Origin of the sequence: Dinoroseobacter sp. PD6 (assembly GCF_028807315.1) — a bacterium.
Taxonomy (GTDB): domain Bacteria; phylum Pseudomonadota; class Alphaproteobacteria; order Rhodobacterales; family Rhodobacteraceae; genus Dinoroseobacter; species Dinoroseobacter shibae.
Map to the genome: position 1 here is coordinate 222,246 of NZ_JARAMN010000002.1, position 227,281 is coordinate 449,526.

205 protein-coding genes and 1 tRNA gene (2 of these 206 only partly in view) are annotated in these 227,281 nt (G+C 67.4%); 120 read left to right on the forward strand and 86 right to left on the reverse strand.

Annotation, left to right across the window (positions count from 1 at the left end):
* From infC to cysG, 7 genes are all read right to left on the reverse strand, one after another.
* Positions 1 to 46: the 5' portion of a translation initiation factor IF-3 gene (gene infC / locus PVW48_RS04505; protein WP_274580462.1), read on the reverse strand. The gene continues 449 nt to the left of window position 1, outside the view; the window shows 46 of its 495 coding nt (coding positions 1-46); it begins with the start codon at positions 44 to 46; its stop codon lies beyond the left edge, outside the window.
* 266 nt (positions 47 to 312) lie between these two features.
* Positions 313 to 1,173, reverse strand: coding sequence for a ferredoxin--NADP reductase (locus tag PVW48_RS04510; protein WP_274580463.1), 861 nt, complete (start codon positions 1,171 to 1,173; stop codon positions 313 to 315).
* A 67-nt stretch (positions 1,174 to 1,240) separates the two neighbouring features.
* Positions 1,241 to 1,657: a DUF934 domain-containing protein gene (locus tag PVW48_RS04515; RefSeq protein WP_274580464.1), complete on the reverse strand. Its 417-nt coding sequence runs from the start codon at positions 1,655 to 1,657 to the stop codon at positions 1,241 to 1,243.
* Positions 1,654 to 2,409: a phosphoadenylyl-sulfate reductase gene (locus PVW48_RS04520; protein WP_274580465.1), complete on the reverse strand. Its 756-nt coding sequence runs from the start codon at positions 2,407 to 2,409 to the stop codon at positions 1,654 to 1,656. Before PVW48_RS04520 ends, PVW48_RS04515 begins: the two co-directional genes overlap by 4 nt.
* Entirely contained in the window at positions 2,399 to 4,066 is a 1,668-nt protein-coding gene (locus PVW48_RS04525; RefSeq protein ID WP_274580466.1) for a nitrite/sulfite reductase, read from the reverse strand. Before PVW48_RS04525 ends, PVW48_RS04520 begins: the two co-directional genes overlap by 11 nt.
* Positions 4,067 to 4,090: 24 nt before the next feature.
* A complete protein-coding gene (locus PVW48_RS04530) occupies positions 4,091 to 4,396 on the reverse strand; it encodes a DUF2849 domain-containing protein (protein WP_012177826.1) in 306 nt (101 codons plus the stop codon).
* Positions 4,396 to 5,781, reverse strand: coding sequence for a siroheme synthase CysG (gene cysG, locus PVW48_RS04535; RefSeq protein ID WP_274580467.1), 1,386 nt, complete (start codon positions 5,779 to 5,781; stop codon positions 4,396 to 4,398). Before cysG ends, PVW48_RS04530 begins: the two co-directional genes overlap by 1 nt.
* Before the next feature lie 137 nt (positions 5,782 to 5,918).
* On the opposite strand from cysG, the gene PVW48_RS04540 reads away from it, so the two are divergent.
* Positions 5,919 to 6,386: an Lrp/AsnC family transcriptional regulator gene (locus PVW48_RS04540; RefSeq protein ID WP_012177828.1), complete on the forward strand. Its 468-nt coding sequence runs from the start codon at positions 5,919 to 5,921 to the stop codon at positions 6,384 to 6,386.
* Between the two features lie 84 nt (positions 6,387 to 6,470).
* Here PVW48_RS04540 and PVW48_RS04545 read toward each other — a convergent pair whose 3' ends face one another.
* The gene (locus tag PVW48_RS04545; RefSeq protein ID WP_274580468.1) at positions 6,471 to 7,916 is read right to left on the reverse strand and encodes a protein adenylyltransferase SelO; all 1,446 of its coding nucleotides are present in this window, start codon (positions 7,914 to 7,916) and stop codon (positions 6,471 to 6,473) included.
* Between the two features lie 49 nt (positions 7,917 to 7,965).
* A complete protein-coding gene (locus PVW48_RS04550; RefSeq protein WP_274580469.1) occupies positions 7,966 to 8,922 on the reverse strand; it encodes a nucleoside hydrolase in 957 nt (318 codons plus the stop codon).
* Between the two features lie 519 nt (positions 8,923 to 9,441).
* On the opposite strand from PVW48_RS04550, the gene PVW48_RS04555 reads away from it, so the two are divergent.
* Complete coding sequence (locus PVW48_RS04555; RefSeq protein WP_274580470.1) at positions 9,442 to 9,885, forward strand: Hint domain-containing protein; 444 nt, start codon at positions 9,442 to 9,444, stop codon at positions 9,883 to 9,885.
* 4 nt (positions 9,886 to 9,889) lie between these two features.
* Here the strand turns inward: PVW48_RS04555 and mazG are convergent, their stop codons facing one another.
* Positions 9,890 to 10,729, reverse strand: a complete 840-nt coding sequence (gene mazG / locus PVW48_RS04560; RefSeq protein ID WP_274580471.1) for a nucleoside triphosphate pyrophosphohydrolase — start codon at positions 10,727 to 10,729, stop codon at positions 9,890 to 9,892.
* Between the two features lie 64 nt (positions 10,730 to 10,793).
* Here mazG and PVW48_RS04565 point away from each other — a divergent pair, with 64 nt between their 5' ends.
* Entirely contained in the window at positions 10,794 to 11,954 is a 1,161-nt protein-coding gene (locus PVW48_RS04565; protein ID WP_274580472.1) for a M20 aminoacylase family protein, read from the forward strand.
* A gap of 6 nt (positions 11,955 to 11,960) precedes the next feature.
* Here the strand turns inward: PVW48_RS04565 and PVW48_RS04570 are convergent, their stop codons facing one another.
* Positions 11,961 to 15,530 carry an efflux RND transporter permease subunit gene (locus tag PVW48_RS04570; RefSeq protein ID WP_274580473.1) on the reverse strand — a complete coding sequence of 1,190 codons (3,570 nt, stop codon included), beginning with the start codon at positions 15,528 to 15,530 and terminating at the stop codon, positions 11,961 to 11,963.
* Entirely contained in the window at positions 15,527 to 16,678 is a 1,152-nt protein-coding gene (locus tag PVW48_RS04575; RefSeq protein WP_274580474.1) for an efflux RND transporter periplasmic adaptor subunit, read from the reverse strand. Before PVW48_RS04575 ends, PVW48_RS04570 begins: the two co-directional genes overlap by 4 nt.
* A 230-nt stretch (positions 16,679 to 16,908) precedes the next feature.
* Here PVW48_RS04575 and PVW48_RS04580 point away from each other — a divergent pair, with 230 nt between their 5' ends.
* The 3 genes from PVW48_RS04580 to der all read left to right on the forward strand — a co-directional run bounded on the left by PVW48_RS04580 (position 16,909) and on the right by der (position 20,471).
* Positions 16,909 to 17,562 (forward strand): tetratricopeptide repeat protein, encoded by a 654-nt coding sequence (locus PVW48_RS04580; protein ID WP_012177836.1) that lies wholly within the window; start codon positions 16,909 to 16,911, stop codon positions 17,560 to 17,562.
* Positions 17,549 to 18,901, forward strand: coding sequence for a PQQ-binding-like beta-propeller repeat protein (locus tag PVW48_RS04585; protein WP_274580475.1), 1,353 nt, complete (start codon positions 17,549 to 17,551; stop codon positions 18,899 to 18,901). The genes PVW48_RS04580 and PVW48_RS04585 overlap by 14 nt, the downstream gene beginning before the upstream one ends.
* Before the next feature lie 97 nt (positions 18,902 to 18,998).
* Positions 18,999 to 20,471: a ribosome biogenesis GTPase Der gene (gene der / locus PVW48_RS04590; RefSeq protein ID WP_012177838.1), complete on the forward strand. Its 1,473-nt coding sequence runs from the start codon at positions 18,999 to 19,001 to the stop codon at positions 20,469 to 20,471.
* Here the strand turns inward: der and PVW48_RS04595 are convergent.
* On the reverse strand, positions 20,468 to 21,814 hold the full coding sequence (locus PVW48_RS04595) for a M48 family metalloprotease (RefSeq protein ID WP_012177839.1): 1,347 nt from the start codon (positions 21,812 to 21,814) through the stop codon (positions 20,468 to 20,470). The two genes, der and PVW48_RS04595, sit on opposite strands and share 4 nt — an antisense overlap.
* A 52-nt stretch (positions 21,815 to 21,866) precedes the next feature.
* Between PVW48_RS04595 and PVW48_RS04600 the strand changes: the two genes are divergently transcribed.
* Together PVW48_RS04600 and PVW48_RS04605 are read left to right on the forward strand one after the other, a co-directional pair.
* Positions 21,867 to 23,042 (forward strand): pyridoxal phosphate-dependent aminotransferase, encoded by a 1,176-nt coding sequence (locus PVW48_RS04600; RefSeq protein ID WP_274580476.1) that lies wholly within the window; start codon positions 21,867 to 21,869, stop codon positions 23,040 to 23,042.
* A 47-nt stretch (positions 23,043 to 23,089) separates the two neighbouring features.
* Positions 23,090 to 24,358 carry an N-acetylmuramoyl-L-alanine amidase gene (locus PVW48_RS04605; RefSeq protein WP_012177841.1) on the forward strand — a complete coding sequence of 423 codons (1,269 nt, stop codon included), beginning with the start codon at positions 23,090 to 23,092 and terminating at the stop codon, positions 24,356 to 24,358.
* On the opposite strand, the gene PVW48_RS04610 is transcribed toward PVW48_RS04605, so the two are convergent.
* Complete coding sequence (locus PVW48_RS04610) at positions 24,352 to 24,975, reverse strand: class I SAM-dependent DNA methyltransferase (RefSeq protein ID WP_274580477.1); 624 nt, start codon at positions 24,973 to 24,975, stop codon at positions 24,352 to 24,354. The two genes, PVW48_RS04605 and PVW48_RS04610, sit on opposite strands and share 7 nt — an antisense overlap.
* A gap of 171 nt (positions 24,976 to 25,146) precedes the next feature.
* On the opposite strand from PVW48_RS04610, the gene PVW48_RS04615 reads away from it, so the two are divergent.
* The 4 genes from PVW48_RS04615 to PVW48_RS04630 all read left to right on the forward strand — a co-directional run bounded on the left by PVW48_RS04615 (position 25,147) and on the right by PVW48_RS04630 (position 31,043).
* Positions 25,147 to 27,669, forward strand: coding sequence for a penicillin-binding protein 1A (locus PVW48_RS04615; RefSeq protein ID WP_274580478.1), 2,523 nt, complete (start codon positions 25,147 to 25,149; stop codon positions 27,667 to 27,669).
* A 273-nt stretch (positions 27,670 to 27,942) separates the two neighbouring features.
* Positions 27,943 to 29,070, forward strand: coding sequence for a peptide chain release factor 2 (prfB, locus tag PVW48_RS04620; protein ID WP_274580479.1), 1,128 nt, complete (start codon positions 27,943 to 27,945; stop codon positions 29,068 to 29,070).
* A gap of 84 nt (positions 29,071 to 29,154) precedes the next feature.
* Positions 29,155 to 30,162 carry an ABC transporter substrate-binding protein gene (locus PVW48_RS04625; RefSeq protein WP_274580480.1) on the forward strand — a complete coding sequence of 336 codons (1,008 nt, stop codon included), beginning with the start codon at positions 29,155 to 29,157 and terminating at the stop codon, positions 30,160 to 30,162.
* Between the two features lie 83 nt (positions 30,163 to 30,245).
* On the forward strand, positions 30,246 to 31,043 hold the full coding sequence (locus PVW48_RS04630) for a DUF2189 domain-containing protein (RefSeq protein WP_274580481.1): 798 nt from the start codon (positions 30,246 to 30,248) through the stop codon (positions 31,041 to 31,043).
* An 84-nt stretch (positions 31,044 to 31,127) separates the two neighbouring features.
* Here the strand turns inward: PVW48_RS04630 and PVW48_RS04635 are convergent, their stop codons facing one another.
* The 4 genes from PVW48_RS04635 to bcp form a co-directional block, all read right to left on the reverse strand.
* Positions 31,128 to 31,685, reverse strand: a complete 558-nt coding sequence (locus PVW48_RS04635) for a bactofilin family protein (RefSeq protein ID WP_012177847.1) — start codon at positions 31,683 to 31,685, stop codon at positions 31,128 to 31,130.
* On the reverse strand, positions 31,675 to 33,003 hold the full coding sequence (locus tag PVW48_RS04640; RefSeq protein WP_274580482.1) for a DUF5930 domain-containing protein: 1,329 nt from the start codon (positions 33,001 to 33,003) through the stop codon (positions 31,675 to 31,677). The genes PVW48_RS04635 and PVW48_RS04640 overlap by 11 nt, the downstream gene beginning before the upstream one ends.
* Before the next feature lie 174 nt (positions 33,004 to 33,177).
* Positions 33,178 to 34,035, reverse strand: coding sequence for a ferritin-like domain-containing protein (locus tag PVW48_RS04645; protein WP_274580483.1), 858 nt, complete (start codon positions 34,033 to 34,035; stop codon positions 33,178 to 33,180).
* A 29-nt stretch (positions 34,036 to 34,064) separates the two neighbouring features.
* Positions 34,065 to 34,526, reverse strand: a complete 462-nt coding sequence (bcp, locus tag PVW48_RS04650; RefSeq protein WP_012177850.1) for a thioredoxin-dependent thiol peroxidase — start codon at positions 34,524 to 34,526, stop codon at positions 34,065 to 34,067.
* A gap of 91 nt (positions 34,527 to 34,617) precedes the next feature.
* On the opposite strand from bcp, the gene PVW48_RS04655 reads away from it, so the two are divergent.
* The gene (locus PVW48_RS04655; RefSeq protein ID WP_274580484.1) at positions 34,618 to 37,935 is read left to right on the forward strand and encodes a YhdP family protein; all 3,318 of its coding nucleotides are present in this window, start codon (positions 34,618 to 34,620) and stop codon (positions 37,933 to 37,935) included.
* 28 nt (positions 37,936 to 37,963) lie between these two features.
* Entirely contained in the window at positions 37,964 to 39,025 is a 1,062-nt protein-coding gene (gene queA, locus PVW48_RS04660; protein ID WP_274580486.1) for a tRNA preQ1(34) S-adenosylmethionine ribosyltransferase-isomerase QueA, read from the forward strand.
* 46 nt (positions 39,026 to 39,071) lie between these two features.
* Here queA and PVW48_RS04665 read toward each other — a convergent pair whose 3' ends face one another.
* Positions 39,072 to 40,466 carry a M20/M25/M40 family metallo-hydrolase gene (locus tag PVW48_RS04665; protein WP_274580487.1) on the reverse strand — a complete coding sequence of 465 codons (1,395 nt, stop codon included), beginning with the start codon at positions 40,464 to 40,466 and terminating at the stop codon, positions 39,072 to 39,074.
* A 197-nt stretch (positions 40,467 to 40,663) separates the two neighbouring features.
* On the opposite strand from PVW48_RS04665, the gene hemA reads away from it, so the two are divergent.
* The 3 genes from hemA to ispG all read left to right on the forward strand — a co-directional run bounded on the left by hemA (position 40,664) and on the right by ispG (position 44,544).
* Positions 40,664 to 41,887, forward strand: a complete 1,224-nt coding sequence (hemA, locus tag PVW48_RS04670; RefSeq protein WP_274580488.1) for a 5-aminolevulinate synthase — start codon at positions 40,664 to 40,666, stop codon at positions 41,885 to 41,887.
* A gap of 203 nt (positions 41,888 to 42,090) precedes the next feature.
* The gene (locus PVW48_RS04675) at positions 42,091 to 43,320 is read left to right on the forward strand and encodes a helix-turn-helix domain-containing protein (protein ID WP_274580489.1); all 1,230 of its coding nucleotides are present in this window, start codon (positions 42,091 to 42,093) and stop codon (positions 43,318 to 43,320) included.
* A gap of 72 nt (positions 43,321 to 43,392) precedes the next feature.
* Positions 43,393 to 44,544: a flavodoxin-dependent (E)-4-hydroxy-3-methylbut-2-enyl-diphosphate synthase gene (ispG, locus tag PVW48_RS04680; RefSeq protein WP_012177856.1), complete on the forward strand. Its 1,152-nt coding sequence runs from the start codon at positions 43,393 to 43,395 to the stop codon at positions 44,542 to 44,544.
* A gap of 166 nt (positions 44,545 to 44,710) precedes the next feature.
* On the opposite strand, the gene rsmA is transcribed toward ispG, so the two are convergent.
* The 6 genes from rsmA to PVW48_RS04710 are packed head-to-tail and all read right to left on the reverse strand — an operon-like array spanning position 44,711 to position 52,209.
* A complete protein-coding gene (gene rsmA, locus PVW48_RS04685) occupies positions 44,711 to 45,553 on the reverse strand; it encodes a 16S rRNA (adenine(1518)-N(6)/adenine(1519)-N(6))-dimethyltransferase RsmA (protein WP_012177857.1) in 843 nt (280 codons plus the stop codon).
* Between the two features lies 1 nt (position 45,554).
* A complete protein-coding gene (pdxA, locus tag PVW48_RS04690) occupies positions 45,555 to 46,538 on the reverse strand; it encodes a 4-hydroxythreonine-4-phosphate dehydrogenase PdxA (protein WP_274580490.1) in 984 nt (327 codons plus the stop codon).
* On the reverse strand, positions 46,535 to 47,731 hold the full coding sequence (locus tag PVW48_RS04695; RefSeq protein WP_274580491.1) for a peptidylprolyl isomerase: 1,197 nt from the start codon (positions 47,729 to 47,731) through the stop codon (positions 46,535 to 46,537). The genes pdxA and PVW48_RS04695 overlap by 4 nt, the downstream gene beginning before the upstream one ends.
* 16 nt (positions 47,732 to 47,747) lie before the next feature.
* Positions 47,748 to 49,898: an LPS-assembly protein LptD gene (locus PVW48_RS04700; protein WP_274580492.1), complete on the reverse strand. Its 2,151-nt coding sequence runs from the start codon at positions 49,896 to 49,898 to the stop codon at positions 47,748 to 47,750.
* Positions 49,895 to 50,992 carry an LPS export ABC transporter permease LptG gene (gene lptG, locus PVW48_RS04705; protein ID WP_274580493.1) on the reverse strand — a complete coding sequence of 366 codons (1,098 nt, stop codon included), beginning with the start codon at positions 50,990 to 50,992 and terminating at the stop codon, positions 49,895 to 49,897. The genes PVW48_RS04700 and lptG overlap by 4 nt, the downstream gene beginning before the upstream one ends.
* The gene (locus PVW48_RS04710; protein WP_274580494.1) at positions 50,989 to 52,209 is read right to left on the reverse strand and encodes an LptF/LptG family permease; all 1,221 of its coding nucleotides are present in this window, start codon (positions 52,207 to 52,209) and stop codon (positions 50,989 to 50,991) included. Before PVW48_RS04710 ends, lptG begins: the two co-directional genes overlap by 4 nt.
* Before the next feature lie 80 nt (positions 52,210 to 52,289).
* Between PVW48_RS04710 and PVW48_RS04715 the strand changes: the two genes are divergently transcribed.
* Both PVW48_RS04715 and PVW48_RS04720 read left to right on the forward strand, forming a co-directional pair.
* Positions 52,290 to 53,756, forward strand: coding sequence for a leucyl aminopeptidase (locus PVW48_RS04715; RefSeq protein WP_274580495.1), 1,467 nt, complete (start codon positions 52,290 to 52,292; stop codon positions 53,754 to 53,756).
* 5 nt (positions 53,757 to 53,761) lie between these two features.
* A complete protein-coding gene (locus PVW48_RS04720; protein ID WP_274580496.1) occupies positions 53,762 to 54,217 on the forward strand; it encodes a DNA polymerase III subunit chi in 456 nt (151 codons plus the stop codon).
* Positions 54,218 to 54,463: 246 nt separating this feature from the next.
* On the opposite strand, the gene PVW48_RS04725 is transcribed toward PVW48_RS04720, so the two are convergent.
* The 6 genes from PVW48_RS04725 to PVW48_RS04750 all read right to left on the reverse strand — a co-directional run bounded on the left by PVW48_RS04725 (position 54,464) and on the right by PVW48_RS04750 (position 63,692).
* A complete protein-coding gene (locus PVW48_RS04725) occupies positions 54,464 to 55,636 on the reverse strand; it encodes a cytochrome P450 (protein WP_274580497.1) in 1,173 nt (390 codons plus the stop codon).
* Position 55,637: 1 nt separating this feature from the next.
* Entirely contained in the window at positions 55,638 to 57,869 is a 2,232-nt protein-coding gene (locus tag PVW48_RS04730) for a TRAP transporter permease (protein WP_012177866.1), read from the reverse strand.
* A gap of 96 nt (positions 57,870 to 57,965) precedes the next feature.
* Complete coding sequence (locus PVW48_RS04735) at positions 57,966 to 58,958, reverse strand: TAXI family TRAP transporter solute-binding subunit (RefSeq protein ID WP_012177867.1); 993 nt, start codon at positions 58,956 to 58,958, stop codon at positions 57,966 to 57,968.
* 472 nt (positions 58,959 to 59,430) lie between these two features.
* Positions 59,431 to 60,777 (reverse strand): sigma-54-dependent transcriptional regulator, encoded by a 1,347-nt coding sequence (locus PVW48_RS04740; protein WP_274580498.1) that lies wholly within the window; start codon positions 60,775 to 60,777, stop codon positions 59,431 to 59,433.
* Entirely contained in the window at positions 60,774 to 62,642 is a 1,869-nt protein-coding gene (locus PVW48_RS04745; protein WP_274580499.1) for an ATP-binding protein, read from the reverse strand. The genes PVW48_RS04740 and PVW48_RS04745 overlap by 4 nt, the downstream gene beginning before the upstream one ends.
* 48 nt (positions 62,643 to 62,690) lie before the next feature.
* Positions 62,691 to 63,692: a serine hydrolase domain-containing protein gene (locus tag PVW48_RS04750; protein ID WP_274580500.1), complete on the reverse strand. Its 1,002-nt coding sequence runs from the start codon at positions 63,690 to 63,692 to the stop codon at positions 62,691 to 62,693.
* Between the two features lie 152 nt (positions 63,693 to 63,844).
* Here PVW48_RS04750 and PVW48_RS04755 point away from each other — a divergent pair, with 152 nt between their 5' ends.
* A complete protein-coding gene (locus tag PVW48_RS04755) occupies positions 63,845 to 64,639 on the forward strand; it encodes an inositol monophosphatase family protein (RefSeq protein ID WP_274580501.1) in 795 nt (264 codons plus the stop codon).
* Positions 64,640 to 64,641: 2 nt separating this feature from the next.
* On the opposite strand, the gene PVW48_RS04760 is transcribed toward PVW48_RS04755, so the two are convergent.
* Positions 64,642 to 65,418, reverse strand: a complete 777-nt coding sequence (locus PVW48_RS04760; protein WP_012177872.1) for a rhomboid family intramembrane serine protease — start codon at positions 65,416 to 65,418, stop codon at positions 64,642 to 64,644.
* An 88-nt stretch (positions 65,419 to 65,506) separates the two neighbouring features.
* On the opposite strand from PVW48_RS04760, the gene PVW48_RS04765 reads away from it, so the two are divergent.
* Positions 65,507 to 66,058, forward strand: a complete 552-nt coding sequence (locus PVW48_RS04765) for a tetratricopeptide repeat protein (protein WP_274580502.1) — start codon at positions 65,507 to 65,509, stop codon at positions 66,056 to 66,058.
* A 51-nt stretch (positions 66,059 to 66,109) separates the two neighbouring features.
* Positions 66,110 to 66,195: transfer RNA gene (locus tag PVW48_RS04770), tRNA-Leu, on the forward strand.
* 18 nt (positions 66,196 to 66,213) lie between these two features.
* On the opposite strand, the gene PVW48_RS04775 is transcribed toward PVW48_RS04770, so the two are convergent.
* Positions 66,214 to 66,843 carry a DnaJ domain-containing protein gene (locus PVW48_RS04775; RefSeq protein WP_012177874.1) on the reverse strand — a complete coding sequence of 210 codons (630 nt, stop codon included), beginning with the start codon at positions 66,841 to 66,843 and terminating at the stop codon, positions 66,214 to 66,216.
* 72 nt (positions 66,844 to 66,915) lie between these two features.
* Here PVW48_RS04775 and PVW48_RS04780 point away from each other — a divergent pair, with 72 nt between their 5' ends.
* Positions 66,916 to 67,173 (forward strand): BolA family protein, encoded by a 258-nt coding sequence (locus tag PVW48_RS04780; RefSeq protein WP_012177875.1) that lies wholly within the window; start codon positions 66,916 to 66,918, stop codon positions 67,171 to 67,173.
* 9 nt (positions 67,174 to 67,182) lie between these two features.
* On the opposite strand, the gene PVW48_RS04785 is transcribed toward PVW48_RS04780, so the two are convergent.
* Positions 67,183 to 67,605, reverse strand: coding sequence for a DUF4177 domain-containing protein (locus PVW48_RS04785; RefSeq protein ID WP_443112668.1), 423 nt, complete (start codon positions 67,603 to 67,605; stop codon positions 67,183 to 67,185).
* A 336-nt stretch (positions 67,606 to 67,941) separates the two neighbouring features.
* On the opposite strand from PVW48_RS04785, the gene PVW48_RS04790 reads away from it, so the two are divergent.
* A complete protein-coding gene (locus tag PVW48_RS04790) occupies positions 67,942 to 68,490 on the forward strand; it encodes a VPLPA-CTERM sorting domain-containing protein (RefSeq protein WP_012177877.1) in 549 nt (182 codons plus the stop codon).
* A 168-nt stretch (positions 68,491 to 68,658) separates the two neighbouring features.
* Here the strand turns inward: PVW48_RS04790 and PVW48_RS04795 are convergent, their stop codons facing one another.
* The 3 genes from PVW48_RS04795 to gatB are packed head-to-tail and all read right to left on the reverse strand — an operon-like array spanning position 68,659 to position 70,554.
* A complete protein-coding gene (locus tag PVW48_RS04795; RefSeq protein WP_274580503.1) occupies positions 68,659 to 68,784 on the reverse strand; it encodes a hypothetical protein in 126 nt (41 codons plus the stop codon).
* A complete protein-coding gene (locus PVW48_RS04800; RefSeq protein WP_012177878.1) occupies positions 68,781 to 69,029 on the reverse strand; it encodes a hypothetical protein in 249 nt (82 codons plus the stop codon). Before PVW48_RS04800 ends, PVW48_RS04795 begins: the two co-directional genes overlap by 4 nt.
* A gap of 7 nt (positions 69,030 to 69,036) precedes the next feature.
* The gene (gene gatB / locus PVW48_RS04805; RefSeq protein WP_274580504.1) at positions 69,037 to 70,554 is read right to left on the reverse strand and encodes an Asp-tRNA(Asn)/Glu-tRNA(Gln) amidotransferase subunit GatB; all 1,518 of its coding nucleotides are present in this window, start codon (positions 70,552 to 70,554) and stop codon (positions 69,037 to 69,039) included.
* Positions 70,555 to 70,735: 181 nt separating this feature from the next.
* Here gatB and PVW48_RS04810 point away from each other — a divergent pair, with 181 nt between their 5' ends.
* From PVW48_RS04810 to PVW48_RS04845, 8 genes are all read left to right on the forward strand, one after another.
* A complete protein-coding gene (locus PVW48_RS04810; protein WP_274580505.1) occupies positions 70,736 to 71,332 on the forward strand; it encodes a transglycosylase SLT domain-containing protein in 597 nt (198 codons plus the stop codon).
* Positions 71,333 to 71,423: 91 nt separating this feature from the next.
* Positions 71,424 to 72,530, forward strand: a complete 1,107-nt coding sequence (locus tag PVW48_RS04815) for an MHYT domain-containing protein (RefSeq protein WP_274580506.1) — start codon at positions 71,424 to 71,426, stop codon at positions 72,528 to 72,530.
* A 208-nt stretch (positions 72,531 to 72,738) separates the two neighbouring features.
* A complete protein-coding gene (locus tag PVW48_RS04820; protein WP_274580507.1) occupies positions 72,739 to 73,593 on the forward strand; it encodes an FAD binding domain-containing protein in 855 nt (284 codons plus the stop codon).
* 12 nt (positions 73,594 to 73,605) lie between these two features.
* Complete coding sequence (locus PVW48_RS04825) at positions 73,606 to 74,097, forward strand: (2Fe-2S)-binding protein (RefSeq protein ID WP_274580508.1); 492 nt, start codon at positions 73,606 to 73,608, stop codon at positions 74,095 to 74,097.
* The gene (locus tag PVW48_RS04830) at positions 74,094 to 76,514 is read left to right on the forward strand and encodes an aerobic carbon-monoxide dehydrogenase large subunit (protein ID WP_274580509.1); all 2,421 of its coding nucleotides are present in this window, start codon (positions 74,094 to 74,096) and stop codon (positions 76,512 to 76,514) included. Before PVW48_RS04825 ends, PVW48_RS04830 begins: the two co-directional genes overlap by 4 nt.
* A gap of 71 nt (positions 76,515 to 76,585) precedes the next feature.
* Positions 76,586 to 77,464: an AAA family ATPase gene (locus tag PVW48_RS04835; protein WP_274580511.1), complete on the forward strand. Its 879-nt coding sequence runs from the start codon at positions 76,586 to 76,588 to the stop codon at positions 77,462 to 77,464.
* Positions 77,461 to 78,639, forward strand: coding sequence for a vWA domain-containing protein (locus PVW48_RS04840; protein WP_274580512.1), 1,179 nt, complete (start codon positions 77,461 to 77,463; stop codon positions 78,637 to 78,639). The genes PVW48_RS04835 and PVW48_RS04840 overlap by 4 nt, the downstream gene beginning before the upstream one ends.
* The gene (locus tag PVW48_RS04845) at positions 78,639 to 79,451 is read left to right on the forward strand and encodes an XdhC family protein (RefSeq protein WP_274580513.1); all 813 of its coding nucleotides are present in this window, start codon (positions 78,639 to 78,641) and stop codon (positions 79,449 to 79,451) included. The genes PVW48_RS04840 and PVW48_RS04845 overlap by 1 nt, the downstream gene beginning before the upstream one ends.
* A gap of 98 nt (positions 79,452 to 79,549) precedes the next feature.
* Here the strand turns inward: PVW48_RS04845 and PVW48_RS04850 are convergent, their stop codons facing one another.
* The 5 genes from PVW48_RS04850 to PVW48_RS04870 all read right to left on the reverse strand — a co-directional run bounded on the left by PVW48_RS04850 (position 79,550) and on the right by PVW48_RS04870 (position 85,350).
* Positions 79,550 to 80,527, reverse strand: a complete 978-nt coding sequence (locus PVW48_RS04850; RefSeq protein WP_274580514.1) for a 2-dehydropantoate 2-reductase — start codon at positions 80,525 to 80,527, stop codon at positions 79,550 to 79,552.
* Between the two features lie 102 nt (positions 80,528 to 80,629).
* Complete coding sequence (locus PVW48_RS04855; RefSeq protein WP_274580515.1) at positions 80,630 to 82,171, reverse strand: acyl--CoA ligase; 1,542 nt, start codon at positions 82,169 to 82,171, stop codon at positions 80,630 to 80,632.
* 96 nt (positions 82,172 to 82,267) lie between these two features.
* The gene (locus PVW48_RS04860) at positions 82,268 to 83,782 is read right to left on the reverse strand and encodes a tripartite tricarboxylate transporter permease (protein WP_274580516.1); all 1,515 of its coding nucleotides are present in this window, start codon (positions 83,780 to 83,782) and stop codon (positions 82,268 to 82,270) included.
* A 12-nt stretch (positions 83,783 to 83,794) separates the two neighbouring features.
* The gene (locus PVW48_RS04865) at positions 83,795 to 84,280 is read right to left on the reverse strand and encodes a tripartite tricarboxylate transporter TctB family protein (protein ID WP_012177891.1); all 486 of its coding nucleotides are present in this window, start codon (positions 84,278 to 84,280) and stop codon (positions 83,795 to 83,797) included.
* A gap of 83 nt (positions 84,281 to 84,363) precedes the next feature.
* Positions 84,364 to 85,350: a tripartite tricarboxylate transporter substrate binding protein gene (locus PVW48_RS04870; protein WP_012177892.1), complete on the reverse strand. Its 987-nt coding sequence runs from the start codon at positions 85,348 to 85,350 to the stop codon at positions 84,364 to 84,366.
* 167 nt (positions 85,351 to 85,517) lie between these two features.
* Here PVW48_RS04870 and PVW48_RS04875 point away from each other — a divergent pair, with 167 nt between their 5' ends.
* Positions 85,518 to 86,924, forward strand: coding sequence for a helix-turn-helix domain-containing protein (locus PVW48_RS04875; protein WP_274580517.1), 1,407 nt, complete (start codon positions 85,518 to 85,520; stop codon positions 86,922 to 86,924).
* A 330-nt stretch (positions 86,925 to 87,254) separates the two neighbouring features.
* On the opposite strand, the gene PVW48_RS04880 is transcribed toward PVW48_RS04875, so the two are convergent.
* Both PVW48_RS04880 and pepN read right to left on the reverse strand, forming a co-directional pair.
* Complete coding sequence (locus PVW48_RS04880; protein WP_274580518.1) at positions 87,255 to 87,998, reverse strand: SDR family oxidoreductase; 744 nt, start codon at positions 87,996 to 87,998, stop codon at positions 87,255 to 87,257.
* Positions 87,999 to 88,023: 25 nt separating this feature from the next.
* The gene (pepN, locus tag PVW48_RS04885) at positions 88,024 to 90,579 is read right to left on the reverse strand and encodes an aminopeptidase N (protein ID WP_274580519.1); all 2,556 of its coding nucleotides are present in this window, start codon (positions 90,577 to 90,579) and stop codon (positions 88,024 to 88,026) included.
* A 207-nt stretch (positions 90,580 to 90,786) separates the two neighbouring features.
* Between pepN and PVW48_RS04890 the strand changes: the two genes are divergently transcribed.
* The 6 genes from PVW48_RS04890 (at position 90,787) to PVW48_RS04915 (ending at position 96,766) form a co-directional block, all read left to right on the forward strand.
* Positions 90,787 to 91,302, forward strand: coding sequence for a hypothetical protein (locus PVW48_RS04890; RefSeq protein ID WP_274580520.1), 516 nt, complete (start codon positions 90,787 to 90,789; stop codon positions 91,300 to 91,302).
* Between the two features lie 10 nt (positions 91,303 to 91,312).
* Positions 91,313 to 92,857, forward strand: coding sequence for an FAD-binding domain-containing protein (locus tag PVW48_RS04895; RefSeq protein ID WP_274580521.1), 1,545 nt, complete (start codon positions 91,313 to 91,315; stop codon positions 92,855 to 92,857).
* A gap of 8 nt (positions 92,858 to 92,865) precedes the next feature.
* Positions 92,866 to 93,033, forward strand: a complete 168-nt coding sequence (locus tag PVW48_RS04900) for a DUF2256 domain-containing protein (protein WP_338020462.1) — start codon at positions 92,866 to 92,868, stop codon at positions 93,031 to 93,033.
* A 167-nt stretch (positions 93,034 to 93,200) separates the two neighbouring features.
* The gene (locus tag PVW48_RS04905) at positions 93,201 to 95,375 is read left to right on the forward strand and encodes a malate synthase G (protein WP_274580523.1); all 2,175 of its coding nucleotides are present in this window, start codon (positions 93,201 to 93,203) and stop codon (positions 95,373 to 95,375) included.
* Positions 95,376 to 95,458: 83 nt separating this feature from the next.
* Positions 95,459 to 95,881, forward strand: a complete 423-nt coding sequence (locus PVW48_RS04910) for a GlcG/HbpS family heme-binding protein (protein ID WP_012177900.1) — start codon at positions 95,459 to 95,461, stop codon at positions 95,879 to 95,881.
* A 105-nt stretch (positions 95,882 to 95,986) separates the two neighbouring features.
* Complete coding sequence (locus tag PVW48_RS04915; RefSeq protein WP_012177901.1) at positions 95,987 to 96,766, forward strand: gamma-glutamyl-gamma-aminobutyrate hydrolase family protein; 780 nt, start codon at positions 95,987 to 95,989, stop codon at positions 96,764 to 96,766.
* Here PVW48_RS04915 and kynU read toward each other — a convergent pair.
* Complete coding sequence (kynU, locus tag PVW48_RS04920) at positions 96,763 to 97,944, reverse strand: kynureninase (RefSeq protein ID WP_274580524.1); 1,182 nt, start codon at positions 97,942 to 97,944, stop codon at positions 96,763 to 96,765. The two genes, PVW48_RS04915 and kynU, sit on opposite strands and share 4 nt — an antisense overlap.
* A 126-nt stretch (positions 97,945 to 98,070) precedes the next feature.
* On the opposite strand from kynU, the gene PVW48_RS04925 reads away from it, so the two are divergent.
* The 5 genes from PVW48_RS04925 (at position 98,071) to xylB (ending at position 104,515) form a co-directional block, all read left to right on the forward strand.
* Positions 98,071 to 99,027 carry an MBL fold metallo-hydrolase gene (locus tag PVW48_RS04925; RefSeq protein ID WP_274580525.1) on the forward strand — a complete coding sequence of 319 codons (957 nt, stop codon included), beginning with the start codon at positions 98,071 to 98,073 and terminating at the stop codon, positions 99,025 to 99,027.
* Between the two features lie 195 nt (positions 99,028 to 99,222).
* Positions 99,223 to 99,699 (forward strand): methyltransferase family protein, encoded by a 477-nt coding sequence (locus PVW48_RS04930; protein ID WP_274580526.1) that lies wholly within the window; start codon positions 99,223 to 99,225, stop codon positions 99,697 to 99,699.
* 178 nt (positions 99,700 to 99,877) lie between these two features.
* Positions 99,878 to 101,449, forward strand: a complete 1,572-nt coding sequence (locus tag PVW48_RS04935; RefSeq protein ID WP_044027656.1) for a Re/Si-specific NAD(P)(+) transhydrogenase subunit alpha — start codon at positions 99,878 to 99,880, stop codon at positions 101,447 to 101,449.
* 12 nt (positions 101,450 to 101,461) lie between these two features.
* Positions 101,462 to 102,958 (forward strand): NAD(P)(+) transhydrogenase (Re/Si-specific) subunit beta, encoded by a 1,497-nt coding sequence (locus PVW48_RS04940; protein ID WP_274580527.1) that lies wholly within the window; start codon positions 101,462 to 101,464, stop codon positions 102,956 to 102,958.
* A 114-nt stretch (positions 102,959 to 103,072) separates the two neighbouring features.
* Positions 103,073 to 104,515, forward strand: coding sequence for a xylulokinase (gene xylB / locus PVW48_RS04945; protein ID WP_274580528.1), 1,443 nt, complete (start codon positions 103,073 to 103,075; stop codon positions 104,513 to 104,515).
* On the opposite strand, the gene PVW48_RS04950 is transcribed toward xylB, so the two are convergent.
* The 13 genes from PVW48_RS04950 to PVW48_RS05010 all read right to left on the reverse strand — a co-directional run bounded on the left by PVW48_RS04950 (position 104,479) and on the right by PVW48_RS05010 (position 120,187).
* Complete coding sequence (locus PVW48_RS04950) at positions 104,479 to 105,366, reverse strand: dimethyl sulfoxide reductase anchor subunit family protein (RefSeq protein ID WP_274580529.1); 888 nt, start codon at positions 105,364 to 105,366, stop codon at positions 104,479 to 104,481. The two genes, xylB and PVW48_RS04950, sit on opposite strands and share 37 nt — an antisense overlap.
* A 3-nt stretch (positions 105,367 to 105,369) precedes the next feature.
* Complete coding sequence (locus PVW48_RS04955; protein WP_012177909.1) at positions 105,370 to 106,116, reverse strand: 4Fe-4S dicluster domain-containing protein; 747 nt, start codon at positions 106,114 to 106,116, stop codon at positions 105,370 to 105,372.
* Positions 106,117 to 106,198: 82 nt separating this feature from the next.
* Positions 106,199 to 108,970: a molybdopterin oxidoreductase family protein gene (locus tag PVW48_RS04960; RefSeq protein WP_274580530.1), complete on the reverse strand. Its 2,772-nt coding sequence runs from the start codon at positions 108,968 to 108,970 to the stop codon at positions 106,199 to 106,201.
* Positions 108,967 to 110,874, reverse strand: a complete 1,908-nt coding sequence (locus tag PVW48_RS04965) for a beta-galactosidase (RefSeq protein WP_274580531.1) — start codon at positions 110,872 to 110,874, stop codon at positions 108,967 to 108,969. Before PVW48_RS04965 ends, PVW48_RS04960 begins: the two co-directional genes overlap by 4 nt.
* Positions 110,871 to 111,731, reverse strand: a complete 861-nt coding sequence (locus tag PVW48_RS04970; protein WP_274580532.1) for an SMP-30/gluconolactonase/LRE family protein — start codon at positions 111,729 to 111,731, stop codon at positions 110,871 to 110,873. Before PVW48_RS04970 ends, PVW48_RS04965 begins: the two co-directional genes overlap by 4 nt.
* Positions 111,728 to 112,333, reverse strand: a complete 606-nt coding sequence (locus PVW48_RS04975; RefSeq protein ID WP_274580533.1) for a 2-dehydro-3-deoxy-6-phosphogalactonate aldolase — start codon at positions 112,331 to 112,333, stop codon at positions 111,728 to 111,730. Before PVW48_RS04975 ends, PVW48_RS04970 begins: the two co-directional genes overlap by 4 nt.
* Complete coding sequence (locus PVW48_RS04980; RefSeq protein ID WP_274580534.1) at positions 112,330 to 113,226, reverse strand: 2-dehydro-3-deoxygalactonokinase; 897 nt, start codon at positions 113,224 to 113,226, stop codon at positions 112,330 to 112,332. Before PVW48_RS04980 ends, PVW48_RS04975 begins: the two co-directional genes overlap by 4 nt.
* Entirely contained in the window at positions 113,223 to 113,999 is a 777-nt protein-coding gene (locus PVW48_RS04985; protein ID WP_274580535.1) for an SDR family NAD(P)-dependent oxidoreductase, read from the reverse strand. The genes PVW48_RS04980 and PVW48_RS04985 overlap by 4 nt, the downstream gene beginning before the upstream one ends.
* On the reverse strand, positions 113,999 to 115,708 hold the full coding sequence (locus PVW48_RS04990; protein ID WP_274580536.1) for an IlvD/Edd family dehydratase: 1,710 nt from the start codon (positions 115,706 to 115,708) through the stop codon (positions 113,999 to 114,001). The genes PVW48_RS04985 and PVW48_RS04990 overlap by 1 nt, the downstream gene beginning before the upstream one ends.
* Before the next feature lie 43 nt (positions 115,709 to 115,751).
* On the reverse strand, positions 115,752 to 117,092 hold the full coding sequence (locus PVW48_RS04995) for an alpha-glucosidase/alpha-galactosidase (protein WP_274580537.1): 1,341 nt from the start codon (positions 117,090 to 117,092) through the stop codon (positions 115,752 to 115,754).
* Positions 117,089 to 117,937: a carbohydrate ABC transporter permease gene (locus tag PVW48_RS05000; RefSeq protein ID WP_012177918.1), complete on the reverse strand. Its 849-nt coding sequence runs from the start codon at positions 117,935 to 117,937 to the stop codon at positions 117,089 to 117,091. Before PVW48_RS05000 ends, PVW48_RS04995 begins: the two co-directional genes overlap by 4 nt.
* A 1-nt stretch (position 117,938) precedes the next feature.
* Positions 117,939 to 118,865 (reverse strand): carbohydrate ABC transporter permease, encoded by a 927-nt coding sequence (locus PVW48_RS05005; RefSeq protein WP_012177919.1) that lies wholly within the window; start codon positions 118,863 to 118,865, stop codon positions 117,939 to 117,941.
* Positions 118,866 to 118,942: 77 nt separating this feature from the next.
* Positions 118,943 to 120,187, reverse strand: coding sequence for an ABC transporter substrate-binding protein (locus PVW48_RS05010; protein ID WP_274580538.1), 1,245 nt, complete (start codon positions 120,185 to 120,187; stop codon positions 118,943 to 118,945).
* Positions 120,188 to 120,328: 141 nt separating this feature from the next.
* On the opposite strand from PVW48_RS05010, the gene PVW48_RS05015 reads away from it, so the two are divergent.
* Complete coding sequence (locus PVW48_RS05015; protein ID WP_274580539.1) at positions 120,329 to 121,144, forward strand: IclR family transcriptional regulator; 816 nt, start codon at positions 120,329 to 120,331, stop codon at positions 121,142 to 121,144.
* A 15-nt stretch (positions 121,145 to 121,159) separates the two neighbouring features.
* Positions 121,160 to 122,215 carry an ABC transporter ATP-binding protein gene (locus tag PVW48_RS05020; protein WP_274580540.1) on the forward strand — a complete coding sequence of 352 codons (1,056 nt, stop codon included), beginning with the start codon at positions 121,160 to 121,162 and terminating at the stop codon, positions 122,213 to 122,215.
* Between the two features lie 6 nt (positions 122,216 to 122,221).
* On the opposite strand, the gene PVW48_RS05025 is transcribed toward PVW48_RS05020, so the two are convergent.
* Both PVW48_RS05025 and PVW48_RS05030 read right to left on the reverse strand, forming a co-directional pair.
* Positions 122,222 to 122,509, reverse strand: coding sequence for a hypothetical protein (locus PVW48_RS05025; protein WP_012177923.1), 288 nt, complete (start codon positions 122,507 to 122,509; stop codon positions 122,222 to 122,224).
* A gap of 452 nt (positions 122,510 to 122,961) precedes the next feature.
* Complete coding sequence (locus tag PVW48_RS05030) at positions 122,962 to 123,684, reverse strand: DUF1045 domain-containing protein (protein WP_274580541.1); 723 nt, start codon at positions 123,682 to 123,684, stop codon at positions 122,962 to 122,964.
* 111 nt (positions 123,685 to 123,795) lie between these two features.
* Here PVW48_RS05030 and PVW48_RS05035 point away from each other — a divergent pair, with 111 nt between their 5' ends.
* From PVW48_RS05035 to PVW48_RS05050, 4 genes are all read left to right on the forward strand, one after another.
* Positions 123,796 to 124,659 carry an arsenate reductase/protein-tyrosine-phosphatase family protein gene (locus PVW48_RS05035; RefSeq protein ID WP_274580542.1) on the forward strand — a complete coding sequence of 288 codons (864 nt, stop codon included), beginning with the start codon at positions 123,796 to 123,798 and terminating at the stop codon, positions 124,657 to 124,659.
* Positions 124,656 to 125,678, forward strand: coding sequence for an ArsJ-associated glyceraldehyde-3-phosphate dehydrogenase (locus tag PVW48_RS05040; RefSeq protein ID WP_274580543.1), 1,023 nt, complete (start codon positions 124,656 to 124,658; stop codon positions 125,676 to 125,678). The genes PVW48_RS05035 and PVW48_RS05040 overlap by 4 nt, the downstream gene beginning before the upstream one ends.
* A complete protein-coding gene (gene arsJ / locus PVW48_RS05045; protein WP_012177927.1) occupies positions 125,675 to 126,943 on the forward strand; it encodes an organoarsenical effux MFS transporter ArsJ in 1,269 nt (422 codons plus the stop codon). Before PVW48_RS05040 ends, arsJ begins: the two co-directional genes overlap by 4 nt.
* Before the next feature lie 67 nt (positions 126,944 to 127,010).
* The gene (locus PVW48_RS05050) at positions 127,011 to 127,631 is read left to right on the forward strand and encodes an exopolysaccharide biosynthesis protein (RefSeq protein WP_274580544.1); all 621 of its coding nucleotides are present in this window, start codon (positions 127,011 to 127,013) and stop codon (positions 127,629 to 127,631) included.
* Between the two features lie 10 nt (positions 127,632 to 127,641).
* Here PVW48_RS05050 and PVW48_RS05055 read toward each other — a convergent pair whose 3' ends face one another.
* Positions 127,642 to 127,923 (reverse strand): hypothetical protein, encoded by a 282-nt coding sequence (locus PVW48_RS05055; protein WP_274580545.1) that lies wholly within the window; start codon positions 127,921 to 127,923, stop codon positions 127,642 to 127,644.
* 45 nt (positions 127,924 to 127,968) lie between these two features.
* On the opposite strand from PVW48_RS05055, the gene PVW48_RS05060 reads away from it, so the two are divergent.
* The 4 genes from PVW48_RS05060 to gltS all read left to right on the forward strand — a co-directional run bounded on the left by PVW48_RS05060 (position 127,969) and on the right by gltS (position 133,007).
* Entirely contained in the window at positions 127,969 to 128,712 is a 744-nt protein-coding gene (locus PVW48_RS05060; RefSeq protein WP_274580546.1) for an SDR family NAD(P)-dependent oxidoreductase, read from the forward strand.
* Positions 128,713 to 128,798: 86 nt separating this feature from the next.
* A complete protein-coding gene (locus PVW48_RS05065) occupies positions 128,799 to 131,303 on the forward strand; it encodes a heavy metal translocating P-type ATPase (protein WP_274580547.1) in 2,505 nt (834 codons plus the stop codon).
* Between the two features lie 10 nt (positions 131,304 to 131,313).
* A complete protein-coding gene (gene cueR / locus PVW48_RS05070; RefSeq protein WP_012177932.1) occupies positions 131,314 to 131,709 on the forward strand; it encodes a Cu(I)-responsive transcriptional regulator in 396 nt (131 codons plus the stop codon).
* Positions 131,710 to 131,798: 89 nt separating this feature from the next.
* Positions 131,799 to 133,007 (forward strand): sodium/glutamate symporter, encoded by a 1,209-nt coding sequence (gltS, locus tag PVW48_RS05075; RefSeq protein WP_274580548.1) that lies wholly within the window; start codon positions 131,799 to 131,801, stop codon positions 133,005 to 133,007.
* Between the two features lie 6 nt (positions 133,008 to 133,013).
* On the opposite strand, the gene PVW48_RS05080 is transcribed toward gltS, so the two are convergent.
* Both PVW48_RS05080 and PVW48_RS05085 read right to left on the reverse strand, forming a co-directional pair.
* Positions 133,014 to 136,067: an efflux RND transporter permease subunit gene (locus PVW48_RS05080; protein ID WP_274580549.1), complete on the reverse strand. Its 3,054-nt coding sequence runs from the start codon at positions 136,065 to 136,067 to the stop codon at positions 133,014 to 133,016.
* 4 nt (positions 136,068 to 136,071) lie between these two features.
* On the reverse strand, positions 136,072 to 137,319 hold the full coding sequence (locus tag PVW48_RS05085; RefSeq protein ID WP_274580550.1) for an efflux RND transporter periplasmic adaptor subunit: 1,248 nt from the start codon (positions 137,317 to 137,319) through the stop codon (positions 136,072 to 136,074).
* Positions 137,320 to 137,434: 115 nt separating this feature from the next.
* Here PVW48_RS05085 and PVW48_RS05090 point away from each other — a divergent pair, with 115 nt between their 5' ends.
* A complete protein-coding gene (locus tag PVW48_RS05090; protein ID WP_157865275.1) occupies positions 137,435 to 137,842 on the forward strand; it encodes an ion channel in 408 nt (135 codons plus the stop codon).
* A gap of 19 nt (positions 137,843 to 137,861) precedes the next feature.
* Here PVW48_RS05090 and iolG read toward each other — a convergent pair whose 3' ends face one another.
* The 5 genes from iolG to iolD are packed head-to-tail and all read right to left on the reverse strand — an operon-like array spanning position 137,862 to position 143,408.
* Positions 137,862 to 138,845, reverse strand: coding sequence for an inositol 2-dehydrogenase (gene iolG, locus PVW48_RS05095; RefSeq protein WP_274580551.1), 984 nt, complete (start codon positions 138,843 to 138,845; stop codon positions 137,862 to 137,864).
* Positions 138,842 to 139,684: a class II fructose-bisphosphate aldolase gene (locus PVW48_RS05100; protein WP_274580552.1), complete on the reverse strand. Its 843-nt coding sequence runs from the start codon at positions 139,682 to 139,684 to the stop codon at positions 138,842 to 138,844. The genes iolG and PVW48_RS05100 overlap by 4 nt, the downstream gene beginning before the upstream one ends.
* Positions 139,681 to 140,541 (reverse strand): 5-deoxy-glucuronate isomerase, encoded by an 861-nt coding sequence (locus PVW48_RS05105; protein WP_274580553.1) that lies wholly within the window; start codon positions 140,539 to 140,541, stop codon positions 139,681 to 139,683. Before PVW48_RS05105 ends, PVW48_RS05100 begins: the two co-directional genes overlap by 4 nt.
* Positions 140,542 to 140,544: 3 nt before the next feature.
* Positions 140,545 to 141,543: a 5-dehydro-2-deoxygluconokinase gene (gene iolC / locus PVW48_RS05110; RefSeq protein ID WP_274580656.1), complete on the reverse strand. Its 999-nt coding sequence runs from the start codon at positions 141,541 to 141,543 to the stop codon at positions 140,545 to 140,547.
* A complete protein-coding gene (gene iolD / locus PVW48_RS05115; RefSeq protein ID WP_274580554.1) occupies positions 141,543 to 143,408 on the reverse strand; it encodes a 3D-(3,5/4)-trihydroxycyclohexane-1,2-dione acylhydrolase (decyclizing) in 1,866 nt (621 codons plus the stop codon). Before iolD ends, iolC begins: the two co-directional genes overlap by 1 nt.
* A gap of 98 nt (positions 143,409 to 143,506) precedes the next feature.
* On the opposite strand from iolD, the gene PVW48_RS05120 reads away from it, so the two are divergent.
* Genes PVW48_RS05120 through PVW48_RS05130 form a run of 3 tightly spaced genes read left to right on the forward strand, consistent with a single transcriptional unit; the run spans position 143,507 to position 146,659 of the window.
* A complete protein-coding gene (locus tag PVW48_RS05120; protein WP_274580555.1) occupies positions 143,507 to 144,625 on the forward strand; it encodes a Gfo/Idh/MocA family protein in 1,119 nt (372 codons plus the stop codon).
* Positions 144,622 to 145,518: a sugar phosphate isomerase/epimerase family protein gene (locus tag PVW48_RS05125; RefSeq protein WP_274580556.1), complete on the forward strand. Its 897-nt coding sequence runs from the start codon at positions 144,622 to 144,624 to the stop codon at positions 145,516 to 145,518. Before PVW48_RS05120 ends, PVW48_RS05125 begins: the two co-directional genes overlap by 4 nt.
* Before the next feature lie 7 nt (positions 145,519 to 145,525).
* Positions 145,526 to 146,659: a Gfo/Idh/MocA family protein gene (locus PVW48_RS05130; protein WP_274580557.1), complete on the forward strand. Its 1,134-nt coding sequence runs from the start codon at positions 145,526 to 145,528 to the stop codon at positions 146,657 to 146,659.
* Between the two features lie 30 nt (positions 146,660 to 146,689).
* Here PVW48_RS05130 and PVW48_RS05135 read toward each other — a convergent pair whose 3' ends face one another.
* Positions 146,690 to 147,688 (reverse strand): LacI family DNA-binding transcriptional regulator, encoded by a 999-nt coding sequence (locus tag PVW48_RS05135; RefSeq protein ID WP_274580558.1) that lies wholly within the window; start codon positions 147,686 to 147,688, stop codon positions 146,690 to 146,692.
* A 172-nt stretch (positions 147,689 to 147,860) separates the two neighbouring features.
* On the opposite strand from PVW48_RS05135, the gene PVW48_RS05140 reads away from it, so the two are divergent.
* From PVW48_RS05140 to iolB, 6 genes are all read left to right on the forward strand, one after another.
* Positions 147,861 to 148,808: a sugar ABC transporter substrate-binding protein gene (locus PVW48_RS05140; protein WP_044028474.1), complete on the forward strand. Its 948-nt coding sequence runs from the start codon at positions 147,861 to 147,863 to the stop codon at positions 148,806 to 148,808.
* A 65-nt stretch (positions 148,809 to 148,873) separates the two neighbouring features.
* On the forward strand, positions 148,874 to 149,998 hold the full coding sequence (locus PVW48_RS05145) for an ABC transporter permease (RefSeq protein WP_274580559.1): 1,125 nt from the start codon (positions 148,874 to 148,876) through the stop codon (positions 149,996 to 149,998).
* Between the two features lies 1 nt (position 149,999).
* On the forward strand, positions 150,000 to 150,794 hold the full coding sequence (locus tag PVW48_RS05150) for an ATP-binding cassette domain-containing protein (protein WP_274580560.1): 795 nt from the start codon (positions 150,000 to 150,002) through the stop codon (positions 150,792 to 150,794).
* Positions 150,781 to 151,023, forward strand: a complete 243-nt coding sequence (locus PVW48_RS05155; RefSeq protein ID WP_274580561.1) for a hypothetical protein — start codon at positions 150,781 to 150,783, stop codon at positions 151,021 to 151,023. The genes PVW48_RS05150 and PVW48_RS05155 overlap by 14 nt, the downstream gene beginning before the upstream one ends.
* Entirely contained in the window at positions 151,020 to 152,189 is a 1,170-nt protein-coding gene (locus PVW48_RS05160; RefSeq protein ID WP_274580562.1) for a phytanoyl-CoA dioxygenase family protein, read from the forward strand. The genes PVW48_RS05155 and PVW48_RS05160 overlap by 4 nt, the downstream gene beginning before the upstream one ends.
* 11 nt (positions 152,190 to 152,200) lie before the next feature.
* Positions 152,201 to 153,013: a 5-deoxy-glucuronate isomerase gene (iolB, locus tag PVW48_RS05165; protein ID WP_274580563.1), complete on the forward strand. Its 813-nt coding sequence runs from the start codon at positions 152,201 to 152,203 to the stop codon at positions 153,011 to 153,013.
* Between the two features lie 16 nt (positions 153,014 to 153,029).
* Here iolB and PVW48_RS05170 read toward each other — a convergent pair whose 3' ends face one another.
* Positions 153,030 to 154,295 (reverse strand): aminotransferase class V-fold PLP-dependent enzyme, encoded by a 1,266-nt coding sequence (locus tag PVW48_RS05170; protein WP_274580564.1) that lies wholly within the window; start codon positions 154,293 to 154,295, stop codon positions 153,030 to 153,032.
* Positions 154,296 to 154,587: 292 nt separating this feature from the next.
* Between PVW48_RS05170 and PVW48_RS05175 the strand changes: the two genes are divergently transcribed.
* The 6 genes from PVW48_RS05175 to PVW48_RS05200 all read left to right on the forward strand — a co-directional run bounded on the left by PVW48_RS05175 (position 154,588) and on the right by PVW48_RS05200 (position 163,649).
* A complete protein-coding gene (locus PVW48_RS05175) occupies positions 154,588 to 156,285 on the forward strand; it encodes an NAD(P)H-dependent oxidoreductase subunit E (RefSeq protein WP_274580565.1) in 1,698 nt (565 codons plus the stop codon).
* Between the two features lie 2 nt (positions 156,286 to 156,287).
* On the forward strand, positions 156,288 to 159,089 hold the full coding sequence (gene fdhF, locus PVW48_RS05180; RefSeq protein ID WP_274580566.1) for a formate dehydrogenase subunit alpha: 2,802 nt from the start codon (positions 156,288 to 156,290) through the stop codon (positions 159,087 to 159,089).
* Between the two features lie 129 nt (positions 159,090 to 159,218).
* The gene (locus tag PVW48_RS05185) at positions 159,219 to 160,886 is read left to right on the forward strand and encodes a formate--tetrahydrofolate ligase (RefSeq protein ID WP_274580567.1); all 1,668 of its coding nucleotides are present in this window, start codon (positions 159,219 to 159,221) and stop codon (positions 160,884 to 160,886) included.
* Between the two features lie 58 nt (positions 160,887 to 160,944).
* On the forward strand, positions 160,945 to 161,265 hold the full coding sequence (locus PVW48_RS05190) for a chorismate mutase (RefSeq protein WP_274580568.1): 321 nt from the start codon (positions 160,945 to 160,947) through the stop codon (positions 161,263 to 161,265).
* Positions 161,262 to 162,161, forward strand: a complete 900-nt coding sequence (gene folD / locus PVW48_RS05195; RefSeq protein ID WP_274580569.1) for a bifunctional methylenetetrahydrofolate dehydrogenase/methenyltetrahydrofolate cyclohydrolase FolD — start codon at positions 161,262 to 161,264, stop codon at positions 162,159 to 162,161. The genes PVW48_RS05190 and folD overlap by 4 nt, the downstream gene beginning before the upstream one ends.
* A 204-nt stretch (positions 162,162 to 162,365) precedes the next feature.
* Positions 162,366 to 163,649, forward strand: a complete 1,284-nt coding sequence (locus tag PVW48_RS05200; protein WP_274580570.1) for a DUF3422 family protein — start codon at positions 162,366 to 162,368, stop codon at positions 163,647 to 163,649.
* Here the strand turns inward: PVW48_RS05200 and PVW48_RS05205 are convergent.
* Positions 163,582 to 164,676, reverse strand: a complete 1,095-nt coding sequence (locus PVW48_RS05205; protein WP_274580571.1) for a YeeE/YedE family protein — start codon at positions 164,674 to 164,676, stop codon at positions 163,582 to 163,584. The genes PVW48_RS05200 and PVW48_RS05205 overlap by 68 nt on opposite strands.
* A 345-nt stretch (positions 164,677 to 165,021) precedes the next feature.
* Between PVW48_RS05205 and PVW48_RS05210 the strand changes: the two genes are divergently transcribed.
* Both PVW48_RS05210 and PVW48_RS05215 read left to right on the forward strand, forming a co-directional pair.
* Positions 165,022 to 166,188 carry a M20 aminoacylase family protein gene (locus PVW48_RS05210; RefSeq protein ID WP_274580572.1) on the forward strand — a complete coding sequence of 389 codons (1,167 nt, stop codon included), beginning with the start codon at positions 165,022 to 165,024 and terminating at the stop codon, positions 166,186 to 166,188.
* Between the two features lie 47 nt (positions 166,189 to 166,235).
* Positions 166,236 to 166,976 (forward strand): glutamine amidotransferase, encoded by a 741-nt coding sequence (locus PVW48_RS05215; RefSeq protein WP_012177961.1) that lies wholly within the window; start codon positions 166,236 to 166,238, stop codon positions 166,974 to 166,976.
* A 91-nt stretch (positions 166,977 to 167,067) separates the two neighbouring features.
* On the opposite strand, the gene moaA is transcribed toward PVW48_RS05215, so the two are convergent.
* The 5 genes from moaA to glmU all read right to left on the reverse strand — a co-directional run bounded on the left by moaA (position 167,068) and on the right by glmU (position 172,733).
* Positions 167,068 to 168,078, reverse strand: a complete 1,011-nt coding sequence (gene moaA, locus PVW48_RS05220) for a GTP 3',8-cyclase MoaA (protein ID WP_012177962.1) — start codon at positions 168,076 to 168,078, stop codon at positions 167,068 to 167,070.
* A gap of 232 nt (positions 168,079 to 168,310) precedes the next feature.
* Positions 168,311 to 169,012, reverse strand: coding sequence for a DNA alkylation repair protein (locus PVW48_RS05225; protein WP_274580573.1), 702 nt, complete (start codon positions 169,010 to 169,012; stop codon positions 168,311 to 168,313).
* A complete protein-coding gene (locus PVW48_RS05230) occupies positions 169,009 to 169,557 on the reverse strand; it encodes a pyridoxamine 5'-phosphate oxidase family protein (RefSeq protein WP_274580574.1) in 549 nt (182 codons plus the stop codon). The genes PVW48_RS05225 and PVW48_RS05230 overlap by 4 nt, the downstream gene beginning before the upstream one ends.
* 3 nt (positions 169,558 to 169,560) lie before the next feature.
* Entirely contained in the window at positions 169,561 to 171,381 is a 1,821-nt protein-coding gene (glmS, locus tag PVW48_RS05235; RefSeq protein ID WP_274580575.1) for a glutamine--fructose-6-phosphate transaminase (isomerizing), read from the reverse strand.
* Positions 171,381 to 172,733 (reverse strand): bifunctional UDP-N-acetylglucosamine diphosphorylase/glucosamine-1-phosphate N-acetyltransferase GlmU, encoded by a 1,353-nt coding sequence (gene glmU / locus PVW48_RS05240; RefSeq protein ID WP_274580576.1) that lies wholly within the window; start codon positions 172,731 to 172,733, stop codon positions 171,381 to 171,383. The genes glmS and glmU overlap by 1 nt, the downstream gene beginning before the upstream one ends.
* A 127-nt stretch (positions 172,734 to 172,860) precedes the next feature.
* Here glmU and PVW48_RS05245 point away from each other — a divergent pair, with 127 nt between their 5' ends.
* The 4 genes from PVW48_RS05245 (at position 172,861) to PVW48_RS05260 (ending at position 176,489) form a co-directional block, all read left to right on the forward strand.
* Positions 172,861 to 173,535, forward strand: coding sequence for an HAD-IA family hydrolase (locus PVW48_RS05245; RefSeq protein ID WP_274580577.1), 675 nt, complete (start codon positions 172,861 to 172,863; stop codon positions 173,533 to 173,535).
* 50 nt (positions 173,536 to 173,585) lie between these two features.
* A complete protein-coding gene (locus PVW48_RS05250; RefSeq protein WP_274580578.1) occupies positions 173,586 to 174,797 on the forward strand; it encodes a DegT/DnrJ/EryC1/StrS family aminotransferase in 1,212 nt (403 codons plus the stop codon).
* A gap of 165 nt (positions 174,798 to 174,962) precedes the next feature.
* Positions 174,963 to 176,126, forward strand: a complete 1,164-nt coding sequence (locus tag PVW48_RS05255) for an isovaleryl-CoA dehydrogenase (RefSeq protein WP_012177969.1) — start codon at positions 174,963 to 174,965, stop codon at positions 176,124 to 176,126.
* Positions 176,127 to 176,150: 24 nt separating this feature from the next.
* Positions 176,151 to 176,489 (forward strand): hypothetical protein, encoded by a 339-nt coding sequence (locus PVW48_RS05260; RefSeq protein WP_012177970.1) that lies wholly within the window; start codon positions 176,151 to 176,153, stop codon positions 176,487 to 176,489.
* Positions 176,490 to 176,563: 74 nt separating this feature from the next.
* On the opposite strand, the gene PVW48_RS05265 is transcribed toward PVW48_RS05260, so the two are convergent.
* Positions 176,564 to 177,172 carry an OmpW/AlkL family protein gene (locus PVW48_RS05265; RefSeq protein ID WP_012177971.1) on the reverse strand — a complete coding sequence of 203 codons (609 nt, stop codon included), beginning with the start codon at positions 177,170 to 177,172 and terminating at the stop codon, positions 176,564 to 176,566.
* 143 nt (positions 177,173 to 177,315) lie between these two features.
* On the opposite strand from PVW48_RS05265, the gene PVW48_RS05270 reads away from it, so the two are divergent.
* The 6 genes from PVW48_RS05270 (at position 177,316) to PVW48_RS05295 (ending at position 183,685) form a co-directional block, all read left to right on the forward strand.
* The gene (locus tag PVW48_RS05270) at positions 177,316 to 178,920 is read left to right on the forward strand and encodes a carboxyl transferase domain-containing protein (protein WP_274580579.1); all 1,605 of its coding nucleotides are present in this window, start codon (positions 177,316 to 177,318) and stop codon (positions 178,918 to 178,920) included.
* Between the two features lie 111 nt (positions 178,921 to 179,031).
* Positions 179,032 to 181,017 carry an ATP-binding protein gene (locus tag PVW48_RS05275; protein WP_274580580.1) on the forward strand — a complete coding sequence of 662 codons (1,986 nt, stop codon included), beginning with the start codon at positions 179,032 to 179,034 and terminating at the stop codon, positions 181,015 to 181,017.
* Positions 181,014 to 181,682, forward strand: coding sequence for a glutathione S-transferase family protein (locus PVW48_RS05280; protein ID WP_274580581.1), 669 nt, complete (start codon positions 181,014 to 181,016; stop codon positions 181,680 to 181,682). Before PVW48_RS05275 ends, PVW48_RS05280 begins: the two co-directional genes overlap by 4 nt.
* The gene (locus tag PVW48_RS05285) at positions 181,679 to 182,542 is read left to right on the forward strand and encodes a hydroxymethylglutaryl-CoA lyase (RefSeq protein WP_274580582.1); all 864 of its coding nucleotides are present in this window, start codon (positions 181,679 to 181,681) and stop codon (positions 182,540 to 182,542) included. The genes PVW48_RS05280 and PVW48_RS05285 overlap by 4 nt, the downstream gene beginning before the upstream one ends.
* Positions 182,539 to 183,327 carry a crotonase/enoyl-CoA hydratase family protein gene (locus PVW48_RS05290; protein ID WP_274580583.1) on the forward strand — a complete coding sequence of 263 codons (789 nt, stop codon included), beginning with the start codon at positions 182,539 to 182,541 and terminating at the stop codon, positions 183,325 to 183,327. Before PVW48_RS05285 ends, PVW48_RS05290 begins: the two co-directional genes overlap by 4 nt.
* Positions 183,328 to 183,466: 139 nt before the next feature.
* The gene (locus PVW48_RS05295; protein WP_012177977.1) at positions 183,467 to 183,685 is read left to right on the forward strand and encodes a glycine zipper 2TM domain-containing protein; all 219 of its coding nucleotides are present in this window, start codon (positions 183,467 to 183,469) and stop codon (positions 183,683 to 183,685) included.
* A gap of 1 nt (position 183,686) precedes the next feature.
* Here PVW48_RS05295 and PVW48_RS05300 read toward each other — a convergent pair whose 3' ends face one another.
* Positions 183,687 to 184,295, reverse strand: a complete 609-nt coding sequence (locus PVW48_RS05300; protein WP_274580584.1) for a VPLPA-CTERM sorting domain-containing protein — start codon at positions 184,293 to 184,295, stop codon at positions 183,687 to 183,689.
* Positions 184,296 to 184,636: 341 nt separating this feature from the next.
* Between PVW48_RS05300 and PVW48_RS05305 the strand changes: the two genes are divergently transcribed.
* The 27 genes from PVW48_RS05305 to PVW48_RS05435 all read left to right on the forward strand — a co-directional run bounded on the left by PVW48_RS05305 (position 184,637) and on the right by PVW48_RS05435 (position 207,993).
* Positions 184,637 to 185,002, forward strand: coding sequence for an NADH-quinone oxidoreductase subunit A (locus PVW48_RS05305; protein ID WP_012177979.1), 366 nt, complete (start codon positions 184,637 to 184,639; stop codon positions 185,000 to 185,002).
* Complete coding sequence (locus PVW48_RS05310; RefSeq protein ID WP_012177980.1) at positions 184,993 to 185,526, forward strand: NuoB/complex I 20 kDa subunit family protein; 534 nt, start codon at positions 184,993 to 184,995, stop codon at positions 185,524 to 185,526. The genes PVW48_RS05305 and PVW48_RS05310 overlap by 10 nt, the downstream gene beginning before the upstream one ends.
* A 90-nt stretch (positions 185,527 to 185,616) precedes the next feature.
* Complete coding sequence (locus tag PVW48_RS05315) at positions 185,617 to 186,237, forward strand: NADH-quinone oxidoreductase subunit C (RefSeq protein ID WP_044027659.1); 621 nt, start codon at positions 185,617 to 185,619, stop codon at positions 186,235 to 186,237.
* A gap of 4 nt (positions 186,238 to 186,241) precedes the next feature.
* On the forward strand, positions 186,242 to 187,120 hold the full coding sequence (locus PVW48_RS05320; RefSeq protein ID WP_274580585.1) for a sulfotransferase family protein: 879 nt from the start codon (positions 186,242 to 186,244) through the stop codon (positions 187,118 to 187,120).
* A gap of 6 nt (positions 187,121 to 187,126) precedes the next feature.
* A complete protein-coding gene (locus PVW48_RS05325; RefSeq protein WP_203426326.1) occupies positions 187,127 to 188,338 on the forward strand; it encodes an NADH-quinone oxidoreductase subunit D in 1,212 nt (403 codons plus the stop codon).
* Complete coding sequence (locus tag PVW48_RS05330) at positions 188,335 to 188,523, forward strand: hypothetical protein (protein ID WP_012177984.1); 189 nt, start codon at positions 188,335 to 188,337, stop codon at positions 188,521 to 188,523. Before PVW48_RS05325 ends, PVW48_RS05330 begins: the two co-directional genes overlap by 4 nt.
* Before the next feature lie 139 nt (positions 188,524 to 188,662).
* A complete protein-coding gene (locus PVW48_RS05335; RefSeq protein ID WP_274580586.1) occupies positions 188,663 to 188,929 on the forward strand; it encodes a hypothetical protein in 267 nt (88 codons plus the stop codon).
* Positions 188,929 to 190,137, forward strand: coding sequence for an NADH-quinone oxidoreductase subunit E (locus tag PVW48_RS05340; RefSeq protein WP_274580587.1), 1,209 nt, complete (start codon positions 188,929 to 188,931; stop codon positions 190,135 to 190,137). Before PVW48_RS05335 ends, PVW48_RS05340 begins: the two co-directional genes overlap by 1 nt.
* A 29-nt stretch (positions 190,138 to 190,166) precedes the next feature.
* Complete coding sequence (locus PVW48_RS05345; RefSeq protein WP_274580588.1) at positions 190,167 to 190,886, forward strand: endonuclease; 720 nt, start codon at positions 190,167 to 190,169, stop codon at positions 190,884 to 190,886.
* A gap of 2 nt (positions 190,887 to 190,888) precedes the next feature.
* Entirely contained in the window at positions 190,889 to 191,119 is a 231-nt protein-coding gene (locus PVW48_RS05350; protein ID WP_274580589.1) for a DUF5337 family protein, read from the forward strand.
* A 3-nt stretch (positions 191,120 to 191,122) separates the two neighbouring features.
* Complete coding sequence (gene nuoF / locus PVW48_RS05355; protein WP_274580590.1) at positions 191,123 to 192,424, forward strand: NADH-quinone oxidoreductase subunit NuoF; 1,302 nt, start codon at positions 191,123 to 191,125, stop codon at positions 192,422 to 192,424.
* Between the two features lie 53 nt (positions 192,425 to 192,477).
* Positions 192,478 to 192,813, forward strand: a complete 336-nt coding sequence (locus tag PVW48_RS05360; RefSeq protein WP_274580591.1) for a DUF5333 family protein — start codon at positions 192,478 to 192,480, stop codon at positions 192,811 to 192,813.
* Positions 192,810 to 193,271, forward strand: coding sequence for a DUF5333 family protein (locus tag PVW48_RS05365; RefSeq protein ID WP_274580592.1), 462 nt, complete (start codon positions 192,810 to 192,812; stop codon positions 193,269 to 193,271). The genes PVW48_RS05360 and PVW48_RS05365 overlap by 4 nt, the downstream gene beginning before the upstream one ends.
* The gene (locus PVW48_RS05370) at positions 193,268 to 193,786 is read left to right on the forward strand and encodes a DUF3291 domain-containing protein (RefSeq protein ID WP_274580593.1); all 519 of its coding nucleotides are present in this window, start codon (positions 193,268 to 193,270) and stop codon (positions 193,784 to 193,786) included. The genes PVW48_RS05365 and PVW48_RS05370 overlap by 4 nt, the downstream gene beginning before the upstream one ends.
* A 3-nt stretch (positions 193,787 to 193,789) precedes the next feature.
* Positions 193,790 to 195,808 (forward strand): NADH-quinone oxidoreductase subunit NuoG, encoded by a 2,019-nt coding sequence (gene nuoG / locus PVW48_RS05375; RefSeq protein ID WP_274580594.1) that lies wholly within the window; start codon positions 193,790 to 193,792, stop codon positions 195,806 to 195,808.
* Positions 195,809 to 196,081: 273 nt separating this feature from the next.
* The gene (gene nuoH, locus PVW48_RS05380) at positions 196,082 to 197,119 is read left to right on the forward strand and encodes an NADH-quinone oxidoreductase subunit NuoH (RefSeq protein WP_012177993.1); all 1,038 of its coding nucleotides are present in this window, start codon (positions 196,082 to 196,084) and stop codon (positions 197,117 to 197,119) included.
* A 3-nt stretch (positions 197,120 to 197,122) separates the two neighbouring features.
* Positions 197,123 to 197,617 carry an NADH-quinone oxidoreductase subunit NuoI gene (nuoI, locus tag PVW48_RS05385; protein WP_012177994.1) on the forward strand — a complete coding sequence of 165 codons (495 nt, stop codon included), beginning with the start codon at positions 197,123 to 197,125 and terminating at the stop codon, positions 197,615 to 197,617.
* Positions 197,614 to 198,027 (forward strand): carboxymuconolactone decarboxylase family protein, encoded by a 414-nt coding sequence (locus PVW48_RS05390; RefSeq protein WP_274580595.1) that lies wholly within the window; start codon positions 197,614 to 197,616, stop codon positions 198,025 to 198,027. The genes nuoI and PVW48_RS05390 overlap by 4 nt, the downstream gene beginning before the upstream one ends.
* A gap of 22 nt (positions 198,028 to 198,049) precedes the next feature.
* Complete coding sequence (locus PVW48_RS05395) at positions 198,050 to 198,664, forward strand: NADH-quinone oxidoreductase subunit J (RefSeq protein WP_012177996.1); 615 nt, start codon at positions 198,050 to 198,052, stop codon at positions 198,662 to 198,664.
* 181 nt (positions 198,665 to 198,845) lie between these two features.
* The gene (locus PVW48_RS05400; RefSeq protein WP_274580596.1) at positions 198,846 to 199,340 is read left to right on the forward strand and encodes a hypothetical protein; all 495 of its coding nucleotides are present in this window, start codon (positions 198,846 to 198,848) and stop codon (positions 199,338 to 199,340) included.
* 82 nt (positions 199,341 to 199,422) lie between these two features.
* Positions 199,423 to 199,728, forward strand: coding sequence for an NADH-quinone oxidoreductase subunit NuoK (gene nuoK / locus PVW48_RS05405; protein WP_012177998.1), 306 nt, complete (start codon positions 199,423 to 199,425; stop codon positions 199,726 to 199,728).
* Positions 199,729 to 199,732: 4 nt separating this feature from the next.
* Positions 199,733 to 201,790, forward strand: a complete 2,058-nt coding sequence (gene nuoL, locus PVW48_RS05410) for an NADH-quinone oxidoreductase subunit L (RefSeq protein ID WP_274580597.1) — start codon at positions 199,733 to 199,735, stop codon at positions 201,788 to 201,790.
* Positions 201,790 to 203,337, forward strand: a complete 1,548-nt coding sequence (locus tag PVW48_RS05415; RefSeq protein WP_012178000.1) for an NADH-quinone oxidoreductase subunit M — start codon at positions 201,790 to 201,792, stop codon at positions 203,335 to 203,337. Before nuoL ends, PVW48_RS05415 begins: the two co-directional genes overlap by 1 nt.
* A gap of 10 nt (positions 203,338 to 203,347) precedes the next feature.
* Positions 203,348 to 204,787, forward strand: coding sequence for an NADH-quinone oxidoreductase subunit NuoN (nuoN, locus tag PVW48_RS05420; RefSeq protein WP_274580598.1), 1,440 nt, complete (start codon positions 203,348 to 203,350; stop codon positions 204,785 to 204,787).
* On the forward strand, positions 204,777 to 205,532 hold the full coding sequence (locus PVW48_RS05425) for a biotin--[acetyl-CoA-carboxylase] ligase (protein WP_274580599.1): 756 nt from the start codon (positions 204,777 to 204,779) through the stop codon (positions 205,530 to 205,532). Before nuoN ends, PVW48_RS05425 begins: the two co-directional genes overlap by 11 nt.
* Before the next feature lie 20 nt (positions 205,533 to 205,552).
* Positions 205,553 to 206,323 (forward strand): type III pantothenate kinase, encoded by a 771-nt coding sequence (locus tag PVW48_RS05430; protein ID WP_274580600.1) that lies wholly within the window; start codon positions 205,553 to 205,555, stop codon positions 206,321 to 206,323.
* Positions 206,320 to 207,993, forward strand: coding sequence for a ribonuclease J (locus tag PVW48_RS05435; protein WP_274580601.1), 1,674 nt, complete (start codon positions 206,320 to 206,322; stop codon positions 207,991 to 207,993). The genes PVW48_RS05430 and PVW48_RS05435 overlap by 4 nt, the downstream gene beginning before the upstream one ends.
* Positions 207,994 to 208,081: 88 nt before the next feature.
* Here the strand turns inward: PVW48_RS05435 and PVW48_RS05440 are convergent, their stop codons facing one another.
* On the reverse strand, positions 208,082 to 209,563 hold the full coding sequence (locus PVW48_RS05440; protein ID WP_274580602.1) for a DEAD/DEAH box helicase: 1,482 nt from the start codon (positions 209,561 to 209,563) through the stop codon (positions 208,082 to 208,084).
* A 330-nt stretch (positions 209,564 to 209,893) separates the two neighbouring features.
* The gene (locus PVW48_RS05445; RefSeq protein WP_274580604.1) at positions 209,894 to 211,432 is read right to left on the reverse strand and encodes a tetratricopeptide repeat protein; all 1,539 of its coding nucleotides are present in this window, start codon (positions 211,430 to 211,432) and stop codon (positions 209,894 to 209,896) included.
* Between the two features lie 402 nt (positions 211,433 to 211,834).
* Between PVW48_RS05445 and PVW48_RS05450 the strand changes: the two genes are divergently transcribed.
* A complete protein-coding gene (locus tag PVW48_RS05450; protein ID WP_274580606.1) occupies positions 211,835 to 212,914 on the forward strand; it encodes a VPLPA-CTERM sorting domain-containing protein in 1,080 nt (359 codons plus the stop codon).
* 93 nt (positions 212,915 to 213,007) lie between these two features.
* Here PVW48_RS05450 and PVW48_RS05455 read toward each other — a convergent pair whose 3' ends face one another.
* Positions 213,008 to 214,615: a peptide chain release factor 3 gene (locus tag PVW48_RS05455; protein WP_274580607.1), complete on the reverse strand. Its 1,608-nt coding sequence runs from the start codon at positions 214,613 to 214,615 to the stop codon at positions 213,008 to 213,010.
* A 113-nt stretch (positions 214,616 to 214,728) separates the two neighbouring features.
* On the opposite strand from PVW48_RS05455, the gene PVW48_RS05460 reads away from it, so the two are divergent.
* On the forward strand, positions 214,729 to 215,100 hold the full coding sequence (locus PVW48_RS05460; protein WP_274580608.1) for a nuclear transport factor 2 family protein: 372 nt from the start codon (positions 214,729 to 214,731) through the stop codon (positions 215,098 to 215,100).
* 67 nt (positions 215,101 to 215,167) lie between these two features.
* Here PVW48_RS05460 and PVW48_RS05465 read toward each other — a convergent pair whose 3' ends face one another.
* On the reverse strand, positions 215,168 to 216,010 hold the full coding sequence (locus PVW48_RS05465; protein WP_274580609.1) for a universal stress protein: 843 nt from the start codon (positions 216,008 to 216,010) through the stop codon (positions 215,168 to 215,170).
* 134 nt (positions 216,011 to 216,144) lie between these two features.
* Between PVW48_RS05465 and PVW48_RS05470 the strand changes: the two genes are divergently transcribed.
* From PVW48_RS05470 to PVW48_RS05480, 3 genes are all read left to right on the forward strand, one after another.
* Complete coding sequence (locus PVW48_RS05470) at positions 216,145 to 216,924, forward strand: SDR family oxidoreductase (RefSeq protein ID WP_274580610.1); 780 nt, start codon at positions 216,145 to 216,147, stop codon at positions 216,922 to 216,924.
* Between the two features lie 114 nt (positions 216,925 to 217,038).
* Positions 217,039 to 218,427 carry a sodium:proline symporter gene (locus tag PVW48_RS05475; RefSeq protein WP_274580611.1) on the forward strand — a complete coding sequence of 463 codons (1,389 nt, stop codon included), beginning with the start codon at positions 217,039 to 217,041 and terminating at the stop codon, positions 218,425 to 218,427.
* A gap of 45 nt (positions 218,428 to 218,472) precedes the next feature.
* Complete coding sequence (locus PVW48_RS05480; protein WP_274580612.1) at positions 218,473 to 219,561, forward strand: ABC transporter ATP-binding protein; 1,089 nt, start codon at positions 218,473 to 218,475, stop codon at positions 219,559 to 219,561.
* A 3-nt stretch (positions 219,562 to 219,564) separates the two neighbouring features.
* On the opposite strand, the gene PVW48_RS05485 is transcribed toward PVW48_RS05480, so the two are convergent.
* Positions 219,565 to 220,224, reverse strand: a complete 660-nt coding sequence (locus PVW48_RS05485) for a helix-turn-helix transcriptional regulator (RefSeq protein WP_274580613.1) — start codon at positions 220,222 to 220,224, stop codon at positions 219,565 to 219,567.
* 193 nt (positions 220,225 to 220,417) lie between these two features.
* Here PVW48_RS05485 and PVW48_RS05490 point away from each other — a divergent pair, with 193 nt between their 5' ends.
* The 4 genes from PVW48_RS05490 to PVW48_RS05505 are packed head-to-tail and all read left to right on the forward strand — an operon-like array spanning position 220,418 to position 223,025.
* On the forward strand, positions 220,418 to 220,642 hold the full coding sequence (locus PVW48_RS05490; RefSeq protein WP_012178015.1) for a twin-arginine translocase TatA/TatE family subunit: 225 nt from the start codon (positions 220,418 to 220,420) through the stop codon (positions 220,640 to 220,642).
* An 18-nt stretch (positions 220,643 to 220,660) separates the two neighbouring features.
* Positions 220,661 to 221,128, forward strand: coding sequence for a Sec-independent protein translocase protein TatB (tatB, locus tag PVW48_RS05495; RefSeq protein WP_274580614.1), 468 nt, complete (start codon positions 220,661 to 220,663; stop codon positions 221,126 to 221,128).
* Between the two features lie 8 nt (positions 221,129 to 221,136).
* Positions 221,137 to 222,177 carry a twin-arginine translocase subunit TatC gene (tatC, locus tag PVW48_RS05500; RefSeq protein WP_274580615.1) on the forward strand — a complete coding sequence of 347 codons (1,041 nt, stop codon included), beginning with the start codon at positions 221,137 to 221,139 and terminating at the stop codon, positions 222,175 to 222,177.
* Positions 222,174 to 223,025 carry an ATP-binding protein gene (locus PVW48_RS05505; protein ID WP_274580616.1) on the forward strand — a complete coding sequence of 284 codons (852 nt, stop codon included), beginning with the start codon at positions 222,174 to 222,176 and terminating at the stop codon, positions 223,023 to 223,025. Before tatC ends, PVW48_RS05505 begins: the two co-directional genes overlap by 4 nt.
* Positions 223,026 to 223,122: 97 nt before the next feature.
* Here the strand turns inward: PVW48_RS05505 and PVW48_RS05510 are convergent, their stop codons facing one another.
* Genes PVW48_RS05510 through PVW48_RS05520 form a run of 3 tightly spaced genes read right to left on the reverse strand, consistent with a single transcriptional unit; the run spans position 223,123 to position 226,281 of the window.
* On the reverse strand, positions 223,123 to 223,707 hold the full coding sequence (locus PVW48_RS05510) for a retropepsin-like aspartic protease family protein (protein ID WP_274580617.1): 585 nt from the start codon (positions 223,705 to 223,707) through the stop codon (positions 223,123 to 223,125).
* Between the two features lie 44 nt (positions 223,708 to 223,751).
* Positions 223,752 to 224,378, reverse strand: a complete 627-nt coding sequence (locus tag PVW48_RS05515; RefSeq protein WP_012178020.1) for a MarC family protein — start codon at positions 224,376 to 224,378, stop codon at positions 223,752 to 223,754.
* Between the two features lie 46 nt (positions 224,379 to 224,424).
* Complete coding sequence (locus PVW48_RS05520; protein WP_274580618.1) at positions 224,425 to 226,281, reverse strand: ABC-F family ATP-binding cassette domain-containing protein; 1,857 nt, start codon at positions 226,279 to 226,281, stop codon at positions 224,425 to 224,427.
* 138 nt (positions 226,282 to 226,419) lie between these two features.
* On the opposite strand from PVW48_RS05520, the gene ndk reads away from it, so the two are divergent.
* Positions 226,420 to 226,842, forward strand: coding sequence for a nucleoside-diphosphate kinase (gene ndk / locus PVW48_RS05525; RefSeq protein WP_012178022.1), 423 nt, complete (start codon positions 226,420 to 226,422; stop codon positions 226,840 to 226,842).
* 148 nt (positions 226,843 to 226,990) lie between these two features.
* Positions 226,991 to 227,281: the 5' portion of a hypothetical protein gene (locus tag PVW48_RS05530; protein WP_012178023.1), read on the forward strand. Its footprint extends 102 nt past the window's final position; the window shows 291 of its 393 coding nt (coding positions 1-291); it begins with the start codon at positions 226,991 to 226,993; its stop codon lies off the right edge, out of view.

A 227,281-nucleotide genomic window follows, 5' to 3' on the forward strand; every position in this document is an offset into this window, starting at 1 on the left:
CGGCATCGATCAATCTAATCTCGGGGGCGCGGATGCGCCCGTTCACGCGCGGGCCGGTATCACGTTGCGGCGGGGCGTTATGGGGTCTGCGGGCTATGGGTTTGGTCCTTGTATCGTTTACCTTTTGAGATGCAGACGGTAAGCGCTCTGGCGGGTGCAATCAAGCTGGATATTGCAGCCTTGGGCCAGAATGCAGCCCCCTAAAGCGCCCTGATATCGGGCCAAAATGGCGGTCGGATACCTGTCGGGCAAGTGTCGGGCATATGTATGGCACCTGTCGGGCAAAAGGGCCGACAGGCGCGAAAGACAGGATCAATCCAGAAACGCTTTTTCCACCACGTAATGGGCGGGTTTGGAATTGGCGCCCTCTTCGAGCCCGTAGCTTTCCAGCATGTCCTTCAATTCGAGATTGAAGGCGAGGTTGCCGCAGATCATCGCCCGGTCGGTTTCGGGACGCAGCACCGGCACGTCGAGATCCGAAAAGCACTCCCCCGATTTCATCAGGTCCGTGATCCGGCCCATCTTGGGGCTCTGTTCGCGGGTGGTGGTGGGGTAGTACTTGATCTTCTTCCAGAAGCCGTCGCCGATCACCTCGTTGAGCAGCTCGTCGGTCTTGAGGCTCTCGATCACCTCGCGGCCATAGTCCAGCTCGCCCGCCTCGCGGCAGGTATGGGTGATGATGACCTCGTCGTAATCCTCGTAGGTCTGCGGCTCGCGCAGCAGGCTTGCGAAAGGGGCAAAGCCCGTGCCGGTGGCGAAGAACCAGATCCGCTTGCCCGGCAGCAGCGCGTCATGCACGAGCGTGCCCACGGGCTTGGGCCGCAGGATGATCTGCTCGCCCGGCTGGATGTGTTGCAGCCGCGAGGTCAGCGGGCCGTCAGGCACCTTGATCGAATAGAACTCCAGCTCCTCGTCCCAGGAGGGCGAGGCGATGGAATAGGCCCGCAGGAGCGGCTTCTGCTTGCCGGTCTTGGGGTCCGGGTCGCCCATCAGGCCGATCATCACGAACTCCCCCGAGCGGAAGCGCAGGGTCTGCGGACGCGTCACCCGGAAGGAAAAGAGGCGGTCTGTCCAGTGCTTGACCGACAGCACGGTCTGGGCATCCGGAAGGGTGGGGACTTTGATCGGTGTTGCGTCTGTCACGGTGCTCATCACGTCGGTCGGTTTGTTCATCTGTCAAGCGAGGTTGACACCTCGCCTCCCCTGTTAAACGGTCTTTGGCAGTCTGGAAAGAGGACAATCAGGCGCGCAGGGCAGCCCGGTAGTCATGGTCGCGCCAGTTCGCGCGGGCGAGCCATTGATCTTCGGGCTGACGGGCGGCGAGGGCGGCGTCGATTTCGACCTCGTCAAAGCCCGACCGCCGGGCCATGGCGTATTGATCCGCGAGCACATGGCCGCGCGCCCGCAGCCGACCGCCATAGCCCATGTCGCGCAGGCGCCGCGCAATGGTGAAGCCGCGCCCATCGGCGAAACTCGGGAAATCCACGCGGATCATCTCGATCCCCTCCAGCCGGAGCAGGAGACGGTCCACATCGGCGTCGCTGGGCAGATCGAGGCTGCGCACGTCATTTGCGGGGGCTTCGGCCAGCGGGGTGAAACCGCCGGTCCAGTCGTCGGCGGCGAACCCGGTGTCGGTGACGATGGTGGTCGCATTCATGCTGCGTCTCCTGTGGGCAGGGGGCCGCGCACGGCCTTTCCGTTGATGAAATGGATGCCGCATTCCTCCTTTGCGGCATCGCGCCAGCGGCCCGCGCGGGGGTCTTCGCCCGGGGCGACGGGCGAGGTGCAGGGCGCGCAACCGATGGAGGGGTAGCCGCGCGCCACCAGCGGGTGGCGGGGCAGGCGGTTGTTGATCATGTAGTCCTGCACGTCCTCGGGGGTCCAATGGGCGAGCGGGTTGACCTTGATCCGGCTCGGACCGTCCGCCTCGAAGAACTCCAACGCCGCACGGCTGCCCGCCTGGAACCGCTTGCGCCCGGTGATCCAGGCGTCAAAGCGCGACAGCGCCGCGTCCAGAGGCGCGGTCTTGCGCAGGGCGCAGCAGGCATCCGGGTCGCGCTGGTGCAGGGTGCCCTCGGGATCCGTCGCGCGCACTGCCTCCGCACCCGCGCGGATCACCCGCAGGTTGCGCAGACCGAGCCGCTCCGACACGTCCCGCTGATAGGCGAGGGTTTCGGGAAACAGCATCTCGGTGTCGATGAACAGCACCGGAGTATCCGGATCGCGCCGCGCGATCATGTGCAGCAGCACCACCGACTCGGCCCCGAAGGAGCTGACAAGCGCCGTGTGCCCGACCGTCGGGTCGTTCAGCGCGCGCTCCACCACCGCCGTCGCCGAGTGGTGGCGATAGCGATGGTTGAGATGCGCGACCCGCTCCGCGACCGGCGGCAGGGGGGCTTCAAGCGGCATCTTTCTGCGCGGCCTCCGGGTAGAGGGCGGCCTTGAAGGGCGCAGCACCGAGGCGGCGATAGGCGTCGAGGAAGGTCTCGTCGCGGCTCTCGCGGTGGTCGAGATAGGCGTAGATCAGCCGCTCGATGGCCGGCACGATCTCGTCATAGGCAAAGCCCGGGCCCGCGCGCTCGCCGATGGCGGCCGTCTCGGTGCCGTCGCCACCCAGGGTGATCTGGTAGTTCTCGACGCCGGCGCGGTCCAGCCCGAGGATGCCGATATGGCCCACATGGTGATGGCCGCAGGCGTTGATGCAGCCGGAGATCTTGATCTTCAGCGCGCCGATCTCGTGTTCGAGTTTCAGCGCGTCGAACCGGGTCGCGATCTTTTGCGCGACGGGGATCGAGCGGGCGGTGGCCAGCGCGCAGTAATCCATGCCCGGGCAGGCGATGATGTCCGAGATCAGGCCGAGATTGGCCGTGGCCAGGCCCGCGCCTTTCAGCCGGGCATGGATCGCGGGCAGGTCGCCGCGATGGACATGGGGCAGGATCACGTTCTGCTCGTGGCTGATGCGCAGCTCGTCATGGCCGTAGGTCTCGGCCATGTCCGCCATGACCCGCATCTGCTCGGCGGTCGCATCGCCGGGGGTGGCGCCATGGGCCTTGAGCGAGATCGTCACGATGCCGTAGCCCTCGGCCCGGTGGGCGGCCACGTTGGTGTCCACCCAGGCGCGGAACACCGGGTCGGTGCCATAGGCGGCCTCATAGGCCTCGGTCGACCGGGTGGCGAAGCGGGGCGGGGCGAACTGCGCCTCGATCCCGCGCAGGAGCGCCTGGTCCGCGCCGCCGAAATTGGCCCGGGTGACGGCGAACTCGGCCTCCACCATGTCGCGGATCGTCTCGATCCCGTTCTCGTGGACGGTGATCTTGATGCGCGCCTTGTACTTGTTGTCCCGGCGGCCGAGCTGGTTGTAGACCCGCACGATGGCCTCGGCATAGGGCAGCAGGTCCGCCTTGGGCAGGAAGTCCCGTACCACCTTGCCGATCATCGGGGTGCGGCCGAGGCCCCCGCCGATGATGACCCTGTAGCCGATCTGCCCGTCCTTGCGGACGATCTGCAGGCCGATGTCATGGGCCTTGATCACGGCGCGGTCGGCCTCGGCCCCGGTCACGGCGATCTTGAACTTGCGCGGCAGGAACTGGAATTCCGGGTGGTCGGTGGACCATTGGCGCAGCAATTCCGCCACCGGGCGGGGATCGGCGATCTCGTCGGCGGCGGCCCCGGCGAAATGGTCGGCGGTGACGTTGCGGATGGTGTTGCCGGAGGTCTGGATGGCGTGCATGCCCACATCGGCCAGCGCGTCGATCATGTCGGGCACGTCGCGCAAGCGGGGCCAGTTGAACTGGATGTTCTGGCGCGTGGTGAAATGGCCATAGCCGCGGTCCCAGCGCTCGGCGATCATGGCAAGCTGGCGCATCTGGCGGCTGTTCAGCGTGCCGTAGGGGATGGCGACGCGCAGCATGTAGGCGTGCAGTTGCAGGTAGAGCCCGTTCATCAGGCGCAGGGGCTTGAACTCGTCCTCGGTGAGCGAGCCGTCGATGCGGCGGTCCACCTGGGCGCGGAACTGGGCGGCGCGTTCGCGCACGAACGCTTCGTCGAAGTCGGTGTAGCTGTACATGGGTCTCTCCGGTGGCGCGGGGGATCAGCGGGCGCGCAGTTCCTGCTTGCCGTGGTTGTAGTTGGAGGGGCCGGTGGCCCGGAATGCCTCGCGGAAATGGGTCGGGGCGGGGCCCGCGGGGCCCGGGGCGACATCGGCGAGATAGGCGCCGACGACCCGGTCGGGCTGCTGCTGGGCGTCGATCAGGCGGATCTGGGCATGGGCCTCGTCCTCCAGCACCTCGGCCTCGGCCAGGTGCCGGGTCCAGGTGTCATCGGCGGCAAGGTAGATCACGTCGCCGTCGAGCAGGTCGTTCGCGGTCACGATCTTGGGGGTAAAGGGGCGGGACATCAGGCAAATTCCTTCAGGTCGGTCAGGGCGGAGCGGGCGTCGCGGGGGGCGAGGCCGTACATCAGGATGGCGGGGCCGGTGAGGGTCCGGGCGGCGTCGGCGAGGCCTGCCAGATCGGTGGCGACGACGCGCTGGTCGGGGCGGCTGACATTCTCGATCAGGGTTACGGGGGTGGCGGGCGCGGCCCCGTGCATCAGCAGACGCCCCTGCAGGAACCGGGCCGCGCGCTTGCCCATGTAGATCGCGGCAACCTGGCCCGGCCGGGCGAGCCCGCGCCAGTCATGGTCGGCGAACCCCTTGGTGTCGTGACCGGTCAGGAAGCGCAGGGCGGCGTTGCGGCCGCGCCGGGTCAGGCTCTGGCCGAGGGTCGCGGCGGCGACGGAGGCGGTGGTCAACCCCGGCACGATCCGCCAGGGGATGCCCGCGTCCTCCAGCGCGTCGATCTCTTCGTCGAGCCGCCCGTAGACCGCGGGATCGCCGGATTTCAGGCGCACCACCTGCGCGCCCGCGCGGGCATGGGTGACGATCAGATCGTTGATGGCCCCCTGCGAGGTGGAGGTGCCGAAGCCCTCCTTGCCCGCGTAGATCAGCGTGGCCTCGCGGCGCGCAAGCTCGAGGATCGCGGGGGGGACCAGCCGGTCGTGGATCACCACGTCGGCCTCGTCGAGCGCCTTGCGCGCCTTGAGGGTCAGAAGCTCCGGGTCGCCAGGGCCGGCCCCCACCAGCGCCACGGACCCGGTCCGGGCCTTGCGGGCAAGATGGCTGGCGAGCAGGGTGTCGAGGGCGGCCTCGGCCCCCTCCTGCCCGCCCTGGTCGGCGGCGGACGGGCCGGTGCGGAAATAGTAGTCGCGCCAGAAATCCCGGCGCGCGCGGCCCATGGGCAGGGCCTCGGCACGGGCGCGGAAGCCCTTGCCGACCCTGGCAAGAAGGCCCAGAAGCGGCGAGAGCTTCGCCTCCAGATCGGCCTTGATCGCGCGGGCCAGCACCGGGGCGGCGCCCTCGGTGCCGATGGCGATGGTTACCGGGTCGCGGTCGACGATGGCGGGGGTGATGAACTGGCTGTCGGCGAGGTTGTCGACGATGTTCACCAGCGCGCCGTCGGCCTGGGCGAGGCGGCGGATGCGCGCATCCTCGGCCGCGCCCTCGGTCGCGGCATAGACCAGGCTGGCGCACATCCCGTCGCCGGGCTCGAAGGCGCGGGGGATCAGGCGCAGGCGCCCCTCGGCGGCCCAATCGCGGATTTCCGGGGCCGGGTCGGGTGCGATCACCGTCAGCCGCGCCTCGGTCTTCAGCAAAAGCCGCAGCTTGGCCAGCGCGGCGTCGCCGCCGCCGCCCAGGACGATGCGTCGGCCCGAGACCGCGAGGAAGATGGGAAAATGCTGCATGGGGTCGTCCCTGTGATGTCACGGCTCAACATAGGATAATTTCCCATTGAAACGCCATATGCCCCGAAATATAAGGAAATATGTCCTGCATCCGAGGCCATGGGATCGGGGCGTTCCAAAATGCACGGAGGTTTGGAATGGCGGTTTCGCTCGACGCGACGGATCGGAAAATTCTCAGGGCGCTGCAGGCGGATGCCAGCCAGTCGCTGGAGGAAATCGCGCGACAGGTGGGGGCGTCGAAGACCCCGGTCTGGAATCGCATTCGCAAGCTGCGCGAGGCCGGGGTGATCCGGCGGCAGACGGCGGTGCTGGACCCCGAGGCGCTGGGCCTGGAGGCGTGTTTCTTCGTGCTGATCCGCACGTCCGAGCACGAGGCGGAGTGGCAAAAGGCCTTCCTCAAGGCGCTGCTGGACCGGGACGAGGTGCTGGAGGCGCACCGGCTGGCGGGCGATATCGACTACATCCTCAAGGTGCGGGTGGAGAATGCCCGCGCCTATGACGTGTTCTACCAGGCGCTGATCAGCGAGGTCCGCATCTACAACGTGACCGCGCTGCTTTCGATGGAAGAGATCAAGTCGACCTTCGCCCTGCCGATTCCCGACTGAGCGCGCCGGGCCGCCGGGGCCAAGGGTTTTACGTAAAACCCTTGGCAAAATCCTTGCTCAAGGATTTTGCGTCGCGCGGGCCGTTCAGGTGCCGCAGAAGGTTTCGCGGACCGCTTCTTCGGGCCGGGCCGGGGCCATGTAGGCCGCATGCTCCGGCTGGTCGTCGAAGGGACGCTCCAGCACGGCGACCAGGGTGTGGAACGGTGCGAAGTCACCCGCCATGCCGGCCTGGATCGCCTGTTCGACCCGGTGGTTGCGGGGGATGAAGGCCGGGTTGGCGGATGTGAGCCGGGCGGTCAGCGTCTCCGCATCGACCCCTTCCTCGGCCAGACGCGCGCGCCAGTCCCGCGCCCAGGCATCGAAGATCTCGGGCTGGGCATAGAGCTTGCGCGCGACCTCTTGCCCCTCGGCCAGGCCGCGGAAGGCGAGGGTGAAATCGACCCCTGCCTCGGCCATCAGGCGCAGCAGGCCGTGGGCCAGTTTCGCATCCTCCTCCCGCGCGGTGGCGAGGCCCAGCTTGGCCCGGAACACGTCGAGCCAGGCCGACTGGTAAAGATCGGCAAACCCGTGCACCGCCTCGGTCGCCACCTCGATCGCGCGGTCCTGGTCCGCGTCGATCAGCGGCAGCAGGGCGGTGGCGAGTTGCGCCAGGTTCCAGACCGCGATCTCCGGCTGGTTTCGGTAGGCATAGCGCCCGTGCCGGTCGATGGAGGAATAGACCGTGTCGGGATGGTAGGCTTCCATGAAGGCGCAGGGGCCGTAATCGATGGTCTCGCCCGAGATCGTCATGTTGTCGGTGTTCATCACCCCGTGGATGAAGCCCAGGCCCATCCAGCGCGCGATCAGATCGGCTTGCCGCGCGATGACGCCGCGCAGCAGGTCGAGGGCGGTGTCCGCCTCCGGGTCATGTCGCGTGCGGGCGAAATCGCACAGGGTTTCGAGCGCGTCCAGGTCGTCGCGGGCGGCGAAGAACTGGAAGGTGCCGACCCGCAGGTGGCTGGACGCCACGCGCGTGAAGACCGCACCGGGCAGCACTTGTTCGCGCAGCACCCGCTCGCCCGTGGTCACGGCGGCCAGGGCGCGGGTGGTGGGCACCCCCAGCGCATGCATGGCCTCCGACAGGATGTATTCGCGCAGCACCGGGCCGAGCCCCGCGCGCCCGTCGCCCATGCGCGAGAACGGCGTCGGGCCGGAGCCTTTGAGTTGCACGTCGCGCAAGGCCCCGTCCGCATGGCGCAACTCGCCCAGCAGGATCGCGCGCCCGTCGCCCAGCTGCGGGTTCCAGCCGCCGAACTGGTGCCCGGCATAGGCCTGGGCAATGGGCACGGCGCCCTCGGGCACGGCGTTGCCCGCCAGCATCGCGACCCCTTCGGGGCTTTCGAGGGCCGCGGGGTCGAGCCCCAGCTCGCGCGCGAGGCGGTGATTGACCTTGATCAGGCCGGGCGCGGAGACCGGCGTGGGGGCGAGTTGCGCGTGGAACCGGTCGGGAAGGGCGGCATAGCGCGCCTCGAAGGGGATGTGCAGGCTCATCCTTGGCACCTAGGCGTCCGCGGCGCGAAATGCCAGACCCCGGCCCCCGTCACAGCCGCGCGATCCGGTCGGTGAGCAGGGCGAAGAACCCCTCGGCGTCCACGTCGCCGATGAAGAGCGCGTTGGCCGCGCGCTCGGTCACGCCCCACCAGTCGGCCACGGTCATGCCGCGGGTCAGGGGGCTGTCTACCTCGATCTCGACGTTGATGTGGCGGCCTGTGAAGAGCTCGGGCGCCAGCAGCCAAGCGATCACGCAGGGGTCGTGCAGGGGCGCGCCTTCGGAGCCGTATTTTTCCTTGTCGAAGCGTTCGAAGAAGTCGGTCCAGGCCGCGACCATCTCGCCCACGCGGGTGCCCATGGCCCGGAAGCCCGCGATATGGGGCGCGGTGGTCAGCGCCTTGTGGGTCACGTCGAGGGGCATCACCACCAGGGGTGCGCCCGCGCCGAACACCGCCTTGGCGGCCTCGGGGTCGACATAGATGTTGAACTCGGCGGCGGGGGTGATGTTGCCCACCTCGAAATAGGCGCCGCCCATCAGGACGATCTCGGCCACCCGCGGGATGATGTCGGGGGCCTTGGCGAAGGCGGTGGCGATGTTGGTGAGCGGGCCGAGGGGGCACAGGGTCACGGTGCCCGTCGGCTCCCGGCGCAGGGTCTCGATCAGGAAATCCACCGCGTGCTGGTCCTGCAGGGGCATGGTCGGCTCGGGCAGGACGGGGCCGTCGAGCCCGGTCTTGCCGTGCACATGCTCGGCGGTGACCAGGGCGCGCGCCAGGGGGCGGTCGCAGCCGGCGAACACCGGCACCTCCGGTTTGCCTGCAAGCTCGCATACGATCCTTGCGTTGCGCGCGGTCAGCGCCAGCGGAACGTTGCCCGCCACGGCGGTGATGCCGAGCACCTCCAGCGCCTCGGGGCAGGCCAGCGCCAGCAGGATCGCCACCGCGTCATCCTGGCCGGGATCGGTGTCGATGATGATCTTGCGGGGCGGTGTGGGGGTGGCTGTCATGGGGGTCTCCTGCGAACGGGTGCAGCGTTGCAAGAGGCGTGCCGGGTTGTCCAGCCGCATTCGGGGACCGGGCGCGGTGTGCGGCCTGTCCTGCGGTCGGAGCAGGCCGAGGGAGCCGGCGGCTTGGGCCTGCGGGGCACCTGGATTGTGAGGCTGCGCGCGACAAAGGCGGGTTTGCGCAGCTTTCGTCGCCCTTGTGCATAAAATACATCGGGATCATCTTGTAACACGCTATAAAAGAACGAAAATTCCGTAGTCTGTCATGGCGCGTTGCGCCGCGAAAACGTCATAGTCTGATGCCGCTGCGCCCGCCTGATGCCTTAGTTTCCCTGTCTAATGATCGGGTACTGTCGGGGTCATGGCCCCGGCATTCGTAACGAGTGAGAGCGTAATGGGGTGATGCCTCGCACCGGGGCATCACCCGCATGATCGGAAGGGCGCGCGATGCGTAGTCACACGGACATTATCGATTTCAGGTATCATGCGGCGCGCAGAGCGGCGCCGAGATTGGCGGGTTCCATGGAATGGCAAGTACCGGGCTTCGGACCGGAGACGCGGATCATGACAACGCTGGGCGCGATCCCCGCCGGTCTGCTGCGGCGCGGGGACGAGGTGATCACGCCCTCGGGGCTGTCATGTGGGATCGAGTGGCTCGACCGGGTCGGGCTGGATGCGGATTTCCTGGCCAGTAACCCGAACGCCCATCCGCGCGTGATCCCGGCCGGGAGCCTGGGGGCCGGGTTGCCCGAGCGGGACCTGGTTGTCTCGGCCGGTCAGCAGATGATGCCCGGCAAGACCACGCGCGCGACCCCGGGGCTGCCCCTGCCGCCGGAGGCGGTATGCAAGGTGCACGGGTTTCAATATACCCTGTTCCATTGCGGCCGCCCGGTGCAGGTGCTGGCCGAAGGGGTCTGGTGCCCGGTGGACGAGCTGTCGAGCTTGCGCGGACGCCGCAGCGCCTGACCGCTCAGAGGCCTTTGGCCTTGGCGGCCTGCCAGAGCGCCTCCATCTCGTCGAGGCTCGCGGCCTCCGGATTGCGCCCCGCGCGGGCGAGCTCGGCCTCGATATGGGCGAAGCGGCGGGTGAACTTGGCATTGGCATCCCGGAGCGCGTGTTCGGGATCGAGCCCCAGGTGGCGGCCGAGGTTCACTACCACGAAGAGCAGATCGCCGAACTCCTCGTGCAGCTTGGCGGCGTCGCCCGCATCGCGTGCGTCGGCCAACTCGGCGCTTTCCTCGGCGAGCTTGGCGAGCACCTGGTCCGCGTCGTCCCAGTCGAACCCGACCCGAGCCGCGCGTTTCTGCAGCTTCAGCGCGCGCATCAGCGCCGGCAGGCCGAGCGCCACACCGTCGAGCACGCCTTTTTCCGCCCTGGCCGCGCGCTCGCGGGCTTTCTGCGCCTCCCAGTCGCGGGTCTGCTGTTCGGCGGATTTGGCGTTGCTCTCGTCACCGAACACGTGGGGGTGGCGGTCGAGCATCTTCTGGGCGATGCCGTTGGCGACGTCGTGGAAGTCGAACAGCCCGCGCTCCGCCCCGATCTGGGTCTGGTAAACGGTCTGGAGCAGCAGATCGCCCAATTCGGATTTCAGGTCCGCCCAGTCGCCGCGGTCGATGGCGTCGGACACCTCGTAGGCCTCTTCGATGGTATAGGGCGCGATGGTCTCGAAGGTCTGCTCCACATCCCAGGGGCATCCGGTCTCGGGATCGCGCAGGCGGCGCATGATCTCCAGCAGCCGCGGCAGCCCGCCCTCGGGGTCGTGGCACAGCGTGTCGCTGGCGGCGCGGTCGCGGGTTTTCGCCCTCGTCATGGCAGAACACCTTTTACTGGGATGGGGATGGGTTACATAAGCGGGACACACAGGAGAGCAGGCCATGGCGGTTGTCAATCGCATCGCGGAATACGGAGCCGACATGACCGCCTGGCGGCAGGCGCTGCATCGCGCGCCGGAGTTGGGTTTCGAGTGCCACAAGACCGCGCGCTACCTGATCGCGCGGCTGCGGGCCTTCGGGGTGGACGAGGTGCATGACCGGATCGCGACCAGCGGGGTCGTGGCCCTGATCCGGGGTGGCGGACCGGGGCCGGTGATCGGGCTGCGCGCGGATATGGATGCGCTGCCGATCGTCGAGGAAACCGGGGTCGCCTATGCCTCGGAAACCGAGGGGGTGATGCATGCCTGCGGCCATGACGGGCATATGGTCATGCTGCTTGGCGCCGCGCGCTACCTGGCCGAGACGCGGAATTTCGCGGGCACGGTGGCGATCATCTTCCAGCCCGCCGAAGAACATGGCGGTGGCGCGCAGGTGATGTGCGACGAGGGGCTGATGGAGCGGTTCGGGATCGAGCATGTCTATGCCCTGCACAACGCGCCGGGGATCGCCGAGGGGCATTTCCTGACCACGCGCGGGCCGATCATGGCAGCGGTGGACACGTTTCACATCCATATCAAGGGGCGGGGCGGGCACGCGGCCATGCCGCACGAGACCGCCGATCCGATCATGGCGGCGGTGGGCATCGCCCAGGCGCTGCAGACCATCGTCAGCCGCAACCATATCGCCACGGACGAGCTGGTGCTGTCGGTCACCCAGATCCACACCGGCACCGCCGATAACGTGGTGCCCGACACCGCCTATATCTGCGGCACGGTGCGCAGTTTCGACCCCGCCGTGCAGGCCATGGTCATGCGCCGGATGGAGCAGATCGTGGCCGGGCAGGCCGCCAGTTTCGACGTCATGGCCGAGCTGGATTACGAGAAGGGCTATCCGCCCACGGTCAACACCGCCGACGAGGTCGCGCTGGCTGCCCGCGCGGCCAGCGACGTGGTGGGGGACCGGGCGGTGGATACCGCCTCGGGGCGGCAGATGGGGGCGGAGGATTTCGCCTACATGCTCCAGGCGCGGCCGGGGGCCTACCTGTTTCTGGGGCAGGGGGAGGGGGCCGGGCTGCACCATCCGGCCTATGATTTCAACGACCGGATCGCGCCGATCGGCGCCAGTTTCTTCGCCCGCCTGGTGGAGCAGGCCCAGCCGCTCTGAACGCGCCTATTCCGCGGCGCGCAGGGGGGGCATGTCGCCTTCGGTCGGTTTCTTGTCGTCGCTCTCGGCGGGCTTGTCGTCCTCGATCCAGATCAATTCCGGCGCACTCAGCTTGCGCGCGGCGCGCTTGAGCGCGAGGTCGCGGGCCGCGCGGCTGGATTTGCCCAGCGACAGCGCCCGCAACTGGCGGACCGAGGAATAGGCTCCGACCCCGAGCCAGACCCGGAGCGCCAGCATCGAGGGCGTGAAGATCAGGGTCAGCACCGTGGCCACGCCCAGACCGAACACCACCGCCGTGGCAAGTTGTTTCCACCACAGGGCGGTGGGGCTGTCGATGGTGTAGCCGCCGCCGAAGAAATCGAGGCTGAGCCCGAACATCATCGGTGTCAGCCCGGCCATGGTGGTGATCGTGGTCAGCAGCACGGGGCGGATACGGACTTGCGCGGTGCGGGCGATCGCCTCCAGCCGGGGCATGTATTTCGAGTATTCCTGGTAGGTGTCGATCAGCACGATGTTGTTGTTCACCACGATGCCCGCGAGCGCCACGATGCCCGTGCCGGTCATGATGACCGAGAAGGGTTGTTGCATGACCATCATCCCGATCAGCACCCCGGTCGTGGACAGAACCACCGCCAGCAGCACCAGCGTGGCGTTGTAGAAGCTGTTGAATTGCGCCAGCAGGATGATGAACATCAGCGCCAGCGCGCCGATGAAGGCCTGGCTGAGGAAGGCCTGGCTCTCGGCCTCGTCCTCCTGCTCGCCTGTCCATTCCCAGGTGACGCCCGAGGGCAGGTCGGCCTCGGTCTCCAGCCATGTGGTGAGCTGCGCGATGCGTTCGGCGGGGTTGATGACGCTGCCATCGGCTTTGGTCAGACCGTCCCGGACCCCGGCCTTCACGTCGTAATAGCGCGTGCCGTCGACCCGGTCGATCTGGCCGAGTTTCGGCACCGGCTGGCGGGTGATGAAGTTCGACAGGGGCACGAGCCCCTGGGCGGTGCGGACCCGCAGCGAATCGAGCGTGGAGAGCACCCGGTCCCCCTCGGGCAGGCGGACGCGGATCTCGATCTCCTCGTCGGAGCTGTCCACGCGCATGGTGTCGAGCAGGATGCCGCGGGTCACCAGTTGCACCATGGCGCCCACGGTGGCCACATCGGCGCCGTAGCGTCCAGCGGCGGCCACATCCACGTCGATCTGCCAGTCGATGCCGGGCAGGGGGCGGGTGTCTTCGATGTCGCGCAGCCCCTCGGTCGTCTCGAACCGGTCGCGGACGATCTGGGCGGCCTGCGCCAGCTGGCTGAAATCATCCCCCGTCAGGCGCAAATGCACGGGCTTGGCGCCCGCGGGGCCCTGGTTCATCTCCAGGATCTCGGTCTGCACGCCGGGGATGGTGCGCAGCTCGGCTTCCAGCCGGTCGAGGATGGCGTGGCCCTGGGCCAGGTCACCGCCCTGCCGGTCCTCCCACGGTACAAGCTCCAGCTGGATCGTGCCCACAGTGTCGAGTGGGGCCGAGGCGCCGCCGGTATTCTGGTTCAGCCCGCCTTCGCCGGCAAAGGCGAAGACCGACTCGATCCCGCCGGTATTGCGCGCGATCTCTTCGGCCTGGCGCAGCAGCGCGTCCTTTTCCATCAGCGAATGGTTGCCGCGGGCGCGCACGTAGACGATGGCCTGCTCGGGCTCGGAGGCGACGAAGAACTCCACACCGCGGTTGTTTTCCTGGAAGAGCGCGAAGGTCGTGGCGACCACGAAGCCCACGACGCCGATCGCCACCAGGGGCATGATCGGGTTACCGGTCAGGAACCGGATGAACCAGCCGAAGGGCGACCGGCGGTAGCCTGCGCGCACTTGCCGCTTGCGGCGTCCGAGCTTGGCCGAGGTCAGCGTCACCGACAGCGCCATGGCCGCAAGCAGCACCATGACCGCCCCGGGCAGGTAGGCCGCGATCCCGCCGCCCCGGGCGGGCAGATCGAGCAGGTAGGACGGGTTCAGCAGTTGCAGCACCGCCGTATACATTGCCACGCCGGAGAGCACCGTCAGACCCACCCGCGATATCCACGGCAGCGGCATCAGCCCCGCGGCCAACCGCTCCAGCACCCGGCTCAAGCGACCCGCCACCCCGCCGACCACCGGCAGGTAGATCAGCGCGACCACCAGGCTCGCGGTCAGCACGAAGATCAGCGTGACCGGCAGCATCCCCATGAACTGCCCCGCCACGCCCGGCCAGAACAGCATCGGCAGGAAGGCACAGAGCGTTGTCGCGGTGGAGCTGACGATGGGCCAGAACATCCGCTTGGCGGCCTCCGTATAGGCGGCCATCGGCCCTGAGCCTTCGGAGATCCGCCGGTCGGCGTATTCCACCACCACGATGGCCCCGTCCACCAGCATCCCCACCGCCAGGATCAGCCCGAACATCACGATGTTCGACACGGTGATGTCCATCACGGCCAGCAACGCAAAGCACAGAAGGAACGAGGTCGGGATCGCGAAGCCCACCAGAAGCGCAGAGCGTGTGCCGAGGGCGGCCAGCACCACGATCATCACCAGCGCGATCGCCGTCAGAACCGAGCCTTCGAGCTGCCGCACCATCGAAGCGACGATGCGCGACTGATCCATGGAAATGTTGATCTCCACCGCGTCGCGCAACTCCGGCGGCCAGCTGGCCTGGGCGTCGGCCACGGTCTCCCGTACCAGGGTCGCGGTGTCGATCAGGTTGAAGCCCTTGCGCTTGACCACCTGCAACGCGACCGTGTCGTCGCCATTGTAGCGCGCGGTCCCGGTCCGGTCCTCGAAGGTCAGCCGGATATCGGCCAGGTCGCCCAGGGTTACCACCCGGTCGCCATTTACCTTCACCGGCAGGTTGAGGACGTCCGTCTGTTCGTCGAAGGCCGACGGGATCTTGACCGCGAAGGCGCCCTGGTCGGTTTCCACCTCGCCCGCGGCGATCAACTGGTTGTTGTTCTGCACCACCGAGAGCAATTCACCGGCGGTGACATTATAGCTTTCCAGTCGCAGGGGGTCGATCACGACCTCCAGCATCTCTTCGCGGTGCCCGGCCAGCCCGGCTTCCAGCACCGGCTCCAACCCCTCCAGCGTGTCCTGCAAATCCTTCGCCACCCGCAGCAGGGTGCGTTCGGGCAGCGATCCGGACAGGTTCACCACGATGATCGGGAACTGGCTGAAATTGATCTCGTTGATAGAGTATTTCTCGTATCCGGACGGGAACTTTGCCTCGGCCGTGTTCATCCGGTCGCGCACATCGGCAATGATCTTGGTCTTGTCCCAGCCGAACTCGAACTCCAGCACCACACCGGCATAATTGTCCGCCGCGGTGGAGGTCATGCGATCCAGACCGTCCAGGTCGCTGAGCTCGGTCTCCATCACCTGGATGACGAGTTTTTCGGAATCCTCCGCCGAGATGCCGGGGAAGGGGACCGACACGAAGAGCGCCGGGATCTCGATGTCCGGCTCGCCCTCCTTGGGCAGGCTGATATAGGCGAAGGTCCCCGCGAGCAGGGAGAGCATCACGAAGGCAATGACCATCCGCGCCCGGGACGCGGCCCAATCGACCAGTCCCGTCAAACGTCAGGCTCCCGCATGGTGACGGTCAGGGGCGTGCCCGCCGTCACGAAATCCTGGCCGACGACGATGACGCGCACGGTCTGGGGCAGGCCGCTGAGCCAGACGCCGTCGATGGTGTCGCGCACGATCTCCACCTCGGCGAAGGCTGCTTCGGGTCCGGCATCGGTCTCGACCACATGCCGCACGCCGAGCCGTCCGGCATCGTCCAGGGTCAGTGCCGAGGCCGGCAGCAGATGCGCGACCGCCCCGTCCGATGTCACGCCGACCTGCGCGGTCTGGCCCGCGCGGATATTCAGATCGGGATTGGGCACCTGCACCTCGACCCGGAAGGTGCGCGTGGTCTCGTCCGCCGAGCGTGACAGGAACGTCACCTGGCCCGACACGTCGCGCCCATCGGCCAGCCGCGCGCCCGCCATGGCACCCACGGCGATACGGTCGACCAGCATTTCGGGGGCGAAGCCCACGATCTTGATCGGGTCGAGCTGCAGGATCGTGGCGCAATGGGCCCCCGACGGGCTGCCCGGCGAGAGATAGGCGCCCAGCTCCGCCGTGTCCTGTTCCAGCACCCCGTCGAACGGGGCGGTGATTACCAGGTTGGCGATCGCATCCTCGGCACGCTCCACGCTGGCGCGCGCGGCTTCGAGGGCCGCCTCGGCGGACACCCGGCGCGTGACCGAGCCGAATCCGCCATCGGCCAGTTCCGAGGCCGCGGTCGCCAGCACCTCGGCCTCCAGGAGCCGGGCCTGCGCCTCGGCCAGGGAAACTTTCATGGTGCCCGGGTCCAGCTCGCACAGGGTCTGGCCCGCGACCACCCGCGCGCCGCGACGCAGGGGCGGGGAGATCACCTTGCCCGACACCTCGGCGCTCACATCGACCTGCCGCAGGGGTTCGGTCCGGCCGCGCAGGATCACCGCACTGTCGATGGTCTGGGCTTCGGAGGCCATTGCAACGACGGACACCCGCCGGATCTCGGGCTCGGTCTCCGCGACGGCCTGGGTCACTTCGGGCGACTCCGCCACGGCGACGGGGGTATCGGTGGGGGTCGATGTCACCCCGGCAAACTCCAGAAGGCGCTCGCGCTCGAAGACCAGCCCGTAAAGCGCCGCAACAACCACCAGCGCGGTGACGAGAGAGGTGAGTAATCGCATCTTCTTCTCCGGATGGTTCGCACAATTGCTCTTGCCTGATCCGCGAATGCTGCGCTGGGTGCCGGGGTCAACTGTTCGAACTAAACCAATGAGTTCAGATGTAGTGCGTTGCGCGTTTCCGCTCAAGGGCGAAACCGCCGCATTTTGCGCACCGGCGAAAGCCCGCGGGGCTTGGCTTTCGCCCTGCGCACGGTGTATGAGGGCGCGACCTGGGGCAAAGGGGCGGACGCGTGAGCAATCCCGACAGTTTTATCGAAGAAGTCGCCGAAGAGGTCCGTCGCGACCGGATGAGCCGGCTGATGCGCAAGTATGGCTGGATCGGCGTGCTGGCTGTCGTGCTGATCGTCGGCGGGGCCGCGTTCAACGAGTACCGCAAGGCGCAGGAGATCGCCGCGGCGCAGGCCTTCGGGGACGCGGTCTATGACGCGCTCGAAGGCAGCAGCGAACAAACCCGGCTACTTGCCCTGCAGGAGGTCAACGCGCCCGAAGTGGGTGCGCCCCTGCTGGGTCTGATCACCGCCGCCGAGAGTACCGGCGATCCGGCGGAGGCCGCCGAAATCCTGCAATCGGTGATCACCGATCCCGAAACGCCGCCGATATACCAGGATCTTGCGCGCCTGCGTCTGGTGCTGCTGGGGGATGCGGCGCTGCCCGCGACGGAGCGGCGCGCGCTATTGGATATGCTGATCCTCGGCTCCGGGCCTTTCCGGCTTCTGGCGCTGGAACAGCGCGCCCTGCTGGAGGTCGAGGCGGGGGAGACCGAGGCCGCCATCGCAACCCTGCAAGAGGTGATCCGGGCCGCAGGCGCAAGCCTCGCGCAGCAACAGCGCGCCGCCCAGTTGGTCGTCGCCTTGGGCGGAGACGTGGCCCTTGACGCAAGCTGAGTTGCCCCGAATGCGCCCGGCGCTGGCCGGTCTGGCCCTGTTGGGTCTGGCCGCCTGCGCGCCCGAGGAAGTGATCCTGCCGGGTGAGCGGCTGGACATCCGCACCCCGACCCTGGTCGCAGAGGGCGAGACCGCCGAGCCGGTCGCCCTTGTCGAGACCACGCCGCGCACGGTGCCCCTGTCCTTGCCCGCCGCCGTGGCCAATGCCGACTGGACCCATCGCAACGGGTCCGTGCGGCACACGATCCCGCATCCGGCCCTCGGCACCCAGCTGCAACTGGCCTGGCGCGCGGAGATCGGCGTAGGCAGCACCCGCCGCAACCGGATCACCGCCGCGCCGGTCGTGTCCGATGGGCGCGTCTTCACCCTCGACAGCCTGGCGACCGTGTCGGCCTTCGGCACCAACGGCGCGCTCTTGTGGCAGCAGGACCTGACACCGCCCACGGACGCGCCCGACGAGGGCACCGGCGGCGGGCTCGCCGTTTCGGGCGACACGCTCTATGTCTCGTCGGGTTTCGGGTCTCTGACCGCGTTGAACGTGGCGGACGGGACCGAGCGGTGGACCCAGCGCATGGACGCCCCGATCAGTGGCAGCGCCACGGTGGAGGGCAACGTGGCCTACGCCGTGAGCCGCGACAGCGTCGCCTGGGCGCTCGACACCCGCAATGGCCGTGTGCTCTGGACCCTGCCGGGGGTGCCATCGACCACCGGCATTCTCGGCGGTGGCGCGCCCGCGCTGACCGACCGGCTGGTGATCCTGCCATTCCCGTCCTCGGAGATCAGCGGCGCGTTGCGCCAGTCCGGGGTGCGGATCTGGGGCAGCGCGGTCTCGGGCGCGCGTCTGGGCCGCGGCTACACCGCGTTTTCCGACATCAACAGCGACCCGGTCGTGGTCGGCCGCCGCATCTTCGCGGGCAACGCCGCCGGACGGGTCGCGGCCCTCGACGCGGTGTCCGGCGAGCGGCTCTGGACCGCCCGCGAAGGCGCGTTCGGCCCGGTCTGGCCCGCGGGGGGGGAGCTGTTCTTCGTCTCCGACCAGAACGGGCTCGTGCGGATGGACGCCGATACCGGCGCGGTCACCTGGATCGTGCAATTGCCCTATTACACCGACGACCGGGAACGCCGGCGCAAGGCGATCTTTGCCCATTACGGGCCGGTGCTGGCGGGCGGGCGCTTGATCATCGCCTCCGGCGACGGGCGCTTGCGCCTGTTCGATCCGGTCAGCGGCCTGCCGCAAGGCGAGATCGCGCTGCCCGATGGCGCGGCAGCGCCCCCGGTGGTGGCGAACCGCACGCTCTATGTGGTCACAACCGGTGGGGAACTTCTCGCCTTTCGCTGAGCGCCCGGCAGGGTTGCGCGCGAATTCCGTTGCCGAGACGCGGATTGCGGGCTAAACGCCGGGGCTGTTTCACCGCTCATGCACCCGGAGTGCGTCCATGCCCTTTACCCTGGCCATCGTCGGCCGCCCGAATGTGGGCAAATCCACGCTGTTCAACCGGCTCGTGGGCAAGCGTCTGGCCCTGGTCGACGACCAGCCCGGCGTGACCCGCGACCTGCGCGAGGGGGCGGCGCGGCTGGGCGATCTGCGCTTTACGGTGATCGACACCGCCGGGCTGGAAGAGGCCACGGATGACAGCCTGCAGGGGCGGATGCGGCGGCTGACCGAACGCGCGGTCAGCATGGCCGATGCCTGCCTGTTCCTGATCGACGCGCGTGTCGGCGTGACCCCCACGGACGAGGTCTTCGCCGACATCCTGCGCCGCTCCAACGCCCATGTCCTGCTGGGCGCGAACAAGGCCGAGGGCCGCGCGGCCGAAGCCGGGCTGATCGAGGCCTATGCCCTGGGCCTGGGCGAGCCGCTGGCGCTGAGCGCTGAGCATGGCGAGGGCATGGCGGAGTTGACCGGCGCGCTGATGCCGCTGATCGACGCGTTCGAGGAAACCGAGAACGCCGAGACCGAGGACGCGCCCGAAACCGATGTCGCCCTCGACCCGGATGCCGAGGAAGAGACCGTGGTCCGCGTGCCGACCAAGGCCAAGCCCCTGCAGGTGGCCGTGGTGGGCCGCCCGAACGCGGGCAAATCCACCCTGATCAACCAGCTTCTGGGCGAGGATCGGCTGCTCACCGGGCCCGAGGCGGGGATCACCCGCGACGCGATCTCGCTGGCCATGGACTGGGACGGGCTGCCGGTGCGGATTTTCGATACCGCGGGCATGCGCAAGAAGGCCAAGGTGCAGGAAAAGCTGGAGAAACTCAGCGTCTCCGACGGGTTGCGCGCGGTGAAATTCGCCGAGGTGGTGGTCGTCCTGCTGGATGCGGGCATCCCCTTCGAGCAGCAGGATCTGCGCATCGCCGACCTAGCGGAGCGGGAAGGCCGGGCAGTCGTGATCGCCGTGAACAAGTGGGACATGGAAGACGACAAGCAGGGCAAGCTCAAGGAGCTGAAGGAGGCCTTCGAGCGGCTCCTGCCGCAGCTGCGCGGGGCGCCGCTGGTGACGGTGTCGGCCAAGACGGGCCGCGGCATGGACCGGCTGCGCGACGCGGTGCTGCGCGCCCATGAGGTCTGGAACCGTCGCGTGCCCACCGCCGCGCTCAACCGTTGGCTCGGCGCCATGGTCGAGGCGCATCCGCCCCCCGCCCCGGGCGGGCGGCGCATCAAGCTGCGCTACATGACCCAGGCGAAAACCCGGCCCCCGGGCTTCGTGGTCATGTGTTCCTACCCCGAGAAGATCCCCGAAAGCTACACCCGCTACCTGGTCAACGGCCTGCGGGAGGATTTCGACATGCCTGGCACCCCGATCCGGCTGACCATGCGCAGCCAGTCGGACGCGAACCCCTACAAGAACCGCAAGAAATCAACGCCTTCGAGGCTGCGCAAGCATCTCGGAAAACCGTCTCTCAAGGGCTAGCGCCGCGCCTCTGCCTGCTCGGCGGTGCGCAGGATGTCGCGGGCGCGGGCATAGCCCGGGCTGCCCTGGGGCAGCAGCGCCATGGCGCGCCGGGCCTGCAGCCCTGCGTCCGAGACCCGGCCCGACATCGCGTGCCGCTCTGCCGTGGTGACCGACGCCATGCCGTTCTGGCCTGCCCGGGCATAGGCCTGTGCCAGATCGCGCAGCAGCGAGGGGTTGCCCGCGTCCCGTCCGTAAGCCGCCGCCAGCACCTCCAGCGCCTTGCGGTTGGACGCGGCCGTGTTCTGGGCGAGATAGGCCCGGCCGAGCTGCGCCAGCAGCAGCGGCTCGCGCGGGGCCAGCGACACCGCCCGTTCATAGGCCGCGACCGCCGCATCGTAGCGTCGCGATTCGAAGGCGAACTGGCCCTTCAAGGCGGTGTAGTAGGGGTCGTCCGGGCGCAGGGCGAGCAGCGCCTCGACCTCCCGCGCGGCGCGGTCCGGGTCGGGTTTCTTGTGATAGGCGATGGCGCGTCGCATCACCGCCACCTCGGAGCGGTCCGAGGGCGGCACCCGTCGCAGGGTCCAGTCCGGGTTGCGCAGAAACGCCGACAGCTTGCCCTGCAGCCGGGCGTACCAATAGGCGGCCTCGCTCTGGTCCGAGGGGGCGGGGGGGCTGGCCGCGGCGAACCCTTCGGCGGCACGCAGCCGGTCGCGGGTCAGCGGGTGGGTGCGCAGGTAGGGGTCCTGCCGCCCCGGCGACAAAGCCTCCTGCCCGCGGAAGATGTTGAGCACCTCGACCATCGCCACGGGCGAGACCCCGGCATTCGTCATGTAGCGGATCGAGCTGCGGTCGGCGGCGGCCTCTTCGGCGCGGGTATGGCCGAAAAACGCCCGCCTTGCCGCCCCGGCGGCGCCAGCGCCCAGCCCGATCGCCGCCTCGGGCGAGCCCGTCGCCGCCCCCGCCGCCGCGGCCAGGATCAGGCCCATCCGCGCAAACCGGTTCATCGCGCGCATGTTGTCGATCCGGCGCGAGATATGGCCGTTGGCGATATGGGCCAACTCGTGGGCCAGCACCGCCTGGACCTGTTGCGGGGTCTCCAGCCGCAGCAGAAGCCCGGAATGGATCACGATGGTCTGCGGGTCCGCCACAAAGGCGTTCAGCTTGCTGTCTTCGATCACCCAGATATCCACCCGGGCCGGGTTCACCCCCGCCGCGGCCATCAGAGGGGTGGCCAGCTCGCGCAGGGACCGCTCGATCTCCGCATCGCGGATCAGCGTCACCGCCTGCGCCGGCAGGGCCTGGAGCCACAGGCCCGCCAGAATCACGAGAACGGCCGCGGGATGGAACCACCGGCTGCGCATTGACCTCACCTCTTTGAAACGCGACATACCCCTGCACCCTAGGGAGACAGCGATGCAAAACTCAAGCCGATCCGAGGTCGATCCTTTTATCGTGATGGACGTGATGGAGGCCGCGCGCCGGGCCGAGGCGGCAGGGCGGCACATCATCCACATGGAGGTCGGCCAACCCGGCACCGCCGCCCCACTGCCCGCGCGGCGGGCGGTGGCGGCGCAGCTGGATGAGGACGCCATGGGCTACACCGTTGCCCTGGGCCTGCCGGAGCTGCGCCGCGCCATCGCGGGCCTTTACGCACGCTGGTACGGGGTGGACCTGGACCCGGCGCGGGTGGTGGTGACCTCGGGCTCCTCGGCGGCCTTCCTTTTGGCCTTCACCACCTATTTCGATGCCGGCGACCGGGTCGGGGTGGCCGAGCCCGGCTACCCGTCCTATCGGCAGATCCTCAAGGCGCTGTCGCTGACCCCCGTGGGTCTGCCCACCCAACCCGAGACCGGGCACCGCATGACCGCCGAAGCGTTGGCGCAGGCCGATATCGCGGGTGCGATCATCGCCTCGCCGAACAACCCCACGGGCACCATGCTGGACCGCGACGGGTTGGGCGCGCTCATTGCCGCCTGCCGCGACCGGGACCGGGTGTTCATCTCCGACGAGATCTACCACGGGCTGCATTACGGCGACCAGGCGGTCTCGGCGCTGGAGATTTCAGACGATGTCTGCGTGATCAACTCGTTTTCCAAGTATTTCTCCATGACCGGCTGGCGCATCGGCTGGATGGTCGTGCCCGAGGCGCAGGTCCGCGTGGTCGAACGGCTGGCCCAGAACATGTTCATCTGCGCCCCTCATGTGGCCCAGATCGCCGCCCTGGGTGCGCTCGGCGACGCCGCCTGGCCGGAGCTGGAGGCCAACCGCGCCGTCTATGCCGCCAACCGGCAGCTGGTCATCGACGGGCTGCGGGCCGCGGGGCTCGATGCCTTCGCGCCGCCGGACGGGGCGTTCTACGTCTATGTGGACACCGGCGCGCTCGCGTCCGACAGCCGGGCCCTGGCGGCCGATATTCTCGAAAAGGCCGGGGTGGCGGTCACACCGGGGCTAGATTTCGATCCGGTGCGCGGCCATGGGACCCTGCGGCTGTCCTATGCGCGGGCGACCGAGGATATCGCCGAGGGCATGACCCGGCTCACGAATTATTTTGCCGCGGCAGGCCCCAACCCGCTTTTGAATGGTTCCTGAAACCGCCCGGCTTGCCTATACTGCCGCCAAAAAAAGGATAATCGGCAGTGACACTGGACAGGCAATCGCGCTCTGGGCCGCGTTCGGCGCGGGTGTGGGCGGTATTTCTGGGGGCGATCCTTTCGGTGCTGGCCTTGCCCCTCTTGGCGCAGGAGCTGCGCGCCGTCGCGCGCATCGACCCGATCACGTCCTCGGTGTCGGGCACCACGGACGATTTACGCCTCACCCTCGGCCTGAGCCAGCCGGTGCCGTACCGGATCGAGGCCCGCCGCGACCCGGACCGGATCGTGATCGAGTTTCGCGAGGTTGATTTCAGCGGCGCCGAGCCTGGCAAATACCTCTCCTCCGCTGCCCTGCGCGGGGTGATCGCGGGGCCGGCGCGCCCCGGTTGGTCCCGGCTGGAGCTGCTCTTGAGCGCGCCCATGGGGCTTGAGACCGCCGAGATGCAGACCGATGCGACGCTCGGTTCCGCGCTGCTCGAAGTGACGCTAGGGGCCCGCAGCCGTGAAGAGTTCGACGCGGCCGCGATCACCGGCGATCTCGGCGTGGCCGCCCCCGAACCGCCCGATGTGCCCGAATTGGCCACGGGCCCCGAACGCCAGCGCGGCGACCGCCCGCTGGTCATCATGCTCGACCCCGGGCATGGCGGCTTCGACCCGGGCGCCGAGCGCGACGGCCATTCCGAGGCCGACCTGATGCTGACCTTCGCCCGCGAATTGCAGGAACTGATCATCCGCGAGAGCGGCCATACGGTGCTGCTGACCCGGAACGCGGACGAATTCGTCCCGCTGCCCGAACGGGTGCGCATGGCCCGCGAGGCAGCCGCCGACCTGTTCATCTCGCTCCATGCGGATTCGCTCTTGTCCGGGCGGGCCTCGGGCGCGACGGTCTACACCTTGTCGGACGTGGCCTCCAGCGAAGCTTCCGCCAAGCTGGCCGAGCGCATGGACCGCGCGAGCCTTCTGGCCGGGCTGGACCTGACGGCCCAGGACGACACGCTGGCCACCGCGTTGATGGACGTGGCAAGGCTGGAGGTCGCGCCGCGGGCGGCCCGGCTGGCCGACACCCTGGTGACCGGGCTGGGCGAAACCGTGGGCGATCTGCACAAGCGGCCCCGGCAATTCGCGGATTTCTCGGTCCTGCGCGCGCCGGACATCCCATCGGTGTTGGTGGAGCTGGGCTTCCTGAGCAGCGACAACGACCTTGCGCGGCTCCTCTCGCCGGAGTGGCGGGCGAACGCGGCGGAGGGGATTCGCCGCGGCATCGACGCCTGGGCGGTGGCCGACGCGGCCGAGGCCGATCTGGTCCGTCAGTGAGCGCGCGAGAGACGCCGACAGAGCCACCAGCTATGCCGGTCCAGCGCCGGATCCTCGGGTGAGAAACGCAGAACCGTGAACCCGGCCTGCCGTAGCATCCGCCGATAGGCCAGCGGCGCGTGGCTGGCATGGAAGATCGGCGCCCCCGCCGCTCGCCCGAAAGCCACTCCGCGCGCGGGGCCCGACGAAAACACCAGCACCGCGCCGCGCCGCGCATGGCGGGCAAAGACCGGAAACATCCGCGCCTGGTCCCGCAGCGACAGGTGAAAGAAACTGTCCCAGGCCAGGAGCGCATCGAACCGCCGCCCCAGGGCCAGGTGGCGCATATCCGCCCGAAGGGTCCGCGCGCCCCGGGTGCTGCGGCGGAAATGCGGCAGCATCCCCGCTGCGCCATCCACGCCCGTCACCCGAAACCCGCGCCACGACAGCCACCGCGCCAGCGGCGCGCCCGGCCCGCAGCCCAGATCGAGCAGGTCGCGCCCCGGCGCATGGGCCTGCACCGCCTGCAGCATTGGCAGCTCAAACAGCGATGTGTTGCGCATCCGCGCGAAATCATCGGCCACGCGGCCATAGGTCGAAAGCACCTGTTCGGGGGTCGGAGGCGGCGGCGGGGTCATGGACTCAGGCTACCGGCTCCATCGTTCCCGACAAGCCCGCCGAAGCCCGTCCGCGCACGAAGACGTGACGTCTCTCGGCGAAACCGCGCCCGTGCGTCCATTCTTCGCTTTTGACCCGCTGCCCCGGGGCGCGTATATCTGGGGGCTGATACCGGTATTGGGAGTACACGCGTGCTGCGTTTCGTTTTCGGGTTTTTCGGAGCCATCTTCTCGGCGGTGACGCTGGGCCTCTTCGCCGTGGCGCTGAGCATCGGCGCAGTGCTGTGGATGTATGGCCGCGACCTGCCGGACACCGAGGCGCTGGCGCAATACGCGCCGCCCACGATCTCCCGCGTCTATTCCGGCGAGGGTGCGTTGATGGACGAGTTCGCCCGCGAACGGCGCGTCTTCGCGCCCGCCGACGAGATCCCGGATCTGGTGAAACAGGCGTTCATCTCCGCGGAAGACAAGAATTTCTACGTCCACAAGGGGTACGACCCGCGCGGCATGGCCGCGGCGGCGTTGGACGCGGCAACGGGTGGGCCCTTGCGCGGGGCGTCCACCATCACCCAGCAGGTGATGAAGAACTTCCTTCTGGGCGGCGAGCGGTCGGCCGAGCGCAAGATCAAGGAGTTGATCCTGTCGGCGCGGATTGAGGAGACGCTCAGCAAGGACGACAGCCTCGAACTTTACATGAACGAGATCTTCCTCGGGCAGAACAGCTTCGGGGTCGCCGCCGCTGCCCAGACCTATTTCAACAAGACCCTGGCGGAACTGGAGCCGCACGAGGCCGCTTATCTCGCGGCCTTGCCCAAGGCGCCCTCGACCTATCACCCGGTGCGCGCCATGGACCGCGCGGTGGAGCGGCGGAATTTCGTGCTGCGCGAGATGTACGAGAACGGCTACCTGACCGAGGCGGCTTACCAATCCGCCCGCGCCGAGCCCCTGCGCACGGTTCAGAGCGGGGATTTCCCGTCTTTCCGCCGCGCCCTGCCGCCGCGGGACTACTTCACGGACGAGATCCGCCGCCAGCTTTCGGGTCGGTTCGGGGAAGAAGAGTTTTTCACCGGCGGGCTGTCGATCCGGGCCACGGTCGATCCGACCCTGCAGAAAGAGGCTGCCCGTGCCTTGCAGGCCGGGCTGGAGCGTTACGACCGCTCCCGCGGGGTCTATCGCGGCCCGGCGGAGCGGCTCGACCCGGCGCTGGTGGCGGCCGACTGGGCCGCGGCGCTGGACGATCTGCGCGTGCCGCGGGACATCGACGGATGGCGCCCGGCGGTGGTGCTGGACTTCGGCCAGGGCGGCGCATTGCTGGGCGTGGAAGGCGTGGCCGAAGGTGTGCCGCAGATCTTGCCGGATTCGGATGTGACATGGGCGCGGCCGCGCCGCGCGAATGGCAGTCTCGGCGCCCAGGCGCGCCAGGCCAGCGACCTTCTGGCCGTGGGCGACGTGATCCATGTGCGCGCCGAGGGCGAGAACACCTGGTCCCTGCGCCAGATCCCCGAGGTGCAGGGCGGCTTCATGGCGATGGACGTCAATACCGGCCGCGTGCTGGCGATGCAGGGCGGGTTTTCCTACCAGTCCTCGGTCTTCAACCGCGCGACCCAGGCCACGCGGCAGCCCGGCTCCAGCTTCAAGCCGCTCGTCTACGCCGCGGCCCTGGACACTGGTTACTCCCCGGCCACCATCGTGATCGACGCCCCGATCGCGGTCGACACCGGCGCGGGCGTCTGGCGGCCCAAGAACGCCTCGAACCGGTTTTACGGACCGACGCCCCTGCGGACCGGGATCGAACGTTCGCGCAACCTGATGACCGTGCGGCTGGCGCAAGAGGTCGGCATGGAAACCGTGGCCGACTATGCCGAAAGCTTCGGCGTCTATGAGGATCTCGAACCCTATCTCGCCAACGCGCTGGGCTCCCAGGAGACGACCTTGTTCAACATGGTTGCGGCCTACGCGATGTTCGCCAATGGCGGGCAAAGGGTGGAGCCGACGCTGGTCGACCGGGTGCAAGACCGCTGGGGCAAGACCGTCTATCGCCACGACCAGCGCACCTGCCTGGATTGCGATGCCGAGGCGCTGGCCGAAGGCACCGCGCCCCGGATCATGGCCAACCGCCGCCAGGTGATCGACCCGATCACCGCCTATCAGCTGACCTCGATGATGCGCGGCGTGGTCGAGCGGGGCACGGCGGCGCGGACCGTGAACCTGCCCGTGCCCATCGCGGGCAAGACCGGGACGACGAACGACGCCAAGGATGTGTGGTTCGTGGGCTTTTCGTCCAACATCGTGGCGGGCTGCTATATCGGCTATGACCGGCCCCGGACCCTGGGGCGCGGCGCCTCTGGCGGCGGAATGTGCGGCCCGGTGTTCAACCAGTTCATGGAAACCGCGATCAAGACCTACGGCGGCGGCAGGTTCACCGTGCCCGAGGGCGGCAGCTTCGTGAAGATCGACCGCTTCTCCGGCGCACGGCTCGAAGACGATGCCACCGGGCCGACCGTTGTGGCGGAGTATTTCCGTAAGGGCGAAGAGCCGTTTTATGGTGCTGGTGCGATCCTCGACGGTGGCTTCGCCATGGGCGCGAACCTGCCCATGTACACGCCCGACGGGCAACAGGGCGGCTCGGAGGAGGTGGTGACCTCCACCGGGCGCACGGCGGTGGTGCCGAAAAAGGCCAATGTCGGGACGGTGACGGCCGGCGGGCTTTACTGACCAAACCGCCGGGATGGGCGCCGACAAGCAGTTTCGAAACCGCTTGGCCCGTGGCGCGGACTGCGCCCCGCTCAAGGGCAGGATGTTTTTCCCGGTTGCGCGCCGCTCCGCGAGACGCCCGACCCTGGCGCACCCGGATCCGCGGTGGCCCAAGCGGTTTCGAAACCGCTTGGCCGCTGGCCCATCCCGCGGGGCTCTTGCCCGTCTGGCGGGTCTTGGCTACACCCGGACCCCGGGGGCCACGCCCCTTGCAACAAAAAGAGACACTCCCCCATGCGCGCAGAGATCCAGAACACCGTCGAAGCGATCCGCAAATCGCTGGACCTTCTCGCTCAGCGGCTCGATTACGAGACCGCGCCGCACCGGCTCGAAGAATTCGACGCGATGATCGAGGACCCGAACCTCTGGAACGATCAGGCCCGCGCCCAGAAGCTCATGCGCGACCGCCAGATGCTTGTCGATGCCATGAAGACCTACGAGGGCATCAAGCAGGAGCTCGAAGACAATATCGAGCTGATCGAGCTGGGCGAGATGGAGGAGGACGCGGAGGTCGTCACCGAGGCCGAGGAGGCGCTCAAGTCCCTCGCCGAGACCGCCGCCAAGAAGGAGATCGAGGCGCTGCTGGACGGGGAGGCCGACGGCAACGACACCTTCCTGGAGATCAACTCGGGGGCAGGGGGCACCGAGAGCTGCGACTGGGCCTCGATGCTGGCGCGGATGTATGTCCGCTGGGCCGAGGCCAAGGGCTACACCGTGGAGTTGCAATCCCAGAGCCCCGGCGAAGAGGCCGGGATCAAGTCCGCAGCCTACAAGATCAGCGGGCCCAACGCCTATGGCTGGCTGAAATCGGAATCCGGTGTCCACCGGCTCGTCCGCATCAGCCCCTATGACAGCGCCGCGCGCCGCCACACCTCGTTCAGCTCGGTCTGGGTCTACCCCGTGGTGGACGACAATATCGAGATCGAGGTCAACCCGGCGGATATCCGCATCGATACCTACCGCTCCTCCGGTGCGGGCGGACAGCACGTGAACACAACCGACTCGGCGGTACGCATCACCCATGTGCCCACGGGCATCGTCACCACCAGTTCCGAGAAGTCCCAGCACCAGAACCGTGATATCGCCATGAAGGCGCTGAAATCGCGCCTCTACCAGATGGAGCTCGACCGCCGCAACGCCGCCATCAACGAGGCGCACGAGGCCAAGGGCGACGCGGGCTGGGGCAACCAGATCCGCTCCTATGTGTTGCAGCCCTATCAGATGGTGAAGGATCTGCGCACGGGCTACGAGACCTCGGATACCGCGGGCGTGCTCGACGGCGATCTCGATGGGCTCATGTCTGCGACATTGGCCCAGCAAGTTGCCGGAAAAAGTCGCAGCGAGGCGCAGGGCGCCGACTGACTCCGGACAAAAAGCGGACCTGTCTGCGGGCGAGGCTACCTTGTGCCGCGGTGCCGTTGGGGCACCCTGACCAGGGAGACGTTCATGCCACGATCCACATCTTCGCCCCGCCTCAGCCGCCGGGCCGCCCTGCAACTGGGGGGCGCCGCGTTGGCCGCCCCGTTCCTGGCCCGCCACGCCCGGGCCGCGACCACCAGGCTCACTTTTCAGCTCGACTGGAAGATCAACGCCCAATTCGCCGGGCTCTTCATGGCCGAGGCCGAGGGACTCTATGCCGATGCGGGCCTGGAGGTCGAGATCCGCCCCTGGGCCGACGGGGTCAATGTCGCCTCCGAAGTGGCCGAGGGCCGCGCCCACATGGCCTGCGCCGAGCAGAACCTGATCCTCGGCGCCCAGGCCGCGGGTGCACCGATCAAGGCCGCCGCGACCATGTTCCAGGCCTCGCCCTACGGGCTGATGGCCCCGGCGGGAGCGGGCCTGAGCGGGCTGGAGGCGCTGCGGGGCAAGACCGTGGGTGTCCATGTGGACGGGCTGAAGGTCATGGCGTTGGTCAAGGGGGTGAACGGGATCGAGGAAATCGAAGTGGTCGAGATCCCCTATGCCGACAAGTTTGCGCGTGCGGTCTCGGGCGAGATGTTCGCGGTCCAGTGCTATGTCATCGACGAGCCGATCGGCGTGACCGCGCGATACGGTGCCGCGCCCGAGGTGCTGAAGCTGTCCGATCACGGGCTGTTGTCGACGGCCCAGACGATCATGGCCTCCGACACGCTGCTGACCGAGCAGCCGGAGGTGGTCGAGGCCTTCCTCGCCGCCACCTTCGAGGGCTGGGCACGGGTGCTGGCCGACAAGCCCGCCGCGGCCGAAATGGTCGTGGGCCAGTTCGTGCCCGACGGCTCGGTCTACAAGGACGTGGCGTATCAGACTCGCTGCCTGGAGCTGCTGGAGCCATATGTCACCGGCGGGACCGACGATATCGGCGTGATCTCCCGGCAGATGTGGGAAGAGGCCGCCACCCGCATGGCCGAATACGGCATCGTCGAGGCGCTGCCGGACCTGTCCACCACGCTCGCCGACACCGCCTTCGTGGCGTGAGCCGCACTTGTTCTCCGGCCCCGGTCATGGGGCTTTGTCCTGCCAGCGCGCGCTGCTAGTCTGCCGCCGAGGAGGACCGCCCCATGACCGATGCCAGCCCCGAGTCCGGTGCCCAGACCAGCCCGGCCTTCCGCCCCAAGGTCGCGCGCATCACCACCGATGATCTGCGCGCGGCCCTCGCCCTCGGCTGGTCGGACTTCAAGCGTGCGCCCGCCTTCGGGCTGTTTTTCAGCGCGGTCTATGTCCTCGGCGGGTTGGCGATGGTCTATATCCTCATGGCCACGGGCAAGAGCTGGGCGACCCTGCCGATCATCGTGGGCTTCCCGCTGATCGGGCCCTTCGCCGCCGTCGGGCTCTATGAGGTCAGTCGCCGCCTGCAAACCGGCGAGCCGCTGGACTGGGGCGCGGTGCTGGGCGTGGTGCTGGCCGAGAAGAACCGGCAGATGCCGTCCATGGCGGCGGTGATCCTGATCTTCTTCCTGTTCTGGAATTTCCTGGCCCACATGATCTTCGCGCTGTTCCTGGGGCTGGCGGTGATGACCAACATCACCTCGTCCTTCGCGGTGTTCCTGACCCCCAACGGGATGATGATGCTGCTGGTCGGCACGGGCGTGGGCGCGGTGCTGTCCTTCGTTCTCTACGGGATCACGGTGGTCAGCCTGCCGCTCCTGCTGGACAAGGAGGTCGATTTCGTCACCGCCATGATCACCAGCTTTTCGGCGGTGACCGAGAACCTGCGGGTCATGCTGAGCTGGGGCGTGCTGGTGGCGGTGCTGCTGCTGGTCGGCATGGTGCCCGCGTTTCTCGGGCTACTGCTTGTTCTGCCGCTCCTGGGTCATGCCACCTGGCATCTCTACCAGCGGGTGATCACCGCGGCCTGAGCCGCCGCGCCTTCGAGGTCCGCACGAAAAACGCGCCCCGGTTGCCTGGGGCGCGGTCCTGTCCATGCGAAAGGGATGGGGGGCTCAGCCCTGCGCGGGCTTGGCGGCCGGTTGCGGCGCTTTCTGCGGCGCGGGCTGCTGGTTCCCCAGCGGCGCCTCGCCCTGCGAAGCTTGCCTGGGTTTGCCGCCACCGCCCAGAGGGTCGTCCTGGCGTTGCACGGAGCCTTCGAAATGCGCGCCGCTCTCGATCGCGATGGTCTTGTGGATGATGTCGCCCTCGACCCGCGCGGTGGAGGTCAGACGCACCTTCAGCCCACGCACACGCCCGATGACCCGACCATTCACGATCACGTCGTCAGCAACCACTTCACCGTTCACGGTTGCTCCTTCGCCCACTGTCAGCAGATGCGCATGGATGTCGCCCTCCACCTGCCCTTCGATCTGGATGTCGCCGGAGGTGCGCAGGTTGCCCACGATCTTCAGGTCGGACGAAAGAAGCGACGGCGCCGGTTTCGGCTTGGCCGAGGCTACGGGCTTGCTGTCGGCGGCGGCACCGCGCGGGGCTGCGGGGGCGGCATTCGCCTCTGTCGCGTCGTCTCCGGCCTTGGGTCCGGGCTCGTTGATTCGGGATTTAGAGAACATTCTTGCCTGCCTTGATAAAGGTCATCGGATTCACGGGTTTGCCAGACTGGTGCACCTCGTAGTGCAGATGTACCCCAGTCGACCGGCCAGTGCTTCCCATATCACCGATCCGATACCCACGCGAGACCCGTTGACCTTCTTTCACACGCAGTTTCGACATATGCGCGTAGACAGTTTGATAGCCGAATGCATGGCGGATCTTGACCATGCGTCCAAAGCCGCTGTGCCAGCCGGCATCGACCACGACCCCGTCGGCGGTGGCGTAGATCGGCGTGCCATGGGCGGCTGCGAAATCCGTACCCTTGTGCATCCGCGTCCCGCCGCCTTTGGGGTCCCGGCGATATCCGAACGGGCTGGTGAAGCGGAAAGAGGCTTTTACCGGGGTCGCGAAGGGCAGCTGGTCCACCGCCATCCGATGTAGGTTTAACCGGTCGAGCCCGGCGAGGATCTCCCGCGTGCGATAGCTCATCTCGTCCTGGGGCAGGCTGCGGGTGGACTGGGTGATCGGCACCAGCGGCCCCCCCTGGCCCGAGGTGCTGCGGCGCAGCTCCTCCAGGATGCGGTCCGCCGGCACGCCGGCCTCTTCAAACATCCGCTCCAGGGGCGCGACCGAGACGGCCACTGCGTCCTCCAGGATCTCGAACACCCGATTGTTGCGCTCTTCGGTCAGCTGCTGGGTCAGCAGCAGCTCCTCGATCTCGGCGATGGCCGCGCTGTGCTGTCCTTCCAGCCCGTCCCGCTGCACCGCGGTGTCTTCGAGCGCACTGGTGAGGAAGGCGAGGGTCTGTTCCAGGTCACGCAACTGGGCGGCTTCGGTCTTCTCCGTGCCGGTCAGGGCGGCCAGTTCGTTCGCGGCTTCCTCCGCAGCGGCCCGGGCCGCATCGCGTTCGGCCATGGCCGCGCGCAGGGTGGATTGCACCACGTCCACGCCGGTCTCCAGCTCGGAGCGGCGCTTCTCGCTTTCCAGCAGCCGGGTCTGCATATCGCTGACTTTCTGGAGGGCTGCGGCGAACCGTTCCTGCGCGGCGCGGGCCTCCGCGGCGCGGGCGTCACGTTCTTCGGACAGGGCGTTGAGCCGTTCGGCATACATCTGCTGGTCGCGCAGCGCCTGGTCGCGGGAATCCCCCGCGCCGAGGGCGGCGATCAGCACCATGGCCGAGGCGAAGGTGGTCCAGCCCAGCAACCCGACACCGCCCACGGCCAGAACAGCCTGCGTGCCGCTGGTCAGCCGCACGAACCGCGTTGCATCATCCGATTTCAAGAAAAGACGTTTTTCCGGAAACAAGGCTTCCAGACGCCTTGCGAAGCGTGTTCTCACTGCCTGCACCCTCAGTTCCCCAACCGGTTGCGTCTCGTTAAGCCCTAAAGGGCGCGGACGCTTACCTTTTTCTAGGGCAACCTGTGTCGCAGTTGCAAGAACAATGGCCGAGGCGCGGATCTTCGCCCAACACCGTGGCGATTTTGGCAATTTCTTGCCGATTATGCCGCGATCTCAGGGGTCTGACGGGGCGATCTGCGCCTCGGGCTCGGTCAGTGGCCAGTAGAAATCCGGCGGAATCCCGGCCTCGGCGCGCTTTTCTGCGTTGAACGGCGGCTTGAGCGGGGCGTGGAAATACCGCCGCACGAGGGTGTGGAAGGCGTCCTTCGGGTCCATCTCGTGGCGCCCGCAGAGAAAGTGGAACCATTTCGACCCGTAGGCCACATGGGCGACCTCCTCGCCATAGATCACCTCAAGGGCGGCGACCGCCCCGTCGTCCTTGGCCTTGCGGAAGACCTCGATCATCCCCGGCGTCACATCGAGGCCCCGCGCCTCCAGCACCATGGGCACCACCGCCAGCCGTCCCATCAAATCCTCGGCGGTGTCCTCGGCCGCCCGCCACATGCCCGCATGGGCCGGCAGGTCACCATAGAAACTGCCCATCGCTTCAAGACAGTCGCTTACAAGATTGAAATGCTTTGCTTCCTCATCCGCCGCCTTGACCCAGTCGTCATAGAACCCGATCGGCATCGGCGTGTCGGTGAACCGCGCGATGATGTCCCAGTGCAGGTCCACGGCATTGAGTTCGATATGGGCCACCGCGTGCAGGATCGCCTTGCGACCCTCGGGCGAGCCCGGCCTCCGGCGCGGCACGTCGCGCGGCGATAAAAGCTCGGGTTTTTCGGGCCTTGCGGGGCGAAGCGGAGGTGTCGCCCTACCCACCGCCATGGGCGTGCCCGCCGCGCGGGCGGCGAACCAGGCCTGCGCGCAGGCCCGGCTCAGGGCGGTCTTGTCGCGCCCGCCCTGGGTGCGCAGAACGGCCTCGGCGCAGGCGGCCAGGGTGTCGGGCAAGGGGGGCGTGGCGTCGGGCATGGGCTCTCCGTTCCGGTTGCCCCCTTGGATCACAGGGCCTTGACGGCCTCAAGCACCTCTTCCACATGGCCCGGCACCTTCACCTTGCGCCAGATGTTGCGCACCGTGCCGGTCCCGTCGATCAGGAAGGTCGCGCGCTCGATCCCCATGTAGGTCTTGCCGTACATCTGTTTTTCGACCCAGACGCCCCAATCCTCGCAGACCGTGCTCTCCTCGTCGCTGACCAGCGCAACCGACAGCCCGTGCTTGTCGCGGAACTTGTCGAGCTTCTTCACCGGGTCCTTCGAGACCCCGATCACCACCGTGTTGGCGGCGGCAAAGGCGTCCAGATGCGCGGTGAAGCCCGCCGCCTGCTTGGTGCAGCCGGATGTATCGGCCCGCGGGTAGAAATAGAGCACCACATTGCGCGGTTTCTGGGCCGACAGGGTCAGTGTTTCGCCGCCGTCCCGCGGCAGTGTGAAGTCGGGGGCTGATTGGCCTGTTTCGATCATGGTATCCTCGCTGTACACTCGGCACGAAGGGTAGCCGCATCCGCGCCGAAAGAAAGGCGCGCCGCGCGATTTCTCGGAGGTACCGCCCGACGTGTCCGACCCGACCGTCCCCGACCCGGAGACGCAGCATCCCCCCGCGCAGGACAGCCGTCCGCGGTCGGGGCTTGTGGTGCTCATGGCCGCGGCACTCCTGCTGGCGGGGATCGGCGGGTTGGCGGCCTTCGCGCTGCGCGGCAGCGTCGCGGTGCCGGAGCCGCTGGTCCAGCGGGCGCAGGCGGTTCTGTCCCGGGCGCTGGACGGGCGCGGCGATGCGGATCTCGGCGGGATCGAGCTCTACCTGACCGAGGAGGGCAGGCCGCGGGTTTCGCTCACCGGGCTGACCCTGCGCGCCGCCGACAGTGTCGACAGCGTGACCTTGCCGCGCCTTGACGTGGTGCTGGCACGCCGGGCGCTGCTGCGCGGGGAGGTGCGGCCCGAAAGCGTGCGTCTCGAGGGTGCGCGCCTGCGGCTCAGCCGCGACGCGGACGGGCTGCTCAGCCTGGCGTTCCAGTCGGGCGGGGCGTTGACGCGGGTGCCCTCCCTGCCGGCGCTGATTGCCGAGATCGAGGCGGTGTTCGACATCCCCGCCCTGCAGGATCTGCGCCGCGTCACCCTGAGCGATCTGACCCTGGATCTGGCCGACAGCCGCCTGCGGCAGGTGGTGACCCTGTCGGGCGGCGAGGCGGTGCTGGATGTCAGCGAGACCGCCCTGTCGCTCGCGCTCGCGCTCGACCTGCCGGGCATCGGGACCGGGGCCTCCCTGCGGTTCACGACGCGCAAGGGCGATCCCGAAACCCGCGTCAGCCTGCGGATGGATGCGGTCCCGGCCCAGGTGCTGGCCCGGCAATCGCCGGTGCTTGCACCGCTGGGGGTGTTCGCAGGCCCGGTCTCGGCGCGGTTTGCGGGCGGGCTGCGCCCGGACGGGCGGCTCTCCGCGCTCGAAGGGCAACTGACGCTTGGCGCGGGTGCGCTGGCTTTGGGGGGCAAGGCCGCGCCGCTGGCGGTGTCGGAGGCCACCGCGACCTGGCGCTATGCCCCGGACCAGCGCCGCATGTTCATCGAGGATATCGTGCTCGACACCGACCGGCTGCGCCTGACGGGGTCCGCCCATGGCGACATCGCCGACGGGGCCGCCTCCGGCAGCGCCCCTGGCGGGTTTCCCGACCTGCTGCTCCATGCGGACCTGTCGGAGATCTGGGTCGACCCCGGCGCCCGCCTGCCGGGGCCCACCACGCTCGCCCGGGTGATGCTCGATGCCCGCTGGCGGACCGCCGCGCGGCGGCTGGAGATTGGCCAGCTTTACGCCGAGGACGCCGTGACCGAGGCCCGGCTGCACGGGGCAGGACGGTTGGAGCTGCCCGCGGGCGCGCCGCCTTTCCTGCAGCTTGAAGTGCAGACCACCGGCCTGCCATCGGCCCGTGTGCTCGACTTCTGGCCGGTCTCCGGGCGGGGCGAGAAGGCGGGCGCCTGGCTGCGCGAGAACCTGACCGGCGGCATTCTCGACAACGTCACAGCCACGCTCATGGCCACCCCGGGGGAACGGCCGAAGCTCGCCGCGAGCTTCGATCTCCGCGACGCGGCGGCCCGGGTGCTGCCGCAGTTTCCGACGCTCATGGCGGGTAGCGCCCATGGCACGCTCTTCGAGCACGAATTCATCATCCGGGTCAGCGAGGGCGAGATGGTCGTGCCCGACCGTGGCCCCGTGGATCTCGCGGGCAGCAGCTTCCAGATCCTCGACACCCGCATCCGCGGCGGCGACGCGCGGCTGCATCTCAGCGCCCGCGGCGCCGTGCCCACGGCCCTCGCCCTGCTCGACAGCCCGCCGATCTCCCTGCTGGACCGGGTCGCGCTGCCCCCTGACCGGCTCAGCGGCACGGTCGCCGCCCGGGCCGGGCTGACCGTGCCCCTGCGCAAGGGGCGCAAGGTCGATCTCGACACGCTCTGGGTCGATGCGAGCCTGTCGGACCTGCGCTTTGCCGAGGTCGCGCCGGGACGGGATTTCGCCGCGCCCGACCTGGACCTGACGATCACCGACAGGACCGTGACCCTGGCCGGGGCGGGGGCCTTGCAGGACGTGCCGCTGGAGGTGGTGCTGGCCCGCGCCTTCGACACGCCCGCAGGGGACGGGACCGAGATTTCCGGCACCGCGCAACTGACCGCCCAAGGGCTCGCCGCCCTGGGGGTCGTGCTGCCTGACGGCACGGTGAGCGGGCAGGGCGCGGTCGACTACCGGCTGCGCCTGCGCCCCGACGCGCCCCCGCGACTGGAGCTGACCGGCGATCTCGCCGGGCTCGGTCTCAGCATCCCGGCGCTCAACTGGCGCAAACCGGCCTCGGCCCCCGGCATGCTGACCGCCAGCCTCCGTCTCGGCCCGGTGCCGGCGGTCGATGCGTTCCGCCTCTCCGCCGCGGGGCTGGAGGCCGAAGGTCGCATCACCCTGCGCGAGGGCGGCGGCGGGCTGGACCGGATGGAGCTGGACCGGCTCGGTGTCGGGGATTGGCTCACGGGCCAGGCGGTGCTGACCGGGCAGGGGCCGGGCGTGGCGCCCACCGTGGCGCTCACGGGCGGGCGGCTGGATTTGCGCAACTTGCCGCGCGGCGACGCAGGGGGCGACGGGGCCCGGGCACCGCTGCAGATCGCGCTCGACACCGTGCAAGTCACCGACGATCTGCGCCTGACAGGCGTGCGCGGGGCCGTGGGCCGCACCGGCGGCGTGCTCGGCGGCACCCTGGCCGCGCGGGTCAATGGCGGCGCGCCGGTCTCGCTCACCCTGGCCCGAGCGGCCTCCGGGCGGCAAGCGGTGCAAGTGCAGGCCAGCGATGCCGGGGCCGTCCTGCGCGACGCGGGCGTGTTGCGTACCCTGCGCGGCGGCACCCTGGACATGCGGCTAGAAGTACTGGACGACCCGCGCATCCTCGAAGGACAGGTGCGCATCACCGACGGCAACATCGTCGAAACCCCTGGCGCAGTGCAGCTTCTGTCGGCCATCAGCATCGTTGGCCTGCTGGACCAGATGGCCGATGGCGGCATTGCTTTTTCCGAGATTGCCACCGGTCTCGCAATCTCGCCCGGCGGCATCACCCTGCGCGAGGGGCGCGCCACGGGACCGTCCCTGGGCATCACCTTCGAAGGGGTGGTCATGCCCGCCCGCGACCGGATCGACCTGCAAGGGGTGGTCTCGCCCTTCTATGCGCTCAACGCGCTGCCAGGGTCGCTGTTCGCACGCCGCGGCGAGGGGCTGGTGGGCGTCAGCTACCGGCTCGCCGGCTCCCCCTCGGCCCCGCAGGTGCAGGTCAATCCGCTCTCGCTCTTGACACCGGGCCTCTTTCGCGACCTTTTCCGCCGCGACCCCCCCGATCTGACGCAGTAGCGTCCCCAGACCGAGAGCCTGCCTGCCCGTGCATCTGTCCGATTTCGACTTCGATCTGCCCGAGACGCTGATCGCGACCCGCCCCGCGCGCCCGCGCTCCTCCGCCCGGCTGCTGGTGGCCGAGGCGCGGGGGCCGTTTCGCGACCGGCGCGTCACCGACCTTGTGGACGAATTGCAGCCCGGCGACCGGCTGGTGCTGAACAACACCAAGGTGATCCCGGCGCGCCTCTTCGGCACCCGCCACCGCGACAGCGCCCAGGGGCCCGTGAGCGCGAAGGTCGAGATCACGCTGCTGGAGCCTGCCTCCGAGGGCTGGACAGCCCTGGCAAAACCCCTGCGCAAGCTCGCCGAGGGGGAGGAGATCGTCTTCTCCGACGCCCTGCGCGCCACCGTGGCCGAGCGGGGTGCGGACCGGGTGCGGCTGGTCTTCAACTGCACGGGCGACGATTTCGACGCCGCCCTGGCTCAGGCCGGGGCCATGCCCCTGCCACCTTACATCGCTGCCAAACGTGCCGCCGATGCGCAAGACCGCGACGACTACCAGACCGTTTTCGCCGCGCGCAAAGGGGCCGTCGCCGCGCCCACCGCGTCGCTCCATTTCGACGAGGCGCTGCTGGCGGCCCTGCGCGCGCGCGGCGTGGAATTTTCCTTTGTCACCCTCCATGTGGGCGCGGGCACTTTCCTGCCGGTGAAGGTCGACGACGTGACCACCCACAAGATGCACTCCGAATGGGGGGAGATCTCCGACCAGGCCGCGGCCGAGGTCCTCGCGACCCGCGCCGAAGGCCGCCGCGTGATCCCCGTGGGCACCACCGCCCTGCGCCTGATCGAAACCGCCGCCGCCCAACCCGGCGGTTTCGGCCCCTGGGAGGGCGACACCGACATCTTCATCTACCCGGGTTTCGAGTTCCGTATCACCGACGGGCTGATGACCAATTTCCACCTGCCGAAATCGACCCTGATGATGCTGGTCTCGGCCCTGATGGGGGCCGAGCGCATCCGCGAGATCTACGCCCACGCCATCGCGCAGGAGTATCGGTTCTTCTCCTATGGCGACAGCTCGCTGCTGCTGCCGGACCGGGGGGCGTGAGCCCGAGGTCCGCTCCGATACAGGCCGGGGATCTTCCCCGGCATCCTCACCCCCGCAACCTGTCGAAGATCCGCGCCCAGCTGCGCGCGCCCTTCCGGAAGCTCTCCACGTCGTATTTCTCGTTGGGCGAATGGATGCCGTCATCGGTCTTGCCGAACCCGATCAGCATCGAATCCATCCCCAGGATCGACTGGAAATACCCCGCCACGGGGATCGACCCGCCCGCGCCGGTGAACGCCGCGTCCATCCCCCACTCATCGCTGAGCGCGGCGCGCGCCGCCGCGAAGGCCGGGTGCGCGGTATTCATGACCGAGGCCGGGGCCGCGCCGAAATCCTCGAACGTGACATCCACGTCCTCCGGCACGCTGGCCTCCACATAGGCCCGCAGGGCAGCGAGGATCGCATCGGGGTCCTGATCGCCCACCAGCCGGAAGCTGATCTTGGCGCTGGCCTGGCTCGGCAGCACGGTCTTGAACCCCGCGCCCGTATAGCCCCCCGTAATCCCGTTGATCTCGCAAGTGGGCCGCGACCACAGCATCTCCAGCACCCGGCGCCCGTCCTCGCCCGCCGGATGCGACAGCCCGACCGACCCAAGAAACCCCTCCGCATCGAACCCCAGCGCGTCCCAGGAGGCGAGCTGGTCCGCCGTCACCTCTGGCACGCCCGCGTAGAACCCCGGCAGGGTCACGCGGCCGGTGTCGTCATGCAGCCCCGCCAGGACCTTGGACAGCACCCGGATCGGGTTCGCCGCCGGCCCGCCGAAGCCGCCCGAATGCAGGTCCCGGTCCGCGCCGGTCAGCGTCACCTCGATCCCCGCCAGCCCGCGCAGCGAGGTGATGATCGCGGGCGCCCGGTCATCGAACAGCCCCGTGTCGCAGATCAGCGCCAGCTCCGCCCCCAGCATCTCGCGATGCGCCTCCAGGAAGGGGATCAGGGAGGGCGAGCCGCTCTCCTCCTCGCCTTCGAAGAAAAACACCACCTCCATGGGCAAAGGCCCGTTCACCGCCTTCCAGGCCCGGCACGCGGTCAGGAAGGTCATCAGCTGCCCTTTGTCGTCGCAAGCCCCGCGCCCGCGAATGACCCGGCCCGCGGTTGTGTCCTGCACCTCCGGCTCGAACGGTGGGCGATGCCACAGATCCAGCGGATCGACCGGCTGCACGTCGTAATGGCCGTAAAACAGAACCCGTGGCCCGCGCCCCGGCAGGTGCCCCACCACCATGGGATGGCCCGGCGTGGGGTGGGCCGCGGCCTCGGCCCCGAGCGCGCGCAACTCCGCCACCAGCCAATCGGCGGCCCGCGCGCAGTCCGGCGCATAGACCGGATCGGTGGAGATCGACGGGATGCGCAGCAGCGCCATCAGCCGATCGAGCGCCTCGGGTAACGTCGCGTCGATATGGTCCAGAACCGGGTCAAGGGCGGCGGGGGCGGTCGTATCGGGCATGGATGCTCACAAAAACAAGGGGATAACACCCCCGTACCCTACCGGCCCCGGCGCCGGTGTCCAGTCCGTGCGGGCCCCTGCGCGTCGGGTGCGGGTTGATCTCGGTCAAGGCAGCGTCATTTTGCGCCTTGTTAAACATCAAGAGCGCCGCCTAGCTATGCGGTGTCAGCGATACTTACAGCCCGCGGAGATCCCCCTTGGACTATACCGGCCATCTCGACACCGCCCTGCAACGCCTGCACGACGAAGGCCGCTACCGCACGTTCATCGACATCGCGCGCACCAAGGACGCGTTTCCGCGCGCGGTCTGGACCCGCCCCGACGGGCAGAAGCAGGATATCACCGTTTGGTGCGGCAACGACTATCTCGGCATGGGTCAGCATCCGGTCGTGCTCGCCGCCATGCACGAGGCGCTGGATGCCACCGGCGCAGGCTCCGGCGGGACGCGCAACATCTCCGGCACGACGGTCTATCACAACGCGCTGGAGGAAGAGCTGGCCGATCTGCACGGCAAGGAAGCCGCGTTGCTCTTCACCTCCGCCTATATCGCGAACGATGCCACGCTCTCCACCCTGCCGATCCTGTTTCCCGGCCTGCACATCATCTCGGACGCACTGAACCACGCGTCGATGATCCAGGGCATCCGCCACGGCAACTGCCCCAAGCATATCTTCCGCCACAATGACCTCGCCCATCTGCGCGAGATCCTCGAGAGCCTGCCGGCAGACGCGCCCAAGGTCATCGCTTTCGAGTCTGTCTACTCCATGGATGGCGATTTCGGCCCGATCGAAGCGATCTGCGATCTGGCCGACGAGTTCGGCGCGCTCACCTATATCGACGAGGTGCACGCGGTCGGCATGTACGGCCCCCGCGGCGCGGGTGTGTGCGAAAAGCTCGGCCTGATGGACCGGATCGACATCATCAACGGCACGCTGGGCAAGGCGTTCGGCGTCATGGGCGGCTATATCGCGGCCTCGGCCAAGATGGTGGATGCAGTGCGCTCCTACGCGCCCGGCTTCATCTTCACCACCTCGATCCCGCCCGCGGTCGCGGCGGGGGCGGCGGCCTCCGTGCGGCACCTGAAAACCGACACCGCCCGGCGCGAGGCGCACCAGATGGGCGCGAAGATCCTGAAGATGCGGCTCAAGGGGCTTGGCCTGCCGATCATCGACCATGGCAGCCATATCGTGCCCGTCCATGTGGGCGATCCGGTTAAATGCAAGATGATCTCGGACCGGCTGCTGTCGGACCACGGCATCTATGTCCAGCCGATCAACTTCCCCACGGTCCCCCGCGGCACCGAGCGTCTGCGCTTCACCCCGTCGCCCGTGCACACGCCCGAGATGATCTCGAAGCTCGTGCATGCCATGGACGATCTGTGGAGCCATTGCGCCCTGTCGCGCCGGGAGCTCAGCGCCTGACGCGCCGTCCCCGATTCCCTCGATCTGCCCACCGTGTCACGCCATCCGCGGATTTTCGCCTGATTTCCGGGCGGTTTGCGCGAGAAACTTCGCGTCGGCAAAATTAACTGCCCCCCCTCAGGGGATATGCTAACGTTTTCTTAGGCAGACCGCACTCGAATCGGTAAAAGCCGGGAACCAGTGCGAAAGTTAGGGCAGGTGGCATGATCGGGCGCAAGACACCGCGCACGGAAGATGACACGCCGAACCTGAAAGGGTTCGACGATTATGACCTGTCGCTTGGCGACGTGATGCGCGGCGAACGCGCCACCCTGAACAAGTCGCTCCTCGACGTGCAGCGTGAATTGCGCATCAAGGCCCCCTATATCGTCGCCATCGAGAATGCCGATCCGGCAGTGTTCGAAACGCCGGGGTTCATCGCCGGCTACGTGCGATCCTATTCGCGCTATCTCGGGCTCGACCCGGACTGGGCATTCCAGAAATTCTGCGAGGAGAGCGGCTTTGCCGGGGTCCACGGGATGCAGCCCGAGGCCAACACCGCCCGCAGTGACGCGGCCCGACCCGCGGCCAAGCGCGGCTGGCGCCGCAACCGCATCGAGGAAGACCCGGTCCTGGCCTCCGCCACCGCGCTCATGCCTCAGAGAACCGCGCTTTTCGACGGGTTCAACGCGGGTGCGCTGGGCTCGCTGATCGTGCTTGCCGCCCTTCTCGGCGGGCTCGGCTATGGCGGCTACGCCATATTGCAGGAGGTGCAGCGCGTCACCCTGACCCCGGTCGATGCGCCGCCCGACGCGGTGGTCGATGTCGACCCGCTGGCCGAAGCGGCGCTCGCGCGACCGGGATACGAGACCGCGGGCGTGCGCGCGCCCAGCACGAGCGCGCTGTCGCGGCTCTACCGGCCCGAGGCGCTGGAAGTGCCGGTGATGACCCCGCGCGACGGCCCCATCGCCACCATCGACCCCAATTCAATCGGCGTCTGGCGTCCCTCGGTCACCACGCCGCCCACGCCCACGCAACTGGCCGAGGCGGGCCCCGACGACACCCCCGCGGTGCAGGTCGTGGCACCCACGCCTCCCGCCGTGGCCATCGTCGCCACCAACCCGGCCTGGGTTCGGGTGCGCGCGGCCGACGGCTCGATCCTGCTGGAACGAATCCTGGAGACCGGCGAGAGCTTCGTGCTGCCGAACTCGGAGGCCCCGCCCACCTTGCGCGCGGGCAATTCCGGCGCGGTGTATTTCATGGTCGATGGCCAGACCTTCGGGCCCGCAGGGGCACCGGGGGCGGTCGCCTCCAATGTGATATTGTCGCGCGAAACCCTCAGCACCACCTTCGCCGCCGCCGATCTCGATGCCGATCCGGACCTGCGCGAGGTCATCGCCACCGCCGAGGCGCGGCTCACCGCGAATCCGGCCGATCTGCCGCCGGCCGAATAGACGCAGGCCCGTTGCCACGACGCGGCACCTCGCCTAGATTTACATCAGGTCTGTCAATCGGAAGCGCTTCCCATGTCGCATAACGCAATTCGTCCCTGGCGCAACATCTACCGCCGGAAGTCGCGCCAGATCCATGTCGGCCCCGTGCCCATCGGCGGCGATGCCCCGATCGCGGTGCAGACCATGACAAACACCCTGACCACCGACATTCCCGGCACCATCGCCCAGGTGCAGGCTGCCGCCGATGCCGGGGCGGATATCGTCCGCGTCTCGGTGCCCGATGTCGACAGCTCCCGCGCCTTGAAGGAGATCGTCCGCGAAAGCCCCGTGCCGATCGTTGCGGACATCCATTTCCACTACAAACGCGGGATCGAGGCCGCCGAAGCCGGTGCCGCCTGCCTGCGGATCAACCCGGGCAATATCGGCGACGAAAAGCGCGTCAAGGAGGTCATCAAGGCCGCCCGCGACAACAATTGCTCGATGCGGATCGGCGTGAACGCGGGCTCGCTGGAAAAACACCTGCTCGACAAATATGCCGAGCCCTGTCCCGAGGCCATGGTCGAGTCGGCGCTCGATCATATCAAGATCCTGCAGGACAACGACTTTCATGAGTTCAAGATCTCCTGCAAGGCCTCCGACGTGTTCCTCTCGGCCGCCGCCTACCAGGCGCTTGCGGACGCCACGGACGCGCCGCTCCATCTCGGGATCACCGAGGCAGGCGGGCTGATGTCCGGCACGATCAAGTCCGCCATCGGGCTCGGAAACCTGCTCTGGATGGGGATCGGCGACACGATCCGCGTCAGCCTCTCCGCCGACCCGGTCGAAGAGATCAAGGTCGGCTATGACATCCTCAAATCCCTCGGCCTGCGCCACCGTGGCGTCAATGTGATCTCCTGCCCATCCTGCGCGCGGCAGGGCTTCGATGTGATCAAGACCGTCGAGGCGCTGGAACAGCGGCTCGAACACATCAAGACGCCGATGAGCCTCTCGATCATCGGCTGCGTGGTGAACGGACCGGGCGAGGCGCTGATGACCGATGTGGGCTTCACCGGCGGCGGCGCCGGGTCGGGCATGGTCTATCTCGCGGGCAAACAGAGCCACAAGATGTCCAACGAGCAGATGATCGACCATATCGTCGAGCAGGTGGAAAAGAGAGCCGCCGAACTCGACGCGATCGAAGCCGCCGAGGCTGCGCAGGACGCCGCCCGCGAACCGGCAGAATAACCCCGCCCGGTGGTGCCCGCGGGACCACCACGGATCGCCGCAACCCCTTGGCGATGGGCGCGCGTTACGCAGTACGCACCGCCGTTCAGGCCGGCGATCGGCGGGCGCAAATTCCCCGGGCGCGCGGTCCGGCACCGGGTCCGCTTTCTGGGGTAGATGCACGGCCTCAGCCCGCCGCAATCTGCCTTGCCAGGGCGCAGAATTCCTCCAGGCTCAGGGTCTCGGCCCGCCGCGTCGGGTCGATGCCCACGGCGGCCAGATGATCCTCGATCCCCGGTGTCAGCCCCTTGAGGCTGGCGCGCAGCATCTTGCGCCGCTGGTTGAATGCGGTCGCCACCACCCGGCTCAGCACCGCCGCATCGGCGGGATAGCGCGGTTCGGTGCGCGCGCGCAGATGAACGACAGCGGAATGTACTTTTGGTGCGGGAATGAACGCTTGCGGCGGCAGGGTCAGCGCGATCTCTGCCTCGGCCCGCCACTGCGCCAGGATCGCCAGCCGCCCGTAGGCCTTGGAGCCGGGTTTCGCCACGATCCGCTCCGCCACCTCCCGCTGGAACATCAGCGTCAGCGTGCGCCAGAAGGGTGGCCAATCCGGCGGCGTCAACCAGCGCACCAGCAATTCCGTGCCCACGTTATACGGCAGGTTCGCCGCGATATGGATCGGCGGGCTCAGGTAGGCCGTGGCATCCACCTCCAGCGCGTCGCCCTCGATCACCTCCAGCCGCCCGGGGTAGGCCGCCGCGATCTGCTGCAGCGCCGGCAGGCAGCGCGCGTCCTTCTCGATGGCCAGCACCTTGCGCGCGCCTTCGGCCAACAGCCCCCGTGTCAGCCCGCCGGGCCCCGGCCCGACCTCCAGCACATCCGCGCCGCTCAGATCCCCCGGCACCCGGGCGATCCGCGCCGTCAGGTTCAGATCCAGCAGGAAGTTCTGGCCCAGGGATTTCTTCGCCGACAGCTTATGGGCCGCGATCACCTCGCGCAGGGGCGGCAACCCGTCGATCTGCGCCATCTCAGCCGCCCCGCCGCCGGGCCATGTCCTCGGCCATGCGCAGCGCCGCGATCAGGCTGGTGGGGTCGGCACGGTCCTGTCCCGCAATGTCCAGCGCCGTGCCATGATCGGGCGATGTGCGGATGAACGGCAGCCCCAGCGTGACATTAACCCCGCCCGCGAAATCCACCGTCTTGATCGGGATCAGCGCCTGGTCGTGATACATCGCAACCGCCGCGTCATAACCCGCCCGCGCCCCCGCATGAAACATCGTATCCGCCGAGAGCGGCCCGCGCAGCTCGAACCCCTCGCCGCGCAGCTTGTCCAGCAGGGGCGCGATCCAGATCAGCTCCTCGTCGCCCATCGCCCCGCCTTCGCCCGCATGGGGGTTCAGCCCGGCAATGGCCAGCCGCGGCGCGGGGATGCCGAAATCCCGCTGCAACCCGGCGCGGGTGACGCGGATCACCTCCTCCAGCAGGGCAGGTGTCAATGCGGCGGCCACGTCGCGCAGGGCGATATGGATCGTCGCGGGCACCACCCGCAGCTCGGGACAGGCCAGCATCATCACTACCGGCACATCGCCGCCGAGATGGGCGAGGTATTCCGTATGCCCCGGAAACCCGAAGCCCGCCCCGTCCTGCAACGCCTTCTTGTGAATGGGCGCGGTACACAGCGCCGCCGCCGCCCCGGACCGGGCCAGATCGACCCCCCGCGCAATCGCGTCGATCACCCCCTGGGCATGGTCGGGATTGGGCTTGCCCGGGGTGAGTGCGCCGCGAAACGGCTGGGCCAGAACCGGCACGCCGCGCGCCGCCGCCGCGGGCGCCTCCGCGGGGTCGGAGATCACCACGCAAGGCGTCTCCGGCGCATGGGCGGCCAGATGCGCCGGGTCGCCGATCACGAAGAACGGCAGGCTTTGCCCGAGCGCGGCCCAGGCCTTGGCCGCGATCTCCGGGCCCACGCCCGCAGGCTCGCCGCAGCTCAGCGCAATCGGGGCGCCGGTCATTGGATCGTGGCTTCGGCGAGCAGTTCCTGCAGGTAGTTCGCCGCGTAGGACCCGAGCCGCTGGTTCAGCAGCTGTCGCCGCAGGGTGCCCTCGTCGTCCTCTTCCAGCGCCGTGGTCCGGGTGCAGAGCATGATATGCTCGCGGCCCCCGGCGCGGGCGATCTCGGTGCTCTCCTGGTTGTCGAGACCGGCGAGCGCCGTGGCGATGTCGCTCGGGATATCCGCCGCGGCCAATACCTCGCGCCGCAAGCTGCCCTCGGGCAGGTCCCGCGCCAGCCCATAGAGGTCGTCGCAGACGTCGATCTCCGCCGCCAGACGCGCGCGCAGCCGGGCGGCCGCCTCCGGGTCCGCGGGCAGGGGCAGGCGCGCAAGGTCCACCGAGACCGTGCTGGGCGCGCGGGCGGCGCTTTCCTGGAAGCCGCGCACCTGAAACAGCGCGATCGCCTGGTCGCCCAGGGGCACCGGGTCCGACACGTCGCCCGGCCCCAGGGTCAGCAATCGCTGCGCCAGCCCCGGCGGCAGCTCCGAGACCGCGATCCAGTCGCGCAAGCCGCCATTGGCGCGCGACGACGCCGCCGAGAACCGCTGCGCCGCCTCGGAGAACTGCGCCGTGGTCTGGACCCGCTCGCGGATGTTCGCAGCGAGCGTTTCGGCCTCCACCCGCAGGTCGGGCGGGGTCGGGATGATGATCTCGGCCACCCGGATGCGCGCCCCGGAGGCCGCCCCCTGCAGCGCCAGCGCGCGCTCGACCTCGGCATCCGACACGCGCGCGCGCGGACCGAACCGCTGGCGGATCAGCTCCCGCCACACCAGGTCGGCCCGCACGAAATCGCGAAACGTCTCGGGGGCAACACCCTCGTCGGCCAGCGCGGCGATGAACTGTTCGGTGGTCAGGTTGGCGCGGCTGGCGAACTCCTCCAGCCCCAGCTCCAGCTCGTCGATCCCGATCTCCAGACCGGCCGCGCGCGCCGCCTGCAGCTTGAGCTTGTCCTCGATCAGCCCCTCGCGGGCCAGCCGCGCCGGATCGCCCGGCAGCCGCAGGGCGGTGACGAACTTCTCCCGCTGCTCCAGCTCGTAGCCGCTGATCCCTTCGTTGTTGACCGTGATCACCGGACCGAAGGTCTGCGCCTGGCTGGTCGCCGGCTGACCGATCAGCATCGCAAGGGCGAGCAGGGCGGTGGATATGACGCGCATGAGGTTCCCCTGAATGTTATCCGCGGCAGCGCGATGTCCGCGCGGCATCGTCGCCACGGCCGAAGCCGAGCAACGAGACCGTGATGCCAAAATCCGTGGTCGAGCGCAAATCAAGCGAGGTGTCGAAATCCCGCGATACCGAGAGCTCCACCAACACGCATTCATTGCGGTACTCAAGGCTCAGATCCGCCTCCCGGGCCTGGGAAGCGTCGAAATCATAGCTGAATTCGAGCCCGCCGGCCCAAGTGTCGTTGAACCGGCGCCGCCCGGTCACGCTGAACTCGTTGGTATCGGCGGGCCGCGATTCGGCTTCCGACGCCCGCAGCCAGGTGTAGGACAGCGCCAGCGCGCTCAGCGGATCTTCCCAGCCCATCCGCAGCACGTTCTTGTTGATCGACAGATCCGAGCTGAACTGCGCCCGGTTCAGCAGCGCCAGGCCCGTGGGCGAGGACAGCTGCACCGTGGTCAGCCAGTCCGACGCCCGTTCGGTCGCCGACGCGCCCGGGGCCAGCGCGGTGTTGTCATCCTCGCGCAGCACCCGGCCCACGGTCACGGCGGTGGTCCAGCCGCTGGCGTCGAACCGGGTCCAGCCGACGCCGAAATTGGCGCGCCAGCCGCCTTCGACCTGGTCGCGCCCGGCGAACCGGTTCAGGTCGAACAGGCTGGCCTCGTCGAACTCGGCCACGGTGCTGTCCTCGTTGGGCACATCCACGTCCGACACCCGCGACCAGACCAGCTGGGCCACCGGCTCGATCACCGTGCGGGTGGCGCCATTGCTCTTCTCGAAGGGCCAGCGCAGCTCGGCGGCCAGTGTCGGTGTCACCCGGGTCTGCTGGTCGGGAAAGCTGGTATCCTGCGAAACATGGAACTGGTCGATCGCCAGCTCGCCCGTGGCCGTCATCACCATGCCCCAGTCGTTGGCCCAGCTGCGCTGCCAGGTGCCCAGCAGGCTCAGCCGCCGCGTGTCGCGCCCGATCTCGTTGGCATCCGAAGGCCGTTCCAAGCCCAGCCAGGACAGGGAGGTCTCGGCATATCCCCCGATCAGCGGCGTGTCGAAGCGGCGCGTGATCTCGCCATCCAGCACGAAGCGCGGGATGGTGTCGTTATCCTCGTCCTCCCGGAAGGTGGTGAAATAGGATGCGGTCGCCCGGTCCAGCGCATCCCGGCGGGTGCGCGAAATCTCGATCTCGCTGTCGATCCGGTCCTCGTCATCGAAGCCGTAATCGCGGTAATACTGGTCGTCCGACACGGTCTCGAGATCGAACGACAGCACGAAATCCCGGCCCAGGTCGAAGGCGCCGAACAGGGTGGCGAACCCGCGATCGCCCTCTTCCAGATCGTCGCGGGTATAGGCCCCCTCGAAGGTCAGGTTTCCGCGCGAAAACGCCTGCCTGTACCGCAGGCCGAGCGTGCGCGAATCCTTCGTGGTGATCTGCGGGCTGAGCGTCAGGTCGCGGTCCGGCCCCAGCGCAATGAAATAAGGGATCTCGACGCCGACCCCCAGCGCACTGGTGGTGCGGAAATTCGGAAACAGGAACCCCGTTGCGCGCTCCAGGGTCGGGTCGGGTACGCGCATCTGCGGCAGGTAAAGCACGGGGATGCCCACCACCTCGAACACCGCGCGCTCGAAATAGATCTGCCGCTCCAGCGCGTCATGGACGATGCGCCGGGCGCGGATCTGCCACAGGGGCACGGACCGGTCCGCGCAGACCTCGCAGCTTGACGCGACGGTGTTGTAAAGCTGGGTGTAGCGCCCGTTGACCCGCTGGATCTCCACCGCCGCGATCTGCACCTGCCGGTCCAGCACAAGTCGCGCGCTTTGCAGGATGCCCTCTTGCAGGTCGGTACCCAGCTCCGCCTGGGACGCGATCAGCACGAAGCCCGGCCCGGAGCTGAGCTGGATCGGCCCCGTGATCTCCAGCGTGTCGGCCAGCCGGTCATAGGTCAGCCGCTCGGCCCTCAGGCTTCGCCCATCATAGAAGATCTCGACCGCCCCCTCGGCGATCAGCGTCCCATCGGGGTTCGCGACGATCCGGTCGGCCACCAGCGTGGCCGGAGCAGGCGGCGCCTGCGCCTCCTGCGCCCGGACGGGGCCGGTCCAGCAGGCCAGGGCGAGCCAGACCGCCAGCGCCGCGGCGAGCCTGCGGGTCAGGGCGACGCGGTTCATCCGTCCTCCTGGTGCAGCAGCAAGGCCAGAGACAGGAACACCCCCGCGAGCGGCGGAAACCACGCGGCAGCCAGAACCGGGATTTTTCCAGCCTCGCCAAGGACCTGCGCGAAGCTCTTCAGAAAATACATCGAGAACCCCAGCAGCACCGCGAAAAGCACCATCAACCCCGTGCGCCCGAACCGCGTGTGCCGCATGGTGAACGCCGCCCCGATCAGCACCATCGCGACCAGAAAGACCGGCGAGGCCAGCTCCGTATGCAGCCAGACCCGATGACTGAGCGCTGCGAACCCCGCCGCCTCAAGCTGGTCGATGAAGGCGGGCAGCTCCCAGATCGGAATGGCCGAGGGGTCTCCGAAACTGTCGCGGATCTGGTCGAGGGTCAGGTCCGAGGGCACCTGCATCCATGCCGTTGTCCGGGCGCCTGCCTCGGGGTTCAGCCGCCCGGTCAGGTCCCAGACCTTGACGCCGGTCAGATCCCAGGCGCCGGGCACCAGCTCCGCCCGGCTAGCCGCCACCCGCTCGATCGGAAGGGCGCTCGCATCGAACCGCAGGAAGGTGACGTCATAAAGGATCGTGCCCCCCAGGCTCGCCCCCGCTGCGTGGATCACGATCTGTCCCTCTGGGGCGGCCTGGCGCAGCCACAGCCCCTCGCTGCTGAGCGCCAGGACGCTGGTTGCGCGGCCCCGCACCTCGTCACGGGTTTCCTCGGCAATCCGCGAGGTGGCGGCGACGATGGGGTTGAGCACGCTGATGCCGATCCCGCCGATCAGCCCGGCCACGATCACCGGCGCGATCAGGCTGCGGATGGCCGAGCGCCCCGCCGCGCGGGTCACGATCAGCTCGGAGGTGCGCGCCATCTTCAGAAACAGGGTGATCGTGGCCAGCACCATGATCAGCGGGATGACCTCGTAGATCGTGGCCGGCAGTTGCAGCAGCGCCAGCGCCGCGGCCTCCTGCAACCCGAAATCGTCGCTCGACAGGCTGCGCAGGGATTCGACCGTGTCGGTCATCCAGATCAGCCCGGCGAAGATCCCCAGCATCGACAGGAAGCTCATCACGAAGCGGCGCGCGAAATACCATTGCAGGGTCATGGCGCGGGCTCCGCCCCGGGATCGGGCACCGGCTTGAGCCGGCGTCGGATCGGATGGTCCGAGATATAGAGCAGCACCAGCACCAGCCCAGCCGCCAAGGCCACGGGCGCATAAAGCACGGGCCAGGCCGCGGCGTCGGATTGCGCGATCTCCTCGGACATGTTCACCGACAGCTGGATCACGATCAGCGCAAGGATCGCGCCCGCCACCTGCTGCCAGAAGCCGAAGCGGCTGAACCCACCGACCAGCAGCGCGCTGAAGCCCAGAAGGGCGGTGCAGATCGCCAGGGCCGGGTTGGCGAGCCGCCGGTGCGCTTCGCTGAGAAACGCCCCACGGCTCTTGCCCACGCTTTCCAGGTCCGCCGGATCCGCCCGCAGGAGCCGCGCGGTGTCCCAGCCCCGCAGGTCGCGCAGCACCCGGTCCTCGGGCACCTCGACCTCGCCCAGACCAAGGGCGAAATCCTCGAATTGCAGGGTGCTGAGCGTGCCATCGGCGCGCAGGAACTGTGCCAGCCCCGAGATCATCACCAACTGCGGGCCCGTGTCGCTACGCACCAGCAGGGCCTGGTTGGCGGTGTAGATCACCTCTTCGGCCGGGTCGCGCTGGTCCGAGAGAAGCACCTTGCTTAGCACGCCTTCGCCGGTGATCTCGGCCACGAAAACCGTCACCCCGTCGATGGGCGACTGGAACTTGCCCGGCTCCAGCAGCCGCGCCGACACCTCGTCGGCCAGCCGTTCCTCGAGATCGGCGATGGCCACCCGGGACATCGGCACCAGCAGATGCGCCAGAAGCAGCATCAGCGCCGCCGCCATCACCCCCATGTAGAAGGCCGGGCGCACGATCCGGAAGGCGCTGATCCCCGCCGCCTGCAGCGCCACCGTCTCGCTGTCCGAGCCCATCCGGTTGCCGGTGCTCACGGCCGAGGCGAAGGCCGCCAGCGGCAGCATCAGGTAGATCAGGTAGGGCAGCGACAACAAGGAAAGCTGCGCAAACAGCGCCAGCCCCTGGCCGTCCCCCGACAGCCGCTCGAACAGCCGGATCGACCGGTTGATCCAGTAGATCAGCACGATGATCAGGGTGAAGAACCCGAAGGTGACCATCAGGCGGCCAAGGATATAGCGGTCGTATCGGGCGAGCATGATGCGGCTGGGCGCCGGGGCCTCCTGGAGCGATTGGCGCGAGCCTAGAGCATTCATCGGCGCGGGAAAAGCGGCCACCGGCGTCGCAGCCCGTCGCCGCTGGTCATCGCCGGGTCGCCGGTCTAGGTTTGCCGGGAACTCAGACTGAAAGGGTCCACATGACCGAGCTTGCCGCTGTTTCCTTCGTCGATCCCGACCTCGATGCGCTTGCCGCCGAGACCGCGAAAATCGCGGTTCTGGTGCCCGAGGAAGGCACCCTCAACCCCGGCGCGCGCCGCCTGAACCGCCTGACCAAGGGCGCGGTGGCGCGGGCGGTGGAAAGTGCCGCCTTCGAGAAGCTCAAGAGCGGCGAGAGCCTGTCGCTCGGCTATCCCGCGGGGATGGCCTCGGATGAGGTGATCCTGGTGAAACTCGCGCGCAACGCCAAGCCGCTGGAGGCGCGCAAGGCCGGCGCGGGGCTGGGCAAGACGCTGGGCAAGGAGGGGCTGCTGATCTGGGCCGCGGGCCTGGGGCAGGTGGCCGAGCTGGCCTTTGGCGCGGCCCTGCGGGCCTACCGCTTCGATGCGCGCAAGTCGAAATCCGAAGACGCGCTCGGCCCGATCACCGTGTGCGCGACGAAACGCGACGAGGCAGAGGCGGCGTTCGCCGACCGGCGCGCCGTGGCCGAGGGGGTGTTTTTCACCCGTGATCTGGTCAACGAGCCTGCGAATGTGCTGACCACCACCGAATTCGCCGACCGGCTGACGGCCATGGCCGATCTCGGCCTGGAGGTGTCGGTTCTGGAAGAGGCCGACATGGAAAAACTGGGCATGGGCGCGCTTCTGGGCGTAGGCCAGGGCTCGGAAAGCCCGTCGAAGATCGTGGTGATGAAATGGATGGGCGGCGGCGACGGCGCGCCCTTCGCGCTGGTGGGCAAGGGGGTCGTGTTCGACACCGGCGGTATCTCGATCAAGCCTTCGGCGGGTATGGAAGACATGACCATGGACATGGGCGGCGCGGGTGTCGTGGCGGGCGTGATGCGCACCCTGGCCCTGCGCAAGGCCAAGGCGAACGTGGTGGGCCTGGTGGGGCTGGTGGAGAACATGCCCGACGGCAAGGCCCAGCGGCCCGGCGATGTGGTCACCTCGATGAAGGGCGACACGATCGAGGTGATCAATACCGATGCCGAGGGCCGGCTCGTTCTGGCAGACGTGATGTGGTACGCGCAGGAAGAGTTCAAACCCTGCGCCATGATCGATCTCGCCACCTTGACCGGCGCGATCATCATCGGGCTTGGCCACGAGAACGCGGGCGTGTTTTCCAACAGCGACGATCTGTCGGGCGCGTTCCTGAAGGCCGCTACGGCCGAAGGCGAGGGGGCGTGGCGGATGCCCATGGGCCCGGCCTATGACAAGCTGATCAAATCGCGCGTGGCCGACATCAAGAACGTGGGCGGGCGGGCCGCGGGGTCGATCACCGCGGCGCAGTTCCTGGGCCGTTTCGTGAAGGACGAGACCCCCTGGTGCCATCTCGACATCGCGGGCACGGCCTCGGTCAGTTCGGCGACGGATTACGCGCCCGCGGGGGCCACTGGCTGGGGCGTGCGCGCGCTCGACCGGTTGATCCGGGACGGCTACGAGGGCTGAGACCCGTGGGCGTGGTCTATTTCTACCACATGACGCGGACGCCGCTGGACGCGACCCTGCCGGTGCTGCTGGAGAAATCCCTCGCCGCGGGCTGGCGGGTGCTGGTGCGCGGCACAAGCGGGGCGGAGTTGGAGCGGCTCGACGAGCTGCTCTGGCTGCGGCCCGAGGAGGGGTTTCTGCCCCACGGGATCGCGGGCGGGGACCGGGACGCGGATCAGCCGGTGCTGCTAGGGGTGGATGCGCCGCTGGCGGGGCGCGAGGCGCTGATCTGCGTGGACGGGGCGCAGGTGGACCCGGCGGAGGTGGCCGGGCTGGCGCGCGCGTCGCTGCTGTTCGATGGCGGGGACGCCGCGGCGGTGGAGGCCGCGCGGGGCCAGTGGAGGGCGGTCACGGGCGCCGGGCTGTCGGCGCAGTACTGGAGCCAGGAATCCGGTCGGTGGGAGAAAAAGGCCGAAGCCTGAGCCGCGGATCGGGCGGGGCCAAGAATTTTACGTAAAATTCTTGGCGCCTGGCGGCGGGGGCGGTGCGGGACAGGGGATGTCGCGCGGGCCAAGGATTTTGCAAAATCCTTGCACGCTCCGCCCAAGCGTTAACGCGGGCGCCGAAAACCCGCGAAAACCGCCGACAAATTTTTGCGCGAAACCGTGGCCGATCAAGGGTTTCCAGAGATTTGTTTCGCGTGCGAAACATTCCATTTCTTGAATAGGTTAACGGCTCACGCGCAAGGCCTGAAGCCCGTGGAAGTGGTAGATCGGCGCATAGACCGGCGCCCCGGCCAGCCGCAGCCCCGGGCAGCGCGCGAAGAGCACCCGGAGCGCGATCTCGATCTCCAGCCGCGCCAGCGGCGCGCCGACGCAGAAATGCAGCCCCGCGCCGAAGGCCATATGGGGCGGCTTGGTGGGGCGGGTCGGGTCGAACCGGTGCGGGTCGGGCGCAAAGCCCGGGTCGCGTCCTGCGGCCGCCAGCAGGCATCCCACCGTGTCGCCGGGCGCGAAGCGGTGGCCGAAGACCTCGACCTCCTGCCGGGCGATGCGGGTGAAGAGGTGCAGGGGCGGGTCGAAGCGCAGCACTTCCTCGACCGTGGTGGGGGTGATCTTGCGCAGCCCGGTCTCCAGCAGGGTCTTCACCCCATTGCCCAAGGTATGAACCGTCGCTTCGTGCCCTGCGTTGAGCAGCAGGATCACCGTGGTCACCAACTCGTCGCGGGTGAGCTTGCCGTCCTCGGCCTGCGCCGCGATGAGCGCGCTGAGCAGGTCGTCTGCCGGGCTCGCGCGGCGCGCCGCGATCAGGTCGAGCAGCCAGGCGCGAAAGTCGTGCGCGGCGGTGTTGGCGGCCTCCTCCATCGCGTGGTTGCGCCCGGCCTGGTACATGCCGACCATGGCGTTGGACCAGGCCAGAAGCTGCGGCGCGGTGTCCTCGGGAACGCCGAGCAGCCGGGCGATGATCCGCACGGGCACCTGGGTGCAATAGGCGGGCAGCAGGTCGAAGGGGGTGTCGGGGAAGGCGTCGATCAGCGCGTGGCAGAGCGCCTCGATCCCCGGGGCGAGCGCCGCGATCCGCGCCGAGGTGAAGGCCCGGGTGACCAGACCGCGCAGGCGGGTATGGCGGGGCGGCTCCAGCTCCAGCATGGAATGCGCCTCCACCGCGTAGAAGTCGCGCAGGTGGTCGGGCACCGGGGGCGGGGAGAGCGGCTCGCGCCCGAACCGGCGGTCCTTGAGGATCGCGCCGGTGGCGGCATAGGTCGGGGTGACCGGCATGGCGTAGGCGTCCCACCACACCAGGTCCCCGAGCGCCCGCATCCGGTCATAGACCGGATACGGGTTCTGCACGAAGGCGGCGTCCGTCGGGTCCTGGGTGACCCGGGGCAGGCCGGCGCCCATGTCAGTCCGCGCCGCGAACCGGGATGGCGCCGCCCTTGGGCGCGGCGAGCTTCTGGATCAGGAAGATCGCGACCGCGGTGCCCACGCCGATCAGGTCGGACATGATCCCGCCCTCGATCAGCATCAGCGCGGCGAAGACAAGCCCCACCCGCAGGAACCAGGCGGCGCGACCGCCCATGAACCAGCCCTGCACCCCGGAGCTGAGGAAGAACACGCCCACCACCGCCGTGGCCCCGGCGCGCAGCACCTCGAACCAGGTGCCATCCATCAGGATCGCCGAATTGTAGAAGAACATGAAGGGCACGATGAAGGCCGCGATCCCGATCTTGAACGAGGTGACCGAGGTCTCCATCGGGTTCGCGCCCGATATCCCCGCCGCCGCGTAACTCGCCAGCGCCACGGGGGGCGTGATGGCCGACAGCACCGCGAAGTAGAACACGAAGAAATGCGCCGTCAGCAGCGGGATGCCCAGCTGCACGAGGCCCGGGGCGACCACGCTTGCGGCGACCGCATAGGCTGCCGTGGTGGGCATCCCCATCCCCAGCAGGATCGCGATGCACATGGCAAAGAACAGCGCCAGCAGTTGCGAGGTGTCGGCAATGCCGAGCAGGACCGCCGAGAACCGTGCGCCCACCCCCGTCAGGGAGATCACGCCCACGATGATGCCCGCGCAGGCACAGACCGCGATGATCTGCACCGACATGGTGCCGGCGATCTCGAACGCCTTGGCGATGGACCGCGGCCCCATGCGGAAGGGCGTGAACCAGGACACCACCGCGGCGGCGACGGTGGCCAGAGTGCCCGCGCGGATCACCGAGTAGCCCATGAAGAGCGCGTAGATCAGGATGATGATCGGCAGGAACAGGTAGACCTGGCGCACCATCTTGTTGAACTTCGGCAACTCGTCGCGGGACATGCCGCGCATGCCGAGCTTGGCGGCTTCGAGATCCACCATGAAGTAGACCGACACGAAGTAGAGGATCGCCGGTATGATCGCGGCCAGCGCGATCTCGGTATAGGGAATGCCGGTGATCTCGGCCATGATGAACGCACCTGCGCCCATGATCGGCGGCATGATCTGCCCACCGGTGGAGGCGGCGGCCTCCACCGCGCCGGCGGTTTTCTTGTGATAGCCGACCTTCTTCATCAGCGGGATCGTCAGCGAGCCCGTGGCCACCACGTTGCCCGCCGAGGTGCCGTTGATCATGCCCATGAGGCCGGAGGCGAAGATTGCCACCTTGGCCGGGCCGCCGCGCGACTGCCCGGCGGCGGCGAAGGCGAAGTTGACGAAGTAGTCACCGACCTTCGAGGCCTGCAGGAAGGCCGCGAAGATGATGAAGAGGATGATATAGGTGGAGCTGACGGCGGTGGTCGGCCCCAGGATGCCCGCATCGGTGTAGACCTGGCTGAAGAAGCGCTGCCATGTCACCGCGGGGGCGTTCAGGAAGCCCGGCAGGTACTGGCCGACGAAGACATAGGCCAGGAAGATGCCCGCGATCACGATCAGCGCCATGCCCGCGACCCGGCGGGTCAGCTCCATGATCAGCGCGGTGCCCGCGACGGCGGCGATCGAGATGCCGATAGGCGCGAATGGCGTTCCCGTGGAGTTGCGCATCAACGTGCCGTAGATGGTGATGAGATAGGTGGCCACCGCCACGCCGCAGATCGCCAGCACCAGGTCGGGGGCGGAAAAGCCGCTGCGCGCGCGCTTGTGGAACCAGCTGAGCACGATGCCGCCCGCGGTCGCCACGATCAGGGGCAGCCCGAAGAGCCAGGTTTCATTGAACTTGATGCCCTCGTCGATGCCGTTCCACATCACGCCGGAGGCGATCTCCATCGAGAAGCTGGCCGCCATGCCGAGCGAGAACAGGGCCGGGACCATCAGCCCGTAGGCGACGTAGCCCAGCAGCGGGGTCTCCTTGCCCGGGCCGGGAAAGTCCGTGCGCGCGGCAAAGAGCAGGAAGCCGAGCGCCAGGGCCCCCGCGATATGGACGATGCGGAAATTCCACGTCTCCATCGGGAATGTGGGCAGGAAGGGCACCTCGATCCCGGTCCATTCCGAGATCGACAACCCGTTGAGCGCGGCCATGTGGAAGGCCGCGTAGAGCGCGGCGAAGGTGCTGATCAGGATGAAGTTGCGCCCCTCGAACAGGCGGCGATTGGACTCGGTGGGCTCTTCGTCCACCCCCTCGGCAATCAGGTGATCGTCTGCGGTCTTGGTCTGGTCTGTCATGGCCCTCACTCCGGTGCGGGCGTCGTTGCGCCCCGGCGCGCCCTGGTCCGCGCCATGTGGGAAGGGCCGCTATGGCGCGGCCCTTCGGGGTTCGGCTTACATGCCGTGGATCATGTCGTCGGGAATGTCGGCCCCGGCGTTTTCCTTGAACCACTCTGCGGCACCCGGGTGCCATTTGAGAACCTTGTTCTTGTCCCAGTTCTCAGGGAGGGTCGACCGGGCCGCCTTGTGGATGCCGACCATGCGGGCGTTGTCGGACATCACCACATCCGTGGCCGCCTTCACGAAGGAGGCGGGCAGGTCGCAATTGGCGATGGCGAAGTTCCACATGGAGACCGAGCGCGCGTCCGCCTCCAGGGTCGAGTAGGTGCCCGCGCCGATGCTGAATTCCGAGACGGGGAAGTCGGCCATGATCTTGGCCTGTTCCTCTTCGGTGAACTCGATGATGTTGATGTCGGTCTGCACTTCGAGCTGGCTGACCGCCGGGACCGGCACGCCGGCGGCGAAGGCGATCACGTCCAGAAGGCCGTCCTGCAGCTGCCCGCCGAGGTCGGACCAGCCGCCGTTACGGCGCTCGAAATTCACGCCGAGGGCTTCCATCATCCGCGGGAAGTAGGTGTCGGAGGTGGAGCCCGCCGGGCCGAAGCCGATCTTGGCCCCGTCGGGGATATCCGCGATCGAGGCGATGCCCGAGGAGGACAGGGCCGTCACCGAGAACGGCGTCTGGTACATCGGGAACATCGCGCAGGCGTTGTCCATCTGCAGCCCCGGCGCGATCGGGTTGGTACCGGCGAGCGATTCGGCCGCCGGGCCCATGGTGGTCATGCCGAACTGGGCGTCGCCGGTGTGCACCAGCGCCATGTTCTGCATCGGTCCGCCGGTCACTTCGCCGCCGCCCGACAGGCCCAGCTCTTCGGCGACCAGGTTGGCCCAGCCGGAGCCATAGGCGAAATAGGTGCCGCCCTGGGAGGCGGTGCCGACGGTAAAGCTGTCGGGCCAGCCGTCGCGGTCCTGGGCGGTGGCGGTCGTGACCACGGTCGCGCTCAGGGCCACGGCCATGGCGGTGCCGGTCATCAGGGTGAATTTCATTGTCTTCCTCCAAGTTGTGCCGGGGCGTGATGCACGTACTGGCGCATGGGCCAGTCCCCGGCTCTCCCTCGGAAAGCGGCGTGCTTTCCGCGCACCTTGCGTGCGGTGCTGGGCGCAGTAGCGACGAGTCATGCAAGTTGTGCAAGTGCGCCATGCGGGGCTTGCAACGGGGCGGGCCGAGTTTTTCGCGCGGATGGGTAGAGATGGGGACATCGGCGGGCGCGCGGTGGGTTGCGCGCGACACATTCAACCAGGCGCAGGGGCTTTGGGCGGGGTGCAAGCGGTTTCGAAACCGCTTGGCCCGTTGCGGCACGGGCAGCACGCGTCGCCCCGCAAGGCATCACGGATCGGTTGCTCCCGGCTCCCCAGCCCCCGGCCGTGCGGCGCCGCAGTTGTCCCGGACGCGCCCCGCGCGCCGCTCCGCGCCTCCAAGCGGTTTCGAAACCGCTTGGCCCGGCCCGGGTGGCGCGCGTCAGTCTTCTTCGGCGAAGGCGTCTCGGGACAGCCCGTGCTTCTGCATCTTCTCGTAGAGCGCCTTGCGCGACAGGTTCAGCGCCGCGTAGGTATCCTTGAGCCGCCCGCCATGGGCTGCGAGGCTCGCGGCGATCAGCGCCTTCTCATGGGCCGCCATCCGCTCGGCCAGCCCCATGGACGCGCCTTCGGCGGTGCTGGTCAGCGCAAGATCCAGCCCCAGTACGTAGCGGTCGGCGGCATTGCGCAGCTCGCGCACGTTGCCGGGCCAGTCGCGGGCCGCGAGCGCGGTCAGGATCGCGCCCGAGATCTCCGGCGCGGGCTGCTTGTAGCGCGCCGCGGCCTCGGTCGCGAGCTGCGCGAACAGCAGCGGAATATCCTCCCGCCGCTCCGCCAGCGGTGGCAGCCCCACCGTCACCACGTTCAGCCGGTAGAGCAGGTCGGCCCGAAACCGCTCCGCGGCGGCCTCGGCTTCGAGGTCCTTCTTGCTGGCGGCGACGAAGCGGATGTCGAGATGCACCGGATCGTTCGAGCCTAGCCGCGTCACCGTCCGGTTCTGGATCGCGTGCAGCAGCTTGGCCTGGAGCGGCAGCGGCAAACTGTCGATCTCATCCAGGAACACCGTCCCGCCCCGCGCGGCCTCGAACTTGCCGAACCGCGCGCGCATCGCCCCGGGATAGGCGCCGGCCTCATGCCCGAAAAGCTCGCTCTCGATCAGGTCGGCGGGCAGGGCGGCGCAGTTGATATGCTGAAAAGGCCCCGTACTGCGGGTGCTGGCGCGGTGGAGCGCGCGGGCCGCGACCTCCTTGCCCGTGCCCGTGTCCCCCACGATCAGCACATCCGCATCCGTGCCCGCCACCGCGCGCAGCTGCTGACGTAGGGCGACCATCACCGCGCTGCGCCCGGTGAGCCGGGCCTCCACCGGGTCGCGGCGGCCCATGGCGGCGCGCAGCTGGCGGTTGTCGAGGGTCAGGCGGCGCTTGTCGAGCGCCCGGCGCACGCTGGCGACCAGACGGCTGGGTGCGTAGGGTTTTTCCAGAAAATCATAGGCCCCGTCGCGCATGGACTGCACCGCCAGGTCCACGTCGCCGTGGCCGGTCACGAGGATCACCGGAAACTCCGGGTCGATCTCCAGCGCGCGGGCCATCAGCGTCGTGCCGTCCATGCCGGGCATGCGGATGTCGGTCACCAGGATGCCGGGGAAATCGCGGGCGATCCGGGGCAGGGCGGCCTCGGCCTCGGCAAAACACGCGACGTCGAATTCCGCCAGTTGCAGAGTTTGCGCCGCCGCGTGGCGCAGGGGCTCCTCGTCATCGACAAAGAGAATGGTCTCGGGCGCTGCACTCATTCCGCGGCGGTTCCCGTGGCGCGGGGGGCGGCGGCGGCCGGCAGGACCAGCCGAAAGACCGCACCGCCCCCGGGGGCATTCTCGGCCTCCAGCGTGCCGTCGAAATCGCGCACGATATTGTAGGAGATCGACAGGCCCAGCCCGAGCCCGCCCCCCGGCGCCTTGGTGGTGAAGAACGGATCGAACATGGTTTCGGCGGCTTCGGGCGCGATGCCGGGGCCGATGTCACGGACCTCGAGCATATGGGCCCCGTCGCGCGCGCGGGTCCGCAGGGTGACGCGGGGCGCAGGTGTGTGGGTCATCGCATCCAGCGCGTTGCTGAGCAGGTTGACCACCACCTGTTGCAGCCGCACATGGCCGCCGCGCACCCAGACCGGGGACGCGGGCGGAGTGTAGTCCACCGCCGCGCCGGTCTGCTTCAGCCGGACCTGCATCACCGACAGCGCGTCCTCGATCACCGCATCGAGCCGCACCGCGCCCACCTCTTCCTGCGGGCGGCGGGCGAAGTTGCGCAGGTGCTTGGAGATCGACGCCATCCGGTCGGTCATGGCCGAGATCCGCGTGACGTTCTCGCGCGCCTCGGGCACCCGGTCGCGGTCGAGGAAGGTCATGGCATTCTCGGCATAGGACTTCACCGCCGCCAGCGGCTGGTTGAACTCGTGGCTGAGGGCCGCCGACATCTGCCCCAGGGCGGCGAGCTTGCCGGCCTGCACCAACTCGGCTTGCGTCTTGCGCAGGCGCTGTTCGGTCTGGCGGCGCTCGACCACCTCCTGCTGCAGCTGCCGGTTGGCCAGGTTCAGATCCGCGGTGCGCTGGGTGACGCGGGCCTCCAATTCGGCCTGGGCGGCGCGCTGGGTCTCCATCCGCTCCAGCAGTCGGGCGCGGCGCTGCTGGTAGATCGCGGCGGCCATCACCAACAGCAGGGTCAGCAGCATGGCGATGGCCATCATCTGCAGCGCCTGCTGGCGCGCGGGCGCCGTGGGCAGCAGGATCGTCACGTCCCAGCCCGCGTCGCTGATCCGGGCGGTGCGGGCGACATAGCTTTCGGCCTCGCCCCCGGGCGTGGCGATGGACCACAGCTCCGCGCCCTCCGACAGGGGCGTGATCTCGGTGGGCAGGTGCGTGACCTCTGACAGCGGATACTGCCGCGCGGCTTCGATCCGGGCGCGCGCGGCGTCGGTCAGGGGGGCGAGCGCGCGGAAATGCCAGTCCGGGCGCGAGGACATGAAGACCACGCCCTGCAGGTCGCGCACCAAAACCGTGGCGGGGCCTGCGCGCCAGGTTTCCTCGAACCCGTCCACGGTGAATTTCACCGCCACCACGCCGGTGATGCGCGCGTTGTCTTCGACCGGGGCGGCGTAGAAATAGCCACGCTCACCGGAGGTGGTGCCAAGGGCGAAATACCGGCCCAGCCCACCATCCAGCGCCTGGGTGAAATAGGGCCGGTAACTGAAGCTGCGGCCCACGAAGGACAGTGTTTTGCGGTAGCTGCTGGCCGCGAGCGTCAGCCCGGAAATGTCCATCAGGTACACGTCCGAGGCCCCGATCGCATAGGCGGTCTGGCGCAGATCCTCGTTGATCCGGGCCTGCAGGGCGGTGTTCTCGGGCTGGCGCAGCAGGGCCGCGAGGTCGGGCCGCTCGGCCACCAGCGCGGGCAGGGGGGCGTAGCGGCGCAGGGCGCCGTTCAGCCCCTCCACCGTGAGGCTGAGCGTGGCCGCGGCCCTCTCGGCGGCCTCGGTCAGGAAATACCGCTCGATCCGCGGGAAGGCCGCCAGCGCCACGAGCCCGGAGAGCAGCACCGCCACCGCCAGGGCGGGGATCAGCCGGGGCGAGGCGGCGGGGGGAGGGGCGAGCGCGTCGGACATGGTCGCACTATGGGCCAGTCGGCGGCGATTTCCAATCGCTCCCGTGGCTCACGCCGCGCGGGCGGCGGGCAGGATCGCGTCGTCCAGCAGGGCCATCAGGTCGCCGAAATAGCCGCCCGAACGGGCAGGACGCGTCGGGTCCGAGGTGATCACGAGCGTCAGGGCGCGGTCCGGCACGATGCACAGGATCTGGCCCCCATAGCCGCGCGCCAGCAGAAACTCCGCCCCGTCTGCACGCCCCAAGAACCAGCCATAGCCATAGCCCAGCCCGGAGAACCGCGATTGCGTGCGCGGGATGGCCGAGGCGCTGAGCCAGCCGTTGCTGATCACCTGACCGCCCTCGGCTGCCCCGCCCAGACGCACCATCTCGCCGATGGCCAGCAGGTCGCGGGGGCGCAGGGACATCTCGTTGCCGCCCAGGTAGTAGCCTTGCGGGTCGCGGGTCCAGGCGGGAATGTCGATGCCGAGTGGCGCGCCGATCCGGCGGCGCATCTGGGCCAGCAGCGACAGGCCCGTCGCCTCGGCCAGGGCTGCGCCGAGGATATGGAACGACCCGGTGGAATAGAGCATCCCTTGCCCCGGCGTGGCCACCATCGGGCGGCTCAGGGCATTGGCGACCCAGTTCCGGCTCGACACCCAGCCGCCGTAATTGGCGCCCGAGGTCCGCTCCAGCCCCGTCTGCATGGTCACGAGGTCGGCCATGGTCAGGTCGGGCACCCGCGGGTCGGCGCCTGCGGGGATCAACTGCGGCGCGACCTCGGCCAGGGTGGCGTCCACGCCCGCGATCTCGCCCCGGTCGATGGCCGCACCCAGCAGGAGGGCCACGAGGGATTTCGACACCGACTTGATCGGCACCGCCCGCGACAGGGCCGGGCCGCGCAGCGCCTCGGCCAGAACGACCGTACCGCCCTGGGCCACGGTCAGGCTGTGCAACTGGTCCAGCCCCCGCGCGCGGTCCCGCACGCGGGTCCAGTCGGTGCCATTGGCGCGAGCCGGGCCGGCCAGCAGCGCGGCGGTGGAAAAGGCGAGGGCCGTGCGTCGTGTGATCATGCTGTCATAAATGGGGTGTCCGCGCCCGATGGAAAGCACCGCTCACATCTGCGTCAGAGGCGCCCGCACGGGGGAACCGGGGGCCAGAGATAGGGGTTGTCGCGCCCGGGGCGCGGGTCTATACGCGGGCGCTGGAATTCAGGAGGCCGGACATGGCGATTGGCAGCGCAAACCTCAACGTGATGATCAAGGCCGCCCGGGCGGCGGGGCGCAGCCTCGTGAAGGATTTCCGCGAGGTGGAGAACCTGCAATCGTCGATGAAGGGGGCGGGCGATTTCGTCAGCCGCGCCGATCTGCGGGCCCAGGAAATCCTGGAAAACGAGCTGCGCGAGGCGCGCCCGAACTATGGCTGGTTGGCCGAAGAGGCCAAGGAAGAGGTGATCGGCAAGGACCCGACCCGGCGCTGGATCGTCGATCCGCTCGACGGGACCACGAACTTCCTGCACGGGATGCCCCATTGGGCCGTCTCCATCGGGCTGGAGCACAAGGGCGATGTGGTCGCGGGCGTGGTGTTCGACCCGGCCAAGGACGAGATGTTCTTTGCCGAGAAGGGGCAGGGCGCCTGGATGAACCAGACCCGGATGCGGGTCTCGGGCCGGCGCACGATGATCGAGTCGGTCTTCGCCACGGGCCTGCCCTTCGCCAACAACGCGTACCTGCCCGCAACGCTCAAGGATCTGGGCCAGCTCTTGCCGCAATGCGCGGGCGTGCGGCGCTGGGGGGCGGCGGCGCTCGATCTGGCTTACGTGGCGGCAGGCCGCTACGAAGGGTACTGGGAGCGCGGGCTGAAGCCCTGGGATCTGGCCGCGGGCATCGTGTTGGTGCGCGAGGCGGGCGGGCTGGTGGAGCCGATCCGCGAGGACCAGCTGCTGCTGGAGGACGGGCATATCCTGGCCGCCAGCGAGCCGATGTTCGGCAAGTTCGCCGCGACCATCCGCAAGAGCTGAGCCTACTTGCGCCGCCGCACGCGGGGGACGCGACTGGTGCGCCGCCGCACCTTGGGGATGCGCGAGGCGATGGCGTCGTAGCGCGCCTCCGGGTGGTCCGGATGACCGTCCGTACGCGCCCAGAAGCGCGGGCCCCCCAGTCGCAACCAGACCGGCAGGATCAGGATCAGCCCCGCAACGAACCCGCCCGCATGGGCCCAGTAGGCGACACCGCCCCCGTCCATCGGCGTGGACGCCCCGCTGAACACCTGCAGCGCGAACCAGCCCGACAGAACGAGGCCCGCCGGGATCGGGATCACCCGGAAGATGATCACGATGATGATCAGCACATCCACCCGCGCCTTGGGATAGAGCAACAGGTAACCGCCCAGCACCCCGGCGATGGCCCCCGACGCGCCCACCATGGGCACCGGGCTGAACGGGGCCGCGAGTACCTGCGCCAGCGCCGCGCCGATCCCGCAGAGCAGGTAGAAGCCGAGGAAACGCCCGTGCCCCAGCCGGTCCTCCAGGTTGTCGCCGAAGACCCACAGAAAAAGCATGTTGCCCGCCAGGTGCATGAACCCGCCATGGAGGAACATCGACGTGAACAGGCCCAGCGTCCCGCTTCCCGCGGTCAGCTCCCGCGGGACAAGGCCCCAGGTCTGGAAGAACAGCGAAAGCGCGCGCGGGTCGCCCATCAGCGGCAGGTAGGCGAGAAAGATCAGCACATTCAGGCCGATCAGCATCAGCGTCACATAGGGCGTGCGCTCGGAGGGGTTGTGGTCGCGGATGGGAAACATCGCTCTTACCTCAGTCTCCGGGCGGCCCGGGTCAAGGGGCGGGGGGTTACGGATTTGACGCGGGCCGGTTTCGGGCCATTGTTGGCCCATGAGACATGGACTTCTCGCCCTGGCGCTCGCGATGGGCCTGCCCGCGACGGGCTGGGCCGAGGGCTGCGCACCCGTGCCCGACACCCGCGCGGAGATCGCGGGCCTGCACGCACAGCTCCAGGCGGCGCCCTCGGAGACCGCCGCCCGCCCCCTGATCGGCGCGCTATGGCAGGTCTGGACCCGCGCGCCGGACGCGGCCGCGCAGGCGCTGCTGGACGAGGGGATGCGCAAGCGGCGGGAGTATGACTTCGCAGGGGCGGTGGAGGTGTTCGACGCGCTGATCGCCTATTGCCCGGACTATGCCGAGGGTTGGAACCAGCGTGCCTTTGCCCGGTTCCTGCAAGACCACTACGATGCGGCGTTGCGCGATCTCGACCGGGCGCTCGCGCTCAGCCCGACCCATACCGCGGCCCTGTCGGGCAAGGCGCTGACCCTGATCCGGATGGGGCGGATGGGGCTGGCCCAAGACGTGCTGCGCGCGGCGGTGGCGCTGAACCCGTGGCTGCCAGAGCGCGTCTACCTGCTGCGCCCGCCGGGGCGGGAGCTCTGAGACGATTCGGGCTTGCACGACCCGAACCGCTTGCCTAGCCAGGAGGGGCGTGCGGGCGTGATGGAATGGTAGACATATCGGACTTAAAATCCGAAGGCCCTAGTGCCGTGTGGGTTCGAGTCCCACCGCCCGTACCACGCCCCTGACAGCCGCGCTCAGGTCTTGAAATTGCGGCTGTCCTTGATCTGGTCCCAGGCCCAGACGACCTCTTGCAACTTCTCTTCATCGCTGCGGTCGCCGCCGTTCATATCCGGATGAAGAACCTTGATCAACGCCTTGTAAGACTTGCGAATTTCGGGCTTGGACCAGTGATCTTTCGCCTCCAGGATCTCGATCGCGCGGCGTTCGGTCGGGGGCAGGCGGCGGGTGCCGGTAATCGACTTTCCGGGGTTGCGCGTGGCGTTCTCGCCCAGCACCTGGTGCGGGTCATCCACGCCCAGCCGGGCCCAGGCGCGCTCCTCGGTGGAGCGCTTGAACGGCTTGGTCTCCCGGTCCCAGACGCGGTCCTTGTCCATCCGGCGCGCCATCTCTTCCTCGGACTGGCCGTTGAAGAAATTCCACTTCAGATTGTATTCGCGGACGTGCTTCTGGCAGAACCAGAAATAGTCATCGAGAATATCGGGCGATTTCGGCGCCCGGTATTTCCCGGCCTCCTCGCAGCCTTCATGCTCGCATTGGCGTGTGGAGGTCTCGAACGCACCGGACATGCCCCGGCGGCCGCGTGGATTCTTCTTCTTGGAGGACGATACGGACATATCGAACCCGAAGGGATCACTCTTCGACATAGGACCTCACTTTCCGACTCGGAACGGAGAGTTTAATGCTTTGTTCGGGCAAGCAAAGAGGATTGCGACAAAATGGGCGTGAAAACCGAGATCGAGACCCGTCTGCAGGCGGCCTTCGCGCCGCGGGAGCTGGACGTGGTGGACGACAGCGAGAGCCATCGCGGTCATGCAGGATATCAGGAAGGTGGCGAAAGCCATTGGAATGTAAGGATAGTTTCGGAAAAATTCGAGGGCATGAGCCGGATCGCGCGGCACCGGGCGGTCCATGACGCGCTGGGCAAGGACCTGGTCGGGCGCATCCATGCGCTGGCGCTGAAGATCGAGGCCTGAGCGTCGGGATCAGCCGCGCGACGGCGCGTCGGGCGCAGGGACCTTGGGCGCGGGCGCGTCGGGGTCCGGACGCGGGCCCTTGATCTCGCGCAGGACCGACAGCATTTCGCCCGCGGGCTTTTCCGCGTCCCGGGGGCCGGCCACGGGGGGCGGGCCCGCCGGGATCAGCGCCGCGGCCTCGGCGGCCGTCGCGGCGCCGGGCAGCGGTCGGCGAAACACCAGCAAAGTGTGAAACCGGGTCGTCTTGGAGGTCAGCCCCGCGCGTTCTTCGCAGGGCAGGGTGTCGGTACGGACATATTCCCAACGCTCAGCCGCCAGCGCGTTGATTGCCTGTTCAAGTTGCGCGGCGAAGCGGTCCTCGATGCGTTTCAGCCCCTTTTTCTGGAGCCCCGTGTTGGGAGCAGGCACTATCTTGTATTCGTACATTTCCACTACTTTTCCACCGTTTTCATTGATCGCGCGCCGCGGGTCCTAGAGGGCTTGCCACCCCTGTCATGTCAACGGATCACGCGACTGGCCGTGCCGTCGCACAGCGCGAATCGCGCGGCGGAAACGAGCGCCAATTGCCGTGATCGCCGCCGGGAACGTGGAAATATGAGCAAGAAGGACAGATTTCTGCGCCGATTGTTCGCAATTTCACGACGTGAGCGCAGAAAATCGGGGTCAGTCCCCTCGGTCAATAAGCAAGTTCTTGCTCGGTCGGATTTGTTAACGTAATGTTAAGCACAGCAGGTATGACGCTTGTGAGTAAACCATGAGGGTAAAAACATGAACTTTAAGACTTTGATTGCTGCGGTAGCGCTGGCTGCGATTCCGGCATTTGCCGGCGCGTCCACGGTCCACACCGTAGTTGGTCCCGGCCCGATCGTTGAAGGCGGGCTGGAGAATGGAGATGTTGCCGCCGCAACTCTGACGATTGGTGACACTGTGAACGTCAACCTCGTGGCGTCCGAATTGCACGACTCGATCTCAATCCTGGGGTTCAACCTTAACCCGGTCCCCGTGAACGCGATGGTGTCTCTGAGCTTTGATGCGCTGAGCATCGATGAGTTCGGTCCCACAGTCGCGTCGCTGTCGTTCAACTCTGACGGTTCCGCGCCGGTGTTCACCGGACCCGTGGATACGAACCCGTTCACCTTCATGATCGAGGCGGATGCGTCGCCCCTGTTCGTCGTGTTCGACTGGGACAATGACACCAACTCGGCCGCGTCCTATTCGCTGCGGGTCTCTGCGGTGCCGCTGCCGGCGGGCCTTCTGCTGCTGGGCACTGCCCTGGGCGGCATGGCGGTTGCACGTCGTCGCAAGAAAGTTGCCTGATCGTTTTAGCGATCACGCAGCCAAGACTTCAAGGAGCGGTCCGAAAGGGCCGCTCTTTTTCCGTCTGGAAGGGCGTGGATGTGTGACGTACACAAGGCGACGTTTGCGACCCGAGGCGCGTCACCTTTATAGAGTACAAGTAAACGGAACCGGCCGAACCGGAAGACGTCACTCCGCCGGATGCTGGCGTGAGACCTGGGTGTCGATCCTGCGGCGTTCCCGGCGCAGCACAACGATGCCACCGGCCGCGAGGGCCAGGGCAAGAACGGGTATGATGAATTCATAGAGCGTCATGGATCGCGCTCCTCCTTCTTCAGATACCCTAGTATATAGTGCGAAACGCCGTGCAATACCAGTCCGGCGAGGCCCCACCACAGGGCGGAGGCCGCCATGCCCGGTGCGGCCCCGGTCAGCGGGCGCAGGATCGCGAAGCCGATCAGACCCAGCGCCAGCGCATTGGTGAAGGTCGAGAACAGCTTCACACGCTCGTTATAGACCAGGATCGCGTCCCGGGGCGGGCGGGGGCGGCGCAGGCCCATGGGGCGTTTACTGCTGCGCCAGCTTGGCGGCGACGATCTGGTTCACGGCCTTGGGGTTGGCCTTGCCGCCCGTGGCCTTCATCACCTGGCCCACGAACCAACCGGCGAGCTTGGGATTTTCCTGCGCCTTGGCGACCTGGGCGGGATTGGCGGCGATGATCTCGTCCACCGCGGCCTCGATGGCGCCGGTGTCGGTGACCTGCTTCATCCCGCGCGCCTCGACGATCTCGGCCGGATCGCCGCCCTCGGTATAGACGATCTCGAACAGGTCCTTGGCGATCTTGCCGGAAATCGCGTCGGCCTTGATCAGCTTGATGATCCCGGCCAGTTGCGCCGGGCTCACTGGGCTTTCGGTGATGTCGTGGTCTTCCTTCTTCAGCCGCCCGAACAGCTCGTTGATCACCCAGTTCGCCGCGAGCTTGCCATCGCCTGCCTCCCCCGCCACGGCCTCGAAATAGGCCGCGTTGGTGGTGTCGGCGGTCAACACGCTGGCATCGTAATCCGACAGGCCGAACTCGGTGATGAACCGCGCCTTCTTGGCATCGGGCAACTCGGGCAGGGCGGCGGCGATATCGTCGACCCAGGCCTGCTCGATCTCCAGCGGCAGCAGGTCGGGGTCGGGGAAGTAGCGGTAATCATGCGCCTCTTCCTTGGAGCGCATGGACCGCGTCTCCCCCTTGTCCGGATCATAGAGCCGGGTTTCCTGGGTCACGCTGCCGCCGTCCTCGATGATCGCGATCTGGCGGCGCGCCTCGTATTCGATGGCTTGCTGGATGAACCGGAGGGAGTTCATGTTCTTGATCTCGCAGCGCGTGCCGAGATGTGAGAAATCCTGGCTCGCCTGGTATTTCTCGTAATCCCCGGGGCGGCAGACCGACACGTTCACATCCGCGCGCAGGTTGCCGTTTTGCATGTTGCCGTCGCAGGTGCCGAGGTAGCGCATGATCTGGCGCAGCTTGCTGACATAGGCGGCCGCTTCCTCGGGCCCGCGGATATCGGGGCGGGAGACGATCTCCATCAGGGCCACGCCCGTGCGGTTCAGGTCCACGAAGGACATATGCGGGTCCATGTCGTGGATCGACTTGCCCGCGTCCTGTTCCAGGTGAATGCGCTCGATCCGCACCACGCGCGCCGTACCATCGCCCAGCTCGACCAGCACCTCGCCCTCGCCCACGATGGGGTGGTAAAGCTGGCTGATTTGGTAGCCCTGGGGCAGGTCCGGATAGAAATAGTTCTTGCGGTCGAAGGCCGAGGTCAGATTGATCGCCGCCTTCAGGCCCAGCCCCGTGCGGACCGCTTGCGCGACGCATTCCTCGTTGATCACCGGCAGCATCCCCGGCATGCCCGCATCCACGAACGCGACGTTGGAATTCGGCTCCGCCCCGAAGCGGGTCGAGGCGCCGGAGAACAGCTTGGCATTGGTGGCGACCTGGGCGTGTACCTCAAGCCCGATCACCAGTTCCCAATCCTCCCGCGCGCCTGCGATGACCTTGGGTTTCGGGGTCTCGTATGTGAGGTCGAGCATGGGTCCGTCTCCGCCTGTTCCGCCCGCGGTTTTAGGGGAGGGCAGGCGGCGGGGCAAGGCGGATTGCGGCGCCCGTGCGGCCCGCCATGGGCCGGTTTCCGCCCGTGCGGAAATTGGGGGCTGGCGCGGGCCGGGTTTGTCGGGGAATCCTGCGCCCGACGAAACGGTTCGGGACTTGGACATGCGAAAACTGGCAGGGGCGCTTGTGGGGCTTGGGCTCTGTGTTCTGGCAGGGTGCAGCACGGGCAGCACGGCGCGAGACGGCGGGGGCGGCACCGCCGATCTGCCAGTGGCACAATGGGATTTCCGCCCCGACAGCGACCAGCTGACCCGCGCGGCCCTGGATGCGCTGTCGAGCCACGGCGCGGCGCTGCCGCTGGTCACACCTGCCGATGTGCGCCAGTGGTGCCCGGCTTACCTCGACGCCGACCGGGCGGATCGCGAAGCGTTCTGGGCCGGGTTCCTGTCGGCGCTGGCGAAATACGAGAGCACCTGGAATCCAAAGGCCGTGGGCGGCGGTGGCCGGTGGTTCGGGCTGACCCAGATCTCGCCGGCCACCGCGCGGGGCTATGGCTGTGCCGCGGCGACGGGCAATGCGTTGCTGGACGGTCCCGCGAACCTCGCCTGTGCGATCCGCATCATGGCGGTGACCGTGCCGCGCGACGGGGTGATCGCGGCGGGCGGGGCCGGGGTGGCGGCCGATTGGGCGCCGCTGCTCAGCCCGCCCAAACGCGAGTCCATGCGCAGCTGGACCGCGGCTCAACCCTATTGCCAGTAACCCTGCGCATCCCCTGACCGCGATCGGGATGGACGCCCGGCAGGGCTTGGCCTACCTTTGATCGGCACGAGGGTCGCTGGGAGGAGGCTGGGTGCTCGATTTTTCCCATAACCCGTGGTTGGTCGCGGCCTCCCTGGCGGTTGCGCTGATGGCGGGCTTCACCGGGCTGTCCCTGACCAAGGGCGCCTCGACCCTGCCCGCGGGGCCGCGCAAGACGCGGGTGGCGATGGCGTCGGTCGCCCTGGGCGGCGGCATCTGGGCCATGCATTTCGTCGCGATGCTGGGCCTGCAACTGCCGATCCTGTTCTATTATGACCCGCTGATCACCCTGATCTCGGCGCTGGTGGCGATCCTGATCGTCGGCGTGGCGCTACTGGTGCTGCATTTCCTGCCGCGCCGCGCGCTGACGATCTCGGCGGCGGGGCTCTGTGTCGGGCTGGGCATTCCGGTGATGCATTATATCGGCATGTCGGGGATGCGCCTGTGCCAGCCCAGCTATTCGGTCGCCGCGGTGATGGAGGCGGGCCTGGCCTCGGTAGTGTTGTCCATGGGCGCGATCTGGATCGCTTATGGCGCGCGCACCTATCGCAACATCCTGCTCGGCACGCTCGGCTTCGGCTTTGCTGTCTTCGCGGTGCATTTCGTCGCCATGTTCGGCACCGATTTCAGCGCCGTGCCCGGGGCGGCGGCGGCCGGCCCGTTGATCAGCAACGCGACGCTTGCGCTGATCGTGGCGCTGATCGCCTTCGTGATCTGCGGTGCGTTCCTGTTGTCCAGCGTGACCCTGCTGCCGCAGGCGGAGGCGCGCGCCCAGGCCCCGGCGCCCGGGGCTGAGGCGGAAATGCCCGCGCCGGAGGCGGAGATCCGGAAAATCCCCTATGAGCTCGATGGTCGGACATTCTTCATCGACAGCCGCCAGGTCGCGGCGATCCGGGCCGAGGGCCATTACACCGTCCTTTACCAGGACGAGCGCAAGCTTTTCTGCCCCTGGTCGATCTCCGAGGCCGAGGCGCGGCTGCCCCGGGGGCAGTTCGTCCGCGCCCATCGCAGCTACCTCGTCAACCCGGGCCATGTCACCGGGTTCGAGCGCAAGAAGGACAACGGGGTGGTGTTCTTCGACGCGCGTAGCGCGCTGGAAAAGGTCCCCGTGAGCCGCTCGCGCCTGCAGGACGTGCGCACGGCCCTCGGCCTCGTCTGACACGCACCTTCCCCACGGATCGCTGAAACCCGGGCCCGGATCGCGCGCGGCGCGCCCATCGCAACTCGTGCGCGTATTTCGCATTTCGTGAAACGACCCGCGTTTTCGGTGTGTTGCGCCTCCTCCTGCGGCAGGCGGTCGCACTACGCTCAGCCTCAGCGAGTATGAACCCGCGTCAGACGGGTCAGCCAGTTGGGAGGAACACCACATGATACCACCGGCCTTTGAATACCATCGGCCGACGGACCTCGCGTCCGCGGTGAGCGTTTTGCAGGAACACGGCGACGAGGCGCGCTGCCTCGCGGGCGGGCACAGCCTGATCCCGATGATGAAGCTGCGCATGGCCGCGGTGGAACACCTGGTCGATCTGCAGGACATCGCCGAGCTGCGCGAGATCCGGGTCGAGGGCGGTCGGGTGACCCTGGGGGCCATGGTCACGCAACACGCGCTGATCACCTCCGACGCGCTGGCCTCCGCCGCGCCGCTGCTGCGCGAGGCGGCCGAGCAGATAGCCGACCCGCAGGTCCGCTACATGGGCACGGTGGGTGGCAATGTCGCCAATGGCGATCCGGGCAATGACATGCCGGGGCTGATGCAGGCGCTCGATGCGACCTTCACCCTGATGGGGCCCGAGGGTGTCCGCGAGGTGGCGGCGCGCGACTTCTTCGAGGGCGCCTATACGACCCTGCGGGAGGACGAGGAAATCCTCACCAGGATCGCCTTCGATGCCCATGCTAAGGGCTACGCCTATGAGAAGCAGAAGCGCAAGATCGGCGATTATGCCACCGCCGCCGCCGCGGTCCTGATCGAGAAGGACGGCACGGTCGCGGGCAATGTCGACATCGCCATGACCAACCTGAGCGACACGCCGGTCTATTCCGCCGCCGCGGGCGCTGCGCTGGTCGGCACGAGTTGCGACGCGGAGGCTGTCAAGGCCGCCGTCGCCGCGATGCTCGAAGACATCGACCCGATGCCCGACAACCGCGGGCCGGTGGAATTCAAACGCCATGTTGCGGGCGTCATCCTGGGCCGGGCCATCGCCCGGGCCTGGTCGCGCGCATAAGGGAGAGCAGACATGAGCAAGATGCACATCAAGATGACCGTGAACGGCAAACCCGAGGAAATGCTCGCCGAGCCGCGCGAATTGCTGATCTACACGCTGCGCGAGCGGCTCAACATCACCGGGCCCCATGTGGGCTGCGAGACCTCCCATTGCGGGGCCTGCACGGTCGAAATGGACGGCAAGTCCGTGAAGGCCTGCACCGTGTTCGCCGCCCAGGCCCACGGGGCCGAGATCACCACGGTTGAGGGGCTGGGGGATCCCGATAACCTCCACGTGCTGCAGCGGATGTTCAAGGAGCATCACGGGCTGCAATGCGGCTACTGCACGCCGGGGATGATCACCCGCGCGCACCGGCTGCTGCAGGAAAACCCGAACCCGACCGAGGAAGAGGTCCGCTTCGGCATGGCCGGGAACCTGTGCCGCTGCACCGGGTACCAGAACATCGTCAAGTCCATCCTGGCCGCTGCCGCCGAGATGAACGCTGCCAAGGAGGCCGCGGAATGAACGACATGACCCCCCCCACCCGCGAAGAGCGGGTCGAAAAGCTCAAGGGCCTGGGCTCGTCGCGCAAGCGGGTCGAGGACGCGCGCTTCACCCAAGGCAAGGGCAACTATGTCGATGACATCAAGCTGCCGGGGATGCTGCACGGCGATTTCGTGCGCTCTCCTTATGCCCATGCCCGCGTGGTCTCGATCAATGCCGAGGCGGCGCTGGCGCTGCCGGGGGTGATCGCGGTGCTGACCGCCAAGGACCTGGAGCCCTTGTCGCTGCACTGGATGCCGACGCTGGCGGGCGACAAGCAGATGGTGCTGGCCGACGGCAAGGTACTGTTCCAGGGTCAGGAGGTCGCGTTTGTCGTGGCCGAGGACCGCTATATCGCCGCCGACGCGGTGGAGCTGGTCGAGGTCGAGTACGAGGAACTGCCCGTGCTGGTGGACCCGTTCGAGGCGCTGAAATCGGACGTGGTGCTGCGCGAGGATCTGGAGCCCGGTGCCGACGGCGCCCACGGGCCGCGTCGCCACCATAATCATATCTTCCTGTGGGAAGAGGGCGACAAGGCCGCGACGGAGCAGGTGATCGAGAACGCCGAGGTCGTGGTCGAGGAAATGGTCTACTACCACCGCACCCACCCGTGCCCGCTGGAGACCTGCGGGTCGGTGGCGTCCATGGACAAGGTCAATGGCAAGCTGACGCTCTGGGGGACGTTCCAGGCCCCCCACGTGGTGCGCACGGTCGCGAGCCTGCTGTCGGGGATCGAAGAGCATAATATCCGCGTCATCTCGCCGGATATCGGCGGGGGCTTCGGCAACAAGGTCGGGGTCTATCCGGGCTATGTCTGCTCCATCGTGGCCTCCATCGTCACGGGCAAGCCGGTGAAGTTCATCGAGGACCGGATGGACAACCTGATGGCCACGGCCTTTGCGCGCGACTATTGGATGAAGGGCAAGATCTCCGCCACCAAGGAGGGCAAGATCACCGGGCTGCACTGCCATGTGACCGCCGACCACGGCGCGTTCGATGCCTGCGCGGATCCGACCAAGTTCCCCGCCGGGTTCTTCCACATCTGCACCGGCTCCTATGACATTCCGGTCGCCTATGTCGGCGTGGACGGGGTCTATACCAACAAGGCGCCGGGGGGCGTGGCCTATCGCTGCTCCTTCCGGGTGACGGAGGCCGCCTATTTCATCGAGCGGATGATCGAGGTGCTGGCCATGGAGCTGAACATGGACGCGGCCGAGCTGCGCCGGATCAACTTCATCCGCAAGGAGCAGTTTCCCTATACCAGCGCGCTTGGCTGGGAATATGACAGCGGCGACTACCACACCGCCTGGGACAAGGCGCTGGAGGCCGTGGACTACAAGGGCCTGCGTGCCGAGCAGGCCGAGCGCGTCGAGGCGTTCAAGCGCGGCGAGACGCGGAAACTGCTCGGCATCGGCCTGACGCATTTCACCGAGATCGTCGGCGCGGGCCCGGTGAAGAACTGCGACATCCTCGGGATGGGCATGTTCGACAGCTGCGAGATCCGCATCCACCCCACCGGGTCGGCGGTTGCGCGGCTGGGCACGATCAGCCAGGGGCAAGGGCATGCGACGACCTTCGCGCAGATCCTCGCCTCGGAAACCGGCATCCCTGCCGACAGCATCACCATCGAGGAGGGCGACACCGACACCGCGCCCTACGGTCTCGGAACCTATGGCTCGCGCTCGACGCCCGTGGCGGGGGCCGCCACAGCGCTTGCGGGGCGCAAGATCCGGGCCAAGGCCCAGATGATCGCGGCCTACCTGCTGGAGGTCCACGACAACGACGTGGAATGGGACGTGGACCGCTTTGTGGTCAAGGGCGCGCCGGAGCGGTTCAAGACGATCCAGGAGATCGCCTATGCCGCCTATAACCAGGCCATCCCGGGCGTCGAGCCGGGGCTGGAGGCGGTCAGCTATTATGACCCGCCCAACATGACCTATCCGTTCGGGGCCTATATCTGCGTGATGGAGATCGACGTGGACACCGGCGAGCACGAGATCCGGCAGTTCTATGCGCTGGACGATTGCGGCACCCGGATCAACCCGATGGTCATCGAGGGGCAGGTGCATGGCGGGCTGACCGAGGCGCTCGCCATCGCCATGGGCCAGGAGATCGCCTATGACGATATCGGCAACTGCAAGACCGGGACGCTGATGGATTTCTTCATCCCGACCGCGTGGGAGACGCCGAACTACACCACCGACTTCACCGAGACCCCGAGCCCCCATCACCCGATCGGGGCCAAGGGCGTGGGCGAGAGCCCGAATGTCGGCGGGGTTCCGGCGTTCTCGAACGCGGTGCATGATGCCTTCCGCGCCTTCGGGCTGCGGCAGAGCCACATGCCCCATGACCACTGGCGGATCTGGAAGACCGCCAATCAACTCGGCCTGCACGGATAGGAATGGCGGGGTGAACCCCGCCCTACACCTTCGGGGGTAGGGTGGGGTTTTCCCCTCCATCCAGGCAAGGAATGACAGACTGGACATCTCTTCAGACCGCGATGGCGGATCACGGCTATGTCGCCTCCGACGACCTGGCCATGGCCCTGCATATCGCCCGGTCGCTCGGGCGGCCATTGCTGCTCGAGGGCGCGGCGGGTGTCGGCAAGACCGAGGTCGCCCGCGTGCTGGCGGCGGTCGAGGACACGCGCCTGATCCGGCTGCAATGCTACGAGGGGCTCGATGCCTCCCACGCGATCTATGAATGGAACTATCCGCGGCAGTTGCTGGCCATTCGCGCCGCCGCCGAGGACGGCGAGAGCGCCCGGGCGGCGGAGGCTCGCGTCTTCTCCGAGGACTACCTGCTCGAACGCCCCCTGCTGGCGGCGATCCGGCAGGACACGGCCCCCGTCCTTCTGATCGACGAGATCGACCGCGCGGATGAGGAGTTCGAGGCCTATCTGCTCGAGGTGCTCTCGGAATTCCAGGTCACCGTGCCCGAGCTCGGCACGCTCACCGCGGTCACGCGACCCACGGTGATCCTGACGGCCAACGGCACGCGGGATCTCAGCGACGCGCTCCGCCGCCGCTGCGTCTATGCCTATGTCGACTATCCCAGCCGCGAGACGGAACTGTCGATCCTCCTCGCGCGCTGCCCCGAGATCGCCGACCACCTGGCCGCGCAGATCGTCGGCTTCGTGCAGGCGGCGCGCCGCGAGGACCTGGAGAAGAAGCCGGGCATCGCCGAGATGCTGGATTTCGCCGCCGCCCTGTCGGGCCTCGGGATAGCCGATCTGAACGACGACCCGGTGGTGCTGGGCGCGACCCTCGCCACCCTGCTGAAAACCCGCCAGGACCGCGACACCCTGTCGGTCGAGGTGGCCCATCGGCTCGCGGGGAAGGCGGCGTGAGCCGTACGACCCGCTTTGCCGCCCGCGATGCCGGGCCCGCCGCGCGCATGGCCGGGTTCATGGCCCATCTGCGCTCCCATGGCCTGAGCCTCGGCGTCGGGGCTACCGAACTGGGGATGGAGGCGCTGGCTTGCGTCGACTGCACCCGCCCGGCCACGGCCCGCGCGGCCCTGCGCGCGGTCTGCGCGGGCAGCCAGGCCGAAGCCGCGCAGTTCGACGCCCTCTTCGATGCCTACTGGCTCAATGGCGGGCGCGTGCGCACCAGGGCTGTCCCGAGCCCGGCGGTCCCGACGCCCGAGAACAGCTCGTCCGAGCTGTCCGAGGGCGCCTCTCAGGGCGGGCGCGGACAGGCCGAAAGCCCCGATGGGGGCGACGGCGAGGCGGACGCGGATGGCGAGGGCAAGCTCGTCGCCTCCGCCGTGGCGAACCTGATGAAGAAAGACCTGCGCGACCTGGTCTCGGCCGCCGATATCCGCGCCGCCGAGAAAGTGGCCGAACGTCTGGGCCGGGCCCTGCGCGACCGCCGCTCCCGCCGCCGCAAGGCTGCCGCGAAGGGGCAGGGGCTGGACATGCGCCGCACCCTGCGCCGGGCCCTGGCCACCGGGGGCGAGCCCCTGCGGCTGGCGCGCCGCCACCGCCCCGACCGGCCCGTGAAGATCGTGGCACTTTGCGATGTCTCCGGCTCCATGACCCTCTATGCCCGCGTGTTCCTCGCCTTCCTTGCGGGGCTGATGCGGGCCGATCCGGCCTCGGATGCGTATCTCTTTCACACGCGGCTCGTGCGCATCACCCAGGCCCTGCGCGATGACGACCCGATCCGGGCGCTCAACCGGCTGAGCCTGCTCGCGGACGGGTTCGGGGGCGGCTCGAAAATCGGCGCGGCGCTGGAGCAGTTCGCCGCCACCTATGCCCGCCGCTTCGTCGACGGGCGCACGGTGGTGCTGATCCTGTCGGATGGCTACGACACCGCCGAGGCGGGCGATACCGGGGCGGCCCTGGCCCGGCTGAAAAAACGGGGGTGTAAGGTGATCTGGCTCAACCCGCTGAAATCATGGAAAGACTACGCACCGGTGGCGGGTGCGATGGCGGCGGCGATGCCCCATCTGGACCTGTTCCACCCGGCCGCGACCCTGGCGGATCTCGCCGCACTGGAAACCGAATTGGGAGGGGTGTGATGGACCCGTTGGACCGCGACATGGAGGCGCTGCGCGCCGAAGGCCGCGCCTTTGCCGTGGCGACCGTGGTGCGCACGCTGGAGGCGACCTCGGCCAAACCCGGGGCCAAGGCGCTGATCTCCGCCGAGGGCGAGATCCTCGCGGGCTGGGTCGGGGGTGGGTGCATCCGCGCCGCCGTGGGCCGCGCCGCGCGGGAGGCCGTGGCCGATGGCGCGACGCGCTTTCTGTCCCTGCGCCCCGAAGAGGTGCTGGAGGCCGAAGGCGTCGCCCCGGGGGAGGAGCGCGCAGGCATCCGCTTTGCCCGCAACGGCTGCCCGTCCAAGGGGTCGATGGATGTGTTCATCGAACCGGTTCTGCCCCGCCCGGTGCTGCAGATCTGCGGCGGCGGCCCGGTGGCGCAAGCGCTCGCGCGGCTCGGGGCCGGGTTCGATTTCGACCTGGCCCTGGCCGCGCCGGGCCTCGCGGCAGACGAAGCGCCCGCGGGCGTCCGCCTGTCCGACAGCTACGCTTTCGACACCTGCGCCGACGCGGCCCGGTTTCTGGTGGTGGCGACCCAAGGCAAGGGGGACGAGGCGGCGTTGCGCGCGGCCCTGTCGGCGGGCGGGGCCTATGTCGCCTTCGTCGGCTCGCGGCGCAAATTCGCCACCCTGCGCGCCCGGCTGGCGGCGGACGGGGTGCCGCCGGAGGCGCTGGACCGGGTGAAGGCCCCCGCGGGGCTCGACATCAAGGCGATCACGCCCGAGGAAATCGCCCTGTCGATCCTGGCGGAAATCGTCGCCACCCGGCGCAGTGCGCAACGGGACGCGCCATGACCGGCTGGGTGACACGACTGCTCTGCAGGCTCCGGCCCAACCCGGCCCAGGCCGAAGTGCTGAGCCGGATCAAGTTTCCCTGCTGCTGAGCGCCGACGTCAGTAGAGCCCGGCGGTCCTGCCGCGCAGGGCCACCAGCGCCAGCACCGTGTCGATGGTCGGCGTGGGCGTGTCGGTCAGACGGCCCAACTCCTGCACCGAGCCCACCAGCGCGTCGATCTCCATCGGCCGCCCCTGGTCGAGGTCCTGCCACATCGACGTGCGGTGCGCCCCCACGGCGGCGCCGCCATCGATGCGCTTCTCCACGTCGATGGGAAACTTGACGCCCAGCTTCTCGGCGATCTCCTGCGCCTCCAGCATCATGCCGCGTGCCACGGCGCGGGTGCCCGGGTCAGTGCACAGCACGTCGAGCGTGGCATGGGTCAGCGCCGAGATCGGGTTGAACGACAGGTTCCCCCAGAGCTTGACCCAGATCTCGTCGCGCAGGCGCGGGCGCACGGGCGCCTTGAGCCCCGCCGCCGAGAGCGCCTTCGAGAGCGCCATGGCGCGTTCGGATCTCGACCCGTCGGGCTCGCCCAGCGAGAACCGGTTGCCCTCGATATGGTTGATCACCCCCGGCTCGATCACCTCGGCGGCCGGATAGACCACGCAGCCCAGCACCCGGTCCGGGCCGAACCCGTCCCATTGGGCATTGCCCGGATCGACACTCTCCAGCCGCGTGCCCTCCAGCTCGGTGCCGATCTTGTGGAAATACCACCAGGGCACCCCGTTCACGCCAGAAACGATGGTGGTGTCCGGCCCGATCAGCGGCTGCATCTTCGGCACCACGGGCGGGACCGAATGGGCCTTGAGCGTGACGATCACGTAATCCTGCGGGCCCAGTTCCTCGGGATTGTCCGACGCGGTGACCGCCACGTTGGTGCGCTGGTCGCCCTCCTCGATCAGCGTCAGCCCGTTTGCCTTCATCGCCGCCAGATGCGGGCCGCGCGCCACGAGGCTCACATCCGCCCCCGCCTGCGCCAGTTTCACGCCCATATAGCCGCCGATCGCCCCGGCGCCGAACACACAGATTTTCATTGATTTTCCCCACGCACGCACCCCGGCGCGCGTCCTTCTTCTTTTGTGCACAAATACTCCCGCCGGAGGCGTCCCGAAGGTGCCCCCGGCGTAGAGGTCAGATCAGGCGGCCTGCTCGATCAGGCCCAGCTTCTCGGCCATGCCGATGCGCTGGATCTTGCCCGTGGCGCCCTTGGGCAGCTCGTCCAGGATCACCACTTTGCGCGGCACCTTGAAATCCGCAAGCCGCGAGGCGGCGAAATCGCGGATATCGCGCTCGGTCATTGTGGACCCTTCGGTCAGCACCACGGCCGCCGCGACCTCCTCGCCGAGCTTGGGGTGGGGCAGGGCGAAGGTGACGACCTGCGCGATCTCGGCATGGTCCAGCAGGATCGCGTCCACCTCCAGCGGGCTGACCTTTTCGCCGCCGCGGTTGATGATCTCCTTCAGCCGCCCGGTCAGGGACAGGTAGCCATCTGCGTCGAACGCCCCCTGGTCGCCGGTGCGGAACCAGCGCGCGCCCTCGGCCTCGAAGAAACTCTTGGCGTTGGCCTCCGGGTTGCCCTCGTAGCCCGGGGTGACGTTCGGGCCAGAGATGACGACCTCTCCGATTTCGGAACTGTCGATCAGCCGGTCCTCGGCCTCGTGGGCGATGCGGACCTGTGGACCGGCGGGCACGCCGACGGAGCCGGGCTTCTGCGTGTCGAAGCCCAGCGGGTTGGAGCACATCTGGTGCGCGGCCTCGGTCATCCCGTAGCCCTCGATCACCGGCGCGCCGAAGGTCTTCTCCAACTCGGCCATCACCGGCGGCGGCAAGGACGCCGAGGAGGACCGCAGGAAGCGCAGGTTCGCGCGCGCGATGATCTCCGCATTGCGGCCCGCCCGGGTCAGGATCGCCTGGTGCATGGTCGGCACGGCGGTGTACCAGGTCGGCTTGCAATCATCGAGCTGGCCGAAGAACGCAAGCGCGTTGAAGCCCGGGGTGCACCAGATCGACGCGCCCGCCTCCAGCGACGCGGACACGGCTGCGATCAGCCCGTGGATATGGAAGAGCGGCATGACGTTCATGCAGCGGTCCGCGGCCGTCAGGTCCAGCGAAGCGCGGATATTGGCCGCCGAGGCCGCCACGTTCGACTGCAGCAGCGGGACGATCTTGGGCCGCGAGGTGGTGCCCGAGGTGTGCAGGATCAGCGCCACATCGCCGGCCTCCGGGGCGGCGGTATCTGCCTCGCCCGCGCTGGCTTCGGCGGTCAGGGTGAAGGTGCCCGCGGGCCGCGCCGGATCGAAGGACAGTCGCAGCACGCACAGACCGGCGGTCTGCGCCGCGGCCAGCGCCGGGCCGTCATACCCCTCGGCCAGCACGATGGCCTTGGCGTTCAGGTCGCCGAGGTAGAATTCGTACTCTTCCTGCCGGTAGGCCGGGTTCAGCGGCGCGGTCGTGGCCACCTGCGCAATTGTCACGAAGGCCGACGCCATCTCCGGCCCGTTGGGCAGCACGATCGCCACCCGGTCGCCGCGCCCGACACCGGCGAAATGCAGCGCGGCCCGGGTCGCCTCGGTCTGGGCGCGCAGCCCGGCATAATCGAGCCAGCCCCGGTCGGGGGCGCCGATGGCGGGTGCTGCATCCGGATGGGTGGCAATCAGCTCAGAGACTGTCTGGGCCATGGTGGTCTCCCCTCGTCTTTCCTTGGGTCTTGTCGTCGTTTTTGCGATGGCATGGCGCGGACCCGCTCCCCCGGGTCCGGCCGAACTGTGTCGCGGTTACTTGACCGCCACAGGCTTCTTAGCCGGTTTTTTGAAGTACTTCAAAAGCGGCAGGAGGAAGAAGATCAGCGCCAGCACCATGAAGGTGGCCGAGAGCGGACGCTCGATGAACACCAGCACATTGCCTTGCTCCATCACCAGGCTCTGGCGGAAGCTTTTCTCCATCAGCGGCCCGAGCACCAGCGCCAGCACCAGCGGGGCCAGCGGGTAATCGGCCTTGCGCAGGATGTAGCCGAGGATGCCGAAGGCCGCGATCAGCCAGACATCGTGGATCTTCTGGGAGGGCGCGAAGCCGCCCACGATGCAGAGCACCACGACCACCGAGCAGAGCACCGTGAACGGCATCCGCAAGGCCCAGACAAAGAGCGGGATGAGTGCCAGGTTGATCAGCACCGCCGCCACATTGGCCGTATAGAGCGAAGAGATCATGCCCCAGACGAAATCCGGCTGTTCGATGAACAGCATCGGACCGGGCACCAGCCCCCACATCACCATGCCCCCGAGCAGCAGCGCCGTGGTGGGCGAGCCGGGAATGCCCAGCGTCAGCATCGGCAGCAGCGATCCGGTGGAGGCGGCGTTGTTTGCGGTCTCGGGGGCGGCGACGCCCTCGATCTCGCCCTTGCCGAAATTCTCGGACTTCTTCGACGTGGTGCGCGCGATCCCGTAGGCCATGAGCGCCGCGGGCGTGGCCCCGGCGGCGGGCAGCATGCCGACGAAGAAGCCCAGGAAGGATCCCATGGACATGGTCTTCCACAGCTTGTTCATCCGGCGCAGGCCCGCGCCCAGCTCGGAAAACGTGATCTTGGCCGCCGTGACCGTCGGCGATTTTTTCGACGTTTCAATGGTATAGAGGATCTCGCCGATCCCGTAGACCCCGATGGCCAGCACCAGGAAGGAGATGCCCGAATAAAACCCCGGCAGGTCGCCGAAGATCAGCCGCGGCTGGCCCGAGATCAGGTCGAGCCCCACGGTGCTGAGCACGAGGCCAAGGCAGATCATCACGATGGTTTTCAGCGCGTCGTCGCCGCCCAGCCCTACGAAGGTGGTGAAGGCCAGCAGCACGAGCGCGAATTCCTCTGCTGGTCCGAAGGCGAGCGCGAGATCCGCCAGCGGGATGGCGAAGGCGGTGAACAGGATGACCGAGATCGTCCCACCGATGAAAGACGCCACGGCCGCCGCGATCAGCGCCAGGCCCGCCTCGCCCTTCTGCGCCATGGGGCGGCCATCGAAGGTGGTGGCCACGGCAGTGGACGCGCCGGGTATCCCCAGCAGGATCGAGCTGACCGCGCCCCCGTACATCGCGCCGTAGTAAATGGCGCAGAGCAGGATGATCGCCGAGGCGGGCGGGACCACGAAGGTCAGGGGCAGCACGATGGCGACCCCGTTGACCGACCCGAGGCCCGGCATGGCCCCGATGAAGAGCCCGACCGTGACCCCGATCAGGACGATGAAGATGTTGAGCGGCGAGAGCGATGTGGCAAAGCCTTCAGCCAGAAGCGGGAAGATATCCATATCCGGGGGCCTTCAGAAGAAGATCGCGTAGAGCGGGATGAAGAGTGGCTCTGTGATCCCCTTGGGCAGCAGGATCTTGAGCGTGACCTCGAAGAAGAAGAACAGGAAGGTGGGCACCGAAACCGACAGAATCGCCGTCAGCTTCCAGCCGTGCCCGCCATAGATCGCGAGGTACCAGATCATGAAGAGGGGGATCGCCACGTAGGCGCCGACGATGGGCAGCAGGGCGATGGTGACCACCAGGGCGATGCAGACCGACAGGACCGCGCGGCGGGTGTCGGGGTCGAAGAAGGGTTCGGATGGTGCGGCGCTGCGCAGGGAGCGGATCAGGATCGCCCCCGACGCCAGCAGCATGATCCCCGAGAGCCAGAACGGAAACGCCCCGCCGCCCGGGCCCGCGAATTCGACCCAGCCGATCGGCAGGACCAGTGCGTGGTACATGAAATAGACAGACAGGCCCATCAGACCCATCGCGATGACGCTCTCGGCTTTCAGCATCCCCAACCCCTCGATTCAGCTGTTCTGTTCGTGAGAAACGCGGGCCGGAAATGCGGCCCGCGTTTCGTGACCGGCGTAGGGGATCAGGAACCGGTGCCTTCCATTTCCTGCAGGATCGCAGCGTGCTTGTCGCGCTCTTCCAGGAAGTACGCCTGCAGGGCATCCCCGGTCAGGAAGTCGGCCATCAGGGCCTTCTCCTGGGTGTAGGTCTGCCATTCCTCGGTCTGGGCGAGGCCCTCGAACATGGCGGTGTAATAGGCCACGGCCTCTGCCGGCATGTCCTTGGGCCCGACGAAGGAGCGCTGCATCCAGTAGACCAGGCTCTCATGGCCCAGTTCGGTCGCCGTGGGCACATCCGGGAAGACGGCCAGACGCTCGGGCGTGAAGGCCGCGATCGGGCGCACCTTGCCCGCCTGCCAGAAGCCCATCGCCTCGGACGGGTTGTTGACGGTGCTGTCGATATGCCCGCCCACCAGGTTCTTGGCCACTGTGCCGCCGCCGTTGAAGGGCACATAGGTGTGCTTGATACCGAATTCCTTCTCCAGCATCGCGGTCACGAGGCTGTCTTCCTGCCCGGTGCCGGTGCCGCCCATCTTCCACGCGCCGCCGGAGGCATTCACCGCCGCCACGTAGTCTTCGAGGGTGTAGATGTCGCTGTCGGCGTTGACCCAGAGCACGAAGGTGTCGAGCGCCATGCGTGCCAGCGGGGTGAACTCTTCGATGTCGACACCGATGTCGGTGCGGATCGGGGTGGTGTAGTAGCTGTTCAGCGTCGCCATGATGACATGGGAATCGCCTTCCTTGTCCTTGAGGTAGCGCAGCGCCTCGGCGCCGGAGCCGCCGCCCTTGTTGACCGGCAGCACCGGCATGGAGGCGAGGTTTTCCTTCTGGATGATCGACTGGAACAGACGCGCGAGACGGTCCGCGCCGCCCCCTTGACCGGCCATGATCACCATCTCGATCGGCTTGTTCGGCTTCCAGTCGTCGTCTGCGAAGGCGGGCAGCGCGATCGAGGTGGCAGCGGCAGTTGCGATCGTCAGTGCGACGCGGCGGGTAAAGTTCAGTGTCATCATGTTCCTCCCTGGTGACATCCTTGGGTCGGCCGTGTTCCGGAAGACCCCGGCTGCGGCGTGGGGCACTAGATGGCGCGCTTGGGACGAGATTTCACTGGATTTCGGGTTGGTATGTTATATGTCGAGATAACAGGTCAGAAATTTGTAATCTTGTAAGGTTTGCCATGCGCAAGACACTGGTGGGGCCCAGGCTCCGGGCCCTGCGGCGGGAACGCAAACAGACCCAGGCCGAGATGGCCCAGGCCCTCGGGGTGTCGCCGGCCTATGTGAACCTGCTGGAGAACAACCAGCGCAGCCTGTCGGTGCAGATGCTCATGGCGCTGACCGAGACCTACAACGTGGACTGGCGCGACCTGGTGAAGGACGACGCGGCCACGCAGCTGACCGACCTGCGCCATGCCATGCAGGACCCGGTCTTCACCGATGCCGCCCCGGACCTGACCGAGCTGCGCGCGGCCCTGGATCACGCGCCGAAGCTGGTCTCGCGGCTGCTGCAGCTCCACCAGGCCCATCGCAGCACGCTTGAAAAGGTGATGCGCATGGGCTCCAGCGGGGTGCTGCCGGACCTGACCGCGACCTCGCCCGAGACGATCATCCACGACTTCTTCCGCAACCACCGCAACCATTTCGACGAGCTGGAATGCGCCGCCGAGGCCGTGCGCGCCGAAATGCCGGGCCGGCCCGACGATATCTATGGCGACCTCAAGACGCGGCTCGCCACCCTGCACGGGATCACCGTGACCCTGGAGCGTGTCCACGACATGCCAGACAGCCTGCGGGTCTATGATGCGCCCCGCAAGGTGCTGCGGATCTCCGAGGCGCTGGACCATCCCAACCGCATCTTCCAGCTGGCCCATGTGCTGGGCCTGGTCGAGTTCCCCGACGTGTTCGACAGCCTGACCGCGGGGGCGGGGCTGCAGGAGGGCTCGGGGCTGGGGCGCTGCCGGGTGGAGCTGGCCAACTACTTCGCCGCCGCCCTGCTGATGCCCTATGACGAGATCCTGTCGCTGGCCGAGACGACACGCTACGACGTGGACCGGATCTCGGCGGCCTTCTCGGTCTCGTTCGAGCAGGTCTGCCACCGGCTGACCACCCTGCAGCGCGACGGGGCGAAGGGGGTGCCGTTCTTCTTTCTGCGGATCGACAAGGCGGGCAATGTGTCGAAACGGTTCAACTCGACCTCGTTCCACCTGGCCGAATATGGCGGGGCCTGCCCGGTCTGGAACATCCACAACACCTTCACCTCGCCCGGCGTGATCCTGCCGCAATTCGTGGAGCTTCCCGACGGGGAACGTTTCTTCACCATCAGCCGGACCACGGACCGCCCGGTCTTCAGCCGCGACACGCAGGAGCGCCGCCTCGCGGTGGCGCTCGGCTGCGAGATGAGCCATGCGGACCGGATCGGCTATGCCGCGCCCTACCGGGTGAGCGAGAAGGGGCTGTTCAGCAAGATCGGGATCAACTGCCAGATGTGCCCGCGCCAGAGCTGTTCCCAGCGCGCCCACCAGCCGCTCCACATGGATCTGCCGCTCGACACCAACCGGCGCGGGAACACCCGCTACGAAAGCTGATCTTCGGACCGAGGCTTCTCCGAAAAAGACGAATCGTGGCGCTCCCGCCCCCGGCCCGCGCCCCCTGTGGGGCCTTGTCCGGCGTTGGGCCCGGCGCCGCTGCGCGGCGGAAAACCTTCCCCGCGGGGAAGGTTTTTGTCCCATGTTCTCAAGGGGTTCACCGTACGTTGCCGTCACGAGATCTTAACTCGTTTCTGCGCCAACGCCCCTGACTTCATTTGTGCGAAAATACTCCGGGGGAGACGCGCGCAGCGCGGCGGGGGCAGCGCCCCCCTTCGGCATCGGCCCGGCACGGGCCGCAGGTATGCGCGCGCAGCGCGCGCCGCTGGATCACCGACCGCCGGAGATGTCGAGGATCGCGCCGGTGGTGTAGCTCGCCTCGTCCGACAGCAGGTGGAGGATCGCGCGGGCGACTTCTTCGGGCGTGCCCGGGCGCGCGAGCGGGACCGTGGGCGCGAGATCCCGGGCGCGATCGGGCAGGCCGCCCCTGGCGTGGATCCCGGTCTCGATGATGCCCGGGCGCACGGCGTTCACGCGAAGACCTTCGCCCGCGACCTCCAGCGCAAGGCCGCGGGTGAAGGTGTCGATCGCGCCCTTGGAGGCGGCATAATCCACGTATTGGCCCGGGGACCCAAGGCGGGCGGCGGCGGACGAGACATTCACGATCGCGCCGCCGGTCCCGCCATGGCGGGTGGACATGCGCCGCACCGCCGCCCCGGCCACGAGGATCGCACCGATGACATTGACCTGGAACATCCGGCTCAGGCGGGCGGCATCCATCTCGTCCACGCGGGCGGTGACATCGACGATGCCCGCGTTGTTGATCAGCCCGGTCAGGGGCGGGCAGTCCGCATCCAGCCGGGCAAAGAGCGCGTCGATCTGATCCGGGTCGCCCAGATCCGCCTGCAGGCAGGTGGTCTCGGCCCCCTCGGCGCGGGCCGCCTCGGCCACGGCCTGCGCCCCGGCGGCGTCGCGGTTGTAGTGCAGGGCGAGATGCAGGCCGGGGCGTGCGGCCAGCCGGGCGCAGGCGGCCCCGATGCCAGCGCTCGCGCCGGTGATGAGCAGGGTGGACATGGGGCCTCCGGTCCGCTGGGTCGGGTCAGGCCGCGAGGATGCGGCCGACCATTTCGGTCACGTCCCGGGAGAGCCCCGGGGTCGCTGCAATACGCTCCAGCTCCATCTTGATCAGCCGTTGGCGGTTGGTGTCGTAGCGCCGCCAGCTGTCGAAGGCGGTGGTCATGCGCGCGGCGGTCTGCGGGTTGACCGGGTCGAGCCGGATCAGCCAGTCCGCCAGCAACTCGTAGCCCTCGCCGCTGGGATTGTGGAACCCGGCGGCGTTCATGGTCAGCGCGCCGAGGGCGCTGCGAAAACGATTGGGGTTCTTCCAGTCGAAATCCGCATGCGCCGCGAGGGCCTTGCAGGCGCGCACGGCTTTCTCGGGCGGGGCGAGAGACACCTGCAGCGCGAACCACTTGTCCATCACCAGCCGGTCCTCGTGCCACTGCTCGTAGAAGGTGCCCACGGCGGCGCTGCCCTGGCCGATGATCAAAAGCGCCGAGAAGGCTGCCAGCTGTTCGGTCATGTTGTCGGCCGACAGGAACTGCGCCCGTGCCCGGTCGCCATTGTCGCGCTCGGACAAGAGGCGCAGGGCGGTGCCGCGCAGGGCGCGTCGGCCCGCGGCCTTGGCGTCGGGGGTATAGGGGCCGGGCACGGCCATGGTGTCGTAGAGCGCCGACAGGGTCGGCTCGGCATGGGCGGCGATGGCGCGGGTCAGGGACTGGCGCGCGGCGTGGATCGCGTCGGGGTCCGGGGTCACGCCGCTGGCATGGAGGGTCTGGGCGAGATCGTCTTCGGACGGGAGCGCCAGGGCCAGTGCCCGAAAGGCGGGATCGAGGCTGGCGTCCCCGGCCACGGTGGTGAGCGCATCGAGGAAGGCCTCGGAGGGGGCGGTGTCCTCGGTTACCATGGCGATCAGGGTGGATTTGGCCAGGCTGCGCCCGGCCTCCCACTTGTTGAACGGGTCCGTGTCATGGGCCAGCAGCAGGAGCTGGTCTTCGCGGCTGACCTCGTGGCGCAGGATCACCGGGGCGGAGAAGCCGCGCAGGAGGGACGGGACGGGCCGCTCCGGCAGATCGTCGAAGCGGAAGGATTGGGTGCGCTCGGTCAGCTCCAGCGTGGTGGAGGGGGCGAGTTCGCGCCCGTCGCGTCCCAGCAGCCCGACCGTGACCGGGATCACCTGGGGCGCCTTGTCGGTCTGGCCGGGGGTATCGGGGGTTTCTTGCCGCAGGGTGAGGGTGTAGGTGCCGTCCGAGAAGGCCTCGGCCACGTCGAGGCGCGGAGTTCCGGCCTGGGAATACCACAGCTTGAACTGGCTCAGGTCGCGCCCCGTGGCGTCCTCAAACACCGCGATCCAGTCCTCGATCGTGCAGGCCTGCCCATCGTGGCGCTCGAAATAGAGGTCGCAGCCTTTGCGATACGCCTCCGGCCCGATGAGAGTGCGCAGCATGCCGATCACCTCGGCTCCTTTTTCGTACACCGTGGCGGTGTAGAAATTGTTGATCTCGATATACTCCTCGGGGCGCACGGGGTGGGCCAGCGGGCCTGCATCCTCGCGGAACTGGCGGGCGCGCAGCATCAGCACGTCGTCGATCCGCTTGACCGCGTGGGAGCGCATGTCGCCGGAGAACTGCTGGTCCCGGAAGACGGTCAGCCCCTCCTTGAGGCAGAGCTGGAACCAGTCGCGGCAGGTGATGCGGTTGCCGGTCCAGTTGTGGAAATACTCGTGCGCGATGATGCCTTCGATCAGCTCGTAGTCGCGGTCGGTGGCGGTCTCTGGCGAGGCGAGGACGTATTTGGAGTTGAAGATGTTCAGCCCCTTGTTCTCCATCGCGCCCATGTTGAAGTCGTCCACGGCGACGATCTGGAAGATGTCGAGGTCGTATTCGCGGCCGTATTCGGTCTCGTCCCAGCGCATGGAGCGTTTGAGCGCATCCATGGCGTAGGCGCATTTGCCCTCGTCGCCGGGGCGGACCCAGATCCTGAGCGCGATGTCGCGGCCCGACCGGGTGGTGAAGCTGTCGTCCACCGACACGAGGTCGCCGGCCACCAGGGCAAACAGGTAGGCGGGTTTGGGCCAGGGGTCGGTCCAGCGGCCGTGGCCGGTGGGGTTGCCGTTGGACAAGAGCACCGGGGTGGAGCCGTCCTCGGCCGCGAGGATGCGCACATCGAAGGGTGCCATCACGTCCGGGCGGTCCGGGTAGTAGGTGATCTTGCGGAAGCCCTCGGCCTCGCACTGGGTGCAGTACATGCCCTTGGACATGTAGAGGCCTTCGAGGGCGGTGTTCTCGGCCGGCGCGATCTGCACCTCGCATTCCCAGGTGAAGGGGCCATCGGGCAGCAGGGCGGCGGGCACGGTCAGGCCCGTGGCGTCGGGGGTCACGGAGACCGGCGCGCCGTCGATGGCCGCGCGGATCAGCAGCAGGTCCTCGCCGTCGAGCCGCATGTCCGTGCCCGGTTGCAGGGGTGTCACCTTGAGCGTCGAGAGTACCCGGGTTGCCGTGGGGGCGAGGCTGAAGATCAGCTCCACATGGTCGATGCGGAACGGGTAGGGGGTGTAGTCGGCAAGGCGGATGGTCTGGGGGGCAGCGTCGCGCATGGGGGATCCTCGTGTGGATTTGGCAGCAGACTGCGAGGTTTCGCGGGGAATGGCCAGAGGCAGGCGGGCCGTGCAGGTGCGGATTCGGGATTTCCGACGGTGATGGGGAGGTTTGGGCGGTGCGATTTCTCGCGCCGGGTGCAGAGGGGGCTTGAGTGCGCGCGGGGCAGGTGAGAACATAGGGCGAACACGCGAGTCGGGACGGGCATGACACTGCAAGAGATCATGGCGTTGCATCTGGTCAATCTCGCCTTCGCGCGGGATCGGGCGGGGCGAATCTGCGTGGCGGGGACCGCTGCGCCCTGGCTGACACCGGAGTTGCGCGGGCGGGCGCAGGCGCTGGCGGCGGCGGGGGAGTTTGTCGCCCTGGAGGGGATGCTGGCGCGCAGCGTCTGGCGATATTCCGGCAAGCTGGGCGGGGTGGCGCGGAACGCGGGCGTCGATTTCCTGCTGCGCGATACCTGTGCGGAGTTGGGGCCTGCGGCGGCGAACGGGGTGTTGCAGCGCGCGCTGGGCGTGGCGGTGGACGGGCGGCTGAGCGCCGAGGTGCGCGCAGTTCTGGCCGGGGCGGAGGTGGAGCCTGCGCCGCTCTTGCGCGCACTGGATGCGGCCCGGCGGGCGGCGGGGTCGGATGCGGGGCGGGCGCGGGCGGCGGTGCGGCTGGCGCAGGCCTTCGCCCCGCGCGCCACGGCGCGACCCTTGACCGCCGTCGCGGCAGGCTAGGTTTTTGCCGGTGACCGATCCCGCCCCCATCCTTGTCTGGTTCAAGCGCGACCTGCGCGTGGCCGATCACCCGGCGCTGGCGCGGGCGGCCGCACTTGGGCCTGTCCTGCCGGTTTACATCGTGGAGCCGGAGTATTGGCAGCTTCGGGACGTCTCGGCGCGGCAGTGGGCGTTCACCCGGGAATGTGTGGCGGACCTGTCGCGGGAGCTTGCGGCGCTGGGCGCGCCCTTGCGGATCGAGACCGGAGAGGCGGTCGCGGTGCTGGAGCGGCTGCGCGCCGCGCACGGGATCACCCGGATGATCAGCCATGAGGAGACCGGCAATGGCTGGACCTATGCTCGCGACCGGGCAGTGGCCGATTGGGCGCGCACGCAGGGCGTGGCCTGGGAGGAGTTGGCGCAATCCGGGGTCGTGCGGCGGCTGAACGGGCGGGACGGCTGGGCGCGCACGCGGGACCGGTTCATGGCACAGCCGCAGGTGGCGGTGCCCGTGCTGCGCGGTGTCGATGGCGGGGGCGGGGCCTTGCCCGATGCGGCGGCGCTGGGCCTTGCCGACGATCCCTGCCCGGGGCGGCAGCGCGGCGGGCGGGATGAGGCCTTGTCCCTGATGGGCGGGTTTCTGACCGAGCGGGGCCGGACCTACCGCGCGGCGATGGCCAATCCGCTGGACGGGGCGGAAGCGTGCTCGCGCCTGTCGCCGCACCTGGCGCTCGGCACCCTGTCGGGGCGGGAGGCGGTGCAGGCGGCGGCGGTGCGCATGGCCGAGGTGAAGGGCACGCGGGACGGCTGGATCGGGGCGATGAAGAGCTTCGAGGCGCGGCTCGCCTGGCGCGATCACTTCATGCAGAAGCTGGAGGATGCGCCGCGGCTGGAGCATGCGTGCCTCCATTCGGCTTATGAGGGGTTGCGGCCCGCGGTGCCGGACCCGGTGCGTCTGGCGGCCTGGGCCAAGGGGGAGACGGGATTGCCCTTCGTCGATGCCTGCATGCGGTCGCTGATCGCCACGGGGTGGCTGAATTTCCGGGCGCGTGCGATGCTTGTGGCGGTGGCGTCCTATCACCTGTGGCTGGATTGGCGCGCCTCCGGCACGATCCTGGGGCGGTATTTCACCGATTTTGAACCCGGTATTCACTGGCCGCAGGTGCAGATGCAGTCGGGGACCACGGGGATGAACACGGTGCGGATCTACAACCCGGTCAAGCAGGGGCATGACAACGACCCCGAGGGCGTGTTCACCCGCCGCTGGCTGCCGGAACTTGCGGGAGTGCCGGACCGCTACCTGCAGGAGCCGTGGCGCTGGGAGGGGGCGGGCACGGTTCTGGACCGCGCCTATCCCGCGCCGATCGTGGAGCCCAAGGCCGCGGCGGCGGCGGCCCGCGACAAGGTCTGGGCCGTGCGGCGCGGAGAGGCGTTTCGCAGCGAGGCCGCCCGGGTGGTCGAAAAGCACGCCAGCCGGAAGGACGCGCAGGGGCGGTTCGTCAATGACCGCGCCCCGCGCAAGACCCGCCGCCGGGCGCCGAAGGCCCCGCCGGGGCAGATGAGCCTCGACCTGTGATGGGGCGGATGCGCAAGAAATCCGACCTGCCGACCAAGACGTGTGTTTCTTGCGGTTTGCCCTTCGCCTGGCGCAAGAAATGGGCGCGGCATTGGGAGGCCGTGAAATATTGCTCCGACCGCTGCCGCCGCGCCGGGGCCGCCCCGGTTTCAGGCAAGGCACAGTCCAAACCGTAACAAAGTTGCGCGTGGGCGCAGTTTGCCGGGTCATGGTCCTTTTTCCCGACCAATTTTGCGAAGTCTTGTTGCCTATCGGAAACTTTTTCCCTAATTCGTCCACCATCGCATACGACAGAATACAGGCCGCGCCCGGGTGCGGTCGGCCCCGACGAAGGAGTGACGGTATGAAACGGGTAGAGCGCGCAGGTCTGCAGGTGGCCCCCGAGCTTGTGGAGTTCCTCGAAACGCAGGCGCTGCCGGGCACGGGTGTGACCGCGGCGGCGTTCTGGGAGGGGTTGTCGGCGCTGGTCCATGAGGAAGGGCCGACCAACCGGGCGCTGCTGGCCAAGCGCGCGGAGTTGCAGCGCAAGATCGATGCCTGGCATGTCGCGCGCAAGGGCCAGCCCCATGACGCGGCGGCCTATGCGGCGTTCTTGCGCGAAATCGGCTACCTTGTGCCGGAGCCCGAGGATTTCGAGATCGACACCGCCAACGTGGATCCGGAGATCGCGACCATTCCCGGCCCGCAGCTTGTCGTGCCGATCACCAATGCGCGCTATGCCCTGAACGCGGCGAATGCGCGGTGGGGGTCGCTCTATGACGCGCTTTACGGCACGGATGCCCTGGGCGATCTGCCGTCGGGCAAGGGGTACGATCCCGAGCGCGGGGCGCGGGTGATGGCCTGGGCGCGGGATCACCTGGACCATGCGGCCCCGATTGCGGGCGTGTCCTGGGCGGATGTCACGCGGATCGACGTGGCCGATGGGGCGCTGGAACTGGTGGCGGGCGATCTGCGCCCGCTGGTCGATCCGGCGCAATTCGCAGGCTACACCACGGGGCCTGCGGGCGATGTGACCTCGGTGCTGCTGCGCAAGAACGGGCTGCATCTGCGGGTGATGATCGACCCCACGAGCCATATCGGCGCGGCGGATCCGGCGGGGATTTCCGACGTCATCATCGAGGCGGCGATCTCGGCCATCATGGATTGCGAGGACAGTGTCGCGGCGGTGGATGCCGAGGACAAGGTGCTGGCTTATGGCAACTGGCTGGGCCTGATGAAGGGCGACTTGTCGCAAGAGGTGACCAAGGGCGGCAAGAGCTTCACCCGGGCGCTGGCCCGGGACGTGGTGGCGACCGCGCCCAATGGCGACCGGCTGGTGCTGAAGGGGCGGGCGCTGATGCTGGTGCGCAATGTCGGGCACCTGATGACCAACCCGGCGATCCTGGATCGCGACGGGGCGGAGATCGGCGAGGGGCTGATGGATGCCATGGTCACCACGCTGATCGCCATGCACGATCTGGGCCGTGCGGGGGGCAACTCGGTCCACGGGTCGGTCTATGTGGTCAAGCCGAAGATGCACGGGCCCGAAGAGGTCGCCTTCACCGACCGGATCTTCACCCGGGTGGAGGCGGCGCTGGGGCTGCCGGCGAACACGGTCAAGATCGGGATCATGGACGAGGAGCGGCGCACGAGCGCGAACCTCAAGGCCTGCATCCATGCGGCCCGGTCGCGGGTGGCGTTCATCAACACGGGCTTCCTCGACCGCACGGGCGACGAGATCCACACTTCGATGGAGGCGGGGCCGGTCCTGCCCAAGGGCGAGATGAAGGGCACGGCCTGGATCGCGGCCTACGAGGATCGCAACGTGGATATCGGTCTGGCCTGCGGGCTCAAGGGTCGGGCGCAGATCGGCAAGGGCATGTGGGCGATGCCGGATTTGATGGCGGATATGCTGGAGGCCAAGATCGGGCACCCGATGTCGGGGGCGAACTGTGCCTGGGTGCCGTCGCCGACCGCGGCCACGCTGCACGCGACCCATTACCACAAGGTGGATGTGTTCGCGCGGCAGGACGAGATTGCCGCGGGCGGGGCGCGCGGGACGCTGGAGGACTTGCTGACCATTCCCTTGCTCGAAGGCCGCAGCCTGAGCGCGGCGGAGATTGCGGCGGAGGTCGAGAACAACGCGCAGGGCATTCTCGGCTATGTTGTGCGGTGGATCGACCAGGGGGTGGGCTGCTCCAAGGTGCCGGATATCCATGATGTGGGACTGATGGAGGACCGGGCGACCTGCCGGATCAGTTCGCAGGCGCTGGCCAACTGGCTGCATCACGGGATCGTCTCGGAAGAGCAGGTGATGGGGGCGCTGCGCAAGATGGCCGCGGTGGTCGATCAGCAGAACGCGGGCGATCCGGCTTACCGGCCCATGGCGCCCGGCTTCGACGGGATCGCGTTTGCGGCGGCCTGCGACCTGGTGTTCGCCGGGCGGGAGCAGCCTTCGGGCTATACCGAGCCGGTGCTGCATGCGCGGCGGCTGGAGCTGAAGGCCGCGCTGGTCGCGCCCGAGGCGCTCAGGGCCTGACAGACCGCCCTTCGACCCAGACGCAGGCCTTCGGGCCTGCGCCCATTTTGCGCGCGCCGCGCCTCAGCAGGAACAAACAGACCATGATCAGCATTCGCAAAGCCCGCACCATCATCAAGAGCGCCCTGGCCAAGGGCAAGGAGATGGAGCTCAAGCCCCTCAGTGTCGTCGTTCTGGACGCGGGCGGCCACCCGATCGCCTTCGAGCGGGAGGATGGTGCCAGCCCCGGTCGGTTCGAGATCGCGCGCGGCAAGGCTTATGGCGCGGTCATGCTGGGCCTGCCGGGCTCGGCGCAGATGGCGCGGGCGGAAAACCAGGCCTATTTCATGGGGGCGATGAACGGCGCGTTCGGCGGCAAGGTCGTGCCGGTGCCGGGCGGGGTCCTCGTGAAGAACCGCAAGGGCGAGGTGATCGGCGCCGTGGGCGTGACCGGCGACACCTCGGAGAACGATGCCGAGGCGGCCGTCGCGGGGATCGAGGCGGCGGGGCTCTTTGCCGACGCCTGAACGGGCTGTGCGGTGCGCTCGGCCCGGTTGTGCGCGCCTGTCCCTCGACCCGGTCACGCATCTGTCATATATGCGGGGCAGGTACATGTTTCTCGCAGGATCCAAATGTCGCGTCCGGTCGTCGGAATTATTGGCAACTCCTACCTGATCAATGACGAGTATCCGGCCCATGCCGGGGGCTCGATGAACTCCTGCGCGGTCAGCAAGGTGGCGGGCGCGATCCCGTTCATCGTGCCCACGGACCCGACGCTGGTGAGCGTGGACGAGCTTCTGGAGGTCTGCGACGGTTTCGTGCTGACCGGGGCGCGGGCCAATGTGCATCCCGAGGAATACGGGCATCAACCCACCGACAAGCATGGCGATTTCGACCGTGACCGTGACCGGATCACGCTGCCGCTGGTGCGGGCCTGTGTCGAGCGGGGCCAGCCGTTTCTCGGCATTTGCCGGGGATTTCAGGAGGTCAACGTGGCCATGGGCGGCACGTTGCATCCGGAGATCCGCGAATTGCCGGGACGGATCAATCACCGGATGCCGCCGGAGGGCACGCTGGAAGAGAAGTTCGAGATCCGCCAGACGGTGACGGTGTCGCCTGGCGGGCCGTTCGCGCGGGTGTTCGGCGCCACGCAGGTGCGCACCAACACCCTGCACGGCCAGGGGATCATGGACCCCGGCACGCGGGTGGTCATCGACGGGCATGCGGAGGACGGCACACCGGAGGCGATCTACATCGCTGATGCGCCGGGCTTCACCCTGTCGGTGCAGTGGCATCCGGAGTGGAACGCGGATCGGGACCCGGTGTCGCGGCCGCTCTTCACGGCATTTGGCGAAGCGGTGCGGGCCTGGGCCGATGGGCGCCGCCCGGTGGCGGTGGCACGGTCCGCCTAGGTCACCTTGTTGCGGCTGCGGTAGGCGGGATCGTCCCAGAGCCGCCCCTCGATCACCTGTGGGAAGCGCTCGATGGCCGTGTCGATGTCGCCCGCATCCAGGTAGAGCGGCGTGAGGCCGAAGCGCAGGATGTCCGGCGCGCGAAAATCCCCGATAACCCCTTGGGCGATCAGCGCCTGCACCATGGCGTAGCCGTTCGGGTGGGCGAAGGCGATCTGGCTGCCGCGCCGCGCGGGGTCCATCGGGGTGAGGCGGCGCAGATCGGGGCAGACGGCCTCGAACCCCGTGGCCAGCCGGTCGGCCAGGGCAATGGCGCGGGCATGCAGGGCCGCGATGTCCACCCCGTCGAAGATGTCGAGCGCGGCGTCGAGCGCGGCCATTTGCAGAACCGGCGGGGTGCCGATGCGGAACCGGGCGCGTCCGGGGCCGGGGGCATAGTCCGGCGCGAAGTCGAAGGGCGCGGCGTGGCCGAGCCAGCCTGCGAGGATCGGGCGGGTGATTTCAGAATGATCGGGGCGGGCGTAGAAGAACGCGGGCGCCCCGGGCCCGCCATTGAGGTACTTGTAGGTGCAGCCCGCGGCGAAATCCGCGTTGCAGCGTGTCAGCGCCACGGGCAGGGCACCGGCGGAATGGGCGAGATCCCACAGGGTCAGCGCGCCGACCCCGTGGGCCTGGGCGGTAAGCGCGGCCATGTCGTGGCGCGCGCCGCTGCGGTAATCGACCTCGGTCAGCATCAGCACCGCCACCTCGTCGGTCAGGGCGGCGGGGATCTCGGTTGCGGGCAGGGCGCGCAGAACGTGACCTTGGCCGAGCGCGTCGATCAGGCCCTGGGCCATGTAGAGATCGGAGGGGAAGTTCCCGGCCTCGGTCAGGATCACCTTGCGCCCGGGCCGCAAAGAGAGCGCGGCGGCCAGGCCCTGAAACACGCGGATGGACAGCGTTTCGCCCACGGTCACCGTGCCGGGCGCCGCGCCGATCAGTGGCGCGATCCGGTCGCCGAGCCGGTCGGGCTGATCCATCCAGCCCGCCTCGTTCCAGCCGCGGATCAGCATCGCGCCCCATTCCGCCTGCATCGCGCGCGCCACGGCGGCCTTGGCCCCGCGCGGCAGGGGGCCGAGCGAGTTGCCGTCGAGATAGATCACGCCCTCGGGCAGATCGAATGCGTCGCGTCGCAGCATGGGTGTGTCCTCCTGCAGGGGGCTGTGGCGCGATGGGGCGGCAAATGCAACCGGGGCGCAGCTGTGCGAATTGGCGCTGGACTTGATATTCACAAAATGGAATGTTTTTCGGGAGGAGGAGACATCATGCCCAAATTGCCCCTGCTGCTGGCCTGTGCCACGGCGTTGGTCGCGTTTCCGGCGCTTGCGAGCGAGGATATTCCCGACCAGTACCCCCAGAGCCCGCTCTATTCCAAGCCGGTCGAGGTGATCCCCCATGTCTGGTCCGCGATCGGGGCGACGGCACCGCCGACCTATGAGAATGCAGGCCATAACAACAATCTGAGTTTCATCGTCACCGATGAGGGGGTTGTGGTGGTCAATGGCGGGGCTTCGGCGGAACTGGCCGAGGCGCTGCACGCGGAGATCAGGGGGATCACCGATCAGCCCGTCTTGCTGGTGATCAACGAGAACGGGCAGGGGCACGCGATGCTCGGCAATTCCTACTGGCGAGACGAGGGGGTGGAGATCCTGGCCCATGCGGACGCCGCCGCCGAGTTCGAGGAATACGGCGCGCAGATCCTGGAGGGAATGATCCGCTATAACCGCGACCGGGCGGAGGGCACGCGCCTGGTCAGCCCGGACAGGACGTTCGAGGAGCGCGAGGTGATCGAGCTGGGCGGGGTGCGGATCGAGGTGCTGCATCTCGGGCCGGCGCATAGTCCGGGCGACGTGCAGGTCTGGCTGCCCGACTGGGAGATCGTGATCGCGGGCGACATCGCGTTTCACGAGCGGATGCCGCCGATTTTCGGCGACACCGTGACGGCAGACTGGATCGAGACCTGGAAGACGGCCTTCGAGCCGCTGGGCGCCACGTATGTCATCCCGGGGCATGGGCATCCGACCAACATGGCGCAGGTGCGGCGGTATACCCATGACTACCTCGTCTACCTGCGCGGGCAGATCCGGGCGCATCTGGATGCGGGCGGGGACCTGGCGGGGGCCTATTACGTGGACCAGACGCCCTATGCCCATCTCGACACGTTCGAGGAACTGGCGACGCGGAACGCGGGCCGGGTCTTCGAGGAGATGGAGTGGGAATAGCCGCGCGCCGGGCCGGGCTGCGGGGGCCCTTGAGGGCGGGGTGCGGCGTGACGCATCGGCCTTGGCTGCGCGCATCTTGACGCAGCACGCGGGGTGCAGGGGCGCGGATGGCTGCATCAATTCCGGCGGCGCGGCCCTCTGGTATCCTTGGGCGGGTCTGCTATCACCGCGGCAGGGGCACATGAGGGAGCGGCCATGCTTGAGCGGTTGAAGGAACTCAGTCTGGAACAGGCGCTGGACATCCCGCCGCTGTGGCTGCTGATTTGCGTTCTGCTGGGCTGGGCGCAGGCGCGGTTCGTCCCGGTCGGGCCGCCAGGCGGGCCGATCACGGATCTTCTGGGCGGTCTTCTGGTAGGGGGCGGTATCCTGCTGATCCTGCTTGCGGTGCTGGAATTCCGCAAGCATTCCACCACGATAGTGCCCCACCTGACCCCCGATACCCTGATCACCGAGGGCATTTTCAGCCGGACGCGCAATCCGATCTACCTGGCGGATGTGCTGATCCTGACGGGGCTGCTGCTGCGTTGGGAGGCGTGGCTGTCGCTGCCGCTGGCGGCGGTTCTGGTGCTGGTGCTGGAACGCCGTTTCGTGCGGGCCGAGGAGCAGCGGGCGCTGGAGACCTTCGGTCCGGCCTTCGAGGCCTATTGCGCCCGCACCCGTCGGTGGCTGTGACCGGGGATGGGTATGTATACCGGCGTATGCACCTGCCGCTAGGGAAGCCATGGGTGATGCATAGGGGGGCGTCTTTGGATGGTGGCGCTATCACCCTGTTGCGGCCGCATAAATCCGTCTGTTAAGAGGCGGTTTGAACACTGGGCCCGGCTGGGCTGATAAGGGGAAAGGATATTACGTGAAGATCGGGGCACCGAAAGAAATCTTCCCTGGCGAGAACCGCGTTGCGATGACGCCGGACTCTGCGGTTCAGCTGCAGAAGCTTGGATACGAATGTGTGATCGAGACCGGCGCCGGTGCGGCGGCCGGGTTCTCGGACGAGGCGTACACCGCCCAGGGCGTGACCATCGCCAAGACCGGGGCGGCCTTGTTCAAGGAGGTGGACATCGTTGCCAAGGTGCGCCCGCCCTCGGAGGCCGAGGCCAAGCGTCTGCGCAAGGGGCAGTTGCTGATCAGCTTCTTCTATCCGGCGGCCAATGAGGCGCTGATGGAGCTGGCCAAGGACAAGGGCGCATCGGTCATCGCCATGGACATGGTGCCGCGGATCTCGCGCGCGCAGAAGATGGATGCGCTGTCGTCGATGGCGAACATCGCGGGCTACCGGGCCGTGATCGAGGCGGGCAACAATTTCGGACGGTTCTTCACGGGCCAGATCACCGCCGCCGGCAAGGTGCCCCCGGCCAAGGTGCTGGTCGTCGGTGCCGGTGTCGCGGGTCTGGCTGCGATCGGGACTTCGACGTCCCTCGGTGCGATCACCTACGCCTTCGACGTGCGGCCCGAAGTGGCCGAGCAGGTCGAATCGATGGGGGCGGAGTTCGTCTTCCTCGATTTCGAGGAAGAGCAGCAGGACGGGGCCGCCACGGGCGGCTATGCCTCCGTCTCCAGCCCGGAATTCGCGGCGGCACAGCTCGCCAAGTTCCGCGAGCTTGCGCCGGACATGGATATCGTGATCACCACCGCGCTGATCCCGAACCGCGAGGCGCCGGAGCTGTGGACCAAGGACATGGTCGAGGCGATGAAGCCCGGCTCGGTCATCGTGGATCTCGCCGCCGAGCGCGGCGGCAACTGCAAGCTGACCGTCAAGGACGAGAAGATCGTCACCGATAACGGCGTGACCATCATCGGCTATACCGACTTCCCGAGCCGGATGGCCGCGCAATCCTCGACGCTTTATGCCACGAACATCCGCCATCTGATGACGGATCTGACCCCCGAGAAGGACGGTCAGACCAATCACAACATGGAGGACGACGTGATCCGCGGGGCGACGATCACCCATGCGGGCGAGATCACCTTCCCGCCGCCGCCGCCCAAGGTGGCGGCCATCGCGGCCAAGCCGAAGGAAAAGGTCAAGGAAAAGACCCCCGAAGAGATCCGCGCCGAAGAGGTCGCGGCCTTCAAGGCGCAGACCAAGCAGCAGGTGATCCTGCTGGGCGTCGGCGCGGCGCTGGTGCTGAGTGTCGGGCTGATCGCGCCGGCAAGCTTCATGCAGCATTTCATCGTCTTCATCCTGTCGGTCTTCATCGGCTTCCAGGTGATCTGGAACGTGGCGCATTCGCTGCACACGCCCCTTATGGCGGTGACCAACGCAATTTCGTCGATCATCATTCTCGGCGCGCTCATCCAGATCGGGTCCAGCTCGCTGCTGATCACCGTGCTCGCCGCGGCGGGCATCTTCATGGCCTCGGTGAATATCTTCGGCGGCTTCCTCGTGACACGGCGCATGCTCGCCATGTTCCAGAAATCCTAAGGAGCCCGGACTATGGAATTCGGATTTACGATTGCAGCCTACGCGGTTGCAGCAGTTCTCTTCATCCTGTCGCTCGGGGGCCTGAGCGGTCAGGAAAGCGCGAAACGCGCGGTGTGGTACGGCATTGTCGGCATGGCCATCGCGGTCGTGGCGACCATCATCGGGCCGGGACAGGGGCTTGCGGGCGCGTCCATCGTGCTGATCGCGCTCGGCGCTGCGGTGGGCTACCAGCTGGCCACCAAGGTGCAGATGACCCAGATGCCCGAGCTCGTGGCGATCATGCACTCGCTCGTGGGTCTCGCGGCGGTCTTCGTGGGCTTCAACGCCGACCTGATGATCAACGACATCGCGGCGCTCTACACCGAGGCGGGCCAGGTTCTGGGGGCTGTCGGGCCGGATGGCTACACCCCCATCGGCCTTTCCGTGGAGATCTATGACGGTCTGTCCTCCTTCGGGCAGCTCATCGCCAAGAAAACGGGCGTGGAAATCGGCATCCTGCGGGTCGAGCTGGTGCTCGGCATCTGGATCGGTGCCGTGACCTTCACCGGGTCGGTCATCGCCTATGGCAAGCTGGCGGGCAAGGTGAACACGGCGGCCAAGCAGCTGCCCGGCGGGCACATGCTGAACGCGGCGGCGGCCGTGGGGTCGGTCGTGCTGGCGGGGATGTACCTGGGCGGTGCGGGCAGCTGGACGTTGGTTCTGCTGACGCTGCTGGCGCTGTTCATCGGCTATCACCTGATCATGGGGATCGGCGGGGCGGACATGCCCGTGGTGGTCTCGATGCTGAACAGCTATTCCGGCTGGGCGGCGGCGGCGATCGGCTTCAGCCTCGGCAACGACCTGTTGATCGTGGTCGGTGCGCTGGTGGGCTCGTCGGGTGCGATCCTGTCCTACATCATGTGCAAGGCCATGAACCGGGCCTTTATCAGCGTGATCCTCGGCGGTTTCGGCGGTTCCTCGGGCCCGCAGATGGCGGTCGAGGGCGAGCAGATTGCCATCGATGCCGACGGTGTGGCCACGGCGCTGAACGAGGCCGACAGCATCATCATCATCCCGGGCTACGGCATGGCCGTCGCACAGGCCCAGCAGACGGTCGCGGAGCTGACCCGCAAGCTGCGCGCCAAGGGCAAGGATGTGCGGTTTGCCATCCACCCGGTCGCCGGGCGTCTGCCGGGGCACATGAACGTGCTGCTGGCCGAGGCGAAGGTGCCTTATGATATCGTGCTGGAGATGGACGAGATCAACGAGGACTTCCCGGACACGGACGTGGCCATCGTGATCGGGTCGAACGACATCGTGAATCCGGCGGCACAAGAGGACCCCAACAGCCCCATTGCGGGGATGCCGGTTCTGGAGTGCTGGAAGGCCAAGCAGGTGTTCGTGTCCAAGCGCGGGCAGGGCACCGGGTATTCGGGGATCGAGAATCCGCTGTTCTACAAGGACAACACCCGGATGTTCTACGGCGATGCGAAGGCGAGCTTCGACAAGCTGCTTCCGCTGATCGACTGATCCAGGCGGACAGAGACCACCGAAAGGCCCGCCCCGTGCGGGCCTTTTGCGTTGCAGGGCGCGGCTGGCTTTCGTACCCCATCGCGCAATGCAGGCAGATGGGGGCGGGGTAAGATGTTTCTTGGGCTGGATATCGGAACATCGGCGGTCAAGGGGCTTGTGTGGGACGGGGCGCGGGTGCTGGGGGCTGCCTCGGCGCCGCTGAAGGTGCAGGTGCCGGTGCCGGGCGCGAGCGAGCAGGACCCCGAGGCGTGGTGGCACGGGATCCTGGCGGTCTGCGCCGAGTTGTCCGCGCAGCCCGGCTGGGCGGAGGTGTCGGCCATCGGGCTGTCGGGACAGATGCACGGGGCGGTGTGCCTCGGGCCCGATGGCGCGGTGCTGCGCCCGGCGATCCTGTGGAACGACAATCGGGCGGTGCGGGAGGCGGCGGAAATGGCCGCGCTGCCGGGGCTGGCCGCGCGGGTCGGTGTGCCGCCCATGCCGGGCTTTCCCGCGCCCAAGCTGGCGTGGCTCGCCCGTGCCGAGCCGGAGCTGCATGCCGCCACGACGATGGTGATGCAGGCCAAGGACTGGGTGGGCATGCGGCTGCACGGGCGGGCGGTGACGGAGTATTCCGAGGCAGCGGGCACGCTCTGGCTCGACCAGGCGGCGCGGGACTGGGACCGGGAAGCCCTGGCATTCAGCGGCCTGGAGCGCGCGCAGATGCCCGCGCTCGGGGCCGGGACGGACCTCGCCGGGCCGCTGAGCGCGGCGGCGGCGGCCGCCCTGGGTCTCAAGCCCGGGGTGCCGGTGATCCGGGGGGGCGGCGATGCCATGGTCGGGGCGGCAGGGATCGGGGTGGTGGCCCCGGGACAGGCGATGATCTCGCTTGGGACCTCGGGGCAGTACTTGGTGGCGTCCGAGGCGCATCGGCCCAACCCCGCCGGGCTGGTTCACAGCTTTGCGCATTGTGTGCCGGGCGCTTACATCCAGATGGCGGCGATGCTGAACGGGGCCGCGCCCATGGCGTGGTTGGCGGGGGTGCTCGGTCGGTCCGTGCCGGACCTCCTCGCAGCGGCGGAGATGGCCGACCCGGCGCATGTGCCGCTCTTTCTGCCTTACCTGACCGGCGAGCGGACGCCCCATGGCGACCCGAAGGCGCGGGCGGGGTTCGAGGGGCTGAGCCATGGCTCCGGCCCGGGCGAGATGATGCGTGCCGTGGTCGACGCGATCGCCTACAGCTTTGCTGACGCGCAGGCGGTTCTGGGCGAGGCCGGGGTGCGGGCCGCGTCGCCCCTGGCCATCGGCGGCGGGGCGCGCAGCGACCTGGTGCTGCAGACGCTGGCGGATGTGCTGGAGCTGCCGGTGCAGCGCCCGGCCAGCGCGGATCTGGGCCCGGCGCTCGGTGCGGCGAAGCTGGCGGCGGTGGGCAGCGGGGCGATGCCTGCGGCGCGGCTGGCCGACCCGCCGGAGATCGGGGCGGTGTTCCAGCCGCGTCCCTCCGCGCGTCACGGCGCGCGGCTGGCGCGGTACCGGGCGCTTTACTCCGCGCTCAGGGGCGTCTGCGGACGCCCGTAGTAGAGCCCGACCACATGCTCGGCCTCGGCGAAGAAGAGCCAGCGGGCGACCAGTACCCCCGCGAAATGCAGCAGGACCGCGATGCTCACCATGAGGTGCTTGTCGTTCACCAGGATGATGAGCACCGGCAGCGCGATCATCAGCGCAAAGGCGATGGCCCGCAGTTTGAGCGCGTGCTTGCGCCCGACCTGAAAGACCATCTCGCGCATCAGGTAGTTGCCGCCCGTATGGGGCGGCTCGAACGCGCGAACCTCCTCGCCGATCCGTGTCGCGGTGGCGAGCGTCGTCGCGTTCTCGGCGAAGGCCTTGTCGCCCTGCAGCCAGGCCCAGAGCTGCACGGCTCCGGCGGCGATCAGCAGCCAGAGCGCGGGGTCCATCCGACCAGCGAGGAGCGCCCCGCCCGCGAGGCTGAGGAGCGCAAAGAGGATCGGGGTGCTCGGCTGGTTCCAGCGCGGCACGGTCTTCAGCTGGGTGTAGATCATCGCCGTGGCCAGCACCGTGGCGAGGCAGAGCGCGGCACCGAGCAGGCCGAGAAACGCGGGTTGGTAGCCGAGGAACACCGCCGCCGCGCCGTGCAGGGCCATGATTGCGAGGGCGAGCACCGCCAGCACCGCCTCGCGGCTGAGCCAGCTCGTCCGCCATTGGGTGAAGGCGCGCCAGGCCCGTTGCGGGTTGCCGAGATGGAAGGTCGAGGCGATCAGTCCGCCCGCCGTCAGGACGAAGGCCAGCGCGTAATAGACCGCGCCGACCCCGCCGACCGCCTTGGGGATGCCGAGGCCAAGCCAGATCAGGAAGCCGAAGCCGATGCCGGAGAGCGAGGTGAAGAGGATGACGGAGCGGGCGGGATGCATGGGTCAGATCCGATCGAGCGTGCGGTCGAGCCAGCCGAGAAAGCCCTGCGGCTCGGTCGCGACGGGCTCGAGATAGGGGGCGAGCACGTCGAACTCGGGCACCTCGTCGCGCGGGCGCGGCGGCAGGTACTTGTTGACGGGTTTGGTGCCTTGCTCGGGCATCAGGTCGACACCGCCGCGCGCGGCCACGAGTTGGCTGACCTCGCTGTCGGGATCGCCGAGGTCGCCGAAATGGCGTGCGCCTGCGGGGCAAGTGCGCACGCAGGCCGGTTGGCGGTCTTCTTCGGGCAGGGCCTCGTTGTAGATCCGGTCGACGCAGAGGGTGCATTTCTTCATCACGCCGGCGGCCGCGTCCATTTCTCGGGCGCCGTAAGGGCAGGCCCAGGCACATAGGCCGCAGCCGATACACGCGTCCTCGTTCACCAGGACGATCCCGTCCTCGGCGCGTTTATAGCTGGCCCCGGTGGGACAGACCGTGACGCAGGGCGCGTCCTCGCAATGCAGGCAGGATTTCGGGAAATGCACGAGTTGCGCGGGGCCGGAGGCGGGGGTGACCTCGTAGCTGTGAACGCGGTTGAGAAAGCTGCCCGTGGGGTCGGCGCCGTAGGGGTCCTGATCGCTGAGCGGGGCGCCATAGGCCTGGTCGTTCCAGCCCTTGCAGGCGACGACGCAGGCGTGGCAGCCGACGCAGGTGTCGAGGTCGATGACAAGGCCGAGCTTTTTCTCGGTATGGCTGGGCAACGCGGTCATGGCGTACTCCTGGCCTGGCTTTGGGAGACGGGGGGCCAGCCCCCCGCACCCCCCGGGATATTTGCGGACTTGAGGGAATGTGTCATGCGGGGCCGTGGATCGGGGGGAAGCTGGGCGCGGCCTCGGCGCGCGCCGGAGCCTTGGCGATGTTGACGCGCAGGTCGAACCAGGCGGCCTGTCCTGTCACGGGGTCGGAGTTGGACCAACGCATCCCGTCGGCGCGGGCGGGCAGAAGCTCGGAGATCAGGTGGTTGAGCAGGAAGCCCCTGGTCGCCTCCGGCGCGTCCGCGTCGAGGCCCCAGGCGCCCTTGCGCTTGCCGATGGCGTTCCACGTCCAGACGGTTTTCGGGTTGAGTGCGGCCATCAGGGCCACGGGGATGGTGATCTCCCCGTGGCGTGACGTGAGCGTGGCCCAGTCGCCGTCGGAAAACCCGTGTTCCTCCCAGACCGCGGAGGGCACGTAGAGCGGGTTGACCCCGTGGATCTGGCGCAGCCAGGCGTTTTGCGAGCCCCAGGAGTGGTACATCGCCATGGGCCGCTGGGTCAGGGCGTGAAGGGGGAATTCGTTCGCGCGGGCATCGGTGCTCTCGTACCAGATCGGGAGCGGCGAGAGCTTCTCGCGGATTTGCGCGCGCAAGTGGTCGGGCGGTTGGCGTTCGCCATGGCCCTCGGCGGCGAGTTGGAACCGGCGCAGGGGTTCGGACCAGAGGTTGAAGATATAGGGCTGGGGCGCATCAAAGAAACCCATCTCGACCGCCCAGTCCTGGTAGGCGGTGTTCCACGGTTTGTAGTAGCGGGCCTCTTTGGGCACCTCGGCCTCCCAGAAGCCGCCATTGTCGATGTAGCGCTGGATCTGGTCCGGGTTCGGCGCGCCGCGGCCCGCCGCCTCGCCGGTGCCGCGAAAGCCAGAGAGCGGGCCGACGCCGGGGCGGCGTTCGTGCTTGACCATGTAATCGGCGTAATCGGCGTAAAGCGGCGCGCCCTCGGCATCGACGAAGCCGGGCAGACCCAGCCGTGCGCCGAGATCCACCAGCACCGACTGGAACCCGCGCACGTCGCGATCAGGCTCGACCACCGGCCAGCGGATCGCGTCGGCCACGGCGTCCGGCTCGCAGATCGGGCGGTCGAGCAGCGAGATGCAGTCGTAGCGTTCGAGATAGGTGGTGTCCGGCAGGATCAGGTCGGCATAGGCGACCATCTCGGATTTGTAGGCATCGGCATAGATGATGCGCGGGATCTTGTAGGCGCCGGTCTCGTCGGTGGCGGTGAGCATCGCCATGGTCTCGGCGGTGTTCATGGAGGAGTTCCAGGCCATGTTGGCCATGTACATGAACAGGGTGTCGATCTTGTAGGGATCGCCTGCATGGGCGTTGGAGATCACCATGTGCATCAGCCCGTGGGCCGACATGGGGTTGTCCCAGGAGAACGCCTTGTCGATGCGGGCAGGCGCGCCCTCAGGGGTCAGGCACAGATCGTCCGGGCCGTGCACGAAGCCCAGATGCGGGCCGTCGAGCGGTGCGCCGGGGGTGACCTTGCAATGGGGCTTGGGATGCGCCTCGGGCGGTTTGGGGTAGGGGGGCTTGAAGCGGAAGCCGCCGGGGACCTCCACCGTGCCCAGCAGGATCTGCAACAGGTGCAGCGCGCGGGCGGTCTGAAACCCGTTGGCATGGGCGGAGATGCCCCGCATGGCGTGCATCGAGACCGGGCGGCCTTGCATGGTCTGGTGTTTGTTGCCGCGGAAATCGGTCCAGGGGATATCGAGTTCGAAGGCCTCGTCGAAGGCGGTCCGGGCAAGCTCGGCGGCGAGCGTGCGGATGCGCGCGGCCGGGATGCCGCAGCGGTCGGCCACGGCTTCGGGCGCATAGTCGTCGCTCAGGTATTTCTCGGCGAGGTGCTGGATCACGGGGCGGTGCGATACGCCTGCGCGGCGATAGGAGCCCGCGAGATCGGGCTGCACACCCTGGGTGTCGAAAGGCACCGGCTTGCCCGTGGCGCGGTCGAGGATCAGCAGCTTGCCAGCCTCGTCGCGCAGCAGAAGACCCTTTTCGGGGCTGGCGGGATCCTCGTTCACTAGGACCGGCGCGTTGGTGAAGGCCGCGAGGTAGTCGAGATCGATCCGGCCCGCGCGCAGCAGGCAGTGGATCAGCGACAGGATCAAGAGGCCGTCCGTGCCCGGTGTGATCCCGTACCAGTCATCGGCAATCGCGTTGTAGCCGGTGCGGATCGGATTGATGCCGACGACCTTGGCACCGCGGGCCTTCAGCTTGCCGAGGCCGATCTTGATCGGGTTGCTGTCATGGTCCTCGGCCACGCCGAAGAGCAGGAACATCCTGGTATGCTCCCAATCCGGCGCGCCGAATTCCCAGAAGGCCCCGCCCATGGTGTAGATGCCGGCCGCTGCCATGTTGACGGAGCAGAACCCGCCATGGGCGGCGTAGTTCGGGGTCCCGAAATTCTGCGCGAAGAAGCTCGTGAAGCTTTGGGACTGGTCGCGCCCGGTGAAGAAGGCGAGCTTCTCGGGTGCCGTCTCGCGCAAGGGCGCGAGCCAGTCGACCGCCAATTGCAGGGCCTCGTCCCAGGTGATCTCTTCGAACTGGCCCGAGCCGCGCGGGCCGACGCGCTTCATCGGCGCGCGCAGGCGCGAGGGCGCGGTGTGCTGCTTGATGCCTGCGGAGCCCTTGGCGCAAAGGACGCCCTTGTTCACAGGGTGGGCGCGATTGCCCTCGATATACGCGACCTTGCCGTCCTTGAGGTGAACGTTGATCCCGCAGCGGCAGGCGCACATGTAGCAGGTCGTTTGTCGCATCTCGTCGAAGCGCGGGGTCGGGATGTCTGGTGCGACACTGTCTTTCATGGGATCAATTTCCACACCAGACCCGCAGGGGGCAAGGCATCGTTTTCGAAAACCCGCATTTCGGAGGAATAATTGACCACCAGCTTGTGGTGGCCGTGGACGCGTTGGCGGACGCCTTCGGGCATGTCGGTGGTCTGGATGCCTGCGCGCGAGCAGAGATCGCGCAGGATGCGGCCCATGGCCTCCGGGTCCGGCCAGGCCGCGAGGTAGTGTTGCCGTCCGGTGCGGATCAGGACGGGGGCGCCTTCGGTGGTTTCCTCCAGGATCTCGGCGCGGGTCTCGACGGCCTCGATCCAGCGTTCGGCGGCCCCGCCGCGTTGCAGCGCGCGTTCGGCGCCGGGGGGCAGGGTTTCGACATGGGTCACGGTAGCGTCGAGCCCTTGCAGATTGGGGCCGAGCGGCAGGGCGATGGACATCTCCGGCGTCTTGGAACCCGCGCGCGGGCCGACCAGCACCTGCGCCTGGGTCGTTGCGAGATATGCGGTCATGTCGGCTGACAGGTGCAAAAGCCCGGGAACAAGGATCAGGTCATGGCCCGCCAGCCGTGCCGGGTCCGCGGGCAGGATGTCGACCGAGAGGCCGAGCTTGCGCAGCCCGCGATACATCGCAAAGCACAGGGCGAAATAGTCGAAATCCGCGCCCTGGGGCTGCACCTCCCACGCCCATTGGGAGGGGTAGTCGAACACGAGTGCCACCGGGGCGCGGGTCGGTGACACGTCGGGAAGCCGGGGGAGGTCTGCGGCCAGGGCCGCGGCCTCCTCCAGCCCTCGGGCCGGGCTGTCGTCGGGGCGCAGAAGGCCCGCATGCATCTGCTCCTGCGCGAAGGGGGCCTGGCGCCAGCGGAAAAAGCAGACCGCCTCGGTGCCGTGGGCGAAGGCTTCGTGGGACCACAGCCGCACCATGCCGGGCAGGGGGGCGGGGTTCCAGGGCGCCCAGTTCACCGGGCCGGGTTGCTGTTCCATGATCCACCAGCGGCCGTCCCGTCCGACCCCGCGATAGAGGTCGTGGTGGAAGGCCTGGAAATCCGGGTCGCCCTGGCGGAGATAGGCCGCCTTGTGATCGGCGGGTGCTTCGACCCGGTCGAGCAAAAAGCCCATCGGGTAGCTGTCCCAACTGGCGATATCGAGGTCCGCGCCCACCGCGTGGTGATCGAACTCGGTCACGCGGCCCATGTAGTTGTGGATCAGCGGTGCGTCCGTCAGGGGGCGCAGGGCCGCGACCTGCGCGCGGTTGAAGGCCACCACCATGTCCGAGGCGTAGCGCCGGAAGGCCAGCGCATGGGCCGGGTTTGGCTCGGTCACGGTCAGGTTCGGCAGGTCGATCTGGTCGAAGCGGTCGTATTCCATCGACCAGAACACATTGCCCCAGGCGCGGTTGAGCGCCTCGGTGGACTGATAACGTTGGGCGAGCCAGTCGCGAAACCCATGCCGGGCGGCGTCGGAATAGCTGAGCGTTGTGTCGTGGCAGCCGTATTCGTTGTCGATCTGCCAGGCCACGATGCGGGGGTCGCGGCCGTACCGCTCCCCCAGCAGGCGGGAGATGCGCGCGGCCTCGGCCCGGTAGCCGGGATGGCTGAAGCAGTAGTGCCGCCGGGAGCCGAACTTGCGCGGCTGGCCGCGGGCGTCCACGGCCAACATATCGGGGTGGCGGTCGAGCATCCAGCGCGGCGGTGTGGCGGTCGGGGTGCCCAGCACGACCTCCAGCCGGGCCTCGGCCAGAACGGCGATGGCACGGTCGAGCCAGTCGAACCGCAGATCGCCGGGGGAGGGTTCGAGCCGGGACCAGGCGAACTCCCCGATCCGGACGAGGGTGAGGCCCGCGTCCTTCATGCGTGCGGCGTCCCGCGGCCATTGGTCTTCGGGCCAATGCTCGGGGTAGTAGCAGACGCCCAGCTTGCGCGTCACAGGATCACCCGGGGTTCCGGCAGGCCGCGTGCGACCCCCTCGGCGGCAAAGACGCAGCCGTTTTCCGGAGCGGCGGCGATGTCTTCGGCGCTGAGCCCTTCGCGGGCGGTGGTGATGAAGAGCCGGTCGAAATCGGGGCCGCCGAAGGCCGGGCAGGAGCTGTGCCGGCCGCCGCAGGCCACGGCGCGCAGGAAGGAACCGTCGGGGGCGTGGCAGGCGACGCGCCCGGCGCCCCATTGGGCGATCCAGAGGTTGCCCGCGGCATCGGTCACCGCGCCGTCCGGGTTCAGCCCCTCGGCGCGCAGATCGACGGCCACGGTTGCCGGGCCCGATGGCCAGCCATCGTCGTCCAGGGGCAGGCCCATGACCTGCCGCGTCGGGGTGTCGGCATAATAGGCGCAGCTTCGGGCGGCATCGAAGCAGAGCGCGTTGGAGATGCTCACGTCCCGCACCACCCGCCGCAGCGTCCCATCGAAGAGGCGATAGATCGCACCGGCGCCGGGCTCGGCCGATTTGCCCATGGTGCCGATCCAGAACCCGCCCCAGGGGTCCGCGCGCCCATCGTTGGAGCGGGTCTCGGGGCGGTCGGCTTCCAGCGGGGCGACAAAGCGGCTCTCGCCCTCCGCAAGGTCGAATGTGACAAGAGCGGTTTCCGACGCGATCAGGAGGGTGTCGTGATCGACCCAGCCTGCGGCCGAGACCATCTCGTCGAACTGCCATTCCAACGGTGTCTCGCCGTCGCGCGACAGCATCCGCTGCCCGGTGATGTCGAACCAGAAGAGCTGCTGCCGCTGCGGGTGCCAAAGCGGGCCTTCGCCCAGGGCGCAGGGGCGGTTGTCATAGAGGGTCGCGCTCACGACACCGCCGCTCCGTAATAGCGCACGATGCTCAGCGCCTTGAGATAGACCTGCTCGTCCGTGTCGCCTGGCGCATAGAGCGAACTGCCCAGACCGAAGCCTTTGGCCCCCGCCGCAAGCCAGGTCGCGAAATCGCCGCCGTCGATCCCGCCCACGGCGTAGATCTCCGTGTCCTCGGGCAGGACCGGGACCAGGGCTTTCAACAGCCCGATGCCCCCCACGGAGGCCGGGAAGAGCTTCAGCCCCGTCGCGCCCGCCTGCAGGGCAGCGAAACATTCCGTCGGGCTGAAGACGCCCGGAAAGCTGAGAAGGCCCGCGTCGCGGGTGGCGCGGATGACCTCCGGGTCGGTGTTGGGCGACACGATGATGCGCCCGCCCGCGGCCTGCACGTCGCGCACTTCGGATCGGCGCAGCACGGTGCCCGCCCCGATCAGCGCGCGGTTGCCCAAGGCACCGGCGAGGGCCGCGATGCTGTCGAGCGCATCGGGCGAGTTCAGCGGCACCTCGATCCGGTCGATGCCCGCGGCGACGAGGCGGCTGGCCACGGGGACGGCTTCGGGCGGCGTGATGCCCCGCAGGATGGCGATCAGGGGACGGCTCATGCGGTTTCCTTCAGGCTGTCATGGGCGACCTTGAGCCCTGCGCGCACCATCTCGGCCCCATCGACGATCTGGACGGGGACGGCTTGCTGGTCGAGGGCGGTCTTGTAGGGACCGGTCACCTTCGCGGCGCCCACGAGGGCCACCTGCTGGCCCAGCCAATAGGGCCGCGCCGCCACAAGTTCCGCCCCGATCAGCAGGCCCGAGAGCCGGGCGCGGGTCGCCTCGGGCGATGCGTTTTCCAGCAGGTCCGCGGCGCGCAGGCCGAAGAGCCGGGCAGCCAGGCGTTCGGGTCGGGCCATGCCGTCCTTCAATCCGTCGGCGAAGGCCTCGGCGTCCCAGCCCGCCTCGGTCAGCGAATGGCGCAGGACCGAGTGGCGCGCGAGGGTGAAATAAAGCTCGCCGGTCATGAAGGTCTGGAAACTGACGACCTCGCCCGCGCTGACATGGGCCCATTTCGTATGGGTGCCCGGCAGGCAGACCACGCCATCCCAGCCCGGGTTGCGCGCGAGAAACCCGGCGATCTGGGTTTCCTCGCCGCGCATCACGTCGGCGGGGCGGACCTGTTTCAGGCCCGGAACGATGTGGACCCGCAGGCGTGGATCGGCGGCGTGCGCCCGCACCGGGGCAGCCCCGAGCGGTGTGCAGGGGACGGCGGAATAGGGGGCCTCGTGCCAGCCCTGGCGCGAGCCGACCATGCCGCAGGCCAGAACATCCGTCGGCCCGTCGAGCCATCCTGCGATCAGCGCCAGGAGGGCGGCTTCGAAATCGGCCCGGCCCAGGGCGGACATGCCCGCATCCGACGCCGCCTCGGCCAGAACCCGATCCTGAGCCATGCGCCAGGCCCGCAAGTGCGAGGTGCCCCAGTCGACCGCGATCCAGGTATCGTTCGTCATCCCGTCACCACTACGCCGCCATCCACGACCATGCATTGCCCTGTCATCATCTTGCTTGCGCCGGAGGCCAGAAACAGGGTCGCCTCCACGATGTCCTCGGGCGCGAGATGCGTCTTGAGGCACTGGCGGTCGAGATGGGCGGCGAGATCCTCGGGCGTGGCCCACATATCGAGTTGTTTCGGGGTCAGGACCCAGCCCGGGGCGAGGGCGTTGACGCGGATCCCGTCCGGGCCGAATTCGCGGGCGAGCGAGCGGGTGAGCCCCGTGATCCCGGCATTGGCGGCGGTATAGGCGGGGTAGCCTGCGTTGCCCATCATGTAGCTGATCGAGCTGAAGTTGACGATGGCCCCGCCGCCGGCCTCGGCCATGCCGGGGGTGACGGCCTGGGCGGCGAAGAAATAGGCCTTGAGGTTGATCGCCTGCATCTGGTCCCAGAACTCCGGGGTGACTTCGGCGGTGCTGTGGCGCTTGTCGTTGGCGGCGTTGTTCACCAGCGCGGTGATAGGGCCTTGGGCCGCGGTGGCCTGGGCGATGGCGGCGCGCAGGGCGTCGGTATCGGTGATGTCGCCTTGCACGAAGAGCGGCGCGCGTCCGTGGGCCGCGCGCATCTTTGCCACGAAGGCGCTGGCGTCGGAACGGCCGATGAAGGCGACCTGCGCGCCCTGGGCGAGAAAGCCGTCGGTCAGGGCCGCACCGATGCCGGAGCCGCCGCCGGTTACGAAGACGGATGCGCCGTCGAGGTCGTGGAAGGTGGCGTTTCGGGGCGCGGGCATCAGTGGCTCTCTCGTGTGACGGGGCGGGTGTCCTTGCCCACCAGAAAATCCAGGTCGGCCCCGCGGTCCGCCTGCAAGACGTGATCGATGTAGAGCTTGGCATAGCCGCGGGTGTAGTGGGGCGGATCGGGTTGCCATGCGGCGCGGCGGGCCGCCAGTTCGGTGGCATCCACCAACAGGTCGAGCACGCCCTCGCGAGCCGAGACGCGGATGCGGTCGCCGGTCTTGACCAGCGCCAGCGGCCCGCCCGCCTGCGCCTCTGGTGCCACATGGAGGATCACCGTGCCATAGGCGGTGCCGGACATGCGGGCATCCGAGACCCGGATCATGTCACGCACGCCCTCGCGGACCAGCTTTGCCGGGATCGGCATGTTCCCGACCTCGGGCATGCCGGGGTACCCCTTGGGCCCGCAGCCTTTGAGCACGAGGATCGTGTCGCGTGTGATTGGCAGGTCGTCGCGGTCGATATTGGCCTTCATGTCCTCGATGTTCTCGAAGACGAAGGCCGGGCCTTCGTGCTCAAGCAGAGCGTCCGTGGCGGCCGACGGTTTCACGATGGCGCCATCGGGCGCAAGTGAGCCCCGGAGCACCCGCAGCCCGGCAGCAGGTTTCACAGGTGCGTCATAGGCATGGATGACGTCCCGGTTGAAGCACTCTGCCCCCTCGGCATAGGTGGCGATATCCTTGCCCAGCACCGTGGTGGCCGGGCGCAGGTGGTCGCGCAACTCCGACAGGACCACGGGCATCCCCCCGGCATAGGCGAAATCCTCCATCAGGTATTTGCCCGATGGCATGCAGTTGACCAGCAAGGGAATCCCGCCTCCGATCTCGAAATCCTTTAGCGTCAGGTCGACACCGGCCCGGCCCGCAAGGGCGAGCAGGTGCATCACCGCGTTCGTGGACCCGCCCACGGCAGCGTTGGCGAGGATGGCGTTCTCGAAGGCGGGTTTGGTCAGGATCGCGCTGGGGCGCAGGTCTTCCTCGACCATCTCGACGATGCGCTTGCCCGTCAGATGCGCCAGCGCCATGCGGCGGGCGTCCACCGCCGGAAGGGCGGCGTTCAGGGGCAGGGACATGCCCATCGCTTCGACCAGGCTGGCCATGGTCGAGGCCGTGCCCATGGTCATGCATACCCCGGCGGAGCGGGACATGCCGGCCTCGGCATTCATGAAATCCGCAAGCGTCATCTCGCCCGCGCGCACGGCTTCGGAGAATTTCCACACATCCGTTCCGGAGCCGATATCCTGCCCGCGATACTTGCCATTTAGCATCGGCCCCGCCGAGACCACGATGGCGGGCAGGTCCACCGAGGCCGCGCCCATGAGTTGCCCCGGCGTGGTCTTGTCACACCCGCCCAGCAGGACGACCCCGTCCATGCCGTAGGCGCGGATCGATTCCTCGACATCCATGGCCAGAAGGTTGCGAAACAGCATGGCCGTCGGCTTCATCTGGGTCTCGCCCAGGGACATCACGGGGAACTCGACCGGGAAGCCCCCGGCCTCCCACACGCCGCGCTTGACGCCTTCGGCCAGCGTGCGCAGGCCGTGGTTGCACGGGGTCAGTTCGGACCAGGTGTTGCAGATCCCGATCACCGGGCGGCCGTCGAACACGTGATCCGGGAAGCCCTGGTTTTTCATCCAGGAGCGGTGGATGAACCCGTCCTTGTCGAGCTTGCCATACCAGGCGCGGTTGCGGCGGTCTTTGGTCATGGGGCGGGCCTTGCGTCTTGAGTATTTGGGCAAAGATGAGGCATCAGGCGGCCTTGGCGGGGCGGGCCCAGGCCGGGATCCAGTCGCCATGGGCGTTGAGCAGGTCGGTGACCAGGCTGCGGATCTGGCGCAGGTCAAGCTCGGCGGCCGTGTGGGGGTCCATCATCGCGGCGTGATAGAGATGCGCTGGATTCTCGTCGATCAGCGCGCGGACCACAAGTTCCTGCACGTTGATCTGGCTGCGCATGAGTGCGACCAGTTGCGGCGGGATGTCGGCGACGGTGGTGGGCTGCACGCCGTTCGCATCCACGAGGCAGGGGGTTTCCACCGCGGCCCCCGGGGGCAGTTGCGGGGTCTGGCCGGTATTCGCCAAGTTGCCGTAGATCCGGTAGAGCGTATTGGTGACCACGGCGTTCATGATCTCGGCGGCAAACTCGTGGCTCTTGGGCACGTCGATCCGGGCGGCATTGGTCAGCGCCTCGGCCTGGGCGCGCCAGTCTGCGATCTGCTCGAGGCAGCGGGTGGGGTATTCGTCGAGCGGGATGGCGTAGGTTTCGATCAGATCCATGCGCCCGTTCTTGATGAACCAGGGGACGTATTCGGCCAGATGCTCGGAGCTTTCGGTGCAGAAATAGCCGAGGTGATTCATCACCTCGTACCGCACCTTGTTGGCGCAGCGCGGCATCAGCAGCGGCGGCTTGGGCAGGCGCCCCTCTGCGTATCCCACCCGCAGCGCCGGATAGAGGTCGCGGCCCCGGTGGGTCAGGTCGAGGAAAAAGGCCACGTGGTTGACCCCCGCGACCCGGTAGCGGATCTCATGTGGCGGCAGGTCGAGGTCATGGGCCAGTTCCTGCACGGTGTTTTGCACCGAGTGGCACAGGCCGACCTGGCGCAGGGTCGGGAACCGTTCGGCCAGCGCCCAGGTGTTGATCGCCATGGGGTTGACGTATTGCAGCAGCGTCGCGTCCGGGCAGAGCTGCGCCATATCCTCGGCCACGGCCCAGAGATGCGGGACCGTGCGCAGGCCACGCATGATGCCGCCGACGCCGAGCGTGTCGCCGATGGTCTGGCGCACACCGTAGGCTTTGGGGATCTCGAAGTCGGTGACGGTACAGGGCTGGTAGCCGCCGATCTGGAACGCGGTGACCACGAAATCCGCGCCCTCAAGTGCTGCGCGGCGGTCCGTGTGGGTGCTCAGCGTTGCGCCGGTGCCCATTGTGGCGATCATGGCGCGGGCGACGGCGGCGCTTTCGGCCAGCCGGTCGGGGTCGATATCCATCAGGGCAAAATGCCCGTCGCGCAGGGCCTCGAAATGCAGGGCATCGCCGAGGATGTTCTTCATGAAGATGGTCGATCCTGCGCCGATGAACGCGATCCGGGTCATTTGACGGCTCCGAGTGTCAAACCTGCGATGAAGTGTTTCTGCATCAGGAAGAACATCATGACCGGGGGCAGGGCGGCGATCAGGCTGCCTGCGCTCAGCATGTTGTAGGCGATGCCGAACTGGGCGTTGAAGCTGGTGATCCCGGCGGTCACGGGTTGGGCGTTGGGGCCTTGGGTCAGCACCACGGCCCAGAAGTAATCGTTCCAGATGAAGGTGAAGATCAGAACCGAGAGTGCTGCAATCGCGGGTTTCATCAGGGGCAGCACCACGAACCAGAAGATCCGCCATTCGGCGACCCCTTCGACCCGGGCGGCCTCGATCAACTCATAGGGCAGGGCGCGGATGAAGTTGCGCATGAAAAGCGTGCAGAACCCGGTCTGGAACGCGATGTGGAAAAGCACCAGCCCGGTCTTGGTGTTGTAGAGCCCCATATCGACCGTGAGGTCGCGCACCGGCACCATCAGGATCTGGAACGGCACGAAGTTGCCCGCGATGAACATGAAGAAGATCAACAGGTTACCCCGGAAGCGGTAGATCCCAAGCGCAAAGCCCGTCATGCAGGACAGGGCCACGGCGCCGATCACCGTGGGAATGGTGATCATGAAGGAGTTGAGGATGTAGCGAGGCATCTCGCTGTCGGTGAAGACGCGGGCGTAATTCTCGAAGCCTGCGAATTCCGCAGGCCAGCCCCAGTAATTCCCGGCGGCGAAATCCCCGGCGGGCTTGACCGAGAAGATCGCCACGGCGATGAGCGGCAGAAGCCATAGGATCAGGGCCAGCGGGATCATCCCCTGATAGGTCAGCTGGGCGGCGCGGGGGGCTTTCTCGATCGGGCGGGGGAACATCTCAGTACCCCCGCTCGTCGCGGTACATCTTCACCAGAAAGCCGGTGATGAAGACCATCATGATCAGGAAGAGCACCACCGCGATGGCCGCGCCATAGCCCATGCGGAAGCCGTATTCCGACAGCGCCACCTCGAACATGTAGAAGCTGAGCACGCGCGAGGATCCGAACGGGCCCCCCTGCGTCATGATCGAGATCAGATCGAAGCTGCGCAGCGCGCCGATGATCGTGACCACGAAGGCGATGAAGGTCGCCGGGCGCAGTTGCGGCAGCACAACGTGCCACAGCATCCGCCAGCCCTTGGCGCCATCGAGGCGCCCGGCCTCGATCTGCTCGGGGTCAACGGCGTTCAGGCCGGTCAGGTACAGGATCATGCAATAGGCGGTCTGGGGCCAAAGCCCGGCAGCGATGATGCCGATGGTGACGTAACGCTCATCCCCCAGAACCGCGATGGGGCCGAGGCCGACCCAGCCGAGCATCGTGTTCAGCATGCCGAAATTCGGGTCGTAGAACCAGGTGAAGACAAGGCCCACGACAACCTGGCTGATCACGAAGGGAAAGAAGAACAGGGACTTGTAGAGCCGGATGCCCGTCACGGTCTGGTTCAGGAAGAGCGCGATGAACAGCCCCGCCGGGATCGCCAGCAGGTAGAGCGCCAGCCAAATGATATTGTTCTTGAGCGAGGTATAGAACGCATCGTCGTAGCGCAGCTCGTCATAGTTGCGCAGGCCGACGAATTCCGGCTCCCCCAGCCCGTCCCATTCCAGCAAGCTGATCTGGAAGGATTGGAAGATAGGGATGATCACGTAGACCGCGAAAAACAGGATGCCCGGGATCAGGAACAGGATCGGGGTCAGGGCCTGCTGATTGCGGTGCCACCAGCTGCCGCCAGCCAGCGACCGAACTTCGGAAAGATCAGAAGAGGTCATGGGCGTGCTCACCGTTCGGTGGTGGGGTGGGCGTCCCCGGGAAATGCCGGGAACGCCCCTTGGGTGAGTGGTGGTGGTCAGTAGACGCGCTGGCGGACCCGCTCCATCCGCTCCAGGATGCGGTCGAGATTGTCGGGTTTCACCATGAATTCCTGGAAGCCCTCCATCCCCGCCTTGGCCATCTCGGCGGGCGCGTCACGGTCGAAGAACTGTGCCAGTGCGTAGGCGTTCGAGAGCATGTCGAAGCCCTCTTTCAGGAACTTGTCGTCATCCACGCTGGCGGCCTTGTGCACGGGCAACTGGCCGAGCTGGTCGCCCGCGTTGATCTGTGTCTGGACCTCGGGAGAGGTGACATACCGCAGGAAGGCACGGGCTGCCTCCTTGTTCGCAGCCTGGGCGGGGATGTGGAACGTGTCGGTCGGCGCATCCTCGGCCTTGGGGATGCCCGGAGTGATTTCGACGAATTGATAAAAGCCCAGCTGGTCGTCGCCCAGGCCGGCCTCGCGCAGATGCGAGACCGCGAAATTGCCCATCAGGTAAGCGGCGGCTTCGCCCCGGACCATGAACGGCAGGGCTTCTTGCCAGCTGTAGGTCTGGTGGTTGTCGATGAAGGCGCCCATGTCGATCAGCTCGCGCCAGTTCGCCATGGTCTGGCGCACCCGGTCGTCGGTCCAGGGGATCTCGCCATTCGTCAGATCCATGTGGAACTCGTAGCCATTCGTGCGCAGGTTGAGGTAGTCGAACCAGCCGCCCGCGGTCCACAGAAACTTGGTGCCGATGGTGTAACACTTGATGCCGTTGTCGAGCAGGGTCTGGCAGTTCGCCTTTTCCTCGGCCCAGGTGGTCGGCTCGGTCAGGCCGAGGTCGTTATAGATGTCTTCGCGGTAATACACGCCCCACTGGTAGTAGGTATAGGGCACGCCCCACTGCTTGCCGTCGATGGTCATGGACGGCTTGGTCGAAGCCAGATTTGCGGATTTCTCGTCATCCCAGAGGTCCGAGATATCCTCGAAAAGCCCGGCCTCGACGAAGGGCAGCATCCGGTTGCCCGCGTACCAGTTGGCCACATCCGGCGTGTTGGCCGTCAGGAAGTTGCGGATCTGCGTCTTGTAGGCCTCGCGGTCGATGATCGTCAGTTCGATGTCGAGATCGGGGTGCTGCTCCTGAAACCCGGCGACGAGACCTTCCATGGTGGCGCGGGGAGCCGGGTTCGACATATCCGAGAAAATCTTCAGCTCGCCGGTCAGCTCGGCCGCCGCGGGCACCGTGACGGCGACAGACGTGGCAAACGCGGCCAGAAGCGATTTCGTGGATGGGCGCATGATATCCTCCCTATGGTCTCATGCAGTGGCCGGTCTCATTATTTGAAACCATGTTTTATATGTTGAAATCATGGCCCCGCTGGTCCTAACCTGTCAACAGCTTTCCACCGCAAAGAGTGGCGCGACAGGGAGGAGACCCGCATGACCGGTGGCGGGACTGCAGATGGGACCGTCGGCAAGGCCCTGGCCGTGCTGGACCAGGTGGCGGCGTTCGGTCGCCCGGTCCGGTTTGGCGAGCTGCTGGCGGCCAGCCCGTTTCCCAAGGCGACCCTCTACCGGTTTGTGCAGACCCTCACGAGCCAGGGGATGCTGGCGTTCGATCCGGAGCGTCAGACCTACGCGCCGGGCTTGCGCCTGGTGCGGCTGGCCCATGCCGCGTGGGAGCAAAGCGCGCTCGCGCCGATTGCCAGGGACCATCTCGACGCCCTGAGCGCGGAGCTCGGCGAGACGGTGCATCTGGCGCAGCTCGACAATGCGCAGGTGCTCTATGTCGACAAGCGCAACGCTGCCAAGCCGGTGGAGATGTTCTCCCAGGCGGGCAAGGTCGGTCCGGCCTATTGCACCGGGGTCGGCAAGGCGATGCTGGCCTTTCTGCCCGATGCCGAGCTCGCGCCGATCCTGGATCAGCAGTCCTATCACGCGTTCACGCCCCACACCTTGACCTCGGCAGCGCAGTTGCGCACCGATCTGGAGGAAACCCGGGCGCGGGGCTACGCGCTGGACCGGGAGGAGCATGAGCCCGGGATCATCTGCGTCGCCCTGCCGATCCTGAGCCAGACCGGCCGGGTCCTCGGGGCGCTGTCGGTAACGAGCACTACCACGCGCATGTCGCTTGCCGAGCTCGAAGGCCACGCGCCGCTGATCGGCCAAGCCGCCGGCCGGATCGCGGCCGAGGCGGAGACCTGGCGCTTTCCGGATGCGACCGGGCCGCGTTTGCAGCACGAAACCCGAGCCTAGAGGGAGGGGCAGCCCATGTCCGGGATCACATTACGGGGCGCCGTCAAGCGGTACGGTGAAACGCAGGTCGTGCATGGCGTGGACCTGTCCATCGCGGATGGCGAGTTCTGCGTCTTTGTCGGCCCGTCCGGCTGCGGCAAGTCCACCCTGTTGCGGATGATCGCCGGGCTGGAAGAGACCAGCGAAGGCAGCATTCATATCGGGGCGCGGGATGTCACCCGGCTGGATCCGTCCGAACGCGGGGTGGCGATGGTGTTTCAGACCTATGCGCTCTATCCCCATATGACCGTTGCGGAAAACATGGGCTTCGGGCTGAAGATGAACGGCGTGCCCAAGGCGGAGATCAAGGCCAAGGTGGCCGCCGCCTCGGAGATCCTGAAGCTGGATGATTACCTCGCGCGCAAGCCCAAGGCCCTGTCGGGCGGGCAGCGGCAGCGTGTGGCGATCGGTCGGGCCATCGTGCGCGGCCCGGAGGTGTTCCTGTTCGACGAGCCGTTGTCCAACCTCGATGCGGAGTTGCGGGTCGAGATGCGGGTGGAGATCGCGCGCCTGCACAAGGAGATCGGCGCCACGATGATCTACGTGACCCATGACCAGGTCGAGGCGATGACGCTGGCCGACAAGATCGTGGTGCTGCGGGCCGGCCGGGTGGAGCAGGTGGGCGCGCCGCTGGAGCTCTACCGCGACCCGGACAACGTGTTCGTGGCGGGGTTCATCGGGTCTCCGGCGATGAATTTCCTCGATGGTCGGATCGAGAACGGCGCCGTGCATCTCGCCGGGCTTCCGCCCCTGCCGGTGCCGGGTGCCGCGGGCCGGTCGGGTCCGGTGACTGTGGGGGTGCGTCCGCAGCACATCGCGCTGGAGCCCGGGGGGGACGGGTATCTGGTGGAGTTGACGGAGTCCCTGGGCGGGGTGTCGTACCTCTATCTGCGTGGGGCGGACGGCTCCAGGCTGACGGTGGAGGCGGGCGAGGAAGACCCGATCGCCGAGGGCACGCCCGTGGGGCTGTCCCTGGCGCCGGACCGGGTCATGCTGTTCGAGGCGGAGACCGGCCAGCGCCTGCGCGGCTGATCCGGCTCAGCGCTGGGGAAACTTGGTGTAGATCGCAGGTTTGCCATCGATCCATCCCGGCGAGTCCGACGCTGCGCTTTGATCGGCGGCGGAGGCGCGCCGTCTCTGCCGTGCGGCGGAAATTTTGCGCATGACAATATGCTTGGCCGCCAGGATCGCCGCCAGAACGAGGGCGAGTTGCAGAAGGCTCCCCACCAGGCTCAGGCAGGTGTCCGGTCCGACAGCATACAGCCAGTAGGCGAGGATACCGACGCTCTCGCGGCACTCATAAACTTGCAGAAGGCTGGGTTCCATCTCGGGCTCCGTAGGGGGGGATGCCCGTATCAGCCTGCACCGTGAAATGGACCATATCTGGGCAATGGTGGGGCAGGGAGGACGGCCCGCCGGCATGCGCTGGGCGTTTTTGCGTGCCGGGTGACCCGCGGGAGGCGTGATTCTCCCGACCTGAGGCGACCCACGCGCCTTGCGCGCGCGAGTTCTGGCGCAAATCCTGCCTAGAAATGAAGCTTTGGCAGCCGTTGTCGCCGCCCCAGGCTGCAGGTTGTTGCGCTGCAGCGAAGTTTGCGCGCGCAGAAAGTCTGATTTCGCCACCGGCCTTCAAAGGGGGGTATGTTCAACGCAGAGCAGGACGCATGCGTTCTGTTTCGGTAAAGACCTCGTCTGGCAATGCCTGCGCTTGCAGGCCTCCTCCTCCCCTCTTCGAGCGCGGGCATTGACCAGATGGGCGTCCGCCGCGCCATCGGACCCTACCAGCTCAGTGGCACTCCGGTGAGGGGCGGCGTAAGATCGTCCTGCAGTCCGCGGACACGGCTTGTTCCGCCAAGCGGATAGCGTTGGATCTTTCGGAACCAGCCGTGCTGGTCTTCTCCGAGCAGGGTGAGGGACCGGATGACGAAGGGGCGGGGCAGGTTCGGCTCGATGATCGGACGCAGGATCGAAAACACCCTCGCCTGTTCCGCAGGCAGCACGCCATCGGTGATCTGGAATTGCAATTCGAATGGCGCTTCCGACGGCATATCGCACGCAGCGCGGGGCGGAGTACTGCGGGCGGATCGCGCTGGCGGCGCGCAGAACCTGTCGAAAACACCCCGCACCGTCGTGGCGACCCGCCGCAACTCGGGCGATCCCCGGAGCGGTACGATACACAGACCCGCCCGGCGGCGCGCCATGCGCAGGGCCGGCAGCTTGATCGGGCCGAAATAATCCGCGATCGCACGGACGGTATGGTGCAGATCGAGCGGGCTGTGACCCCGGGCGAGGCGAAAGGGCGCGAGGATCGGCGCCTGAAACCCGAAGCGGCGGTGGCGTCCGATCAAGGCCAGCGGTGCGCGGGGAAGTTTTTCGATGTTCAGCAGGGCCGATTCAGTGCCGCTGTCCACGTCCCATCCGAACCAATGCTTGCCGAGCACGGCGAGGTCACTGCCGGGTTCGGGCACGCAACTGAGTGCGAAACTGACGTATCGGTGCATCTCCGGCCCTCCTCGGCGGGATGACACTTCGGTGATAGCGCAGATCGGCTTTCTTTGCAAAAGCGCTGAAAGACGGCTTGAACTTCTCAATATTTCGAGTATTCATGAATTATGGAATCAATAGATGCCACCCACGCCTTCGATGCGCTGAGCCATCCCGCACGGTTGGAGGTATTCCGCCTGTTGGTGCGACGCGGGCCGAGCGGGGTGCGCCCGTCCGACATTGCCGCGGCCTTAAGACTCAAGCCCAATACCTTGTCGGTCTACCTCGCGGCGCTGCAGGCCGCGGGGCTGGTTGCCTCCCAGCGGGCGGGTCGTGCGGTGCTCTACCGGGCGGAACTGCGCCGGGTGGGCGCGCTGGTGGATTACCTCGTCGATGATTGCTGCCGGGGACGGCCTGACCTGTGCAGCACCCACCTGGACATGACACCGATGTCGCGCGACGGGGCGGCGCGTGAGGCCCCGTTTCATGTGCTTTTCCTCTGTACCGGAAACTCGGCCCGGTCGATTTTCGCCGAAGCGCTGCTGACCGAGCTTGGCGGGGCGCGCTTCGTGGCGCATTCTGCCGGGCTTGATCCGGCCGCCGGTCTCAACCCCCGGGCGGTCGAGGTCTTGGAGCGGGCAGGCCACGACGTCTCGAGCCTGCGCGCCAAGCCCGTGTCCGAGTTCCAGCGATCCGATGCGCCGCGGATGGATTTCGTCTTCACGGTCTGTGACCGGGCGGCGAACGAGCATTGCCCCCCCTGGCCGGGCCAGCCGATGACGGGCCATTGGGGCCTGCCGGACCCGGTCGCCGCCCAAGGGACCGAGGCGGAGAAATCTCTCGCCTTCGCCCAGACCTACGCCCAGATGCGCCGCCGGATCGAAGGTTTCGTGGCCCTGCCGCTGCAATCTCTGGACCGACTGGCACTGCAACAGCGCCTCGATGAGATCGGGCGGCACCCATCTTTCCAAAGCCGAGAGACACTGACATGACGACACCGCGCCCGAGAATCGCGCTCAACGGCCTTGGCCGGATCGGAAAACTCGTGCTGCGCGCGTTTTTCGACGAGGGGTTGGAGGCCGATCTGGTCCTTCTGAACGACCCCGTTGCAACACCGGAACAGCACGCGCTGCTGCTGGAGTTCGACACGGTGCACGGCCGTTGGGAGGCGGTGATCGCCCATGACGCCGACAGCCTGACGATCAATGGCACCTCTGTGCGCTTGACCCAAGCTGCGCGGATCGAAGATCTGCCCTTGCGCGAGATGGGCGTGGACGTGGTGCTGGATTGCACGGGCGTGTTCAAGACCGCCGCGAAGACCGCGCCCTATTTCGATGCAGGCGTCCGGAAGGTCGTGGTGTCGGCACCGGTCAAGGACGGCGGCGCGGTGAACCTGGTCTACGGGGTCAACCACGACTTGTACGACCCTGCGGCACACCGGCTGATCACGGCGGCGAGTTGTACGACCAATTGCCTGGCGCCCGTGGTCAAGGTCCTCCACGAAGGGATCGGACTCCGGCACGGGTCGATCACGACGATCCACGATGTGACCAACACCCAGACCATCGTCGACCGCCCGGCCAAGGACATGCGGCGCGCGCGCTCGGCCCTTAACTCGCTGATCCCGACGACCACCGGGTCCGCGACCGCGATCACCCTGATCTACCCGGAACTGAAGGGGCGGCTAAACGGGCACGCGGTGCGGGTGCCTTTGCTCAATGCCTCCCTGACCGACTGCGTGTTCGAGATGGCGCGCGAAACCAGCGTCGAGGAGGTCAACGGGCTTTTCAAGGCGGCCTCTCAGGGGGCTCTGGCGGGCATCTTGGGGTACGAAGAACGCCCGCTCGTTTCCGCCGACTACACCAATGATCCGCGCTCCGCGATCATCGATGCGCCAAGCACGATGGTCGTCAATGGCACGCAGGTGAAGGTTTATGCCTGGTACGACAACGAGTATGGCTATGCGTGGCGTCTGGCGGATGTGACGCGCATGGTGCTGGAAAGCCTGTGAAGCGTCCGGTCCCGGACGGGCTGCGCGCCTACCTGGCGGTGACGGCGGCCTACTGGGCCTTCATGCTCACCGACGGGGCGCTGCGGATGCTGGTGCTGTTGCACTTCCACACGCTGGGCTTCTCGGCGCTGCAGCTGGCTTACCTGTTTCTGCTCTATGAATTCATGGGCATGGTCACCAACCTGAGCGCGGGCTGGATCGCGGCACGGTTCGGGCTGGCCAGCACGCTCTATGCCGGGCTGGCGATCCAGATCGCGGCGCTGGTTGCCTTGGCACAACTGGATCCGGGATGGAGCGTTGCGGCCTCGGTGGCCTTCGTGATGGCGGTGCAGGGGGCGTCGGGCGTTGCCAAGGACCTGTCCAAGATGAGCGCGAAATCCGCGGTGAAAGTGCTGGCGCCCGCTGGCGATGGGGCGCTGTTTCGCTGGGTCGCGGCGCTGACCGGGTCCAAGAACGCGGTCAAGGGGCTTGGCTTCCTGCTGGGAGCGGCGCTTCTGGCGATGGTGGGGTTCGTGCCTGCGGTCTGGGTGATGGCGGGGATGCTGGGCCTGGTGACGCTGCTCCTGGCGCTATTCATGCCGCCGGGGCTGCCACAGGGGGGCAGGGGCGCGAAACTGCGGGATGTGCTTTCCACCGACCCACGGGTGAACTGGCTGAGCGCGGCGCGGATGTTCCTCTTCGGGGCGCGGGACGTATGGTTCGTGGTCGGCATCCCGATCTATTTCTACAGCGTGCTGTCCGATGGTAGCGTCGCAGGCAACCGGGCCGCATTCTTCCAGATCGGTGGGTTCATGGCGCTCTGGATCATCGGCTACGGCGCGGTGCAGGGCTTCGCGCCAAAGATCTTGCGCGCCCGGCAGAAAACCGATGCCGAGATCATCCGGCTGGCGCGGGTTTGGGTGGGTATCCTTGCCTTGATCCCGGCTGCCCTTGCGGGCCTTGTGGTGCTGGCGGGTGGGGCCGCGCCCTGGCTGACGGCCAGCCTCGTGCTCGGGTTGCTGGTCTTCGGGGTGGTCTTCGCGCTCAACTCGGCACTGCATTCCTACCTCATCCTCGCCTTCACACGGACGGAACGCGTGACCATGGATGTTGGTTTCTACTACATGTCGAACGCGGCGGGGCGGCTGATCGGGACGCTCCTGTCGGGGCTGAGCTTTCAGCTTGGGGGACTGCCGCTCTGCCTTGCCACGGCGGCTGTCATGGCGGGGCTGAGTTGGCGCGCCGCGGCACGGCTCGGCCGTCTGCCGCCTAGGTCGCTTGCATAATCCACAGACCGCCCCATCTGTGATCGAGACGGCCCCATAAAAACCTTTGGATTGATCGGGGTATGACATGGCAGACGTGAGCTCACAACACGCGGCAGAGGCGGAGGCGTCCTTCGGGGATTGGTCGATGACCCGCATCCTCGATTGCGCGATGGATGTCTCGGACCGCGAGGATGTCTGCGTGGGGGATATGATCGCGGCCTTCGGGCCCGCGAGTTTCTTGCCACTGCTGCTGATGCCCGCGATGCTCCTCGTGTCGCCACTGAGTGGAATCCCCCTGTTTTCAAGCTTTTGTGCGGTGTTGATCATCCTAGTGGCAACGCAGATGGTCGCTGGACGTAGCTGCGTATGGTTGCCGGACTGGGTCAAGCGCCGCAGCCTGTCGGGGCAACAGTTGCGCAAGGGGCTGATACGGGTCCGGCCACTGGCGGTCTGGTTCGACCGCAATGCGCATCGGCGCATGGGCGTACTGTTCCGGCGACCGATCTGGTATGTCCTGCCCCTGAGCTGTGTCGGGCTGGCCGCGATGATCCCGTTTCTCGAACTGGTGCCGTTCTCGTCGTCATTGCTCGGGCTTGCGGTGGTGTTCATCAGCCTCGGGATGCTGACCCGGGACGGGCTCTGGGTGCTGGCCGGGATGGTGCCGTTCATAGGTGCCCTGACCATTGTGTCGAAAGTGCTGACCTGATCGGGGCGTTCTAGGCGTCCTTGGTGAGTGGCCGGCCCTGGACGACCCAGTCCGAGAACCCGTCCTTCCGATGCGCGGCGGCAAACTCCAAGTCTTGTCGCGTGGCCACGGGCAGGACCGACCACAGGCCCGAGGTGCAATGGGCGGCGACGCGCTTGTCCTGCCTGAACACACCCTCGAAACATGGGCTGTCCGGGTCGACCCGGAACGCGTTCATCCCGCGCGTTGCATGGAAACTGCCGCGGATGTCGCCGTTGCCCTCCCGACTTGCTTGACCGGGGAAGGCTGGCATGATCCCTGCGCTACGGAAATCACCTGGGCAAGAAGGAGCTGAGCCATGTCGCAAACACCGCTGGCATTGATCACCGGGGGGGCGCAGGGGATCGGATACGCCTGTGCCGAGGCGCTCGCCGCTGAGGGCGCGCGGATCATCCTTGCGGACATTCAGGACAGTGTGCAGGAGGCTGCGGCGCGCCTCGGCGGTGCGGGATACCCGTGCGACATGGGGGATGCCGCGGCGGTCGGCGCGTTGTTCGACCGGATCGAGGCGGAGCACGGCGTGGTCACCTACCTTGTCAACAACGCGGGGATCGCGGCGCCGGGCGACTTTCTCGACTACGATCTGGCGACCTTCGACCGGGTGCTCGATATCAACCTGCGCGGCGTGTTCGTGGCCACCCAGCGGGCCGGGCGCAGCATGGTGGCACACGGCATCAAGGGGGCTGTCGTGAACATGTCCTCGATCAACGCGCAGGTGGCGATCCCGTCGATTCCGGCCTATTGCGCCTCCAAGGGCGGGCTAATGCAGCTGACGAAGGTCGCGGCCCTTGCGCTTGCCCCCCACGGCATCCGCGTGAACGCGGTCGGGCCGGGGTCCATCGATACCGAGATGATGGCGGGGGTGAATGCCAACCCGGAGGCCATGAACATGGTCCTAACGCGCACGCCCCTGAAACGGGTCGGGACCGCGCAGGAGATCGCGAACGTGGTCGCGTTTCTGTGCTCCGACAAGGCCAGCTATGTCACGGGCGAGACGATCTATGTGGACGGCGGGCGTCTGGGCCTGAACTACACCTGCTGAGCGGGGGCGCGACAAATGCTCCGGGTGGCTTGAGCTTCCAGTCACTGGAAGCCTTAAGTAAGGCTCAGCAGAAGGAGCGCCCCACCATGTCCGAACCCATGACCGTTTCGCTGTCCCTTACGGGAATGACCTGTGCGTCCTGCGTCGGGCGGGTCGAGCGTGCCCTGGCCGAACGCCCTGGTGTGCGCGATGTGTCGGTGAACCTGGCTACCGAGACCGCGCGGATGACGCTGGCGCAGCCGGATACCTTGCCGGATCTGGTCGAGATGCTGACCACCAGGGGATACGCGCCGCGGGAGGCCACCATTTCGTTGCGCGTGGCCGAGATGTCCTGCGCCTCCTGCGTCGGGCGGGTGCAGCGGATCCTGCAGGCGGAGCCGGGTGTTCTGGAGGCCTCGGTCAACCTGGGCACCGAAACCGCGACCGTGCGGGTGCTCGACGGGGTGACTAGCCCTGCACGGCTGATCGCGCGGTGCAGCGAGGGCGGGTTTCCCGCGCGTTTGGCGGCGACCGATGAAGCGCCCGCCCGTGCGCAGCGCCAGCGGGACGAAGCCGAGGCGATGGCGCGCAGGGTGGCAGGGGCCGCGGCGCTGGCCCTGCCGGTCTTCATCCTGGAGATGGGCAGTCACATGGTGCCCGCCTTTCATCACTGGATCATGGCGACCATCGGGATGCAGACCTCGTGGCTTCTGCAATTCGTGCTGACCAGCCTGGTTCTTTTTGGCCCCGGACGGCTGTTTTTCGTCAAGGGCGCGCAAAGCCTTGCCCATGGGGCGCCGGACATGAATGCGCTGGTGGCGCTGGGGACCGGTGCGGCCTGGTCCTATTCGGTGGTGGCGACCTTCTTCCCCGCGCTGCTGCCAGAGGCGAGCCGGGCGGTCTATTTCGAGGCTGCCGCGGTGATCGTGGTGCTGATCCTAGTGGGACGCTGGCTGGAGGCGCGCGCCAAGGGCCGCACCGGGGCCGCCATCGAGGGCTTGCTCGGTTTGCAGGTCAAGACCGCCCGGTTGATCCGGGGCGACGACATCGCCGAAGTGCCGGTAGAGGCGCTCGGGCCCGGGGACCATGTTCTGGTGCGCCCGGGGGAGCGGTTGCCGGTCGATGGCACCGTGATCGCGGGCACGAGCAATGTGGACGAGAGCATGATCACCGGCGAGCCGATGCCCGTACCGAAAGCCGCTGGTGCCGAGGTGACGGGCGGCACGGTCAACGGCACCGGCAGCCTGAGCGTCGCGGTCACCCGAACGGGGGGCGACACGGTGCTGGCGCAGATCATTCGTATGGTCGAACAGGCCCAGGGCGCCAAGCTGCCGATCCAGGGACTGGTCGACCGGGTGACCCTGTGGTTTGTGCCGATCGTCCTGGGGACCGCGGCGCTGACGGTCGCGGTCTGGCTCGCGCTCGGGCCGGGGCTGGGTTTTGCGCTGGTGGCCGGGGTGTCGGTGCTGATCATCGCGTGCCCCTGTGCCATGGGCCTGGCGACGCCGACCTCGATCATGGTCGGCACCGGGCGTGCGGCGGAGATGGGGGTTCTGTTCCGCAAGGGCGATGCGCTGCAGGCGCTGGCGGATGTGGACATGATCGCGCTCGACAAGACCGGCACCGTGACCGAAGGCCGTCCCGTGCTGACCGACCTCGAACTTGCGACAGGCTGGGCGCGCGCCGAAGTGCTCGCTCTGATGGCGGGGGTCGAGATGGCGTCGGAGCATCCCGTGGGCGCGGCGGTCGTGCGCGCGGCCCGCGGCGAAGGGGTCGTGCCCGAGAGGGCAACGGATGTTGAAAGCCACACCGGGCGCGGTATCTCAGGCATGGTGGCGGGGCGGCGCGTCCTCGTCGGCACCGCCCGCCTGATGGCGGAGGAGGGCGTCGAGACCGGGCTGTTGGCCGAACGGGCCGGCGCCCTCGCAGAGCAGGGCCATACGGTGTTCTTCGTCGCGGTCGAGGGGGCACTGGCGGCGATTGCCGCGGTCTCCGACCCCATAAAGCCGACGAGCAAGGCAGCGATTGCTGCGCTCAAGACGCAGGGCGTGGACGTCGCGCTGATCACCGGGGATAACGAAGGCACCGCCCGCGCCGTGGCCCGTGCCGTCGGCATCGACCACGTGGTGGCGGGCGTTCTGCCCGAGGGCAAGGTCGCCGCCCTCGAAGCGATGCGCGCCGAGGGTCGCAAGCTGGCCTTCGTCGGCGACGGGATCAACGACGCCCCGGCTCTGGCCCATGCGGATGTGGGTGTGGCGATCGGGACGGGCACGGATATCGCGATCGAGAGCGCGGATGTGGTGCTGATGTCCGGGGACCTGCGCGGCGTGGTCAATGCGCGCGACGTGTCGCGGCGGACCATGCGCAACATCAAGCAGAACCTCGGCTGGGCCTTCGGCTACAACGCCGCGCTGATCCCGGTGGCGGCCGGGGTGCTCTATCCGGCGTTCGGCATCCTTTTGTCGCCGATCTTCGCAGCGGGGGCCATGGCGCTGTCGTCGGTGTCGGTTCTGGGCAACGCGCTGCGGCTGCGCCGTGTCCGCCCGCAACAAAGCATGGACACCCAGGGCCCGCAGGGCGCCGTGGCCGCTGACCCGCAACCGGCGGAATGAGGGGACGGGAATGAATATCGGCGAAGTTGCGGAACGCTCCGGCCTGCCGGCCAAGACGATCCGGTACTATGAAGAGATCGGCCTGGTGCGGCCCGTGCGCAGTGCCAATGGCTACCGCGCCTTCCGGATGCAGGACCTGCACAAGCTGGTCTTTCTGGGCCGGGCGCGGGCGCTGGGGTTCTCCATCGAGGACTGCCGCACGCTGCTTGCGCTCTACGAGGACGAGAGCCGCGCGAGCGCGCAGGTCAAATCCCTGGCCGAAGAGCATCTGGCCAAGATCGAGGACAAGATCGCTCAGCTACGCGCCATGCAGGACACGTTGCAAACGCTTGTGCGGGCCTGCCACGGGGATCAGCGCCCGGACTGCCCGATTCTCAACGATCTGGCAAAGATCGACGGCGATTGACCGTCCCGGGCACCCCTGTCGGTTGATCCTGCGCACGGCACCTGAAAAGAGGGCGACGACCCTGTCCCTGATCCCATGCGGTGCCGCCCATGCCCGACCTTCTCGTACCCGCTTTCATCTCGGTCACTCTGGGCTTGCTGGTCTATTTCATCGGTGCGTTCCTGACCCGCAAGGTGCAGTTCCTGAAGGACTATAACATTCCCGAGCCGGTCTCGGGCGGGTTGGCCATAGCTCTCGTCACCTGGGCGTTCTTCGCACTCACCGGGCGCCAGATCGTGTTCGACCTGGCGGTGCGGGACTACCTGCTGGTGCTGTTCTTCTCGACCATCGGCTTGAACGCGCGGCTTGCCGACCTGTTGCGCGGGGGTCGGTTGCTGCTGGTGTTGCTCGGGCTGACCGTGGGGTTCATGGTGCTCCAGAACCTCGTGGGGCTTGTCGGCACGATCCTGTTCGATCTGCCCACGCCGATGGCGGTGTTGCTCGGCTCGGCCGCGTTGATCGGCGGGCACGGTACGGCGATTGCCTGGGGCCCCGAAATCGAAGAGGTCACGGGCTTCGCCGCCGCCGCGGAGGTCGGGATCGCCGCAGCCACCCTTGGGTTGGTGTTCGCGGCCCTGATCGGCGGGCCGATTGCAAAACGGCTGATCGATCGCAACGGGCTCAGCGGTGAGGAGGGCGCCGCCCCGGTGGTAGGGCTGGAATTCGAAGAACCCGGTGAGGCGCCGGAGGTGGTCAACCATGTCAGCCTGATGCGGTCCATGCTGGCCGCCCACGTGGCGATCCTGCTGGGCTTCCTCGCGCATGGCGCGATTGCCGCGGCGGGCGTGATGCTGCCGCTCTTCGTGCCGTGTCTGCTGGTGGGGATCGTCATGTCGAACACCATCCCGTATCTCTTTCCGCGCCTGACCTGGCCCGCAGGCAGCCGGGCGCTGGCGGTGGTGTCGGATTACAGCCTATCGGTTTTCCTCGCCATGTCGCTGATGAGCATGCAGCTGTGGACCCTAACGGAGCTTGGCGGGCCGTTGCTCGGGGTTCTGGCGATGCAGGTGGCCATGACGGTGGCCTTCATCCTGCTGGTCGTGTTCGCCGCCCTGGGGCGCAATTTCACTGCCGCGGTGCTGAGCGCGGGGTTTGCCGGGTTCGCCCTTGGCGCGACCCCCACGGCGATTGCCAACATGTCCTCGGTCACCAAGCGCTACGGACCCGCGCCGCTGGCCTTCATCGTGCTGCCGCTGGTCTCGGCCTTTTTCGTAGACCTGGCCAACGCGGTCATCATCCAGGTCTTTGTCGGGCTCTGAGAGGTCTCAGGTGCCGCCGGTCTCGTCCCCGGTGACCCGGTAGAAGATCGTGTAGAGGGTCGGCACCACAATCAGTGTCAGGATCGTGGCAAAGCTCAGCCCGCAGATGATGACCACGGCGAGGGACTTGAAGAACGGATCCCACAACAGCGGCACCACCCCCAGCACCGTGGTCAGAACACCCAGCGAGACCGGGCGCACCCGGCTGACGGCGGCGTCGACGACCGCCGCCATGCGGGCCTTGCCCCCCGCGATCTGGCTGTCGGTCTCATCAAGCAGCACGATCGCGTTCTTGATCAGCATCCCCGTCAGGGAAAGTATGCCGAGGATCGCCATGAATTCCAGCGGTGTGCCGCTCAGCGCCAATCCCCAGATGACGCCGATCAGGGCCAGGGGCACGGTCAACAGGATGATCAGCGGCTGCCGGACCGCGTTGAACAGGAAGATCACGACCAGCACCATCGCCCCGAACCCCAGCGGCATGGTGGAGGCCAGCCCCTCGTTCGCCTCCTGCGACGAGCCATACTCGCCCTCCCAACTCAGGCTGTAGCCGGGCGGCAGGGGGATGTCCTCGATCGGACCGCGCAACTGCTCGAAGAGTTCGCCCGACAGCACCCCGGGGGCATTGTCCGATTGCGCGGTAATCGTCAGCTGCCGGTCGATGCGGCGCAGGTTGCCAGCCTCGAACGCGATCTCGAACCGCTCCACCACTTGCGAGATCGGGATATAGCCTCCGACCACCTGGCTGTAGACTTGGACATTGCGCAATTCGCCGATCTCGTTGCGGTCCGCCGCCCGCGGTCGCATGATCACGTCGAGCAGCTCGTCGGCCTCGCGGTACACGCCCAACGTGATCCCGTTGAGATGGCCGTATAGTGCGTGGGAGATGTCGGCTTGCGACAGGCCGAGCCGCCGTGCGTTCTCGGCATCGATGATCGGGCGGATGATCTGGACCTGTTCGCGCCAGTCATCCTTGATCGCGATTGCGCCGTACTCGGCCATGATTTCCTTGGCGCGGGTCGCGAGCGCGCGCAGGGTGGCCGCATCGGGGCCGCTGAACTGCGCTTCGATCTTCGAGCCGCCCCCCGGGCCGAGTTGGAATTTCCATACCTTGGTATTGGCATCAGGGTAGTTCGCGACGATCCAGGCCTGCAATTCGTCCACAAGACCATCGATCTGGTCGAAGGCTTCGACATCCACGAGGATCTGCCCATAGGCGCTGTTGGCGTCCTCGCTTTGATAGATCAGCATGAAACGCTGATGCCCGGCGCCGACAGCGGCATTCGTGCCCGTCACGCCGGCCAGGCTGCGGGCATGGGCGTCGATTTCCAGGATGTCCTGTCGGGTTTTGGAGATATCCGTGCCCTCGGGCAGGAAGTAGTCGATCACGAACTGCTCGCGTGTCGAGGTGGGGAAGAACCCCGGCGGCACCTGGCTGAACATCGCCAGCGCCGATGCAAAGAGCGCCACCACCAGCACCACGGTCCCGTAGCGGAACCGGATCGCGAGGTCGAGCAGGCGCCGGTAAGCGCGCAGCATGCCGTTTTCGGCCTGTTCCGGTGCGTCCGCGTCACCCGGCTTGAGCAGAAGCGTGCAGTAATAGGGGGTCAGCCAGATCGCAACGAGCCACGAGAAAAGCAGCGAGATCGCGATCGTCCAGAACAGGCTGCCCGCGTACTCGCCTGTATTGTCGGGCGAGAACCCGATCGGCGAGAAGGCGAGAAACCCGACAACGGTCCCGCCCAGCAGGGGCCATTTGGTCTGGTTGACCACGGCGATGGCGGCCTCGGCGGTGTTCTCGCCTTTCTGCACGCGCACCAATGTGCCTTCGACCACGACGATGGCGTTGTCCACCAGCATGCCGAGGGCGATGATCAGCGCGCCCAGCGAGATCCGCTGCATGTCGAGCCCGTACAGCAACATGCCGAAGAGCGTGCCCGCCACCGTTACCAGCAGGATGCCCCCCATCAGGATCCCCGAGCGCAAGCCCATGAACACCATCAGCGTGCCGACCACGATCACGAGGGCCACCAGCACGTTGCTCACGAAACTGTTCACCGAAACCTTGACCGACTCCGACTGGTCGGAGATCGCAATGACGTCCATCCCGATGGGGCGCTCGGCGATATGCGCCTCCATGCGGTCCTTCACGGCAACCCCCATGTCGACCACGTTGCCGCCGAGGGTGTTGGAAATGCCGATCCCGATGGCGGGTCGGCCGTCGCGGAAGATCATCGGATCGGCCGGGTCCACGAGGCCGCGCGTGACCTTGGCGATGTCGCCGAGCCGGAACAGCGCGCCGGTCTCCGGGTTGGTGATGATCAGGTTCCCGATCGCCTCGGTCGAAGAGATGGCGCTCTGCGGGCGCAATTCCAGCCGCGTGGCCCCGGCCTGGATCGATCCGGCGGGCGCGACGAGGTTCTCGGCCTCCAGCAGTTGCGACACATCCTGTGCGGTCAGGCCAAGCTCGATCAGGCGCGCGGGCGAGAATTCGACATAGATGACCTCGTCCTGCACCCCATTGAGGACCACCTTCGACACGCCCTCCACGGTCACGAGCAGCTTTTGCAACTGTTTGGCGTATCTGTGCAGGTCGGTGATCGTGTAGCCATCGCCCACCACCGCGAAGTAGAGCGCGTAGACATCCCCGAAATCGTCATAGACCTGCGTGGGCAGGGTATTGGGCGGCAACAGGGATTGCGCGTCGTCGATCTTGGCGCGCATCTGCGCGAAGCGTTCATAGAGCGTCGTGTAGTCCGGCACCGACGGGATCGTGAATTCCACTGTCACGTTGCTCAGCCCGGGCGACGACACCGAACGCACCTCCAGTACACCCTGCAATTGCTGCAGCGCGTCCTCGATGACATCGGTGACCTCTTCGGCCACCTCCTCGGCTTGGGCGCCGGGGTAGGGGGTGATGATCTGCGCCTGCCGGATGATGAACTCGGGGTCCTCGAAGCGCGGCAGGGTCGAATAGGCATAGAAACCCGCGATCAGGATGAGCAGGGTCGAGATCGCCGAGATCAGGCGCTTTTGCAGCGCGAAACGTGCCAGGTCCAAGGGCTCAGCCCCCGATCCGGGTCACGGGACGCACGCGCATCCCCTCGACCAGGTGGTTGACGCCCGCGGACACGACGGTGGTACCGGACTCCAGCCCATCGAGGATCTCGACCATCTCTCCGGAGGCTTCGCCCAAGGTGACCGGTTGGCTGCGCACGGTGTCATCGTCCTCGACGATCCAGACGAAGGGGCTGCTGTCGGCGGCGGCAGCCACCGCGGTCAGGGGGGCCATCAGTCGGGGCGTCCCGCCCGGCGCGCTCGAGATCACGCGCCCGACCATGCCCGGCAGGATCGTCGTCTCGTCCGGGGAGGTCACCGCCACGCGGCCCCGATAGGTCTGTGTCGCCGAATCCGCCTGAACCGAGAACTCGACGATCTCGGCGTCGAAGACCCGTCCGGGCAGCGCGTCGAAGGTCACCTCGTTTCGGATGTTGCCCTGTCCGTTGGCCGACAGGGCGGTCACGTCCGGCCCCGGTACATCGAAGGTCAGGTGCACGACCTGAAGGTTCTGGAGCAGGACAATGGGCTGTCCCGGCTGCACGATCGAGAAGTCGTCGATATATCGCCTGGCGATAATGCCCGGGAACGGCGCGCGCAGGGTGGCGTCGTCGAGCTGGTCCCGAGCGATCTGTATCTGGGTTTCCAGCCCGCGCAGCCCGGCCTCGGCCGCTTCGATATCTTCGGGGCGGCCCCCTGATTGCCCGATGGCAAGCTGTTCCCGCTGCGCCTGCAGGTTTGCCTGCGCGACCCGCAACGCGGCCTCGTCATTGTCCAGCTGTGCGGCGGCCGCGACCCCGCGTTCGGCCAGTTGCCGGGTGCGCGCGGCCTGTTCCTCGGCCTGGGCCAGTTGTGCCTCCGCCGAGGCGACGGCGGCCTGCAGCGCGGAAATCTCTTCGGTGCGCGCGCCGGTGCGCAGGGCTGCAAGCTGGGCGGCGGACTGGTCGCGTTGGCTCTCGAGTTGGGCGATCTGGCGCTCGAAATCCCGCGGGTCGATGCGGGCAATCATGTCACCGGTTTCGACCGAGGTCGCCGCGCGGATCGGAAGCTCCACCACCGGGCCGCCGACGCGGAACGACAGCTCCACCTCGTCCGAGGGCAGCACGATCGCGGGGTAGGTGCGGACGACCTCCGCCTCGGTCAGCTCGACCGTGACCACCTTCGCAGGGCGCGCGGTGTCTTGCGCTGCTGCCGGGCCGGTCATCGCTGCGGCAACGACAACCAGCAAGGCCCGGGAAACATTCAGGTTCAACATCCAATACTCCGCCCTTAGACTTGCCACGCACGGTTGCAGCGTTTCAGTAGCCAGTCAAACCCGAAAGGACCCGCCGATGTCGATGGCTGCCCAAGTGTTACTGGGGACTTCTTTCTTGATACTTTGTACGCTGGTGCATGTTGGGATCGTGGCGGCGACGGTCCCTCTGGTCGCGCGGTTTGCCGCAAGGCTGAAGCACCGGGGCAAGCTGATCCGCACCACGGTTCTGTTGTCATTGACGGTTTTCGGCATCGTGCTGGCGCACGCGATCCAGATCTGGACCTGGGCTTTCGTGTTCAAATTCGTTGGGCTTTTCCCGGATATCCAGACCAGTTTCTATTTCGCTACAGTCACTTACACGACACTGGGGTATGGCGACATCGTTCTGGGCGAAGGCTTGCGGATCTTCGCGACCTTCGGCGCGATCACGGGGCTGTTGACCTTCGGGATAAGCACGGCGTTCCTGATCGGGGTCATCGGGCGGATCCTGCCTGCGGAGGACCAGGGTCACAAGATGCTGTGAGCGCGCCGCGAAGATCGGGTCAGAGCGACAGGACCTTTCCGGTTTTCCGCGCTGTGTCAGCCGTGTCCGCAAGGCGCTGTGCCGCGACCCCGTCCGCGATGGTCGCCTTGAGCGGACTGCCGCGGGTGACGGCATCGACGAAATGGGTCATCTCGGCGAGATAGGCCGCCTCGTAGCGTTCCAGAAAGAAGTCCATGCTGCGTGCCGCGGTGAAGCCGCCACCGCTGGCTTGCGTGACGAGATGCGCGGGTTGGTTTGCCGCCTGCAGCATGCCTTTCGATCCGTGCACCTCGATCCGCTGGTCATAGCCGTAGGTGGCGCGCCGGGAATTGTTGATCTGGCACAGCCTGCCGGAGGCGGTGCGCAGGGTGACCATGGCCGTGTCGATATCGCCCGCCGCGCCTATGGCGGGGTCGACGAGGCAGCTTCCGACCGCGTGGATCTCGATCGGTTCTTCACCCAGCAGGAACCGCGCCATGTCGAAATCATGGATCATCATGTCCCGGAACAGCCCGCCGGAGCTTTCGATATAGGAAATCGGCGGCAGGGCGGGATCGCGGGAGGTGATCACGACCATTTCGATCTCGCCGATCGCACCGTCCCGCACTTGGTCGTGCAGATGGGCGAAGCTCGGATCGAAGCGCCGGTTGAACGCGGTGAGGAAGGGCACGCCCGCGGCCTCCACCGCCTGCTGGCACTGGGCCGCGCGCTCGGCGCTCAAATCGATGGGTTTCTCGCAGAAGATCGCCTTGCCCGCGGCGGCGATGGCATGGATCTGCTCGAAATGCAGGGTGGTGGGGGTGGCGACGATCACCGCGTCGATATCGGGTGCGGCGATGATCTCTTCGCTGCCGCGCACCTCGGCCCCGGCGCGCGCGGCCAGGGTTTGCGCCGCCTCGGGGACGGCATCCGCGACCGCCACAATACGGGCCTCGGCAATTCGGGACAGGCTCCGGGCGTGGACCTGTCCGATCCGGCCGCAGCCGAGCAATCCGAGTTTCATGCAACCTCTCTTTCCGGGGCCAGCGCCCGCAGGGCCAATCGGGCGGCGGCTTCGACCGGGGCTTCCACCTCGCGCAGGATCTGGACCCTGTCGAACCGGTCCAGGTCAGACGTGACCGCCTCGCGCAGGGCCGCGCCGAAGGCCATGCGCAACTCCGTTCCGATGTTGAATTTGCAGATGGTCGAGCGGCGCGCAAGGCGCGTGCGCTGCGCCAGCGGCACGCCGGAGCCGCCATGGATCACCAGCGGCACCTCGGCCCGGGCTGCGATCTCGGCAATGCGCCCTTCATCCAGCCCGCCTTCGCGGTTCTGCTGCAAATGGACGTTTCCGACGGAGATCGCCATGGCATCGACGCCGGTTTCCCGGGCGAAACGCGCGGCTTCCTCGGGGTCGGTGCCCTGGCTGGCATCCCCCTCGGCATAGCCGACGAACCCGATCTCCCCCTCGCAGGAAATGCCCGCCTTGTGGGCCAGATCGACGATACGCGCGGTCTGCGCGATGTTTTCCTCCAGCGGCAGGCGCGATCCGTCGAACATCACCGAGGTGAACCCACTGTCGAGCGCCTCCTGGCACTCCTTGAAGCTGTAGCCGTGGTCGAGATGGGCGACCACGGGCACCGAGGCTGTTTCCGCCAGGTGTCGAAACATCGCGCCGAGCACCGGCAGGGGGGTGTGGGCGCGACAGGACGGCCCGGCCTGCAGGATCAGCGGCACGCCCTCGGCTTCCGCCGCGCGGGTGTAGGCGCGCATCTCTTCCCAGCCAAGGCACACCAGACCACCCACAGCATAGCCGCCCTCGAGCGCAGGTTGCAGAACCTCCGAAAGCGTCGCGAGCGTCATTTGAACTTGGCCACCATGTCCATGATCCCGGGGATGGTATGCAGCTGCTCCGCATGGGTGGGCTGGAAATACTGCTTCAGGCTGCGCTGGCTCAGCCCGCCGAGAATGGTGAAGTAATACATCTCGTAACCGGGCAGGGCGCAGCAGGGGTGGTAGCCCTTGTCGATGCAGATCGTGGAGCCATCCATGATATGATAGGCATTGCCCGGCGCGTTGTCGGCGCGCTGCAGCATCTGCAGCCCGGAGCCGTAATTGGGCCGGAAGCGGAAATTGTAGGTCTCGTCATGGCGGGTCTCGATCATCTCGCCCGTGGCCGGGTCCTGTCGGTCGGTGTCGTGCTTGTGGCTGGGAAACCCCGACCAGCCACCCGCACCCACGGTGAACAATTCCGAGACCAGCAAGCGACCCACGCGCCCGTGCTGGTTGGCGCCGAGGATATGCTTGATCTTGCGATGGGTCTTGGTGTCGTCGGAGCCGTATTGAACCAGGTCCAGCTCGTCTGCGCGCACGGCGAACGGCTCCAGAACGGTGTCGAACTTCGCACCCGCGATGAACACCTCGGCCGTGTCAGACAGGCAGGTGAACCGCGCCTCCTGGCCGGTGGGGACATAGACGCCCTCGGGCTCCCCGTCCCAGACATCCACGCCGCGCCCGCCGAGCTTGTCGGCGGAAAACCCCCCCACGGTCACGTCGATCAACCCGGTGGCGGGCACGATGCAGGTCTCGTAGCCGGGGACCGCGTAGCCGAAGCTTTCGCCCTTCTTCAGCTTGACGATGTTGAAGTAGTTCAGCGGGACGAGGGCGTCGCCTGCGTCCACGATGGGTTTGTTGCGGTTGTCATGGGGGGCGATATGCATGGGTTATCCTTCCGCGGGCTGCGGGGCGTTGCGGGGGCCGGGATGGCGGGCAAGGAACGCGTCGAGCTCCCGCGCATCGGGCATGGCGGGGGCGCAGCCGGGCTTGGCCACCACGATGGCCGCGCAGGCCGAGCCACGCAGGACGGCCTCGCGCAACTCGCGGCCCTCGGCGAGGCTTGCGAGAAACCCGGCCATGAAACTGTCGCCCGCGCCGGTGGGTTTGAGCGCCGTGACCGGGTAGATGCCTGTGCGCAGCTCGGTGCCGTTTGCGAAGGTGATCGCACCCTCCGGCCCCATCTTGTAGACCACGATGCCGGCACTGGTTTGCGCCAGCTCGCGGGCCTTGGCGAGGCCCTTGTCGATCCCGCCGGCCATGAAGCCGAATTCCTCGTCATTGGCGACGATGATGTCCGACAGGGCCCCCGCGCGCGACAGCACCTCTTCGGCGACTTGGGGGGAAGGCCAGCTATAGGGGCGGTAATCCACGTCGAATATGATCGGCAGCCCGGCGGCGCGGGCCAACTCGAAGGCGCGGAAGGTGGCGCTGCGCGACGGCTCTGCGGCGAAGACGGTGCCCGCGGTGATCAGCGCGCCATACTGGCTGTAATCGACGGCCTCGACATCGGCGACGCTCATCTGGAAATCCGCCGCCCCGTTGCGGTAGATGACCGAGTTGTGGTCCGCCAAGCGGCTTTCATAAAGCGCGAGAGAATTGCGAAACTCGCCCGCCACCGGCGTCACGTGGGTCGCATCGACCCCGTAGGCGGCGAGCTGGTTCAGGCAGTAGCGCCCGACCGCATCGTCGGACACCCGCGTGACCAGGGCCGCTCTTGCGCCGAACTTCACCAGACCGGCGGCGATATTGGCCGACGACCCGCCCATGGCAACCATCAGGTCGGTGGCGTCCTCGATGGCCGTGCCCGCGGGGGCGGGCGACAAGTCCATGCCGACCCGCCCGATCACAAGGAAATTCCGGCTTTGGATAGCTTCGAGAACGTCCATCATATGCCGCGCCGCTGCTTGGCGCGCTCCGCCTCGATCTCCAGGTGCTTTTCGCGCACCTTGGGGTTGTCGGTGACATGGGGGGTGCCGACCTCCCACCATGTATGGCCCTGGGTCGTCCAGCCGTCATAGGCATCGACGCTCATCACGATGACGGTGGTCTTGTCCGAGGCTTTTGCAGCCTTGAAGGCTTCGGCCAACTCGTCGGCATTGGCCACCTGCGTGGCCTCCGCCCCCATGGCGGCGGCATGGGCCACGAAGTCGACCCCGAAAGCCTCCGGGATCGTGGGGGCGTCGGCCAGAAGGTTGTTGAAGCTCTCGTTCCCGGTGTTGTTCTGCAGCTTGTTGATGACCGCGAAACCGCCATTGTCGAGCACCAGAACGATCATCTTTTTCCGCGTCAGAACAGATGAGTAGATGTCGGAGTTCATCAAGAGGTAGCTGCCATCCCCGCAAAAGACGATGGTGTCTGCCTCGGGCTCCACCTCCGTCTGGGCAATGCGCGCGCCCCAGCCGCCCGCAATCTCGTAGCCCATGCAGGAAAAGCCGAATTCCACGTCCACGGTGCCGATATCCAACGTGCGCCAGTTCGCGGTGACCTCCGCCGGAAGACCGCCCGCCGCCGCCACGACCCGGTCGCGCGGCTCACACAGCGCGTTCACCACGCCGATGGCCTGGGCGTAGGAATTGGGTCGGTTTCCGGGGCGGACATTGTCGGCCACATAGGCGTCCCAGCCCTTGCGCTCGGTCTGGGCGTAGTTGCGCCAGGCCTCGGGGCATCGGTAGTCACCCAAGGCGGCCTCCAGCGCCACCAGGCCAAGTTTGGCATCCCCGACGATAGGCAGGGCCCGGTGCTTGCCCGCATCGTGCCGCGCGGCGTTGAGGGCGATGAACCGAGCCTCCTGCGCGAAGGCGGTCCAGGACCCGGTGGTGAAATCCTGCAGCCGGGTGCCGACCGCGAGGATCACATCCGCCTGCTCGGCGATCGCATTGGCGCTATCCGAGCCTGTGACACCCACGGGCCCGATATTCAGCGGATGGTCGGCCAGCAGGTTCGCGCGCCCCGCGATGGTTTCGATCACCGGAATGCCATGGGCTTCGGCGAAACCGGTCAACTCGGCCACCGCACCGGAATACTGCACACCGCCGCCTGCGATGATCACCGGCCGCTCGGCGCTGCGCAGCAAAGCCGCAGCCTCCGCCACCTCGTCCGCGTCGGGCGTGATCCGGCGGATGCGGTGTGTCTTTTCCTCGAAAAACGCGCGTGGATAGTCATAGGCCCAGCCCTGCACATCCTGGGGCAGGGCGAGGAAGGCCGGGCCGCAATCGGCCGGGTCCAGCATGGTGGCCAGCGCCGCGGGCAGGGACTGGATCACCTGCGCGGGGTGCGTGATGCGATCCCAATACCGGGTGACCGCCTGGAACGCATCGTTCAGACCCAGCGCCGGGTTGCCGTAATGCTCCAACTGCTGCAGCACCGGATCGGGCAGGCGGGTCAGGAACGTGTCGCCGCACAACATCAGCATCGGCAAACGGTTGGCATGGGCAAGCGCTGAGGCCGTCAGCAGGTTCGCCGTGCCGGGCCCTGCGCTGGCGGTGCAGAACATGAACCGCCGCCGCAGGTGATACTTGGCATAGGCCGCCGCGGCGAACCCCATGCTTTGCTCGTTCTGGCCGCGATAAAGCGGCAACGTTTCGCGATGATCATGGAGCGCTTCGCCCAGACAAGTCACATTGCCATGGCCGAAAATGCCGAAACCCCCGCCGCAGACCCGCTGCCGCGTGCCGTCTGTCTCGATGAACTGTGCGTTCAGATAGCGTATGATCGCCTGCGCGGTTGTCAGGCGGATGGTGTCCTCGCGCATGTCTTTCGCCTCCCGGGCCGTCAGGTTCGTGCTTGACCGCGTTCGTGCTTCAACGATACTCACGTTGCAACCGGTTGCAAGGGTTTTCGGGAGGGCTCATGTCCGAGATTGGGGTAGGTATCGTCGGCGGTGGCTACATGGGCAAGGCCCATGCGGTCGCCCATGCCAGCGTCGGGGCCCTGTTCAACACGCGCCTGCGTCCGCGGCTGGAGATGGTGGCGGCCTCCTCGCCTGCATCGGCGGAGCGCTACCGCGCGGCCTTCGGGTTCCGGCGGGCGGCGGCGGACTGGCAGGCGCTGGTGGCTGATCCAGACGTTGAGGCAGTGGTCATCGCGTCGCCGCAGGACACCCACCGCGCGATCGTCGCGGCCGCGGCGGCCCTGGGCAAACCGGTGTTCTGCGAAAAGCCGCTGGGCGCGTCGCTCGAAGATGCCATCGCGATCACCGAGGCGGCGGAGCGCGCCGGTATCGTCAACATGGTCGGCTTCAACTACATCCGGACGCCGGCCTCGCAATACGCGCGCCGGCTGATCGCCGAGGGCGAAATCGGCGAGGTGACATGGTTCCGCGGCGAGCATACCGAGGATTTCTACGCCGACCCGGCCATGCCCGCCAGTTGGCGCACCAGCGGGATGGCCAACGGCACCATGGGCGATCTTGCGCCCCACATGATCAACGCGGCCCTCGCCCTGATCGGTCCCATCGGCGCGGTCATGGCGGAGGTCGAGACCGTGCATACGGATCGGAATGGCACGCCCGTGACCAATGACGACCAGGCGCAAATGATGTGCCGGTTCGCGGGCGGGGCGATGGGGCATCTCTATTTCAGCCGGATCGCGACGGGCCGGAAGATGGGCTATATCTACGAGATCACCGGCACCAGGGGCGCAATCCGCTTCAACCAGGAAGACCAGAACAGCCTCTGGCTCTACCGCGCCGAAGGGCCCGAGGCCGAGCGCGGCTTTCGCCAGATCCTCACCGGTCCGGCCCATCCCGATTACCTGCCGTTCTGCCAGGGGCCGGGCCACGGCACCGGCTACCAGGACCAGATCACCATCGAGGCGCGCGATTTTCTCGAAGCCATCGCCGACGGCGCGTCCCGCTGGCCCAGTTTCCGCGACGGGCTGGCGGTCAGCCACGTCACCGCCGCGGCCCTCAAATCCCATGCCACGCGACAGTGGCAGGACGTTGCCCAACTGAAGGGAGACCCCAAGTGACCATTCGTATCGGCAATGCGCCCTGTTCCTGGGGTGTGGAATTCGCGGGCGATCCGCGCAATCCCGACTGGCGGCAGGTTCTGCGCGAGACCGCGGCAGCGGGCTACACGGGCATCGAGCTGGGCCCGATCGGCTTCATGCCCGAGGACCCGCCACAGGTCGCCGACGCCCTCGCCGAACATGAGCTGGAGCTGATCGGCGGCGTCGTCTTTCGCCCCTTCCATGACCGGGCGGCGTGGGAGGAGGTGCTGGATGTTTCCGTCCGCACCTGCAAGGCGTTGGTCGCCCATGGCGCGCAGCATCTCGTGCTGATCGACTCGATCTCGCCGCGCCGCGCGCTCACGGCGGGTCGGGCAGGGGCCGCCGAACAGATGGACGCGGCGGAATGGGCCGCCTTTCGCGACCGCATCGCCCATGTGGCGCGGATGGGGGCAGAGGATTACGGGCTGACCGTGGGCATCCATGCCCATGCCGCGGGCTTCATGGATTTCGAGCCGGAGCTGGAGCGCCTGCTGGACGAGGTGGATGACAGCATCCTCAAGATCTGCTTCGACACGGGCCACCATTCCTATGCGGGCTTCGACCCGGTGGCCTTCATGCAGCGGCATTTGCCGCGCATCAGCTACATGCATTTCAAGGATATCGATCCCGCCGTGAAGGCGAATGTCATCGCACGGGGGACCGGATTCTACGACGCCTGCGGCCAGGGAATTTTCTGTAATCTCGGCGAAGGCGACGTGAATTTCCCGCGCGTCCGCCAATTGCTGATCGACCACGGGTTCGACGGTTGGTGCACGGTGGAACAGGACTGCGATCCGACCCTGCCGGACACCGACCCCTTCGGCGATGCCATGACCAACCGCGCCTATCTGCGCGCCATCGGATTTGAATGAGACGGCCATGAAGAAACTGACCTGGGGCATGATCGGCGGCGGCGAAGGCAGCCAGATCGGGCCGGCGCATCGGCTGGGCGCGCTGGCGGACGGTAATTTCACGCTGACTGCGGGCGCGCTGGACGCGGACGGCCCCAGGGGCAAGGCCTATGCCGAGCGCCTCGGCGTTGCCCCGGACCGCGCCTATGGCGATTGGCGCGAGATGCTCGCGGGCGAACGGGATCGCCCCGACAAGCTGGACCTCGTTACCGTCGCCACGCCCAACGCCACCCATTTCGAGATCACCAAGGCTTTCCTGAACGCCGGGTTCAACGTGCTGTGCGAGAAGCCCATGACCATGACGGTCGAAGAGGGGGAGGAGATCGTGCGCATCGCCGAGGCCTCGGGTCGGATCTGCGCGGTGAATTACTGCTACTCGGCCTACCCGATGGTGCGGGAAATGCGCGCCATGGTGCATCGGGGCGATCTGGGCGCGATCCGCACGGTCGTCGCCAACTTCTCCCATGGGCATCACGCCGCCGGGGACGATGCCGACAACCCGCGCGTGCGCTGGCGCTACGACCCGGCCATGGCGGGGGTCTCGGGGCAAATGGCCGATTGCGGGATCCATGCGCTCCACCTGGCGTCCTTCATCACCGGGGACGAGGTGCGCACCCTGTCGGCGGATTTCGCATCCACCGTGCCCTCCCGCGTGCTGGAGGATGACGCGATGGTCAATTTCCGGATGGAGGGGGGCACGGTCGGCAGGCTCTGGTCCTCGACCATCGCCATCGGACGGATGCACGGGCTCGATATCCAGGTCTTCGGTGAACTGGGCGGCATCCGCTGGGCCTCCGAGCAGCCCAACCAGGTTTACTACACGCGCCTGAACGGGCGCACCGAGATCATCGAGAAGGGCGAGGCGGGGCTGACCTCCGAGGCGCAGCGCCTCAGCCGCGTGGCCATCGCCCACCCGGAGGGGTTCCCGCTGGCGGTCGCGAACATCTATGTCGATCTCGCGGCCCGGATCCGTGGCGAGGCCTCGGGCGACCTGCCCCTGGCGGTGGATGGGTTGCGGTCCATGGCGGCGGTGCACGCGGCCGTGCAAAGCGCGGGGCAAAACGGGGCCTGGGTCGATGCTCGTCCGCCCTCCTTGCGGTAAGGCTGCGCGCAGGGTTCTGGCCGAGCGGCCTCAGGGCAGGGGGCGCAGCGTCCCCCGTTCGATCACCTCGCAGGCAAAGAGCCGGGCCTCGGGATATCGGTCCGGCTGTTCGAGCATGGCCACGACCAACTCGATGGAGCTGCTGATGATTTGCTGCACGGGCTGACGAATGGTGGTGAGGTCCAGATTGCTCCAGCCGGCCATTTCCATGTCGTTGAGCCCGATGATCCCGACATCTTGGGGCACGCGCAGGCCCGCCGCCTCGATCGCGGCCAGCGCGCCTATGGACAGAACATCATCGCCGCAGAAATACGCCTCCGCCGGGCCGTGCTGCAACAGCCGGGACATCTCGGTCTTGCCCGCGTCGAAGGAATAGGCGGCAGCGAAGCTTTCCGAGACCTCGATGCCGTTGCGGCGGGCGACGACCTGGTGGAATCCTTCGCGGCGATCAATGGTCGAGGTGGCCTCGCGGGGGCCGCCCATGAACCCGATCTTGCGGTAGCCGCGCGCCAGCAGGGTGCGCGCCGCCATCCGGCCGCATTCGATATTGTCGATGCCCACCACGTGGACATGGGGCGCGCTGGCAAAGCGTCCGAAGGAATGGACAACCGGAATCCCGGCATCCCGGAACGCCTTGGAAAAACTGGGGGGCAACGTCGACGAGGCGACGATCACTCCGTCGACCGAGTATTGCCGCAGCATGCTGATCGAGTTTTCCGGGTCGTTCTCGTCCGACAGGTTCACCAGCAACGGACGCAACCCGCGCTCCTGCAACAGCCGGGTGAAGAGGTCGAACACCTCCAGAAAGAGCGGATTGCGGAAGTTGTTCGAGATCAGCCCGATCAGCTTGGTCCGCCCGGTCGTCAGCGACGAGGCGAGCGCATTGGGCCGATAGCCAAGCTCCACCGCGGCCTTTTCAACCTTGCGGCGGGTCTTGGGCGAGACCGACGCGCCCTCGGTAAAGGTCCGCGACACCGCCGACCGCGAAACCCCAGCGCGTTCTGCAACATCTTTCAAGGTGACAGGCATCGTTCCTCCTGTGCCTGCAGGGAAGATAGAAGAGCCGTCAGAAAAATGGAACCGTATTTTGCAACCGGTTGCATTTTGGCGGACCTTGTGCTTGTGTCAGGGGAAGGCGGGCCATCCGTCTGGTGTGACAGGCGCGCCCGAGATGCGCGCGGACATAGTCTGGGAGGACGACATGAAAACCATCCTGAAATCGGTGGCGCTTGGTGCCGCACTGGTCGCGGCACCTTTCGCATCCTTCGCGCAGAGTGACGATGATCTGAATTACGTGCTGGTCAGCCATGCACCCGACAGTGACACCTGGTGGAACACCATCAAGAACGGCATCGCGCTGGCGGGCGAGCAGATGGGCGTGTCGGTCGAATACCGCAACCCGCCCACCGGTGACATTGCCGACATGGCGCGAATCATCGAGCAGGCCGCGGCCTCCGCGCCCGATGGCATCATCACCACGCTGGCGGATTTCGACGTGCTGCAAGGGCCGATCAAGAACGCGGTCGATCAGGGCATCGATGTCATCATCATGAATACCGGCACACCCGAACAGGCCCGCGAGATCGGCGCCCTGATGTATGTCGGCCAGCCCGAATACGACGCGGGCTTCGCCGCCGGGCAGCGCGCCAAGGGCGAGGGGGTCACCAAGTTTCTTTGCGTGAACCACGCGATCCAGCAGCCCACAGTGGGCGAGCGCTGCCGCGGCTATGCCGACGGGCTCGGGATCGAGCTGGGCGATGCGATGATGGACAGCGGCACCGACCCCGCCGAGATCAAGAACAAGGTCATGGCCTACCTGTCCACGAATGAAGACGTCGATGGCATCCTGACCCTCGGCCCGGTCTCGGCGGACCCGACCATCGCGGCGCTGAACGAGATGGGCCTGGCGGGCGAAATCCATTTCGGCACCTTCGATCTGGGCGAGGAAATCGTGAAGGCGATCAAGGACGGCACCATCAACTGGGGCATCGACCAGCAGCCCTTCCTGCAGGCCTACATGCCCGTGGTGATCCTGGCCAACTGGGACCGCTACGGGGTTCTGCCGGGCAACAACATCAACTCCGGCCCCGGCTTCGTGACCGCCTCCGGTCTGGAGAAGGTCGAGGCCTTCGCGGGCGAGTACCGCTAACGCATTCAGGGGCGGCCCGGCAACCGGCCGCCCCTGTTGTCTCTATCTGATCTTTGGGGGAAATCATGACCGAGACAGCACCGCCAACGCCCGTTGTCGATGAACGTATCAAACAGACATCGAAGTTCCGTCAGGCCCTGATCCGTCCCGAGTTGGGCGGGATCTGCGGGACAATCATCGTCTTCGTCTTCTTCTTTCTGACCGCCTTCGACAGCGGCATGTTCACGCCGCAAGGGGTCCTGAACTGGACGCTGGTCTCGGCACAATTCATGATCATCGCCGTGGGCGCGTGCCTGTTGATGATCGCGGGCGAGTTCGACCTGTCGGTCGGCTCGATGATCGGCTTCGCGGGCATGATGATCGCGGTCTTCGGCGTGGTGCTGGCCTGGCCCATGTGGATCGCCATCCTGATCACCTTCGCCATTTGCCTGTCCATCGGGGCGCTGAACGGCGCGATCGTGATCCGAACCGGCCTGCCGAGCTTCATCGTGACGCTCGCTTTCCTGTTCATCCTGCGCGGCTTCACCATCTTCATCCCCCAGACGCTGGAAAGCAAAACCATCATCGGAGGCATCCGCGACGCGGCCGAAGGCGACTGGCTGGCGCCGGTCTTCGGCGGCAAGATCGGCAACGGGTTCTTCCAGTGGCTCGGCGATATCGGCGTGATCGAGACCTTCAGCCGCGGCAACCGCGCGGGCGAGGCGGTGATCGACGGTCTGCCCATGCTGGTGATCTGGGCGCTGATGCTGATCGCGTTCGGTCATATCCTGCTGACCCGCACCCGCTTCGGCAACTGGATCTTCGCCGCCGGCGGGGATGCGGAGGCCGCGCGCAATTCCGGCGTGCCGGTGAACAAGGTCAAGATCCTTATGTTCATGTTCACCGCCTTCTGCGCCTGCGTCTTCGCCACCTGCCAGGTGATGGAGTTCGGCTCTGCGGGCGCGGATCGCGGGCTTCTGAAGGAATTCGAGGCGATCATCGCCGTGGTGATCGGCGGCGCGCTCTTGACCGGCGGTTACGGGTCGGTGATCGGGGCGGCCCTTGGTGCGCTGATCTTCGGCGTGGTCCAGCAGGGGCTGTTTTTCGCCGGGGTCGAAAGCTCGCTCTTCCGGGTGTTCCTGGGGGTGATCCTGCTCGGCGCGGTGATCCTGAACACTTATATCCGGCGCATGATCACGGGGGAGCGTTGACATGGACTCCAGAACCAACCACGCCCCCATCATCCAGATGAAGAACATCGAGAAACACTTCGGCGCGGTCATCGCGCTCGCCGGGGTGTCCATCGATATCTTCCCGGGCGAGTGTCACTGCCTGCTCGGCGATAACGGCGCGGGCAAATCGACCTTCATCAAGACCATGTCCGGGGTGCATAAGCCCACCAAGGGCGAGATCATCTTCGAAGGCAGACCGATGCACTTCGAAGACCCTCGCGACGCAATGGAGGCCGGGATCGCCACCGTCCATCAGCACCTCGCGATGATCCCGCTGATGTCGGTGAGCCGCAATTTCTTCATGGGTAACGAGCCGGTGAAGAAGATCGCGGGCATCAATTTCCTCGACCGCGAGTTCGCCGACCGGGTCACCATGGAAGAGATGCGCAAGATGGGCATCAACCTGCGCGGCCCGGACCAGGCGGTGGGCACGCTCTCGGGCGGCGAACGCCAGACGGTCGCGATCTCGCGCGCTGTCTATTTCGGGGCCAAGGTGCTGATCCTGGACGAGCCGACCTCCGCGCTCGGTGTGCGTCAGACCTCCAACGTGCTGGCCACCATCGACAAGGTGCGCAAGCAGGGGGTCGCGGTGGTGTTCATCACCCACAATGTGCGCCACGCCATGGCCGTGGGCGACCGGTTCACGGTGCTCAACCGGGGCCAGACCCTGGGCACGGCAGAGCGTGGGGAAATCACCCCCGAAGAATTGCAGGACATGATGGCCGGCGGGCAGGAGCTCGCGACGCTCGAAGGGTCTCTCGGTGGCACCGTCTGATCCCAAGCCGAAGCGGCGGCGCAAGGCCGTGCTCGACCTGCGCGTGCCGTTCTTCCGCCCGGTCTGGCGCCGGGTGGCGATGGTGCTGGTCCTGGCGCTCTGGACCGGTGTCGAGGTGAGCATGGGCAACCCGTTCTGGGCGCTCCTGGCGGGCGGTATCGGGGTTTACGCGATCTATGTCTTTGCCTTCGACTTCGATCCCCCGAATGACGGTGCCGATAGCGGATGACAACGGCGCAAGGCTATTTCGAACCCGGTGCCTGCGACCTGCCTGCCTTCGAGGCGCTGATCTCGCAGCAGCTCGATCCGCAACGCGTGCCGCATGCGGCCGAGATCGCGTCCGGCATCCCGGTCTACGACATGGCCGTGCGGTCGGGGGATTTGGCGGATGGTCTCGCGCGCCGGGCCCTGATGGCGGAATGGGCCTGGGTGCTCGGCGCGGGGCCGGGGGTTTTTGTTCTGCGCCGCGCGCTGACGGATCACGCGATCCTCGACGCGGTCACGGCCCGGTACCTCGACATCATCGCCGCGGAGAAATCCGCGGGCGGCCCCGGTGCGGACCATTTCGCCGCCGCAGGGGCCAATGACCGGATCTGGAACAGCCTCGAGAAGCTCTGCCGCGCCGATCCCGAGCTTTTCGCGCTCTATTTCGGCACCCCGGCTCTGACCGCCGCGGCCGAGGCGTGGCTGGGCCCCGGTTTCCAGATGACCGCGCAGATCAACCTCGTGCACCCCGGCGGGGCCGCGCAGACGGGGCACCGCGACTACCATCTCGGGTTCCAGAGCGCGGACCAGGCGGCCCGGTACCCCGCCCATGTCCATGCCCTGTCCCCGGCGCTGACCCTGCAGGGGGGCATCGCCCATTGCGACATGCCCGTGGAGAGCGGCCCGACCAAGCTCTTGCCCTGGTCGCAGCAGTTCCCGACCGGCTATCTCGCCTTCCATGACCCGGCCTTTGGCGAGGTGTTCGAGCGCGCCCATGTGCAGCTGCCGCTCGCCAAGGCCGACGCGCTGTTCTTCAACCCGGCGCTCTTTCATGCGGCCGGGGCGAACCGCAGCGCGGACATTCACCGCATGGTCAACCTGCTGCAAGTCTCGTCCCCCTTCGGTCGCGCGATGGAGGCGCTGGATCGCCCCGCCATGTGCCGCGCGCTCTATCCCGTGTTGCAACGTCTGGCGGCCGAGGAACGCCTGGGGTCCGCAGCCCTTTCCGCGGTCATCGCCTGCGCCGCCGAAGGCTACGCCTTTCCCACAAATCTCGACACCGACCCGCCGAGCGGCGGTCTCGCCCCGGAAACCCAGGCCGAGTTGATGCAGCGCGCACTGGACGCGGGGCTGAGCCCGGCCGCGTTCGAGGCCGCGCTGGACGCCCAGGCCGCGCGCCGCACCCCGTGAAGGAGCCCGCCATGCCCGATCTCTTGCGCCGACCCTCCGCGAGCACCGGCAAGGTGCACGCGATCTCCCCCGAGGCCGCGAGCTGGTCCTATGTCGGCTTCGACCTCTACCACCTCGCGCCGGGCGACAGCGCCGCCCAGGCCACCGGCGACCGGGAGGCGATCCTCGTGCTGGTCGAGGGCCGCGCCGAGATCACCGGCGGCGGGCAGGCTTTCGGCGAGATGGGCCAGCGGATGAACGTCTTCGACAAGACCCCGCCCCATTGCCTCTATATCCCCGGCGGCTCCGACTGGACCGCCACCGCGACCACACCCTGCACCCTCGCGGTCTGCACCGCCCCGGCGCGGGGCAATCACCCCGTGCGGCGGCTCGGACCGGAGGGGATCGAGATGGTCCCGCGGGGCCGCGGCGCGAACCTGCGCCACATCCACAATATCGCCATGGAGGATCGCGAGGTCGCCGGCAGCCTGCTGGTGACCGAGGTGTTCACCCCTGCGGGCAACTGGTCCTCCTATCCCAGCCACCGCCATGACGAGGACGACTTTCCGCGCATCACCTATCTCGAAGAGACCTATTACCACCGGCTCAACCCCGCGACCGGGTTCGGGATGCAGCGGGTCTATACCGACGATCTGTCGCTCGACGCGGCCATGGCGGTGCAGGACGGCGACGTGGTGCTGGTGCCGCGTGGCCACCACCCCTGCGCCGCGCCTTACGGGATCGAGATGTATTACCTCAACGTCATGGCCGGGCCGCGCCGCAACTGGCGCTTCGAACTGGACCCGAACCTCGCCTGGATCGCGGAGCGGGACGCCCGGGCCTGAGCGCCCGAGGCGGCGGTCAGGGACCGTCCGGGCGGTCCACGATCTCGGCCATGGCATCGAGCAAGGCGGATACCTCGTCCAGGCTGTTGTAATGGCAAAAGGAAACGCGGGTGCTCGTCTCGATCCCGAGGGGCTTCAGCACGCTGCCGGAATAGTGATCCGCCTTGCGCAGATGGGTGCGGATACCCCGGGCGTTCAGCCTCTCGACCACCTGCGCACTATCGCGCCCCGCCAGGGCAAAGGTCACCAGCCCCTCGCGATGGGGGTTCTCGGCCCCTCCGATAATCTGCACGCCGGGCAGGGCGGCCAGCCCCGCACGGTTGCCGATCCCGTGCAGCATCGCCTCGCACAGCGCGCGCTCCTGGGCGGCGATTGCGCCTCCCGCGGCTTCGAGGCAGGCGCGTCGCCCGCCTTTCGCGCCGACCGACGTGCCCAGCCATTGCAGGTAATCCACCACATCCGTGAAGGTGGCATAGGCCGCGGTATCGCGGGTGCCGAACTCCCAAGGATCCCCCGGCGCGTCCAACAGGTGCTCATGGGGCAGGGCGGCCAGCCGCTCCGACAGCCAGGCAACCCCGTAGCCGTGGCGCGCAAACATCTTGTAGGGCGAGACCACATACCCATCGATCCCGGCGCTTGCGATGTCGATCGGCCCGTGGGCGGCGTGCTGGATGCCGTCGACGATGATGAAACAGGCGGGCGCACGGCGGCGGATCTCGGCGGCGATCTCGGCGATGTCCATGCCGATCCCTGTGACCGGCGAGGTATGCACGATGGTGGCCACGCGCGTCTGCGCGGTCACGTCGGCGGCATAGGCGGCCGCGCTGACCCGCCCGGCTGCTGGGTCATGGGCGACCAGCACATAGGTCTTGCCCGCCGCCCGCGCCCAGTGATCCGCCGCACTCCGGGTCGCGGGATGCTCCACGGTGGAGCCCAGCACCACCCCCTCCGGCGTCCCGAGGCACGCGGCCCGGATCAGCCGGAACAGCAATTCGGTGCCGCTCTCGCCCACGATCACCTCGCCCCCGGGCGCGTTGAAAAAGAGCCGCATGTCCTCTCGGCCCCTCGCGATCATCTCCATCAGCGCGGCGGAGGCCCCGTTGGCGCGGCCCTGGTTGTCGGGGATCGCAGCAAGCCGTGCCGAGGTCTCCACCACGCTGTTGAGCGTCAGCGCGCCGCCCGCGTTCTCGAAAAAGATCCGCGCGCCGGTGAAGGGGCAGGTCTCGACATGGGCGAAGCGCGCGCGCACGTCTTGCAGAAGCGTCGGTTCGGTATGCAGCATGGTTGGGGCTCGGGGTTCGGGAAAACTGTGCTAGAAGGGTCACGCGCCAGCAACCACAAAGCGGCCCCGAGTTCAATCGACTGAATGTGCCCCTTCAGGCCCTTGATCGCGCCGCCGAGCAGGGCCAGACTGGACCGTGACGTTTCCTTTTGGCGTCAAAAGGGCACAAACGGTGCGGTTTGACCCTGCCCGAGATCCCCCCGGGGGTCGGATAGTGACCGGAAACGACGGTTATGGGATTGCGGGGCGGGCCGGTTCACGGCTGTCTGATGGCAACAGGGAAGGCAAGCACATGGCGTTGGATCGCAAATCTGCCACGAAGACCGGCGTCTGGAAATCGGGCGCCGGGCGCGGCCGCAAGACCCCCAAGGGCCGGCAGGTCACCGATCAGGCCTGGGCAGAACTGCGCGAAGTGCTGGGCGACCGGCCGCGGCGGCGCGACCTGCTGATCGAATTTTTGCACCTCATCCAGGATCGCTACGGCCATCTGTCGGCGGCGCATCTGCGCGCCCTTGCCGAGGAACTGCGCCTGTCCCAGGCCGAGGTTTACGAGGTCGCGAGTTTCTATGCCCATTTCGACGTGGTCAAGGAGGGCGAGAGCCCGCCACCGGCCCTGACCATCCGGGTCTGCGACTCCCTGTCGTGTGAGCTGGCCGGGGCGCAGGCGTTGAAATCCGCGCTGGAGGATGGGCTCGACCCGGGCCAGGTGCGCGTTCTGCGCGCGCCTTGCATGGGCCGGTGCGATACGGCGCCGGTGCTGGAGTTGGGCCACAACCATATCGACCACGCCACGCCGGAAAAGGCCCATGCGGCCATCGCGGTGGGGGCGATCCATCCCACGATCCCGGAGTACGAGACGCTGGCGGCCTACAGCGCGGCAGGCGGCTATGGCGCGCTGCGCGATCTGCGCGCCTCCGGCGATTGGGAAGCGGTGCAGGCGCAGGTAAAGCAAAGCGGGCTGCGCGGTCTTGGTGGTGCGGGCTTTCCGTCGGGGACCAAGTGGGGCTTTGTGCGCGCCAATCCCGGGCCGCGTTACCTGGCTGTGAACGGCGACGAAGGCGAGCCTGGCACCTTCAAGGACCGCCATTACCTCGAACGGGTGCCGCATCTCTTCCTCGAAGGCATGCTGATCGCCGCCTGGGCGGTGGAGGCGGAGCGCTGCTACATCTACATGCGCGACGAATACCCGGCCGTGCTCGAAATTCTGCGCCGGGAGATCGCCGCGCTCGAAGAGGCTGGGATCGCCGAGCCGGGTCATATCGAGCTGCGCCGTGGCGCGGGCGCCTATATCTGCGGCGAGGAAAGCGCCATGATCGAGAGCATCGAGGGCAAGCGCGGGATGCCGCGCCACCGCCCGCCCTACGTGGCGCAGGTGGGCCTCTTCGGGCGGCCGACGCTGGTGCACAATGTCGAAACCCTGCACTGGATCGCCCGCATCTGCCGCGAAGGGCCGGAGGTGCTGAGTGCCACCACCCATAACGACCGCGTGGGCCTGCGCAGCTATTCGGTCTCGGGCCGGGTCGCGCGGCCGGGGGTCTACCTGCTGCCTGCGGGCTCCACGATCCTCGACATCATCGACGCGGCGGGCGGCATGGCCGAGGGCCATGTCTTCAAGGCGTTCCAGCCCGGCGGGCCATCCTCGGGGCTGCTGCCGGCCTCGGCGGCGGATGTGCCGCTCGATTTCGACACGCTGCAACCTCTGGGCACCTTCATCGGCTCCGCGGCGGTTGTCGTTCTGTCGGACCAGGACCGCGCCCGCGACGCCGCCCTCAACATGCTGCGGTTTTTCGAGGATGAAAGCTGCGGCCAGTGCACCCCGTGCCGGGTCGGCTGCGAAAAGGCCGTCAAACTGATGCAGGCCGAGCGCTGGGATGCCGGGTTGCTGTCCGAGCTTTGCACCGCCATGGCCGATGCCTCGATCTGCGGGCTGGGCCAGGCGGCCCCGAACCCGATCCTGTCCACGATCAAGCATTTCCCAGAGGAGGTCTGACCATGGCCGATGGCGCACAACTGCGGACCGTGACCTTCACCCTGGACGGGCAGACCGTGACCGCCGAGGCGGGCCAGACCATCTGGGAGGTGGCCAATGGGCGCGGGCTGAAGATCCCCCATCTGTGCCACAAACCCGCGCCGGGATACCGCCCCGATGGCAACTGCCGCGCCTGCATGGTCGAGATCGAGGGCGAGCGGGTGCTGGCGGCCTCCTGCATCCGCGAGCCGTCCGAGGGCATGGTCGTGACCACGTCCTCGGCCCGGGCCGAAACCGCGCGCAAGATGGTGGTCGAGATGCTGGTGACGGACCAACCCGCCCGCGCCGAGGCCCATGACCGCTCGGCCCATTTCTGGGACATGGCGGATGCGGCCGGGGTGACCGAGAGCCGGTTTCCCAAGCTGGAGAGCCCGCGCATCCCGCTGCTCGACGACAGCCACGTGGCGATGCGCGTCAACCTCGACGCCTGTATCCAGTGCGGGCTGTGCGTGCGGGCCTGCCGCGAAGTGCAGGTCAACGACGTGATCGGCATGGCCGGGCGCGGCCACGACGCCTATCCGGTGTTCGACCTCGATGATCCCATGGGCGACAGCACCTGTGTCGCCTGCGGCGAGTGCGTGCAGGCCTGCCCGACCGGCGCGCTGATGGAAGCGAAACTCCTCGACGAGGCGCAGCAGGGCGACAGCAAGGATTTCGACGATGAGGTCAGCTCCATCTGTCCGTTCTGCGGCGTCGGCTGCCAGGTCTCTCTCAAGGTCAAGGACGGCGCGATCGTCAAGGCCGACGGCATCAACGGGCCCGCGAACGAAGGGCGGCTCTGCGTCAAGGGCCGGTTCGGCTTCGACTATATCCACCACCCCCACCGGCTGACCAAGCCCCTGATCCGTCGCGACGACGCGCCGGAAAAGGGGCTGAACGTGGACCCGGGCAACCCGTGGGCCCATTTCCGCGAAGCCACCTGGGAAGAGGCCCTCGATGCCGCCGCCCATGGCCTTGGCGATCTGCGCAGCTTCTATGGCGGCAAATCCGTGGCTGGGTTCGGCTCGGCCAAATGCACCAATGAAGAGGCCTATCTCTTCCAGAAACTGATCCGGCAGGCCTTTGGCCACAACAATGTCGATCACTGCACGCGGCTGTGTCATGCGTCCTCCGTGGCGGCGATGATGGAAAACATCGGCTCCGGCGCGGTCACCGCCACGTTCAACGAGATAGAGAATGCCGATGTGGCGATCGTGATCGGCGCCAACCCGACCGAGAACCACCCCGTGGCCGCGACCTTCTTCAAACAGTTCGCCAAGCGCGGCGGGGAGCTGATCGTGCTCGACCCGCGCGGGCAGGCATTGAAACGTCACGCGGCGCACATGCTGCAATTCCGCCCCGGCACGGATGTGGCCCTGCTCAACGGCATCATGAACGTGATCGTCGAGGAAAAACTCTACGACCGGCAGTATATCGAGGGCTTCACCGAGGGCTTCTTCGAGTTCCGCGAGCATATCCGCGCCTTCACGCCCGAACGCATGGCCGAGCTCTGCGGCATCGAGGCCGCGCAGATCCGCGCCGTCGCCCGCAGTTTCGCGCGCGCCCGCGCGGGCATGATCTTCTGGGGGATGGGGGTCAGCCAGCATATCCATGGCACCGACAACGCCCGTTGCCTGATCAGCCTCGCGCTGCTGTGCGGCCATGTGGGCAGACCCGGGACCGGCCTGCACCCGTTGCGCGGTCAGAACAACGTGCAGGGCGCCTCCGATGCGGGGCTGATCCCGCAGGTGCTGCCGGATTACCAGAACGTCACCGACCCGGAGGTGCGCGAGTTGTTCCGCCATATCTGGAAGGGCACCCAGATCGACGCGACCCCGGGCCTGACGGTGGTCGAGATCATGGACCGCGTCTATCGCGGCGAGATCCGCGGCATGTATATCCTGGGCGAGAACCCGGCCATGTCCGACCCGGATGTGGAACATGCCCGCAAGGCACTGGCCCATCTCGACCATCTCGTGGTGCAGGACATCTTCCTGACCGAGACCGCGAATTACGCGGATGTGATCCTGCCCGCCAGCGCGTTTCCCGAAAAGACCGGCACCGTGACCAATACCAACCGCCAGGTGCAGATGGGCCGCAAGGCCGTCGACGCCCCCGGCGAGGCGCGCGAGGACTGGCGCATCATCGTCGACATGGCCAACCGGCTCGGACTCGATTGGGACTACGACACGCCGCGTATGGTGTTCAACGAGATGAAGATGTCCATGCGCTCGCTGCATCACATCACCTGGTCGCGGCTGGAAAACGAAGGGGCCGTGACTTATCCGTCCCTGTCGAACGACGATCCGGGCCAGCCCATCGTGTTCGGCGACGGCTTTCCGCGCCGCGCGGGCCGGGCGATGTTCACGCCCGCCCGCGTCACCCCGCCCGCCGAGGTGCCGGACGAGCGCTATCCGATGATCCTGACCACGGGCAGGCAGCTGGAGCATTGGCACACCGGCTCCATGACCCGGCGGGCCAGCGTGCTCGACGCGGTGGAGCCGGAGGCGAACTGCTCGCTCCATCCCAAGACCCTGCGCAAGCTGGGGGTGGAGCCGGGCGGCCATGTGCGCCTGACCACCCGCCGCGGCACGATCACGGTGATGGCGCGCGCCGACCGGGCCGTGGCCGAGGACATGGTCTTCCTGCCCTTCGCCTATGTCGAGGCGGCGGCGAACATCCTGACCAATGCCGCGCTCGATCCCTATGGCAAGATCCCGGAATTCAAGTTCGCCGCCGTGCGGGTGGAAAACCCCCAGGACGATCCGCAAGTTGCGGCGCAGTAACCCCGCACCCGCGGGCGATCGTGCCGCGCGCGCCGCAGACGCCTGCGAAAATGTCGGCTCTGGGCGATTGCGGTTCCGCGTTCCGGAGTGCACTCATGGCACAGAGATCCCCTGAGAAAGACCGCCCCCATGTCCGATATCGAGATTGCCCGCGCCGCCACCAAGAAACCGATCCAGCAGATCGGCGCCACCCTCGGCATCGGCGCGGACGACCTGCTGCCCTACGGCCATGACAAGGCCAAGGTCAGCCAATCCTTCATCACCTCGGTGCAGGACCGCCCCAATGGCAAGCTGATCCTGGTGACCGCGATCAACCCGACCCCCGCGGGCGAGGGCAAGACCACCACGACCGTGGGCCTGGGCGACGGGCTCAACCGGATCGGCAAGAAGGCCTGCGTGTGCATCCGCGAAGCCTCCCTCGGGCCGAATTTTGGGATGAAGGGCGGCGCGGCGGGCGGCGGCCATGCCCAGGTCATCCCGATGGAGGACATGAACCTCCACTTCACCGGCGATTTCCACGCGATCACCTCGGCCCATTCGCTGCTCTCGGCGATGATCGACAACCACATCTACTGGGGCAACGAGCTGGAGATCGACATCCGCCGCGTCACCTGGCGGCGTGTGGTGGACATGAACGACCGCGCCCTGCGACAGATCACGGCGAGCCTCGGCGGGGTGGCCAACGGCTTCCCGCGCGAGGCGGGGTTCGACATCACAGTCGCCTCCGAGGTCATGGCGATCCTGTGCCTGGCGCGCGATCTCAAGGACCTCGAACAGCGCCTGGGCGACATGATCGTGGCCTACCGGCGCGACCGCTCCCCGGTCTATTGCCGCGACATCAAGGCCGAAGGGGCGATGACCGTGCTGCTCAAGGACGCGATGCAGCCCAACCTCGTGCAGACGCTGGAAAACAACCCGGCCTTCGTCCATGGCGGCCCGTTCGCCAATATCGCCCATGGCTGCAATTCGGTCATCGCCACGACCACGGCGCTGAAACTGGCGGATTTCGTGGTGACCGAGGCGGGCTTCGGCGCCGATCTGGGCGCCGAGAAGTTCATGAACATCAAGTGCCGCAAGGCCGGCCTCGCCCCCGATTGCGTGGTGCTGGTGGCCACCGTGCGCGCGATGAAGATGAACGGTGGTGTCGCCAAGGCCGATCTGGGCGCCGAGAACGTCGCGGCCGTGCAGGCGGGCTGCGCCAATCTCGGCCGCCATATCGGCAACCTCAAGGGCTTCGGCGTGCCCGTAGTCGTGGCGATCAACCATTTCGTCACCGACACCGAGGCCGAGATCCAGGCGGTCAAGGACTATGTCGCGGGGCAGGGGGCCGAGGCCATCCTGTCGCGCCATTGGGAACTGGGCTCCGAAGGCTCCGCCGCGTTGGCCACGCGGGTTGCCGAGATCGCCGAGAGCGGCGCGTCGCAATTCTCCCCGCTCTATCCCGACGCGATGCCCCTGCTGGAGAAGATCGAAACCATCGCCAAGCGGATCTACCACGCCGAGAAGGTGATCGCGGACAACAAGATCGTGGATCAACTCAAGCTCTGGGAAGAGCAGGGCTATGGCCACCTGCCGGTCTGCATGGCCAAGACCCAGTATTCGTTTTCCACCGATCCCAATGAACGCGGCGCGCCCACGGGCCATGCGATCCCCGTGCGCGAAGTGCGCCTGTCGGCGGGGGCGGGCTTCGTCGTGGTGGTCTGTGGCGAGATCATGACCATGCCGGGTCTGCCCCGCGTGCCCTCGGCCGAACATATCCGGCTCAATGACGCAGGCGAGGTCGAAGGCCTGTTCTAGGCTGGAGTCCGATGCGTCCGCGCGGTACCAAACGCCGAACCGCCCTGGAGGACCAGACATGCGCGCGCCCGAAGACTGCAACTCCATGGCGGAACTGCGCGCCGCGATCGACACGCTGGACAGATCCCTCGTGGCCCTTCTGGCCCGGCGCGCGGGCTATATCGACCGGGCCATCGCCCTGAAACCGGCCGAGAACCTGCCCGCCCGCATCGAGGACCGCGTGGCGCAGGTCAAGGCACGGGTGCGGGCCGAAGCGGACACGCAGGGCCTCGACCCCGACCTCGTCGAGGGGCTCTGGCACCAGCTGATCGAGTGGTCCATCGCGCGGGAAGAGGTGGTTCTGGGCGCGGACGCTCCGAAAGAGACAAGAGAGAGATGACAGCCGAGACAATCGACGGAAAGGCGTTTGCAGCCGGGGTGCGGGCGAAGGTCGCGCACCATGTTGAGACCCTGCGCGACACCCATGGGATCACGCCGGGGCTGGCGGTCGTGCTGGTGGGCGAGGATCCGGCCAGCGAGGTCTACGTCGCCAACAAGCACCGCCAGACGGTGGAGGTCGGCATGGCCTCCTTCTCGCACAAGCTGCCGGCAAAGACGACCGAGGCGGACCTGTTTGCCCTGATCGACCAACTCAACGCGGACCCGTCGGTGCACGGCATCCTGTGCCAGTTCCCGGTGCCCGAACATCTGAACGAACGCGCCGTGGTCGCGCGCATCGACCCGGCCAAGGATGTGGACGGGCTGAGCGTGGTGAATGCGGGCCTTCTGGCCAGCGGCGAGCGGGGCCTTGTCTCCTGCACGCCCCTGGGATGCCTGATGCTGCTGCGCGACCGGCTCGGCGACCTGTCGGGGCTGGAGGCGGTGGTGATCGGCCGCTCCAATCTCTTCGGCAAGCCCATGGGGCAGCTCCTGCTGCGCGAGAACGCGACCGTGACCATGGCCCATTCGCGCACCCGTGACCTCGCGCAGGTCTGTCGCCGCGCCGATATCCTCGTCGCCGCCGTGGGCCGGGCCGAGATGGTGAAGGCCGATTGGGTCAAGCCCGGCGCCACGGTGATCGACGTGGGCATCACCCGCCAGCCGCACCCGGACGATCCCGACAAGACCCGGCTGCTGGGGGATGTGGACTTCGCCGCCGTGGCAGAGGTGGCGGGCGCGATCACACCGGTGCCCGGCGGCGTCGGTCCCATGACCATTGCGTGCCTTTTGGCCAACACCGTGACGGCATGTTGCCGGGCCCACGGCCTGCCGGAGCCCGAGGGGCTGGCCGTGTGAGCCGGGCAGCCTGCATGCGCGATGGGCAAATTTGACTGACGCTTCAAGTGCTTCGCCGGGCGGGCGTGGTGCCGTGCCGGGGTCGAGGTTTCAAAACCGCCCGCTCGCATACCGACGTGTACCGCTAAGCCCCTCTTTTCGCGGGTTTTTCCCTTTTCCATTTTCCTGCGCGGACCTATCTTGCAGCCAAAGAAGGAATCCCGAATGCCCGCCATCGAAGACCACCCGCTACGCTATGCGCTGGCCAATGAATTGCATGCGCGGCCTTTCCCGGAATTGTCCGCGCCGTGCCATGCCGTGTTTCTCGCCATCAAGCAGCCGCAGGATGCGGCGATGCGCAACCGGGACCTGGACCGCGCGCACCTGATCGAGCTGCTCGACCGCTACGGCGCGCCGCATCCGTCGCCCGGGGCGACCCATTTTTCCGGCCAGATCGGCAAGCACACCCTGAAATGGGAAAGCCATACCGAGTTCGTGACCTTCACGATCTTCGTCGACGGGACCGCGGCCCGCCCCTTCGATCCCGACAGCTTCGATGTCTTTCCCGAGGATTGGCTGAAAAAGGCGCCCGGCATGCGCATGGGCTCCTCCCTGATCCGGGTCGAGGAGCGGCCGAGCAAGGAAGAGATCAAGACAAAACTCGAAAGCTGGTTCGTGCCCGAAAGCCTCGCGGTGAGCCAGGTGCTCGACGACTCCGCGGTGATCGCGGGCGATTTCCGCATCGATGCGGGCGGCCATTCGCGCTTCGCGATCTTCGTCGGCGATGACATCGGCAAGCGCCGGGTCGGGCGCATCCTGCAACGGGTCACCGAGATCGAGACCTACAAGACCGTGTCGATGCTGGGTCTGGCCCGCGCGCGGACCATTGGCGGCCAGCTCAATGAAATCGACGACCGGCTCTCGGACATGGTCGGCAGCATGAGCAGCAACGCCGCCCCCGCCGAGGACACGCTGACCGCCCTGCTGGAGATTTCGGCCGATCTGGAAAACCTGATGGCGCAAAGCTCGTTCCGGTTCGGTGCCACCCGGGCCTACGAGGCGCTGGTGACCCAGCGGATCGAGGTGCTGCGCGAGGAACGCTTCGACGGGCGGCAGACCTTCGCCGAGTTCATGATGCGCCGCTTCGATCCCGCCATGCGGACGGTCAAGGCGACCGAGCGGCGGATGCAGCAGATGGCGGATCGCGCGACACGGGCGGCGGAGCTGCTCCGGACCCGCGTCGATGTGGAACGCCAGACCCAGAACCAGGCGCTGCTCGAAAGCATGGACCGGCGCGCGGCGCTGCAACTGCGCCTGCAGAAGACGGTCGAAGGGCTGTCCGTGGTCGCGATCAGCTACTACGCGGTGAACCTCGCCATCTACCTGATCGGCCCGCTGGCCTATACCGCGGATGTCTCCAAGACGGTGCTGACCGCCGCGGTCACTCCGCTGGTAGTGCTTGGGGTCTGGTTCCTTGTGCGCCGGATCCGCGAAGGGATGGAGAAGTAGCGCCCTCGGGCAGCAGCCGCCCCGTCACGGCCCCGCCCACCGCGATGGCCACCAGGGCAAGGGTCGCGGCGAAGCTCAGGGTCGGCACACCAGCCAGGCCTGCGCCCACGGTGCACCCGCCCGCCAGAACCCCGCCCACGCCCATCAGCGCAGCGCCCGCAGCGTAGCGGCCGGTCTGGTGCGGGCTGTCGAAGCTCGCCCAGGCGAAGCTGCGCGACACCAACGCCGCCAGAAGCGCGCCCAGCAGCGTCCCGGCAATCAGGCCCGTGCCGAACCCGGCCGGGATCGATGTGGACGCGATCACGAAGAACAGGCTCTCGGTGGCGGGTGCTGTGAAGGACAGCGACTCCAGGGCGATCGGATCGAAATCGTCGTAAAGGACATACCCCGTGCCGACCCAGCCCAGCGGCACCAGCGCGCCCAGCAGCGCCGCCAGCAGCAGCACACCGGGCCGGTTGCCCGACCGGATCGCCACCGCAACGGCCAGCAGGGCGAGCACGGCGGTCCAGCCCCAGGCGCCGCCGGGCAGGCTCGCAAACCCGGTCATGTCGCCGAAATCGACCGTGGCGCTGGCCAGGCTGGTGCGCAGCGGCGCCAGAACGCCCTTCAAGGTCGCATGGGCGACAACGGCGAAGATCAACACGACCGTCAGCGCGCGCAGGTTGCCCGAGGCACCCAGCACCGTCAGGCGCGAGATGCAGCCGCGGGTCAGCACCATGCCCGCGCCGAACATCAGCCCGCCCGCGAGGATTGCCAGCACGGGCACCTCCGAGACGAAGAACCGATGCTCCGAAAACCCGACCAGCCCCAGCGCGACGATCGCTTGCGTGCCGACCAGCGCCACGGCCAGCGCGGTCAGCCAGACCCCCGCGGCACTCCGCCGATCCTCGGGCGCACCTGCCACGGCCCGGCGCAGACAGAACCGTGTCCGCTGTGCGAGCACACCGAAGGCCAGGCCCAGGGCAAGCCCGAAAAGGGCGGATGCAAGGCGCACATCGATAAAGTCCAAACCAAGGTCAGCGTACATGGCCGTCTCCGGGATCACGGGGATCAGTCTCGCGCAGATAGGCGAGGAACCGGTCCTGAATCAAGCGCGAGGCGCTCTCGGGCGACAGAGTCCGTCGGACCACGAATCCGGCTTGCTGGCCCGGACCGGATCGTCGGCACGAAAATCGCCGCGGTTTGGAGGATTTTCCCGAAAGGAGGCTTTCTAAGCGAACCTCATTCTTATTTTGGCGTTTCTGCCCCGCCAGGTCGGTCATATTCGTCTCCGGCCGTTCGGGGGTGTTTTCGGCCTGATGCAGGTCGCACCTTGACGCCTGCGCCTGTGCGAAGCACCTAAAGGACACATCCTGCGTCAACGGAGTGCACCATGCCCATCAAGAACCGGTTTGCCGAACTTCTGCCCGAGATCACGGCCTGGCGGCAGGATTTCCACGCCCATCCCGAACTCCTCTTCGACACGCACCGGACCGCCGGGATCGTGGCCGAGAAGCTCCACGCCTTCGGCTGCGACGAGGTCGTCGAAGGCCTCGGGCGCACGGGCGTCGTCGGTGTCATCAAGGGGCGGCAGACCGGCTCCGGTCGGGTCATCGGCCTGCGCGCCGACATGGACGCCCTGCCGATCCCCGAGGAAACCGGCGTGCCCTATGCCTCCAAGGTGCCGGGCAAGATGCATGCCTGCGGCCATGACGGGCACACCGCGATGCTGCTGGGGGCGGCCAAATACCTGGCCGAGACGCGCAATTTCGATGGCACCTGCGTGGTGATCTTCCAACCCGCCGAAGAAGGTGGCGGCGGCGGGCGCGAAATGGTCGAGGACGGGCTGATGGAACGCTTCGGCATCGAAGAGGTCTACGGCATGCATAACTGGCCCGGCGTGCCCACGGGCAGCTTCGCGATCCGCCCGGGCCCGTTCTTCGCGGCCACGGACCAGTTCGACATCGTGATCAAGGGCAAGGGCGGGCACGCCGCCAAGCCGCAGGAAACCGTGGATCCGACCGTGGCGGCCAGCCAGGTGGTCCTTGCCCTGCAAACCATCGCCAGCCGCAATGCCGACCCGATCCGGCAGATCGTGGTGTCGGTCACGTCCTTCCAGACCTCCAGCACCGCGTTCAACGTGATCCCGCAGCAGGTGGCGTTGAAGGGCACCGTGCGGACCCTGGACGAGGACGTGCGCGCCATGGCCGAGCGGCGTCTGACCGAGATCGCCACCGGCATAGCCCAGGCCATGGGGGCCGAGGCCGAGGTGCAGTATCACAAGGGCTACCCGGTCATGGTGAACTCCGGGCCGGAGACGGAGTTTGCCGCGGATGTCGCGCGCAAGGTCTCGGGCGACTGCGCCGAGGCGCCGCTGGTCATGGGGGGCGAGGATTTCGCCTATCTGCTGAACGCGCGGCCCGGGGCCTATATCCTGGTGGGCAATGGGGACACGGCGGCGGTCCATCACCCCGCCTACAACTTCAATGACGAGGCGATCCCGGCGGGCTGTTCCTGGTGGGCCGAGATCGTCGAGACGCGGCTGCCCATCGCCTCCTGAGGCGCGCGGCGCTTGCGCCGGACGCGCCGCTTGGGTACCTCGCGGGGATGAAGCCGTTTCTGATCCTGCAACTGCGCCCCGAACCGGAGGTGTCCGACGACGAGTATGCCGCGATCCTGACCAAGTCGGGCCTGCGCGCGCAGGACACGCAGCGGATCTGTCTCGATCACGAGAAACTGCCCGATGAGCTTGATCTCGCGGATTATTCCGGCGTGATCGTCGGCGGCGGGCCGGGCTGTATCAGCGACCCCGCAGAGGTGAAAACACCGACCGAGGCGCGGATCGAGGCGGCGATCCTGTCGCTCATGCCCGAGGTGGTGGGCCGCGACGTGCCGTTCATGGGCTGCTGCTACGGCATGGGTGCGCTCGGGCATCACCTGGGTGCGGAGGTCTCCAAGCGCCGCTATGGCGAGGGCGTCGCCGCGGTGCCCTGCGAACGCACCGAGGCCGGGCGCGCCGATCCGATCCTCGCCGACCTGCCGGACCGGTTCGACGCCTTCGTCGGCCACAAGGAGGCGTTGCAGGACCTGCCCAAGGGGGCCGTGCACCTGATGCGCGGCGAGGCGTGCCCGTTCCAGATGATCCGCTACGGGCAAAATGTCTACGCGACCCAGTTCCACCCCGAAGCCGATGGCGACGGCGTGGCTCTGCGCATCCGCGCCTATCGCGACAAGGGGTATTTTCCGCCCGAAGAGGCCGAGCCCCTCATCGCGCGGGTCCAGCATGCGGATGTGCGCGCAAGTGCCCGTATTCTCAGGAATTTCGTGGCCCGATACGCAACCGGTTGACCCGGCAAGCCGCAGGATTCCATCCGTGCCGAGATACTCCGGCGTGTAGACCGCAGGTCCGCGGGGACAGCGCCCCCTCTGCCGTGCGGGGTCAGCCGCCCGTGTGGCTCATGTGCCGGGTCATCTGCCCGTCGAGGCGCTGGCGCGAATAGTCGAAATCATGGCCCTTGGGCTTCAGGGCGATCGCCGCGCGGATGGCGTTCTCCAGCGCGCGGTCGTCGTCGGGATATTCCCGCAGGGGCTTGCGCAGGTCGGCATTGTCCTCCTGGCCCAGGCACATGAACAACTCGCCCGTGCAGGTCAGGCGCACCCGGTTGCAGCTTTCGCAGAAATTATGGGTCAGGGGGGTGATAAACCCAAGTTTTTGCCCGGTTTCTTCCAGCCGGACATAGCGCGCGGGCCCGCCGGTCCGCTCGTCCAGCTCGGTCAGGGTGAACCGCTCGCGCAGGGTGTTGCGCAGGTCCGACAGCGCCCAGTACTGGCCCAGCCGGTTCTCGTTGCCGATATCGCCCATGGGCATGACCTCGATGAAGGTCAGGTCCATGTCGCGCTCGGCGCACCAGTCGACCATCGGGAAGAGCTCGTCCTCGTTGAAGCCCTTAAGCGCCACGGCGTTGATTTTTATGCGTAATCCGGCCTTCTGGGCCGCGTCGATCCCGCGCAGGACCTGGGGCAGGCGGCCCCAGCGGGTGATCTCGGCAAACTTCTTCTCGTCCAGCGTGTCCATCGACACGTTGATCCGGCGCATCCCGGCAGCGTAGAGGCCGTCGGCGAATTTCTCCAGCTGCGAGCCGTTGGTCGTGAGGGTCAGCTCCCGCAGCGCGCCGCTGTCCAGATGTCGGGACATGCGGTCGAAAAACGTCATGATATCGCGTCGCACAAGGGGTTCGCCGCCGGTGATGCGCAGCTTCTTCACCCCGAGCCGTATGAAGGTGGAGCACATGCGATCCAGCTCTTCGAGGGTCAGCAATTCCTTCTTGGGCAGGAAGGTCATGTTCTCGGACATGCAATACACACAGCGGAAATCGCAGCGGTCGGTCACCGAAACACGCAGGTAGTCGATGGCGCGCTGGAACGGGTCGATCAGTGGTGTCGTGGTCATGAGGCAACCTCCCAATGTCGCAAAGCTACCGGGCGGGGCGGGGGGGCGCAAGGTCCGCGCGGGGTGAAAACATGATTCTCTGATAGGGATTTTATCTCGGACACATCCGCGCCCGGCTGCCCGCGAAACCCCGGTATTTCCGCGGTCGGATACCTGTCGGGCAAGGGTATGGCACCTGTCGGGCAAGTGTCGGGCACATTGTCTGACAATCCATGCAAGCCGTTGCGCAGCCTCAGCTTTCCTCCGTCGCCGCGCGCGGCAACAGGCGGGCGGCTTCGCGGCGGGCGAAGGGCTTCATCCCGGCGCCGTGGATGTCGAGAAAGGCCCGCACCCGGTCCGGGTCGCGCCGCGACAGATCGCGCAACCACCAGGCGATGGCCTTCTGGATGAACCAGTCGCGGTCGGGCACATAGCCCGCGGCCCAGCCGAGCACCCGTTCGCGGATCGCGAGATCCTCCGGTTTGGCGTCGCGCTGTTTCGTCCAGGGCAGGGTGATCACGAGGGCCGCGCGCCGGGTCCAGATGTGATCGCTGGTCGTCCAGGTCTCGACCACATCCAGCCGGGACGGATCGGCCACCAGCCGTTTCGCGCCCGCCGCGCAGGCGTGATCGGCCAGCGCCCAGCCGTCGAACTGGGGCACCCAGGCCTGGATCGCGTCCCAGCTGGGCGTGTCGTCGGGGCGCTGCCGGGCCTGGGTCAGCAGTTTGGCCGCCGCCACCCGCGCCTCGTGGATATTGGTATCCCAGAGCGCGCAGGCCAGCGCGGCCCGGGCGGGGATGTCGAGCGCCCGCCGCCAGTCGCGCGCCAGATCGTCGAGCACCGGAACGGGCACCCCGAGATAGGGGCGCGCCACCTTGTGATAGGCGGCCATCCCCGCGGCCTTTTCAGGGTCCGCATGGGCGGTGATCAGGGCGAGCGCGCTCTCTGGGGTCACAGGTTCCGCTCGATCCCGGTGGGGGCACCGTCGAGGGTTTCGGCGTTGGTCTCGGCCCAATATGCGCGGATCCCGTCCGCGCCCCGGGCGGCGGCCCAGGTCTTCAGGGTGTCCCGCTCGGTCATCTCATCGGCCATGGGGACCGCGTAGCCGCAGGAGGTTTGCACCATCTCGACATCCATGTCGAAGACCTGGCGTTTTTCCGGCCCGCCGGGGAAGAGCGCGGCAAGGGCGTCCCAATCCGCATCGCGGCGGTGCACGGCGCGGGCGGTGCCATAGACGCGCAGGATCATCGGGGTGGCATCGAAGCTGCACCACATCAGCGTCATGCGCGGGCTCTGGCGCAGGTGCCCGGCGGTCTCGTTGCCCGAGCCGGTGACGTTGAGCCAGGCGATGCGGTTCGGCCCCAGCACGCGCAGGCTGTCCATGCCCTTGGGGCTGAGGTTGATGCGGCCGGTCTCGGCGGCAGTGGCGACGAAAAAGACCTTCTGCGCCTCGATCATCGCCTGGTGGCCGAGGCCGATGCGGGGGAACTGCCTGGCCATGGCTCACTCCACCGTGACGGATTTGGCGAGGTTGCGGGGCTGGTCCACATCCGTGCCCTTGGCGACCGCCGTGTGATAGGCCAGCAGCTGCGCCGGGATCGCGTAGAGGATCGGGGCGAGGAAAGGCGACACATGGGGCATCTGGATCGTAGCCCAGCTGCCGGGGCCGGCCGTGTCGAGACCGGTGGCGTCGCTGACCAGCAGGACCTTGCCCTGGCGGGCCATCACCTCTTGCATGTTCGAGACGGTCTTGTCGAAGAGCGGGTCGGTGGGGGCGAAGACGATCACCGGGACGGCGGGGTCCACCAGGGCGATGGGGCCGTGTTTCAGCTCCCCCGAGGCGTAGCCTTCGGCATGGATATAGCTGATTTCCTTGAGTTTCAGCGCACCTTCCAGGGCGATGGGATACATTGCGCCGCGCCCGAGAAAGAGGATGTCGCGGGCCTCGGCCAGCTCGCGGGAGACCGCCTCGATCTCGGCCTCCTGGCCCAGCGCGAGGTTGAGCAGCCCGGGCAGGCCGCGCAGGGCGGTCAGATGTTCGGCCAGGGTTGCGTCGTCGCAATGGCCCCGCTGTCGGGCGGCGTGCAGCGCCAGCAGCGCCAGCACGGTGAGCTGGCAGGTGAAGGCCTTGGTCGAGGCGACGCCGATCTCGACGCCCGCGAGGGTCGGCAGGGCGACGGTGCTTTCGCGGGCGATGGAGCTTTGCGGCACGTTGCAGATCGACAGGATGTTGTCGGCCTTGCCCGCGCAGTAGCGCAGGGCCGCCAGGGTATCGGCGGTCTCGCCCGACTGGCTGACGAACAGGGCTGCGGTGCGCGGCCCGATGGGCGGGCTGCGGTAGCGGAACTCCGACGCGATGTCGATGTCCACGGGCAGGCCGGTCAGCTGCTCGAACCAGTATTTCGCGGTCTGGCAGGCATAGAAGGCCGTGCCGCAGGCCACGAGGATCAGCCGGTCGATCTGCGCGAAATCCGGCAGCTCGGCGGGCATGTCGATCCGGGTGCCGGTCTTGGTGTAATGGCCCAGCACGTCGGAGATCACGCTGGGTTGCTCGGCGATTTCCTTGGCCATGAAGTGGCGGTGGCCGCCCTTGCCGATCTGGGTGCCGTCGATGCGGGCATGGGTTTCGGGGCGCAGCACCTCGGTGTCCCGGGCGTCGAAGACCTGCACCCCGGCGCGGGTGACCACGGCCCAGTCGCCTTCCTCCAGGTAGGTGATCCGGTCGGTCATGGGGTGGAGCGCCAGCGCGTCGGAGCCCACGAACATCTCGCCATCGCCGTGGCCGATGGCGAGCGGCGAGCCCTTGCGCGCCGCGATCAGCAGGTCGTCATGGCCGTCGAACAGAAAGCACAGGGCAAAGGCGCCTTCGAGCCGGGCGATGGTGCGGCGCGCGGCCTCGACCGGGGTGGCCCCGGCGCGCAGTTCGCGGGCGCAGAGCTGGGCGATGGTTTCGGTGTCGGTCTCGGATTCGAAATTGGCGCCATCGGCGATCAGCTCGGCGCGCAGGGCGCGGAAATTCTCTATGATGCCGTTATGGACCACGGCGACCGGCCCGGCCTGGTGCGGGTGGGCGTTAGAGACCGACGGGACGCCATGGGTGGCCCAGCGGGTGTGCCCGATGCCGGCCTTGCCTGCGAGCGGGTTTTCCACCAGCAGGTCGCTGAGGTTCACCAGCTTGCCCATGGCGCGGCGGCGGTCGAGATGACCGTCCTGGACCGTGGCGACACCGGCGCTGTCATAGCCGCGGTATTCGAGCCGTTTGAGCGCCTCCACCAGCAGGGGGGCTGCCTGGTTGCGTCCGAGGACGCCGACAATGCCACACATCAGTGGGCTCCTTTCGCGGATTTTCTGGCGCGCAGCATGGTCATGAACCTGCGTGCGAAGCCGGGTTTGTTTTCCTGGCGGGTGCGGCCCACGGCCATGGCGCCGTCGGGGATGTCCTGGGTGACCACGGTGCCGGTCGCGGTCATGGCCTCGTCGCCGACGCGGACCGGGGCCACGAGGCAGGTGTTGGAGCCGATGAAGCTGCGCGCGCCGATCTCGGTGCGGTGCTTGAAGACGCCGTCATAGTTGCAGGTGATGGTGCCTGCGCCGACATTGCTGGCCTCCCCGATGGCCGCGTCGCCGATATAGGACAGGTGGTTGACCTTGGCGCCCTGAGCCAGGGTGGCGTTCTTGATCTCGACGAAGTTGCCCACATGGGTGTTCTCGGCAAGCTCCGCGCCGGGTCGCAGCCGGGCGAAGGGGCCGACGCGGGCGCCGCGGCTGACATGGCAGCCTTCGAGATGGCTGAAGGCGCGGATCTCGGCGCCGGATTCGACGGTGACCCCGGGGCCGAAGACGACCTGGGGGCCGATGGTGGCGTCGCGGCCGATCACCGTGTCGAAAGCGAAATAGGTGGTGGCGGGATCGGCGAGGGTGACGCCATCCTCCAGCGCCCGGGCCCGGGCGCGGGCCTGGAAGGCCTGCTCTGCGGCGGCCAGTTCGGCGCGGGTGTTGATGCCGAGGGTTTCGGCCTCGGGGCAGACCACCACCCTGGCGCGCAGGCCTTCGGCCCGGCCCGCGGCGATCGTGTCGGTCAGGTAGTACTCGCGGGAGGCATTGTCGTTCGACAGCCCCGCGACCAGCCGCAGCAGCACCTGCGCGTCGGCCATCATCACGCCGGAATTGCACAGGTCGAGGGCCAGCTCGTCGGGTGTGGCGTCCTTGGCCTCCACGATCCGCAGCAGCGCGTCCCCGTCGGTCACCAGCCGGCCGTAGCGGCCGGGATCCGCCGCCTCGAAGCCCAGCACGACCATGTCCGCGCCCGCCGCGCGCGCCGCCTGCATCGCCAGCAGCGTCTCGGGAGAAATGAAGGGCGTGTCGCCATAGAGCACGAGCGCATCGCCCCCGAACCCCGCCAGCGCCTGGGCGGTCTGGGCCACCGCGTGGCCGGTGCCCAGCTGCTCGGTCTGGCGGACGCAGATGGCCTCGGGGGCCAGCTGCGCCGTGGCGGCCTCCACCGCTGCCGCGCCGTGGCCGGTGACGACCACGATCCGCGCCGGGTCGAGCGCGGCCCCCGCCCGCAGCCCGTGCGCCAGCAGCGGCGCGCCCGCCAGCGGGTGCAGCACCTTGGGCAGCTCCGAGTTCATCCGGGAGCCTTGCCCCGCCGCCAGCACGATCAACGCCACGCCCATGCATCCGTCCTTCACCTTTGGTCCCCGTTCTATTACGCAAAGCCCGAAGCCCCGCAACCGGGGGCGATGTCACTTGGTGTTTCGTTCTTTTCACCCCCTCACGCCCCGCAGGCGGAAAGGCGCGCGCATGTCTCTTTCGGTGATCTTCGATCTCGACGGCACCCTCGCCGATACCAGTGCGGACCTGATCGCCGCGGCCAATGCCTGTTTCGCGGCCCGCGGGCAGGGCGCGCCCCTCGACCCGCTGGCCGATGCGGCGACGGCCTTCGCGGGCGGGCGCGCGATGCTGCGGCTGGGGATGGAGCGGCTCGGCCAGGGCTGGAGCGAGGCGGATGTGGACCGGGACTATCCCGTCCTGCTGGAAGCCTATGCCGGGGCCATCGATGTGCATACGCGGCTCTATCCCGGCGCGATGGCGGCGGTGGAGCGGTTGTGGGGCGCGGGGCACAAGGTGGGCATCTGCACCAACAAGCCCGCGGGGCTGGCCGAGACGCTGATGACCCGGCTGGGGGTGCGCGACCGGTTCACCGCCCTGGTGGGGGCCGACACCCTGCCGGTGCGCAAGCCCGATCCCGCGCCCCTGTTCGAGACCATCGCGCGGGTGGGCGGCGATCCGGCGCGCGCGGTGCTGATCGGCGACACGGTGACCGACCGGGAAACCGCGCGCGCGGCGGGCATCCCGTCGGTTCTGGTGACCTTCGGGCCGACCGGGCGCGCGGTGGCCGAGCTGGCGCCCGAGGCGCTGCTCGATCATTACGACCGGCTGGACGCGGTGCTTTCCGGGCTCCATCCCGGCCATTGACGGCTGGGCTCGATCGGTCCAATCCTTGGGCAACAGGGCAGGGGGCCGATATGTCCGACGAGATCTTCCAAGGCAATTTCACCCAGCAGGAGCCGATCCCCGAGGCCGCCATCGCGGCGGCGGTGGCGGTGATGCGCTCGGGCCGGTTGCACCGGTATAACCTGGCCCCGGGCGAGTTGGGCGAGGTCGGCCTGCTGGAACAGGAATTCGCCGCGCAGACCGGGGCGCGCTATTGCCTGGCCGTGGCCTCGGGCGGTTATGCCATGGGCACGGCCCTGCGCGCGCTGGGGGTGGGCCCGGGCGACAAGGTGCTGACCAACGCCTTCACCCTGGCCCCGGTGCCGGGGGCGGTGGCGGCGGTGGGCGCGGTGCCGGTGTTTCTGGAGACGACCGAGGACCTGGTGCTCGATCTCGGCGATCTGGAGGCGAAGGCGGCGGCGGGCGACGCGCGGATCGTGCTGCTGAGCCATATGCGCGGCCATATCTGCGACATGGAGGCGCTCGGCGCGATCTGCACCCGCCATGGCCTGACCCTGATCGAGGATTGCGCGCACACCATGGGGGCGGCCTGGGACGGGACGCCCACGGGCCGCTTCGGGGCGTTCGGCTGTTTCTCGACCCAGACCTACAAGCATATCAATTCCGGCGAGGGCGGCTTGCTGATCTCCGACGATGCGGAACTGATGGCGCGGGCGGTGATGCTGTCGGGGAGCTACATGCTCTATGCCCGTCACGGGGCCGCGCCGGGCCCGGAGGTGTTCGAGCGGGTGAAATACGACACGCCCAATGTCTCGGGCCGGATGGACCATCTGCGCGCGGCGGTCCTGCGGCCGCAACTGGCGGACCTGCCGCGGCAGGCGGCGCGCTGGAACGCGCTTTACCGGGTGCTGGAGACCGCCCTGGCAGGGGCCGAGGGTCTCGCGCTGCCGCATCGGCCCGAGAAAGAGCAATTCGTCGCCTCGTCCTTCCAGTTCCGCCTGCCCGAGGCGGCGCCGCAGGCGATCGCGGCCTTCGTGGCGCGCTGTGCCGCGCGCGGGGTGGAGCTGAAATGGTTCGGCGCGGCGGAGCCGGTGGGCTTCACCTCGCGCTATGACAGCTGGCGCTACGCCCCGGCCCAGACCCTGCCGCGCACGGACCGTGTCCTCGCGACCCTGCTCGACCTGCGCCTGCCGCTGACCTTCTCGGAGGCCGATTGCGCGCAGATCGCGCGGATCCTGGCCGACGAGGCCCGGCGCCTGCCAGGGACCATGGCGGCGGAATGACCCAGGGCTCAAGTCGATAAATATCCCGGGGGAGGCGCCCGCCAGGGCGACGGGGGCAGCGCCCCCTTTCGGGCGTGCGCCTCGGCGCGCGCAATTCCTCTGGACAGACTCCCTCACCATGCCTACAAATGAACAAGCGTTCAATTTTGGGAGGAGCGGGCGCCCATGTTCATGGCATCCATGAAGTTCGATCTCGGCGAAGAGGTGGAAGCCCTGCGCGAGATGGTCCATCGCTGGGCGCAGGAGCGGGTGAAGCCGCTCGCCGCCGAGACCGACCGGAGCAATGCGTTTCCCAACGCGCTCTGGCCCGAGATGGGGGAGCTGGGCCTGCTGGGCATCACCGTGGACGAGGCCTATGGAGGGGCCGGGATGGGATACCTGGCCCATACGGTCGCGGTCGAGGAAATCTCCCGCGCCTCGGCCTCCATCGGGCTGAGTTATGGCGCGCATTCGAACCTGTGCGTCAACCAGATCAAGCTGAACGGTACGGACGCGCAGAAGGAAAAGTACCTGCCCAAGCTGGTCTCGGGCGCCCATGTGGGGGCGCTGGCCATGTCCGAGGCCGGGGCCGGGTCGGACGTGGTGGGCATGAAGCTGCGCGCCGAGAAGCGCAACGATCATTATCGGCTGAACGGCACGAAATACTGGATCACCAACGGGCCGGATGCCGATACGCTGGTGGTCTATGCCAAGACCGACCCGGAGGCGGGATCGAAGGGAATCACAGCGTTTCTGATCGAAAAGGAGATGGCGGGCTTCTCCACCTCGCCCCATTTCGACAAGCTGGGGATGCGCGGGTCGAACACCGCCGAGCTGATCTTCGAGGATGTGGAGGTGCCGTTCGAGAACGTGCTGGGCGAGGAGGGGCGCGGGGTCGCGGTGCTGATGTCCGGGCTTGATTACGAGCGCGTGGTGCTGTCGGGGGTCAATATCGGGATCATGGCGGGCTGCCTGGACGAGGTCATGCCGTATATGACGGAGCGGCGGCAGTTCGGGGAGCCGATCGGGAATTTCCAGCTGATGCAGGGCAAGATCGCCGATATGTACACGGCCATGAACTCCGCGCGGGCCTATGCCTATGAGGTCGCCAAGGCCTGCGACCGGGGCGAGGTGACGCGCCAGGACGCGGCGGCCTGTGTGCTCTATGCCTCCGAGGAGGGGATGAAGGTCGCCCACCAGGCGGTGCAGGCCATGGGCGGGGCGGGGTTTCTCAACGACAGCCCCGTGGCGCGGATGTTCCGGGACGCCAAGCTGATGGAGATCGGCGCGGGCACGTCGGAGATCCGGCGCATGCTGGTCGGGCGCGAATTGATGGCGGCCATGGCATGACCATGGGGCCGGGGGCGTGAGGCGATGGCGTGGCCGCGGTGGCTGTGGTTCCTGCCGCTGGGGATCATCGTGTTGATCCTGGCGGCGAACGGGGTACGGTTGGGCATGCAGCGCGCGGCGCTGGACGAGACGGCGGTGATCAACCACTACGCGGCGCAGTATCTTGCGGATCACGCGCGGCTTGAGGGGGAGGGCACGGCGGTGCTGACCGATTGCGCGGCGGTGCCGGGGCGCGATCCCGGTGTCTGGCTGGTCGTGCGCTGCCGGCCCCAGGGCACGCAGGAGGCTTGGGACTACTACATCCGCCGCGACGGGGGGCTGGCCTTCACCGGGCGCGAGCGCGCCCAGAGGCCCCAGACATGAGCACGGGCTGTGTCACGGCGCGAAAAAGGGCGCACCGCGTGGATGCGCCCCGGGATGTGCGGCTTCGGACCAGATCAGAAGGTGAAGACGTAAGCCACGTTCAGAACGACCGGGTCGATCTTGACCGTGCCGATATCCGCCCCGTTCAGTTTGGCATCGGTTTCGATGTCGATGTAGCGGGCGTTGAGGCGCAGCGCGCCGCGCTCGGTCACGGGGATGTCCACACCGATCTGCGCAGCGAGACCCCAGCTGTCGTCCAGCTCCAGCGTGCCGGCGGAAGACTTCTCTTCGAAGAAGTTGGTGTAGTTGATGCCGACGCCCACATAGGGCTTGAACCCGCTGAACTGCGTGAAGTGGTAGTTCACCGAGACGGTCGGCGGCAGGTGCTTGGTTTCGCCGGTGACGGCGCCGTCGCCGACATCGATGTCATGGGTGAACGGGGTCGCGGCGAGGATTTCGAGGCCGATATTGTCGGTGAAGAAGTACTCCGCCGTCAGCGACAGTTGCGTGTCGGACCCGACCTCCACGTCCAGCGTGCCGTCTACGACCGAGCCATTGTCGGAGTCCGGGTTCACGTTGATGATACCGACACCGAAGGTCCAGTCGCCGGCCGATTGCGCGAGCGCCGGGGCGGCGGATGTGAGCACGAGCGCGGCGGCGGTCGTCAGGAGGTGTGTCTTCATGGGTCTGTCCCTCTTCTTGGTTCGGGCCCTCTTCTGACGTCGGGGGATTGCGCCAACTTTGATACAGGTCAAACCGCCGGATTTCGCACCTGCGGCATGATGGCACCCACCCCGAAACCGATCCGAGATACGGGGCTTGTGACATGAAACTGAACACGAATTGGGTTGCGGGTACCTCCGAGGGGGCGGCCAATCGCGCGGCCCATCTCGCTGCACTTGCGCAGGTGTCGCAGGTGGCAGCCCTGGCCGCGGCCGGCGGCGGAGAGGCGGCCCGCGCGCGTCATGTGGCCCGGGGCAAGATGCTGCCGCGGGACCGGGTGGCAAACCTGCTCGACCCCGGATCGCCGTTTCTGGAAGTGGGCGCGACGGCGGGGCACGGGCTCCACGATGGGGCGGCGCCCTGTGGCGGGGCGATTGCCGGGGTGGGCCGCGTGCACGGCCAGGACGTGATGGTCGTGTGCAACGATGCCACGGTGAAGGGCGGCACCTATTATCCGATCACGGTGAAAAAGCACCTGCGCGCCCAGGAGATCGCGGCGGAATGCCATCTGCCCTGCATCTACCTGGTGGATAGCGGGGGCGCCAACCTGCCCAACCAGGACGAGGTTTTCCCCGACCGGGACCATTTCGGGCGGATCTTCTACAATCAGGCGCGGATGTCGGCGGCGGGCATTCCGCAGATCGCCGTGGTGATGGGGTCGTGTACGGCGGGGGGTGCCTATGTGCCCGCGATGTCGGACGTGACGATCATCGTGAAGGCGCAGGGCACGATTTTCCTGGCCGGGCCGCCCCTGGTGAAGGCCGCCACGGGCGAGGTGGTGAGCGCCGAGGATCTGGGCGGGGGCGATGTGCACACCCGCCTGTCGGGCGTGGCCGATGCGCTGGCCGAGGATGACGCCCATGCGCTGGCGCTGGCGCGGCAGGCGGTGGCGTCGCTGAACCGGGCGGCACCTTCTTCGGTGGTGTGGCAGAGCCCGGAGGCCCCGGCTTACGATCCTGAGGAATTACTTGAGCTTGTGCCTGCAAGCCTCTCCGTTCCCTACGATATTCACGAGGTGATCGCGCGGATCGTGGATGGCTCGCGCTTCGATGCGTTCAAGCCGCGCTTCGGCGAGACGCTGGTGACCGGGTTCGCCCATATCGAGGGCTGCCCGGTGGGGATCGTCGCCAATAACGGGGTGCTGTTTTCCGAAGCCGCCCAGAAGGGCGCGCATTTCGTGGAACTGTGTAGCCAGCGCAAGATCCCGCTGGTCTTCCTGCAGAACATCACCGGGTTCATGGTCGGGCGGCAGTACGAGAACGAAGGCATCGCGCGCCACGGGGCCAAGATGGTAACGGCGGTGGCGACGACCGCGGTGCCGAAGATCACCATGGTCGTGGGCGGCTCCTTCGGGGCGGGGAATTATGGCATGGCGGGAAGAGCTTATCAGCCGCGCTTCATGTGGTCCTGGCCGAGCTCGCGGATCTCGGTCATGGGCGGGGCGCAGGCGGCGGGGGTGTTGGCGACGGTGAAGCGCGACGCCATCGAGCGCAAGGGCGGCAGCTGGTCGGCGCAAGAGGAGGCCGCGTTCAAGCAGCCCACGATCGAGATGTTCGAGGAGCAGTCCCATCCGCTCTATGCCTCGGCGCGGCTCTGGGATGACGGGATCGTGGACCCGCGCAAGTCGCGCGCGGTGCTGTCGCTGTCGTTGCGCGCGGCGCTGAATGCGCCCATCGAGGAGACGCGCTTCGGCGTGTTCCGGATGTGACGGTCGCGCGCGCCTCTCTTTGCGTTGCGCGGCCGGCGGGCGTGGCAGGCGTGGGCGAGGGTCGGCGGGACCGGGAGATGAGTATTTGGGGAACAAGGAAGGGATGGGCCGGTGTTTGAGCGTATCCTGATCGCGAACCGGGGCGAGATCGCCTGCCGCGTCATCGACACCTGTCGGCGGCTCGGGGTGCAGACCGTGGCGGTGCATTCCGACGTGGATGCCGGGGCGCGGCATGTGGCCATGGCGGATATGGCGGTGAACCTCGGCGGGGCCGCGCCGCGGGACAGCTATCTGCGCGGCGATGCGATCATCGCGGCGGCGCTGGCCACAGGCGCGGAGGCGATCCATCCGGGCTATGGGTTTCTGTCGGAGAACCCGGATTTCGTGGAGGCGGTGGAAGCCGCCGGGCTGGTCTTCATCGGGCCGTCGGCGGCGGCGATCCGGGCGATGGGCCTGAAGGATGCCGCCAAGGCGCTGATGGCGGAGGCGGGCGTGCCGGTTGTGCCCGGCTACCAGGGGGCGGATCAGGACCCCGCGCGCCTGGCGGCGGAGGCCGAGGCGATCGGTTATCCGGTGCTGATCAAGGCCGTGGCGGGCGGCGGCGGCAAGGGCATGCGCCGGGTCGAGGGGCCGGAGGGGTTCGCCGGTGCGCTGGAGGCGGCCCGGGCCGAGGCGCGCGGCGCGTTTGGCAATGACCATGTGCTGGTGGAGAAATACGTGGCGACGCCGCGCCATATCGAGCTGCAGGTGTTCGGGGATGGTGCGCGGGCGGTGCATCTCTTCGAGCGGGACTGTTCGCTCCAGCGGCGTCACCAGAAGGTGATCGAGGAAGCGCCAGCCCCCGGCATGACGCCGGAGATGCGCGCGGCCATGGGGGCGGCGGCGGTGCGGGCGGCGGAGGCCATCGGCTATGCCGGGGCGGGCACGGTGGAGTTCATCGTGGACGCCAGCGACGGGCTGCGCCCGGATCGGTTCTGGTTCATGGAGATGAACACGCGCCTGCAGGTGGAGCATCCGGTGACCGAGGCGGTGACCGGCGTCGACCTGGTGGCATGGCAATTGCGCGTGGCGTCGGGGGAGCCTTTGCCCGCGCGGCAAGAGGATCTGTCCTTGCGGGGGCACGCCTTCGAGGCGCGGCTTTATGCGGAGGACGTGCCCAAGGGCTTTCTGCCTGCGACCGGGCGGCTCACCCATCTGGCCTTTCCGGCGGATGCGCGGATCGAAACCGGGGTGCGCGCGGGCGACGAGATCAGCCCGTGGTACGATCCGATGATCGCCAAGCTGGTGGTCCATGGCCCGACGCGGCAAAGCGCCCTGCGCAAGCTCGACCGGGTGCTGGCGGGGTGCGAGGTGGCCGGGTCGGTGACGAACCTGGCCTTTCTGCGGGCCTTGGCGCGGCATGGCGGGTTTTTTGCGGGCGAGGTGGATACCGGCCTGATCGACCGGGAGGTCGAGACCCTGTCGCCCGCGCCGGTGCCGTGCAGCCGGGCGCGCGCGCTGGCGGCGCTCGGGGCGGCGGGGCTCCATGAAGGGGGGCCGGACGGGGCGGGGTTCACGCTCTGGGCGCCGCTGGTGCAGGCGCAGGGGCTGCGGTTCGGCGAGGCGGAGATCGAGGCCCGGATCGAGACACGCGGGGCCGGCAGTTTCCGGGTGGGCATCGGGGAGGCGACCCACGAGATCACCCGGCGCGGCGGGGCCTGGTGGGTGGACGGCGCACCGACACCGGCGCGGATCGTCGTCCATGCCGCGGGCGTCAGCGTGTTCTGGGGCAACAATTACCACTTCACCGCGCCCGACCCGCTGCACCGGGCCGGGGCGGCGGGACCGGGGGCGGGCCATGTGGAGGCGCCGATGCCGGGGCTGGTGAAGGCGGTGTTCGTCGCCCCCGGCGATACCGTGGCGCAGGGCGCGCGGCTCGCGATCCTGGAGGCGATGAAGATGGAGCATACGCTGACGGCGGGCCGGGACGGGGTGGTGTCGGAGGTTCTGGTGGCCGAGGGCGCACAGGTCAGCGCCGGAGCGCCGCTGATCCTGCTGGCCCCCGACGAAACCCCAAACGAGCGCACGGATGAGAGCCCGGAGGAGGCCGCCGAATGATCCGCCTGCATCACTGCCCGCAGACCCGGTCCATGCGGACCCTGTGGCTCATCCAGGAGCTGGGGCTGGACGCCGAAATCCGGATCTATCCCTTCGACAAGACCTTGCGCAGCCCGGAATTCCTGGCCCTGTCGCCCGCGGGCCGGGTGCCCGCCCTGGAGATCGACGGCGAGGTCATGGTCGAGACCGGCGCCATCACCGAGTACCTGTGCGAGCGGTTCTCGCCCGACGGGCTGGGCCGCAGCCCCGGCAGCATGGAGCGGATGGACTGGCTGGTCCTGGTGCATTTCGCCGAGACGCTCAGCGCCCATGTGGCGGCCCTGACCCAGCAGCATGTGATGCTCTACGACGACGCCATGCGCTCCCCGATCCTGACCCGGCTGGAGGCGCGGCGGCTGGAGAAATGCTATGCCGCGCTGGAGGCCAGGCTGACCAAGGGGTTCGCGGCGCGCACGCTTCTGGAAAGCGGGTTTTCGGCGGCGGATGTCAGCGTCGGGCAGGCGGTCTACATGGGGCGGCATTTCGCGGCGCTGGAGCCGTTTCCGGCGCTGGCGGACTGGTATGCGCGCATGGCCGAGCGGCCCGCGTTCCTGGCCTCGCTGCCGGAGCCGGGAACGGGCATCTATGACCGCGACTTCTATGCGCCGCTGGAGGATGCGCCATGAGTGCCTCGGTCGAGATCGTCGAGGTCGGCCCGCGCGACGGTTTGCAGAACGAGCCGGGGGTGATCGCGACCGCGCGGAAGGTCGCCCTGGTCGATGCGCTGAGCCGCGTCGGCTTCCGCCGGATCGAGGTGGCGAGCTTCGTCAGCCCGAAATGGGTGCCGCAGATGGCCGACAGCGCCGAGGTGCTGGCCGGGATCGTTCGCGCGCCGGGGGTGCGGTACGGCGCGCTGGCCCCGAACCTGCGCGGGTTCGAGGCGGCCCTGGCCGCGCGGGCCGACGAGGTGGCGATCTTCGGGGCGGCGAGCGAGGGGTTCTCGCAGGCCAATCTGAACTGTTCGATCGACGAGAGCTTTGCGCGGTTCGCGCCGATCTGCGCGGCGGCGGCGGAGGCCGCGCTGCCGGTGCGGGGGTATGTTTCCTGCGTGACGGAGTGCCCCTATGACGGCCCGACCCCGCCCGAGGCGGTCGCGCGGGTGGCCGCGCGCCTGCGGGCGCTGGGATGCTACGAGGTCTCGCTGGGCGAGACGCTGGGGCGCGCGACCCCTCGGGCGGTGGCGCGGATGCTGGAGGCCGTGCTGGCGGAGCTGCCCGCGGCGGAGCTGGCCGGGCATTTCCACGACACCGCCGGGCGGGCCCTGGCCAATATCGATGCCGCACTCGACGCGGGGCTGCGGGTCTTCGATGCCTCCGCCGGGGGGCTGGGGGGCTGTCCCTATGCGCCCGGGGCGGCGGGCAACGTGGCGACCGAGGCCGTGGCGGCGCATCTGGCGGCGGCCGGTTACGAGACCGGGCTCGACCGCGACGCGCTGGACCGGGCGGCGGAAATGGCGCGGGCCCTGCGCCGAAAGGAGCGCGCATGACGAGATTCGAGACACTAAAGGTCGCGCGGGACGGGCGCGGGGTCGTGACGGTCACCCTGGCGCGCCCGGACAAGCACAACGCCATGAATGCCGCGATGATCGCCGAGTTGCACGGTCTCGCCCGGAGCCTTGCCGCGGATGCGGCGGTCCGGGTGGTGGTGCTGACCGGGGCGGGGCGGAGTTTCTGCGCCGGTGGCGATCTGGGCTGGATGCGCGCGCAGATGGCGGCGGATCCCGACACCCGGTCGCGGGAGGCGCGCAGCCTGGCGCAGATGCTGGGCGCGTGGAACACGCTGCCCAAGCCGGTGATCGGGCGTATCCAGGGGCATGCCTTCGGCGGGGGTGTTGGGCTGATGGCGATCTGCGACGTGGCGGTGGGGGTGCAGGACGCCCGGTTCGGGTTGACCGAGACGCGGCTCGGGCTGATCCCGGCGACGATCGGGCCCTATGTTGTAGCGCGCATGGGCCAGGCCTGCGCGCGGCGGGTGTTCATGTCGGCCCGGCTCTTCGATGGGGCCGAGGCGGTCCGGCTGGGCCTTCTGGCGCGGGCGGTGCCGGAGGCGGAGTTGGACGCCGCCGTGGAGGCCGAGGTGGCGCCCTATCTCGCGGTGGCGCCGGGGGCGGTGGCGGCGGCCAAGGCGCTGACGCTGGAGCTGGGCGGCACGGTCACCGAGGCGCAGATCGACGCGACCGTGGCGGCGCTGCGCGAAAGGTGGGAAAGCGACGAGGCGGCCGAGGGGATCGCCGCCTTCTTCGACAAGCGCAAACCGCGATGGGCATCCTGATCTGTCCGGGCGGAACCGGCTGGAAACCGCGCTTGCGCATTGGGCGCGCGCGAGACCTCTTGCGTTGCGGCGGTTGCGGCCGCATCCTTTCACGCAGGCTGTCGGGACAGGCAGTGCGTGCAGTAAAAGGACAGGATATATGACCCTATCTCGCAGTTTCGTTTTGGGCCTCGTCGTGATCGGCGCCGGGGCCGTCGCCGGTTGCAGTGACAACCAGACCATCAATGCAGCCACCGGCGCGCTGGCCGGGGCGGCAGTGGGCAACCAGATCGGCAGTGGCAGCGGCCGTACCGCCGCCACCTTGCTGGGCGCCGCCGCCGGGGCGCAGGTGGGCGCCAGCCAGCCCGCGAGCCGCTAGGTCAGGACTGCGCCGGGGCCGAGCGCTTCCGGCGCAGCATCCCCAGCCCGCCGAGCCCCGCCAGCAACAGCAGCGCCGGCGCGGGCAGGGGGATCGGCGCGAGACCGGCTTCGAAATTTGCGAAGAACTCGTTGTCTATGCCGCCGACGGTTTCGGTGATCGTGAACTTGTCGAAGATCACCCCGGGCAGTCCGGAGAATTCCACAAGTTGTTCGGTATTGTCCGTGGGGCTGAAACTGGCCGAGAACACCTCCGTGCCATCGTCGAACAGCGCCAGGGTGAAGGTGCTGTCCTCGCAGACCGCATTACACCCCTCGAGCAGTTGCGGCGTATTCGGTTCATAGACCTCGAAGCTCAGAGAGACCATGTCGCCGCCTGAGGCGAGCACACCGGAGAAGCTCTCTTTCCCGCTGATGACGAGGGCCGCCCCGCCGAACACCGTGTCGAGATAGGTGATCGACGCAGGTGCGATCGAAGAGGGCGCGGTCGCCGTAATGTCGAAACCGCCGGGCCCAAGGGGGTTTGCCTCGAACACGGTGGCGGCGGAGGCGGGAAGGGCCGCAAGCAATGGGGCAGCGCAGAGCGCAGCGTGAAAAAAGCGTTTGATCATGGGTAATCCTTCATTGGCTGAAAATTAAGGAAACCCTGCCTGATGCGCCCCGTTTGCGTCAAGAGGGACGCGAGACGCGCCGTTCGCGGTAAAACCTGTATCGCAAGTTCGGTTTTGTGCTATGGTCGCTGCGCGGGAAGGGTGCCGGGTGAGGCGCCTGCGTCACCCCGTCTCTGGCACCCGCCCGCAAGGGTCTTACACTCGGGACAAATCGGAGGCGTGTTTGCCGCAGGCGGTTCTGTTGACCGGCTCAGTATGCAACGGTAGACCCGCCCCGACCGGACCGACATGATCTGAGCCCACGAGCGCCTGCCCCGGCGCGCCGCAGGAAGGAGCCCCACGTGGAAGAGTTGCTTCGAGAATACCTTCCGATCCTTGTTTTCCTGGCGATTGCCATCGGATTGGGCCTTGTCCTGATCCTCGCTGCGGTGATCCTCGCGGTGCGCAATCCGGACCCCGAGAAGGTGTCGGCCTATGAGTGCGGGTTCAACGCCTTCGACGATGCGCGGATGAAGTTCGACGTGCGCTTCTACCTGGTGGCGATTCTCTTCATCATCTTCGATCTGGAGGTCGCGTTCCTCTTCCCCTGGGCGGTGGCGTTCCAGGATGTGGGAGTCGTCGGGTTCTGGAGCATGATGGTTTTCCTGGCGGTCCTGACGATCGGGTTCGCCTATGAATGGAAAAAAGGAGCCCTCGAATGGGAGTGAGCACCGCAGCCTATGACGCAGGCCCCGACAAGGAGCACGCGACGCAACTTCTCAACAACGAGTTGCAGGACAAGGGCTTTCTGCTGACCTCGACCGAGGACATCATCAACTGGGCGCGCACCGGCTCGCTGCACTGGATGACCTTCGGTCTGGCCTGCTGCGCGGTCGAGATGATGCACACCTCGATGCCGCGCTACGATGCCGAACGCTTCGGGATCGCGCCGCGCGCCTCGCCGCGCCAGTCGGACGTGATGATCGTGGCAGGCACGCTGACCAACAAGATGGCGCCCGCGCTGCGCAAGGTCTACGACCAGATGCCCGAGCCGCGCTACGTGATCTCGATGGGGTCCTGCGCCAATGGCGGGGGCTATTACCATTACAGCTATTCGGTGGTGCGCGGCTGCGACCGCGTGGTGCCCGTGGACATCTATGTCCCCGGCTGCCCGCCGACAGCGGAGGCGCTGCTCTACGGTCTGTTGCAGTTGCAGCGCAAGATCCGCCGGACCGGAACGATCGTGCGGTGACGCGCGTTGGCCGCGGCGACGCGGTATGAACGAGCGCGTGCTGTGCCGCGCGCAGGACGACAGATGCGCGGACGCGCAGGAGAGACGACCATGACCGCAGCCCTCCAGGAGCTGGCCGCTCATATCGAGATGAAACGCCCCGATTGCGTGATCTCGACCGAGATCGCCCATGACGAGCTGACCGTGGTGGCAACACCGAATTCGATTGTCGGGTTGGTGGCGTTTCTCAAGACGGACGCGACCTGCAAGTTCTCCACCCTGATCGACATCACGGCGGTGGACTACCCCGAGCGCGCGCAACGCTTCGACGTGGTCTACCACTTCCTGTCGATGTACCAGAACCACCGCATCCGCATCCGGGTGCCGGTGCGCGAGGACGACATCGTGCCCTCGATCATCTCCGAACACCCGTCGGCCAACTGGTTCGAGCGCGAGGTGTTCGACATGTTCGGCATCCTGTTCTCGGGCCATCCCGACCTGCGGCGGATCCTCACGGATTACGGGTTTCGCGGCTACCCGCTGCGCAAGGACTTCCCGACCACGGGCTACACCGAGGTGCGGTATGACGAGGAGAAGAAGCGCGTCGTCTATGAGCCGGTGAACCTGGTGCAGGAATACCGTCAGTTCGACTTCATGTCGCCCTGGGAAGGCGCGGAATACATCCTGCCCGGCGACGAGAAGACCGACGACAAAGCAGAGGCCAAGGGCTGAGCCGATGGCCGATGTCACGCTCCTGTTCGGGATCGGTGCCACGAAGGCGGGCACGAGCTGGCTCCAGTACTATCTGGAGCGCCACCCGGAGGTGCATCTCTGGACCCACAAGGAGCTGCATTACTTCGACGCCCTCGACCGCGACCAGGTAATGGAGCAGATCGACGGGCTCTGCGACAAGCGCGCGGGTCTGCGGGCGCGGATGCGCGACGCCTCGGGCGCCGAGCATGACAGGCTGCGTTTCGAAGTGGCCGAGATCGACCGCTATCTCGGCCTGCTGGGGCAGGGGGTCGAGCGGCCCCAGGCCTATGTCGCCTTCCTCAAAAAGGGGCGCAAGGGCGCGAGGGTCGTGGGGGATATCACGCCGGCCTATGCGCTGCTCTCGGAGGACCGTCTGCGGTCCATGGCCGCCCTCGGACCGGTGACGAAATTCATCTATCTGTTGCGCGACCCCATCGACCGGCTGTGGTCCAACATCCGCATGATGGCGGGCTGGAAGGGCGGGTCCGAGAAGGACATCGCCGACCGGGCCAACTGGATCTTCGACCGCTGGACCCGGGGTGAAGAGAAGGCCCTGGCGGAGCGCTGCGACTACGAGGGGCCGCTGACGCGGATCCTGTCGGCGATCCCCGAAAAGGACCGCTTCCTGGGCTTTTACGAAGAGCTTTTCCGCCCCGAGACCGTGGCGCGGATCTGTGCCTTTCTCGGGATCGCGTCGCGCCCCGCGCCGCTGGAGACCCGGGTGCATGCAAGCGCGCCCATCGCGCTGGAGCCGGGCCGCCGCGCCATCGCGGCCGAGGCGCTGGCGCCGCAATATGACCATGTACACCGCCTGATCGGCCGCATCCCTGCGGGCTGGCACGCGGCAGAAGTTGGAGTGTAACCGATGATGGACGGCACGAATTTCGACGATGCCCTCACGGGCGAGCAGAAGATCCGCAACTTCAACATCAACTTCGGGCCTCAGCACCCGGCGGCCCACGGGGTGCTGCGGCTGGTGCTGGAGCTGGACGGCGAGATCGTGGAGCGGTGCGATCCCCATATCGGGCTTCTGCACCGCGGCACCGAAAAGCTGATGGAGAGCCGCACCTACCTGCAGAACCTGCCCTATTTCGACCGGCTCGACTACGTCGCCCCGATGAACCAGGAGCACGCCTGGTGCCTGGCCATCGAGAAGCTGACCGGCACGGTCGTGCCCCGGCGCGGCTCCCTGATCCGGGTGCTCTATTGCGAGATCGGGCGCATCCTGAACCATCTGCTGAACATCACCACGCAAGCGATGGACGTGGGCGCGCTGACCCCGCCGCTCTGGGGCTTCGAGGAGCGCGAGAAGCTCATGGTGTTCTACGAGCGGGCCTGCGGCGCGCGGCTTCACGCGGCCTATTTCCGGCCCGGTGGCGTGCACCAGGACCTGCCGCCGGACCTGCTGGACGATATCGAGGCCTGGAGCCACGAATTCCCGTCCGTCATGGACGATATCGACGGGCTTCTCACGGAAAACCGGATCTTCAAGCAGCGCAATTGCGACATTGGCGTGGTCACCGAGGAGGAGATCCTCGAATGGGGCTATTCCGGCGTGATGGTGCGCGGCTCGGGCCTGGCCTGGGATCTGCGCCGCGCGCAGCCCTATGAATGCTACGACGAGTTCGACTTCCAGATCCCCGTGGGCAAGAACGGCGACTGCTACGATCGCTATCTCGTGCGGATGCAGGAGATGCGCGAGAGCCTCAAGATCATCCAGCAGGCCATCGTCAAGCTGCGCGAGACCAAGGGCGACGTGCTGGCGCGCGGCAAGCTGACCCCACCGTCGCGGGCGGACATGAAGACCTCGATGGAGGCGCTGATCCATCACTTCAAGCTCTATACCGAGGGGTTCCACGTGCCCGCGGGTGAGGTCTATGCCGCGGTCGAGGCGCCCAAGGGCGAGTTCGGCGTGTTCCTGAAATCCGATGGCACCAACAGGCCCTACCGCGCCAAGATCCGCGCGCCCGGGTATCTGCACCTGCAATCGATGGACCATGTGGCCAAGGGTCACCAGCTGGCGGACGTGGCCGCGATCATCGGCACCATGGACGTGGTTTTCGGGGAGATCGATCGATGAGCATGATGGTTGCACAGGTTGTGCTCGGCGTATCGCTGATCGGGATCTGCGTCGGGCTGGTCGTCGGTGTGATGGGCGCGCTCAACCACCAGCGGGGCCGGCTGGTTCTGGGCGGCGCCCTGACCGTGATCGGCACCATCGCGCTGTTCGTCGCCATGGGCAGCTTCGGGTCGGCGGCGGTGTGACCGCACCCGCCCCGGGAAACGAGAGAATGAAAGAAACGACCATGTGCCTGCCTTCGATCACCGCCCCTGTCGGGCCCGCCGCCTGCAAGGTGGGTGCGCAGCGCGCCCCGCGTGGGGCGCTGTGCCGGGGAGATCGCGGATGATGTGGATCGCGGTCGGGTTCGGGGCGGTTTTCGGTCTGTCCTTCTGGGCAAGTGCCGCGGCGGGGAAGGCATCACGTTCGTCCCTGCTGGGCATGATCGTCGGACTGATCGCCCTTGCGGGCCTGCTGATCGCCTATCTGGCCGGTTTGGCCATCTGGCTGCGCGCCGAATTGCGCAGCTTTATCGAGACGTATTTACCGCAACTGGTCGAGCGGCTTCTGCTGATCCTCGAACAGGTTGCGCCACTGAGGGAAACGATCTGATGCTGCGTCGTCTTCACGCCGAACAACCCGCGGATTTCGCGTTCACGCCCGAGAATGAGGCCTGGGCGCTGACGCAGATGACCAGGTTTCCCGAGGGGCGACAGGCCAGCGCGATCATTCCGATCCTGTGGCGCGCGCAGGAACAGGAAGGCTGGCTCAGCAAACCCGCCATCGAATACGTCGCGGACATGCTGGACATGCCCTATATCCGGGCGCTGGAAGTGGCGACATTCTACTTCATGTTCCAGCTGCAACCCGTTGGATCCGTGGCGCATATCCAGATTTGCGGCACGACCTCCTGCATGATCTGCGGGGCGGAGGACCTGGTCGCGGTCTGCAAGGAGAAGATCGCGCCGCGCGCCCATCAGCTGAGCGCCGATGGCAAGTTCTCCTGGGAAGAGGTCGAGTGTCTCGGTTCCTGTGCCAACGCGCCCATGGCCCAGATCGGCAAGGATTACTACGAGGACCTGACTGTGGAGAGCTTCTCGGCGCTGCTGGACCGGATGGCTGCGGGCGAGGTGCCCGTGCCCGGCCCGCAGAATGGCCGCTACACCTCGGAGCCTGCGGGCGGGTTGACAAGCCTGACCGAGTACGAGGCCGGCAAGGATCCCTATAACGCCTCCGCGCGTTTGGCGGTGGACCTGGGCGATACGCTCAAGCGGATTGATGGCTCCGAAGTGCCGCTGACGGCGCCCTGGCTCGGCAAGGACGCCGCGCTGCCCAAGCCCGCGAACCGCCAGGACGCCCCGGTGGCGGAGGCCAAATCCGTTGCGGCCGAGGCCGCGCCCGACCCGGCGGTCGCGCCCGCAGAGACCCCTGCCGAGGCGCCCAAGGTCACGCCGACCGCCGTTCTGCCTGGGCAGGCCGAGTTGGCCACGCGCAAGGGCAACTGGAAGTACGGGGCCGCCGCCCCGCAGCAGGGCGCCAAGCCCAAGATGCTGGAGAGCGCCCGCGCGGGCGGTGCGGACGATCTCAAGAAGATCAAGGGCGTGGGCCCCAAGCTCGAGACCTTGCTGAACAGCATGGGGATTTATCATTTCGACCAGATCGCGGCCTGGTCCGACGCCGAACTCGCCTGGGTCGACGAGAACCTCGAGGGGTTCAAGGGACGGGCGTCGCGGGACGAGTGGGTCGCACAGGCGAAAACCCTTGCGTCGGGAGGAGAGACAGAATTTTCTTCCCGCGTTACAAAGGGTGACGTTTACTGAAAGCGTCTTGATTTAGGGGGAGAACCGGTATGGCAACACAACGCAAAGACATGACCTGCACGATCACGTGCTGGGGGATTGGTGTCCTGTTGGGCATCATGACCACGGTTGGTTTGATGGTCGTGGGGTGGTCGTTCCTGCAAGGGGCGTTCATGGGCGTGCTCGCGTGGCTGATCGTGGGCGGCGTGCTGGCGGTTGCCGTATGTGGCGAGACCGGTCGGCCCAAAGACAACGCCGAGCAGATCCGGGCCGAGATGGCTGCGGCGCGCGAACGCGTGCAGGGCGCAACGCCCGGGATCACGCCCAAGCCCGCCCCCTCCGTGCCGGCGGATGTGCGCTCCAAGGTGCAACCGAGTGCGGCGCTGGCCGGGGAGGCCGAGTTGGCCGGTCGCAAGGGCAGCTGGAGCTATGACAGCGGGGCAGGCCATGCCAGCGGTGCCGGGCATGACGCTGGCACGGACGCGGCCAAGCCTGCGACCCTGACGGCCGCGCGCGATGGCAAGGCGGACGACCTCAAGAAGATCAAGGGCGTCGGTCCCAAGCTCGAAGAAATGCTGCACTCGATGGGGTTCTACCATTTCGACCAGGTCGCTAGCTGGTCGGAGCAGGAGTTGGCCTGGGTCGACGAGAACCTCGAAGGTTTCAAGGGCCGGGCGTCGCGCGATGAATGGGTGGCGCAAGCCAAGCTGCTCGCCCAGGGCGGCGAGACCGAGTTCTCCAAGCGGGTCGATGGGGGCGATGTCTATTGACCATGCCCCAGCGCCCCGATCCCCAGGAGCAGGCCCGCGTGATGCAGGCCCGCACCGCCGCCATCGTGGTGGCGGCGACCATGGTGTTGTGGCTCGGGGCGCAATTTGCAGGGGGACAGATGGGCCTGCCGGTCCGTTTCGTCTTCCTGTTCGATTTTGCCGCACTGGCAGCGTTCTTCTGGGCGCTGGTGGTGGGGTTCAGACTCTGGCGGGCACGCCAGGCGAAGGAGTGAGAGATGCTGCAAGATCAGGACCGGATCTTTACCAATATCTACGGGATGCATGACCGCACTCTGGCCGGAGCCCGCAAGCGCGGGCACTGGGACGGGACCGACAAGCTGATCCAGATGGGCCGTGACGACATCGTCAAGATCATGAAGGACAGTGGTCTGCGCGGGCGGGGCGGCGCGGGCTTCCCCACGGGGCTCAAGTGGTCCTTCATGCCCAAGGAAAGCGACGGGCGGCCCCATTACCTGGTGGTGAATGCCGACGAATCCGAGCCGGGCACCTGCAAGGACCGGGAGATCATGCGCCATGATCCTCACACGTTGATCGAGGGCTGCCTGATCGCGTCCTTCGCGATGGGGGCCCATGCCAGCTACATCTATATCCGCGGCGAGTATATCCGCGAGCGCGAGGCGCTGCAGGCGGCGATCGACGAGGCCTACGAGGCGGGGCTTCTGGGCAAGAACGCCGCCGGCTCCGGCTGGGATTTCGACCTCTACCTGACCCACGGGGCGGGCGCCTATATCTGCGGCGAGGAAACCGCTCTGATCGAGAGCCTGGAGGGCAAGAAGGGCATGCCGCGCATGAAGCCGCCCTTCCCGGCGGGCGCGGGGCTCTATGGCTGCCCGACCACGGTCAACAACGTGGAATCCATCGCCGTTGTGCCGACGATCCTGCGCCGCGGGGCCGAGTGGTTCGCGCAGTTCGGGCGCCCCAACAACGCGGGCACCAAGCTCTTCGCGATCTCGGGCCATGTGAACCAGCCCTGCGTGGTCGAGGAGGCCATGAGCATCTCGTTCGAAGAGTTGATCGACAAACATTGCGGCGGCATTCGCGGCGGCTGGGACAACCTCAAGGCGGTGATCCCGGGCGGCTCATCCGTGCCGTGCGTGCGCGGCGAGAACATGCGCGACGCGATCATGGATTTCGACTACCTGCGGGGCGAGCTGGGCTCCGGCCTCGGCACGGCGGCGGTGATCGTGATGGATCAGTCCACCGACATCATCAAGGCGATCTGGCGGCTGGCGAAGTTCTACAAGCACGAAAGCTGCGGCCAGTGCACGCCCTGCCGTGAAGGCACGGGCTGGATGATGCGCGTGATGGACCGGCTGGTGCGCGGTGAGGCGGAGGTCGAGGAGATCGACATGCTGTTCGACGTCACCAAGCAGGTCGAGGGCCACACGATCTGCGCGCTCGGCGATGCGGCGGCCTGGCCGATCCAGGGCCTGATCCGCAACTTCCGCGACGAGATCGAGGACCGGATCAAGGCGCAGAAGACCGGGCGCGTTTCGGCGGCCTTGGCAGCCGAGTGATCCGCGCCGCCGTCATATCGCTCCTCCTGGCTGGCCCCGCGTTCAGCCAGGAGTTGAGGCCCGCGCCGGACTACTATACCGACGCGGTCTTTGCCGTGACCATGGCCGAGGCGCTGGCCACCGGCTGCGCCACCGTGGGCGTCGATATCGGCGCGGTGTCGGAGCAGATGACCCGGCTGGAGGCCCAGCTGTCCGAGGACGGGTTCGACACGGCCACGCCGTTCGAGCAGATGCTGGATCCCAGCGCGGTGTTCGATGCGATGGGGCGGGCGTTTCTGGCCAAGCACCCGATCGAGGGGCAGGGGACGGAGGCGGTCTGCAACGCCGCCAGCGCCGAGATCGCGGACGAGACCCTGATCGGGTCGCTGCTGCTGGAGGCGCCGCGATGAGGGGCGCTGGTGCAGTTGCGGTGCTGGGGCTGTTGATGGGCTGCACGGCCCCGGTCTCCACGGGGACGCCCGTGGCACCGGCCACGGCGGAGACCGAGACACCCAACCGGGCGGCGCTGCCGACAGAATTGCCGCCGGAGCTTTATGCCCTGGCCTTCGACCTGACCATGGCGCGGACCCTGGCGACGGAATGCGGCGGCGGGGTTTCGGTGAACGAGGGGCTGACCGACACCATCCTGCAGGAAGCGACGCGCGATCTGTCGGTGCAGGGCTATACGTCGGCGGATATCCAGCGCGTGCGCGAGACCCTGCCCGAGGCCCGGGTCGCCGCGGACCGCGCGGCCTATTACCAGAGCAACGCGATCACGCCGGACAACCCCGACAGCTTCTGCGCCGCCGCGCGGCGGGAGGCTGCGGCCCGCACCGGCATCGGCCGCTTCCTGGCGGTGGGCGCATGAGCGCGGCGCAGACATACGCGCCCGCCGGGCATCACCTGGCGCAGCTCAATGTCGGGCGGCTGGTGGCCGAGACGGACGATCCGCGCGTGGCGGAGTTCATGGAGAATCTCGACCGCATCAACGGCCTGGGCAAGCGCATGCCCGGGTTCGTGTGGATGATGGAAGGCTCTGGCGCGCCGGACACCGGCAACACGGATGCCAAGATCGAGGGCGATCCGCGCTACGTGTCCAACCTGACCGTCTGGGAGGACGTGGCGAGCCTGGAGACCTTCGTCTGGGGCACGATCCACAAGCAGTTCTATGCGCGTCGCGCCGAGTGGTTCGAGGCCCTTGGCGAGATGCATTTCGTGATGTGGTGGGTCCCCGCGGGCCACCGCCCGAGCCTCGACGAGGCTTTGGCGCGGCTTGCGCATCTCGAGACCCACGGAGACAGCGACCACGCCTTCGGCTGGTCATATCTGAAAGAGGCGCGCCTGTGGAAGGACCACAGCTGCGCGCCCGTAGCGGCGGAGTAACCGATGTCTGATCTGCGCAAAGTCGTCATCGACGGGATCGAAGTGGAAGTGGACGGGGCGATGACCCTGATCCAGGCCTGCGAGGAAGCGGGGATCGAAATCCCGCGGTTTTGCTATCACGAGCGGCTGAGCATCGCCGGCAACTGCCGGATGTGCCTGGTCGAGGTGGTGGGCGGGCCGCCCAAGCCCGCGGCCTCCTGCGCGATGCAGGTGCGCGATCTGCGGCCAGGGCCCGAGGGCCAGCCGCCGGTTGTGAAGACCAACTCGCCCATGGTCAAGAAGGCCCGCGAGGGGGTGATGGAGTTCCTTCTCATCAATCACCCGCTGGATTGCCCGATCTGCGACCAGGGCGGCGAGTGCGACCTGCAGGACCAGGCGATGGCCTATGGCGTCGATTTCAGCCGCTTCCGCGAGCCCAAGCGCGCGGTCGAGGACCTCGACCTCGGGCCGCTGGTGGGCACGCATATGACGCGCTGCATCTCCTGCACCCGCTGCGTGCGCTTCACCACCGAGGTGGCGGGGATCACCCAGATGGGCCAGACCGGCCGGGGCGAGGATGCCGAGATCACGAGTTACCTCAACCAGACGCTCGACAGCAATTTGCAGGGCAATATCATAGACTTGTGCCCGGTGGGTGCACTTGTCTCGAAACCCTACGCCTTCACCGCGCGCCCCTGGGAGCTGACCAAGACCGAGACCATCGACGTGATGGACGCGCTCGGCTCGAGCATCCGCGTGGACACCAAGGGGCGCGAAGTCATGCGCATCCTGCCGCGCAACCATGACGGCGTGAACGAGGAATGGATTTCCGACAAGACCCGCTTCATCTGGGACGGGTTGCGGCGGCAGCGGTTGGACAAGCCCTATATCCGCGAGAACGGCAAGCTGCGTCCCGCGTCCTGGCCAGAGGCGCTCTCGGCGGCGGCCACGGCCATGAAGGGCAAGGCGCTCGCCGGGATCGTGGGCGACCTGGCCCCGGTCGAGGCGGCCTATGCGCTCAGGCAGTTGATCGAGGGGCAGGGCGGTGTGGTCGAATGCCGGACCGATGGCGCCAGGCTACCCGCGGGCAACCGCTCCGGCTATGTCGGGACCGCTGCGATCGAGGAGATCGACACGGCCGAGATGATCCTGCTGGTGGGCACCAACCCCCGCGTCGAGGCGCCGGTGCTCAACGCGCGCATCCGCAAGGCCTGGGCGGGCGGTGCGGATGTAGGTCTGATCGGTCAAGCCGTTGATCTGACCTACGATTACGCCCATATGGGCACGGATCGCGCGGCGCTGGCGGCCCTGGTCGACAAGGGGGTCTCCGACGAAACCCGCGAGAAGGACAGCCTGATCATCGTCGGGCAGGGCGCGTTGAACGAGGCCGATGGCGCTGCCGTTCTGGGCCATGTCATGGCCTTCGCCGAGGCGAACAATTCGAAACTGCTGGTGCTGCACACCGCCGCCGGGCGCGTGGGCGCGATGGATGCGGGCTGCACCGCTGAGAACGGCATGGACGACGTGTCGAAGGCAGAGGTGGTCTACAACCTCGGCGCCGACGAGGTCGAGATCGCGCCGGGGCCCTTCGTGATCTACCAGGGCTCCCACGGGGATCGCGGCGCGCACCGGGCCGACGTGATCCTGCCGGGGGCGGCCTATACCGAGGAACCGGGGCTCTTCGTGAACACCGAAGGGCGTCCGCAACTGGCGCTGCGCGCCAATTTCGCACCGGGCGAGGCCAAGGAGAACTGGGCGATCCTGCGCGCGCTCTCGGCGGAACTGGGTGCTACGCTGCCCTATGACAGCCTCGCGCAACTGCGCCAGGCGCTGGTCAAGGATGTCCCGCACCTGGCAGAGGTGGACGCGGTGCCGCAAAACGAATGGCAGCCGCTGCCCAGGGGCACGCTCGGCAAGGCCGATTTCCGCGGTGTGATCGGCGATTTCTACCTGACCAACCCGATCGCCCGCGCCAGTGCGCTGATGGGCGAGTTGAGTGCCGCCGCCAAGGCCCGCGGCAGCACGGCGATGGCCGCAGAATAACAGCCGGGGCCGGGGAATTCCCGGCCCCGCGCCCTGCGGATTGCGTTTGTGATCACAGGGAAATCCCTCTCGGTTCGCATGTGCGCGACAAGAGCGCACAACCCGCGGCTCGGAGGTGGCAAAGGCAGCCGGGATGCGGTTTACACCGGTATACCGGCGCCAGAGCGCGACACCGGATCGGACCACCACTTGACCGGCCCGATCCGCGAAAAAGACCAGGCATCAGGCGGGAGCCCCGACCCCGTCCGTACCAAGAGGGCGATGTGAGGAAACATGGCTGATTTCTTTTCGACAGGACCGGGCATCGCCGTGCTCATCATCGCCCAATGCCTCGCGGTACTGGGGTTCGTGATGGTCTCGCTGCTGTTTCTCGTCTACGGCGACCGCAAGATCTGGGCGGCGGTGCAGATGCGCCGGGGCCCGAACGTTGTGGGCGCCTTCGGCCTGTTGCAGACCGTGGCGGATGCCCTGAAATACGTGGTCAAGGAAGTGGTCGTGCCCGCCGGGGCCGACAAGCCGGTCTTCATGCTGGCGCCCATGACCTCCTTCGTGCTGGCGATGATTGCCTGGGCGGTGATCCCATTCAACGACGGCTGGGTTCTGGCCGATATCAACGTCGCGATCCTCTATGTCTTCGCCGTCTCCTCGCTGGAGGTCTACGGCGTGATCATGGGGGGCTGGGCGTCGAACTCCAAATACCCGTTCCTGGGCTCCTTGCGCTCGGCCGCACAGATGATCTCCTACGAGGTGTCGATCGGCCTGATCATCATCGGCGTGATCCTGTCTACCGGGTCGATGAATTTCAGCGCGATCGTGGCCGCCCAGGATGGCGATTTCGGCTTCTTCAGCTGGTACTGGCTGCCACACCTTCCCATGGTGTTCCTGTTCTTCATCTCGGCGCTGGCCGAGACGAACCGCCCGCCCTTCGACCTGCCGGAGGCGGAATCCGAGCTCGTGGCGGGCTACCAGGTGGAATATTCCTCGACGCCGTTCCTGCTCTTCATGGCCGGGGAATACATCGCGATCTTCCTGATGTGCGCGCTGATCACCCTGCTGTTCTTCGGTGGCTGGCTGTCGCCGATCCCGTTCCTGCCGGACGGCCCGATCTGGATGGTGGGCAAGATGGCGTTCTTCTTCTTCCTCTTCGCGATGGTCAAGGCCATCGTGCCCCGGTACCGCTACGACCAGCTCATGCGTCTGGGGTGGAAAGTGTTCCTCCCCTTCAGCCTGGCCTGGGTCGTGTTCGTGGCATTCGCCGCACAATTCGAACTCTTCGGCGGGGCCTATGCCCGCTGGGCAATCGGAGGCTGACACATGGCACAGATGGACTACACCCGCGCGGCCAAGTACTTCCTGCTGTTCGACTTCTTTGCAGGCTTCAAGCTCGGTCTGAAGTACTTCTTCAAGCCCAAGGCAACCCTCGCCTATCCGCATGAAAAGGGCCCGCTCTCCCCGCGGTTCCGGGGCGAGCACGCCTTGCGGCGCTATCCCAACGGGGAAGAGCGCTGCATCGCCTGCAAGCTGTGCGAGGCGATCTGCCCGGCCCAGGCCATCACCATCGACGCCGAGCCGCGCGATGACGGCTCACGCCGGACCACGCGGTATGACATCGACATGACCAAGTGCATCTATTGCGGCTTTTGCCAGGAAGCCTGCCCGGTGGATGCCATCGTCGAGGGGCCGAATTTCGAATTCGCTACCGAGACCCGCGAAGAGCTTTTCTACGACAAGGAGAAGCTGCTGGATAACGGCGAACGCTGGGAGGCCGAGATTGCCCGCAACCTCGAACTGGACGCGCCGTACAGATGAGTGATCATAACGCCAACCCCTTCGCCATGCTGATGGAACAGAGCCAGGCCTGGGCGAAATCCATGAACCCCGCGCTGGAGCATTTCACCCCTAAGGGGTTCGAGAAGCTCTGGCCGACCGTGCCCGCTGAGGTCATGGAAGCCATGATGGGCCAGACCTTCAATCCCGGCGGGCTCGATGCCAAGACGCGGCTGCTGCTCACGCTCGGCGGGCTGACGGTGCACGGCGCGCAGGCCGAGGCGCAGATCCGCATGACCGTGCGCCATGCGGTCGAGGCGGGGGCGACGAAACAGGAGATCGCCGAGACCATCGGCCAGATGGCCATGTTCAGCGGCATCCCCGCCATGACCAAGGCCATGGAACTGGCCACCGAAGTGCTCGAAGAGGCCGGCGAGGAGCGGAGCGAATGACAGTCGCAACGGAGGGGCGCACATGACAGTCGCCGACATCACCTTCTATCTTTTCGCGATCACCGTGGTGACGGCGGGGCTTTTCGTGACGCTGGCGCGCAACCCGGTCCATTCGGTGCTCTGGCTGATCCTGGCGTTCCTGTCCTCGGCGGGGCTCTTCGTGCTCCTGGGGGCGGAATTTGTCGCGATGCTGCTGATCATCGTCTATGTGGGGGCGGTCGCGGTGCTGTTCCTGTTCGTGGTGATGATGCTCGACGTGGATTTCGCCGAACTGAAGGCCGAAATGGCCAGCTATATCCCCATGGCCGCGCTGATCGGGATCGTCCTGCTGATGCAACTGGCCATGGTGTTCGGCAACTGGACCTTCTCCGAGGAGGCGCTTGCCCAGCGTGGGGCGGTGACGCCGGACCTCAACGAGGTGCAGAACACCGCCGCCCTCGGGCTGCTGATCTATGACGATTACATCCTTCTCTTCCAGGCCTCCGGGCTGATCCTGCTGGTGGCGATGATCGGGGCGATCGTGCTGACCCTGCGCCACCGCGTGGGCATCAAGCGCCAGAACGTGGTCGCCCAGATGCAGCGCGACCCGGCCAAGGCGATGGAGTTGAAGGACGTGAAGCCGGGGCAGGGGCTCTAGCCCTGGCCTGATCGGGGCGCCGGTCCATGTCGGCGCTCCATGAAACGACCATAAAGAAGACGGAGCCAAAAGGCTCCGGAGGGACATGATGGACGGTGACCTTGTTGCAATTCTGGTGGCGATTGCCGTCGGCGTGCTGGCGTCTTTCGGGTATTTCAACCGGAAGAAGCGCTGAACGCCTATGACGCGCGTGTCGCAATACCTGACTTTGGCCGCTGGCTCGGCGGTTGTGCTGCTGGCTGCGGCGAAATCCGCTGCCGCGCCGGACCTGAACGCGTGCACGCGGACCACCCATATCTCCCATGGCGGAGAGGACGGGCATCGCGACCTGAGCGCGGGCCGGGTCATGTACCGGGTCTGGTGGTCCCAGGAGGGCACCTACAGCGACTATGTCGTGGCCGAATGCGCCACGGGGCGCGCGCTGGTCACCCGCGCCGCGGAGGAACGCATGCGCGCGCGCCTGCCCTTCGACCGCACCCCGGCGGTCACCCGGGTGCTGGAGCGTCACGCGCAGCGCGATCCGATCTTCTTCGACCTCGACCGGCTGGCCGACGACCTCGCGCATACCGGGCGGGACACGCGGATCGAGATGCCGCAGGCCGAACCCTGCGCCTGTGCCGCGGTCTATCCGCAGGCCGGCGCCGCGTGGACCCCATATGCGGAGACCGCGCAATGAGTTTTGAACACTGGATGCAGGCGGCCCGCGGGACGGGCCAGCGGACCGGGGCGCCAGCCGCCCGAGGGACGGGAGTAGGCACATGATCGGACTGGAACATTATCTGACGGTGGCCGCCGCGCTGTTCGTCATCGGCATCTTCGGGATTTTCCTGAACCGCAAGAACGTGATCGTCATTCTGATGTCGATCGAGCTGATGCTGCTGGCGGTGAACATCAACCTGGTTGCCTTCTCGGCCTTCCTCGGGGATCTGGTGGGGCAGGTCTTCACCCTGTTCGTTCTGACCGTCGCCGCCGCGGAGGCCGCCATCGGCCTCGCCATCCTCGTCTGCTTCTTCCGCAACCGCGGAACGATCGCGGTCGAAGACGTCTCGAACATGAAGGGCTGAGACCATGGAATCGATTATCCTCTTTGCCCCCCTGGTCGGCGCGCTGATCTGCGGCTTCGGCTGGAAGTTCATCGGCGAGAAGGCCGCGCTCTTGGTCTCGACGGGCTTCGTGTTCCTCGCCGCATTCCTGAGCTGGTTCGTCTTCCTGACCTTCGACGGCACCACCGAGCAGATCCAGGTCCTGCGCTGGATCGAGAGCGGGTCGCTCGCCGCCGACTGGGCGATCCGGATGGACCGGCTGACGGCGATCATGCTGATCGTGGTCAACACGGTCTCGGCGCTCGTGCATCTCTATTCCTTCGGCTACATGGACCACGACCCCCAGTGGCGCGAGGGCGAGACCTACAAGCCGCGTTTCTTCGCGTATCTGAGCTTCTTCACTTTCGCGATGCTGATGCTCGTGACCTCCGACAACCTGGTGCAGATGTTCTTCGGTTGGGAAGGGGTGGGCGTGGCCTCGTATCTCCTGATCGGGTTCTACTGGCGCAAGCCGTCGGCGGGGGCCGCGGCCATGAAGGCCTTCATCGTCAACCGGGTGGGGGATTTCGGCTTCCTTCTGGGCATCTTCGCCCTGTTCTACCTGACCGACAGCGTGAATCTCACGGACATCTTCGCCGCCGCGCCCGAGCTGGCCGAGACCCAGATCAGCTTTCTGTGGACCGACTGGAACGCCGCGAACCTGATCGCCTTCCTGCTCTTCATCGGGGCGATGGGAAAATCGGCGCAGCTTTTCCTGCACACCTGGCTGCCGGACGCGATGGAAGGCCCGACGCCCGTGTCGGCGCTGATCCACGCCGCGACCATGGTGACCGCGGGCGTGTTCCTCGTGTGCCGGATGTCCCCGGTGATGGAGTTCGCGCCCCAAGCCATGACCTTCGTGACCTTCGTGGGGGCCACCACCGCCTTTTTCGCCGCGACCGTGGGCCTGGTGCAGAACGACATCAAGCGCGTGATCGCCTATTCGACCTGTTCGCAGCTGGGCTACATGTTCGTGGCCGCGGGCGTGGGGGCCTATCCGGTGGCGATGTTCCACCTGTTCACCCACGCGTTCTTCAAGGCGATGCTGTTCCTGGGCGCGGGCTCGGTCATCCATGCCATGCACCACGAGCAGGACATGCGCAACTACGGCGGTCTGCGCAAGAAGATCCCCTATACCTTCTGGGCGATGATGATCGGCACCCTTGCCATCACCGGCGTCGGCATCCCGCTGACGGGTTGGATCGGCTTCGCGGGCTTTGCCTCCAAGGACGCGGTGATCGAGAGCGCCTTTGCCGGGACGAACGCGGCGCATATGTACGCCTTCTGGATGCTGGTGATCGCCGCGCTGATGACCAGCTTCTACAGCTGGCGGCTGATGTTCATGACCTTCTACGGCACGCCGCGCGGCGACAAGCACACCCACGAGCACGCCCATGAAAGCCCCAAGGTCATGCTGATCCCGCTGGGCGTTCTGGCGCTGGGGTCGGTCTTCGCCGGGGCGATCTGGTATGGCAGCTTCTTCGGCCACACCGACCAGGTCGCAAAGTTCTACGGCATTCCCTATGCCGAGGAGCAGAGCGAGGAGGCCCATGCCGACGACGGGCATCACTATGTCTATGTGGGCCAGCCCGGTGAGGGCGCGGTCTACATGGCGCCCGAGAACACGGTCATGGCCGATGCCCATGACGTGCCGAAATGGGTGAAGGTCAGCCCCTTCGTGGCGATGCTGATCGGGCTGGGCCTGAGCTACCTGTTCTACATCCGCAAGCCGAGCCTGCCGGGCACCTTCGCCGAGACGCTCTGGCCGGTCTACAACTTCATCTACAACAAGTGGTATTTCGACGAGATCTATGACGCGGTCTTCGTGAAGCCTTCCAAGGCGATCGGGCGGTTCCTCTGGACCAAGGGGGACGGGGCGACCATCGACGGCGGCATCAACGGGCTCGCGATGGGGATCATTCCGTTCTTCACGCGGCTCGCGGGCCGGGCGCAGTCGGGCTACCTCTTCCACTATGCCTTCGCCATGGTGCTGGGCATCACGATCCTGGTCACCTGGATGATGATCGGGGGCGGAGCAGAGTAATGGACAACCTCCTTTCCATCATCACCTTCATTCCTGCGGTCGCGGCCCTGATCCTGGCGCTGTTCCTGCGCGGCGATGACGAGGCCGCGCGGCGCAACGCCAAGTGGCTGGCGCTGATCGCGACCTCGGTGACCTTCATCCTGTCGCTCTTCCTGCTGGCCGGGTTCGACCCGCAGGACACCGGCTTCCAGTTCGTCGAGGAACGCCCCTGGGTGCTCGGGCTGACCTACAAGATGGGGGTGGACGGCATCTCGATCCTGTTCGTGATGCTGACCACCTTCCTGATGCCGATCACCATCGCGTCGTGCTGGACGGTGGAGACGCGGGTCAAGGAATACATGATCGCCTTCCTGGTGCTCGAGACGCTGATGATCGGCGTGTTCACCGCGCTGGATCTCGTGCTGTTCTACCTGTTCTTCGAGGCCGGGCTGATCCCGATGTTCCTGATCATCGGGATCTGGGGCGGGGCGAACCGGATCTATGCCAGCTTCAAGTTCTTCCTCTATACCTTCCTCGGCTCGGTCCTGATGCTGGTGGCGATGGTCGCGATGTATGTGGATGCGGGCACGACGGATATCCCGACGCTGCTGACCCACCAGTTCGGCACGACCACGATCGAGGTGCTGGGCATCCACATCCTCGGCGGGATGCAGGTGCTGCTGTGGCTGGCCTTCTTCGCCAGTTTCGCGGTGAAGATGCCCATGTGGCCGGTCCATACCTGGCTGCCGGACGCCCACGTGCAGGCGCCGACCGCGGGCTCCGTGGTGCTGGCGGCGATCCTGCTGAAAATGGGGGGCTACGGTTTCCTGCGCTTCTCGCTGCCGATGTTCCCGGTGGCCTCCGACATCATGGCGCCGCTGGTGCTGTGGCTGTCGGCCATCGCGATCGTCTACACCTCGCTCGTGGCCCTGGTGCAGACCGACATGAAGAAGCTGATCGCCTATTCCTCGGTCGCCCATATGGGCTTCGTGACCATGGGGATCTTCGCGGCGAACCAGCAGGGCGTCGACGGGGCGATCTTCCAGATGATCAGCCACGGCTTCATCTCCGGCGCGCTGTTTCTCTGCGTCGGCGTGATCTACGACCGGATGCACACCCGCGAGATCGACGCCTATGGCGGCCTCGTGAACCGGATGCCGGCCTATGCGCTCGTGTTCATGCTCTTCACCATGGCCAATGTCGGTCTGCCGGGCACCTCGGGCTTCGTGGGCGAATTCCTGACCCTTGTGGGCGTCTTCCAGGTCAATACCTGGGTGGCCTTTGTCGCGGCCACCGGCGTCATCCTGTCGGCGGGCTATGCGCTCTGGCTCTACCGCCGGGTGGTGTTCGGCGACCTGATCAAGGAAAGCCTGAAGACGATCAACGACATGACCCTGCGGGAGCGGGCGATCTTCGCGCCGCTGATCGTGATGACGCTCCTGCTGGGCGTCTATCCGAGCCTTGTGACCGACATCATCGGCCCCTCCGTCGAGGGGATGCTGACCCAATACACCGCGCAGGTGGCGGCCTTCGTGCCCGACACCATGGTCGCCGGCACCGCGCACTGAGGACTGAGCCATGATTTCCCAAGATATCGCGATCGTGATGCCCGAAATTGCCCTGGCGATCTTCGCCATGGCCGGGCTGATGTACGGCGTCTACACGGGCAAGGACCGCACGGCGCCCCTGCTGGTCTGGCTGACCGCGGCCGTGTTCGTCGGGCTGGCCTTCTGGATCGGCATCTCAGCAGAGGGCGACCGCGTCGCCTTCGGGGGCATGTTCGTCGATGACAGTTTCGCGCGCTTCGCCAAGATCACCATCCTTCTGTCGGCCGCCGCGATCCTGGTGATGAGCCTCGATCACATGTCCAAGCTGGGCATCCTGAAATTCGAATACCCCATCCTGATCGCGCTTGCGGTTGTGGGCATGATGATGATGGTCTCCGCGGGCGACCTGATGGCGCTCTACATGGGGCTGGAGCTGCAATCGCTCGCCCTCTACGTGGTCGCCTCGCTGCACCGGGACGACACGCGCTCCACCGAAGCCGGCCTGAAATACTTCGTCCTGGGCGCGCTCAGTTCGGGCATGCTGCTCTATGGTGCGTCGCTGACCTATGGCTACGCGGGCACGACGCTCTTCTCGGGGATCATCACCACGGCGACCGAGGGCGAGATCTCCATGGGGCTGCTCTTCGGTCTCGTCTTCCTGACCGCGGGCCTTGCGTTCAAGGTCTCCGCCGCGCCCTTCCACATGTGGACGCCGGATGTCTACGAAGGCTCGCCCACGCCGGTTACCGCACTCTTTGCCACCGCACCCAAGGTCGCGGCCATGGCGCTCTTTGCGCGCGTGGTCCATGACGCCTTCGGCAACGCGATCGGCGACTGGCAGCAGATCGTCGCCTTCCTCGCGGTGCTGTCGATGTTCCTGGGCTCCATCGCGGCGATCGGCCAGACCGACATCAAGCGGCTGATGGCCTACTCCTCCATAGCCCATATGGGTTTTGCGCTGATGGGGCTGGCCGCGGGCACGGTCGGGGGGGTGCAGGCGATGCTGATCTACATGGCGATCTATGTGACCATGAATATCGGCACCTTCGCCTTCATCCTGTCGATGGAGAAGGACGGGGTCGCCGTGACAGAGATCGCGTCGCTCAACCAGTTCGCCAGCCGGGAGCCGACCAAGGCCATGGCGCTGCTGCTGCTGATGTTTAGCCTGGCGGGCATCCCGCCGCTGCTGGGCTTTTTCGGCAAGTATACCGTGCTGCTGGCCGCGGTGGACGGGGGCCTGACCTGGCTTGCCATCGCCGGGGTCATGGCCTCGGTGATCGGCGCGTTCTACTACCTGCGCATCGTCTACTACATGTATTTCGGCAAGGCCGACGACGCGCTGGAAGGCAGCATGCCGATGGTCCAATACGGCTTTCTCATGGCGTCCGCCGTGATCATGCTGGTGGGGATCGTCAATTTCTTCGGGGTCGAAGGCATGGCGCTGGCCGCGGCGGAATCGCTTGTCCGCTGACCTGCGCTGGCCCGACGGGGTCGCGAAACGCGTCCTGGGGGAGGTCGACAGCACCAATGCCGAGGCCGCAAGGATCGCCGCCTCCCTGACCGGCCCGACCTGGATCCTCGGCCTGCGCCAGACGGCGGCCCGGGGCCGCCGGGGTCGCGCCTGGGCCAATCCCGAGGGCAATTTCGCCGCCACCCTCGTGATGCGCCCGTTCGAGACCACCGATCAGGTTGCGCTCCGGTCCTTCGTGGCCGCGCTTGCGCTGATGGATGCACTGATCCTCGCCACGGGACGGCCTGAATCCGTATCTCTGAAATGGCCCAATGACGTGTTGCTGAATGGCGGCAAGGTGGCGGGCATCCTGCTCGAATCCATGGGCACTCAAGGCAACCTTACCCTCGCCATCGGGATCGGCGTCAACCTGATCGCCGCTCCGCCCGCCGACAGCGTGGAGCCCGGCGCGCTGCCGCCTGTGTCTCTGGCGGGCGAGACCGGGATCGAGATCGGACCCGAAGACTTCCTCGACTTGCTCGCCCCCGCCTATGCCCGGCGCGAGGCCAGCTTCACCACCTACGGCTTTGCCCCCATCCGCACCGCCTGGCTCGATGCGGCCGCCCATCTCGGCGCCCCGATCCGCGCCCGCACCATGACCGAGGAGGTCCACGGCACCTTCGACGGGCTCGCCGAGGACGGCGCGCTGATCCTCACCACCGCCTCCGGCCGGCGCACCCTCCCGGCGGCAGACGTGTTTTTCTGAGAAACGAGAGGAGCAGTCCAATGCTTCTGGCCATCGACTGCGGCAACACCAACACCGTCTTCGCCATCCATGACGGCACCGACTTCGTGGCGGTCTGGCGCACCGCGACCGAGCACCAGCGCACCGCCGATCAGTACTATGTCTGGCTGCAAAGCCTGATGCAGATGCAGAAGATCGAGGTGGAGATCACCGAGGTCATCATCTCGTCGACCGTGCCGCGGGTGGTGTTCAACCTGCGCGTGCTGTGCGACCGCTACTTCAACTGCCGCCCGCTGGTGGTGGGCAAGCCCGGCTGTGCGCTGCCGGTGGATGTGCGCGTCGATGCGGGCACCCAGGTGGGCCCCGACCGGCTGGTCAACACCGTGGCCGGTTTCACCCAGTTCGGCGGCGACCTGATCGTGGTGGATTTCGGCACCGCCACCACCTTCGACGTGGTCGATGTGGACGGTGCCTATGTCGGTGGGGTGATCGCGCCGGGCGTGAATCTCAGCCTGGAGGCGCTGCACAACGCCGCAGCCGCCTTGCCCCATGTGGATATCTCCATGCCCGACACGGTCGTGGGCACGAACACCGTCGCCTGCATGCAATCGGGCGTCTTCTGGGGCTATGTGGGTCTCGTGCGCGAGATCTGCGCCCAGATCAAGGCCGAGCGCGCCCGCCCCATGCGCGTGATTTCCACCGGGGGACTGGCGCCATTGTTCTCCCAGGGCGCGGAACTGTTTGACGCCTGGGTGGATGATCTGACAATGCAGGGGCTCGTGACGATAAACAGTTATAACAGAGAGGCATGATGGCAGAGCGGTTGATCTATCTTCCCCTGGGCGGCGCGGGGGAGATTGGCATGAATGCCTATGTCTACGGCTACGGTCCCGAGGGGCGCGAGCGGTATATCCTCGTCGATCTCGGCGTGGCGTTTCCGGACATGGACACCACCCCGGGCGTGGACCTGATCACGGCGGATGTGTCGTGGCTGGCCGAGCGCGCCGACCGGCTGGAGGCGATCTTCGTCACCCACGCCCACGAGGACCATGTGGGCGGCGTGAGCTTGCTGCATGGGCGGCTCAAGGCGCCGGTCTATGCGCGCGCCTTCACCGGCAACATCGCGCGCCGGAAGATGGAGGAAAAGGGCCTCGATCCCGACGAGGTGCGTATCGTCGGCGCCTGGCCGGAGGTGGTCGAGGCGGGACCCTTCAAGGTCTCCTACCTGCCGGTCTCCCATTCGATCCCCGAGGCCGCGGGCCTCGTGATCGACAGCCCGGCGGGCCGGGTGATCCATACCGGCGATTTCAAGCTCGACCCGACGCCCATCGTGGGCGAGCCCTTCGATCCCGACCTGTGGCGCGAGGTGTCGAAGGACGGGGTGCTGGCCCTGGTCTGCGACAGCACCAATGTCTTCTCGCCCAAGCCCGGCCGGTCCGAGGCCGATGTGGCACCCGAGCTGAAACCGCTGGTGGCCGAGGCCAAGGGCATGGTGGTGGCCACGACCTTCGCGTCGAACATCGCCCGCCTGCGCTCTCTGGCCGAGGCGGGCCGGGAGGCCGGGCGCTCCGTCGTCCTGCTGGGCCGCGCGATGAAGCGCATGGTCACCGCCGGGGTCGAAAGCGGCGTGCTGACGGATTTCCCGCCCACGATCCCGCCCGAGGCCGCGGGTGACATCCCGCGCGACAACCTGATGCTGATCGTCACCGGCAGCCAGGGGGAACGCCGCGCCGCCTCCGCCCAGCTTGCGCGCGGCAAGTATCTCGGCTTCGAGCTGACCGAAGGCGATCTCTTCGTCTTCTCCTCCAAGACCATTCCCGGCAATGAAAAGGGCGTCGCCCGGATCATGAACGCGCTCAGCGAGAAGGGCGTGGACCTCGTGGATGACGAGGGCGGGCGCTACCATGTCTCGGGGCATGCCAACCGGCCCGACCTGCTGGAAATCCACAAGCTGGTGAACCCGAAGATGGTCGTGCCCATGCATGGCGAACACCGCCACCTGCGCGCCCATGCGCGCCTGGCCGAGGCCCAGGGCCGGCGCGGCATCCTCGCGCCCAATGGCGCCATGGTCGTGCTCAGCGGCAACAAGCCCGGCGTGGTGGAACATGTCGAGACGGGCCGCACCTATCTCGACGGCTCGCTGCTGGTGGGGGCGTTCGACGGGGTGGTGCGCGACCGGCTCAAGATGGCGCTCAACGGCCATGTGGTCGTGGCGGTGATCATCGACGAGGGTGACGACCCGATCGAAGACGCCTGGGCCGAACTGCGCGGCCTGCCCGAGATCGGCCAGAGCAAGGCCGACATGCAGGAGCTGGTGGAATACGAGGTGGGCCAGGTGTTGACCCGTGCCAACCGCAAGACCCTCGACGATGACGGGCGGCTGGAAGAGGCCGTGACCCGCGCCGTGCGCCAGGTCTGCGTGACCGAACTGGGCCGCCGACCGGAAGTCAGCGTCCTGATCTCACGTCTGATGGCCGAATAGGGGCAGGGGCGGTTTGACCGCCCGTCCGCGCCGGGGTCGATCCCCGGCGGGGACGGCGCCCCGTCTCGGGGCGGCCGTCGCGCAGGGCTCAGGTCGTGGAGCGTTCCGAGAAGCTGCGCAGCAGGAAATCGGGCACGTGATCGCCCAGGCCCACCTGTTTGGGCCCGGTGTCGCGCGCGCGCCCCTTGCGTCCGCGCTGCGGCGTCTCGGTCTTGCGGGCCGCGGGCAGCACTGCGTCCGGGATCGGCGCCTCCTCGGCCTCCGCCACGGCGGTCTCCGCCTGGGCCGCCACGGGGGCCTGCTCCGGCGCGTCGGCCTTCGCGGGCTCCGGCTTGGTCCGCCTGCGGCTGCGCCGCTCCCGCTTCTCGGGCTCCGGGCGCTCTTCGTCCTTGGACCGGCCGCCCTGCGGGGCCGAAATCCCCGGCGCCTCGATCCGCGGGATCTCCAGCTTCACCAGGTCCTCGATCGCCGCCAGCAGCTTGTCATCCGCCGGCACCGCCAGCATCAGCGTTGTGCCCTTGCGCCCGGCGCGCCCCGTGCGCCCGATCCGGTGGACATAATCCTCCGCGTGGCTGGGCACGTCGAAATTGAACACATGGCTCACGTTCGGAATATCCAGCCCGCGCGCCGCCACGTCCGAGGCCACAAGGAATTTCAGCGTCCCGTCGCGGAACTGGTCCAGGGTCTTGGTCCGCTGGCTCTGCTCCAGGTCGCCATGGATCGGGGCGGCGTCATAGCCATGCTTGATCAGCGACTTCGCCACCACGTCCACATCCATCTTGCGGTTGCAGAAGATGATCGCGTTCCGGCACCCATCGCCCTCCCGCTCGATCAGCGCCCGCAGCATCTCGCGCTTCTCCTTGAAGGCGGTCGCCCGGTCCCGGCGGGACGGTTTGAACTGCACCAGACCCTGGGTGATCGTCTCCGAGGTCGTGGATTGCCGCGCCACCTCGACCCGCGCGGGGTTGCTGAGGAAGGTGTTGGTGATCCGCTCGATCTCCGGCGCCATGGTGGCCGAGAAGAACAGAGTCTGGCGGGTGAACGGCGTCAGCTGAAAGATCTTCTCGATATCGGGGATGAACCCCATGTCCAGCATCCGGTCGGCCTCGTCGACCACCATCACCTTCACATCCGTCAGGATCAGCTTGCCGCGCTCGAAATGATCCAGCAGCCGACCCGGCGTGGCGATCAGAACATCGACCCCCTTGTCGATCAGCAGGTCCTGTTCCTTGAACGACACGCCGCCGATCAGCAGCGCCTTGGTCAGCTTGGTGTGCTTGGCATAGATGTCGAAGTTCTCTGCCACCTGCGCGGCCAGTTCGCGCGTAGGCGCCAGAACCAGGCTCCGCGGCATCCGCGCCCGGGCGCGGCCCTTGCGCAGCATCGTGATCATCGGCAGCGTGAAGCTCGCCGTCTTGCCGGTCCCGGTCTGGGCGATCCCCAGAACGTCGCGGCCTTCCAGGGCGGGCGGGATCGCCTCGGCCTGGATCGGGGTGGGGGTGTCGTACCCGGCTTCGGATATGGCTTTGAGAACCTTCGGATCGAGGTTCAGGTCGGAAAATTTTGTCATGTACGTCCATTGGTTACGGCATCGGGCCGTAGGGTGTTAGGACGCGTGCTCTGTGCGTCCTGCGAGCGGTTATCCACAAGGATGTCCGCGTCATACCCGAATTAGATATTCCGGTCAAACGCTGCGCCGCCGCGGTCGCGGATAGGGTGAGCATGGCACGGGTGCTGCGAAAGTCTCCGGGTCAGTAACCCGAACGTCAGAAGCTGATGGAGTTCTCGATCGATTTTCCGACCGAACCGACAACGCAGACCGGCTTGCCGTCAAACTCGCCTGCCGCCCGCGACCTTCTTCATGTTCGCGCCACCGGCCAGGTCCGATGGCCTTCAGAGGTCATTCCGCGAGCAGCTTCCGAGCATCTTCTGCTCCTCTGAATTCAGCATCAAGTGCAAGAGCTTTTTCGATGAGGATGCGGCCTGCTTCGGCCTCTTCGGCTTCAATCAGAACCTGCCCGTGCCGGAAGAGTTGGATCGGATCATCGGAAGCTTCTGGCGCCAGAGAGTCGTAGAGCGCGAGGGCGGCCTCTGTGTTGCCGGCGGAAAATTCTGCCCAGGCGAGTGTCCTGTTTACCGCGATGTTTTCGGACGCTGTCCGATGAGCCAGCCGTGCAAGCTCCAATGCCCTGTCTGGGGCACGGTCAAACAAGAGGTTTGCCAGATTGTTGGCGGCAAGCCAGTTTGCTGGATCAAGCTCCAGTGCAGTATCATACGAGGTGATCGCGCTATCGACCCGCTCGAGCCTCTCGAGGACGAGTGCATGCCAGATGTGGTCGACGGCAGAGGCGCCGGGCTGGCTTGAAAGCACTCTTGCCGCGGACAGGGCCGCCTCAAAATCATTCAGGCGATAAGAGGCCCTGAGGAGTCCAGAGTGGAACCCCATGATATCAGGCCACCTTTTGGCGCCTGCCGCGAAAACTTCGGCAGCCCGGGCGTAGTCGCGCGTGACTCCGTACAGACTGGCGAGTTCAAAGGGCACTTGCGGATCATCCGGAAAGATCTCACGCGCGCCGCGCAATGTTTCTTCTGCCGCTGCAAACTCGGTTGCATTCAACTGGGCGCGCGCCTTTAGCAGATACTGGGTCGCATTCTCGGGGGCGATACGGATCGCCTGATCGAAATAGGCCGTCGCGGCTTCATTGTTTCCAGAAAGGAATTCAACTCGCCCGAGTGCAATTTTGACCTGGGGGTTTTCGGGATTTGAGGCCTCGAACCTCTTTAGGGTCTCCCGTGCGGCGGAAAGATCGTCCAGTGCCACCTGGAGGCGCGCGGTATTCAACGCGAAGGTGATATCCGAAGGGTTCGTTGCTAGAGCAGATTGATAGACGGTGATCGCTTCGTCCGCTTTGCCCCCAGCCTCTAACATCGCCCCGAGCCCCTCGACCCCGCGCAGATCGTCCGGATTAATCTCGACAGCGCGACGATACGCGGCCTCGGCATCGTCAAACCGACCCAGCCCGCGCAGCACATCTCCCTTGATGACCAACGGGTCCGAGTTGTTCTTGTAACGCGCTGCCGCGGCGTCTAGGGCGTGAAGCGCACCGGAAGTGGACCCGTTTTTCACGCGGGCCATTCCCAACATGTGCCAGCCTTGTGGCGCGTCTGGTGCCTTTTCTGTCAGGCTGAGGGCTGCAGCCTCTGCGTCCTCGTACCGCTCCTCCCGCAAGGCGCTGGAGGCGTCTTTGAAAAGTTGGAGAAGCTCCGGATCCTTGAAGGCGTCAAGTTGCAGACTGCGCAGGATGCTACTCTGTTCCCGCTCCCTGGTCAGATCGTCAATCTGTAATGACCGGGCAAAGGCATCCTGCAATGAAAGCACGCCAATCAGCGTGCAGATCGTTATTGGAAACAATACCTTTGAAAGCCAGGAACCGAACATCTTGAGAGGCCTCGACAACTACAAAATTTGCCTGCCATTCTAGGTTCATCGCTGTGTCGCGTCCATGTCTGTTTTCCAAGGTTTTTCTCTATTCTTGCCGCTCAACGCTGGCTCCTGCGAGGGTGTTCGGAGACGGTCGAGCGCCGTTAATAAAGGTAAAAACTCTTTTAACTAAAGAGAAGTTGATGCATTGTGATCTTGGCGTCGATGTTGGTCGCCGGAGTGATGTGGGTAAATTTGATGTACTTTATTGAGCTTCGGACTCGGCTGAGGCGCATTACGTAACTACCGGTAGTATCTGGTCCTGTACCTTCTTTAGGAGGAAATCTTATGACTTTTCAACGCACTTGGCTGATGTCAGCCGGTATCGGTGCAGTCACAATTTGCCTCGGATCTGTCGCCATGGCCGACAGCATCGATCCGGCGACCTTCAGCGCCGAGCTGGCCGTGGGCGAGTCGGTAACCCTTCGCAAAACCGTGACTGTGTCTGACGCCCCGCCGACAGCCGCAAAAATTGACGTTCACTTTCTTTTCGACACGTCCGGCAGCATGGGCGGGGAAATTGCCGCAGCGCAAGCCGCAGCGGATGACCTCCTTGCCGAACTCGCGGCCTTCGGCGATGTCGCCTCCAGCGTCGGCGTCTATTCCGAGGCAGCACGGCTCGCCCCGGCTGGCACGGTCCCCGGCCGCGTGATCAACTCCGCTCTGACCACGGATGTGGTTGCCGGCGCAGCCGCGATCGGTGCCGTGACCCTGAGTGACCCCGATAACGGTGGCGATGGCCCAGAAAACGGCACGACTGCTGCGGAACTCGTGGCGGAAAACGTCGAGTGGCGCGATGGCTCCACCCGCTTCGTGTTCATGTTCGGCGATGCGGGATTCAAGACCAGCGATTTGGGCGAAGTCGAGTTCGGAATGGACTTCGACGATCTCGACAATGTCGATCTCAATCCGATCTCGACCGTTGCCGACGCGGTGAGCGCGCTGGACGCCGAAGGCATCGAACTCTTCGGCCTGTCCTATGGCAGCAGCTTCACCGCGGCCATCGAGGCCCTCGGCGGCGAAGCCTTCGCAAGCACGCTCGACCCGGCCGACATCGTGGACGACATCACGTCCGGGATCATTGCGGGCTTCTCCGAGTACGGCACGGTGACCGTCGATGATCTGGGCGGTGGCGATCCGCTGATCTCGGTCAGCACCGTCTGTGTGTCAGCAGATAGCGGCTCCTGCGTCGGGTCCGACGCCGTTGGTATGTTCGACCGTTCGGTCGAGCGGTCGTTCGAATTCGACGTGACCTTCACGCGCGATGCCGAAGGCCTTGCCGAGTTCGAAACCTTCGCTCTGGTCGACGGTGGCATTGTGGCAACGGAGAAGGACACCTTCACCGAGCCGAGCGCGATTCCGCTGCCGGCCGGTGCATGGCTGATGCTGGCCGGTCTGGGTGGCCTCGCCGCCACGCGCCGCCGCAAGAAAGCTGCCTGAGCGCAGCACGGACTGTGGAAACAGGAAAGAGCCGCGGCAACGCGGCTCTTTTTTTGTGCGGTGTGATGCGCGCGCCAGAGGCCGGCGTCAGGCTCACACCATCATTTCCTTCGTCGCCGTCAGGCTCAGGTCCGGGTAGTCCCGCTCGATGCGGTCGATGTCCCATTGGAGGCGTGTCAGGAACACCGGGTCGCCGTCATGGTCATGGGCGATGTGTTGCTTGTTCGACGCCTCCAGCTTGTCCAGCGCGATCTTTTCGCCGGTGATCCAGCGCGCGGAGGTGAATTGCGACGGCTCGAACCGCACCGGCAGGCCGTATTCCAGCTCGATCCGGCTGGCCAGCACCTCGAACTGCAACTGACCCACCACGCCCACGATGAACCCCGAGCCGATGGCGGGCTTGAACACCTTCGCCGCGCCTTCCTCGGCGAACTGCATCAGCGCCTTTTCCAGATGCTTGGCCTTCATCGGGTCGCCCGCGCGCGCGGTCTGCAACAGCTCCGGCGCAAAGGACGGGATGCCGCTGATCCGGATCGCCTCGCCCTCGGTCAGCGCGTCGCCGATCCTGAGCTGCCCGTGGTTCGGGATGCCGATGATGTCGCCCGCCCAGGCCTCTTCGGCCAACTCGCGGTCCGAGGCGAGAAACAGCACCGGGTTCGAGATTGCCATGGGTTTTTTCGACCGCACATGGGTCAGCTTCATGCCGCGCTTGAAATGCCCCGATACCATGCGGACGAAGGCCACCCGGTCGCGGTGCTTGGGGTCCATGTTGGCCTGCACCTTGAACACGAAGCCCGTCACCGCCTTCTCGTCGGGGGACACCTGCCGCGGTTCGGCGGGCTGGACCTGCGGCTCGGGCCCGTATTCTCCGATCCCGTCCATCAACTCCTTGACCCCGAAGGAATTGATCGCCGAGCCGAACCAGATCGGCGTCAGCGTCCCGTCGCGCAAGGCCTGCTGGTCCAGCGGCGGCAAGAGCTCGCGCGCCATCTCCACCTCTTCGAGCAGCTTTTCCAGCAGATGCGCGGGCACATGCTCGGCCAGTTTCGGATCGTCCAGACCGTTGATCTCGATGCTTTCGGCGACCTTGTTCCGGTCGGCGCGGTCCATCAGCTCCAGCCGGTCATGGATCAGGTCGTAACACCCCAGAAAATCGCGCCCGACCCCGATGGGCCAGCTTGCGGGGGTGACGTCGATCGCCAGGTTCTCCTGGATCTCGTCGATGATGTCGAACACGTCCCGGCTCTCGCGGTCCATCTTGTTGCAGAAGGTCAGGATCGGCAGGTCGCGCAACCGGCACACCTCGAACAGCTTCTGCGTCTGGCTCTCGACCCCCTTCGCGCCGTCGATCACCATCACCGCCGCATCCACCGCCGTCAGCGTCCGGTAGGTATCCTCCGAGAAGTCCGAGTGGCCCGGCGTGTCCACCAGGTTGAACCGGAAATCCTTGTAATCGAACGACATGGCCGAGGCCGACACGGAAATCCCCCGGTCCTTCTCCATCGCCAGGAAGTCCGAGCGCGTCCGCCGCGCCTCGCCCTTGGCGCGCACCTGTCCCGCCATCTGGATCGCCCCGCCATAGAGAAGAAACTTCTCCGTCAGGGTCGTCTTGCCCGCATCCGGGTGCGAGATGATCGCGAAGGTGCGGCGCCGCGCGATCTCGGGCGGCAGGTCGGGGGCGTTATGGGTGCGGTCCAGCATGGGCCGGATATAGCCATGCGCCGCCGGGAAGGGAAGGTGCCGATGCGGCGGCTTGACGGAAACCGGGGCCTGCGCCAGTCTTGGAACATTGATAGAACAAAAGGGAGGGTGACATGGATCTCAAAGAGATCGCGCTGGCGGTGAAGAAAGCCAACGCGGACAACACCACGGGCCAGCTTCTGGACGCGCTCTATGCCGAGGACTGCGTCTCGGTGGAGGCGGCCTGCATGCCCGGCAATGACAGCGCCGAGACCGTCGGCCTCGACGGCATCCGCGCCAAGCATGCCTGGTGGGAAGCGGAGATGGAGTTCCTCTCCGGCAGTATCGAAGGCCCGCACCTGCACGGCGACGACCGGTTCGCCCTGGTCTTCAAGTCGCTCATCCGCGAGAAGGCCAGCGGCACCGAGATCCCCATGGAAGAGGTCGCGATCTACACCGTGCGCGACGGCAAGATCGCGCGGGAGGAGTTCTTCTACACCATGTGACCCCGCGTGACATGGACCTGCCGTAGGCCGGGGATTTTCCCCGGCTTGCCCGGCGCCCCCGGTGCGATCACCGCGCGCCCGGCGCGATCAGCAGGTCACAGGGCGGTTTGCGGATCAACTCGGCGGTGAAGCTGCCGAGCAACCGGTCCAGAAACCCCTGCTTCGTATGCGCCCCGAGGCAGATCAGGTCACCGCCCTTTTCCGCCCGCACCGTGCCCAGCAATTGCGGCAGGGCCCGCGGTTCGGCGACCGGTGGCGTCAGACCCAGAAGCCCCGGCTCTTCGGCAAGCCAGGCCTCGGCGCGGGTCTTGGCATCCTCGATGAACGGGGTCGGATCGGCCATGGGGCTGACATCGCCCACCGCCCCCGGAGCCGCGACGATGGTCTGGTAGGGCACGCCCACCGAATGCAGAAGGTGGATCGCCGCCGCCGGGGCGAAGGTCCGCGCCGCCCGCACCGCCGCCGCACAGGCGGGCGAGAAATCGACCGGCGCGATCACGCTGGCATAGTCGTGATCCACCGGATCCGTGACCAGCAGGACAGGCGTCGGCGCCGCCTTGACCAGTTTTTCCAGCGTCGTCTGCCGCAACGAATCGAGCATCCCTGCCTGGTGATGGGGCCCCACCACCATCAGATCCGCCTTGGCATGAAGGGCCGCATGGTGGATCTGCTCCGACGGCTCGCCACTGGCGACGATGATCTCCGTCTCCAGACCTGCGCTGTCGGGCAGGTTCGCGACCAGCGCCTCCAGCGTGGCGCGACGCGCGCTCATCTCCGCGTCCCGCGCCGCATCCGGCAACACCGACACCACGCAGAGCCGCGCGCCATGGATTCGCGCCAGCCGCGCGGCCCTCGCCATGGCGCGATCCGTATCCCCATGCAGGTCCGTTGCAATGCAGATAGATGTCATCGTGACCTCCAACTCCCACTTTCCTGGCGCAGCTTACCCCGTCCGGCGGCGCGCTTCGTTGACCCGGATCAAGTCGGGTCTTGGCCTTGCCGGGGTCCGGCGCTAGGTCTGGGGCGCAACGAGGGAGAATACCGATGGATCTTGGGATCAAGGGCAAGCGCGCGCTGGTCTGCGCGGCATCGAAAGGGTTGGGGCGCGGCTGTGCCGAGGCGCTGGCCGAGGCCGGCGTGGACCTGGTGATCAACGCCCGCGGCGCCGAGGCGCTGGAGCAAACCGCCACCGCGATCCGCGATCGCCACGGGGTTGCGGTCACGGCGGTCGCCGCCGACATCACGTCCCAAGACGGCCGCGCCGCGGTGCTCGAGGCCGCGGGCGCGGTCGACATCCTGGTGACAAACGCGGGCGGGCCGCCCCCGGGCCTGTGGTCCGACTGGGACCGGGACGATTTCATCGCCGCCCTCGACGGCAACATGCTGACCCCCATCGCGCTGATGAAAGCCTGCCTGCCGGGGATGATCGACGCGGGCTGGGGCCGGGTGGTCAACATCACCTCCGGCTCGGTCAAGGCGCCGATCCCGCAACTGGGCCTGTCCAATGCCGCGCGCGCGGGGTTGACGGGCTATGTCGCCGGAACCGCGCGGCAGGTGGCCCCGCACGGGGTGACGATCAACAACCTGCTGCCGGGCATCCACGCCACGGACCGCGCGATCATGCTCGATACCGGGGTCGCCAAGGCCCAGGGCATCACCCTCGACGAGGCCCGCGCCCAACGGCAGGCCACGATCCCAGCGCGCCGCTACGGCACCGCGGCCGAGTTCGGCGCCACCTGCGCCTTCCTCTGCTCGCAGCACGCAGGCTTCATCGTGGCCCAGAACATCCTGGCCGATGGCGGCGCGATCAACGCCACGCTCTGAGCGCGGGCTTCACGCCGCCTCACTTTCCTGTGGACGGGCCCCATGACGCTTTTGTCGCGCCCGTCCGACTGCTAGCCCTTGGCAACCGCACGCCGATGACGAGGATCCCCGGCCATGATGACGATCTATGTGGCGCTCGCCTTCCTTCTGGTGGCCGTGGCCAGCGTGGCCGTGGCCCCGCGCCGCGCCTCGGTCGAGGGGTTCTTCGGCGGCGCCAGCGCCACGGGCGCGGCCCCGGGTCTCTGGACCCTCGTGCTGAGCCAGGTGACCACCTGGATCTTCGCGCGCTCGCTGATGAATGCGGCGATCCTGGGCTATTTCTACGGGATGGCGGGCACGCTGGCCTATGCCGCCTATTATGGCTCGTTCCTGACGGGCGGGTTCATCGTGGCGCGCATCCGGGCCCGCGGCGGGCGGTCGGTGCAGGACTGGCTCGGCGCGCAGTTCGGGCGCACGGGGCAGGGCAGCTACAACGTGGTGATCGCCCTGCGCCTGCTGTCGGAGGTGTTCGCCAACCTGCTGGTGGTCGGCCTGATCTTCAACGCGCTCCTGCCCGAGAGCGGCGCGGGCACGATCGCGGTGCTGGCCGTGGCGGTGCTGGGCCTCGCCTATTCCGCCTGGGGCGGGCTCTCGGCGGCCTTGCGCACGGATGTGGTGCAGATGCTGCTGTTCCTCGTGGTCTTCGGTATCGCCTTCGCCGCCCTGGTGACCGGCCCCGACTTCTCCCTCGCCGCGGTGCTGACCGCCGAGGGCACCGCTGGCGCGCGGCAGGGCTGGATCCTGCTGGCGGTCGCGGCGCTGCAGGTCTTCTCCTACCCCGCCCATGACCCGGTGATGATGGATCGCGGCTTTCTCGCCGACGAGAAAACCACCCGCCGGTCGTTCCTGCATGCCTTCTGGATCTCGGTCCTGTGCATCCTCGGCTTCGGCATGTTCGGCATCCAGGCGAGCCTCGTGGGCGCCGAATACGAGGGGGAGCTTCTGGGCACCTGGGCAATGATGTTCCCGCCCTGGATCTGGGCCGCGCTGATGCTGTCGCTGCTGATCTCGGCGCTCAGCACGCTCGATTCGGCCCTGTCTTCGGCCGCGCGCATCACGGTCGAGGAATTGCGCCTGCTGCCGCGTAGCCTGACGGGCGGGCGCATCGCCATGGTGGGGTTCATGGCGCTCGGCGCGGGGCTGACGCTCTGGGGCAACGCGTCCCTGTTCGATGCGGTCGCCGTCAGCGGCACGGCCTCGATGTTCCTCACCCCGGTGCTGGTCGTGGGGCTGGTGATGGGGCGGCCCATCCCGCTCTGGTCCTATCTCGTGGCCTTCGGCGCCGCGATCCTCGGGGCTGCGGCCTATTTCCTGCGCGCCAACGCGATCGTCGCGGCCCTGCTGCCCGACGCCCATAAATACGACCAGCTTCTGGTGATCTGTATCACGGTGCTCGCCGTGGGCTTCGCGGCCGTGATCGCCGGGGCCCGCGGACGCCGTCTTGCAGCAGCCGGGCAACGCTGATACCCCTCATTTCCGATAAAAACCTTCGGGATTGAGGCGGCCCCCTTGAAACATCAACCGATTCCCCGGCTGGAAGTCTCCCACCTGGTGCGGGATTTCCAGGGGCAGCGCGTGGTGGACGATGTCTCGATCCGGGTGATGCCGGGGCAGGTCACCTGCCTTCTGGGGCCCTCGGGCTGCGGCAAATCCACCACCCTGCGGATCATCGCGGGCGTGGACCGGCAGGACTCTGGCGCGCTCACCGTCGATGGCGAGGTCGTGTCCTCCGACGACATCCACCTGCCGCCCGAGGCCCGCTCCGTCGGGCTGATGTTCCAGGATTTCGCGCTCTTTCCCCATCTCTGCGTCGCCGACAACGTGGGCTTCGGCCTCTCCGGCAGCCGCAAGGAGAAACGCGCGCGCGCCCATGAGCTGCTCGACCGCGTGGGCCTTCTGGGCGACGCCGGGAAATTCCCCCACCAGCTGTCGGGCGGGGAGCAGCAGCGCGTGGCCCTGGCCCGCGCCATCGCCCCGCGCCCGCGCGTGATGCTGATGGACGAGCCCTTCTCGGGCCTCGACAACCGCCTGCGCGACGGCATCCGCGACGAGACGCTCGAAGTGCTCAAGGACGAGGGCACCGCCGTCCTGCTCGTGACCCACGAGCCCGAAGAGGCCATGCGCATGGCCGACAACATCGCGCTGATGCGCGGCGGCAAGATCGTCCAGCAGGGCGCGCCCTACAACGTCTACAACTCCCCCGTGGACAAGGCGGCGGCGGCGTTTTTCAGCGATATCAACGTGATCGAGAGCACCGTGCAGGGCGCGCTCACCGAAACTCCCTTCGGCCAGTTCCTCGCCCCCGGCGTGCCCAATGGCGGCCGGGTCGAGATCGTCATCCGGCCCCAGCACCTGCGCATCGATTTCGATCGGAACGGGCAGGGGCCGCTGCCCACCCCCCAGGACGGCACGCCCGCGCGCGGCACGGTGCAGCGCGCGCGCTTCATGGGCGCCGAAAGCCTCGTGGAATTCCGCATGGATTTCGACGACGTGATCCTGCGCGCCAAGGTTCCCGGCGTCTTCATGCCCAAACCGGGCACCGTGCTGTGGCTGTCCATGCGGCGCGACCGCTGCTTCGTCTTCCCCGCCCGCGACTGACGCTCAGACCGCCGCGCGATACGCCGCCAGATCCCGCCCGGGTTCATCCACGAACAGCGCCGTCAGGAGCCGGTGATCGCTGATCTCGTCCAGCCGCACCCGGTGGAACGCCCCGCACCCCTCGCACCAGCCGCCGCAAATCCACAGCCGCCCGTGATACTCCAGCGCCAGCAGCCGCATCTGGTGCTCGGACCCGTCGCGCAGGCGCAGGGCGATCTTCTGCCGCGCCCGCAACGCCGCCCGCAGGGTCGGCAGGAAACGCAGGTATTCCGCCGCCGTCCCCGTGGGCGTCGGCGTGAAGCCCCAGCGCGCCCCGGCGGTGCCCGCATCCTCCGACAGCGCCCCGTCGATCCGCGCCGACAGGGAGGCCGCCGCCTTCGCCAGCCCCGCATCCCCCGCTTCGCCGACAATCGACAACCCCAGGTGCAGCGCTTCCAACTCCCGCGCCGACAGGGCCAGCGGCGGCAGGGCGAACGTCGCCGTCAGCCGGTAGCCCTGGCCCGGCGTGCCCGCCAGCGGCACCCCCTCGGCCCGCAGCCGGTCCATGTCGCGGTAGATCGTCCGCTCGGTCACGCCGAACCGCGCCGCCAACTCCGCCGCCGTGCGCGCGGGGCCGGTGCCCAGGGACTGGATCAGCGCCTTGAGGCGTTCTGGACGGGACATGCGGGGCTCCATTGCTCCTGACACTAACCTGTCAGGGGCACGGCGGCAATCCCGCCCCGACCCGGCAAATCGCCAGGGGACACGGGCAAAATGCCCGCGCCGGGCAAATCGCACTTTTCATCCCCCCCGCCCTTGCGTAGCTCTGGTGCCAACAGCGCCCCGGCGACCGGGCGCGCACCCAGGAGATACAGACATGCTCAACAATATCGGACTTCCCGGCCTTCTTCTCATCGCCATCGTGGTGCTCGTGCTCTTCGGGCGCGGCAAGATCAGCTCGCTTATGGGCGAGGTCGGCAAAGGGATCACCGCCTTCAAGAAGGGCGTGAACGAGAGCAAGGAAGAACTGGAGGATTCCGCCGAGGTCGCCCGGGACGTGACCCCCGAAAACACCCCCGAGACCGACAAAGACAAAGTCTGATCCGGATCGGATCGCAGGATGTTTGATCTCGGCTGGACCGAACTTCTGGTGGTCGGCATTGTCGCGCTGATCGTCGTGGGGCCCAAGGATTTGCCCAAGCTGTTCCGCACCCTCGGGCGGTTCACGGGCAAGATGCGCGGCATGGCCCGCGAGTTCAGCCGCGCCATGGACGACGCGGCCAACGAGTCGGGCGTCAAGGACATGGCCAAGGATTTCAAGGACGCGGCCAACCCCAAGAAGATGGGCATCGACCGGCTGGAAGACGCCGCCAAATCCTTCGAGAAATGGCAACCCGGGACCGAAACCGACCGTCTGTCCAAGGACCGCGCCGAGGCCGCCAAAAAGATCCACGAGGTCAGCGCGAAAAAGGCGCAGGCCCGCCTGGATGCCGAGAAGGCCGCCAAGGCCGCCGAGGCCGCGCCCAAGACGGACCGCCCCGACGACACGCCCACACCCCCGGCCGCGCCGCAAGCTGACAAGGCCTGACGCCCCCCATGTCCAAACCCGACGAAATAGAAGACAGCAGCGCCCCGCTGATCGAGCATCTGGCAGAGCTGCGCACTCGGCTGATCCGCTCGGTTCTCGCCTTCATCGTGGGCATCGTGCTGGCCTTCACCGTGGCCGAGCCGATCCTGCAATTCCTGCTGGTGCCGATCGAGGAAACCCTGCGCGAGCTGGGCGACCCGTCGCCGACGCTGCAATACACCTCGCCACAGGAATACCTCTTCACGCTGTTCCGCATCTCGATGGTGTTCGGCTTCGCGCTATCCTTCCCGGTGATCGCGCACCAGCTCTGGCGTTTCGTGGCGCCGGGGCTCTACCGCACGGAAAAGGCGGCGTTTCTGCCCTTCATCATCGCCTCGCCCTTCATGTTCCTGCTGGGTGCGAGCTTCGCGCATTTCGTGGTGACACCGCTCGCCATGGCGTTCTTTCTGGGCTTTGCCGATGTCAGCTCGATCTTCGCCAACCTGCTGTCGGGGGCCGCGCCCGATGTGCCCGACGGGGTGATCCTCGTGCCGCCCGAGACCGGCCCGCCGGTCATCTCTCCGGATGTCGATGGCCTGAGCAACATGCCGATCATCGTGCCGGAAACCGAGGAGGGCGTGCGCATCACCTTTTTCGGCAAGGTGAACGAAAGCCTCGACATCACCCTGAAATTCATCATGGCTTTCGGGCTGTGTTTCCAGCTGCCTGTTCTGCTGACGCTGATGGGCAAGGCGGGGCTGGTCTCGGCCGAGGGGCTGGGGACCGTGCGCAAATACGCCATGGTGGGCATCCTGCTGCTGGCGGCGCTGGTGACCCCGCCCGACGTGGTCACGCAGCTGATCCTCTTCGTGGTGGTCTACGGGCTCTACGAGGTGTCGATCTTCCTCGTGCGCCGCGTCGAGAAGAAGCGCGAGAAGGAGCTGCGCGCGCAAGGTTTGTGGGATGAAGACGACGACGCCCCCGACCTTGAGGACGACCCGCTTTACGACGAGTTCCGCGACGACGACGATCCGGCGGCCAAGCCGGGCCCGGGAGGCGACAAGATTTGACCGAAGACGTGATGGTACGGATCGCCGAGGCGCTGGAGCGTCTCGCCCCGCCGCCCTTGGCCGCCCCGGATTTCACCCGCGCCGACGCCTTCCTGTGGCAAGAACGGCCCGAGGCGGTGCTGCCGGTGCGCGACGTCAACCGGATCGACATCGCCCTGCTGGTGGGCATTACCCGGGCGCGCGACACCTTGCTGGAGAATACCCTGCAGTTCGCCCGCGGTCTGCCCGCGAACAACGCACTCCTCTGGGGCGCGCGGGGGATGGGGAAATCGTCGCTGGTCAAGGCGGTCCATGCCGAAGTGCTACGCCAGGGGCACGAGTTGAAGCTGGTGGAGGTGCCGCGCGAGGATCTCGCCAGCATCGGGCGGCTGCTCGACCATCTGCGCGCCGCGCCCGGCCATCGCTTCGTGCTCTATTGCGACGATTTGAGCTTCTCCCATGACGACCAGCACTACAAATCGCTCAAGGCGGTGCTGGATGGCGGGATCGCCGGGCGGCCGGACAACGTGGTGTTCTACGCCACCTCGAACCGCCGCCACCTGATGCCCCGCGACATGATCGAGAACGAGCGATCGTCCGCGATCAACCCCTCCGAGGCGGTGGAGGAAAAGGTGTCGCTCTCGGACCGGTTTGGGCTCTGGCTGGGCTTTCATGCCTGTGGCCAGGACGAGTATCTCGCGATGATCGACGGCTACTGCGCGGCTTACGGGCTGCAGGTCGCGCCCGAGGTGCTGCGCGCCGAGGCGATCGAGTGGCAGGCGACCCGTGGCGGGCGCTCGGGCCGGGTCGCGTGGCAGTTCTTCACCGACCTCGCCGGGCGGCACGGCGTGACTCTCAACACGCCGTAAATACTGGGAAAACCGGATTGTCAGGCAATTTGCCCGACACTTGCCATACACATGCCCGACACAAAGCCGACGCGGCGCCGACCGGTGCCCGCAGGGCTCAGACGCCCCGTTCGAGGATCAGGCGGCCGTCGTTGATCTCGATCCGGTCGAAGCTGTTGAGATAGCTCATCCCAAGAAGGGACCGGTGCATCTCTCCGCCATTGACCACCGCGCGCACGTTCTCGTCCGAGATCCCACCCAGCCGCACTTCCTTCAAGCGCACCGGCGCGGTTTCCACCCGCCCGTTCGCGGTCATGGCCAGCCCCGAAAACATCAGGTTTTCCGGGTTGATCCCGGCCCGTGCGGCGTCCTGCAGGCTCAGCACCATGTCGCTCGCGCCGGTATCCACGATGAATTCGATGGGCGCGCCGTTCACGTCCAGGACCACGTGGTAATGCCCGTCCATTGCGCGGGGGATTTCCACCCGGCCGGTTTCGGCAAAGACCGATTGCCGGGGCAGGGGCGAGCGCTGGTCGCTGAACACGCCGTAACCGATCACCACCAGCGCAAACAGCAGCGCCCAGGTCGTCGCCGTGCGCACCAACGCGCCCAGCTGGCCACGAAACGCCATCAGGGTGCCGCCGCCGATGAACAGAAGTAGCAAAATCAGGTAGATCAGGTTGGGGACGGATATCTCGCTCATGGCCTCTTATATAGGACGTTCCGCCGCAGGGGGGAGAGGGGATGTCACAAAACCCCCAGATCGATCATCCCGTCGAGCACGAATTGCACCGACAGCGCCGCAAGGAGCATGCCCAGCAGGCGCGTGATGACGTTGATGCCCACCTGGCCTAAGAGCCGCTCCAACATCCCGGCCAGCAAAAACAGGGCCAGAACGCAGATCAGCACCACCAGCATCACCCCGTGGACAGAGGCCACATGCAGCCAGTTGCCCTGGGCCTCGCCGGTCAGCAGGATCATCGTCGCAATGGCCCCGGGCCCGGCGATCAGCGGCGTGGCCAGCGGGAAGACCGAAGGGTCCTCCGGGTGGCCCTCATCGGCAGTGGCGGCCTGGTCCTCGCGGCGTTTCGTGCGCCGCTCGAACAGCATGTCGAGGGCGGTCAGGAACAACAGGATCCCCCCCGCGATCCGAAAGGCGGGCATCGAGATGCCGAGAAACCCCAGCACCGCTTCGCCCGCCACCCCGAACAGCGTCAGAAGCCCGAGTGCCACGCCGCAGGAGCGCAGGGCAATCGCCCGCCGCGCCCGTGCATCCATGCCCTGGGTCAGCGCCACGAAAAGCGGCGCGAGCCCGATCGGGTCGATCACGACGAACAATGCGACAAAGGCGGTGATGGCTTCGGGGCTGGTCATGGCCCCGCTTTAGGCGGGCCGGGTCGGTCTGGCAAGCCCGGGCGGCTCAGGCGGCCTTTTCGGCCTTCTCCAGCTTTTCGAGCGCGGCCATCCACATCGCCTCCGCCCGGTCGAGCCCGTCCATCACCTCGGCATATTTGCGGTTCCAGGTTTCCAGCTCACCCGCCTTGGCGTCCTCGTAAAGCGCGGGGTCGGCGAGCTTTTTCGACAGCTTTTCCTGCATCTCGGTGATCTTCTTCACCCGTTCCTCGCATTTGCGGGCCTCGGCGCGCAGGGCCAGGATCGCATCGCGGGAGGGGCGTTTGGGCGCGGCCTCGGGGGCGGCTTTGGGCTTGCGCGGCTTGTCGGGCGTCAGCAGCATCTGGCGGTAGGCCTCGAGATCATCCTCGTAAGGCGCCACATGGCCATCCTTGACCAGCCACAGCCGGTCGGCCACCAGGCTCAGCAGGTGCATGTCGTGGCTCACCAGGATCACAGCCCCCGTATAGGCGGTCAGGGCCTCGACCAGCGCCTCGCGGCTTTCGATATCCAGGTGGTTCGTCGGCTCGTCCAGGATCAGCAGATGCGGCGCATCCAGCGTCGCCAGCAGCAGCGACAGCCGCGCCTTCTGCCCGCCCGACAGGCGTCCGACCTCGGTCTCGGCTTGTGCGGCCATCAGCCCGAAGCCCGCCAGCCGCGCGCGCAGCCTGGCCTGGCCTTCATCGGGACGCACGCGCAGCAGGTGCTGCAGCGGGGTTTCCTCGACCCGCAACTCGTCCACCTGATGCTGGGCGAAGAACCCGATGCGCAGCTTGTTCGACGCGGTCAGCGTGCCGTCCATCGCCTCCAGCCGCCCGGCGAGCAGCTTGGACAGGGTCGACTTGCCCTCGCCATTGCGGCCCAGCAGCGCGATCCGGTCGTCCTGGTCGATCCGCAGGGACAGCCCGCGCAAAACGGCCGTCCCGTCGTAGCCGACCGAGGCCCCCTCGGTCGCGACGATGGGGGGGCTGAGCTCTTCGGGGATGGGGAAGGTGAAGACCGTGCGCGCGGCATCCTCGGGGACGCGGATCGTCTCCATCTTCTCCAGCATCTTGACCCGGGACTGGGCCTGCTTGGCCTTCGACGCCTTGGCCTTGAACCGGTTCACGAAGCTTTCGAGATGGGCGCGCTTGGCGTCCTGTTTGCGCGCCGCGGCGGCTTGCAGCGCGCGTTTCTCGGCGCGCTGGCGGGCGAACTGGTCATAGGGGCCGGTATAGAAGGTGAGCTTGCGGTCCTCGAGATGCAGGATCCCGCCCACGGCGCGGTTCAGCAGCCCCCGGTCGTGGGAGACGATCAGCACCGTGTGCGGATAGCGGGCGAGATACGCCTCCAGCCAGAGCGCCCCTTCGAGGTCGAGATAGTTGGTCGGCTCGTCCAGCAGCAGCAGGTCGGGTTGCGAGAACAGCACCGCCGCCAGCGCCACCCGCATCCGCCAGCCGCCCGAGAAGGCTGAACACGGCTGGTGGGTTTCCGGCTCCGTAAAGCCCAGACCGCGCAGGATCGACGACGCGCGCGCCTCGGCCGACCAGGCGTCGATATCCGCGAGCCGCGTCTGGATCTCGGCGATCCGGCCCGGGTCGGTGGCGGTCTCGGCCTCCGCCATCAGGCCCGCGCGTTCGGTGTCGGCGGCCAGCACCGTGTTCAGCAGCGACACCTCGTTGCCCGGCACCTCCTGGCTGACCCCGCCGATGCGCGCGCCGCGGGGCAGGGTTATCTCGCCCGTATCGAGCGTCAGCTCGCCCCGGATCAGCCGGAAAAGCGTGGTCTTGCCGGTCCCGTTGCGCCCCACCAGGCCGACCTTGTGCCCATTGGGGATCACCGCGGAGGCATGTTCGAGCAGCGGGCGCCCCTCGACCGAATAGGAGATGTCATCGATGCGTAGCATGGGGGCGATGTGGCCCTGTTTGCGGCCCCTGTCAACGGGGCGCTCCGATCACGTCTTTTCATGCGGCACGGCCCGTGCTAGGCGGCGCCCGAGGATTTCGCGGGCACTCCGCCCGCCCCAGACGTAGGAGCGAGACACATGGCCATCGAGCGTACACTGTCCATCATCAAACCGGACGCCACCAAGCGCAACCTGACCGGCAAGATCAACGCCAAGTTCGAGGATGCCGGCCTGCGCATCGTCGCGCAAAAGCGGATCCACCTGACCAAGGCGCAGGCGGGTGTATTCTATGCCGTGCATGCCGAGCGGCCGTTTTATGACGAGCTGTGCGAATTCATGGCCTCCGAGCCCGTGGTCGTTCAGGTGCTCGAAGGCGAGGGCGCCATTGCCAAGAACCGCGAAGTGATGGGTGCGACCAACCCCGCCGATGCCGCCCCCGGCACCATCCGCGCCGAGTTCGCCGAAAGCGTGGGCGAGAACTCCGTCCACGGCTCCGACGCGCCGGAGACCGCGGCGGTCGAGATCGCCTATTTCTTCTCCGGGCTCGAACTGGTCGGCTGAACCTGCCGCCAGGAGGGATCGTCAGAAGCCGCCCTGGGGCGGCTTTTGCATGTCTGGTCTCGAGAGATGGAAACAAAGATGGCCGCGTCGGCCTCATTTGTGCCTGTTTTTCCGTTCAAGGTGCCGCCAAACGGATCGGAGACCTGCCATGCCCGCCCTTGACTCCTTCTGCGCGTTGCGACCGATCGCTGCCCTTGGTTTGGCGGCGCTGCTGAGCGCCTGCGGCAGCCCGACCCAGGTCTCGACGCAATCGGTGCCGCTGGACAATTACCTGCGCATTCAGGCCGAAGAGGCGATGCGTGGCACGATTTCAGAGCCGCTGTCGTCCTTTTACCGGATGTCCGCCGCCTACCTGACGCCCGAAGGCGACTACGTGGTCTGCGGCGAGGTGAACGCCAAGAAGCGCGGCGGCGGCTATGCCGGGTTCACGCCCTTTGCC

Coding starts and splice junctions, on each gene's coding strand:
- PVW48_RS04510 (WP_274580463.1), bottom strand. CDS start 1,173: ATGAACAAACCGACCGACGTGATGAGCACCGTGACAGACGCAACACCG.
- PVW48_RS04515 (WP_274580464.1), bottom strand. CDS start 1,657: ATGAATGCGACCACCATCGTCACCGACACCGGGTTCGCCGCCGACGAC.
- PVW48_RS04520 (WP_274580465.1), bottom strand. CDS start 2,409: ATGCCGCTTGAAGCCCCCCTGCCGCCGGTCGCGGAGCGGGTCGCGCAT.
- PVW48_RS04525 (WP_274580466.1), bottom strand. CDS start 4,066: ATGTACAGCTACACCGACTTCGACGAAGCGTTCGTGCGCGAACGCGCC.
- PVW48_RS04530 (WP_012177826.1), bottom strand. CDS start 4,396: ATGTCCCGCCCCTTTACCCCCAAGATCGTGACCGCGAACGACCTGCTC.
- cysG (WP_274580467.1), bottom strand. CDS start 5,781: ATGCAGCATTTTCCCATCTTCCTCGCGGTCTCGGGCCGACGCATCGTC.
- PVW48_RS04540 (WP_012177828.1), top strand. CDS start 5,919: ATGGCGGTTTCGCTCGACGCGACGGATCGGAAAATTCTCAGGGCGCTG.
- PVW48_RS04545 (WP_274580468.1), bottom strand. CDS start 7,916: ATGAGCCTGCACATCCCCTTCGAGGCGCGCTATGCCGCCCTTCCCGAC.
- PVW48_RS04550 (WP_274580469.1), bottom strand. CDS start 8,922: ATGACAGCCACCCCCACACCGCCCCGCAAGATCATCATCGACACCGAT.
- PVW48_RS04555 (WP_274580470.1), top strand. CDS start 9,442: ATGGAATGGCAAGTACCGGGCTTCGGACCGGAGACGCGGATCATGACA.
- mazG (WP_274580471.1), bottom strand. CDS start 10,729: ATGACGAGGGCGAAAACCCGCGACCGCGCCGCCAGCGACACGCTGTGC.
- PVW48_RS04565 (WP_274580472.1), top strand. CDS start 10,794: ATGGCGGTTGTCAATCGCATCGCGGAATACGGAGCCGACATGACCGCC.
- PVW48_RS04575 (WP_274580474.1), bottom strand. CDS start 16,678: ATGCGATTACTCACCTCTCTCGTCACCGCGCTGGTGGTTGTTGCGGCG.
- der (WP_012177838.1), top strand. CDS start 18,999: ATGCCCTTTACCCTGGCCATCGTCGGCCGCCCGAATGTGGGCAAATCC.
- PVW48_RS04595 (WP_012177839.1), bottom strand. CDS start 21,814: ATGCGCAGCCGGTGGTTCCATCCCGCGGCCGTTCTCGTGATTCTGGCG.
- PVW48_RS04600 (WP_274580476.1), top strand. CDS start 21,867: ATGCAAAACTCAAGCCGATCCGAGGTCGATCCTTTTATCGTGATGGAC.
- PVW48_RS04610 (WP_274580477.1), bottom strand. CDS start 24,975: ATGACCCCGCCGCCGCCTCCGACCCCCGAACAGGTGCTTTCGACCTAT.
- prfB (WP_274580479.1), top strand. CDS start 27,943: ATGCGCGCAGAGATCCAGAACACCGTCGAAGCGATCCGCAAATCGCTG.
- PVW48_RS04625 (WP_274580480.1), top strand. CDS start 29,155: ATGCCACGATCCACATCTTCGCCCCGCCTCAGCCGCCGGGCCGCCCTG.
- PVW48_RS04630 (WP_274580481.1), top strand. CDS start 30,246: ATGACCGATGCCAGCCCCGAGTCCGGTGCCCAGACCAGCCCGGCCTTC.
- PVW48_RS04635 (WP_012177847.1), bottom strand. CDS start 31,685: ATGTTCTCTAAATCCCGAATCAACGAGCCCGGACCCAAGGCCGGAGAC.
- PVW48_RS04645 (WP_274580483.1), bottom strand. CDS start 34,035: ATGCCCGACGCCACGCCCCCCTTGCCCGACACCCTGGCCGCCTGCGCC.
- bcp (WP_012177850.1), bottom strand. CDS start 34,526: ATGATCGAAACAGGCCAATCAGCCCCCGACTTCACACTGCCGCGGGAC.
- PVW48_RS04665 (WP_274580487.1), bottom strand. CDS start 40,466: ATGCCCGATACGACCGCCCCCGCCGCCCTTGACCCGGTTCTGGACCAT.
- PVW48_RS04675 (WP_274580489.1), top strand. CDS start 42,091: ATGATCGGGCGCAAGACACCGCGCACGGAAGATGACACGCCGAACCTG.
- ispG (WP_012177856.1), top strand. CDS start 43,393: ATGTCGCATAACGCAATTCGTCCCTGGCGCAACATCTACCGCCGGAAG.
- rsmA (WP_012177857.1), bottom strand. CDS start 45,553: ATGGCGCAGATCGACGGGTTGCCGCCCCTGCGCGAGGTGATCGCGGCC.
- pdxA (WP_274580490.1), bottom strand. CDS start 46,538: ATGACCGGCGCCCCGATTGCGCTGAGCTGCGGCGAGCCTGCGGGCGTG.
- PVW48_RS04695 (WP_274580491.1), bottom strand. CDS start 47,731: ATGCGCGTCATATCCACCGCCCTGCTCGCCCTTGCGATGCTGATCGGT.
- PVW48_RS04700 (WP_274580492.1), bottom strand. CDS start 49,898: ATGAACCGCGTCGCCCTGACCCGCAGGCTCGCCGCGGCGCTGGCGGTC.
- lptG (WP_274580493.1), bottom strand. CDS start 50,992: ATGACCCTGCAATGGTATTTCGCGCGCCGCTTCGTGATGAGCTTCCTG.
- PVW48_RS04715 (WP_274580495.1), top strand. CDS start 52,290: ATGACCGAGCTTGCCGCTGTTTCCTTCGTCGATCCCGACCTCGATGCG.
- PVW48_RS04725 (WP_274580497.1), bottom strand. CDS start 55,636: ATGGGCGCCGGCCTGCCCCGGGTCACCCAGGACCCGACGGACGCCGCC.
- PVW48_RS04730 (WP_012177866.1), bottom strand. CDS start 57,869: ATGACAGACCAGACCAAGACCGCAGACGATCACCTGATTGCCGAGGGG.
- PVW48_RS04735 (WP_012177867.1), bottom strand. CDS start 58,958: ATGAAATTCACCCTGATGACCGGCACCGCCATGGCCGTGGCCCTGAGC.
- PVW48_RS04740 (WP_274580498.1), bottom strand. CDS start 60,777: ATGAGTGCAGCGCCCGAGACCATTCTCTTTGTCGATGACGAGGAGCCC.
- PVW48_RS04745 (WP_274580499.1), bottom strand. CDS start 62,642: ATGTCCGACGCGCTCGCCCCTCCCCCCGCCGCCTCGCCCCGGCTGATC.
- PVW48_RS04750 (WP_274580500.1), bottom strand. CDS start 63,692: ATGATCACACGACGCACGGCCCTCGCCTTTTCCACCGCCGCGCTGCTG.
- PVW48_RS04755 (WP_274580501.1), top strand. CDS start 63,845: ATGGCGATTGGCAGCGCAAACCTCAACGTGATGATCAAGGCCGCCCGG.
- PVW48_RS04760 (WP_012177872.1), bottom strand. CDS start 65,418: ATGTTTCCCATCCGCGACCACAACCCCTCCGAGCGCACGCCCTATGTG.
- PVW48_RS04765 (WP_274580502.1), top strand. CDS start 65,507: ATGAGACATGGACTTCTCGCCCTGGCGCTCGCGATGGGCCTGCCCGCG.
- PVW48_RS04775 (WP_012177874.1), bottom strand. CDS start 66,843: ATGTCGAAGAGTGATCCCTTCGGGTTCGATATGTCCGTATCGTCCTCC.
- PVW48_RS04780 (WP_012177875.1), top strand. CDS start 66,916: ATGGGCGTGAAAACCGAGATCGAGACCCGTCTGCAGGCGGCCTTCGCG.
- PVW48_RS04790 (WP_012177877.1), top strand. CDS start 67,942: ATGAACTTTAAGACTTTGATTGCTGCGGTAGCGCTGGCTGCGATTCCG.
- PVW48_RS04795 (WP_274580503.1), bottom strand. CDS start 68,784: ATGACGCTCTATGAATTCATCATACCCGTTCTTGCCCTGGCCCTCGCG.
- PVW48_RS04800 (WP_012177878.1), bottom strand. CDS start 69,029: ATGGGCCTGCGCCGCCCCCGCCCGCCCCGGGACGCGATCCTGGTCTAT.
- gatB (WP_274580504.1), bottom strand. CDS start 70,554: ATGCTCGACCTCACATACGAGACCCCGAAACCCAAGGTCATCGCAGGC.
- PVW48_RS04810 (WP_274580505.1), top strand. CDS start 70,736: ATGCGAAAACTGGCAGGGGCGCTTGTGGGGCTTGGGCTCTGTGTTCTG.
- PVW48_RS04820 (WP_274580507.1), top strand. CDS start 72,739: ATGATACCACCGGCCTTTGAATACCATCGGCCGACGGACCTCGCGTCC.
- PVW48_RS04825 (WP_274580508.1), top strand. CDS start 73,606: ATGAGCAAGATGCACATCAAGATGACCGTGAACGGCAAACCCGAGGAA.
- PVW48_RS04830 (WP_274580509.1), top strand. CDS start 74,094: ATGAACGACATGACCCCCCCCACCCGCGAAGAGCGGGTCGAAAAGCTC.
- PVW48_RS04835 (WP_274580511.1), top strand. CDS start 76,586: ATGACAGACTGGACATCTCTTCAGACCGCGATGGCGGATCACGGCTAT.
- PVW48_RS04845 (WP_274580513.1), top strand. CDS start 78,639: ATGGACCCGTTGGACCGCGACATGGAGGCGCTGCGCGCCGAAGGCCGC.
- PVW48_RS04850 (WP_274580514.1), bottom strand. CDS start 80,527: ATGAAAATCTGTGTGTTCGGCGCCGGGGCGATCGGCGGCTATATGGGC.
- PVW48_RS04855 (WP_274580515.1), bottom strand. CDS start 82,171: ATGGCCCAGACAGTCTCTGAGCTGATTGCCACCCATCCGGATGCAGCA.
- PVW48_RS04860 (WP_274580516.1), bottom strand. CDS start 83,782: ATGGATATCTTCCCGCTTCTGGCTGAAGGCTTTGCCACATCGCTCTCG.
- PVW48_RS04865 (WP_012177891.1), bottom strand. CDS start 84,280: ATGCTGAAAGCCGAGAGCGTCATCGCGATGGGTCTGATGGGCCTGTCT.
- PVW48_RS04870 (WP_012177892.1), bottom strand. CDS start 85,350: ATGACACTGAACTTTACCCGCCGCGTCGCACTGACGATCGCAACTGCC.
- PVW48_RS04875 (WP_274580517.1), top strand. CDS start 85,518: ATGCGCAAGACACTGGTGGGGCCCAGGCTCCGGGCCCTGCGGCGGGAA.
- PVW48_RS04880 (WP_274580518.1), bottom strand. CDS start 87,998: ATGTCCACCCTGCTCATCACCGGCGCGAGCGCTGGCATCGGGGCCGCC.
- pepN (WP_274580519.1), bottom strand. CDS start 90,579: ATGCGCGACGCTGCCCCCCAGACCATCCGCCTTGCCGACTACACCCCC.
- PVW48_RS04890 (WP_274580520.1), top strand. CDS start 90,787: ATGACACTGCAAGAGATCATGGCGTTGCATCTGGTCAATCTCGCCTTC.
- PVW48_RS04900 (WP_338020462.1), top strand. CDS start 92,866: ATGCGCAAGAAATCCGACCTGCCGACCAAGACGTGTGTTTCTTGCGGT.
- PVW48_RS04905 (WP_274580523.1), top strand. CDS start 93,201: ATGAAACGGGTAGAGCGCGCAGGTCTGCAGGTGGCCCCCGAGCTTGTG.
- PVW48_RS04910 (WP_012177900.1), top strand. CDS start 95,459: ATGATCAGCATTCGCAAAGCCCGCACCATCATCAAGAGCGCCCTGGCC.
- PVW48_RS04915 (WP_012177901.1), top strand. CDS start 95,987: ATGTCGCGTCCGGTCGTCGGAATTATTGGCAACTCCTACCTGATCAAT.
- kynU (WP_274580524.1), bottom strand. CDS start 97,944: ATGCTGCGACGCGACGCATTCGATCTGCCCGAGGGCGTGATCTATCTC.
- PVW48_RS04925 (WP_274580525.1), top strand. CDS start 98,071: ATGCCCAAATTGCCCCTGCTGCTGGCCTGTGCCACGGCGTTGGTCGCG.
- PVW48_RS04930 (WP_274580526.1), top strand. CDS start 99,223: ATGCTTGAGCGGTTGAAGGAACTCAGTCTGGAACAGGCGCTGGACATC.
- PVW48_RS04940 (WP_274580527.1), top strand. CDS start 101,462: ATGGAATTCGGATTTACGATTGCAGCCTACGCGGTTGCAGCAGTTCTC.
- xylB (WP_274580528.1), top strand. CDS start 103,073: ATGTTTCTTGGGCTGGATATCGGAACATCGGCGGTCAAGGGGCTTGTG.
- PVW48_RS04950 (WP_274580529.1), bottom strand. CDS start 105,366: ATGCATCCCGCCCGCTCCGTCATCCTCTTCACCTCGCTCTCCGGCATC.
- PVW48_RS04955 (WP_012177909.1), bottom strand. CDS start 106,116: ATGACCGCGTTGCCCAGCCATACCGAGAAAAAGCTCGGCCTTGTCATC.
- PVW48_RS04960 (WP_274580530.1), bottom strand. CDS start 108,970: ATGAAAGACAGTGTCGCACCAGACATCCCGACCCCGCGCTTCGACGAG.
- PVW48_RS04975 (WP_274580533.1), bottom strand. CDS start 112,333: ATGAGCCGTCCCCTGATCGCCATCCTGCGGGGCATCACGCCGCCCGAA.
- PVW48_RS04980 (WP_274580534.1), bottom strand. CDS start 113,226: ATGACGAACGATACCTGGATCGCGGTCGACTGGGGCACCTCGCACTTG.
- PVW48_RS04985 (WP_274580535.1), bottom strand. CDS start 113,999: ATGCCCGCGCCCCGAAACGCCACCTTCCACGACCTCGACGGCGCATCC.
- PVW48_RS04990 (WP_274580536.1), bottom strand. CDS start 115,708: ATGACCAAAGACCGCCGCAACCGCGCCTGGTATGGCAAGCTCGACAAG.
- PVW48_RS04995 (WP_274580537.1), bottom strand. CDS start 117,092: ATGACCCGGATCGCGTTCATCGGCGCAGGATCGACCATCTTCATGAAG.
- PVW48_RS05000 (WP_012177918.1), bottom strand. CDS start 117,937: ATGTTCCCCCGCCCGATCGAGAAAGCCCCCCGCGCCGCCCAGCTGACC.
- PVW48_RS05005 (WP_012177919.1), bottom strand. CDS start 118,865: ATGACCTCTTCTGATCTTTCCGAAGTTCGGTCGCTGGCTGGCGGCAGC.
- PVW48_RS05010 (WP_274580538.1), bottom strand. CDS start 120,187: ATGCGCCCATCCACGAAATCGCTTCTGGCCGCGTTTGCCACGTCTGTC.
- PVW48_RS05015 (WP_274580539.1), top strand. CDS start 120,329: ATGACCGGTGGCGGGACTGCAGATGGGACCGTCGGCAAGGCCCTGGCC.
- PVW48_RS05020 (WP_274580540.1), top strand. CDS start 121,160: ATGTCCGGGATCACATTACGGGGCGCCGTCAAGCGGTACGGTGAAACG.
- PVW48_RS05025 (WP_012177923.1), bottom strand. CDS start 122,509: ATGGAACCCAGCCTTCTGCAAGTTTATGAGTGCCGCGAGAGCGTCGGT.
- PVW48_RS05030 (WP_274580541.1), bottom strand. CDS start 123,684: ATGCACCGATACGTCAGTTTCGCACTCAGTTGCGTGCCCGAACCCGGC.
- PVW48_RS05035 (WP_274580542.1), top strand. CDS start 123,796: ATGGAATCAATAGATGCCACCCACGCCTTCGATGCGCTGAGCCATCCC.
- PVW48_RS05040 (WP_274580543.1), top strand. CDS start 124,656: ATGACGACACCGCGCCCGAGAATCGCGCTCAACGGCCTTGGCCGGATC.
- PVW48_RS05050 (WP_274580544.1), top strand. CDS start 127,011: ATGGCAGACGTGAGCTCACAACACGCGGCAGAGGCGGAGGCGTCCTTC.
- PVW48_RS05055 (WP_274580545.1), bottom strand. CDS start 127,923: ATGCCAGCCTTCCCCGGTCAAGCAAGTCGGGAGGGCAACGGCGACATC.
- PVW48_RS05060 (WP_274580546.1), top strand. CDS start 127,969: ATGTCGCAAACACCGCTGGCATTGATCACCGGGGGGGCGCAGGGGATC.
- PVW48_RS05065 (WP_274580547.1), top strand. CDS start 128,799: ATGTCCGAACCCATGACCGTTTCGCTGTCCCTTACGGGAATGACCTGT.
- cueR (WP_012177932.1), top strand. CDS start 131,314: ATGAATATCGGCGAAGTTGCGGAACGCTCCGGCCTGCCGGCCAAGACG.
- gltS (WP_274580548.1), top strand. CDS start 131,799: ATGCCCGACCTTCTCGTACCCGCTTTCATCTCGGTCACTCTGGGCTTG.
- PVW48_RS05085 (WP_274580550.1), bottom strand. CDS start 137,319: ATGTTGAACCTGAATGTTTCCCGGGCCTTGCTGGTTGTCGTTGCCGCA.
- iolG (WP_274580551.1), bottom strand. CDS start 138,845: ATGAAACTCGGATTGCTCGGCTGCGGCCGGATCGGACAGGTCCACGCC.
- PVW48_RS05100 (WP_274580552.1), bottom strand. CDS start 139,684: ATGACGCTCGCGACGCTTTCGGAGGTTCTGCAACCTGCGCTCGAGGGC.
- PVW48_RS05105 (WP_274580553.1), bottom strand. CDS start 140,541: ATGCATATCGCCCCCCATGACAACCGCAACAAACCCATCGTGGACGCA.
- iolC (WP_274580656.1), bottom strand. CDS start 141,543: ATGGACGTTCTCGAAGCTATCCAAAGCCGGAATTTCCTTGTGATCGGG.
- iolD (WP_274580554.1), bottom strand. CDS start 143,408: ATGCGCGAGGACACCATCCGCCTGACAACCGCGCAGGCGATCATACGC.
- PVW48_RS05120 (WP_274580555.1), top strand. CDS start 143,507: ATGTCCGAGATTGGGGTAGGTATCGTCGGCGGTGGCTACATGGGCAAG.
- PVW48_RS05130 (WP_274580557.1), top strand. CDS start 145,526: ATGAAGAAACTGACCTGGGGCATGATCGGCGGCGGCGAAGGCAGCCAG.
- PVW48_RS05135 (WP_274580558.1), bottom strand. CDS start 147,688: ATGCCTGTCACCTTGAAAGATGTTGCAGAACGCGCTGGGGTTTCGCGG.
- PVW48_RS05140 (WP_044028474.1), top strand. CDS start 147,861: ATGAAAACCATCCTGAAATCGGTGGCGCTTGGTGCCGCACTGGTCGCG.
- PVW48_RS05145 (WP_274580559.1), top strand. CDS start 148,874: ATGACCGAGACAGCACCGCCAACGCCCGTTGTCGATGAACGTATCAAA.
- PVW48_RS05150 (WP_274580560.1), top strand. CDS start 150,000: ATGGACTCCAGAACCAACCACGCCCCCATCATCCAGATGAAGAACATC.
- PVW48_RS05160 (WP_274580562.1), top strand. CDS start 151,020: ATGACAACGGCGCAAGGCTATTTCGAACCCGGTGCCTGCGACCTGCCT.
- iolB (WP_274580563.1), top strand. CDS start 152,201: ATGCCCGATCTCTTGCGCCGACCCTCCGCGAGCACCGGCAAGGTGCAC.
- PVW48_RS05170 (WP_274580564.1), bottom strand. CDS start 154,295: ATGCTGCATACCGAACCGACGCTTCTGCAAGACGTGCGCGCGCGCTTC.
- PVW48_RS05175 (WP_274580565.1), top strand. CDS start 154,588: ATGGCGTTGGATCGCAAATCTGCCACGAAGACCGGCGTCTGGAAATCG.
- fdhF (WP_274580566.1), top strand. CDS start 156,288: ATGGCCGATGGCGCACAACTGCGGACCGTGACCTTCACCCTGGACGGG.
- PVW48_RS05185 (WP_274580567.1), top strand. CDS start 159,219: ATGTCCGATATCGAGATTGCCCGCGCCGCCACCAAGAAACCGATCCAG.
- PVW48_RS05190 (WP_274580568.1), top strand. CDS start 160,945: ATGCGCGCGCCCGAAGACTGCAACTCCATGGCGGAACTGCGCGCCGCG.
- folD (WP_274580569.1), top strand. CDS start 161,262: ATGACAGCCGAGACAATCGACGGAAAGGCGTTTGCAGCCGGGGTGCGG.
- PVW48_RS05200 (WP_274580570.1), top strand. CDS start 162,366: ATGCCCGCCATCGAAGACCACCCGCTACGCTATGCGCTGGCCAATGAA.
- PVW48_RS05205 (WP_274580571.1), bottom strand. CDS start 164,676: ATGTACGCTGACCTTGGTTTGGACTTTATCGATGTGCGCCTTGCATCC.
- PVW48_RS05210 (WP_274580572.1), top strand. CDS start 165,022: ATGCCCATCAAGAACCGGTTTGCCGAACTTCTGCCCGAGATCACGGCC.
- PVW48_RS05215 (WP_012177961.1), top strand. CDS start 166,236: ATGAAGCCGTTTCTGATCCTGCAACTGCGCCCCGAACCGGAGGTGTCC.
- moaA (WP_012177962.1), bottom strand. CDS start 168,078: ATGACCACGACACCACTGATCGACCCGTTCCAGCGCGCCATCGACTAC.
- PVW48_RS05230 (WP_274580574.1), bottom strand. CDS start 169,557: ATGGCCAGGCAGTTCCCCCGCATCGGCCTCGGCCACCAGGCGATGATC.
- glmS (WP_274580575.1), bottom strand. CDS start 171,381: ATGTGTGGCATTGTCGGCGTCCTCGGACGCAACCAGGCAGCCCCCCTG.
- glmU (WP_274580576.1), bottom strand. CDS start 172,733: ATGGGCGTGGCGTTGATCGTGCTGGCGGCGGGGCAAGGCTCCCGGATG.
- PVW48_RS05245 (WP_274580577.1), top strand. CDS start 172,861: ATGTCTCTTTCGGTGATCTTCGATCTCGACGGCACCCTCGCCGATACC.
- PVW48_RS05250 (WP_274580578.1), top strand. CDS start 173,586: ATGTCCGACGAGATCTTCCAAGGCAATTTCACCCAGCAGGAGCCGATC.
- PVW48_RS05255 (WP_012177969.1), top strand. CDS start 174,963: ATGTTCATGGCATCCATGAAGTTCGATCTCGGCGAAGAGGTGGAAGCC.
- PVW48_RS05260 (WP_012177970.1), top strand. CDS start 176,151: ATGGCGTGGCCGCGGTGGCTGTGGTTCCTGCCGCTGGGGATCATCGTG.
- PVW48_RS05265 (WP_012177971.1), bottom strand. CDS start 177,172: ATGAAGACACACCTCCTGACGACCGCCGCCGCGCTCGTGCTCACATCC.
- PVW48_RS05270 (WP_274580579.1), top strand. CDS start 177,316: ATGAAACTGAACACGAATTGGGTTGCGGGTACCTCCGAGGGGGCGGCC.
- PVW48_RS05280 (WP_274580581.1), top strand. CDS start 181,014: ATGATCCGCCTGCATCACTGCCCGCAGACCCGGTCCATGCGGACCCTG.
- PVW48_RS05285 (WP_274580582.1), top strand. CDS start 181,679: ATGAGTGCCTCGGTCGAGATCGTCGAGGTCGGCCCGCGCGACGGTTTG.
- PVW48_RS05290 (WP_274580583.1), top strand. CDS start 182,539: ATGACGAGATTCGAGACACTAAAGGTCGCGCGGGACGGGCGCGGGGTC.
- PVW48_RS05295 (WP_012177977.1), top strand. CDS start 183,467: ATGACCCTATCTCGCAGTTTCGTTTTGGGCCTCGTCGTGATCGGCGCC.
- PVW48_RS05300 (WP_274580584.1), bottom strand. CDS start 184,295: ATGATCAAACGCTTTTTTCACGCTGCGCTCTGCGCTGCCCCATTGCTT.
- PVW48_RS05310 (WP_012177980.1), top strand. CDS start 184,993: ATGGGAGTGAGCACCGCAGCCTATGACGCAGGCCCCGACAAGGAGCAC.
- PVW48_RS05315 (WP_044027659.1), top strand. CDS start 185,617: ATGACCGCAGCCCTCCAGGAGCTGGCCGCTCATATCGAGATGAAACGC.
- PVW48_RS05320 (WP_274580585.1), top strand. CDS start 186,242: ATGGCCGATGTCACGCTCCTGTTCGGGATCGGTGCCACGAAGGCGGGC.
- PVW48_RS05325 (WP_203426326.1), top strand. CDS start 187,127: ATGGACGGCACGAATTTCGACGATGCCCTCACGGGCGAGCAGAAGATC.
- PVW48_RS05330 (WP_012177984.1), top strand. CDS start 188,335: ATGAGCATGATGGTTGCACAGGTTGTGCTCGGCGTATCGCTGATCGGG.
- PVW48_RS05335 (WP_274580586.1), top strand. CDS start 188,663: ATGATGTGGATCGCGGTCGGGTTCGGGGCGGTTTTCGGTCTGTCCTTC.
- PVW48_RS05340 (WP_274580587.1), top strand. CDS start 188,929: ATGCTGCGTCGTCTTCACGCCGAACAACCCGCGGATTTCGCGTTCACG.
- PVW48_RS05345 (WP_274580588.1), top strand. CDS start 190,167: ATGGCAACACAACGCAAAGACATGACCTGCACGATCACGTGCTGGGGG.
- PVW48_RS05350 (WP_274580589.1), top strand. CDS start 190,889: ATGCCCCAGCGCCCCGATCCCCAGGAGCAGGCCCGCGTGATGCAGGCC.
- nuoF (WP_274580590.1), top strand. CDS start 191,123: ATGCTGCAAGATCAGGACCGGATCTTTACCAATATCTACGGGATGCAT.
- PVW48_RS05365 (WP_274580592.1), top strand. CDS start 192,810: ATGAGGGGCGCTGGTGCAGTTGCGGTGCTGGGGCTGTTGATGGGCTGC.
- PVW48_RS05370 (WP_274580593.1), top strand. CDS start 193,268: ATGAGCGCGGCGCAGACATACGCGCCCGCCGGGCATCACCTGGCGCAG.
- nuoG (WP_274580594.1), top strand. CDS start 193,790: ATGTCTGATCTGCGCAAAGTCGTCATCGACGGGATCGAAGTGGAAGTG.
- nuoH (WP_012177993.1), top strand. CDS start 196,082: ATGGCTGATTTCTTTTCGACAGGACCGGGCATCGCCGTGCTCATCATC.
- nuoI (WP_012177994.1), top strand. CDS start 197,123: ATGGCACAGATGGACTACACCCGCGCGGCCAAGTACTTCCTGCTGTTC.
- PVW48_RS05390 (WP_274580595.1), top strand. CDS start 197,614: ATGAGTGATCATAACGCCAACCCCTTCGCCATGCTGATGGAACAGAGC.
- PVW48_RS05395 (WP_012177996.1), top strand. CDS start 198,050: ATGACAGTCGCCGACATCACCTTCTATCTTTTCGCGATCACCGTGGTG.
- PVW48_RS05400 (WP_274580596.1), top strand. CDS start 198,846: ATGACGCGCGTGTCGCAATACCTGACTTTGGCCGCTGGCTCGGCGGTT.
- nuoK (WP_012177998.1), top strand. CDS start 199,423: ATGATCGGACTGGAACATTATCTGACGGTGGCCGCCGCGCTGTTCGTC.
- nuoL (WP_274580597.1), top strand. CDS start 199,733: ATGGAATCGATTATCCTCTTTGCCCCCCTGGTCGGCGCGCTGATCTGC.
- PVW48_RS05415 (WP_012178000.1), top strand. CDS start 201,790: ATGGACAACCTCCTTTCCATCATCACCTTCATTCCTGCGGTCGCGGCC.
- nuoN (WP_274580598.1), top strand. CDS start 203,348: ATGATTTCCCAAGATATCGCGATCGTGATGCCCGAAATTGCCCTGGCG.
- PVW48_RS05430 (WP_274580600.1), top strand. CDS start 205,553: ATGCTTCTGGCCATCGACTGCGGCAACACCAACACCGTCTTCGCCATC.
- PVW48_RS05435 (WP_274580601.1), top strand. CDS start 206,320: ATGATGGCAGAGCGGTTGATCTATCTTCCCCTGGGCGGCGCGGGGGAG.
- PVW48_RS05440 (WP_274580602.1), bottom strand. CDS start 209,563: ATGACAAAATTTTCCGACCTGAACCTCGATCCGAAGGTTCTCAAAGCC.
- PVW48_RS05445 (WP_274580604.1), bottom strand. CDS start 211,432: ATGTTCGGTTCCTGGCTTTCAAAGGTATTGTTTCCAATAACGATCTGC.
- PVW48_RS05450 (WP_274580606.1), top strand. CDS start 211,835: ATGGCCGACAGCATCGATCCGGCGACCTTCAGCGCCGAGCTGGCCGTG.
- PVW48_RS05455 (WP_274580607.1), bottom strand. CDS start 214,615: ATGCTGGACCGCACCCATAACGCCCCCGACCTGCCGCCCGAGATCGCG.
- PVW48_RS05460 (WP_274580608.1), top strand. CDS start 214,729: ATGGATCTCAAAGAGATCGCGCTGGCGGTGAAGAAAGCCAACGCGGAC.
- PVW48_RS05465 (WP_274580609.1), bottom strand. CDS start 216,010: ATGACATCTATCTGCATTGCAACGGACCTGCATGGGGATACGGATCGC.
- PVW48_RS05470 (WP_274580610.1), top strand. CDS start 216,145: ATGGATCTTGGGATCAAGGGCAAGCGCGCGCTGGTCTGCGCGGCATCG.
- PVW48_RS05475 (WP_274580611.1), top strand. CDS start 217,039: ATGATGACGATCTATGTGGCGCTCGCCTTCCTTCTGGTGGCCGTGGCC.
- PVW48_RS05485 (WP_274580613.1), bottom strand. CDS start 220,224: ATGTCCCGTCCAGAACGCCTCAAGGCGCTGATCCAGTCCCTGGGCACC.
- PVW48_RS05490 (WP_012178015.1), top strand. CDS start 220,418: ATGCTCAACAATATCGGACTTCCCGGCCTTCTTCTCATCGCCATCGTG.
- tatB (WP_274580614.1), top strand. CDS start 220,661: ATGTTTGATCTCGGCTGGACCGAACTTCTGGTGGTCGGCATTGTCGCG.
- tatC (WP_274580615.1), top strand. CDS start 221,137: ATGTCCAAACCCGACGAAATAGAAGACAGCAGCGCCCCGCTGATCGAG.
- PVW48_RS05510 (WP_274580617.1), bottom strand. CDS start 223,707: ATGAGCGAGATATCCGTCCCCAACCTGATCTACCTGATTTTGCTACTT.
- PVW48_RS05515 (WP_012178020.1), bottom strand. CDS start 224,378: ATGACCAGCCCCGAAGCCATCACCGCCTTTGTCGCATTGTTCGTCGTG.
- PVW48_RS05520 (WP_274580618.1), bottom strand. CDS start 226,281: ATGCTACGCATCGATGACATCTCCTATTCGGTCGAGGGGCGCCCGCTG.
- ndk (WP_012178022.1), top strand. CDS start 226,420: ATGGCCATCGAGCGTACACTGTCCATCATCAAACCGGACGCCACCAAG.